This is a genomic window from Ensifer sp. D2-11 (assembly GCF_054161295.1).
Genome location: NZ_CP096435.1, coordinates 57,672 through 280,581, shown reverse-complemented (window position 1 = coordinate 280,581; position 222,910 = coordinate 57,672). Strand labels below are relative to the sequence as shown.

The 222,910-nt window shown below is 60.8% G+C and carries 226 protein-coding genes and 24 pseudogenes (1 of these 250 running past the window's edge); 110 read left to right on the top strand and 140 right to left on the bottom strand.

Going from position 1 to position 222,910, the window contains the following annotated elements; translation table 11 throughout:
- From aztD to M1D34_RS27055, 3 genes and pseudogenes are all read left to right on the top strand, one after another.
- Nucleotides 1-1,123 carry the 3' portion of a zinc metallochaperone AztD gene (gene aztD, locus M1D34_RS27065; RefSeq protein ID WP_498785715.1) on the top strand. The gene continues 113 nt to the left of window position 1, outside the view, so the window shows 1,123 of its 1,236 coding nt (coding positions 114-1,236); its start codon lies off the left edge, out of view; it ends in the stop codon at nt 1,121-1,123.
- Nucleotides 1,124-1,193: 70 nt separating this feature from the next.
- On the top strand, nt 1,194-1,607 hold the full coding sequence (locus M1D34_RS27060; protein ID WP_498785713.1) for a Fur family transcriptional regulator: 414 nt from the start codon (nt 1,194-1,196) through the stop codon (nt 1,605-1,607).
- 44 nt (nt 1,608-1,651) lie between these two features.
- Nucleotides 1,652-2,555, top strand: a pseudogene (locus tag M1D34_RS27055) (CobW family GTP-binding protein).
- Here the strand turns inward: M1D34_RS27055 and M1D34_RS27050 are convergent.
- A complete protein-coding gene (locus M1D34_RS27050) occupies nt 2,456-3,352 on the bottom strand; it encodes a LysR substrate-binding domain-containing protein (protein WP_498785711.1) in 897 nt (298 codons plus the stop codon). The pseudogene M1D34_RS27055 and the gene M1D34_RS27050 overlap by 100 nt on opposite strands.
- Before the next feature lie 105 nt (nt 3,353-3,457).
- Between M1D34_RS27050 and M1D34_RS27045 the strand changes: the two genes are divergently transcribed.
- The 5 genes from M1D34_RS27045 to M1D34_RS27025 are packed head-to-tail and all read left to right on the top strand — an operon-like array spanning nt 3,458 to nt 8,697.
- Nucleotides 3,458-4,639 (top strand): trans-sulfuration enzyme family protein, encoded by a 1,182-nt coding sequence (locus M1D34_RS27045; protein WP_498785709.1) that lies wholly within the window; start codon nt 3,458-3,460, stop codon nt 4,637-4,639.
- A gap of 39 nt (nt 4,640-4,678) precedes the next feature.
- Nucleotides 4,679-5,695, top strand: coding sequence for an amino acid ABC transporter substrate-binding protein (locus tag M1D34_RS27040; protein ID WP_498785707.1), 1,017 nt, complete (start codon nt 4,679-4,681; stop codon nt 5,693-5,695).
- 13 nt (nt 5,696-5,708) lie between these two features.
- Complete coding sequence (locus M1D34_RS27035; RefSeq protein ID WP_498785705.1) at nt 5,709-6,860, top strand: amino acid ABC transporter permease; 1,152 nt, start codon at nt 5,709-5,711, stop codon at nt 6,858-6,860.
- Nucleotides 6,857-7,954, top strand: a complete 1,098-nt coding sequence (locus M1D34_RS27030; protein WP_498785703.1) for an amino acid ABC transporter permease — start codon at nt 6,857-6,859, stop codon at nt 7,952-7,954. Before M1D34_RS27035 ends, M1D34_RS27030 begins: the two co-directional genes overlap by 4 nt.
- A complete protein-coding gene (locus M1D34_RS27025; protein WP_498785701.1) occupies nt 7,951-8,697 on the top strand; it encodes an amino acid ABC transporter ATP-binding protein in 747 nt (248 codons plus the stop codon). Before M1D34_RS27030 ends, M1D34_RS27025 begins: the two co-directional genes overlap by 4 nt.
- 222 nt (nt 8,698-8,919) lie before the next feature.
- Here the strand turns inward: M1D34_RS27025 and M1D34_RS27020 are convergent, their stop codons facing one another.
- Genes M1D34_RS27020 through M1D34_RS27010 form a run of 3 tightly spaced genes read right to left on the bottom strand, consistent with a single transcriptional unit; the run spans nt 8,920 to nt 12,876 of the window.
- The gene (locus tag M1D34_RS27020; RefSeq protein WP_498785699.1) at nt 8,920-10,092 is read right to left on the bottom strand and encodes a patatin-like phospholipase family protein; all 1,173 of its coding nucleotides are present in this window, start codon (nt 10,090-10,092) and stop codon (nt 8,920-8,922) included.
- Nucleotides 10,093-10,094: 2 nt separating this feature from the next.
- Nucleotides 10,095-11,321: an MFS transporter gene (locus M1D34_RS27015; protein ID WP_498786245.1), complete on the bottom strand. Its 1,227-nt coding sequence runs from the start codon at nt 11,319-11,321 to the stop codon at nt 10,095-10,097.
- Between the two features lie 40 nt (nt 11,322-11,361).
- Complete coding sequence (locus tag M1D34_RS27010; RefSeq protein WP_498785697.1) at nt 11,362-12,876, bottom strand: FAD-dependent oxidoreductase; 1,515 nt, start codon at nt 12,874-12,876, stop codon at nt 11,362-11,364.
- Nucleotides 12,877-12,920: 44 nt separating this feature from the next.
- Between M1D34_RS27010 and M1D34_RS27005 the strand changes: the two genes are divergently transcribed.
- The gene (locus tag M1D34_RS27005; protein ID WP_498785695.1) at nt 12,921-13,415 is read left to right on the top strand and encodes a MarR family winged helix-turn-helix transcriptional regulator; all 495 of its coding nucleotides are present in this window, start codon (nt 12,921-12,923) and stop codon (nt 13,413-13,415) included.
- A 191-nt stretch (nt 13,416-13,606) separates the two neighbouring features.
- On the opposite strand, the gene M1D34_RS27000 is transcribed toward M1D34_RS27005, so the two are convergent.
- The 9 genes and pseudogenes from M1D34_RS27000 to M1D34_RS26960 form a co-directional block, all read right to left on the bottom strand.
- Nucleotides 13,607-13,834, bottom strand: coding sequence for a hypothetical protein (locus M1D34_RS27000; protein WP_498785694.1), 228 nt, complete (start codon nt 13,832-13,834; stop codon nt 13,607-13,609).
- Between the two features lie 375 nt (nt 13,835-14,209).
- Nucleotides 14,210-14,470: a hypothetical protein gene (locus M1D34_RS26995; RefSeq protein WP_498785692.1), complete on the bottom strand. Its 261-nt coding sequence runs from the start codon at nt 14,468-14,470 to the stop codon at nt 14,210-14,212.
- A 403-nt stretch (nt 14,471-14,873) separates the two neighbouring features.
- Nucleotides 14,874-15,056, bottom strand: a complete 183-nt coding sequence (locus M1D34_RS26990; RefSeq protein WP_498785690.1) for a hypothetical protein — start codon at nt 15,054-15,056, stop codon at nt 14,874-14,876.
- 503 nt (nt 15,057-15,559) lie between these two features.
- A pseudogene (locus M1D34_RS26985) lies at nt 15,560-15,636 on the bottom strand (flavin reductase family protein); the annotation flags it as partial.
- Complete coding sequence (locus M1D34_RS26980) at nt 15,633-16,379, bottom strand: aspartate/glutamate racemase family protein (protein ID WP_498785688.1); 747 nt, start codon at nt 16,377-16,379, stop codon at nt 15,633-15,635. The gene M1D34_RS26980 and the pseudogene M1D34_RS26985, both read right to left, overlap by 4 nt.
- Nucleotides 16,380-16,390: 11 nt before the next feature.
- Nucleotides 16,391-17,206, bottom strand: a complete 816-nt coding sequence (locus M1D34_RS26975; protein ID WP_498785687.1) for an ABC transporter permease — start codon at nt 17,204-17,206, stop codon at nt 16,391-16,393.
- 1 nt (nt 17,207) lies between these two features.
- A complete protein-coding gene (locus M1D34_RS26970; RefSeq protein WP_498785685.1) occupies nt 17,208-18,122 on the bottom strand; it encodes an ABC transporter permease in 915 nt (304 codons plus the stop codon).
- A gap of 72 nt (nt 18,123-18,194) precedes the next feature.
- Nucleotides 18,195-19,493, bottom strand: a complete 1,299-nt coding sequence (locus M1D34_RS26965) for an ABC transporter substrate-binding protein (protein WP_498785683.1) — start codon at nt 19,491-19,493, stop codon at nt 18,195-18,197.
- Between the two features lie 29 nt (nt 19,494-19,522).
- A complete protein-coding gene (locus tag M1D34_RS26960; protein ID WP_498785681.1) occupies nt 19,523-20,605 on the bottom strand; it encodes an ABC transporter ATP-binding protein in 1,083 nt (360 codons plus the stop codon).
- 267 nt (nt 20,606-20,872) lie between these two features.
- Here M1D34_RS26960 and M1D34_RS26955 point away from each other — a divergent pair, with 267 nt between their 5' ends.
- The 3 genes and pseudogenes from M1D34_RS26955 to M1D34_RS26945 form a co-directional block, all read left to right on the top strand.
- Nucleotides 20,873-21,586 (top strand): GntR family transcriptional regulator, encoded by a 714-nt coding sequence (locus M1D34_RS26955; RefSeq protein ID WP_498785679.1) that lies wholly within the window; start codon nt 20,873-20,875, stop codon nt 21,584-21,586.
- Nucleotides 21,587-21,923: 337 nt separating this feature from the next.
- Nucleotides 21,924-22,061, top strand: a complete 138-nt coding sequence (locus M1D34_RS26950) for a hypothetical protein (RefSeq protein ID WP_498785678.1) — start codon at nt 21,924-21,926, stop codon at nt 22,059-22,061.
- A 45-nt stretch (nt 22,062-22,106) separates the two neighbouring features.
- Nucleotides 22,107-22,244: pseudogene (locus tag M1D34_RS26945) on the top strand (IS110 family transposase); the annotation flags it as partial.
- Nucleotides 22,245-22,273: 29 nt separating this feature from the next.
- On the opposite strand, the gene M1D34_RS26940 reads toward M1D34_RS26945, so the two are convergent.
- The gene (locus M1D34_RS26940) at nt 22,274-23,221 is read right to left on the bottom strand and encodes a LysR family transcriptional regulator (RefSeq protein WP_498785677.1); all 948 of its coding nucleotides are present in this window, start codon (nt 23,219-23,221) and stop codon (nt 22,274-22,276) included.
- Nucleotides 23,222-23,270: 49 nt separating this feature from the next.
- On the opposite strand from M1D34_RS26940, the gene M1D34_RS26935 reads away from it, so the two are divergent.
- Nucleotides 23,271-23,684, top strand: a complete 414-nt coding sequence (locus M1D34_RS26935; protein ID WP_498785675.1) for a cupin domain-containing protein — start codon at nt 23,271-23,273, stop codon at nt 23,682-23,684.
- On the opposite strand, the gene M1D34_RS26930 is transcribed toward M1D34_RS26935, so the two are convergent.
- The 3 genes and pseudogenes from M1D34_RS26930 to M1D34_RS26920 form a co-directional block, all read right to left on the bottom strand.
- Entirely contained in the window at nt 23,630-24,283 is a 654-nt protein-coding gene (locus M1D34_RS26930) for an alanyl-tRNA editing protein (protein ID WP_498785673.1), read from the bottom strand. The genes M1D34_RS26935 and M1D34_RS26930 overlap by 55 nt on opposite strands.
- A 125-nt stretch (nt 24,284-24,408) precedes the next feature.
- Nucleotides 24,409-24,654, bottom strand: a pseudogene (locus M1D34_RS26925) (benzoate/H(+) symporter BenE family transporter); the annotation flags it as partial.
- Complete coding sequence (locus M1D34_RS26920) at nt 24,651-24,917, bottom strand: hypothetical protein (RefSeq protein WP_498785671.1); 267 nt, start codon at nt 24,915-24,917, stop codon at nt 24,651-24,653. The gene M1D34_RS26920 and the pseudogene M1D34_RS26925, both read right to left, overlap by 4 nt.
- A gap of 22 nt (nt 24,918-24,939) precedes the next feature.
- Between M1D34_RS26920 and M1D34_RS26915 the strand changes: the two genes are divergently transcribed.
- The 4 genes from M1D34_RS26915 (at nt 24,940) to M1D34_RS26900 (ending at nt 26,552) form a co-directional block, all read left to right on the top strand.
- Nucleotides 24,940-25,284: a DoxX family protein gene (locus tag M1D34_RS26915; RefSeq protein ID WP_498785669.1), complete on the top strand. Its 345-nt coding sequence runs from the start codon at nt 24,940-24,942 to the stop codon at nt 25,282-25,284.
- 314 nt (nt 25,285-25,598) lie between these two features.
- On the top strand, nt 25,599-25,862 hold the full coding sequence (locus M1D34_RS26910) for an AraC family transcriptional regulator N-terminal domain-containing protein (RefSeq protein ID WP_498785667.1): 264 nt from the start codon (nt 25,599-25,601) through the stop codon (nt 25,860-25,862).
- 17 nt (nt 25,863-25,879) lie between these two features.
- A complete protein-coding gene (locus M1D34_RS26905) occupies nt 25,880-26,170 on the top strand; it encodes an AbrB/MazE/SpoVT family DNA-binding domain-containing protein (RefSeq protein WP_498786243.1) in 291 nt (96 codons plus the stop codon).
- On the top strand, nt 26,163-26,552 hold the full coding sequence (locus M1D34_RS26900; protein WP_498785665.1) for a type II toxin-antitoxin system VapC family toxin: 390 nt from the start codon (nt 26,163-26,165) through the stop codon (nt 26,550-26,552). Before M1D34_RS26905 ends, M1D34_RS26900 begins: the two co-directional genes overlap by 8 nt.
- 97 nt (nt 26,553-26,649) lie before the next feature.
- On the opposite strand, the pseudogene M1D34_RS26895 reads toward M1D34_RS26900, so the two are convergent.
- From M1D34_RS26895 to M1D34_RS26875, 5 genes and pseudogenes are all read right to left on the bottom strand, one after another.
- Nucleotides 26,650-27,252 (bottom strand): annotated as a pseudogene (locus M1D34_RS26895) (transposase family protein); the annotation flags it as partial.
- A gap of 552 nt (nt 27,253-27,804) precedes the next feature.
- A complete protein-coding gene (locus M1D34_RS26890; protein WP_498785663.1) occupies nt 27,805-28,425 on the bottom strand; it encodes a hypothetical protein in 621 nt (206 codons plus the stop codon).
- Nucleotides 28,426-29,131: 706 nt separating this feature from the next.
- The gene (locus M1D34_RS26885; RefSeq protein ID WP_498785661.1) at nt 29,132-29,512 is read right to left on the bottom strand and encodes a hypothetical protein; all 381 of its coding nucleotides are present in this window, start codon (nt 29,510-29,512) and stop codon (nt 29,132-29,134) included.
- A 323-nt stretch (nt 29,513-29,835) separates the two neighbouring features.
- Nucleotides 29,836-29,958 carry a hypothetical protein gene (locus tag M1D34_RS26880; RefSeq protein ID WP_498785659.1) on the bottom strand — a complete coding sequence of 41 codons (123 nt, stop codon included), beginning with the start codon at nt 29,956-29,958 and terminating at the stop codon, nt 29,836-29,838.
- 48 nt (nt 29,959-30,006) lie between these two features.
- Nucleotides 30,007-30,348 (bottom strand): hypothetical protein, encoded by a 342-nt coding sequence (locus tag M1D34_RS26875; protein WP_498785657.1) that lies wholly within the window; start codon nt 30,346-30,348, stop codon nt 30,007-30,009.
- A gap of 514 nt (nt 30,349-30,862) precedes the next feature.
- Between M1D34_RS26875 and M1D34_RS26870 the strand changes: the two genes are divergently transcribed.
- Together M1D34_RS26870 and M1D34_RS26865 are read left to right on the top strand one after the other, a co-directional pair.
- Nucleotides 30,863-31,144, top strand: coding sequence for a hypothetical protein (locus M1D34_RS26870; RefSeq protein WP_498785655.1), 282 nt, complete (start codon nt 30,863-30,865; stop codon nt 31,142-31,144).
- Between the two features lie 18 nt (nt 31,145-31,162).
- Nucleotides 31,163-31,381 (top strand): hypothetical protein, encoded by a 219-nt coding sequence (locus tag M1D34_RS26865; protein WP_498785653.1) that lies wholly within the window; start codon nt 31,163-31,165, stop codon nt 31,379-31,381.
- A gap of 177 nt (nt 31,382-31,558) precedes the next feature.
- Here the strand turns inward: M1D34_RS26865 and M1D34_RS26860 are convergent, their stop codons facing one another.
- Both M1D34_RS26860 and M1D34_RS26855 read right to left on the bottom strand, forming a co-directional pair.
- The gene (locus M1D34_RS26860) at nt 31,559-31,927 is read right to left on the bottom strand and encodes a phage integrase N-terminal SAM-like domain-containing protein (protein ID WP_498785651.1); all 369 of its coding nucleotides are present in this window, start codon (nt 31,925-31,927) and stop codon (nt 31,559-31,561) included.
- Nucleotides 31,928-32,159: 232 nt separating this feature from the next.
- Nucleotides 32,160-33,113: a LysR family transcriptional regulator gene (locus M1D34_RS26855; protein ID WP_498785649.1), complete on the bottom strand. Its 954-nt coding sequence runs from the start codon at nt 33,111-33,113 to the stop codon at nt 32,160-32,162.
- Between the two features lie 124 nt (nt 33,114-33,237).
- Here M1D34_RS26855 and M1D34_RS26850 point away from each other — a divergent pair, with 124 nt between their 5' ends.
- The 9 genes and pseudogenes from M1D34_RS26850 (at nt 33,238) to M1D34_RS26810 (ending at nt 42,805) form a co-directional block, all read left to right on the top strand.
- Nucleotides 33,238-34,284, top strand: coding sequence for an aromatic ring-hydroxylating dioxygenase subunit alpha (locus M1D34_RS26850; RefSeq protein WP_498785647.1), 1,047 nt, complete (start codon nt 33,238-33,240; stop codon nt 34,282-34,284).
- A gap of 12 nt (nt 34,285-34,296) precedes the next feature.
- Entirely contained in the window at nt 34,297-35,397 is a 1,101-nt protein-coding gene (locus M1D34_RS26845; RefSeq protein WP_498785645.1) for an FAD-binding oxidoreductase, read from the top strand.
- Between the two features lie 131 nt (nt 35,398-35,528).
- A complete protein-coding gene (gene hisC, locus M1D34_RS26840) occupies nt 35,529-36,566 on the top strand; it encodes a histidinol-phosphate transaminase (protein WP_498786241.1) in 1,038 nt (345 codons plus the stop codon).
- Between the two features lie 114 nt (nt 36,567-36,680).
- Entirely contained in the window at nt 36,681-38,645 is a 1,965-nt protein-coding gene (locus M1D34_RS26835; RefSeq protein WP_498785643.1) for a DUF2817 domain-containing protein, read from the top strand.
- A 53-nt stretch (nt 38,646-38,698) separates the two neighbouring features.
- Complete coding sequence (locus M1D34_RS26830; RefSeq protein ID WP_498785641.1) at nt 38,699-39,496, top strand: transporter substrate-binding domain-containing protein; 798 nt, start codon at nt 38,699-38,701, stop codon at nt 39,494-39,496.
- A gap of 100 nt (nt 39,497-39,596) precedes the next feature.
- Entirely contained in the window at nt 39,597-40,304 is a 708-nt protein-coding gene (locus M1D34_RS26825) for an ABC transporter permease (protein WP_498785639.1), read from the top strand.
- A 3-nt stretch (nt 40,305-40,307) separates the two neighbouring features.
- Nucleotides 40,308-41,006, top strand: coding sequence for an ABC transporter permease (locus M1D34_RS26820; RefSeq protein ID WP_498785637.1), 699 nt, complete (start codon nt 40,308-40,310; stop codon nt 41,004-41,006).
- Between the two features lie 31 nt (nt 41,007-41,037).
- Nucleotides 41,038-41,169 (top strand): annotated as a pseudogene (locus tag M1D34_RS26815) (S-(hydroxymethyl)glutathione dehydrogenase); the annotation flags it as partial.
- Between the two features lie 226 nt (nt 41,170-41,395).
- Nucleotides 41,396-42,805, top strand: coding sequence for an FAD-binding oxidoreductase (locus tag M1D34_RS26810; protein ID WP_498785635.1), 1,410 nt, complete (start codon nt 41,396-41,398; stop codon nt 42,803-42,805).
- A 58-nt stretch (nt 42,806-42,863) separates the two neighbouring features.
- On the opposite strand, the gene M1D34_RS26805 is transcribed toward M1D34_RS26810, so the two are convergent.
- Genes M1D34_RS26805 through M1D34_RS26795 form a run of 3 tightly spaced genes read right to left on the bottom strand, consistent with a single transcriptional unit; the run spans nt 42,864 to nt 44,241 of the window.
- Nucleotides 42,864-43,211 (bottom strand): hypothetical protein, encoded by a 348-nt coding sequence (locus M1D34_RS26805; protein WP_498785633.1) that lies wholly within the window; start codon nt 43,209-43,211, stop codon nt 42,864-42,866.
- 41 nt (nt 43,212-43,252) lie between these two features.
- The gene (locus M1D34_RS26800; RefSeq protein ID WP_498785631.1) at nt 43,253-43,849 is read right to left on the bottom strand and encodes a hypothetical protein; all 597 of its coding nucleotides are present in this window, start codon (nt 43,847-43,849) and stop codon (nt 43,253-43,255) included.
- Complete coding sequence (locus M1D34_RS26795) at nt 43,849-44,241, bottom strand: hypothetical protein (RefSeq protein WP_498785629.1); 393 nt, start codon at nt 44,239-44,241, stop codon at nt 43,849-43,851. Before M1D34_RS26795 ends, M1D34_RS26800 begins: the two co-directional genes overlap by 1 nt.
- A gap of 291 nt (nt 44,242-44,532) precedes the next feature.
- Here M1D34_RS26795 and M1D34_RS26790 point away from each other — a divergent pair, with 291 nt between their 5' ends.
- Nucleotides 44,533-45,276, top strand: a complete 744-nt coding sequence (locus M1D34_RS26790) for a hypothetical protein (RefSeq protein WP_498785627.1) — start codon at nt 44,533-44,535, stop codon at nt 45,274-45,276.
- 10 nt (nt 45,277-45,286) lie between these two features.
- Here the strand turns inward: M1D34_RS26790 and M1D34_RS26785 are convergent.
- The 4 genes and pseudogenes from M1D34_RS26785 to M1D34_RS26770 form a co-directional block, all read right to left on the bottom strand.
- Nucleotides 45,287-45,411 (bottom strand): annotated as a pseudogene (locus M1D34_RS26785) (prolyl aminopeptidase); the annotation flags it as partial.
- A gap of 479 nt (nt 45,412-45,890) precedes the next feature.
- Nucleotides 45,891-46,511, bottom strand: a complete 621-nt coding sequence (locus tag M1D34_RS26780) for an NADPH-dependent F420 reductase (RefSeq protein ID WP_498785625.1) — start codon at nt 46,509-46,511, stop codon at nt 45,891-45,893.
- Nucleotides 46,512-46,571: 60 nt separating this feature from the next.
- Nucleotides 46,572-47,525: an SDR family oxidoreductase gene (locus M1D34_RS26775; RefSeq protein WP_498785623.1), complete on the bottom strand. Its 954-nt coding sequence runs from the start codon at nt 47,523-47,525 to the stop codon at nt 46,572-46,574.
- A 41-nt stretch (nt 47,526-47,566) separates the two neighbouring features.
- Entirely contained in the window at nt 47,567-48,202 is a 636-nt protein-coding gene (locus M1D34_RS26770; protein WP_498785621.1) for an NADPH-dependent F420 reductase, read from the bottom strand.
- A 139-nt stretch (nt 48,203-48,341) separates the two neighbouring features.
- Between M1D34_RS26770 and M1D34_RS26765 the strand changes: the two genes are divergently transcribed.
- Nucleotides 48,342-48,920, top strand: a complete 579-nt coding sequence (locus M1D34_RS26765) for a TetR/AcrR family transcriptional regulator (protein ID WP_498785619.1) — start codon at nt 48,342-48,344, stop codon at nt 48,918-48,920.
- 190 nt (nt 48,921-49,110) lie between these two features.
- Here the strand turns inward: M1D34_RS26765 and M1D34_RS26760 are convergent, their stop codons facing one another.
- Together M1D34_RS26760 and M1D34_RS26755 are read right to left on the bottom strand one after the other, a co-directional pair.
- On the bottom strand, nt 49,111-49,710 hold the full coding sequence (locus M1D34_RS26760; RefSeq protein ID WP_498785617.1) for an NADPH-dependent F420 reductase: 600 nt from the start codon (nt 49,708-49,710) through the stop codon (nt 49,111-49,113).
- 72 nt (nt 49,711-49,782) lie between these two features.
- Nucleotides 49,783-50,517, bottom strand: a complete 735-nt coding sequence (locus M1D34_RS26755) for an SDR family NAD(P)-dependent oxidoreductase (protein WP_498785615.1) — start codon at nt 50,515-50,517, stop codon at nt 49,783-49,785.
- Between the two features lie 228 nt (nt 50,518-50,745).
- On the opposite strand from M1D34_RS26755, the gene M1D34_RS26750 reads away from it, so the two are divergent.
- A complete protein-coding gene (locus M1D34_RS26750) occupies nt 50,746-51,639 on the top strand; it encodes a LysR family transcriptional regulator (protein ID WP_498785613.1) in 894 nt (297 codons plus the stop codon).
- Nucleotides 51,640-52,130: 491 nt separating this feature from the next.
- Here M1D34_RS26750 and M1D34_RS26745 read toward each other — a convergent pair whose 3' ends face one another.
- On the bottom strand, nt 52,131-52,589 hold the full coding sequence (locus M1D34_RS26745; RefSeq protein ID WP_498785611.1) for an SRPBCC family protein: 459 nt from the start codon (nt 52,587-52,589) through the stop codon (nt 52,131-52,133).
- 513 nt (nt 52,590-53,102) lie between these two features.
- Entirely contained in the window at nt 53,103-53,972 is an 870-nt protein-coding gene (locus M1D34_RS26740) for an NAD(P)-dependent oxidoreductase (RefSeq protein ID WP_498785609.1), read from the bottom strand.
- A 74-nt stretch (nt 53,973-54,046) separates the two neighbouring features.
- On the opposite strand from M1D34_RS26740, the gene M1D34_RS26735 reads away from it, so the two are divergent.
- The gene (locus M1D34_RS26735; RefSeq protein ID WP_498785607.1) at nt 54,047-54,637 is read left to right on the top strand and encodes a TetR/AcrR family transcriptional regulator; all 591 of its coding nucleotides are present in this window, start codon (nt 54,047-54,049) and stop codon (nt 54,635-54,637) included.
- A 431-nt stretch (nt 54,638-55,068) separates the two neighbouring features.
- Here M1D34_RS26735 and M1D34_RS26730 read toward each other — a convergent pair whose 3' ends face one another.
- The 3 genes from M1D34_RS26730 to M1D34_RS26720 form a co-directional block, all read right to left on the bottom strand.
- On the bottom strand, nt 55,069-55,764 hold the full coding sequence (locus tag M1D34_RS26730; protein WP_498785606.1) for a type 1 glutamine amidotransferase domain-containing protein: 696 nt from the start codon (nt 55,762-55,764) through the stop codon (nt 55,069-55,071).
- A 197-nt stretch (nt 55,765-55,961) separates the two neighbouring features.
- A complete protein-coding gene (locus M1D34_RS26725; RefSeq protein ID WP_498785604.1) occupies nt 55,962-58,193 on the bottom strand; it encodes a xanthine dehydrogenase family protein molybdopterin-binding subunit in 2,232 nt (743 codons plus the stop codon).
- Between the two features lie 240 nt (nt 58,194-58,433).
- On the bottom strand, nt 58,434-58,895 hold the full coding sequence (locus M1D34_RS26720) for a (2Fe-2S)-binding protein (RefSeq protein ID WP_498785602.1): 462 nt from the start codon (nt 58,893-58,895) through the stop codon (nt 58,434-58,436).
- 157 nt (nt 58,896-59,052) lie between these two features.
- Here M1D34_RS26720 and M1D34_RS26715 point away from each other — a divergent pair, with 157 nt between their 5' ends.
- On the top strand, nt 59,053-59,871 hold the full coding sequence (locus tag M1D34_RS26715; protein ID WP_498785600.1) for a helix-turn-helix transcriptional regulator: 819 nt from the start codon (nt 59,053-59,055) through the stop codon (nt 59,869-59,871).
- Nucleotides 59,872-59,955: 84 nt separating this feature from the next.
- On the opposite strand, the gene M1D34_RS26710 is transcribed toward M1D34_RS26715, so the two are convergent.
- Nucleotides 59,956-60,870, bottom strand: a complete 915-nt coding sequence (locus M1D34_RS26710) for an AraC family transcriptional regulator (protein ID WP_498785598.1) — start codon at nt 60,868-60,870, stop codon at nt 59,956-59,958.
- Nucleotides 60,871-60,969: 99 nt separating this feature from the next.
- On the opposite strand from M1D34_RS26710, the gene M1D34_RS26705 reads away from it, so the two are divergent.
- Nucleotides 60,970-61,719 (top strand): SDR family oxidoreductase, encoded by a 750-nt coding sequence (locus tag M1D34_RS26705; RefSeq protein ID WP_498785597.1) that lies wholly within the window; start codon nt 60,970-60,972, stop codon nt 61,717-61,719.
- Nucleotides 61,720-61,893: 174 nt separating this feature from the next.
- On the opposite strand, the gene M1D34_RS26700 is transcribed toward M1D34_RS26705, so the two are convergent.
- Nucleotides 61,894-62,040: a hypothetical protein gene (locus M1D34_RS26700; protein WP_498785595.1), complete on the bottom strand. Its 147-nt coding sequence runs from the start codon at nt 62,038-62,040 to the stop codon at nt 61,894-61,896.
- 66 nt (nt 62,041-62,106) lie between these two features.
- Nucleotides 62,107-63,198, bottom strand: a complete 1,092-nt coding sequence (locus M1D34_RS26695) for an aldo/keto reductase (RefSeq protein ID WP_498785593.1) — start codon at nt 63,196-63,198, stop codon at nt 62,107-62,109.
- Between M1D34_RS26695 and M1D34_RS26690 the strand changes: the two genes are divergently transcribed.
- Nucleotides 63,193-64,194, top strand: a complete 1,002-nt coding sequence (locus M1D34_RS26690; RefSeq protein WP_498785591.1) for a LysR family transcriptional regulator — start codon at nt 63,193-63,195, stop codon at nt 64,192-64,194. The genes M1D34_RS26695 and M1D34_RS26690 overlap by 6 nt on opposite strands.
- 364 nt (nt 64,195-64,558) lie before the next feature.
- Here M1D34_RS26690 and M1D34_RS26685 read toward each other — a convergent pair whose 3' ends face one another.
- The 3 genes from M1D34_RS26685 to M1D34_RS26675 all read right to left on the bottom strand — a co-directional run bounded on the left by M1D34_RS26685 (nt 64,559) and on the right by M1D34_RS26675 (nt 67,276).
- Nucleotides 64,559-65,311, bottom strand: coding sequence for an SDR family NAD(P)-dependent oxidoreductase (locus tag M1D34_RS26685; RefSeq protein ID WP_498785589.1), 753 nt, complete (start codon nt 65,309-65,311; stop codon nt 64,559-64,561).
- Nucleotides 65,312-65,391: 80 nt separating this feature from the next.
- Nucleotides 65,392-66,777 carry a class-II fumarase/aspartase family protein gene (locus M1D34_RS26680; protein WP_498785587.1) on the bottom strand — a complete coding sequence of 462 codons (1,386 nt, stop codon included), beginning with the start codon at nt 66,775-66,777 and terminating at the stop codon, nt 65,392-65,394.
- A complete protein-coding gene (locus tag M1D34_RS26675; protein WP_498785585.1) occupies nt 66,767-67,276 on the bottom strand; it encodes a hypothetical protein in 510 nt (169 codons plus the stop codon). Before M1D34_RS26675 ends, M1D34_RS26680 begins: the two co-directional genes overlap by 11 nt.
- A gap of 143 nt (nt 67,277-67,419) precedes the next feature.
- On the opposite strand from M1D34_RS26675, the gene M1D34_RS26670 reads away from it, so the two are divergent.
- Nucleotides 67,420-68,349, top strand: coding sequence for an AraC family transcriptional regulator (locus tag M1D34_RS26670; RefSeq protein WP_498785583.1), 930 nt, complete (start codon nt 67,420-67,422; stop codon nt 68,347-68,349).
- 129 nt (nt 68,350-68,478) lie between these two features.
- Here the strand turns inward: M1D34_RS26670 and M1D34_RS26665 are convergent, their stop codons facing one another.
- Complete coding sequence (locus M1D34_RS26665) at nt 68,479-69,117, bottom strand: TetR/AcrR family transcriptional regulator (protein WP_498785581.1); 639 nt, start codon at nt 69,115-69,117, stop codon at nt 68,479-68,481.
- A gap of 79 nt (nt 69,118-69,196) precedes the next feature.
- Here M1D34_RS26665 and M1D34_RS26660 point away from each other — a divergent pair, with 79 nt between their 5' ends.
- The 6 genes and pseudogenes from M1D34_RS26660 (at nt 69,197) to M1D34_RS26635 (ending at nt 73,359) form a co-directional block, all read left to right on the top strand.
- Nucleotides 69,197-70,165 (top strand): alpha/beta fold hydrolase, encoded by a 969-nt coding sequence (locus M1D34_RS26660; protein WP_498785579.1) that lies wholly within the window; start codon nt 69,197-69,199, stop codon nt 70,163-70,165.
- A 258-nt stretch (nt 70,166-70,423) separates the two neighbouring features.
- A pseudogene (locus M1D34_RS26655) lies at nt 70,424-71,209 on the top strand (IS1595 family transposase); the annotation flags it as partial.
- Between the two features lie 171 nt (nt 71,210-71,380).
- Nucleotides 71,381-71,741 (top strand): annotated as a pseudogene (locus tag M1D34_RS26650) (type II toxin-antitoxin system RelE/ParE family toxin).
- A complete protein-coding gene (locus M1D34_RS26645) occupies nt 71,731-72,054 on the top strand; it encodes a helix-turn-helix domain-containing protein (RefSeq protein ID WP_127638085.1) in 324 nt (107 codons plus the stop codon). Before M1D34_RS26650 ends, M1D34_RS26645 begins: the two are co-directional and overlap by 11 nt.
- A 243-nt stretch (nt 72,055-72,297) precedes the next feature.
- On the top strand, nt 72,298-72,930 hold the full coding sequence (locus M1D34_RS26640) for a LysE family translocator (RefSeq protein WP_498785577.1): 633 nt from the start codon (nt 72,298-72,300) through the stop codon (nt 72,928-72,930).
- A 192-nt stretch (nt 72,931-73,122) separates the two neighbouring features.
- Entirely contained in the window at nt 73,123-73,359 is a 237-nt protein-coding gene (locus M1D34_RS26635) for a hypothetical protein (RefSeq protein WP_498785575.1), read from the top strand.
- Nucleotides 73,360-73,610: 251 nt separating this feature from the next.
- Here M1D34_RS26635 and M1D34_RS26630 read toward each other — a convergent pair whose 3' ends face one another.
- The 6 genes from M1D34_RS26630 to M1D34_RS26605 all read right to left on the bottom strand — a co-directional run bounded on the left by M1D34_RS26630 (nt 73,611) and on the right by M1D34_RS26605 (nt 80,778).
- Complete coding sequence (locus M1D34_RS26630; RefSeq protein WP_498785573.1) at nt 73,611-75,044, bottom strand: FGGY family carbohydrate kinase; 1,434 nt, start codon at nt 75,042-75,044, stop codon at nt 73,611-73,613.
- 3 nt (nt 75,045-75,047) lie between these two features.
- A complete protein-coding gene (locus M1D34_RS26625) occupies nt 75,048-76,274 on the bottom strand; it encodes an FAD-dependent oxidoreductase (protein ID WP_498785571.1) in 1,227 nt (408 codons plus the stop codon).
- Nucleotides 76,271-77,680 (bottom strand): NAD(P)/FAD-dependent oxidoreductase, encoded by a 1,410-nt coding sequence (locus M1D34_RS26620; RefSeq protein WP_498786239.1) that lies wholly within the window; start codon nt 77,678-77,680, stop codon nt 76,271-76,273. Before M1D34_RS26620 ends, M1D34_RS26625 begins: the two co-directional genes overlap by 4 nt.
- Before the next feature lie 118 nt (nt 77,681-77,798).
- Nucleotides 77,799-78,893, bottom strand: a complete 1,095-nt coding sequence (locus tag M1D34_RS26615) for a type 2 periplasmic-binding domain-containing protein (protein ID WP_498785569.1) — start codon at nt 78,891-78,893, stop codon at nt 77,799-77,801.
- Between the two features lie 38 nt (nt 78,894-78,931).
- The gene (locus M1D34_RS26610) at nt 78,932-80,269 is read right to left on the bottom strand and encodes a TRAP transporter large permease (protein ID WP_498785567.1); all 1,338 of its coding nucleotides are present in this window, start codon (nt 80,267-80,269) and stop codon (nt 78,932-78,934) included.
- The gene (locus M1D34_RS26605; RefSeq protein ID WP_017277646.1) at nt 80,266-80,778 is read right to left on the bottom strand and encodes a TRAP transporter small permease subunit; all 513 of its coding nucleotides are present in this window, start codon (nt 80,776-80,778) and stop codon (nt 80,266-80,268) included. Before M1D34_RS26605 ends, M1D34_RS26610 begins: the two co-directional genes overlap by 4 nt.
- Before the next feature lie 305 nt (nt 80,779-81,083).
- Here M1D34_RS26605 and M1D34_RS26600 point away from each other — a divergent pair, with 305 nt between their 5' ends.
- The 3 genes and pseudogenes from M1D34_RS26600 to M1D34_RS26590 form a co-directional block, all read left to right on the top strand.
- Nucleotides 81,084-82,097, top strand: a complete 1,014-nt coding sequence (locus M1D34_RS26600) for a DeoR/GlpR family DNA-binding transcription regulator (RefSeq protein ID WP_498786237.1) — start codon at nt 81,084-81,086, stop codon at nt 82,095-82,097.
- A 288-nt stretch (nt 82,098-82,385) separates the two neighbouring features.
- Nucleotides 82,386-82,826, top strand: coding sequence for a hypothetical protein (locus tag M1D34_RS26595; RefSeq protein WP_498785565.1), 441 nt, complete (start codon nt 82,386-82,388; stop codon nt 82,824-82,826).
- Between the two features lie 314 nt (nt 82,827-83,140).
- Nucleotides 83,141-83,537 (top strand): annotated as a pseudogene (locus M1D34_RS26590) (transposase family protein); the annotation flags it as partial.
- Between the two features lie 423 nt (nt 83,538-83,960).
- Here the strand turns inward: M1D34_RS26590 and M1D34_RS26585 are convergent.
- From M1D34_RS26585 to M1D34_RS26550, 8 genes are all read right to left on the bottom strand, one after another.
- Nucleotides 83,961-84,236, bottom strand: a complete 276-nt coding sequence (locus M1D34_RS26585) for a hypothetical protein (RefSeq protein WP_498785563.1) — start codon at nt 84,234-84,236, stop codon at nt 83,961-83,963.
- A 122-nt stretch (nt 84,237-84,358) separates the two neighbouring features.
- Nucleotides 84,359-84,574: a hypothetical protein gene (locus tag M1D34_RS26580; protein WP_498785561.1), complete on the bottom strand. Its 216-nt coding sequence runs from the start codon at nt 84,572-84,574 to the stop codon at nt 84,359-84,361.
- Between the two features lie 129 nt (nt 84,575-84,703).
- On the bottom strand, nt 84,704-84,913 hold the full coding sequence (locus tag M1D34_RS26575; RefSeq protein ID WP_003588915.1) for a cold-shock protein: 210 nt from the start codon (nt 84,911-84,913) through the stop codon (nt 84,704-84,706).
- Nucleotides 84,914-85,186: 273 nt separating this feature from the next.
- A complete protein-coding gene (locus tag M1D34_RS26570) occupies nt 85,187-85,555 on the bottom strand; it encodes a transposase (RefSeq protein WP_498786235.1) in 369 nt (122 codons plus the stop codon).
- Nucleotides 85,556-85,970: 415 nt separating this feature from the next.
- Nucleotides 85,971-86,810 carry an ISL3 family transposase gene (locus M1D34_RS26565; RefSeq protein ID WP_498786233.1) on the bottom strand — a complete coding sequence of 280 codons (840 nt, stop codon included), beginning with the start codon at nt 86,808-86,810 and terminating at the stop codon, nt 85,971-85,973.
- Between the two features lie 156 nt (nt 86,811-86,966).
- Entirely contained in the window at nt 86,967-87,638 is a 672-nt protein-coding gene (locus M1D34_RS26560; protein ID WP_498785558.1) for a TIGR02391 family protein, read from the bottom strand.
- 54 nt (nt 87,639-87,692) lie between these two features.
- The gene (locus M1D34_RS26555) at nt 87,693-88,286 is read right to left on the bottom strand and encodes a mobile mystery protein B (protein WP_498785557.1); all 594 of its coding nucleotides are present in this window, start codon (nt 88,284-88,286) and stop codon (nt 87,693-87,695) included.
- A gap of 3 nt (nt 88,287-88,289) precedes the next feature.
- The gene (locus tag M1D34_RS26550; protein WP_498785555.1) at nt 88,290-88,754 is read right to left on the bottom strand and encodes a mobile mystery protein A; all 465 of its coding nucleotides are present in this window, start codon (nt 88,752-88,754) and stop codon (nt 88,290-88,292) included.
- A gap of 539 nt (nt 88,755-89,293) precedes the next feature.
- Between M1D34_RS26550 and M1D34_RS26545 the strand changes: the two genes are divergently transcribed.
- The 3 genes and pseudogenes from M1D34_RS26545 to M1D34_RS26535 all read left to right on the top strand — a co-directional run bounded on the left by M1D34_RS26545 (nt 89,294) and on the right by M1D34_RS26535 (nt 91,077).
- The gene (locus M1D34_RS26545; RefSeq protein WP_498785553.1) at nt 89,294-89,536 is read left to right on the top strand and encodes a type II toxin-antitoxin system Phd/YefM family antitoxin; all 243 of its coding nucleotides are present in this window, start codon (nt 89,294-89,296) and stop codon (nt 89,534-89,536) included.
- Entirely contained in the window at nt 89,533-89,952 is a 420-nt protein-coding gene (locus tag M1D34_RS26540) for a type II toxin-antitoxin system VapC family toxin (RefSeq protein WP_498785551.1), read from the top strand. The genes M1D34_RS26545 and M1D34_RS26540 overlap by 4 nt, the downstream gene beginning before the upstream one ends.
- Nucleotides 89,942-91,077 (top strand): annotated as a pseudogene (locus M1D34_RS26535) (tyrosine-type recombinase/integrase). Before M1D34_RS26540 ends, M1D34_RS26535 begins: the two are co-directional and overlap by 11 nt.
- A 27-nt stretch (nt 91,078-91,104) precedes the next feature.
- On the opposite strand, the gene M1D34_RS26530 reads toward M1D34_RS26535, so the two are convergent.
- Together M1D34_RS26530 and M1D34_RS26525 are read right to left on the bottom strand one after the other, a co-directional pair.
- Nucleotides 91,105-91,587 (bottom strand): RES family NAD+ phosphorylase, encoded by a 483-nt coding sequence (locus tag M1D34_RS26530; RefSeq protein WP_498785549.1) that lies wholly within the window; start codon nt 91,585-91,587, stop codon nt 91,105-91,107.
- On the bottom strand, nt 91,584-92,015 hold the full coding sequence (locus M1D34_RS26525; RefSeq protein WP_498785547.1) for an antitoxin Xre-like helix-turn-helix domain-containing protein: 432 nt from the start codon (nt 92,013-92,015) through the stop codon (nt 91,584-91,586). Before M1D34_RS26525 ends, M1D34_RS26530 begins: the two co-directional genes overlap by 4 nt.
- 530 nt (nt 92,016-92,545) lie before the next feature.
- Between M1D34_RS26525 and M1D34_RS26520 the strand changes: the two are divergent.
- A pseudogene (locus M1D34_RS26520) lies at nt 92,546-92,776 on the top strand (IS5 family transposase); the annotation flags it as partial.
- Between the two features lie 479 nt (nt 92,777-93,255).
- Here the strand turns inward: M1D34_RS26520 and M1D34_RS26515 are convergent.
- The 3 genes and pseudogenes from M1D34_RS26515 to M1D34_RS26505 all read right to left on the bottom strand — a co-directional run bounded on the left by M1D34_RS26515 (nt 93,256) and on the right by M1D34_RS26505 (nt 94,480).
- On the bottom strand, nt 93,256-93,885 hold the full coding sequence (locus M1D34_RS26515; protein ID WP_498785545.1) for a hypothetical protein: 630 nt from the start codon (nt 93,883-93,885) through the stop codon (nt 93,256-93,258).
- 6 nt (nt 93,886-93,891) lie between these two features.
- Nucleotides 93,892-93,975: pseudogene (gene repC / locus M1D34_RS26510) on the bottom strand (replication initiation protein RepC); the annotation flags it as partial.
- Between the two features lie 100 nt (nt 93,976-94,075).
- On the bottom strand, nt 94,076-94,480 hold the full coding sequence (locus M1D34_RS26505) for a MerR family transcriptional regulator (RefSeq protein ID WP_498785543.1): 405 nt from the start codon (nt 94,478-94,480) through the stop codon (nt 94,076-94,078).
- A gap of 54 nt (nt 94,481-94,534) precedes the next feature.
- Between M1D34_RS26505 and M1D34_RS26500 the strand changes: the two genes are divergently transcribed.
- From M1D34_RS26500 to M1D34_RS26490, 3 genes and pseudogenes are all read left to right on the top strand, one after another.
- Entirely contained in the window at nt 94,535-95,323 is a 789-nt protein-coding gene (locus tag M1D34_RS26500; protein ID WP_498785541.1) for a MauE/DoxX family redox-associated membrane protein, read from the top strand.
- 149 nt (nt 95,324-95,472) lie between these two features.
- Entirely contained in the window at nt 95,473-96,084 is a 612-nt protein-coding gene (locus M1D34_RS26495; RefSeq protein WP_498785539.1) for a class I SAM-dependent methyltransferase, read from the top strand.
- 308 nt (nt 96,085-96,392) lie between these two features.
- A pseudogene (locus M1D34_RS26490) lies at nt 96,393-97,337 on the top strand (IS630 family transposase).
- A 70-nt stretch (nt 97,338-97,407) separates the two neighbouring features.
- Here the strand turns inward: M1D34_RS26490 and M1D34_RS26485 are convergent.
- The 4 genes from M1D34_RS26485 to M1D34_RS26470 are packed head-to-tail and all read right to left on the bottom strand — an operon-like array spanning nt 97,408 to nt 101,234.
- Nucleotides 97,408-97,650 carry a MoaD/ThiS family protein gene (locus M1D34_RS26485; RefSeq protein WP_498785537.1) on the bottom strand — a complete coding sequence of 81 codons (243 nt, stop codon included), beginning with the start codon at nt 97,648-97,650 and terminating at the stop codon, nt 97,408-97,410.
- Nucleotides 97,643-99,892, bottom strand: coding sequence for a xanthine dehydrogenase family protein molybdopterin-binding subunit (locus M1D34_RS26480; RefSeq protein ID WP_498785535.1), 2,250 nt, complete (start codon nt 99,890-99,892; stop codon nt 97,643-97,645). The genes M1D34_RS26485 and M1D34_RS26480 overlap by 8 nt, the downstream gene beginning before the upstream one ends.
- Nucleotides 99,892-100,371 carry a (2Fe-2S)-binding protein gene (locus M1D34_RS26475; RefSeq protein ID WP_498785533.1) on the bottom strand — a complete coding sequence of 160 codons (480 nt, stop codon included), beginning with the start codon at nt 100,369-100,371 and terminating at the stop codon, nt 99,892-99,894. Before M1D34_RS26475 ends, M1D34_RS26480 begins: the two co-directional genes overlap by 1 nt.
- Complete coding sequence (locus M1D34_RS26470) at nt 100,368-101,234, bottom strand: FAD binding domain-containing protein (RefSeq protein WP_498785531.1); 867 nt, start codon at nt 101,232-101,234, stop codon at nt 100,368-100,370. Before M1D34_RS26470 ends, M1D34_RS26475 begins: the two co-directional genes overlap by 4 nt.
- A gap of 218 nt (nt 101,235-101,452) precedes the next feature.
- On the opposite strand from M1D34_RS26470, the gene M1D34_RS26465 reads away from it, so the two are divergent.
- Both M1D34_RS26465 and M1D34_RS26460 read left to right on the top strand, forming a co-directional pair.
- Entirely contained in the window at nt 101,453-101,740 is a 288-nt protein-coding gene (locus M1D34_RS26465) for an RES family NAD+ phosphorylase (RefSeq protein ID WP_498785529.1), read from the top strand.
- Nucleotides 101,741-101,800: 60 nt separating this feature from the next.
- Nucleotides 101,801-102,013, top strand: a pseudogene (locus M1D34_RS26460) (DUF2200 family protein); the annotation flags it as partial.
- A gap of 304 nt (nt 102,014-102,317) precedes the next feature.
- Here M1D34_RS26460 and M1D34_RS26455 read toward each other — a convergent pair.
- Nucleotides 102,318-103,322 carry a zinc-dependent alcohol dehydrogenase family protein gene (locus M1D34_RS26455; RefSeq protein WP_498785527.1) on the bottom strand — a complete coding sequence of 335 codons (1,005 nt, stop codon included), beginning with the start codon at nt 103,320-103,322 and terminating at the stop codon, nt 102,318-102,320.
- Between the two features lie 108 nt (nt 103,323-103,430).
- Here M1D34_RS26455 and M1D34_RS26450 point away from each other — a divergent pair, with 108 nt between their 5' ends.
- The 3 genes from M1D34_RS26450 (at nt 103,431) to M1D34_RS26440 (ending at nt 105,031) form a co-directional block, all read left to right on the top strand.
- Nucleotides 103,431-103,796 (top strand): winged helix-turn-helix transcriptional regulator, encoded by a 366-nt coding sequence (locus M1D34_RS26450; RefSeq protein ID WP_114439825.1) that lies wholly within the window; start codon nt 103,431-103,433, stop codon nt 103,794-103,796.
- A 487-nt stretch (nt 103,797-104,283) separates the two neighbouring features.
- Complete coding sequence (locus M1D34_RS26445; protein WP_498785525.1) at nt 104,284-104,451, top strand: hypothetical protein; 168 nt, start codon at nt 104,284-104,286, stop codon at nt 104,449-104,451.
- Between the two features lie 136 nt (nt 104,452-104,587).
- Complete coding sequence (locus M1D34_RS26440) at nt 104,588-105,031, top strand: hypothetical protein (RefSeq protein WP_498785523.1); 444 nt, start codon at nt 104,588-104,590, stop codon at nt 105,029-105,031.
- Between the two features lie 61 nt (nt 105,032-105,092).
- Here M1D34_RS26440 and M1D34_RS26435 read toward each other — a convergent pair.
- Nucleotides 105,093-105,472, bottom strand: a pseudogene (locus M1D34_RS26435) (aldehyde dehydrogenase family protein); the annotation flags it as partial.
- A gap of 52 nt (nt 105,473-105,524) precedes the next feature.
- Here M1D34_RS26435 and M1D34_RS26430 point away from each other — a divergent pair.
- Complete coding sequence (locus tag M1D34_RS26430; RefSeq protein WP_498785521.1) at nt 105,525-106,043, top strand: hypothetical protein; 519 nt, start codon at nt 105,525-105,527, stop codon at nt 106,041-106,043.
- Between the two features lie 21 nt (nt 106,044-106,064).
- Here the strand turns inward: M1D34_RS26430 and M1D34_RS26425 are convergent, their stop codons facing one another.
- Both M1D34_RS26425 and M1D34_RS26420 read right to left on the bottom strand, forming a co-directional pair.
- Nucleotides 106,065-107,306 carry a type II toxin-antitoxin system HipA family toxin gene (locus M1D34_RS26425; RefSeq protein ID WP_498785519.1) on the bottom strand — a complete coding sequence of 414 codons (1,242 nt, stop codon included), beginning with the start codon at nt 107,304-107,306 and terminating at the stop codon, nt 106,065-106,067.
- Entirely contained in the window at nt 107,306-107,683 is a 378-nt protein-coding gene (locus tag M1D34_RS26420) for a helix-turn-helix domain-containing protein (protein ID WP_048648545.1), read from the bottom strand. Before M1D34_RS26420 ends, M1D34_RS26425 begins: the two co-directional genes overlap by 1 nt.
- A 337-nt stretch (nt 107,684-108,020) precedes the next feature.
- Between M1D34_RS26420 and M1D34_RS26415 the strand changes: the two are divergent.
- A pseudogene (locus M1D34_RS26415) lies at nt 108,021-109,155 on the top strand (DUF932 domain-containing protein).
- A 124-nt stretch (nt 109,156-109,279) separates the two neighbouring features.
- Here M1D34_RS26415 and M1D34_RS26410 read toward each other — a convergent pair.
- Nucleotides 109,280-109,536: pseudogene (locus M1D34_RS26410) on the bottom strand (Arm DNA-binding domain-containing protein); the annotation flags it as partial.
- 285 nt (nt 109,537-109,821) lie between these two features.
- Here M1D34_RS26410 and M1D34_RS26405 point away from each other — a divergent pair.
- Nucleotides 109,822-109,968: pseudogene (locus tag M1D34_RS26405) on the top strand (DUF2200 family protein); the annotation flags it as partial.
- Between the two features lie 191 nt (nt 109,969-110,159).
- Here the strand turns inward: M1D34_RS26405 and M1D34_RS26400 are convergent.
- The 5 genes from M1D34_RS26400 to M1D34_RS26380 all read right to left on the bottom strand — a co-directional run bounded on the left by M1D34_RS26400 (nt 110,160) and on the right by M1D34_RS26380 (nt 115,092).
- Entirely contained in the window at nt 110,160-110,747 is a 588-nt protein-coding gene (locus M1D34_RS26400) for a DJ-1/PfpI family protein (RefSeq protein ID WP_379937614.1), read from the bottom strand.
- Between the two features lie 104 nt (nt 110,748-110,851).
- Nucleotides 110,852-111,820 carry a substrate-binding domain-containing protein gene (locus M1D34_RS26395; protein WP_498785516.1) on the bottom strand — a complete coding sequence of 323 codons (969 nt, stop codon included), beginning with the start codon at nt 111,818-111,820 and terminating at the stop codon, nt 110,852-110,854.
- 29 nt (nt 111,821-111,849) lie between these two features.
- Nucleotides 111,850-112,845: an ABC transporter permease gene (locus M1D34_RS26390; RefSeq protein WP_498785514.1), complete on the bottom strand. Its 996-nt coding sequence runs from the start codon at nt 112,843-112,845 to the stop codon at nt 111,850-111,852.
- Nucleotides 112,811-114,403 carry a sugar ABC transporter ATP-binding protein gene (locus M1D34_RS26385; RefSeq protein WP_498785512.1) on the bottom strand — a complete coding sequence of 531 codons (1,593 nt, stop codon included), beginning with the start codon at nt 114,401-114,403 and terminating at the stop codon, nt 112,811-112,813. The genes M1D34_RS26390 and M1D34_RS26385 overlap by 35 nt, the downstream gene beginning before the upstream one ends.
- Nucleotides 114,400-115,092, bottom strand: coding sequence for a GntR family transcriptional regulator (locus tag M1D34_RS26380; protein ID WP_498785510.1), 693 nt, complete (start codon nt 115,090-115,092; stop codon nt 114,400-114,402). The genes M1D34_RS26385 and M1D34_RS26380 overlap by 4 nt, the downstream gene beginning before the upstream one ends.
- 94 nt (nt 115,093-115,186) lie before the next feature.
- Between M1D34_RS26380 and M1D34_RS26375 the strand changes: the two genes are divergently transcribed.
- From M1D34_RS26375 to M1D34_RS26355, 5 genes are all read left to right on the top strand, one after another.
- Entirely contained in the window at nt 115,187-116,197 is a 1,011-nt protein-coding gene (locus M1D34_RS26375; RefSeq protein ID WP_498785508.1) for an Ldh family oxidoreductase, read from the top strand.
- 21 nt (nt 116,198-116,218) lie between these two features.
- Nucleotides 116,219-117,418 carry an iron-containing alcohol dehydrogenase gene (locus tag M1D34_RS26370; protein WP_498785506.1) on the top strand — a complete coding sequence of 400 codons (1,200 nt, stop codon included), beginning with the start codon at nt 116,219-116,221 and terminating at the stop codon, nt 117,416-117,418.
- A 16-nt stretch (nt 117,419-117,434) separates the two neighbouring features.
- Nucleotides 117,435-118,898, top strand: a complete 1,464-nt coding sequence (locus M1D34_RS26365; protein WP_498785504.1) for an NAD-dependent succinate-semialdehyde dehydrogenase — start codon at nt 117,435-117,437, stop codon at nt 118,896-118,898.
- A 15-nt stretch (nt 118,899-118,913) separates the two neighbouring features.
- Nucleotides 118,914-119,759: an alpha/beta hydrolase gene (locus tag M1D34_RS26360; protein ID WP_498785502.1), complete on the top strand. Its 846-nt coding sequence runs from the start codon at nt 118,914-118,916 to the stop codon at nt 119,757-119,759.
- A gap of 268 nt (nt 119,760-120,027) precedes the next feature.
- Complete coding sequence (locus tag M1D34_RS26355) at nt 120,028-122,121, top strand: oxidoreductase (protein WP_498785500.1); 2,094 nt, start codon at nt 120,028-120,030, stop codon at nt 122,119-122,121.
- Between the two features lie 135 nt (nt 122,122-122,256).
- Here the strand turns inward: M1D34_RS26355 and M1D34_RS26350 are convergent, their stop codons facing one another.
- The 8 genes from M1D34_RS26350 to M1D34_RS26315 form a co-directional block, all read right to left on the bottom strand.
- Nucleotides 122,257-123,234 (bottom strand): 3'-5' exonuclease, encoded by a 978-nt coding sequence (locus tag M1D34_RS26350; RefSeq protein WP_498786231.1) that lies wholly within the window; start codon nt 123,232-123,234, stop codon nt 122,257-122,259.
- A gap of 131 nt (nt 123,235-123,365) precedes the next feature.
- Nucleotides 123,366-124,046: a DUF2161 domain-containing phosphodiesterase gene (locus M1D34_RS26345; RefSeq protein ID WP_498785498.1), complete on the bottom strand. Its 681-nt coding sequence runs from the start codon at nt 124,044-124,046 to the stop codon at nt 123,366-123,368.
- A gap of 164 nt (nt 124,047-124,210) precedes the next feature.
- Nucleotides 124,211-125,215, bottom strand: coding sequence for a TRAP transporter substrate-binding protein (locus M1D34_RS26340; RefSeq protein ID WP_498785496.1), 1,005 nt, complete (start codon nt 125,213-125,215; stop codon nt 124,211-124,213).
- A 139-nt stretch (nt 125,216-125,354) separates the two neighbouring features.
- A complete protein-coding gene (locus tag M1D34_RS26335) occupies nt 125,355-126,632 on the bottom strand; it encodes a TRAP transporter large permease (RefSeq protein WP_027992490.1) in 1,278 nt (425 codons plus the stop codon).
- The gene (locus M1D34_RS26330; protein ID WP_498785494.1) at nt 126,632-127,165 is read right to left on the bottom strand and encodes a TRAP transporter small permease; all 534 of its coding nucleotides are present in this window, start codon (nt 127,163-127,165) and stop codon (nt 126,632-126,634) included. The genes M1D34_RS26335 and M1D34_RS26330 overlap by 1 nt, the downstream gene beginning before the upstream one ends.
- Nucleotides 127,166-127,183: 18 nt before the next feature.
- Entirely contained in the window at nt 127,184-128,362 is a 1,179-nt protein-coding gene (locus M1D34_RS26325; RefSeq protein ID WP_498785492.1) for a fumarylacetoacetate hydrolase family protein, read from the bottom strand.
- Nucleotides 128,363-128,516: 154 nt separating this feature from the next.
- On the bottom strand, nt 128,517-129,242 hold the full coding sequence (locus M1D34_RS26320; RefSeq protein WP_498785490.1) for a FadR/GntR family transcriptional regulator: 726 nt from the start codon (nt 129,240-129,242) through the stop codon (nt 128,517-128,519).
- Between the two features lie 14 nt (nt 129,243-129,256).
- Nucleotides 129,257-130,702, bottom strand: coding sequence for an FAD-binding oxidoreductase (locus tag M1D34_RS26315; protein ID WP_498785488.1), 1,446 nt, complete (start codon nt 130,700-130,702; stop codon nt 129,257-129,259).
- Nucleotides 130,703-130,898: 196 nt separating this feature from the next.
- Between M1D34_RS26315 and denD the strand changes: the two genes are divergently transcribed.
- The 4 genes from denD to otsA all read left to right on the top strand — a co-directional run bounded on the left by denD (nt 130,899) and on the right by otsA (nt 136,359).
- Nucleotides 130,899-131,882: a D-erythronate dehydrogenase gene (denD, locus tag M1D34_RS26310; protein WP_498785486.1), complete on the top strand. Its 984-nt coding sequence runs from the start codon at nt 130,899-130,901 to the stop codon at nt 131,880-131,882.
- Nucleotides 131,879-132,757: an NAD(P)-dependent oxidoreductase gene (locus M1D34_RS26305; RefSeq protein ID WP_498785484.1), complete on the top strand. Its 879-nt coding sequence runs from the start codon at nt 131,879-131,881 to the stop codon at nt 132,755-132,757. Before denD ends, M1D34_RS26305 begins: the two co-directional genes overlap by 4 nt.
- Before the next feature lie 8 nt (nt 132,758-132,765).
- Nucleotides 132,766-134,544: an IlvD/Edd family dehydratase gene (locus M1D34_RS26300; protein ID WP_498785482.1), complete on the top strand. Its 1,779-nt coding sequence runs from the start codon at nt 132,766-132,768 to the stop codon at nt 134,542-134,544.
- A gap of 423 nt (nt 134,545-134,967) precedes the next feature.
- Nucleotides 134,968-136,359, top strand: coding sequence for an alpha,alpha-trehalose-phosphate synthase (UDP-forming) (gene otsA / locus M1D34_RS26295; RefSeq protein WP_498785480.1), 1,392 nt, complete (start codon nt 134,968-134,970; stop codon nt 136,357-136,359).
- Between the two features lie 73 nt (nt 136,360-136,432).
- On the opposite strand, the gene M1D34_RS26290 is transcribed toward otsA, so the two are convergent.
- The 5 genes and pseudogenes from M1D34_RS26290 to M1D34_RS26270 form a co-directional block, all read right to left on the bottom strand.
- On the bottom strand, nt 136,433-136,954 hold the full coding sequence (locus M1D34_RS26290; RefSeq protein WP_498785478.1) for a GreA/GreB family elongation factor: 522 nt from the start codon (nt 136,952-136,954) through the stop codon (nt 136,433-136,435).
- 249 nt (nt 136,955-137,203) lie between these two features.
- Entirely contained in the window at nt 137,204-137,626 is a 423-nt protein-coding gene (gene rnk / locus M1D34_RS26285; RefSeq protein WP_498785476.1) for a nucleoside diphosphate kinase regulator, read from the bottom strand.
- A gap of 407 nt (nt 137,627-138,033) precedes the next feature.
- Nucleotides 138,034-138,106 (bottom strand): annotated as a pseudogene (locus tag M1D34_RS26280) (hypothetical protein); the annotation flags it as partial.
- 10 nt (nt 138,107-138,116) lie between these two features.
- Nucleotides 138,117-139,109, bottom strand: coding sequence for a PQQ-dependent sugar dehydrogenase (locus M1D34_RS26275; RefSeq protein ID WP_498785475.1), 993 nt, complete (start codon nt 139,107-139,109; stop codon nt 138,117-138,119).
- A gap of 194 nt (nt 139,110-139,303) precedes the next feature.
- Entirely contained in the window at nt 139,304-140,770 is a 1,467-nt protein-coding gene (locus M1D34_RS26270) for an MFS transporter (RefSeq protein ID WP_498785473.1), read from the bottom strand.
- Between the two features lie 129 nt (nt 140,771-140,899).
- Between M1D34_RS26270 and M1D34_RS26265 the strand changes: the two genes are divergently transcribed.
- A complete protein-coding gene (locus M1D34_RS26265) occupies nt 140,900-141,538 on the top strand; it encodes a TetR/AcrR family transcriptional regulator (protein ID WP_498786229.1) in 639 nt (212 codons plus the stop codon).
- Nucleotides 141,539-141,653: 115 nt separating this feature from the next.
- Here the strand turns inward: M1D34_RS26265 and M1D34_RS26260 are convergent, their stop codons facing one another.
- Complete coding sequence (locus M1D34_RS26260) at nt 141,654-142,355, bottom strand: GntR family transcriptional regulator (protein ID WP_498785471.1); 702 nt, start codon at nt 142,353-142,355, stop codon at nt 141,654-141,656.
- A 118-nt stretch (nt 142,356-142,473) separates the two neighbouring features.
- On the opposite strand from M1D34_RS26260, the gene M1D34_RS26255 reads away from it, so the two are divergent.
- The 7 genes from M1D34_RS26255 (at nt 142,474) to M1D34_RS26225 (ending at nt 148,601) form a co-directional block, all read left to right on the top strand.
- Nucleotides 142,474-143,988 (top strand): aldehyde dehydrogenase family protein, encoded by a 1,515-nt coding sequence (locus M1D34_RS26255; protein ID WP_498785469.1) that lies wholly within the window; start codon nt 142,474-142,476, stop codon nt 143,986-143,988.
- Nucleotides 143,989-144,110: 122 nt separating this feature from the next.
- Complete coding sequence (locus M1D34_RS26250; protein ID WP_498785467.1) at nt 144,111-145,061, top strand: sugar ABC transporter substrate-binding protein; 951 nt, start codon at nt 144,111-144,113, stop codon at nt 145,059-145,061.
- Between the two features lie 69 nt (nt 145,062-145,130).
- Nucleotides 145,131-146,150 (top strand): ABC transporter permease, encoded by a 1,020-nt coding sequence (locus tag M1D34_RS26245; RefSeq protein WP_498785465.1) that lies wholly within the window; start codon nt 145,131-145,133, stop codon nt 146,148-146,150.
- The gene (locus tag M1D34_RS26240) at nt 146,150-146,887 is read left to right on the top strand and encodes an ATP-binding cassette domain-containing protein (RefSeq protein WP_498785463.1); all 738 of its coding nucleotides are present in this window, start codon (nt 146,150-146,152) and stop codon (nt 146,885-146,887) included. Before M1D34_RS26245 ends, M1D34_RS26240 begins: the two co-directional genes overlap by 1 nt.
- A 33-nt stretch (nt 146,888-146,920) precedes the next feature.
- Nucleotides 146,921-147,763, top strand: a complete 843-nt coding sequence (gene kduI, locus M1D34_RS26235; protein ID WP_498785462.1) for a 5-dehydro-4-deoxy-D-glucuronate isomerase — start codon at nt 146,921-146,923, stop codon at nt 147,761-147,763.
- A 252-nt stretch (nt 147,764-148,015) separates the two neighbouring features.
- Nucleotides 148,016-148,192 (top strand): hypothetical protein, encoded by a 177-nt coding sequence (locus M1D34_RS26230; RefSeq protein WP_498785460.1) that lies wholly within the window; start codon nt 148,016-148,018, stop codon nt 148,190-148,192.
- A gap of 142 nt (nt 148,193-148,334) precedes the next feature.
- Nucleotides 148,335-148,601 (top strand): hypothetical protein, encoded by a 267-nt coding sequence (locus M1D34_RS26225; protein WP_498785458.1) that lies wholly within the window; start codon nt 148,335-148,337, stop codon nt 148,599-148,601.
- Here M1D34_RS26225 and M1D34_RS26220 read toward each other — a convergent pair.
- From M1D34_RS26220 to M1D34_RS26210, 3 genes and pseudogenes are all read right to left on the bottom strand, one after another.
- Nucleotides 148,596-148,712, bottom strand: a pseudogene (locus M1D34_RS26220) (nucleotidyltransferase family protein); the annotation flags it as partial. The gene M1D34_RS26225 and the pseudogene M1D34_RS26220 overlap by 6 nt on opposite strands.
- Before the next feature lie 128 nt (nt 148,713-148,840).
- Nucleotides 148,841-149,563, bottom strand: a complete 723-nt coding sequence (locus M1D34_RS26215; RefSeq protein ID WP_498785456.1) for a response regulator — start codon at nt 149,561-149,563, stop codon at nt 148,841-148,843.
- Nucleotides 149,560-150,807 carry a GAF domain-containing sensor histidine kinase gene (locus tag M1D34_RS26210; protein ID WP_498785454.1) on the bottom strand — a complete coding sequence of 416 codons (1,248 nt, stop codon included), beginning with the start codon at nt 150,805-150,807 and terminating at the stop codon, nt 149,560-149,562. Before M1D34_RS26210 ends, M1D34_RS26215 begins: the two co-directional genes overlap by 4 nt.
- A gap of 273 nt (nt 150,808-151,080) precedes the next feature.
- Between M1D34_RS26210 and M1D34_RS26205 the strand changes: the two genes are divergently transcribed.
- The 5 genes from M1D34_RS26205 (at nt 151,081) to M1D34_RS26185 (ending at nt 156,435) form a co-directional block, all read left to right on the top strand.
- Complete coding sequence (locus tag M1D34_RS26205; protein ID WP_498785452.1) at nt 151,081-152,097, top strand: ABC transporter substrate-binding protein; 1,017 nt, start codon at nt 151,081-151,083, stop codon at nt 152,095-152,097.
- Nucleotides 152,098-152,169: 72 nt separating this feature from the next.
- Nucleotides 152,170-153,618: a sugar ABC transporter ATP-binding protein gene (locus M1D34_RS26200; RefSeq protein WP_498785450.1), complete on the top strand. Its 1,449-nt coding sequence runs from the start codon at nt 152,170-152,172 to the stop codon at nt 153,616-153,618.
- Nucleotides 153,615-154,562, top strand: coding sequence for an ABC transporter permease (locus M1D34_RS26195; protein WP_498785449.1), 948 nt, complete (start codon nt 153,615-153,617; stop codon nt 154,560-154,562). The genes M1D34_RS26200 and M1D34_RS26195 overlap by 4 nt, the downstream gene beginning before the upstream one ends.
- Nucleotides 154,559-155,506: an ABC transporter permease gene (locus M1D34_RS26190; RefSeq protein ID WP_498785447.1), complete on the top strand. Its 948-nt coding sequence runs from the start codon at nt 154,559-154,561 to the stop codon at nt 155,504-155,506. Before M1D34_RS26195 ends, M1D34_RS26190 begins: the two co-directional genes overlap by 4 nt.
- A gap of 14 nt (nt 155,507-155,520) precedes the next feature.
- A complete protein-coding gene (locus M1D34_RS26185; protein WP_498785445.1) occupies nt 155,521-156,435 on the top strand; it encodes an SMP-30/gluconolactonase/LRE family protein in 915 nt (304 codons plus the stop codon).
- Here M1D34_RS26185 and M1D34_RS26180 read toward each other — a convergent pair.
- A complete protein-coding gene (locus tag M1D34_RS26180; protein ID WP_498785443.1) occupies nt 156,432-156,557 on the bottom strand; it encodes a hypothetical protein in 126 nt (41 codons plus the stop codon). The two genes, M1D34_RS26185 and M1D34_RS26180, sit on opposite strands and share 4 nt — an antisense overlap.
- A 174-nt stretch (nt 156,558-156,731) precedes the next feature.
- On the opposite strand from M1D34_RS26180, the gene M1D34_RS26175 reads away from it, so the two are divergent.
- From M1D34_RS26175 to M1D34_RS26165, 3 genes are read left to right on the top strand one after another with little or no spacing between them, the layout of a single operon-like run.
- Nucleotides 156,732-157,058 carry an ArsR/SmtB family transcription factor gene (locus M1D34_RS26175; RefSeq protein WP_498785441.1) on the top strand — a complete coding sequence of 109 codons (327 nt, stop codon included), beginning with the start codon at nt 156,732-156,734 and terminating at the stop codon, nt 157,056-157,058.
- Nucleotides 157,055-157,585: an SRPBCC family protein gene (locus tag M1D34_RS26170; RefSeq protein ID WP_498785439.1), complete on the top strand. Its 531-nt coding sequence runs from the start codon at nt 157,055-157,057 to the stop codon at nt 157,583-157,585. The genes M1D34_RS26175 and M1D34_RS26170 overlap by 4 nt, the downstream gene beginning before the upstream one ends.
- A gap of 42 nt (nt 157,586-157,627) precedes the next feature.
- Nucleotides 157,628-158,086, top strand: a complete 459-nt coding sequence (locus M1D34_RS26165; RefSeq protein WP_498785437.1) for an SRPBCC family protein — start codon at nt 157,628-157,630, stop codon at nt 158,084-158,086.
- Nucleotides 158,087-158,154: 68 nt separating this feature from the next.
- Here M1D34_RS26165 and M1D34_RS26160 read toward each other — a convergent pair whose 3' ends face one another.
- The 4 genes from M1D34_RS26160 to M1D34_RS26145 all read right to left on the bottom strand — a co-directional run bounded on the left by M1D34_RS26160 (nt 158,155) and on the right by M1D34_RS26145 (nt 162,074).
- Nucleotides 158,155-158,784 (bottom strand): TetR/AcrR family transcriptional regulator, encoded by a 630-nt coding sequence (locus M1D34_RS26160; protein ID WP_498785435.1) that lies wholly within the window; start codon nt 158,782-158,784, stop codon nt 158,155-158,157.
- A gap of 89 nt (nt 158,785-158,873) precedes the next feature.
- Nucleotides 158,874-159,323: a hypothetical protein gene (locus M1D34_RS26155; protein ID WP_498785433.1), complete on the bottom strand. Its 450-nt coding sequence runs from the start codon at nt 159,321-159,323 to the stop codon at nt 158,874-158,876.
- A 162-nt stretch (nt 159,324-159,485) separates the two neighbouring features.
- Nucleotides 159,486-160,439, bottom strand: coding sequence for an SDR family oxidoreductase (locus tag M1D34_RS26150; RefSeq protein ID WP_498785431.1), 954 nt, complete (start codon nt 160,437-160,439; stop codon nt 159,486-159,488).
- A gap of 90 nt (nt 160,440-160,529) precedes the next feature.
- Complete coding sequence (locus M1D34_RS26145) at nt 160,530-162,074, bottom strand: MFS transporter (RefSeq protein WP_498785429.1); 1,545 nt, start codon at nt 162,072-162,074, stop codon at nt 160,530-160,532.
- A 248-nt stretch (nt 162,075-162,322) separates the two neighbouring features.
- Here M1D34_RS26145 and M1D34_RS26140 point away from each other — a divergent pair, with 248 nt between their 5' ends.
- Nucleotides 162,323-162,526 (top strand): cold-shock protein, encoded by a 204-nt coding sequence (locus tag M1D34_RS26140; RefSeq protein WP_010967097.1) that lies wholly within the window; start codon nt 162,323-162,325, stop codon nt 162,524-162,526.
- Between the two features lie 197 nt (nt 162,527-162,723).
- On the opposite strand, the gene M1D34_RS26135 is transcribed toward M1D34_RS26140, so the two are convergent.
- Nucleotides 162,724-163,596, bottom strand: coding sequence for a PhzF family phenazine biosynthesis protein (locus tag M1D34_RS26135; protein ID WP_498785426.1), 873 nt, complete (start codon nt 163,594-163,596; stop codon nt 162,724-162,726).
- Nucleotides 163,597-163,713: 117 nt separating this feature from the next.
- Here M1D34_RS26135 and M1D34_RS26130 point away from each other — a divergent pair, with 117 nt between their 5' ends.
- Together M1D34_RS26130 and M1D34_RS26125 are read left to right on the top strand one after the other, a co-directional pair.
- Nucleotides 163,714-164,625 (top strand): LysR substrate-binding domain-containing protein, encoded by a 912-nt coding sequence (locus M1D34_RS26130; protein ID WP_498785424.1) that lies wholly within the window; start codon nt 163,714-163,716, stop codon nt 164,623-164,625.
- 163 nt (nt 164,626-164,788) lie between these two features.
- Nucleotides 164,789-165,735 (top strand): IS630-like element ISRm2011-2 family transposase gene (locus M1D34_RS26125; protein ID WP_011970797.1). Its coding sequence is split into 2 segments (ribosomal slippage): nt 164,789-165,128 and nt 165,128-165,735, totalling 948 coding nucleotides; the frame shifts between segments, so codons are not numbered across the junction.
- A 12-nt stretch (nt 165,736-165,747) separates the two neighbouring features.
- On the opposite strand, the gene M1D34_RS26120 is transcribed toward M1D34_RS26125, so the two are convergent.
- Nucleotides 165,748-166,467, bottom strand: a complete 720-nt coding sequence (locus M1D34_RS26120) for a fimbrial biogenesis chaperone (RefSeq protein WP_498785422.1) — start codon at nt 166,465-166,467, stop codon at nt 165,748-165,750.
- Between the two features lie 141 nt (nt 166,468-166,608).
- Nucleotides 166,609-166,935 carry a GYD domain-containing protein gene (locus M1D34_RS26115; RefSeq protein WP_498785420.1) on the bottom strand — a complete coding sequence of 109 codons (327 nt, stop codon included), beginning with the start codon at nt 166,933-166,935 and terminating at the stop codon, nt 166,609-166,611.
- 383 nt (nt 166,936-167,318) lie between these two features.
- Between M1D34_RS26115 and M1D34_RS26110 the strand changes: the two genes are divergently transcribed.
- The gene (locus tag M1D34_RS26110) at nt 167,319-168,398 is read left to right on the top strand and encodes a mechanosensitive ion channel family protein (RefSeq protein ID WP_498785418.1); all 1,080 of its coding nucleotides are present in this window, start codon (nt 167,319-167,321) and stop codon (nt 168,396-168,398) included.
- Between the two features lie 182 nt (nt 168,399-168,580).
- Here the strand turns inward: M1D34_RS26110 and ppk2 are convergent, their stop codons facing one another.
- Nucleotides 168,581-169,501, bottom strand: a complete 921-nt coding sequence (gene ppk2, locus M1D34_RS26105) for a polyphosphate kinase 2 (RefSeq protein WP_498785416.1) — start codon at nt 169,499-169,501, stop codon at nt 168,581-168,583.
- 216 nt (nt 169,502-169,717) lie between these two features.
- Here ppk2 and M1D34_RS26100 point away from each other — a divergent pair, with 216 nt between their 5' ends.
- The gene (locus tag M1D34_RS26100; protein ID WP_498786227.1) at nt 169,718-170,557 is read left to right on the top strand and encodes an alpha/beta hydrolase; all 840 of its coding nucleotides are present in this window, start codon (nt 169,718-169,720) and stop codon (nt 170,555-170,557) included.
- 108 nt (nt 170,558-170,665) lie between these two features.
- Here M1D34_RS26100 and M1D34_RS26095 read toward each other — a convergent pair whose 3' ends face one another.
- The 6 genes from M1D34_RS26095 to M1D34_RS26070 form a co-directional block, all read right to left on the bottom strand.
- Nucleotides 170,666-171,451 carry a class I SAM-dependent methyltransferase gene (locus M1D34_RS26095; protein WP_498785414.1) on the bottom strand — a complete coding sequence of 262 codons (786 nt, stop codon included), beginning with the start codon at nt 171,449-171,451 and terminating at the stop codon, nt 170,666-170,668.
- A 60-nt stretch (nt 171,452-171,511) separates the two neighbouring features.
- Complete coding sequence (locus M1D34_RS26090) at nt 171,512-172,324, bottom strand: class I SAM-dependent methyltransferase (RefSeq protein ID WP_498785412.1); 813 nt, start codon at nt 172,322-172,324, stop codon at nt 171,512-171,514.
- 83 nt (nt 172,325-172,407) lie between these two features.
- A complete protein-coding gene (locus M1D34_RS26085; protein ID WP_498785411.1) occupies nt 172,408-172,938 on the bottom strand; it encodes a tetratricopeptide repeat protein in 531 nt (176 codons plus the stop codon).
- 21 nt (nt 172,939-172,959) lie between these two features.
- Nucleotides 172,960-173,265: a hypothetical protein gene (locus tag M1D34_RS26080; RefSeq protein WP_498785409.1), complete on the bottom strand. Its 306-nt coding sequence runs from the start codon at nt 173,263-173,265 to the stop codon at nt 172,960-172,962.
- Nucleotides 173,262-174,662, bottom strand: coding sequence for a type II and III secretion system protein family protein (locus M1D34_RS26075; RefSeq protein ID WP_498785407.1), 1,401 nt, complete (start codon nt 174,660-174,662; stop codon nt 173,262-173,264). Before M1D34_RS26075 ends, M1D34_RS26080 begins: the two co-directional genes overlap by 4 nt.
- 233 nt (nt 174,663-174,895) lie before the next feature.
- Nucleotides 174,896-175,570 (bottom strand): GntR family transcriptional regulator, encoded by a 675-nt coding sequence (locus M1D34_RS26070; protein WP_498785406.1) that lies wholly within the window; start codon nt 175,568-175,570, stop codon nt 174,896-174,898.
- A 128-nt stretch (nt 175,571-175,698) separates the two neighbouring features.
- Between M1D34_RS26070 and M1D34_RS26065 the strand changes: the two genes are divergently transcribed.
- The 5 genes from M1D34_RS26065 to M1D34_RS26045 all read left to right on the top strand — a co-directional run bounded on the left by M1D34_RS26065 (nt 175,699) and on the right by M1D34_RS26045 (nt 181,610).
- Complete coding sequence (locus M1D34_RS26065) at nt 175,699-176,703, top strand: TRAP transporter substrate-binding protein (protein WP_498785404.1); 1,005 nt, start codon at nt 175,699-175,701, stop codon at nt 176,701-176,703.
- A gap of 65 nt (nt 176,704-176,768) precedes the next feature.
- Nucleotides 176,769-177,338, top strand: coding sequence for a TRAP transporter small permease subunit (locus tag M1D34_RS26060; protein WP_498785402.1), 570 nt, complete (start codon nt 176,769-176,771; stop codon nt 177,336-177,338).
- A complete protein-coding gene (locus M1D34_RS26055) occupies nt 177,335-178,651 on the top strand; it encodes a TRAP transporter large permease (protein WP_498785400.1) in 1,317 nt (438 codons plus the stop codon). The genes M1D34_RS26060 and M1D34_RS26055 overlap by 4 nt, the downstream gene beginning before the upstream one ends.
- The gene (locus tag M1D34_RS26050) at nt 178,648-180,087 is read left to right on the top strand and encodes a malonyl-CoA decarboxylase (RefSeq protein WP_498785398.1); all 1,440 of its coding nucleotides are present in this window, start codon (nt 178,648-178,650) and stop codon (nt 180,085-180,087) included. Before M1D34_RS26055 ends, M1D34_RS26050 begins: the two co-directional genes overlap by 4 nt.
- Nucleotides 180,084-181,610, top strand: a complete 1,527-nt coding sequence (locus M1D34_RS26045) for a malonate--CoA ligase (protein WP_498785396.1) — start codon at nt 180,084-180,086, stop codon at nt 181,608-181,610. The genes M1D34_RS26050 and M1D34_RS26045 overlap by 4 nt, the downstream gene beginning before the upstream one ends.
- 87 nt (nt 181,611-181,697) lie before the next feature.
- Here M1D34_RS26045 and greA read toward each other — a convergent pair whose 3' ends face one another.
- A complete protein-coding gene (greA, locus tag M1D34_RS26040; protein WP_498785394.1) occupies nt 181,698-182,180 on the bottom strand; it encodes a transcription elongation factor GreA in 483 nt (160 codons plus the stop codon).
- A 179-nt stretch (nt 182,181-182,359) separates the two neighbouring features.
- On the opposite strand from greA, the gene M1D34_RS26035 reads away from it, so the two are divergent.
- Entirely contained in the window at nt 182,360-183,073 is a 714-nt protein-coding gene (locus tag M1D34_RS26035; RefSeq protein ID WP_498785393.1) for a DUF6065 family protein, read from the top strand.
- 130 nt (nt 183,074-183,203) lie between these two features.
- Nucleotides 183,204-183,677 (top strand): hypothetical protein, encoded by a 474-nt coding sequence (locus M1D34_RS26030; protein WP_498785391.1) that lies wholly within the window; start codon nt 183,204-183,206, stop codon nt 183,675-183,677.
- Between the two features lie 35 nt (nt 183,678-183,712).
- Here M1D34_RS26030 and M1D34_RS26025 read toward each other — a convergent pair whose 3' ends face one another.
- Both M1D34_RS26025 and M1D34_RS26020 read right to left on the bottom strand, forming a co-directional pair.
- Nucleotides 183,713-184,498, bottom strand: a complete 786-nt coding sequence (locus M1D34_RS26025) for an anti-sigma factor family protein (RefSeq protein WP_498785389.1) — start codon at nt 184,496-184,498, stop codon at nt 183,713-183,715.
- Nucleotides 184,495-185,037, bottom strand: a complete 543-nt coding sequence (locus M1D34_RS26020; RefSeq protein WP_498785387.1) for an RNA polymerase sigma factor — start codon at nt 185,035-185,037, stop codon at nt 184,495-184,497. The genes M1D34_RS26025 and M1D34_RS26020 overlap by 4 nt, the downstream gene beginning before the upstream one ends.
- Nucleotides 185,038-185,181: 144 nt before the next feature.
- On the opposite strand from M1D34_RS26020, the gene M1D34_RS26015 reads away from it, so the two are divergent.
- The 3 genes and pseudogenes from M1D34_RS26015 to M1D34_RS26005 all read left to right on the top strand — a co-directional run bounded on the left by M1D34_RS26015 (nt 185,182) and on the right by M1D34_RS26005 (nt 188,411).
- Nucleotides 185,182-186,585, top strand: coding sequence for a S8 family serine peptidase (locus M1D34_RS26015; protein ID WP_498785385.1), 1,404 nt, complete (start codon nt 185,182-185,184; stop codon nt 186,583-186,585).
- A 306-nt stretch (nt 186,586-186,891) separates the two neighbouring features.
- A protein-coding gene (locus tag M1D34_RS26010) for an IS630 family transposase (protein ID WP_498779537.1) occupies nt 186,892-187,835 on the top strand; the annotation gives its coding sequence in 2 pieces (ribosomal slippage) (nt 186,892-187,228 and nt 187,228-187,835; 945 coding nt in all).
- 101 nt (nt 187,836-187,936) lie between these two features.
- A pseudogene (locus tag M1D34_RS26005) lies at nt 187,937-188,411 on the top strand (VOC family protein).
- Nucleotides 188,412-188,488: 77 nt separating this feature from the next.
- Here the strand turns inward: M1D34_RS26005 and M1D34_RS26000 are convergent.
- Both M1D34_RS26000 and M1D34_RS25995 read right to left on the bottom strand, forming a co-directional pair.
- Nucleotides 188,489-190,678: a putative bifunctional diguanylate cyclase/phosphodiesterase gene (locus tag M1D34_RS26000; RefSeq protein ID WP_498785383.1), complete on the bottom strand. Its 2,190-nt coding sequence runs from the start codon at nt 190,676-190,678 to the stop codon at nt 188,489-188,491.
- 85 nt (nt 190,679-190,763) lie between these two features.
- Nucleotides 190,764-192,773: an AI-2E family transporter gene (locus M1D34_RS25995; RefSeq protein WP_498785381.1), complete on the bottom strand. Its 2,010-nt coding sequence runs from the start codon at nt 192,771-192,773 to the stop codon at nt 190,764-190,766.
- A gap of 193 nt (nt 192,774-192,966) precedes the next feature.
- On the opposite strand from M1D34_RS25995, the gene M1D34_RS25990 reads away from it, so the two are divergent.
- Together M1D34_RS25990 and M1D34_RS25985 are read left to right on the top strand one after the other, a co-directional pair.
- Entirely contained in the window at nt 192,967-193,281 is a 315-nt protein-coding gene (locus tag M1D34_RS25990; protein ID WP_498785379.1) for a PepSY domain-containing protein, read from the top strand.
- A gap of 34 nt (nt 193,282-193,315) precedes the next feature.
- Nucleotides 193,316-193,921 (top strand): general stress protein, encoded by a 606-nt coding sequence (locus M1D34_RS25985; protein WP_498785377.1) that lies wholly within the window; start codon nt 193,316-193,318, stop codon nt 193,919-193,921.
- Nucleotides 193,922-194,039: 118 nt separating this feature from the next.
- On the opposite strand, the gene M1D34_RS25980 is transcribed toward M1D34_RS25985, so the two are convergent.
- The 4 genes from M1D34_RS25980 to M1D34_RS25965 form a co-directional block, all read right to left on the bottom strand.
- The gene (locus M1D34_RS25980) at nt 194,040-194,327 is read right to left on the bottom strand and encodes a hypothetical protein (RefSeq protein WP_498785375.1); all 288 of its coding nucleotides are present in this window, start codon (nt 194,325-194,327) and stop codon (nt 194,040-194,042) included.
- Nucleotides 194,324-195,394 (bottom strand): fatty acid desaturase, encoded by a 1,071-nt coding sequence (locus M1D34_RS25975; protein ID WP_498785373.1) that lies wholly within the window; start codon nt 195,392-195,394, stop codon nt 194,324-194,326. Before M1D34_RS25975 ends, M1D34_RS25980 begins: the two co-directional genes overlap by 4 nt.
- A gap of 86 nt (nt 195,395-195,480) precedes the next feature.
- The gene (locus tag M1D34_RS25970) at nt 195,481-195,861 is read right to left on the bottom strand and encodes a DUF6481 family protein (RefSeq protein ID WP_498785371.1); all 381 of its coding nucleotides are present in this window, start codon (nt 195,859-195,861) and stop codon (nt 195,481-195,483) included.
- 130 nt (nt 195,862-195,991) lie between these two features.
- Nucleotides 195,992-196,201, bottom strand: coding sequence for a cold-shock protein (locus tag M1D34_RS25965; protein ID WP_003525310.1), 210 nt, complete (start codon nt 196,199-196,201; stop codon nt 195,992-195,994).
- Between the two features lie 537 nt (nt 196,202-196,738).
- Here M1D34_RS25965 and M1D34_RS25960 point away from each other — a divergent pair.
- From M1D34_RS25960 to M1D34_RS25940, 5 genes are all read left to right on the top strand, one after another.
- Complete coding sequence (locus tag M1D34_RS25960; protein WP_498785369.1) at nt 196,739-197,053, top strand: co-chaperone GroES; 315 nt, start codon at nt 196,739-196,741, stop codon at nt 197,051-197,053.
- Nucleotides 197,054-197,101: 48 nt separating this feature from the next.
- On the top strand, nt 197,102-198,736 hold the full coding sequence (gene groL, locus M1D34_RS25955; RefSeq protein ID WP_498785367.1) for a chaperonin GroEL: 1,635 nt from the start codon (nt 197,102-197,104) through the stop codon (nt 198,734-198,736).
- A gap of 72 nt (nt 198,737-198,808) precedes the next feature.
- Nucleotides 198,809-199,201 (top strand): hypothetical protein, encoded by a 393-nt coding sequence (locus M1D34_RS25950; protein WP_498785365.1) that lies wholly within the window; start codon nt 198,809-198,811, stop codon nt 199,199-199,201.
- 70 nt (nt 199,202-199,271) lie between these two features.
- Nucleotides 199,272-199,439 carry a hypothetical protein gene (locus tag M1D34_RS25945; protein WP_498785363.1) on the top strand — a complete coding sequence of 56 codons (168 nt, stop codon included), beginning with the start codon at nt 199,272-199,274 and terminating at the stop codon, nt 199,437-199,439.
- A 90-nt stretch (nt 199,440-199,529) separates the two neighbouring features.
- Entirely contained in the window at nt 199,530-199,673 is a 144-nt protein-coding gene (locus M1D34_RS25940) for a hypothetical protein (protein WP_003525318.1), read from the top strand.
- Between the two features lie 51 nt (nt 199,674-199,724).
- On the opposite strand, the gene M1D34_RS25935 is transcribed toward M1D34_RS25940, so the two are convergent.
- The 3 genes from M1D34_RS25935 to M1D34_RS25925 form a co-directional block, all read right to left on the bottom strand.
- Nucleotides 199,725-200,255, bottom strand: a complete 531-nt coding sequence (locus M1D34_RS25935; RefSeq protein ID WP_498785360.1) for a c-type cytochrome — start codon at nt 200,253-200,255, stop codon at nt 199,725-199,727.
- 337 nt (nt 200,256-200,592) lie between these two features.
- Nucleotides 200,593-200,931, bottom strand: coding sequence for a chaperone modulator CbpM (locus M1D34_RS25930; protein WP_498785358.1), 339 nt, complete (start codon nt 200,929-200,931; stop codon nt 200,593-200,595).
- Nucleotides 200,928-201,845: a DnaJ C-terminal domain-containing protein gene (locus M1D34_RS25925; protein WP_498785356.1), complete on the bottom strand. Its 918-nt coding sequence runs from the start codon at nt 201,843-201,845 to the stop codon at nt 200,928-200,930. Before M1D34_RS25925 ends, M1D34_RS25930 begins: the two co-directional genes overlap by 4 nt.
- A 407-nt stretch (nt 201,846-202,252) precedes the next feature.
- Here M1D34_RS25925 and M1D34_RS25920 point away from each other — a divergent pair, with 407 nt between their 5' ends.
- A complete protein-coding gene (locus M1D34_RS25920; RefSeq protein WP_498785354.1) occupies nt 202,253-203,413 on the top strand; it encodes a GGDEF domain-containing protein in 1,161 nt (386 codons plus the stop codon).
- A gap of 56 nt (nt 203,414-203,469) precedes the next feature.
- On the opposite strand, the gene M1D34_RS25915 is transcribed toward M1D34_RS25920, so the two are convergent.
- Nucleotides 203,470-203,832 (bottom strand): response regulator, encoded by a 363-nt coding sequence (locus M1D34_RS25915; RefSeq protein WP_498785353.1) that lies wholly within the window; start codon nt 203,830-203,832, stop codon nt 203,470-203,472.
- Between the two features lie 27 nt (nt 203,833-203,859).
- Nucleotides 203,860-206,394 (bottom strand): PAS domain-containing sensor histidine kinase, encoded by a 2,535-nt coding sequence (locus M1D34_RS25910; RefSeq protein WP_498785351.1) that lies wholly within the window; start codon nt 206,392-206,394, stop codon nt 203,860-203,862.
- A 398-nt stretch (nt 206,395-206,792) separates the two neighbouring features.
- Here M1D34_RS25910 and M1D34_RS25905 point away from each other — a divergent pair, with 398 nt between their 5' ends.
- Nucleotides 206,793-207,221: a GFA family protein gene (locus tag M1D34_RS25905; RefSeq protein WP_498785349.1), complete on the top strand. Its 429-nt coding sequence runs from the start codon at nt 206,793-206,795 to the stop codon at nt 207,219-207,221.
- Here the strand turns inward: M1D34_RS25905 and M1D34_RS25900 are convergent.
- The 8 genes and pseudogenes from M1D34_RS25900 to M1D34_RS25865 all read right to left on the bottom strand — a co-directional run bounded on the left by M1D34_RS25900 (nt 207,190) and on the right by M1D34_RS25865 (nt 214,943).
- Nucleotides 207,190-207,613 (bottom strand): annotated as a pseudogene (locus M1D34_RS25900) (type II toxin-antitoxin system VapC family toxin). The gene M1D34_RS25905 and the pseudogene M1D34_RS25900 overlap by 32 nt on opposite strands.
- A complete protein-coding gene (locus tag M1D34_RS25895; RefSeq protein WP_498785347.1) occupies nt 207,610-207,864 on the bottom strand; it encodes a FitA-like ribbon-helix-helix domain-containing protein in 255 nt (84 codons plus the stop codon). Before M1D34_RS25895 ends, M1D34_RS25900 begins: the two are co-directional and overlap by 4 nt.
- An 87-nt stretch (nt 207,865-207,951) precedes the next feature.
- Nucleotides 207,952-208,914: an ATP-binding cassette domain-containing protein gene (locus tag M1D34_RS25890; RefSeq protein WP_498785345.1), complete on the bottom strand. Its 963-nt coding sequence runs from the start codon at nt 208,912-208,914 to the stop codon at nt 207,952-207,954.
- Nucleotides 208,911-209,822 (bottom strand): ABC transporter ATP-binding protein, encoded by a 912-nt coding sequence (locus M1D34_RS25885; protein ID WP_498785343.1) that lies wholly within the window; start codon nt 209,820-209,822, stop codon nt 208,911-208,913. The genes M1D34_RS25890 and M1D34_RS25885 overlap by 4 nt, the downstream gene beginning before the upstream one ends.
- On the bottom strand, nt 209,819-210,640 hold the full coding sequence (locus M1D34_RS25880) for an ABC transporter permease (protein WP_100674058.1): 822 nt from the start codon (nt 210,638-210,640) through the stop codon (nt 209,819-209,821). Before M1D34_RS25880 ends, M1D34_RS25885 begins: the two co-directional genes overlap by 4 nt.
- 5 nt (nt 210,641-210,645) lie before the next feature.
- A complete protein-coding gene (locus M1D34_RS25875; protein ID WP_498785341.1) occupies nt 210,646-211,581 on the bottom strand; it encodes an ABC transporter permease in 936 nt (311 codons plus the stop codon).
- A gap of 87 nt (nt 211,582-211,668) precedes the next feature.
- Nucleotides 211,669-213,261, bottom strand: a complete 1,593-nt coding sequence (locus tag M1D34_RS25870; RefSeq protein ID WP_498785339.1) for an ABC transporter substrate-binding protein — start codon at nt 213,259-213,261, stop codon at nt 211,669-211,671.
- A 56-nt stretch (nt 213,262-213,317) separates the two neighbouring features.
- Nucleotides 213,318-214,943 carry an amidohydrolase gene (locus M1D34_RS25865; RefSeq protein ID WP_498785337.1) on the bottom strand — a complete coding sequence of 542 codons (1,626 nt, stop codon included), beginning with the start codon at nt 214,941-214,943 and terminating at the stop codon, nt 213,318-213,320.
- Nucleotides 214,944-215,125: 182 nt separating this feature from the next.
- On the opposite strand from M1D34_RS25865, the gene M1D34_RS25860 reads away from it, so the two are divergent.
- Nucleotides 215,126-216,067, top strand: a complete 942-nt coding sequence (locus tag M1D34_RS25860) for a LysR family transcriptional regulator (RefSeq protein ID WP_498785336.1) — start codon at nt 215,126-215,128, stop codon at nt 216,065-216,067.
- Nucleotides 216,068-216,084: 17 nt separating this feature from the next.
- Here M1D34_RS25860 and M1D34_RS25855 read toward each other — a convergent pair whose 3' ends face one another.
- From M1D34_RS25855 to M1D34_RS25820, 8 genes and pseudogenes are all read right to left on the bottom strand, one after another.
- A complete protein-coding gene (locus M1D34_RS25855; RefSeq protein ID WP_498785334.1) occupies nt 216,085-217,122 on the bottom strand; it encodes a DmpA family aminopeptidase in 1,038 nt (345 codons plus the stop codon).
- Between the two features lie 50 nt (nt 217,123-217,172).
- Entirely contained in the window at nt 217,173-218,024 is an 852-nt protein-coding gene (locus M1D34_RS25850; protein WP_498785332.1) for a D-amino-acid transaminase, read from the bottom strand.
- Between the two features lie 262 nt (nt 218,025-218,286).
- Nucleotides 218,287-218,982: a BA14K family protein gene (locus M1D34_RS25845; RefSeq protein WP_498785330.1), complete on the bottom strand. Its 696-nt coding sequence runs from the start codon at nt 218,980-218,982 to the stop codon at nt 218,287-218,289.
- 127 nt (nt 218,983-219,109) lie between these two features.
- Nucleotides 219,110-219,464, bottom strand: a pseudogene (locus M1D34_RS25840) (RidA family protein).
- Entirely contained in the window at nt 219,418-220,305 is an 888-nt protein-coding gene (locus M1D34_RS25835; RefSeq protein WP_498785328.1) for an aldose 1-epimerase, read from the bottom strand. Before M1D34_RS25835 ends, M1D34_RS25840 begins: the two are co-directional and overlap by 47 nt.
- Complete coding sequence (locus M1D34_RS25830; protein ID WP_498785326.1) at nt 220,305-221,060, bottom strand: SDR family oxidoreductase; 756 nt, start codon at nt 221,058-221,060, stop codon at nt 220,305-220,307. Before M1D34_RS25830 ends, M1D34_RS25835 begins: the two co-directional genes overlap by 1 nt.
- 7 nt (nt 221,061-221,067) lie before the next feature.
- Nucleotides 221,068-221,799: an ATP-binding cassette domain-containing protein gene (locus M1D34_RS25825; protein WP_498785324.1), complete on the bottom strand. Its 732-nt coding sequence runs from the start codon at nt 221,797-221,799 to the stop codon at nt 221,068-221,070.
- Complete coding sequence (locus tag M1D34_RS25820; RefSeq protein WP_498785322.1) at nt 221,796-222,779, bottom strand: ABC transporter permease; 984 nt, start codon at nt 222,777-222,779, stop codon at nt 221,796-221,798. Before M1D34_RS25820 ends, M1D34_RS25825 begins: the two co-directional genes overlap by 4 nt.
- Nucleotides 222,780-222,910 lie beyond the last annotated feature (131 nt).

The following is a 222,910-nucleotide window of genomic DNA, read 5'->3' as shown; positions in this document are numbered from 1 at the left end:
GTTCGTAGCCGACCATACAAAGCCGGTCGTGCGCGTCATCGATTTCGAAGACGGCAAGGAGCTTGGCCGCTATGACCTCAAGGGATATGCGTCGCTAACGGCAAGTGCATCCGGTCAGACGGTATTTGCGGCCCAAACGGAAGCGGATGTCATCCACGCGATCAAAACTGGCATCAAATTCTCCGACCATGGAGAACACAGCGATCTCGAAGTTTCCGAGCCAGCGCTTTTGCCTGTGACATTTGAGGGAAAGCGCCCCGGCCACGTCGTGCCGCATGATGACCATGTCGTCCTGTTCTACGATCGCACCGACAAGGCAGAAATCGTCGATGAAGCCGACATCCTCGACGGAAAAGTGGAGAAGCGGATTGTCGATACGGTCGAGCCTCATCACGGCGTCGCGGTGACGATGGGCCGCTATGTGCTCGTCTCAGTCCCGAACACGGAAATCGAAACGAAGCCGGAGGAATTGCCCCCGCGCGTCGGTCTTCGCGTCGTCGACGAGGAGGGCGAGCAGCTCGGTGAGGTCGCCACATGCACCGACCTTCATGGTGAGGCGACCTCGGCACGCCTCGTCGCCTTCGGCTGCAAGGAAGGCGTTCTTGTTGCTCGCCCGGGCGGACTTGATGGGCCGAAGCTGGAGATGCTGCCCTATCCCGCCGACTTTCCGAAGGCCTACACCGGCACACTCCTTGGCGGCAAGGCGATGCAGTTCTTCCTCGGCAACTATGGCGATGACAAGCTCGTGTTGATCGACGCGGAGGGCGACGAGCCCTTCCGCCTGATCGAGCTCCCCACCCGGCGGGTCGATTTCCTGCTCGATCCCGCAACACCGCGTAAGGCCTACATTCTGACCGAAGACGGAGACCTCCATGTTCTCGATGTCGTCAAGGGCGAAATCGTCAATAGGGCGAAGGTCACAGAACCTTACAGCAAGGATGGCCATTGGCGCGACCCACGGCCGCGCCTTGCTGTAGCCGATGGCCAGATCGCGATCACCGATCCTCGCCATTCTCTCGTTCGGGTTGTCGATCCGGACACGTTGAAAGAAACGCGCACCATCGCTGTCGAAGGCCAGCCTTTCTCAATCGCTGCCGTCGGCGGCTCCGGCGCCTCGCACTGACCCAACTGTAGCCCGGAACTGTAGCGCAGTTTCGGGCAGCCCCTCAAAACGGCAAGTACCGGAGACGAGCATGTTGCGGGCAGTCCATTCCGACGATGTGAAGCTGACGAAGAACCAGAGCCTCGTGCTCTCGGTGCTGCAATCCTCCGAGCAGCCGCTCAGCGCCTATACCATCTTGGACCGTCTGCGTGATGACGGTTTGAGGGCACCGCTTCAGATCTATCGTGCGCTCGACAAACTGATGAAGGTGGGCTGCATTCACCGGTTGGAAAGCATGAACGCCTTCATCGTCTGTTGCCATTCAAAGCATGGGCAGACCCATCCACGGATCACTGCATTCGAGATCTGCCAAGCCTGCGGGAAGGTCAATGAATTCCACGATACGAAAATCGAGGATGTTCTAGGAAGGCGCGCCAAGGGTAGCGGCTTCAAGATCCGCTCCACCACGATCGAAGTCCACGGCCTCTGCGCCGAATGCCATTGAACTTGAGCTTGGACCGCTAAACGGCCACTGCGCGTTGCCTGATTATGTTTGCACCATTTCATTACAGGCTTCTCACCATGAAGAAGCTCCCTGTTACCGTCCCCTCCAGCTTCCTCGGAGCCGGCAAGACGACTTTGCTGAACCATATTCTCACGAACCGCGACGGCATGCGCGTTGCCCTGATCGTCCAACGATATGAGCGAGGTCAAATTCGACGTCGCACTGGTCCGCGACGGCGGTGCAACCTGTCGCGAACGCAGGAGCAACTGGTCGAGATGACCAATGGCTGCGTGCACGCTACGCGACGACTTGCTGCAGGAAGTGCGGGCACTCGCCCAGCAGGATCGCTTCGACTACCTGATGACCGAATCAACCGGCATCGCCGAGCCACTCCCCATTGCGGCAACTTTCGACTTCCGGGACGAAAACGGGCAGAGCCTTGCGGATGTCTCGAGGCTCGCCACGATGGTGACGGTCGTCGATGCCGCCACCCTTTTGCGGAACCACAGCTCCTCGGACTTCCTGGCGGATCGCGGCGAGACGGCCGGAGGAGGAGACAGCCGGACGCTGGTCGATCTGCTGGTTGAACAGATCGAGTTCGCCGATGTGGTGATCCTCAAACAAGATCAGCATGGCGACGCCGGAACAACGCGATGCCGCCCGCAAGATCATCATCGGGCTAAACCCGGGCGCCAGGGTCATCGAGGCCGATTTCGGCATAGTCGACTTGAAGGAGGTTCCGGCACCGGCCGCTTCGACTTCGCCAGGCCTTCGCTTCGATCGAACAGGCGCCCGTTACCCAATATCGGGGCTCGCCTTCAGTCCCTCGCGATGCCAACCAGGGTGGCTTATCGACCCGCGTGGCGGCTGTTTCGGACGTCCATGAGTGCAGTGACGAACGCTCGAACAAGGCTCGCCTTCTGCATGTCCGGCCGAAACAGAAGGTAACTCTTGAAATAGACCGAGGGCTGGAAAGGCCGAAAAACCAGGCCGCGTTGGACGAAGCCATCAATAGCGAGTGGATTGACGATCGCCAAGCCGACTCCCTCGAGCGCGAGCGCGCAGGCCGTGATCGCAAAAGGGGTTTCGATGACGAGGTTGGGCTTCGATCCCGCTTCGGCGCAGTGGCGCTCGAACTGGAGTCGGGCCCGGTCCTCTGCCGACAACGCTACGTAATCGACATGATGAAAATCTTCGGGCCGGACCACGTCTCGCTCTGCCAGAGGATGCCCCGGTGGGATGGCGCACAGGGCGGGGAAGCTACCAAAGACCTGATGTTCGACCCCCGACAAGTCGACCTCGTCGGCCGCGAGACCAAGATCGAAATCACCATCCACAATGTGGTTGCGCACGGCAGCAGATGACATGATGCTGAGTGTCACGATCGCGGCAGGATAGGTCTCTCTGAACCGCTTCACCGCACGCGGCACGATCGTCGATCCAGCGGCTGCCAGGCTCGCCACGCGGATCTGTCCCGAGCCGAAGTCACGGATGCGCGCGGCCGACGAGCGCAGCAAATCAAGGCCTTTGAAGCTAGAGTCGACGTCCCGGTAGAACGCTTGGCCTTCCGGAGTTGGGATTAGCCTTCCTTTCACGCGGTCGAACAATGCAAAGCCAACAGCCACTTCGAGTTCGCCGACGAGGCGGCTGACGTTCGGCTGGGTCACCCCCATGAGTTCTGCTGCACGCGAAACAGTGCCACTGATGATGACGGCGCGAAACGCCTCGATCTGCCGGAAATTCATCCTCAACACCCATACGGTTTACGCATAGACTTAGACGCCGCGGTCAATTGTTTGTCTACCCTACGCCCGCTTAGACTGTTGGAAATTATCCAATGAGGACAGTCCATGCGTGACAAGACGCTCTGCGTAAAACGGCCCGAAGTTTCCCATGAAGGTTTTGCAAGCCTTGCAACACCGACCTATCGCGCCTCGACGATCGTGTTCGACAGCGCGGAGGCCTACGCCAACCGAAAATATCGCGGCGTTGATGGCTACACCTATGGCCTGCACGGCACACCGACCTCTCGCACACTGGAAGCTTGCATCACGGCCCTTGAACAAGGCGTACGTACAGTTCTCGTGCCATCCGGACAGGCCGCCATCACCATCGTCTTCCTGACCATCCTCATGCCGGGCGATAGCGTTTTGATCCCGGACACAGCCTATCCACCGGTCGCCGGCTTCTGCGAAAACTATCTGAAGCCAAGAGGAATCTCATTCCGAGTCTACGACCCCATGATTGGTGGCGGCATCGCGGAACTGATCGACGAGACGGTCAAGCTGATCTGGACGGAGTCGCCCGGCTCCACCACGATGGAAATCCAGGACATTCCGGCGATCGTCGCGGCGGCAAAGGCCAGAGGCGTGCTGACCGGCTGCGATAATACCTGGGCGACGCCGCTCTACTTGAAACCGCTCGCCCTCGGCATCGATTTCTCTTCCATGGCTCTGACCAAGTATGTCGGCGGCCACTCCGATCTCCTGATGGGATCCATTGCAGTGAAAGACCTCGACCTGCATCGCCGGCTCAAGGATACGATGCGTATGATTGGGGTTGGCATTTCGCCCGACGACTGCGCTCTGGTATTGCGCGGCATTGAGACCATGGGTGTCCGCCTCGCCCATTCCGGACAAATAGCGCTTGAATTTGCCAAGCGGATCGAAAGCCGCGTTGCGCGGGGCCTCGTCCTTCATCCTGCGCTGGAGTCCGCGCCTGGACACGAGGTCTGGAAGCGAGATTTTGCCGGAGCGAGCGGCGTATTCAGCGTCGTCATTCCCGCACATGCCGAACATGCCTTGCCGGCACTGCTGACTGCCGCAAAAACGTTTTCCATTGGAGCCTCCTGGGGAGGCACCCACAGTCTGTTCGCCCCGATGACCATCGTCCGCGTGACGGATGCCAATGCCCATCCAGGAACCATTCTTCGGATCAGCGTCGGGCTTGAGGATGAAGACGACCTCTGGGCCGATCTCGAGCCGATCGTTGATGCCATCACATCCGAAGGGACGATGGTGAGAACTGCCTGAACGACCCAAAATCCGAACAAAAATAGAGGGAACGACAACATGAACAACTGGAAGATTGCCACCATTGCAGCCGGTGTCGTGCTTGCGGCAAGCACCGCCCAGGCAGGACCCACACTGGACAAGGTCAAAGCCCGCGGGCACGTCGTCTGCGGCGCAAGCCAAGGCACAGTCGGGTTCGGCGCACCGGACGACAAGGGCTACTGGACCGGCCTCGATGTCGAAACCTGCCGTGCCGTCGCTGTCGCCATTTTCGGCGACAAGGACAAGGTCGAATTTGTCCCTCTCAGCGGTCAACAGCGTATCCCCGCCCTTCAGACAGGCGAGATCGACATCCTGCCGCGCACGCTCACTTGGACGTTGCAGCGTGACGCCAACGGCATCAACTTTGCCACCCCAAACTATTACGAGTTCACGGGGTTCATGGTGGCGAAGTCCTCGGACGTGACAAAGGTCGAAGAAATGACCGGGGCATCGGTCTGCGTGCAGACGGGATCTACGACGGAGGTCGTCGTCAACGACGTTTCAAGCAAGCTGAAGCTTGAGCTGAACCCTGTTGTCTTCGACAACGTAGCAGCGACGAGGCAGGCCTTCTTTTCCGGCAGATGCGATGCACTCATAACCGACGCAGCGGCGCTTGCTTCCGTCCGCGCAACTCAATCTAACAATCCTGACGACTTTGTCATCTTCCCGGCGACCAAATACATGGATGCCCTGGCACCGGCCGTTCGTCATGGCGATGACAATTGGCTGGACGTCGTGAACTGGTCGATCCAGGCGCTGCTTAACGCCGAGCTGTACGGCATCACGCAGGCCAATATCGATGAGATGATGGCATCAGAGGACCCAAGAGTGAGGCGCTTCCTCGGTGTCGAGCCTGGCAATGGCAAGGCGCTCGGGCTCGATGACAAGTTCGCCTATAACATCGTCAAGCAACTCGGCAACTACGCAGAGATGTTTGACCGCAACCTCGGTGAAGGCAGTGCCTTGAAAATCGACCGGGGTCCCAACAGGCTGTTTTCCGACGGAGGCCTGATGTTCCCGATGGCATTCCAATAACTTGAGGACGCTCATGATTTCGACTGTTCTGGACAACAGACGGTTCAGAAGCTGGGGTGGGCAGATCCTGCTGTTGGGCGGCTTTGCCGCCCTGCTCTCCTGGCTTGTGAGCAACACCGTTACGAACCTCGAGGCCCGCGGAATCAGGGTGGGCTTTGACTTCCTGTGGCGACCGGCCAATTTCCCGATTTCGGAAAGTGTACTGCCATACAATCCCTCCGACACTTTCCTCTGGGCTTATGTCACGGGTGTGGGAAATACAATGGCGATCTCGATCCTCGCCATTCTCCTGTCAACCGCTCTCGGACTGGTCATCGGACTGGCGCGCCGGTCGAAGCACCCGCTCACCTCCGGCGTCGCCAGTGTGTTTGTGACGACAATGCGCAACATGCCGTTGATCGTCCACTTGCTGTTCTGGTATGCGCTGGCGACCACCATGTTGCCGGCGCCGCGCCAGGCGTACAATCCCCTGCCTGGTGTCTTCTTGTCACTCCGCGGGTTCTACATCCCATCGTTCAATCTGGACGGCGTTGCATTCGTTCTGGTTGGTCTAACCATGGCCGGCGCTGTGCTTGCCGCCATGCTCGGGCGCCGCATGATCGCAGCGGGCCGACTGGTTATTCGTCATCCCCTCTTGTGTCTGTTGGCGGTGACGGCTGTCGTCGCAGCAGGTCTTGGATTGATTCTTCAGCCCACCGCGGTCGTCAGTTTTCCCGAAATGAAGGGCTTCAACTTGATCGGTGGCTTGAGGCTGTCGCCTGAGTTCGCCGCCCTCATGCTAGGGCTGGTAATTTATACGTCTGCATTCATCGGAGAAATTATCCGCGGCGGCATTGATGCAGTCTCCCTTGGGCAATGGGAAGCCGGACGTGCGATCGGGCTGTCGGAGCGACACACGCTCACAAGGATCATCATCCCGCAAGCGCTGCGCATCATCATCCCGCCGATGACTTCGCAGTATCTCTCGACAGTCAAGAACACCACGCTGGCTCTCGCCGTCGGATATCCCGAACTCGGCCTTGTGGTTGGAACAGTCATCAATCAGACGGGTCAGGCGATCGAGAGCATTGCACTCCTGCTGGGCATCTTCCTGACGATCAGCATCGCGGTATCCCTGTTCATGAATTGGTACAATGCACACGTCGCATTGATGGAGGCACGATGACAGTCATCGATCTCGCCACACAGGTTGCGCACATAGAACCTTCTGTTCCACCAAAGCCGCGGCGAAAGCCGATCGTCCAGCTCTTCTTCGGCGACCTTGTCGCGTCGGTTCTCACGGTCGCTACCGGCTTTCTTCTGATCCTGCTAATCCCGGCTTTGAACTGGGCCGTAGTTGACGCGGTGTGGGCAACGGAAGATCCCTCCACCTGCCGAGAAGGAGGAGCCTGCTGGGCCTTCATCGCGGCAAAATTCCGGTTCATCATCTTCGGCGTCTACCCGCCAGACGAACAATGGCGGCCTCTTCTGGTGATCGGCCTCATCCTTGTGATGATCCTAGCCTCTCTCTCCCCCAAACTCTGGGGACAGAAGCTCATCGCTGCGTGGATCGCTTCCGTCACCGTGATGCTCACCTTAATGTGGGGCGGCGTTCTGGGACTGACGCCAGTGCCGACGTCAAGCTGGGGCGGCTTACCCGTCACACTGCTGCTCGCACTGCTCTCTCTTGGCTTGGGTTTTCCCTTTGCTGTCTTTCTTGCGCTCGGCAGGCGCTCGACATTGCCGATCCCTCGCCTGTTGTCCCTGCTGACGATCGAATTGGTCCGTGGCCTTCCCCTGGTGGGGCTGCTGTTTGTCGCATCCATCCTGTTGCCGCTGCTGCTTCCGGCCGGATGGTCGATCGACAAGCTCGGGCGCACCTTGGCAGCGCTCACAGTGTTTGCCGCCGCCTATCTTGCGGAAGTGATCCGTGGTGGACTGCAGGGCGTTCCCGCCGGCCAGATAGAGGCGGCAAGAGCTCTCGGCATACCCGGCTGGAAAGCCGTATGGCACATTGTGCTCCCGCAGGCGCTCCAGAAGGTCATTCCTCCGTTGACCAATACGGCGATCGTGATGGTGAAAAACACCAGCCTCGTTTTGATCGTCGGCGTCTTCGACATGCTGAGCGCCAGCCGCGTCGCAGCCACAGATCCTGTGTGGCCTGCTCCTTACGTGGAGAGCTATGTCTTCGTCGCCTTGATCTACTTCGTGATCTGCTTTGGCATGTCAAACTACAGCGGCTGGCTTGAAACGCGTGTCCACTCAAGGAGCTATCGATGACCACGACGAAACTGAACGCCATCGAGGTGTCCACCCTCGACAAGTGGTACGGAAACTTCCACGTGCTGAAGAACATAAACCTTAGCGTTGCGACGGGAGAGCGGATCGTCGTTTGCGGCCCTTCCGGCTCCGGCAAATCAACGCTCATTCGTTGTGTCAATCGACTGGAAGAGCACCAGCGCGGCCGCATTTCCGTCAACGGAATTGCGTTGAACGACAGCGTCAAGAATCTCGATGCGATCCGACGCGAGGTGGGCATGGTGTTCCAGCACTTCAACCTCTTTCCGCACCTGACGGTGAAGGAAAACTGCGCCCTGCCTCAAGTCCTTTCCGGTGGAAAGCGACGCCGGGACGCTGAAGAGATGGCAATGCACTTCCTTGGCAAAGTCCGGATTCCAGAGCAGGCCGACAAGTATCCAGGTCAACTCTCCGGCGGCCAACAGCAGCGTGTCGCGATCGCCCGCGCTCTTTGCATGACTCCCAAGATCATGCTGTTCGACGAGCCAACCTCGGCACTGGATCCTGAAATGGTGAAAGAGGTTCTCGACACGATGGTCACCCTTGCTGAAGAAGGCATGACCATGATCGTGGTAACGCATGAGATGGGTTTCGCACGAAAGGTGGCAGATCGCGTCGTTTTCATGGAAGCGGGTGAGGTCATAGAGGTCAATGAGCCTGAGGCGTTCTTCGACGCTTCCGAGCATGACAGCACGAGGCGGTTTCTGGCGAACATCATGCACTAGGGGCGATCACCGCCAAACGAACTTCTCGTTCCATGGGGATCGCGACCTAAAGATGTTGAATGGGCGGTCTTGAAAGGAATCGCACCGATGGCACGCTTCCTCCGCCGCAACCCACATGTTTTTCCGATCGGCGTTAGCACCAGTCACAGCCGGATCACGGGCATCGCTCATATCTGTCCGCACCATCCGAGCACAAATGCTGATCTCATTGTTTGCTAGATATCATCGTGAGACCGTAAACTTTGGGTGTTGAACCCAAAGGCTACCGTCGAGCGCCTTCCGATAGCCGATGTCATACACTGTGCGCATATAGGCTCCATTCAGCGGGTCGGTCATGGAATAGGCTACCTGCTGATCGATCGCCGCAATATCGAGGTCGACACCCGATCTCTGTCCGAAATTATAGAGCGCGATCAACCCCTGCTTGGTCTGTGATTTCAGGAGTATGGCATACGCTCGCGCCATGATTGGTAACGCCTTACCTGAAGACATCGAAAACTCCGGGATGAGCGCGTTGTTGATGATAACGTAGATGTGCAGGTTTTCCTTCCCGGTATGGTCTGGTGCGACGATCAGGTGTTCGGGCAAGGTAAAAAATTGCGCCGAGCTGCCTCCATCGGAGTGCAGTTCCTCGATCAGTCTGCCGTCAACAACTGTTGTGATGGACACGGGCGGAAAGATGCCCGGAACGCTCGCCGATGCAATTAATATTTGGCGGACCAAGGGAAGAGCATCCTCCCTGTCGCTGCTGGCAATGGCTCCTATGTTCCAGACGACAGCGCGCTGGGTATCGAGGTTTGTCGTCATCACGAGGAGGCGGCGGCCCGCACGATGTTCGCGCGCGAGGTGGCCCAGGATCTCAGCCGTGATGTTATCTTCGACCATCTCGCGAAGAGCGCCCCCCTGGAGAAGGCTTGTGGAAAAAACACCAAGCCCTTTCCAGTTGATATCTACAAGACTGCGGGCCTGGTCAGAAAGATAGAGGCTTGTTAGCCGCCCATCATACTGGGAACCCAGGAACGCGAATGGTGCAATTAGTGCCCCTGTGCTCACGCCGGTTACGACTTCGAAGGTTGGGCGGTTACCGAGTTCGCTCCAGGCGGAAAGAATACCGACTGAGAACGCTCCTCCAGCGCCGCCGCCCGATATGGCAAGCATGGCAGGCTTGTCCTTGCCGGTGACCGGCCGCCATGAATCATACATCGACTTCGGAGGCCGCGGGTCATCCAAATGAGCTCTGATATTTTCGAAGCCGAGGGTCTGTGCCCGCGCGGCTTCCAATGCGGTGTACGTCGGGCGAGCGGCTGCCGCGCACCCGCCCAAGAGAAGCGAAACGAGGACACAAAGGGTTATCAGACTTGCCCAAGCCCCGACGAAAACCGGCTTATGGCGCATCGTCAAGCCTCGGCGCCGCTCTGGGGCGGGAGTCGGGCCGCCGCGATGGCGGCTCCGGCAATCGCCACAGCTATGGCGATGCCGATCCATAGGCTATAGAGCGCGTAGCCCAATATAAATCCACCCAGGACTGGCGCGATGATATCCGTCACCGCGACGAGCGACTGTGCGGCCCCCAGAACCACGCCCTGCCGTTCGGAGGGAACATGGATAGACAGCGCCGCAAGATAAGTTGGCTTTGCCAGGGCATCGCCGGTGCTGACACACAGAACGGCGAGAACGAGCACGGGGATGGTGGTGGCGAGGCCAGCGGTCAGGAAGCCCACGGAGATCAGGAGGAATATCAGGAGAATAAGATTGCGCTCGGTTAGATGTTTGCCAAGCCAGCCCAGAAGGAAGAGCTGGGCAAAGACGTTGACTGCTCCGTCCGTCATGATGAGATAACTCAGTTCCTTCGCGCCGAATGCATGACCGCTCCAAACGAATGTATCACCGAGGAACACCGGCATTTGCGAGATATACGTGGCGTAGGCGAAAAAGTGGCAGAGCATAACGACGATAAGAGCTCGCACGACCGGTGAAGCGAGGATTGCGCGAAACGAAATCTTATCGCCCTGAGGCCTCCTCTTCGTGGACCCCGTCGCGTGTTTGCCGTCCAAACGGAGAGATGTGACGATAATTGAGGTGAACACCAGGCCCAGCGCGGCAAGGATGGGCGTCGTCAATGATATGTCGGACAGAAAGCCCGAAAGCCCCGCGCCGATAATACCACCAAGACCCGCACCTCCCATCAGGATGCCCATGGCCCGCCTGCGGTTTCCAACGTCGGTATGGTCCGCAATATAGGCTGCCGTGACAGAGATATTGCCCGCCGTCAGACCAAAGAGCGCACGAGCGAACAGGATGAACGCGACACTGGGTGCGAGTGCGAGCAGGAAAAGGCTAACCGCCGCAATGAACTGGCTCATCAGCAAGACATGCTTGCGATCGAAACGATCCGAGAGCTGGCCGAGAGCGGGAGCAGAGGCGAACTGCCCGACAGCCTCGGCGGCAATGACAATGCCGAGAACTAGCGGGGAGCCCCCCATTGCGCGGATATGGAAGGGCAGAACGGGCAAGACGGCAGCGGTGCCGGCAGTGTGGGCACAGACGATCGCGAAGACTGGAAGGATGATCCGCCAATCGAGCGGTCTTGCCGGAGCAATTTCAGGCAGCGGTTCGGTTGTCATATTCCATCCCCCTCGCGTCGCGCCTGAACATATGACGCCTTCATTCCGAGCCCTCCCCGCACGACGGCAGGCCCACGCGGTCAAAATAGGTTTCGAGCTGTGCGAGCCCCTCTGCGTTAAGGGATAGGATCGCGCCGACATATCCATCGGGCCGGACCAGCACGCATTCGTCCGGCGCCAATCCGTACGCCTCGCGGACACACCCGAACGCATCGAGTACGTCGCCATGGTCGCCGACATGGTGGATATGCAGTCCGGGCCGGGCCGCAACGCTCCTTTGCCCGTTCACGAGCAGCGTCCAATGCGGGCCGACGAACAACCGGAAAAGCCGTGAAGGCTGACCTGCCGCTCCTTTGAACGGTGCGTCCGGTGCGCGATCTCCTGCCCGCAGGCCCCGCCTGCGGCTGACCGGTTCAAGGGCAAGCGGTGATTGCGGATAGCCGATGTCGAGCTGGTGCACCTCGCGGCCGCGGCGGATCTCGCCTCGTTTCCCGGCATCGAGGAGTCGACTGGACAGGCCAAGAACCTGCTCGGCCACGGGGCGGCGTTCGACCTCGTAGCTGTCGAGAAGCTCATCTTCGCTTCCACGAAGCACAGCTGAGAGCTTCCAGCCGAGGTTGTAGGCATCCTGTACGCTGGTGTTGAGCCCCTGGCCGCCCGTCGGAGGGTGGATATGAGCGGCATCTCCCGTCAGGAAGATGCGCGCTACCCGGTAGCTGTCGGCGAGCCGGGCGTTCATCGCGTAGGCCGATGCCCAGCTGACCGCCTGCACTTTCACGTCGCTGCGGCCTGTCCGCTCGACAATCATCTGTTCCAGCCCGTCGGCGGAGAGGTCAACGTCCCCCTCCGGCGGAATCGGGGCTTGAATCTGGAACAGATCGGTTCCCCCTAGAGGGCAAATGGCGATCATCTGCTGCATGTCGCCGCTGTTGAACTGCCACCACACGTTGCGGTCGAGCCCAGTTAACGCAACATCGGCAACGATCGCGCGCACGCCCAGTGTCTTGCCGGGAAACGCGATGCCAAGGGCGTGCCGTACGAAGCTGCGCCCCCCATCCGCGCCGACTAGATAGCGTACGCGAACGGTCTGCGCGCCGGTTGAACGAGACAGATGGGCAGTAACCCCATGGCCGTCCTGCTCGAACGCTGTCAGTTCGCATCCGAACTCAACCCGGCGACCGAGTTCGGCCAGCCTGTCGCGCATAATCTTTTCGGTCAGGAACTGGGGGATCATCAGCGGAATGTGATATGGCTCTGCCGGTGTCGCCTGAGACCGCGCCCCGAATTCTTTCTCTATGAAGCTGCCGTCGTCGCGATAATCGCGCATCGTGGGATAGACGCCACCGGCCGCAACGACCTTGTCGAGGATGCCGAGGTCCTCGAAGACCTCCTGCGTCCTTGGCTGAATGCCCTTGCCACGCGACCCAGGGAACGGTTCGCTGGTCTTTTCGATCAGCCGGAAAGAAACGCCCCGCCGTGCAAGTTCGATCGCTAACGTCAGGCCAGCCGCTCCCGCACCGCAGATGAGCACATCTGCGTCCAAATCATTTGTCATATCGGTCTCCATGTGTGTATTATGCACATAATAGGAGATGCGACATGTCGTCAACCAGAAATGTGCAAATTACACATATCAGCGATAAAATTCGCGAACTGCACGGTTCGCTGATTGATATTGTTACCCTTATGAACCAGCCCCAACGAGACGAGGTTCTTGTTCGCGAGGCCGGAATCGCTCTCGACCGCGCCCTCTTTCCACTGCTGGTCGGGATCGAACGGCGCGGGCCGATAGGCATCGTGGATTTGGCAGCAGGCGTCGGGCGTGATTACACCACGGTTAGCCGCCAGGTCGCGAAGTTGGAGAGTCTTGGGCTTGCCGAACGCAGGCAAAGCCCAACTGACCGTCGTGTAAACGAGGCTGTCGTCACGCCGAAGGGCAAGGCGATGACCGACAAAATCGATGCCGCACGCGAGAGGATCGCCCTCGCTGTCTTTGCTAGCTGGGAACCGAGTGAAATCAACGACCTTGTACGGTTGATGCGAAAGTTCGCAGACGCCATGGGAGAGGAGGCCGGGGGTACGGACGCTGGATAGACCAACGGGCCTTCGAGTGATCCAAGGCGTTGACGGCCTTAGCGCCCTCCCTTCAAAAGAGGGTGGCGCCGACGACCTTCGCGGGACTCAAGTCGTTTAATGTTGAACACTATCATCAGCTCAACATCGTAGTTACCATTTCGATCGCTTCCAATCATCGAGCTAGCTCGATTCCTTAAGTGTAGCTTGGCTCAAATTTTTAACGCCTCGACCCCGAGCGCCTTTCCGGCCTTAGGTTTAAATGGTCGGCGCGTTCGAATGAGCTTGGCTGTCAACACGATATGCCCTTGATGGGAATCGAACCTTCGGTGCGAGTTGTATTTCTCTCCTCGCATGAGTGGCTTATGCCCTTCGGCGGCTGTAAAGCTTTGTTTCTGAGAATCTTTCCCTGAAGCGTCGAAGATGACGTCTTCACGCACCTCCCCTTCAGGGAAGCGAAGACGGGCGTGGTCGAGAACCTCACGGCCGAGATGGCGGGGCGAGAGCTCATGGGCCTTCGATGCCAGGTCGACTCCTTTCGGCTGCGTAACCCCGGTGAGACAGATCAGCCTTCAGAATGGGAGGGAATTGGCACGGGGCCTCACGGTGCGTGACTGATCAGCTTGCACTTGGAGGTGGTGAACCATACGCGCAAGCGGAGCGTTTTCTCATTTTCTCACCAGGGGCGCACCAAGAGGAGGTTCGCATGCGTCCTGCCGTACGCGTGAAGATAATAGAATGGATCGCGGCATTCGCCTCAATCGTCTTTGTGGCGGTGGTTTTGATCGCAACGTTGCTGCCTTGACGGGGCCGATTTAGATTATCCCAGAGAATTTCTGGTGCTCGCGAACGTATGCGATTGCGGCTGCCTCCAAGCTCTTGCACTTCTTCTCGGACTTGAGCAGGGCGTGATCATCTTTCTCGGCTGCGCATCTTGAGATGTCGCGCCGCAGGCACGCGTGCTCGTAGACCTCGCATATTTTCAGGAACGCGAGATCTCGGTCCATCCAAACATTGTCGCGCAATTCAGGCGCTGCCAGGAGCAGCCGAGCCATACCTGCTTTCTGCGCATCCATCTTTACCCTCGCATTCTTCCTCGAAGTGAACAGCTTCAACTGCGGGAACTGAGACAATGTTCCGCAAAACGCCGAGTTCCCGCCCCGGGGCGGTGATCAATTCACTCATCTAATTCTACCAACCGCAAGTCAGGAGACCACATGGCTCGGGATACTCCGGGCACGCGACGGACGGACGGAAGAGCGATTTCGCGGACTGGAAAACGAGGTCCGGTAAATCGACAATCTCACCTATCGCGTCACCCTCACGGAACAATCGACGGCGACGATCACGACGGCGACCAAGGACCTGCAGTCGCTTCTCAATCAGCAATCGGGCGACCTGAAGGTAATGCGGGATCCTGCAGCAGACCGAGGCGAGCCGACGTGACGGCGCCCAGCTGCGGCGTTGATGCTGACACTGCTAGCGCTCCGACAACCACCTTCTGCCGAGATATTCCAGCGCCTTTAAGCGTCCGGGACTGGCTTCAAAAACGCCAACCGACTTCCGCCGCTTCGCCATCGTTTTCTTTGGAGTTTCTGATTCCGTGTTCACGTCGGTTGATGCACTTTGCTCCGGTAACGCGCGTTCGTCTCTGTCTTGCATCAATGGCTTCCTGGTGCGCTGTAAGGCGGTGCCGCCTCCGGGCTGCCTAGAAGGGACGACTTTTGCAGCTCTGAGCCGTCACTCACTCGAGCGACAAGGGCGACGCTCGGATGTGACAACTCCGAATATGTGTGAAAGGTTTCGCTCGGCGGCCTGGCTAAGACCTTTGTCATTGATGAACCAGACTAAGGTCCGATATTGCCTCGAACCGCATTTCATCGGATCGCAACGGCGCGCAACTGCAGCGCTGACTGGTCAGGCGCTTTCGCTTGATTCTACTTCCCCTGAGAGTACAATAGTCTATGCGACGTTCGAAGCGGTTCCCTTGAATGGAACAGGGCGAATGAGCCCCAGCTTAGGATGAAGAATACGTCGCGATTTGGAGCTGCAGCGGGCCCCCTCTGCAGCTCTGTTTGTGTCAGGTCATCTCTCGATCTTGAGGAGTGGGGCTGCCGCCGCGGCGGAGGCAGCTCCGGTCAAGGCAGAACCGCGGCAGACGAGAGCCGCGGAATGATCGTGCAAATCATCAGCTTGTAACGCTCGCGCTCCGAGAGCGCCTCAAATCAAAAGACACTGTCATAGTTCAGCCGCCGCCCGGATCGGTGCAAAAACGCTCATCGCGCCGGTAAAGGGTTTTGCCAGGGGCGATGCATAAGAGCCGCGCTTGCTGGTCGACAGCCCAAGGGAAACCAGCGCTTCCGCCTGCTTCACCGCTGCAGCCACACCGTCGACGACGGGCACGCCATAGATGTCCTGCAACTCGCGCGCCAGATCAGTCATACCGGCGCAGCCAAGCACGATCGCTTCGGCGCCATCCTCCGAAAGAGCACGCTCGATCTCGGCGCGGAGCTTGCCGATAGCGCTCGAGGTGGGATCTTCGAGCTGAAGAACCGGAATATCCGAGGCACGCACCCTAGCGCGTCCGCCCATGCCGTAGCGCCGTACAAGATTGTCGATCAAGACACGCGAACGCTCCAGCGTCGTCACGACGGTAAATCGCTGCGCCAGGAAGCCTGCGGTGGCGACCGCAGATTCACAGAGTCCAAGCACCGGCACGTCGGCAAAGCTGCGCGCCGCGTCAAGTCCCGTATCGTCAAAGCAGGCGATGATCGCGGCATCGTATTCGCCAGCTCGCTCCTTGAGTTCGCTGAGAAGCCCCGGGATTGCGAGCGCCCCGTCATAATGCCCTTCGATCGATACCGGCCCCATGCGTGAGGTGGCGGCAATGATGGCGGTGCCGGACGCCATGACCGCGCGGGCAGCAAAGGCTGCCTTCTCGGTCATGGTTTCAGTCGTATTGGGATTGACCAGAAGAATGCGCATTGGGGGTCAGCTTACCTTGCCTGGCGCCGACGCAGCATGAGCATGATGCCGAGCGCGACGAGGATGATGGTGAAGGAAAACAGCGTCGTTACCGTGCCGAGCGCGTATAGCACCGGCGTCGTGACGTTGGTGGTCATGCCATAGATTTCGAGCGGTAGCGTATTGTAGCTTCCTGACGTCATCAGCGTGCGAGCGAATTCGTCGTAAGAGAGCGTGAAGCCGAACAGCCCGACACCGATCAGGCTCGGCGCAATCATCGGCAGCACGACATGGCGGAAGGTCTGCCAAGAACTCGCGCCAAGATCGCGCGCCGCCTCTTCATAGGCCGGCGAAAAGCGGTTGAAGACGGCAAACATGATTAGCACGCCGAAGGGCAGCGTCCATGTCAGATGTGCGCCGAAGGCGGACGAATACCAGGCCGGCTTCAACCCGCCCTGCTGGAACACCACGCCGATCCCAAGCGAAATGATGATCGACGGCACGACAAGGCTGGCGACGGTGGCGTAAAACAGAAAAGTCGCGCCACGGAACCGGCGGCGGAAGGCAAGGCCCGCGAGCAGCGACACGAGGACCGTGACGACCATGACCATCAGGCCGAGCGTGAACGACCGGCGGAACGATGCGCCGAAATCGCCCACCGCCTGTTTCTCGAATAGATTGTAGAACCAGTGAACGGAAACGCCATTCAGCGGGAAAGTGAGGCCACCATCCGGCCCCTGGAAGGACAGGATCAGGATCGCCGAGAGTGGTCCGTACAGGAACAGCACGAAGATAAGGAAGAAGACAGCGAGCACGTAGAATTCGAAGGTGCGCTTCTCGTGATTCATCTCAAAGCTCCTTACGGATATCAACGACACGCAGGATGGCGGCCACCATCATCAGGACAACGATCAAGAGCACGACGGCATTGGCGGCGGCGGCCGGATACTGCAGCAGCGACATCTGGTTCTTCATCATCAGCGCGACCGAAGCGCTCTGGCCGCCGGACATGACCTGCACGGTCGAAAAATCTGCCATGACGAGGGTGACGACGAAGATCGAACCGATCGCGATTCCGGGCTTTGCAAGCGGCAACACGACATTCCAGAGGATCTGCCAGCCACTCGCCCCGGCGTCTCGCGCCGCCTCGAACAGCGAGCGGTCAATGCGCATCAGCGTATTGAAGATCGGCGTCACCATGAACAGCGTGTAGAGATGCACCATGGCGAGAACCACGGCGAAATCGGAATAGAGCAGCCATTCGATCGGCTGTGGGATGATCCCCATCTCGACCAGGGCCGAGTTGACCAGTCCGTTCCGGCCGAGCACCGGGATCCACGAGATCATGCGGATGATGTTCGACGTCATGAACGGCACGGTGCAAACCAGAAACAGGATCATCTGCGTCGACGTGCGCCGGATATGAAAGGCGAGGAAATAGGCAACCCAGAAACCGATGAAGAGTGTCAGCCCCCAGACGATGACAGTGAATTTCAGCGTGTTGAGATAGGTTTTCCAGGTGACCCATGAACCGAGCGTGTCGGTGTAGTTCATGGTCAGAAACGCCGGATAGAGACCGGCGAAGTCATAATCCCAGAAGCTGACGACGGCGATCATGCCGATCGGCAGGATGAAGAAGAAGCCGAGGATGAGGATCAGTGGCGTCGCCTGCAGATAGGACGCTGCCCATGCCGGCCATCCGATCCGTCGAGGGCTTATCTGTTCCGATTGTTGCTCGGCCCGCGAAGACGCGATCGTCGTCATGTTCCTGTCTCTCCGTTGACGATGCCCTCCCCCAAAGGAACTGGGGAGAGGGCCTGGCAGAAGCGGTTTGCCTTAGGCAGCGATGAACTCGTTCCAGCGGCGAACCATGTAGCGGTCTTCGTCCATGACGGAGTTCCAGCACGCGACATGGCCCATGCGCTCTTCGAACGAGCCGCCGTCGCGAACCGCACCGGCCTGCTCCATGACCTTGCCCTCAGGCGAGAGGATATCGCGCTGGGCGGCCTTGCCCTCGATCCAGTAGCCCCACTCGTCAGCCGTCATGAAGTTCTTGGCGGTGTCCATGCAGGCCGAGTAGTAGCCTTGGCGGTTGAGATAGCCGCCGACCCAGCCCGACGTGTACCAGTTGATGTACTCATAGGCGGCGTCGAGCTGCGCGCCCTTGAGGTGCGAAGCAAGGCCGAGACCGCCGCCCCACGAGCGATAGCCTTCCTTGAGCGGCTGGTATTTGCAGGCGATGCCCTTGGAGCGGACGGCGGCGACGGCCGGCGACCACATGGACTGGATGACGACTTCGCCTGATGCCATCAGGTTGACCGACTCGTCGAAGCTCTTCCAGAAGGCGCGGAACTGGCCGTCCTGCTTCGCCTTGATCAGGAACTCGATCGTCTTGTCGATCTCTTCCTTGGTCATGTTTCCCTTGTCGGCATACTTGATGTTGCCGAGCGCTTCCATGATCATCGCGGCATCCATGATGCCGATCGACGGGATGTTGAGGATCGAGGTCTTGCCCTTAAACTTCGGGTCCATGATATCGGCCCAGGTGGTGATATCGCGGCCGACGAGATCAGGACGAATGCCGAGCGTATCGGCATTGTAGATCGTCGGCATCATGGTGAAGAGTTCGGTCTCGCCCTTGGCGAAGGTCTTGGCGTCCGCGCTCTCGACATAGCCGACGGTGTGCGGCGCAGTGCCCTGCGCAATCACGCTATCAGGCTTCAGCTTGCCGTTCTTGAAGAGCGGAACGACCTTGTCGTAGTACTTCAGCTTCTTGACATCCATCGGCTGAATGACGCCGGTCGGATAGACCTTCTTCAGGATCCAGTATTCGATGTCGGCGATGTCGTAGCTATCGGGCTGCGTGACGGCACGCTGGGCAGCGGCGTCGGAATCGGTCGCCGTCATCTCGAGCGTGATGCCGAGGTCCTTCTTGCACTGCTCGGCGATGGCGTTGATATTGGAAACGCCGGTGCCGAACTGGCGAAGCGTGATGTTCGACTGCGCCCAGATGGTCGGGAAGCCGGTGATCAGGCCGGAGCCGGCGGCTGCACCAAGGGCGGCGGCGCCTGTTTTCAGCAGGCTGCGGCGGGAAATGCCCGCCACCGTCTTGGTCGTCTTCTTTTCAGTTGTCATGTCAGTTCCCCTTCTTTTGCTGGTGAGATTTATGCACGACCGAGGAGGACCGCGTCCTCCAGGGTCCAACTCAAAGACACCGCATCGCCGACCGATACCGGTTTGGCGAAGTAATCGCCGTCACTCGCGATGACCGCGAAGTCGTCACTGCCCGCGCCGGCCACGGTGATCTTCACCGAGGCGCCGCGGTATTCGATGTTTGAGACGACGCCGTTGAAACCGAGCGTCTTGTCGGAAGCCGTGTCGAGGCGCACCCGCTCCGTGCGGATGCCGATGTCGACGGGTTCGCCGGCCATCTTGCCGTTGCCGCGCACCGAAAAGGTCTGCCCTTCCGGCACCTTGAGCGTCGTGACCCCGTTTTGCGAAGAGACTACGCGGCCGGACAGGACATTGTGATTGCCCATGAAACGGGCGACGAAGGCGGTGGCCGGCTCCTCGAAGACCTTGCGCGGAGTTGCCGCCTGCTCGATCTTGCCGTCGTTCATGATGACGATGATATCTGCGAGCGCCATCGCCTCTTCCTGACTGTGCGTGACATGCACGAAGGTGATGCCGAGGCTCTTCTGCAGCTTTTTCAGCTCCGCACGCATGCGGATCTTCAGGAAGGGATCGAGGGCCGACAGCGGTTCATCGAGCAGCAGCGCTTCGGGATCGGTGATCAGCGCACGCGCCAACGCTACGCGCTGCTGCTGGCCACCGGAGAGCTGCGTCGGCCGCCGCGCCGCATAGGCGTCCATCTGCATCAAACTCAACATGTCGAGCGCCTTGGCTCGGCGCTCTTCCTTCTCGACGCCCTTCATCTTCAGGCTGAAGGCGACGTTGTCGACGAGGTCGAGATGCGGAAAGAGCGCGTAGGACTGGAACATCATTGCCGTGCCGCGCTTGGCCGGGGGAAAGTCAGTGACGACAGTATTACCGAGCCGGATGTCGCCCGAGGAAATGCTCTCGTGCCCTGCGATCATGCGCAGCGTCGAGGTCTTTCCGCAGCCGGAAGGTCCGAGGAAGCAGCAGTAGGAACCGGCCGGAATCTTCAGGCTGATGGAATGAACGGCAGTGGTAGCGCCATACACCTTGGAAACGGATACGATATCGATCTCTGCGGCTTTCGACATTGGTCTTCCCCTGTTTGAGAAAGACAATGCATCCGCCGTGCCAGTCTTTGTTGCGGTGCATCAAGTGTTGGAAAATCAAACACTTCGCTTTGAGGAAAGACCCCACATCACAATTTAGGCAACAGCATCACATGCACAGAAAACAGGCTATCGTTCGCAATTAGCGCGGCACATCGTATACTATTTAGCCTTCACTTTGCGCGCAAATTTCCTTTAACTTCTACGGGAAACACAGATATCATTCCCGGTCAAAAGGTATTTGTGTTCATGAAGGCCACCGCAACCGCCCTGCCGACTGCAGAGGATTCAGCCGATACAGGCGCACAACAAATCCGCGACGCGATCCGCGATGCGATCGTCGAGCGGCGTCTGTCACCGGGAACTAAGCTGTCGGAAAGCGATGTCGGCAACCTGTTCAATGTCAGCCGTACGCTCGCGCGCGCCGCCCTGCAGGCTCTTTCCTATGAGGGCCTGGTTAGCGTCGAAAGGAATCGTGGTGCGTTCGTCGCCTACCCCTCGCCCGATGAGGCCCGCCAGATTTTCGCTGCCCGCCGTCTGGTCGAGCCCGGCATCTTGCGAGAGGCTGCAGCCAGAATTACGCCTTCGCAAATCCAGCATCTGAAGCAATTGCTGCTGGAGGAAGGCCGCCTTATGGGCGAGCGCGGCCAGACGGCACGACGTGCCGAAATCAAGGCATCAGGCGACTTTCACCTGACGCTTGCCGGCATATCCGGCAACGCGATCATGCAGCGTTTCATGGATGAGCTTGTCGCCCGCTCGTCGCTGGTGATCGCCCTCTATGGCCAATCGACCATATCGAGTTGCGGCCATTCCGAGCATGGCGATATTGTGGCCGCGATCGAGCGGAACAATCTCGACGAGGCATGCCGGCTGATGCTGCACCACATTGCACATATCGAGGCCGATCTTGATCTGCGCGAACGCAAGAGCGTCGGCCTCAAGGAAGCCTTCGAACGGTGATGTCAAATTAACCAGAGTTGAAGTTGTTGACCGGCACTTTCGGTTCCCACTATGTCTGCGATCAGCAGAAGAGCATCACCCATCAGATCACCGACCGGATCGCGGGATCGCCGAGGCACATGCGGATAAGTGAGTTGGCGAACTCGGCAACTCGAGACGGAGCAGAAACAGAAAACTTTTCGACGTTTACGCTGCGGAGCTCTCTATGAAGCGCCTTTTCATAGATGAGTCTGTATGGGATCGGTGGTTGCGGGGGCCTGAGCGCACACAGACCAAATTCGACATACCGCCCCGTCAAATCGTTTCCGCTCTTCAGAAGGCGTACGCAGAGTCATCGATGACGATCAAGGATGCCTACGGTGCCAACGTGGCGTTCAAGATGAAGTACGGCTTCATAGCGAACCTCCTACTGAGCCGCTTCTTGGGTGAGCTAGGCGCAGCCGCGGCAAAGCCAAACGTTGGAGGCGCGCGATGACGCTTGGCGACATGGGAGGAACCGTAGCGACCGCTCCGCAAGAATATTTTCCAAGTTCACGGCATCGACGCTTGCAGCAAGGTCGTCGTTCGTAAGTCATTGCGCCGTGGCGAGGTAATGAAATTCTTCGCTGGCCTTCACCCCTGCCTCCTCCGCATCGAGGCATGTGCGACAGCTCATCATTGACGTTCAATTCGGACCAGGCCTTCAGCTCACCCGCCAAGCACCTTCCTCAGCACCGGCAACTCTTCAACGGCAAAATCGATGAAGGCCGAGATGCGCGGCGTTGTTCTCTGGTCAGGATGGCACAGGAGGTACCAGGCGCGTGCCAACTCCGGTACCGGTGGAAGCACTTGGACGAGCTCCCCCTCTGCATCTCCGATCGGCGTCGGCAGCGGCGCAATGCCGAGACCGGATTTGACGGCTGAGACCACCCCGAGAACGCTGTTGTTGCGCGCTACGATGCGCGCACCGGGCACTGCACTGGCGAGCCACTTCGTCGCCCGATGGTTCTCCATCACCCCGTCAAAACCGATGAGATCATGCTGCAGCAGTTCCCCGATCGAGAGAGGCCGTCCGCGCCGGTTTGCGTAGTCCCGGCTCGCGTAGACGGCCCAAGTGGAGTCCGCGATCTTGCGCCCCACCAACCGCTCGTCGCTCGGCTCGCCCGAACGAAACGCGATATCGGCATCGCCGTTGGCAAGATCGACATATCGATCGCTGATGACAAAATCGATCCTCAAGTCTGGATAGCGCTCCTGGAAGCGATCGACAAAGGCGGAAGCGACGATGCGGGAAAGTACTGGTTCGGGGCACGTGAGACGCACGGTCCCGGTGAGTTCATGCTTCAGGCGAAGAACCCTTCGTCGCAGTTTTGCCATGCTGTCTTCTACATCGGCCAGTACCGGTAGTAGCTGCTCGCCGATTTCGGTCAGCTGGTAACCTCTCGGGTGCCGATGAACCAGCCGCAACCCCATTTGTCGTTCGAGCTCAATGATGCGACGGTGGACCGTCGATTGGTTCACTCCCAGCTCACGCGCGGCCGCGAGCGTGGAGCCTTGGCGCGACACCGCCAGTAAATAGCGCAGATCGTTCCAGTCAAATTTGCCTGGGTTATGCATTTTTGCTCGTGCCTCCCGCAACCTTGCTGCTACCGCCACTGTCCTTCCTCGAATAGTTTTGGCGCATGCCCAACTGAGGAGGAACCAAATGGAAAAGGCAACAGTCGAAACAATGATCGCCGCATTGGACGTCGGCGTCACTCGCTCGGCGAAGGATCGGGGCATGGCGCAACTGACGCCGCTGCACCGGGAGGTATTAAGCAGCCTTCCTCTGGGTGACCGGCAAGAAGTGCGCGTGTTGCATGCCCTGCTTCAACCGGGCGACGTTACGCCGTACCACTCGCATCGGTTTCCCGTGACAGTTTATGTCATCGAAGGGGTCTTTACCCTGAGGCTCGATGGACGTGAGCCGGTGTCGATCGGCGCCGGCCAGGTGTTTATCGAGCCACCACATGTCAACATGACAGGAAGTAACGAAGGGGACGTCCCCGCACTCACCATCCTGTTCTACGTCTGCGATCCCGATACGCCGTTCGCCGATCCAGTTCCATCTGCTACGTAGAGCGTTTGCATTAGGGGTTTTGGTGCCTCGCCCCGTGCGCCGAGTTCGAGTTTCATGTCGGGCGAAATGAGAAACTGAGGGGTCAATTCCTCGATTCGCTTGACAATCCGCACCGGTCTTGCTTCTCCGGTCGATTTCAGATGCGTGCCGCCGCATCCCTGCTGGTCTATATCTCCAATCTCCACGATGCGAACATTGCCATCAGCTTGGCGGGGCGGCGACACGGCTTTACTGCGGAAAAGACCGGGAACGGCGTTTGCAGCGTCCCAGGACATCAGGAAGGCTGTTATGGGCAAATCCACCCGTATGACGTCATTGATCGGACCGGCGAGCATGCGAAGCCGATCGGCGTCCGAGACGGGAAGATCGAAGTCCAGCCGGAAAGTCCCGTCGCCCGACAATTGGGCTCCCATCAGAAGCGCTCCATCGAATGTCTGGAAGACAATGCCGTTGGCGATGTGAGCCAAAGTATGCAGTTCGCACATGAGACGACGAAAACCGGCATCAACGGCGATGCGGACAAGCCCGCTGGCCTCTGCCTCCCAGCATCCATGCAAGGATGATTGGCAGCGACAGGGTCGGCAGTTGCGCAACGGCATGGATCGGCGCGAGGCACAGCTCCATCAGATGCCGGCGAGCATTGCACTGGCCAGCGACAGGGGGAGATGGCCGCGACAGCCCGACCGAGAGGACGCCATAGCCCGGCGGTGACGATGAGAAGGCCAGTGATCAGAAAGGCCGTAACGGCGACACTGAAGCCGCCATCGAGCACCCCCGTCCCCATTAGCAAGGCAGCACCGGGCGTTGACCACGCAATGCTGAGAGGCTGTCGGTGGCGTATGCCAAGGTAGATCGCAAGGACGCCTTGCCCGACGCACAGAACCAGCAGACCCGAAGCAGCTTCGGCCGGAGTTGCGCTAACGCAGGACAGAAAGCAGCCGTCATCAACCCTATGAATGATGCGCTTCATTGTTGAGGTCTCAGAAAGCGGCTGACCATCATGGTGACGAGCTTGCGGCTTTCCTCGAAGTCCAGGCCGGCCGTCATCAGCGGCAGCATAGGCGCGGCATCAAGGACGGCCACCAGAACCGCGCTTGTGTGCTTCGGGTTAAGATCGGGATCGACTTCGCCACGCGACTGACCAGCTTTCAGAGCTTCTATCAGTAGCGCCCGCACACCATCGGTGTTGAGGATGGCCCGGATTCTTTCATTGCGCCCCGCTTCTGCCAGCAACTCGAACAGGATGCGGCAATGATTGAGGTCGTCCCAGCCACTCGTATTCCACAGTTCCGATAGCAGCACGGCCGCTTACGGCAATACCTTCATCTCAGAGGAAAATGCGGCAGCCTATGCGGCTTGGGGCTACCCCGACTGGTTCCACTACATCACTGCCATTCTTGAACTGGGGGCCGGGCTGTTGCTGATCCGCGCTGGCTCGCGGCCCTATGGAGCGGGCCTTGGCACGCTGGTGATGGCCGCCGCTTCCCTCACGACACTGGTGAACGCCGACTACACCCATGCCGTCGCCCCCAGCATCCTCCTGCTCGTTTCGCTTGTCGTGCTGAGCCTGTCCTTGGCCGCTCGGCGAGCAGCTAACTGAATTCCCCCTTTCGGAGAATCCCCGATGAATAGCTCACCAACTCCAGCCGGCCCGGCCGATCCTGCAAACGCGCCTGCGGCGCATCTGGACGGCTGGTCCGATCTTCTGTCCGACCGTCATCTCGCCATCGTCCTGGTCATGGCAAGCGGCGCTCATTGCCCGGCACGTCTTCAAGGATGGCTTCCACGCCACTTCCATCGAACGCGTCACGCTTGTTCGATCCTCCACCGTGACAATGCCGATGCCGAATGTGTACCGGCCGCAACTGCGCCTCGTGGCGCAGGGGCGCAAGGAGGTCACGCTGGGGCGACCGCGTGTTCAGATATGCACCGAGGCGCTATGGGGCCGTGACCTACGACCTGCCGGCGATAGGCCATGTGGTCGAGGCAAGGCCCGACAAACCCTATCTCGGCCTATACCTCGATTTCGATTCGGTCATGCTGGGGGAGTTGGCGTTGCGCGTGCCGCCGCGCCGCCGCCGCCGCCGGGAGGGCCATCCTCGCCCATACCCAGACAAGGCGATGTGGTCGGCGTCGTTGAACATATGCGCCCTAGATGCTATATTGGTCCTAAACTAAGATTTAGGGGGCAAAGAATGACACATGCTCAAAAATCACGAACTGTCCCTGTTTCTCACACGGGCCGTTTAAATCTCCCCGCCGACATGAGGCGGGCGTTGGGCCTTGTCGGTGCAGGCAGGGTTATCGTGACCGAAGAGGAAAATGGTTTGCGCATCACGACGATGGAGCAGAGCCTCAAGCATATCAGGGAACTGGCGCGTCCTTATCGACCACGCCAGGGATACGCTTCTGATGATCTGATCGCAGATCGTCGGGCCGAAGCGCAAAGGGAAAGCGAAACTGCGCAGGACCGTTCGAATGACTGAGGCTGTCCTCGACGCCTCGGCAGTGCTTGCCGTCATCAATGAGGAGCCGGGAGCCGACAAGGTCGAGGCGGTTCTTCCCGGCGCAGCAATCTCCGTCTACAACGTAGCGGAAGTCGTGGCCAAGCTGCTGGACAATGGGATGCCGGCAGAGATCGCGGAAGCCGTGATCGAAGGGCTCCAACTCGATATCATTGATGGCGATGTTGCGCAGGCGTTTCGGAATGGGCGGCTTCGTCCTCTCACAAAATCCGCCGGCCTCTCCCTCGGTGATCGCGCCTGTCTCGCTCTGGCTCAACAACTGGAACTCCCGGCGCTGACTTCTGATAAAGTCTGGCTGTCCATTGCCGAGGCCGCTGAGGTTCAGATTGTCCTGATCCGTTAAAGCGTATTCAGCCTGCTTTGCGGCTGCCAATTAACAATGACTGAGAGGAGGTAGTCATGAGAACCCTCACGATTACAGCTAATACTGATTGGAAAGCGGCCTTGCCGTTAGTCTGTGGCCGGTAAGGTCTGGCGAAAATGTGCTTGAGGCCGAGCCGTCAGCATAGTCCTAAACGCCTTGGCACGATAGCAGGAGCCGTCGGTCATGGTTCCGCGATCTTGACGCCAAAACTGCGATAGTAGGTGATGCCCGTTTCGGCGAAGGCTAGGCGCGAGGCATCGTCGATGGCGACGTGGGCGAACTCGTGACCGACGCCGCGGCTGTCGCTCTTGCGGCGGTCGCCGGTGATGCGATAGCTGGTTCGCGCGACCCTGCCGAGCTTTTGATATCGATGCGGATCAGTTCTCCGGACTGTGCATTCTCGTAGCGACGTAGCGACGCACCGGATCTGCAGGTTGCAAGGCCTTGAGATCGCGCAGGCCGAGGCGCTGCAGCACCCGGCTGACCGTCGCCGTCGACACGCCGACCGTGCTGGCGATGAGCTTGCGGGGCCTGCGCTGGCGGTCGATCCATTTGCGCCCTGTGCGCGGCCTGACGCCTGTGGCAGGTGCGGCGGCCACCGGCGTTTGCCCGCTCGCCACCGGCCGCGCCAGACTTTCTCCATATACGGCGTCAGCCGGGCATTCTTGTGGATGTTCATCTGGTTCATGTCGTGGGTGCTAACGCTTCGACACCTTCAGCTTCCACGACCGAGACCGGATGGACCACTGGATAGAAAGCTCAAACCTAGGCGGTGCCGTGGCGGCGTCACCCTTGAGCAGCAGTTGAGCCGCTTATCAACGCCTATCTGGGGCGCCGTGAACCGTCAGATGACCGGCACCCGCCCATAGCGGGTCGCGGCCAACCGCTCGGACGCTCTCGCAGGTGAACCGCGTAATGGCGACGCTCGAGGAGATTTCGCGGAAGGTCCGGACGGTGGTGAGGGCGCTCAAGGACCTGTAAGCCCGTAAATGGACAATCCGATTTAGCAATCACAAGTTCTGGTCAATTCGACTACCCGCACCAGCCGAACGTCTGCTTGGCGCTTCTGGCTTCCAGTGGATACATTATGCGATCGCCGAGACGGACGCCGCTATCGCAATGGTCATCGTTTCCGTGTTTCCGTTTGCGCGCTCATCTTGGTGGCAATCGCGTCTTCGCCAGGGATTACGCTCCGAGCGGCGATCCCGCTTTGCATCTCGATGACGTGACTTCAACGATCACGTTCCAAATCGGCCACCAGCCTTCTTCTGTCCCGCCTATTTCTGATTTGCTCCGTTTGTAGCTCTCGCCCACGGATCACCGGTCCGCCGGCATTTTCGAGCACAACGAAAACTCTGCGCGCGCCGATGGGAAGGTCTTCCGAGCCGTAATGGCCCACGATTTCAACCATGATGGAGCGAACTTCGGTGTGCCATTCGTTGGCAACCGGGCGTTCCGATTTGGCATGCAGCGCGTGGCGCATCAGCGTACCAAAGGAACCCAGATCCCTGATCTCGCCGCTCCCCAAAGGGCCTTGCCGCGTGCGCTGCCGAGGTTCGGCCGGAGCCTCTCCTTCCGGATGCAGCATGTCCGTTACAGGGCAGATGAGCGACCCCGCAGGGGTCTCCAGTTTAACAAGCACGCTGGCCACGTGGACTGGCCCCGAGCTCATATTGCTGAGGAAGCAGCGAGCGTCCAATCCGGATCCCGCGCCGCGCGTAATCAGCAAGGTGGCACGGAGCTGCCTTCGATAGTTGCTGACGAACACCTGCAGGTAAATCACCCAGACGGCCAGGGTCCCCAGCCCGGTAAGCGCGGTGATAAGTTCGCGATGATCTTCAATCCACTGCAACCCGTTTCTCCGGCGGAAGTGCGATCCTTTGGTGTCGCCAATACCCTGAACGCCAATGCCATGTGGCGGTGAGCATCCAATCGCGTGGAGGCCCCGGCGGCGGGCGAGAGGGCCCGCTCCTGTAACCGCTGAACGTCCGTTATGTTGCATTACAGGGAATGGCTGCCCGGTCGTTTCCCACCCGCACCAAACGGCAGGGGAAGAAGCGGGCGTCAGAGCTGGCTGAGTCACGCCTTCAATTCGGAAGAAGGCTTTTCCTGGCTGGCCAGACCGCACCGCCGTTTTGCTTACCGGCGCAATCAGCGGCGTGGAACACTCTTGCTGCGCCAAACACTGATCAATTTCACAAAGGGAGGCAGCTGTGGAAAAGAACCCCCGGACGAGCGAACAGGAATCGCACCACCCAGCACTGTCAAGAAAAGACCGAAAGGAGATCACTCCCGCGATGAGAAGACGGTCACCGACCCCCATCCTGGTTCCGTCTCCGATGGTACGTATCCCGAAGCGGCCGAAGAGGAGCGTTGACTAACTGCACCGACGGCCTCCTTTCGTGCGACCTGGTGACCAGCCCGCATCGATGCTCTTGAAATCGGAATGTAACAGTTGGATCCGACTTCTGCGCAGGTACAACAGGGCAGCGTCAGCCGGGCTTGAAATTCGCGAAAAGTCCAATTGTCAAACTGCTGAGCCGCTCCTTGGGGGCGTACTAGAGCAGCTCATTCCGGTCCTTGGTCGCTTTTGCCCGCCGCCCTGTGCCATCCGTGTCATTGCCACGCCTGCCTTGAGTTTCGCCGCGCGGCGGTTTGTCGATTGCGCCGCCTTCATTATCCCATTCTACAAGCGAATCCCTCATCCGCGCCGCGGACTGAGGATCCGGGGTGTCTACGTCGAAACCCGCCAAGGATGCTTCGCTGATGATGGCATCCATGAGGTCTGTATCTGAAATATCCAGTTCGGGAAAAACTCGCCGCACTGCGCCAAGAGCTTCCTTGGTCGCAAATGGCCGGGCTTCTTTCTGACACGCGCTCAGAAACGCGCTGATCGCCGCGCGCACCTCAGGCGATATCTTGCGGGAGTGCTTTCTCATCATCACCTCCCGGTGCATGAAGGCTCTGAATCTAAACGCTGCCTGCGTCTCAATGTTCCAACAACCTGAGCCTGCACAGAGGGCACGCTGGGCGGCCACGCGATGGAGGAATGCCTCTATGACACCACTGCGTTCGATCGCGGCGCTTACGACAAGGGCGCTGGCTTACAATGATGACATATATCGTCCCGAAGCCGGAGAATGCTGGCTTGCGGCACGATGTCGGGATGACTTACCAGTTTCCGCTCAACGCGCCGCACCCCGAACGTCCGTCCCAAGATTCTTTCTAGCTTCGCAGGGCGGACGCACGCATGATCAGACGACTACAGGATGCTTCCGAACAGGGACGCATAGACAATCACAGCAATCGCCAGAGTAAACACAAGTGCTACGTACAGCCGCGAGAAATCATAGGTATAGAAGCGGGCGGGAATGAAGCTTTTCATAGCGATCTCCTGATTTTCGTCTGATTGAGATGTCCAAAGCACTGTGCTTCAGGATAGTGATCGACTGCAGCTCGTGCTGACCTTGCCGAGGACGTCCGCTGGAACTTGGATATCGGCCATGATGACCGCTACGAGTTCGTCGCGCTTCGCGCGGTTGTCGTAGCCCTTTAGCGCCGCGAGGTCGGTGCTGCTGGCAGTAGCCATTCGCCCTGCCGCAGTTGAGCAAATGCCCGAAAGTGCGTCCACTCTGGCCGTCTCCGCCGCCATGGTGCTGGCGGTGGTCGTCGTAATCCATCCAGCATTGAAACCGATGATCGGCGCGGCGATAAGCCCAACGACTAAACCAATCGCGTAGGGCTTTGTCCGTTCAAGAATTTGATCGAGTGTCATGATTTAACTCCCTTTAATCGAGTGATTATCGGGATCGTTGCGGGCCCGCGCTCGGACCAGGAGCCAATGGCAATCCAGATTTTCCACAGTGCGCCTCAAAAGAATTAATGTAAACAACCATTTCAGTTTCTTTAAAAAATACATTTCAACCACTGACCTTGCGTACTTTTCGGCATGGAATTATCATTTTTTATCGCTTCATACATAACTCCCGAACACGTATTCTGATAAAAAACAAGATTCTCAATCGCCAATCTTGGTAAAGCCGTATTCATCGCATACAGTTTGACAATCGATCTGGGATCAGCTCGGATTTTTTCTTCCTCAGACGTAGTAGACGCGCCAAGCTTACCAAATCGATCCGCATATCCCAAGTGCATGGCCGCCGTTCCGGCCTTCGTCCTACGAGGCGATCCGAACGTCTGACGGTAGCTGTTCGCGCTGCAATTGGCGCCAAACGGCCTCTTCCGGCATGAATCTGCGACCCATGTTCGCCATAGAAACGGAGGGCGGCATGCTTGCCCGGACCAATCACCGAACAATCCATTTCGATCAAGCATTCTGGATGTCAGACCTCGGCGAGAGCCTAGCTCCTGGCGACTACGAGGTCGATGAGAACGAGGAGTTGATCGAAGGCATCTCCTGGCTCGCCTATCGCCGCGTGGCGACCTTTATCAAGCTACCAGCCACGGCCGAGAACAAATACCGAATGCGTCTTGTAGCGATCGATCCCGAGGAACTTGAACGCCTCATTGCAATCGATCGCCACGAAGACGCAAACTCCCCGACATCCTAACCGTAAAGGTAACATTCAATGCGTCTTCATCGATTCCCCGTCGGTCTGTCAGTGCGTCTTAAAGATCGCGCACATATTTCACCCCGTGCGGCAGAAACCTATCAGATCACAGCCAAACTCCCTTTAAGCGGCAACTCACCCCAGTATCGCATGCGCAATGATGAACTCGGTCAAGAGCGAGTAAGCAACGAAGATAATCTAGAGCCGATTGAACGGGGCCAGACGTCCGATCACTGAGGAGCATCCCAGTCGTGGCGCAGGCGACCGCCGCAAGAAGGCTGCAGATGAAAAGCAGACACGCAGAGCACGCGCTCGCGATCAGCGCATGGTAATCCGACGCGGCGCGCCAAACAGATCCAGACAGCTCGATCAGTACGGCCGCCGTTTCGACGGAGACGGAACCTATACGATCTATCAGCTCATCACGGGAGCGACTGCAGAGATAGGCCCGTGGAAGATGGAAGGGCTCAGCCCCAAAAATGCAGTGCGGGCGCTGCGTAATACTCCGAAGCTGGCCGGCGATCGCCTCCACCTGTGAAGGAACACCCGTAGCGCATTTTGGCGGGAGTGCCACAGGAGCTCCCCCGTTAGCCCGGCATTGGTCATGTGTAGCTGATAGGCCCGCAACTCCTCCGGCGTCGCCGTGTCGGGTGATCGCCGCAGAAAGGCCGCGAAATCCTTGATCGCCCGGATGTGGCCTTTCTGCGCCTTGTCGCCCATCCCGCGGATGCGCATGTCCTCGATCATCCGCTCGCGCAGCGCGGTGGTCTTCTCCTCTGTCATGGGAACCTCCTGTCCATCAGATTGAGAAGCCTCAATCGTCAGGCCAGGAACCCGAGACACAAAGAATGGCGGTCGATCAGGAAACGCACCGCCAGCCACAAGCGCCATTGCCGCGCGAGCGGCTTGGTCCTACCACCCGACCGAGACAAAGCCGGCAACATGCCGCCCAGTCCTCTGTCCCTCGCCTTGAACAGAATCGAACCGACGCCGCCTATTGATGCTGACGAAAGTCTTAGCTCAATTTGTGCTGTTTACTGATCACCGCACCTGAGTTTGGTGCCGAAATCAAATCCTGTTGTTTTGCGATCCCAACTAGCCATTTGTGGAACCTCTGGCCAAATGGCTTTTCGAGGGCGGCCCTGTCCCATGCCAGATAGTACCCTTCGGGCAGCTTCATGCGGATGTCAAAAGGAACCATCAGGCTGCCAGCGGCAACCTCGTCCTGCACCATGGAGATTTGCGCAAGGACAAATCCCCTGCCATTCGCGGCTGCGTCGATGGCACTGCTCGACAAGGTGAACGAAAGGCCCGAAAACGTCTGCCGTCCATCGGCGTTGATCAGGCTCGCCCAGTCCTTCCATTGCGGAGAAGCCTTGTAGTCCGCTTCCCATTCCACATTGAGCAGCGGGAACTTGAGGATATCTTGCGGACAGTCGAGAACACGATTTGCGATGAGCGCGGGCGAACAGGCCGGCACGACCCAATCGGTGAAGAGATTCGCGACATGTTCATGCACGTAGGAACGGCGACCGTAGGTGATACGGAAATCCACCTGCTCGATACCGATGCGGGGCTCCTGCTCTTGGCCGAGAATGCGGACACTCGATTCCGGACAGAGAGAATGCCAGTCGAAAATCTTGCGATTGACCCACTTGTTTGCGACCGACGTCAGGGCGCTTAAAACGATCCCGGTCTCGTTTCGGGCACGGGTTAGAACATTGGCAGCGTGGGAAAGCTGCTGAAAGCCTTTCGCGACTTCCCGATAGTACAGCCGTCCCCATGAGGACAGTTCGACCCGTCGCCCGCGCCGCTCCAGCAACGTCAAACCAAGACATTGCTCCAGGTTTCGGACGAGCTGGCTCACGGCTCCGGGCGATACGCCGAGATCCTCCGCGGCAGCGCTGACAGAGCCACATCGTCCGATTGCCTCGAAGGCCTGCAAGCCGCGCAAGGACGGGTTCGGCATCGTAAAGCACTCCTTCGGCCGGTCGTTTCAATTTAGAATTTCTAAAAAAGAACGCAGGCGCTGGCAACTTGTTGGCACAAAGAAAACATCGAACATTCGCTTAACAAAACGCAAGGAGAGCGAAATGTTTCTCAAGAATGCCTGGTATGTTGCAGCCTGGGATCACGAGGTTGGCCGCGAGCTGAAACCCCTCACGATCCTTGGCGAAAACATCGTCCTTTACCGCAAGCAAGCCGGCCAGGCCGCCGCGCTCGAGGATGCCTGTCCCCATCGGAAGCTGCCGCTCTCCATGGGTCGCATCAAAGGTGACGACGTAGAATGCGGCTATCACGGCCTGACCTTCGACTGTTCTGGAACCTGCACGCGAGTTCCGGGCGCCGAGCGCATTCCGCACGTCGCCAAGGTGCGTTCCTACCCAGTCCACGAACGCTACGGGTTGCTTTGGATCTGGATGGGCGACGCTGACAAGGCGGATCCGAAGGATATCTTTGAAGTTGAGCATTTCGGCGACCCCGCCTGGGGCATCAATCGCGGCGAGTCCATGACGCTCAACTGCAATTACCTCTACATGACGGACAATCTGCTCGACCCGTCCCATGTCGCCTGGGTCCACCAGTCGTCCTTCGCCAGTTCGGCCTGCGAGGAGACGCCGCTTGAAACGACCGTGAAGGACGACGGCGTTACTGTCTGGCGTTGGATGATCGACTCCGAACCGGCCCCATTCTACGCGCCCTTCCTGCAATTCAAGGGCAACACCGACCGCAAGCAGCACTACGAGGTGCGCTATCCGAGCAACGCGATCATCCAAGCGATCTTCGCGCCCGCCCACACCGGCGGAGAAGGTCGCGTGCTGCCAGAAAACACCTTCCTCATGGACAGCTACAACTTCATGACGCCGGTCGATGAAAACCGAACCAAATACTACTGGTTCCAGATGCGCAATTTTGCGCCTGATGACGCAAAGGTTTCCGAGAGCTTTGCCAAATCCGTACGCGGCGCCTTCGAGGAGGATCGCGTCGTGCTGGAGGCGGTCCATCACGGTATGGCCAACATGCAGACACCGAACCTCGACCTGAAGATCGACGTCGGCCCGATGCGTTTCCGGCGCAAGTTGGCTCAACTAATCGCCGCAGAGACGAAAGCCGATACGAACAGCGTAGCGGCCGAATAAGGATCAATCCGGATGCCCGACGCAACGGTCTCGCGCTTCCGCCCCTTCGAAATCGTTTCGAAGGTGTGCGAAAGCGCCACCATCACGTCTTTCCGCCTTGCCCCTCTCGAACCGCAGCACTGGCGGTCATTCGAGGCGGGACAGTTCCTGACGATCCGTGTTCCCGATCGCAAGGGCGGACATGTTCTGCGCAACTATACGGTCTCCTCCTCCCCGCGCGAGGAGGGAACGTATCGGATCACCGTGAAACGTGAGGCCGCACCGTCGCAGGACGTGCCGGATGGCCTAAGCTCGTGCTGGCTGCATGACGAGATCGAACCTGGCGCGGTCGTCGAGATCGACCCGCCTCGCGGCGCCTTCAAGCTGGATAGCGCGAGTTCCAGGCCTGTCGTGCTTCTTTCTGGCGGCGTCGGCCTGACGCCGACGGTCTCGATGCTCAATGTCCTGGCGTGGGAAAGCGACCGCCCGGTCTGGTTCATCCATGCCTGCGACGGTGCGGCTGTCCAGGCACTGCGGGAGGAGGTCGAATATCTCGCCGCCCTGCGGCCCGGCATCACCGTACACTTCTGCTACCGCGTCGCCGAGAGCGGCGATCTCGAGGCTGCCCGGTGCCACTCGACGGGCTTCCTGACGCGCGCGACACTTCAGAGCCTCCTACCGCTCGACGACTACGACGTATACATGTGCGGGCCGCCGCCCTTTATGCGGGCCCTATACGGCATTCTGACCGGTCTCGGTGTACGGAAAGAGCGCATCGCCTACGAATTCTTCGGGCCAGCGAGCCTGTTGTCAGAGGCGGCGCAAACGACGACCTCGCCCGCAAGCGCGCCCGCCGCCGAGCCAGCCACCGAAGGGGACGGCCCTCGTATCGTTCTCCGGAAGTCGGGGCGTTCCCTTGCCTGGGACGGAGCGAGCGGGTCCATCCTCGCCTTCCTGGAGGCGCAGGGCATCGAACCCGAATTCTCCTGCCGCGCGGGGGTTTGCGGAACCTGCGAACAGGGTCTCGTCTCGGGAGAGGTCGACTATTTCGAGGAGCCCCTCGAAGAGATACCGGACGGCCGGCTGCTGTTGTGCTGCACCAGGCCGAAATCTTCGATCGTGCTCGATCTATGACCGCTCGGAACAAGAGGCTGCGGTCTGAACCAGCGTGTTCAATCCCGTAAGGAGGATCCGTGACGAAATCGCTTCATACCGAGATCCCGCTCAATCCGCATGTAGCAGGCCTGCCGCCCTACAATGCGGGTATGAACATCGCCGCAGCGCGACACTACAGCGGTCGGCAAGACATTGCGGCCCTGGCCAGCAACGAGAATCCGGATGGCTGTTCCCCGCAGGTCACCGCGGCACTCGCGAACCTTAACCCCTCGCGCTATTCCGACCCGGCCTGTACGACGCTGCGTGCAGCGCTCAGCCAAAAGCTCGGCGTTACCGCTGAACGCATCGTGGCCGGCAACGGCTCGGAGGAGATGATCGCCGCGGTCTGTCGCGCCGTGCTGCGTCCCGGTACCCTCGCGGCGACGGTCTGTCCCGGTTTCGGGCTGCACGAGATCGAGGCACTCTCCAACGGCGCCAAGGTCGAGAAGGTCGCCATGCGGACAGATCTGGACTTCGACATATCGGCGATCGCCGCTATGCTCGAGCGGGCGCCGGCGATTTTTTTCCTCTCCTCCCCCTCCAATCCAGTCGGTCCGGCGCTCGACCGTGAGAGCCTCAAGCGAATTCTCGAGGCTGTCAGCCATAAGACGCTTCTCGTGCTGGACGAGGCTTACTTCGAGTTCACGGACGACGACGTGCCAGACGGCCTTGCCGCACTCCTGGCAACGGACCTCTCCTGGGTGGTTCTGCGAACCTTTTCCAAGGCCTATGGCCTCGCGGGTCTGCGCGTCGGCTATGCCGTGACGTCCGATGCGCGCCTGGCGCGCGCCGTGACCGCCGCCAAGACGCCATTCAACGTCAATGCCGCTGCGCAGGTCGCCGCCGTCGCCGCACTGAAGGACGACGCGTGGATGCGGTCCTCGGTCGCAGCATTGAAACGCGAGCGGATGCGCGTGGCCGATGCCGTCGACACTATGGGGCTTTCAGCGGCGAGATCGCAAACAAACTTCCTATTCATCGACGTCGGCCGGGACAGCCGGGCCGCGCTGGATCACTTCCTGTCGAAAGGGATCATCGTCAAGCCGTGGAAGGAAGAGGGCTACGAGACCTTCATCCGCGTGACGATCGGCAAACCCTCGGAGAACGACCGCTTTCTCGACGCGCTTCGCGCCTTCGCCGAGAGGTGACGCCCGTGGCGTGCCTCAATCCAACACAGAACAAGGAGTCGGGCCACGACCTCGAGGGAACGAACAATGAGCGGAAACGCAAGTCTGTACAAAGCAAACCGGGAGCCTCTACGCATGTCCTCTTCCACGCTACCTGGTCTCTTGGCCGGTGACTTTTCCGCCCTGCGCGCAAGGTTTCTCGCCGCTGCACGCACCGCGGGGGCCAGCCTGGTCGAGTACCTGCATCCGCTGCACGGACCAAACGGTGAGCGTCTTGCAACCGACGTCGCCTATCTCGGACGCAACGACGCCAACAAGCTCCTGGTGCTGATTTCCGGAACCCACGGCGCTGAAGGTCCTTTCGGCTCGGCCTGCCAGACCGCATGGCTCTCGCAGAATTCCCCTTGGCAGCTTCCCGACGACACCGCCGTCCTGGCGGTCCACCTCATCAATCCCTGGGGCACGGCCTGGACGCGCCGGGTGAATGAAGACAACGTCGACCTTAACCGTAACTTCATCGACTGGCAGAAGGGACCGCCGAGGAATGAACGGTATGCCGAGTTGCATGGCGCGCTCGTCTGTCGCGCCTGGGAAGGCCCGGAGCGCGACACAGCCGTTGCGGCCTACGAAGCCGCCAAGCGGCGGCTAGGCGGCTATGCCGGCATCGCCCCCATCGTGGAGGCCGGCCAGTACGACTTTCCGGACGGCCTGTTCTACGGCGGCGATGGGCCCGTCTGGTCCAACCGAACCCTGATCGAAATCTTGTCGACATTCGCGCAACAAGCCACCGAGGTCGTCGTCTTCGATCTGCACACGGGCGCAGGCCCTTACGGCTACCCTGCCCTCCTCTCTGTTTCGGAGGACAAGCATGCCGGCCTGGAATGGGGGCGGCGCATCTTCGGCCCCGCGCTCTCCGTCGTCGTCACCGGCGCGAATGCGACAACGGATACCGGCATCGCCGCAGCGGCCACCGGCTATGTCTCGGCCGCCGTGCGAAACGCGCTGCCGAAAGCCCGCGTCCTTCCGCTGGTGGTCGAATGCGGAACCCTTGACGGTGCCGCGGTCTCCGATGCGGTTCAGGCGGACAACTGGCTTCACCTGTTCGGCAAGGTCGATACGCCGCTCGGCAGCCGAATAAAGGAGACGCTACGCGCTGCCTTCATTCCGGAGGATGCAGACTGGCAGCGCACTTGCCTGGCGGCCGCGCTGCGCCACTTCGACCGCGCTTTCGCCGACCTCAAGGCGGTCGGCGGCGCAGGCCCAGAAAAACCCATTCCCGCCGCGACGACCGTTACCGTAGTCGCTCATCCGGATGTCGGCGGTCCGAGACTTGACGAAAGGCCGGCGATCGAGGTGCACGACATCCACAAGCGCTTCGGTCCGCTCTCCGTTCTCAACGGCGTCAGCGTCTCCGCGCAGCCGGGCGAGGTCGTGTCGATGATCGGCTCCTCCGGTTCGGGAAAGAGCACCTTCCTGCGGTGCATCAACCTCCTCGAACAGCCGAACGATGGGCGCATCGTCATCGACGGCGAGGAAATCCGCATGAAGAAGACGCCGGACGGCAGCGCCGCACCCGACGACCTGCGGCAGGTCGAGCGCATTCGCTCGCGGGTCGGCATGGTGTTCCAGAACTTCAATCTCTGGCCGCACATGACCGTTCTCGAAAACATAATCGAGGCGCCGCTGCATGTGTTGAAGGAAGAGAGGCAGGCGGCCGTCGACCACGCCCATGCCCTCCTGAAGAAAGTCGGCCTCTCCGACAAGCACGCCCAGTATCCCGGTCAACTGTCTGGCGGTCAGCAGCAGCGCGCCGCCATCGCCCGCACGCTCGCCATGCACCCGAAGCTCATCCTCTTCGACGAGCCGACCTCCGCGCTCGATCCCGAGCTTGTCGGCGAGGTCCTGCGGGTGATCCGGCAACTGGCCGAAGAAGGAAACACGATGATCCTCGTGACGCACGAAATGCAGTTCGCGCGCGAGGTCTCGCACAAGATCCTCTTCCTCCACCATGGAAAGGTGGAAGAAGAGGGTGCCCCGGCGGATGTCTTCACCAATCCGCGTTCCGAACGCATGCGCCAGTTCCTGGCCCGGACGCTCTGACGACCGCCGGCTTTACCCGCTCAACAACGACGCTCAACATGGGGAACCAAAACATGAAGCTGAAAAGCCTGTTGCTCGCCACACTCTTCGCCGCCGATCTCACGACGGCGCAGGCCGCCGAGGGCGAATTGTCGATTGGAACGGAAGGCGCCTATCCGCCGTGGAGCATGGCCGATGCCTCGGGTAACGTCACCGGCTTCGATGCCGATGTCGGCAACCTGCTCTGCGCCAAGCTGGAAATGAAGTGCCAGTTCGTCGTTCAGGCCTTCGACGGTCTCATTCCGGCGCTGAAGGCCAAGCGTTTCGACCTCATCATCTCGGGCATGTCGATCACCGATGACCGCAGGAAGGAGATCAACTTTTCCATCGGTTACGCCGAACTCGCCAACATCTTCGTCGCACCGAAAGCTTCCGACCTTGCCGGCATCAAGGACTTCGACAGCCTGATCAAGGCGCTCGACGGCAAGAAGGTCGGCGTGCAAGCCGGCACGACCCACGCCCACTATCTCGAGAAAAACGTGCCGAACGCCGATCTGAAGACCTACGACACGCTCGACCAGATGCAGATCGACCTGGCCAGCGGTCGTGTCGACACAGCGTTTTCGGATGCCTCCGCCCTGGAGGACTTCCTCGCCAAGCCCGAAGGCACGGATTTCCAGCTAGTCGACGTCAAGATCGCCAGTTCTTCCGATCCGACGCTCGGCGAAGGCATCGGCGTCGGCATTGCGCGGGAAAACACGGAGCTGAAGGCCCGCGTCGATAAGGCGCTCTGTGAACTGGTCGCCGACGGCTCGATCGGCAAGGCGAGCGAGACCTGGTTCAAGACGGACATCTCCCGCCCCTGCCAGTAACGCCCACGCGGCATCTCCCGGACGAGCAAAGACGCAAGGGCGATCGCCTTCCGGGAGATGCTGCCTCCGACAGGACAACAGACAGGTTTGGGCTGGTTCGATGGAACTTGGATTATGGCAGGTATGGGAGGGCGGCTGGATCGCCGCAATCCTGCGCGGCGCGGCGATCACCATCGCCGTCGGCATCGCGAGCATGGCCTTCGGCATTGTCATCGGCATTTCCTGTGGCCTGATCAAATGGGCGCGGCTTTTCCCGCTGACGCTGGCGGTGGACTTCTACACGTCGGTCGTGCGCGGCATCCCGGAACTCCTTATCATCTATCTTCTCTTCTTCTCCTCCGTGGAGTTCGTGGCGCAGGTCGCCGCCGCCTTCGGATATCAAGGGCTGGCCGGAAACGGCTATGCTTTCGTCATCGCCGTCACCGCTATTGCGGCCATATCGGGCGCCTATTCGACCGAAGTCGTGCGCGGCGCGCTCTCCGCCGTTCCCAGCGGCCATATCGAGGCGGCGCGGGCGCTCGGCATTTCCGGCGGGCGCATCTTTCGCCGCATCATCGCGCCGCAGATGCTGCGGATTGCGGTGCCCGGCCTGAACAACGTCTGGCAGACGACCATTAAGGATACGGCCCTCGTCTCCGTCGTCGGCCTCCAGGAACTGATGCGCGCCGCCTTCGTTGGGGCCGGCTCCACCCGCCACCCCTTCATTTTCTACGTCATCGCGGCCGTCGCTTATCTCGCGATCACGCTGGTCAGCCAGAGTGGGTTCGACTGGATCGAACGCCTTCTGCGCCCCCGTACAAGGAAATAGGCCATGGATCTCGAACTCGTTTACCTCGCCGTTCCGACCCTCGCCAAGGGGCTGTGGCTGACTGCCCTCCTGACGCTTGCTTCGGTCGCCACCGGCTTCAATCTCGGGCTCGCGCTCGCCGTCATGCGTTTGTCGGAAAACCGGCTCGTCAGCGGTTTTGCCAAGGGCTACAGCACCGTCTTCCGAGGCACGCCGCTGCTCGTTCAGCTCTTCCTTTTCTACTATGGCCTCGGCCAGATCCCCTTCGTTCGCGACAATCCCGTCCTCTGGTGGATCATTGGCGATGGCGCCCATTGCGCCGTGATGGCGCTGGCGCTCAACACGGCGGCCTATACGTCGGAAATACTGCGCGGCGGCCTCATGTCCATTCCGGGAGGGCTCGTCGAGGCCGCGCAGGCCTGCGGCATGTCGCGACTCCTCTGCTTCCGCCGGATCACGTTCCCGCTTGCCATCAGACAGGCTTTGCCGGCCTATGGCAACGAACTCGTCCTCGTCGTCAAGGGAACGAGTCTTGCCTCGACGATCACCGTCTTGGAAATCACCGGCCATGCAAAGCGCTTGATGAGCCAGACCTATGCGATCCTGGAAGTCTTCGCGATCGCCGGCGTGCTCTACCTCCTGATCAATCTGGTACTGATCACCCTTGTCCGGCTCCTCGAAGCCCACCTCACGCGCTACCTGCCCCGGTTGGCAAACGCCTGAAACTGTAAAAAATCCTGGAAGGAAGAGACCTATGAACGTACGCGCCGCCGTTGCCGTTCAGGCCGGAAAACCGCTTGAGGTAATGACCGTTCAGCTCGAAGGCCCTCGCGCAGGCGAAGTGCTTATCGAGGTGGCCGCCGGCATCTGCCATACCGACGACTTCCGGCCTTTGTCTCCTCGATCGTCGAAAGCGGCTACGACCCGGCGAAGATGGACAGTGTGCGCGGTCGCCCGGGACCTCAACCTGGCGCCCTATGACTGCCTCAACCCCGGCTTGATGGATTACATCGCCCTCTGGAGGGCGAAGAAGAAGAACGGTACGCTCAGAACAGAAGCGCCCTGAACGACTTGCCGCAGCCTCTCATCATGCTCGACTCAGGGAACATCAAATGCATCGCCTGCCGCCCGAATTCACTGCCGACATCCGTAAAATCGTCGGTGAAGGAAATTTCAAGGAAGGCGAGGCTGTCGCCACGATCGATTATGGAGTGACTCCCGAAAACCTAGGAGCCGGCGCGGTTGTCCTTCCCAGAACGACCGAGGAGGTCGCGGCCGTCGTCAAATGTTGCCTCGCCAACGGGATCCCGCTCGTCACGCATGGAGGGCGAACCGGGCTCGTGGGCGGGACCATGTCGAGGCCGGGCGAACTGGTGCTTTCGACCGCCCGCCTCAATCGAATCCTGCACCTCTCCCGCGTTGAGCGGGTTGCGATCGTGGAAGCTGGTGTAACACTGCAAGCGCTGCAAATAGCAGCCGCGGAACATCGGCTTGAACCAGGGATCGATTTGCCGTCTCGCGGTTCGGCGACGATCGGAGGCATGGCTTCGACAAATGCTGGAGGTATTTCAGCCTTTCGGTTCGGCGTCATGCGGCATCGCATCCTGGGCTTGGAGGTGGTGCTCGCGAATGGCTCCATCTATTCGGACCTTACTCGGGTGGTGAAAAACGCCGCCGGCTATGATCTGAAACATCTTTTCGTCGGCGCGGAAGGCACACTCGGTGTCATAACGCGCATTGCCGTCAAACTCGAACCCCAGCCGTCAGCCGCAGCGACAGTGCTGTTCGGGCTGGCATCGGTGGACGCTGCACTCGAGACGGTTCGTCGAGGTCTCGATGCCGAATACGGTCATCTGCGCGCCGCCGAGGCGATCTGGAATACCTATTTCCGCCTGACCTCCGGCCATCATCATTGGTCAGCGGCGGATTACGATGCCGATCATCCCGTCAACCTTCTGATGACGCTCGGTGGCGCTGAAGAGTCAGCATTGCAATCCGAACTCGGACGCATTTATGAAGACGTCATCGCGGTTCACCCCGACACCTCGGCCGTGATTGCGCTTTCCGGCGCCCAGGAGGCAGACCTCTGGCGACTTCGCGAAGACACGGACCTGATCTACCGAAAGCATCCGGGGGCGCCATCCTACGATATCTCTATCCCTCTTTCGGAAATCTCGACTTATCTCGAGCGCTGTCTTGGGGACTTAAAGGGCATCGATACGACGCTTGATCCCTATGTCTTCGGCCATCTTGCCGATGGAAACCTCCACCTCGTCCTCAACAACGCCGGCAGCGACATTCCGGCGGCGAAGGCGAGCGCTATTGACAAGGCGGTGTACAAAGGGGTCGTTGCGATGGGCGGATCGTTCTCTGCCGAGCACGGGATCGGCGTCAAGAGAGTGGCGCCGTTGGCAGTCATATCCAACCCGGTGAAGATGGCGCTGATGCATCGGGTCAAGGAAGTACTTGACGCACCAGCACTCCTGAACCCCGGAAAGGTGTTGCGCACAGGCACGCTCTAGATCGGAGACAGCTCCGGTAGCAAAACGGATCGCCGGAGATCCTCTATCACTCTGTTCTTTAAAGAGCTCTGGACGAAACCGCGCACATGCTCATGCAGGTCCGGACGGCCGCGCTAAACGGCGAACTTCGCATCTGCTGTTTCTTGACCATCCGCTTTCCAGCCAGCGAATTTACCGCCGACTCTGCAAGGGTCGTAGAGACGCGAAGTCCGGCTCGGTAGCGGATACCATAGTTGATGATCGCACCGCGGTTAGAACGGATGTAGGTCAGGAGCAGCGAGCCGAGGCTGTGGAGCCGTGAGATCGAGAATTCACCTTCCTTCTGCGACTGCGTGAGAACAATAAGGAGCCGCTCCAGGTCGCGAATCGCCCGATCGACGCGGCCGTGCCACAGACGCCACTTCACGGTCCTGATGTCCCTGCCAATTGTACAGTTCCTCCGCACAGTTAGAGTTGGAGCGGGTCAGGTGATCGGCGATCTGCTGCATGGGCTGGATCTTCATGGCGATGTGGAACCAGTCGAGGATGTGGGCTGTCGGCTTCCGCATCGCCCGCGGCAGCCGCTTGAGGATTTCGGCACCATCCGAGATCACGGTGACGTGACACGAAGCCGCAGTACCCTTCACGCCGAAGGGCATGCAGAGTTCGGTCTCGGATTGCCTGTTGGTCGGTGCTGCCGGTGACGAAATAGCGACCGTCGGTTTCTCCGCGACCGCCGCGGCCGCATCGGGCCACAACCAGGTCGCAGTTTCGCGCTGAATTGGGATCGGCACTGCGGACATGAGCCGTGTCGATGCTGATGACGAACTCCTTGCGTCGGTCACCGGGTAGATGCATTTCGAGCTGGCGCCGTTCATCCGTTTGATGAGACCCAGCGCGCCGTTCTTCCTGCGCAATCTGATCGTCCAGCCGCTCGCCGATCCTGATGGTGCGCTTACGCACGGTGGCGTGCGTTTCGGTCGGCTCGACGGGTAAGAACTCGGCCAGCACCGTCGCTGCCTGCCGGTACGGCATCATGCTTCCCAGCCGTGCTGTCAGTTCCATCAACTCGAGCGTAGCCCGATCGGGGGCAGATTTCTTTCAGCGGTGCGAAGGCGCCGGCTATGCCCGGGTGACAATCCCGGCACAGCACCCAGCGGGGATTGCGCACCTCGACTGTCCCGAAATACTGTTCGGATCCGTCGCGTCGTGTAGTCCTTGACCGGTCGGAACGTCTGGCAATCCGGGCAGACCCGACGAAAGAGGGAATAGGTCTCTGCCTCGTGATTCACGACCGCACTCTGCAGCGCCGCCATGATCTTCTTGCCCTCTTCGATCGACAAGCCGACCTCTCCGTCGAACAGGCGCTTCCAACTCTTATCGATTCGGACCTGCCGGCGGCAAACATCGCCGAACTCGTTCTTCCCCTCAATCGTGATCGTCCATTCCACCGCCACCGTTGCCTCCTTGAGCAAAAGCGATGGTCATGGACCAATCCGGCCCAATAAACCGTGCTCGACCCCGGAGAAGTTACCGGTCTCTGGCCGAAACGGCCGCAATCTCACTTTTAACTGGTAAGCGACAGCTTTAACCAGACTGGCGTGAACGCCCGCCCATAATGATCGAACATACACCCGATCGACGATTAACCACATTTTCGAATGCATTCCCCGAATACTGTTGAAGCTTGGACATGCGGCAATCCCTGTATCAAGATGATGCATCCGGCGAAGTATTCGGGAAACCCAATGATCATTTTCTCTGGAAGAGTCGAAGCCGAAAACATCACGGTCAATCATCTGCCGACGACCAAAAATCGCAGTTCTGAGCTTGAGCATAACCTGGACAGGCTTTGGGACGAAGAAGTCGCAGAAATGACCGCCAAAGGTCGCAAGATCTGGAATGCCGAATTATACCGTCTCGAAGATTTCCGGCACTCTTGTTCGACGCTTAGCGTCGATTTGTCGACGATCGAGGTCAGGGAAATCCATGCTTCAAATCGGCTATCTGGAGAAAGCGATCTGGGCGAAAGTTATCGTCCACGAAGCATTTTCGTCGCCTCATTTATCGAGACGAGCGACGGAAAGTTCGTTTTCGGTCGCACGAATGCGAACACCCTGACTGCCGGGCGGATTGATCTGATTGGCGGTTCGCTCTCAAAAACGGAACGGCCCGTAACAACTGGAGCCGACCTCTTCCGTTCTGCGCTCAGCGAAATCGAAGAAGAGCTCAATGTCGGTGCGGTTGACGTCGAGTCTGGGCATCTGTGCGCCATTTTGAAAACACCCCGGTCATTTGTTGGCATGATCTTTCGCGTCCGATTGAACATTGACCTCGTTCAGTTTGACCGCCGTTTTCGTGCTCGTGATAATGACGAGATCACTGAGGCCGTTGCGGTCGATAGAAATGACTTGAGCAGCTTCCTGACCGCTCAAGCGAGCTATCTGCCGTTTCTGAGGGAGCTTCCCTTGGTGGCGTCAGCAGCCGACTGACGGGCATGCGACCGAACTGATAGTGTCGCTGGAGTTCGGCTTTGGGGAGTGTGTACACGCCCGGGAGGATGAGATCGTTTACCCGATGAGGATGAGTTCAGCGTAGGCGAGCGCAAGTTTGTGCCCCCAAGAGCCGTCTCGCCTGAGACACAATTCGTCAGTGGAGAAGCGGCTGACTTTCACCTGGTCGAGGAAGCTGGCCATGCATGGACCGAGCCGGCATCCTCGATCCTCGATCGGCTGTTCCGATCGATACATTATGCGATCTTTTGGCCCGGAAAGTGAACATCCTCGCGTCAAGCCGTGCACAGGGCTCGTGAAGAACGGCTCCCTTCGAACCATTGCTGCCGCTCGTTAATATCGGCCGGGATTTCCCGGTGCGAGCCGAAGACGACTTTCCCGCCACGGTTCACCAACGACCGCTGCGCGCCCCAAGGCAGACGTTCAACCTGTCCAGCCGCAATCGCAATACCTGCCGTTCGTTGGTCGGAGCTCCATGCGCCTGAAATACCGCCACCATGCTGTCGGTCCTGCGAACTCTCTTGACTCGTCCCTAGGTCGGCCAGCGATTGCCTGCGACGTGCATTTGCCGCGGAGGACATGGTGCCGGTCGTTCAGCCGATATCGACGTTCATGGCGAAATCCCAGGTGCCGGCGCCGTTTCTGGCGAGGCCAATCATCATCAAACCGAGCGCCTCAAGCGTCTGGGCCATGTGCAAGCCACCGACGTCGAGCGGACGCAGCCCGAGACTTTCGAGGAACCTCGAGACGCTCGCTTTCGCCTCCGCATCGTCGGCTGCGATGAACGCGTCGAGGCGTCCATCCTTCGCAAGCACGTGACCAAAGATCGTGTTGAATGCCTTAACGACATGCGCGCCGGCGGGGAGGCCCTTCGCGGTCTCCTGCGCGCCGGAACTGCCGTGGGGCGTGACGAGGCCAGAGAGGTCGGGGGCAACCGGGTTGGCGATGTCGACGATCACCTTGCCATCGAGCGCTTTCCCAAAGTCGGCCACCGCCGCCGCTGCGCCGCTGTACGGCACAGCGAGGATGACGATGTTGCCCGCGGGGACGGCGCCGTACATCCCTGTGATCGCTCCGGCTCCAAGTTGGTCGGCGAGCGCCCGCGCCTTGGCGGGGTCGCGGCCGACCACCTCGACAGTGTATCCAGCCTTGGCGACACGGCCGGCAATCGCCGTGGCCATAGTTCCAGAGCCAATGATGCTGATAATGCTCATGTGCAGTCTCCTATTGAGATGTGGTCTCTAGGCGGGGGATTCGCCTATTGGTTTGACGAATTAGGGGATCGCGATACGGCCCGCCGGGAAGTAATGGCCGTTGTCGAGGTCCTCGATCAGGCCCGGCTGAACTGGGTCCCAGCCGAGAGTCTGGCGGGTGATGGCGTTGGACGCCGGAAGGTCCAGCGTGACCAGATTCGCGAGAAAGCCGAAGAAGCCCGGCAACATCAGGACGTCCGCGGGGATGGGCACGGCGGGCACGCCCATACGGCTGCCCAAAGCCTCGGCGATCTCGCGGAACCGGATGCCGTCGCCCTCAATCCCGTGCCAATATTTGCCAGCCGGCCCCTTCTCAAGCGCCAGGCGGAAGAGGGAGGCCAGGTCGCGGGCGTGCACAGCCGGCCAGAGGTTCGCGCCGTCTCCGGGGTAACCGATAACGCCCTTCTCCCTCGCGAGACCGATCAGCAGCTGGAGGAAGCCGGCATCGGTCGTGCTGTGCGCGATGGGAGGAATTCGGACGACCGAAGACCGCACGCCCCGTCCCGCTAAGCCGATCACGGCGAGTTCCACCGCGTTACGAACCCGCAGTGTACCCTTGTATGCATCGCCGCCGGGAAGAGCCGGATCTTCCTCGGTGGCTGGCCGGCCCAGGTTTTCCCAGCCCGGCGAGCCGATGCTCCCCGAAACGACGAGCGGCTTTCCGGTCCCCGCCAGCGCCTCGCCGTAGGCGAGCATGATCTGGAGCTCCGCGGCGGCCACGGCGTCGATCCCGCCAGAGGGCAGCAGGTCCTGCCGGTGCGCGACGTGGATGACGCCGTCGGACTCCGTCGCCGCGGCCTTGAGCCCGTCGAGGTCGGTGATATCCCCGCGACGTACCTTGGCGCCGAGCGCCGACACCGCAGTCGCGGACGTGTCCGACCGGGCCAGGCCAATGACCTCATGTCCGGCCGCGATGAGCTCGTGTATGATATACGAACCGATATGGCCGGTCCCGCCAGTAACTAAAACGCGCATGCTGCTGCTCCTTGGGTAATGTGATGCGAGACGCCGCGGGCTCAGCCAAGGAGGCTGGCGCGGATCGAGAAGTTGGTGTGTTTGATGGAGTGGGTCATGAGGCCCAGCCACAGCATGCAGGCGTGCTCCAGCGTCCGCGCCATAGTCAGCCGCCCGGTATCCATCGGACGTAGTCCGAGGCTGTCGATGAACGCCGAGACACGCAGCTTCGCCTGAGAGTCGTCCCCGGCGATGAACACGTCCAATGGATCGCCCCCGACCAGACCGGCAGCCAAGACCTGGGCGTTCTGGGTGTTGAACGCCTTGACGATAGTGGCATTAGCAGGAGCAACCTTGGCGATCTCCTGCGCACCGGAACTCTCTTCAGGGGTCAAGAAACCCGTGAAGTCGGATTTGATGGGGTTGGTGATGTCGATGATGAGCTTGCCTGCCAGCTTTTCGCCGTACCGCTTCACCACGTCGAGAACGGCCGAATAAGGAACCGCCAGAATGACAATGTCCCCGACCGGAGCGGCGCCGAAAGTCCCTGTCGTCGCGCCGGCTCCAACCTGCTCGGCCAGCGCCCGTGCCTTGGCGGCGTCGCGACTCATCACCTCGACGGCATGTCCGGCCTTGGCGGCGAGGCCGCCGATCGCTGCGGCCATACCGCCTGAGCCGATGATGCTGATGGTGCTCATGTGATTTTCCTTGCGGGACGGGCAGCGCCTTTGTTGCCATTTGCGCAGACACGCTCTATTTAGTGGTTCACCGATCCGCTTATTAACCGGATCATCGATCCACATATACGGATCACTGATCCGTTTATCAAGGCATCTCATGCGAGCCGACGCAAAAAAAAATTACAGCCATATCCTCGCGGTCGCGCGTGAGGTCATCACCCAGCACGGCGCCGACGCGTCGATGCGCGATATCGCCCGCCGGGCTGACGTCGGGTTAGCCACGCTGCTGCGTCACTTCCCGACACGAGAAGCCCTGTTCGAAGCGTTGCTGTGTACGAATCTGGACGCACTGACGCAGAAGGCAGATGAACTCGAAACCTCGGATTCGCCTGACGAAGCGCTCATCTCCTGGTTCCAGGAATGGTTGGCGTTCGCCCAAAGCTATAGGGGCGTCGTCGCCATGATGGCAGCGGCCCACACGAACCCGGACTCCGCTCTTTATGCTTCATGCGCTGCGGTGCACTCGGCGAGCGCGCGACTGCTGCTCCGTGCTCAGGCCGAAGGCGCGGCGCGGCCCGACATGAATGGGGATGATCTGTTCGCCCTGATGACGGCTCTCGGCTGGGCGGTCGATCAACCCTCATTCGCGCCGCGGGCCGATCACGTCTTTCACATCATCACGGGCGCCATCCTGACAAACCCGTCGAGCAAAGATGTCAAGAAGGCGGCATATTGAACCGGATCGGCATCTGCCGCTCGACTGCTGACTAGAGGCGGAGCACTTCATCCTGGCCGATCGCGGCGAAGAGGTCCTTTGCGGTCTGGATGTTCTGCTCAATACTCACGGGAGTTTCTCCATTTCGCACGGATCGGATCGCGCTCGATCCGATCCGTGCACCGTCGCCATGCCGGTGGGCATGTGTTCGTCAGTCGAATTTGACCAAGTCCTTGAAGATCAGATGACCCCAGCTGTTTCCGCGCGCCTGGACGAGCAGCCCACCTTCCGACAGCCCGCCTAGCCTGATCGGCGAGAAACCGAGATTTTCCGCGAGCGTACCAATCTGCGCCGCAGCGTCGTCATCATCGCTCGCCAGGAATACGACTCTCCTGCCACCCTTTACGGCTGGATCCTGGTCGAGGGTGGCAGCGATCAGATGGTTGAAGCCCTTGACCAGTCTTGCACCAGAGAAAGCCTGCGCTATGAACTTCGAAGACGGCTGTCCGCCCAGTTCCTCAGGGGGCACGCCATAGGCATTGGTCACATCGACGATGGTCTTCCCCTGCCAGGTGGGCAGCGCGTTCGCGACATCGAGGTGCGACTCGAAACGAACTGCCAGAAAGATGATGTCCGCTTTGACTGCCTCCGCCAGCTTCTTGGCAATGATCGTAGGCCCGATCGCGGCCGCATCGACTGCAAAGCTTTCCGGGTCGCGCGTGGTTGCCACGGACACCTCGATGCCCTTGCGTGCAAACGCCTTGGCCAGGGCTTTGCCGATGTTGCCTAAGCCGATAATTGCGTAGCTCATGTTTATTTTCCTATGTTTACCACGCCCGGGCGAGAGCCGAATATCGAATGGAACCCGTCCAGGCGTAGCAGGTCAGAGTTGGGCCAGGCCGCCGTCTACGGCTACCTCGCTGGCGGTCATGAAGCTGCTGTCCGACGAGGCAAGGAAGGCCGCCACCGCCCCGAGCTCTGCCGGATCGCCCATGCGCTGAAACGCAGTCATTGAGCCGTAAGCCTTCAAGCCGGCCTTTCCGAGCGCTTCGGTCGCGAGTTCGGTCGCGATGGCCCCGGGCGACAGGACGTTTACCCGGATGCCGGTGCCCTTGAGGTCCTCTGCCCAGCTTCGTGCGAGGTTGCGCACGGCCGCCTTGCTTGCGCTGTAGGCGGTGAACGCCGGGGCACCCGTGGTGCCGGCGCTCGATCCGGTCAGGATGATCGAGCCGCCTTCGCCCATCAGCGGCAGCGCCTTCTGGACCGTGAAGATCGTACCCTTCACATTGACGTCGAAGGTTTCGTCGATGTGCTCGGCGGTGATCTCGCCGAGCTTGAGCTGGCTTCCTACCCCGGCGTTCGCAAAAACGATTTCGAGGGTTCCGCGCTCGGTCTTCACCGCCGCATAAAGCTTGGCGAGATCGGCCTCATCGGAGACCGAGCCCTGCACCGCGCGGGCATTGGACCCGAGCTCGACGAGGGCCGCGTCGAGCGCATCCTGCCGACGGCCGAAGATGAAGACGAAAGCGCCCTCCTCGATGAAGCGCTTTGCAGCGGCAAGGCCGATGCCGGTGGCGCCACCCGTGATCACGGCGGTCTTTCCATTCAATCTGGTCATTTCGTGTATCCTTCGTTTCGCTATCTCTGGTCTTTGGCTGTACGGGAGGTCTTCCCGAGAACCTCAACATGGCCCTGCCGAAGTCAGCCAGATAGTGAGCAATCGCGCGCATCGGCGGTGCGAAAACGATCCATACCGATAATCAAGCGTCGCAATCTTCGCGCAAACTCGGGCTCTGTATGTTAGAACGAGCTTCGGAGGCCGCACGGCGCGGCGCGGGGATGCACCATGATCGACTGGGATGACGTTCGTTACTTTCTCGCCGCCGCGCAAGGAGGTTCAGTGCGGGCCGCCGCCAAACGTCTCGGAGTGAACCACGCGACCGTGCTGCGACGCATCGCCCAACTCGAGGACCGCCTCGGGGCGCAGATGTTCGAAAAGCTGCCTTCGGGCTACCGCTTAACAGCTGCGGGCGAGGAGGTCCTCGAGTTCGCGGACCAGATGCAAGCGTCATCGCACCAACTGGAAACGCGCGTCTTGGGGCGCGATCAAAGCGTGCGCGGGCTTCTGCGGGTGACGCTGCCGGCGCCCCTCGCAGCACATCTGCTAATGCCGGTCTTCGCGGATTTTGTAGGCCTGCATCCGGGTATCGAGATGGAAATCCTGTCGTCCGGCGAACTGGCAAATCTGACCAACAGAGAAGCCGACGTGGCGATCCGTGTCGTCTATGACCGCGAAGCCCTGCCGCTCAATCTTCACGGTCTGAAGGGACCGGAGCTGTACGGCGGCTTCTACATGTCCGGCGATAAACTGGCCGAGTGGCAGGCGGGCGGGCCGGATCCTAGGTGGATCGCCATAAGCGGTCATGGAGTACCGGACTGGACCCGCGAGGGAGAACGTCTCACGACTGGGACGCCGTTCCGAACAATGGATTTCGAAGCCCAGATCGCGGCGGTCCGGCAAGGTATAGGCATCACGGCGCTCCCGTGTTTCGTCGTAGATACCGATCCCCTATTGGAGAGGGTGCCAGGTACCAATCTACACCTGTATGGACCGGTCTGGGTTCTCACTCAGGGGGAGACACGCAAGACGAAGCGCGTGCGGCTCCTCACCGAGTTCGTATCCCGCAGACTCACCGCCTACGCCCCACTTTTAGCGGGGCTGTCCATATCGCGCGACTGACGCGCAGTAGATCGCCGGCGGCGCTTGCAGTGGACAAGTGCCTACAAGCGGATAGCCTCAGTTACATCCCCCGGCGAAGTGGCCTCTACACTGGCGGCTTTATCCCAAGTCGTTCCCGAAAGCCGTCGGCCCCGGGTGAGCATCAGTTCCGGGTGATACATTATGCGATCTTCTTTGCCAAAAAAGTGAACATCACAGCAACAAGCCATGCAGAGTTCGTGGGAGCACGATTCTGTCCGCCACCTAACGCGGCATCCACGCTTAAGTCTGCGAACGGCAGGATTGCGCCCCATTGCGGCCGATCGATGAAGTGTCGCGGAAACTTATGAGCGGACGTTGGTTTCCAATCACTGAACGACCAAGACCATCCTATTTGGGTGAGCTTCGGATGACAACCAAGTGGGTGCGAGAATCATCACCCTGGACTGCAACTCGACAGGCATATGCCTCCGAGGCTTGATGGTTCGCTTACCTGCGGATTCGGATTAGCCCTAGCGTTGGAGTTCGAAATCCATGTCGATCTGGCGCAGCATGACCGCCCACCCCTTGGCCGTCTGCGGTACCCATTCTGCCCAACGCTCGTCCATACTGTGAGTGATGGTTGCTCGACACCCTGACTCAAGGGGCTCGATCATCAGTGTCACGATCGAACTATTTTCCTGCTCATCTTCCTCAGACGTGAACCAACTGAAGGCAAGCCGTCTGGGGCGGTCGATCTCCAGATAGGTACCCCAGTGCACCGCCTCACCATCTTCCCTCATGTCCGAAAATACAAATTTACCCCCGACGCGCGGGTCGATCTCTACACGCCGTATATCGGAAGAGGGAGCTCCTGGCGCGGGTCGTGCCGACCAAGACCTTACTTTTATGGGATCAAGCCAAGCGTCGAAAATACGCTCGGGCGAGAATTTAAAGTCGTGACCTGTCTTTGCTTCAACTGTCTTTTGCATCGTTCTTCTTCTCCAAGTTCCGATTTTCGACGGTCGTATCCTCAGCCGTCAGTAAGAAGCCAATCGCTTGAGGCTTATCAATCCGGTGGCCCGTTTAAGACGGTTGGGCGCGAAGGAGAAATAGTTGCCCTCCAATACCCAAGCCTCAGCCTTTTTTACGGTTCGATGTCGGCATGAACACATCATTGGCCGCAGAACCCGTTCTCTGCCAGGTACAAATCGCAGCTGATCAAGGTGGATGACTGGAATTTCCAGCTTTCTCCTAGCGCTCGTGCGAGCGTGGATTTCCCGCCTGCCGATGGCCCGCTAATCCAGATGCGGTCACCAAGGAGGTGCAAGGGTAAAATGCTGCTCATAGTCACCTTTCTCTCGCCGCAACAAACCTGTTCGCTTGAAGTGACCGAGGTTGCTGCTTGGTCGCAACGTCGCCTGTTTCCGTTCAGATGACATCGGGCTGTTTCCCGAAACGCTGGTTGGTAAAGGTGCTGGCGTCGTCCGGCGCGAGCCCCGATCTCAGTAGACTCGCAGCACCTTTACGAGTGCGGCATGCTCCTCCGCGCCATATCCGGCCCTTTGAGCTCTTCGGAATATGTCAGCGGCGAATGTGGGGAACGCTTTTCCGATTTTGAGGTCCTCAGACAGCTGCACCAGTCGACCAATATCGGTGCCAACCGACCTTATGCTGCTTTCCGGGTGGACGAAGCGGTTTTCCGCAACCACCCGGCCCATATGCCGCATGTCCTCGGCAAAAGCGGAAGACAGGCCCGCCAGATTCTCTCCGAACTCGGCCGGATTAATTCCTTCCGCCTCGGCAATAGCCGCTCCGTAGCTGAAGCCGATCCAGTGGCCAGCAAAATAGGCGAGCGCCGCATTGAAGACGGCCATGGCGCGGCCGATGTCGGGACCAACATAGGTCACGGTACCGGCCAGCAGCGTCAGAAGCGGGCGTGCCGCCGTGACTGCCGATTCCGGCCCCGCTACGGTGATGGACGCCTCCGGGCCGCCAATATGCCGAGGCCAAGCTGCGATGGCGCCGTCGAGGTAGCTGGCGCCACGCGCGACTACCCAGCTTTGGAGCGCCCTTGCCTGTCCGGGTGTGCCAGATGTTAGTTGGACGACAAGCCGGCCGGCCAGCCTGTCGGCTGCCCCGATCTCTTCAAGCACACTCATGGTTGCCGGATAATCGGCGAGACAGATCACCACGATTGGGCTGTCCGCGATGGCGTCGGCAACGTGGGCCGCGTGAATTGCTCCCATTGCCAACAGCGGTTCGGCTCGGGCAGGGTTGCGGTTCCACACGGTGACGGCTTTCTCCCCGCCGACTAATGCCCTCGCCAAGGCGCTGCCCATTTCACCAAGTCCGATCACGCTAACGTCGCTCACCTACATCTCCGCTTGCCTGTTGCTCCTACAAGATGTAACTTACATTTTGTAGAAATCAAGAGAGGTGTGTTGGATTGGCAAAACTGCAGAAGGAGTTGCGTCGCCAACAGCTTCTTGACGTAGCCTTTGGCATTGTCCGTGAACGTGGTGCCGATGAGCTGACATTGGGCAACTTGGCGCTGGCGGCAGGCGTCAGTAGGCCCGTGGCTTATGAACATTTCAGTACGCGAGCAGGATTGCTCGTCGCCTTGTACCGCCGGCTGGAGGACGCCTACGTCCGGTCGCTAAAAGTTGGACTGGCTGCCGCGCCGCCAGAGCTTCAAGCAATCGCCGCGATGATGAGCGCTTCCTATTTCAACTGTCTTTCCGATCTCGGGCCAGAAGCCCTGGCGATTTCTGCGGCGCTCCAGGGAAGTGAGGAAATGGCCGAGCAGCAGCGTCGAATGATGGATGAATATATCGCCATCATGTGCGACGCATTGCGTCCCTTCACCACCGCGCCCGACGAGAGCTTGCGGATCCTATCGATTGGTCTATTGGGTGCCGCTGACGCACTTGCACGCGAAGTCCAGAGTTCTCGAGTATCGAAAGATTCGGCCCTTGATGCGTTGGCATCGCTGATAGAGAGGGGCGTTGATAGCGTTGATATGAAGCGAAGGCGATAGTGACCTGCCCGAGCTTCCTCCGCCGTGCGCGAACGCAATCGGCCTCATTCCGAACGTTGCGGAGTTAAGGCTGCCGGGGCTGCGGCGCGCGAGATGGTAGTTGCGGTGTGCCGTCTTTGTCATCGGATGGAATGTCCGGTACTCGCATTCTGGGGCCAGAAGCGGTCAGTCGGCTAGCCCCAATTGAGACGCTCGGGTCATACCAAGCGACATGGCTTCACCAACGGCCGCGGCCAGCTCGCCGAACCGCTCACAGGCGAGGAGACGAGTGCGCCCGGTCCTCACAGCGCATCACCTCGGCGACACTGTATCCGGTTGCCCGCCGGCGGCTTCGATCTCGTCGACGAGCGAAGCCACTTCATTCGCTCGCCGCGCGCCACTCGGGTGCCCCGCGGAGAGAGACCGCGCCGTCCCAGCTGTGGGCACTCGCCTTACCGAAGCGCGGCGATGACCGCGTCCGCCAGCGGGGCCGAAGACGCGGGGTTCTGGCCGGTCAGGAGGTTGCCGTCCGTGACGACATAGGCTCCCCAGTTCGGTCCCTGCTCGAAGACCGCGCCCGACTTGCGCAGCGTGCCGGCGAGCAGCCACGGCGCATTGTCCGCAGTCCCGAACTCGATCTCCTCCTCGTCGGTGAGCGAAGTCATCCGGCGTCCCGCGAACGGCCATTCGCCATTCTCTTTCCGGGTCGCCAGCAGCGCCGCCGGACCGTGGCAGACCGCCGCTATAACCTTGTTCTCACGATCAGCCTCGACCAGCACGCGGCCCATTTCCGGATCCTTGTAGAGGTCCTCGACCGGCCCGTGCCCGCCGGGTACGATGATGGCGTCGTAGCGGCTCACGTCGATTTCTCCCAGGATCAGAGGCTTCTCAATGCGCCCGGCATTGCTCGCCAAATAGCTGCGCATGCGCCCGGCGAGTTCGTCGCCCACCACCGCGGGATCGAGGCTTTTCTTGTCCATCGTGGGAGCAACGCCGCCCGGGCTCGCCAGGTCGACCTGGAAGCCGGCCTCGATCAGCTTCTCGTCAATCGCAACGAATTCCTCGGCCCACACGCCGGTCTCGTAGATGGAGCCATCCGCTCGCGTCCACTTGTCCGCTGCAGAAAGAACGATCAGGATATTCGACATCTTTCGTCTCCTCGTTTCCTTTGCCACCGGATTCTTCCCGGCGGCGGTAGCAATGTCGTCGCAAACCACGCCGTGATGTTGCCCATAGCTCGCCCATTTTTGCCTGATACTCCGCCGCTGCAGGCGGGCATCAGCCGCAGGAAAAACCAGGAACGACGCTCCCGCCCAGGCAGAGGGGCAACAGCTACGGACGTGGCTTAGATGCGATTGAAGGGTAGCGCGCGGAACATCCTTCCAGTGGCGGCGAACACGGCGTTGGCGACAGCAGCCGGGGCTGGCACGCCACCCGGCTCGCCCGCTCCAGTAGGTGATGCGACGGACTGCACGATGTGCACTTCGATTTGGGGCATCTCGTCGATACGCAGCACCTGAAAGTCGTGGAAGTTTGCTTGATCCACGCCGCTACTGGTCATCGTGATCTCGCTATGCAGCGCACTTCCGAGCGTAAGGGCTATGGAGCCCTCCATCTGTGCGCGGATTACATCGGGATTGACTGCGACCCCACAATCGACCGCACAGACGATGCGGTCGACCTTCACTTTGCCGTTCTCGGCCACGGTGACTTCCGCCACCTGCGCGACAGGCGTCGAATAGGCGTAGGCGAGCGCGATACCGCGTCCTCTTCCAGGCCCCATCGGTTCGCCCCAGCCAGCCCGTTCGGCTGCAAGCTCCAGGACGCGCAGCTCGCGCGGATACTCGGCGAACATGCGCGGCTTGATCCTCTCTGGGACCGAGAGGACATCGATCTGCTTCCGCCTAGGATCGCGGCCGAGCAATGACCGACGAAAATCATATGGGTCGCGCCCCGCGGCACGTGCGACCTGGTCGAGAAACGTCTCGATGACGTATGTCTTGTTGTAATTGCTCCGCCACGTTGCTGCCGGCACCTTCACCTTTGCGTTGTGGGATTCGACCAAGATGTTTGGTATGTCATACGAGGTACTGGCTAATCCCGCCACTGATGTAAAGTCGACGCCGTTTACAACCATGTGCTCGGCAAACTCTGGAAAATCTGCGAGCACTGATTTGCCGACAATTCTGTGCGAGTAAGCGACAAGATTACCGTCCTCGTCCAGACCAGCGGTCGCTCGGTGAAGGTACATCGGCATATAGACGCTGTTCTGAATCTCTTCTTCACGTGTCCACTGCAGCTTGACCGCAGCCCGCCCCTGGATAGCCTTTACGATTTCGACCGCTTCCAGCGCCGTTTCGCCACGTCGCCCGAAATGGCCGCCGGCAAAAACCGAGTGGATATCTACCTGATCGGGCCGGAATCCGAGTGCTTCTGACGCCTTCCCCTGGAGCGAGGTGATATTGGCGTCTCCTGTCCAAATCTCGCAACGGTTTTCCGACAGACGCGCGACGCAAGCCACAGGCTCGAGCGGGGCATGGGCCAGGATCGGGAATGAGTAGTCGGCCGTCACGATTCTTGCCGCACCTGCCAGAGCAGCTTCGACATCACCGTCGCGACGGGCAACGTTGCCCTTCTGATCGAGCAGTTTTCGATGATCGGCGACGATCTCCGCCGTGCTGCGAACCTCGGCCTGCGTTTCGTCCCATTGGACATTCAGTTGCTCTCGGCCTTTCAGAGCCGACCAGAACGAGCTGGCGAGCACCGCGACACCCGTCGGGATGGCGACCACGTCTACGATACCCGCTACCTTTCGAGTTGCGGAATCGTCGAACGATCGCACGGTCGATCCGAAGAGTCGGGGATGCGCCACCACGGCGACAAGCATCCCCGGGAGCGTCACATCGATACCATAGACCGCAGTACCATTGGTCTTTGCCGGGCTGTCGAGCCGCTTTACCGTACCGTTGTCCCTCCCGATCAGACGAAACTGCGACGGGTTCTTCAAGGGCACGTACTGGGGCACTGGAACGGCAACTGCCCGCTCGGCCAGTTCACCAAATGCCGCACTTCGGCCCGACGCCTTGTGCATTACCGTGCCGTTCTCCACCGTGATTTCCGTGGGCTCGATACCCCATGTGCCGGCGGCCGCTGCCACCAGCATGGCGCGGGCAGTCGCCCCGGCTTGTCGGTATTGGAGGAAGGAATTCTGCATGGAATTGCTGCCTCCGGTCGATTGGATCCCGAAGGCCAGGTTTCTGTAGAGTTCAACATTCGCAGGTGCTGGCTCCACCTTCACCTGCGACCAGTCAGCGTCCAGTTCCTCCGCGATCACAGTGGCAAGGCCGGTGAATATGCCCATGCCGTGTTCGACGTGCTTGGAAATAATGGTGACGCTGTTGTCCGGTGCGATGCGGAGAAACGCGTTGGCAACGAAGGTCTCCTGCGTGGTCCCTGAGTTGGAGAAGCCGCGCTGAGGCAGGCTCAAGCCGATAATCAGCCCAGCGCCGGCTAAGGCCGCACCTTTAAGAACACTTCTCCGGGTAGTCAGCGTGTTTATCTCACCGAGTTTTCCCATTTTCTATCCTTCCCTTGGTTCGCTTGGGCCAGCAAGATCCAATGCAATTCCGCCGGCCGCAGCGCCGTTGCATGTTGTCATTGATGACGAGGCTGGCTCTGGAGGTAGCGGATGATTGCTGCTCGCTCCTCCCGCGGTCGGGACGCGGACAGCCATCCGCGTCCCGCGCACCACGGAGGTGCGTCTCACGCCCTTGGAGCTGCTGGTCGTTGGTTCAGTGTTGCCACAAGCGACCATTACTCAGCCGTCCATGGTGCGGGCAGTCAGATGGATGGCGGCGCGGATACGCTGATAGGTTCCGCAGCGGCATATGTTGCCACTCATGGCATCGTCGATGTCAGCGTCGGTGGGATGCGGCGCCTTTTCCAGGAGAGCGATAGCGGCCATGATCTGCCCCGATTGGCAGTAGCCGCACTGCACGACATCAAGGGCGATCCATGCCTCACGCACTGCCTTAGCTACAGTCCCGGACGAGCCTTCAATTGTGGTAATACTTGCGCCTTGAACGTCGCCAATGGCAACGGTGCAGGAGCGCATGGGGCTGCCATCGACATGAACAGTACAAGCGCCGCAAAGCCCTGCACCGCAGCCGAACTTCGTTCCAGTAAGACCCGCCGTCTCACGAATGACCCAAAGCACCGGTGTCTCAGGGTCGACATCAAAAGAAGCAGTTTTACCGTTGAGCGTCAGAGTGGTTGCCATCTTGCCTCCAGAAACCATATATTTTGTCCGGCGATGCGCAGTGGAGCCCGAACTCAAGGGCCTGCCCGTGCGAAGCGACGACGATGTCCTGTTCCACGCTGAGCTGTTCGGCCTTCGCGTGGATCGAATTGGGTGAAGGATAGGAAGCTTCGGCGTCGTGGTATTTGAAGAATCGGACATCCGGCACGAGGTATCGGTCCCCAGCGGGCCATTGGGGCGCTATGTCGAACGCATCTTCACGCTTGTCCCAAAGGGAGGCGAGCGGCGCCTGGTTGACCTGCCGCAGGGATTTTCTGATATCGTCGTCCGCGCATTTGGCGATGGTGGATCAGGCTTCGCCAAAGGCGACATTCATGCTGTCGGCGCGCAGCCACAGGCCTTCGACATCCCTGATCCGGACGTGTCGGCAACTCTCGTCATACGCTTTCGGCCAGGAGGGGCACATCCCTTCTTTCGTGTGCCTATGAATGAACTGACTGATGAAGTGGTCCCACTTCAGGAACTCTGGGGAGCTGCCGGAAGCGAACTGCTTGACCGCCTCATGGAGACGCCAGCGACGGCAAACTGGCTAAACCTGGTCGAAACTGCGCTGAATGCTCAACTCGAACAAGCTGAAGCATTCCGAACGTCATTAATGCCGGTTGCGGCTTTGGCAGCCGAGGCTGTCGCGCGTTCTTCTGAAGCTCAGAGCGTGCATGCCGTAGCCGAACGGCTCGGGTTGAGCGAACGGCATCTTCTTCGCCGCTTCCGGGAGGCGATCGGTCTCGGGCCGAAGCAGTACGCACGGATTGCGCGTTTTCAACGCGCTATACTGATGGCGAGTAAAGCCGAGAGGCCGCGGTGGGCTGAACTTTCCTTTGAGGCTGGGTACAGCGATCAGGCGCATTTGATTTACGACTGTCAGAAGCTCACAGGAATGAGTCCGATCCAGTTCATGTCGGTCTGGAATCGCGGCCGCCAGCACGGAGTTCGTTAGCTAGCGCTTGCTCGGCATCCGAAACGGAGCAGGACGGTTGGCGACCTGCGCGCCGGCGCCGCCGTGGACCGGTCGCGAAGGCCATCATGCAGCCGCAAACTGTTTGATGTCTCGGGCGAAATGGGCAGGGGGACGTCCGACGTGCCGCGAAAACGCGACGCTGAAGGCGCTGCCAGATCCGTAGCCGACCTTCGCCGCAATTTCGTCAACAGTGGCTTGGCCCTCGCGCAGATACTTTTTGGCAAGCGCCATGCGCCACGTTTTCAGGTATTCCATTGGCGGCAAGCCGACAATCCGGCTGAACCGCGTGAAGAAGGCGGAGCGTGAGAGACCCGCTTCGCGCGCCAGTTCCGCAACGCTCCAGCTGCGATCGGGGGCGGCGTGCATGCAGCGTAGCGCTTCGGCCAACCTGGGATCGGCAAGTCCCCGGAGCAGGCTGGCGGCGCCGGCCGCTTCGGAACTGGAGCGCAATGCTTCGATCAGCAGCACCTGAAGCAGATGCTCCAGCACGACATCGCGTGCGGGTCTGTCCGCGCGAGCCTCGCTGCGGACGAGGCGGGCCAGATCTCCCAGGCGGCTTTCGCCCCGGACGACCACGAGCTCGGGGAGAAGCGAGACGAGGAGATCGGCATCGGGTGATCCGAAGCGGCAATAGCCGACCAGCATTTGAACTGCGGCCGGCCCATCCGAAGATCCGAGGCGGACGCTGCCATCCTCGCCGGGCAGCGGCTGGGTCTGCAGCCCGTTCGGCGGCGGCGGCTCCAGGCTCGACATCGTGACGACAGAAGCCGCTGGGACGAGAACAAAATCGTCGGCGCCCAACTCGATGGGCGCTTTCGTGTCGACCTCCAGGCAGGCCCGCCCCGCCAGCAGCATGCAGTAGTAGACCTGATCGACCTCTGTACGCCGCACCCGCCACGCGCCCGCCCCTTCAACCAGCTTCGAATAGGCCGCCTGGGGGCGCAGCAGTGCGATCATTTCCGATAAAGGATCGGGCATATTCGGATTGTCTCTAATGGATTCTAGACCAGCTATCATAGACAGTTCACGCTCCCATGTCGATATTCAGCGCCTCCCAGATCGACAGGAGGACCAGACATGAACACCGTCATGATTACCGGATGCTCCTCGGGCTTTGGCCGCGAAACGGCAGAACACTTTCTCTGCAAGGGCTGGACCGTCGTGGCCACCATGCGCACTCCGCGTGAGGACATATTGCCGGCCTCCGACCGGCTGCGCCTGCTTCCCCTCGACGTGACCGACCGGGGCTCGATCGCCGCCGCAGTCGAGGCGGCGGGGGAAATCGATGCCCTCGTCAACAATGCGGGGATCGGATGGATGGGCCCGCTGGAAGGAAGCCCCGAAGAGACGATCCGCAAGATATTCGAGACCAACACATTCGGCACGATGGAAATGGTTCGCGCCGTAGTGCCGCAGATGCGCGAGCGTGGGGCTGGAACCATCGTTAACGTCTCCTCCAGCACCACCCTGAAACCACTTCCGCTGCTACCCGTCTACACGGCCAGCAAGGCGGCGGTGAATGCGTTCACCGAATGTCTCTCGCTGGAGCTCGAGCCGTTCGGCATCCGCACCCGGCTGGTGCTGCCTGGCCAGGCCCCGAGGACTCGTTTCGGGACGAATGCACGGGCCATGATGGCGGAGGCCGGAGGTATTCCCGAATCCTATCGCCCACTGGCCGAGCGCGTCTTCGCCGCCCACGCGGAGGCGGCCAATAGCCAGGTTACTGAGCCCCGGGATGTCGTTGCTGCGATCTGGCGCGCCGTCACCGAGCCCGATTGCCCCTTGCGCCTGCCCGCGGGCGCCGATGCGGTCGCGCTGGCGGGCTGAGTCGCGCCCGTCACCACGGCAATCTTCAATGCGACATCTGGCTGGCGGGGCTCGGCTGAGGCTGCTCGCGGATTGGCGGCCGCGGATGCTCAACCACTCGCCGAGCGCTTGCCACCACGCTCGAAACGCCGCCGCCCTGCGCGAGAGCGGCGCGGCGGCCGCCACAACCGCACCTCAGGCGGCGGCCTTCATCGCAAGAAGAGCGTGTTTGCTGGCGATGTATCCCGCGGCGTGCGGCAGGGCCTTGGAGAAGCAGTTCTCCGATCCGACGTTGTAGATCGGGGCCGGCGTGCCCTGGGCGATGAAACGCTTTCCAAACACGGAAACGCCGTCCATACGCCAAACAGGTTGACGTCGAGCGTGCGCTGCACGTCGCCCGGCTGCCAGTCACCAACCGGAAACCTCCTGACCACCGAACACGAAGCGCTTGACCATCGGCGTATAGAGCGAAGCCGGATAGGGATGCGAGGGCTTGCTCGCTTCATCCAGGCGTCGCCTTTGATCGCTGGTCAGCCCCAGCTCCAATGCAGCGAGATTATCCGCGAGCTGTCTGGGCCGACTGGCGCCGATGAGCGTCGCGGTGACTCCCGGCCGTTTGAGAAGCCAGCTGAGCGCTACTTGCGTGGGGCTTGCCCCGGCTTCGTCGGCGACAGTCTTCAAAACGTCAAGGATATCCCAGTTCCGCTCCGTGAACTTGCTATCCCCGAACGGATTGCTACCGGCCAACCGATCGCCCTGTCCATCGTCTGGCTTGCCATCCGGCAGAGCTGGTCCTCGCCGCCCGACAACGTTCGCAGGGTCATCGCGCCTGTACTTGCCGGTGAGAAAGCCGCCGGCCAGCGGGCTCCATGGCTGGAGCGCCATGCCGAATTCTGCGGCCAGCACCAGGTGTTCCGCCTCGATGCCACGCTCAACCAGCGAGTACTCGAACTGCAACGCGATGGGCTTGGGCATCGCGTGCGCCTCCGCCAGCGTCGCGATGCGTGCGATATACCAGGCCGGTGCGTTGGAGATGCCCCAGTAGCGGACCTTTCCGGCCCGCACGAACCTGGCCATTGTCTGCAAGGCTTCTTCGGCGGGAGTCACCATGTCCCACATATGGAGCCAGTAGAGATCGATGTGATCGGTCGCGAGGCGGCCTAGCGAAGCGTGCAAGGCATCGTCCAGGTGCTTGGCGCCGCCGCCGCCCGAATGCGGGTGATCTCCCGTTCCGAATCCTGCCTTCGTGGCGAGCACGATGCGATCACGCAGCCCCTTCTCGCGAATGAAGCGGCCGAGAAGCTCTTCGCTCTTGCCGCCGGAATAGACGTCGGCCGTGTCGACGAAGTTGCCGCCGGCTTCGACATAGGAGTCGAAGATGGCGCGCGAACCGGCTTCGTCGACGCCCCAGCGCTGCGTTCCGAAGGTCATGGTGCCCAAGGCCAGCGGACTGACCGCCAGGCCCGATCGGCCGAGCGTACGGAATTCGTTGAGTTGCATCTGAAATATCCCTTTTCCGACACTATCGGCTGTTCAATTGCGCATGTTTATCCGATAAATCTGCAAAGGCCTTATGAGGTGTGGTCAACAATGAAGCGGGAGACGTGGAACGATCTGGCTGTGCTAGCCGCAGTCGGCGAGGCAGGAAGCTTCACAGCGGCCGCCCGATTACTCGGAATCTCGCCCTCGGCAGTCAGCCACATCATCAAAGGCCTTGAGGAACGTCTGGGGATTCGCCTGCTGCACCGGTCTACGCGGAGCGTCGCTCCGACTGAGGCCGGTGCACGCCTGTTGGGTACTTTGAGTCCGGCACTAGCCAATCTGGACGACGTGCTTGACGCGCTTGGCAAGCAAAGCGCCCGACCAGCCGGGCGCGTTCGGGTGACGGCACACCGGGCAGCGGCGCTGTACACATTGCTCCCGAAGATGCGAAAGTTCGGCACCGACTATCCGGAAATCACGGTCGAGGTCTCGGTCGACGACAGCCTCGTCGATTTTATTGCGGCAGGCTACGACGCTGGAGTTCGCCGAAGCGAGGTGCTCGATCCGGACGTGATCGCTGTCAGGATCGATCACGGTACCCGGCTCGCCTATGTCGCTGCGCCCGCCTACCTCGCGGAGGCGGGGCCGCCGGCAGCACCGAATGATCTGCTTCAGCATCGGTGCGTCAACTACCGTTTCGACGGCTCCGGCCAGTTGTTCCGTTGGCCCTTCGAGTCGAACGGAGAACAGATGCTGGTCGACGTACCCGCCTTCCTGATCTTCAACGATGCCGACATGCTGGTGAGCGCCGCACTGGACGGTTGCGGTGTTGCTTGCCTGACGGAAGACCAGGCCCGCAACCATCTCGAAGCCGGTCGACTGAAGCGGCTGTTTGAAATGCAATCACCGAATTTGCCGGCAAATTATCTCTATTATTCAGGGCGACGACTAGTTCCGGCGCCCCTGAGGGTGCTCATCGAGGCTTTACGGGTTAACGGTCCAGAACGAGAATAGAGCTGGACTGGGCATATGATCGCTGCGGCTTCCTCAAGTACTGGGGCGTCATGCGACGAGCTTTGCAAGAGCGGATCGCAGCGAACGGGACCGCTTTGGGCGAGACACGATCCATCTTGAACAGTGCCTGTTAGTGCGGTCCGTAGGAACGCTTACAGTTGCATACGCCGATGCGGGGCTGGCTCAGGCTACAAGCTTCATCTTACTGATCATGTCCATTTCGTCGCGGCGTCTCGACGCGCGCTGAAGGCTGCGTCCGGTGCGCGGATGCTGATCTTGGGCATCGCTATGTCCTCCGGAACGGATGGAAGCCGCTGCGTTGGGGTGCAGCGGCCTCCGCGGCCCGTGGGGGGATTGACCGCGATCAGATGTTCTGGCCGCCCGACACTTCGATCCGCTGCGCGGTGACCCAACGGTTGTCGGGGCCGAGCAGGCTGGCGACCGCCGGGCCGATGTCGTCGGGCAACCCGACGCGGCCGAGCGCAATCATGTTGGCGAACGCCTCGTTGTACTCGGGCGTGTCGCGCACCGCGCCGCCGAGGAAGTCGGTCTCGATCGCACCCGGGGCGATCGTGTTCACGGTGATGCCGCGGCTGCCTAGTTCCTTGGCCATGTAGAGCGTCAGGATCTCGACCGCCCCCTTCGCGGCAGAATAGGCCGAGAATCCCGGATAGGAGACGCGGGTCAGGCCCGACGAGAAGTTCACGATGCGCCCGCCATCGGCGAGCAGCGGCAGGAGCGCCTGTGTGAGGAAGAACACACCTTTCACGTGAACGTTAAACAGAGTGTCGAACTGCGCCTCGGTGGTTTCGGCGAACGGCGTCATCTCACCGTGGCCGGCGTTGTTGACGAGGTGGTCGAAGCTGTCGCGGCCCCAGGACCGGAGCGTCGAGCGAACGCTGTCGACGAACGCCGGGAAAGCGGCGATGTCGGCGGCATCGAGTTGCAGCGCGACCGCCTTGCGGCCCATGCCTTGGATCTCGGCCACGACGGCCTGCGCGCCCTCAGCGCCGCTGCGGTAGGTGAGGATGACATCGCCGCCGCGGCGGGCGATGCTGATGGCGGTGTTGCGGCCCAGGCCGCGGCTGCCGCCGGTGACGATCGAAACGGTGGTCATTTTCGCCTCCTTGCTGGTGGAGCATTGTGCTCACCGGCAATATCGGCGATCGACCCCGGCCGGTGTTGCCGGAAAGTCGGCTATTCTTGCCTGTTTCTACGCCGGTGTGGGGTGACGCCGAGCACGCGGTCGACCATCTCCCCCGCGGAGCCGAGATAGTTGGCCGGGTCGGTCAGTTCCCGGAGCCTCTCCAGCCCCAACGGTGTCGCGACATCCTGGACTCTCGCCAGCACGTCAAAGAGCGGCTTTCCGGTTTCCGCGGCTTCGCGGCACCCTGCATAGACCAGATCGTGCGCCGCCTGGCGGCCCGCGATCGGGGCGAGCGCCATCATCACCGCTTCGGCGACGATGAGACCGCGCGACACGGCAAGATTGTCGACCATGCGATCGGGATGGACCTCGAGCCCGGATAGCATGAACAAGGCCTGCGCCAGCGCGCCCGATGTAAGCGCAAAGCTCTCAGGCACCGCCGCCCATTCGAGATGCCACGATCCCGTCGCCCGCTCGAAGTCATGCACCATCGCGTCGAGCATGAGCCCGGCATGTTGGCGGACCATCTTTGCCGCGGCGATGATCAGCTCGCACGACACCGGGTTGCGCTTCTGCGGCATTGTGCTTGACGCGCCGCGGTGCCGGACGAAGGGCTCGGCGACTTCGCCGATCTCGGTCGTCATCATAATCGAGACGTCAGTGGCGATCTTGGCCAGGCTTCCCGTGACGAGGCCGAGGAGCTGCACCGCTTCCGCAAGGCCGTCCCGGCAGGAATGCCAGGTGATCGACGATACGCCGAGGCCGAGCTCGCGGGCCAACTCCGCCTGCACGGCCAGGCCCCTGTCGCCGAGCGACGCCAGGGTCCCGGACGCACCGGAGAATTCGACCACGAGGATGCGCGGCTTCATCTGGGCGATGCGCTCGCGGTGGCGCTCGAGCGCCGAAAGCCAGACCGCCGCCTTGTAGCCGAAGGTGATGGGCAGCGCGTGCTGGAGGTGCGTACGCCCCGCCATCGGAGTATCGCGATGGAGCTTCGCCAGGCGGCGGAGCGCCTCGACGGTCTCGGCGAGCCGCACGTCGACGATCCGGATCGCCGCGCGCATCTGCATGACGGTCGCGGTATCCATGATGTCCTGTGTGGTCGCACCCCAGTGCAGGTAGCGCCCCGCCTCGCCGGCGGCGTCGGCGAGCTGCTCCACGATCGGAAGAATGGGATAGCCGACAATCTCGGTTTCCCGGCGCAGCCGTTCCCAATCGAAGCGGAACGCTTGCGCCACCGCGGCGATGCCGTCGGCGGCCGCGTCCGGGATAACGCCGAGGCGCGCTTCGGCCCGGGCTAGCGCGACTTCGACCTCTACGCAGCGTTGCACGAAGGACCCGGCATCAAAGACTTCGCGCATCTGCGCATCGACAAAGCTCGCACCGAACAGCGGCGAGTCGATGGCGGTTAGCGGGGCGATGGATTCAGGCGTCATGGCTGAGCTCCGTTTTTCGAGCTGTGCGAGGAAGGTCATTGCCAGGCTGGAGGTGCAGGCCGAGCATGGCCCTGCCGCAGGCGCTTTCGAAGAAGATCGACACGGTCGCGGCGAGGAGGAATAGCAGGCCTGTGCCGCCCGCGGCCACCATCGCCAGGCTCACAGAGGCGGCGGGGAAGTGCCGCACTCCGGCTAAGAACGCGCCGACGAGTCCCAGGACGGTGGTTGCCGCGAACAGCGCGACCGCGGCATTCAGGAGATTGAGGCTGAGGAGCTGCAGGCGGATCCGCCGCTCGGCGAGCCCCACCGCCCTCGCGGGGTCCGTATATTCGAGCGACAGACGATCGTCGCGTGCGGTCACCGAAGCCCTGAACTCCCGCCACTGCGTAATCGCAAGGTTGTAGCGCATGGTGGCGCCGTTCTGCATGATGGCGCAGGCGTTGGTCAGGATCGCCGGGCCGGCGATGAAGGACAGCGGCAGGAAGGGATTCTCGTCCATGGCAATGCTCCGGAGGCGCCCCTGCGTTTTGCCCATCCCCTATGCCACCTGGCAGCGGTTCGAATTTGCCGGAAAGTCGCAAGTTCTTGCCCATTCCTCGGCTTGTCATTGAGACGTCGCGAGAGATGACATAGTCTTCGCGCATGGCTCACACATTGCTCGATATCGTGCGTCGCTACGCCGAGACCCACGCCGACGAGAACGGCGTTGCCCGAACGCCCATTCCTGGGCTGACGTTCATTCGCCAAATTGCGCCCACCGAGCTGCAATATGCGATCAACAAGCCGCTCGTCGCGATGGTGCTGCAGGGCACCAAGCGGGTGATGATGGGCAGCAGCACTTTCGACTTCGGCGCCGGGGAGTCGCTCCTCATCACAGCGGACGTGCCGACGGTCAGCCAGATCACGCGCGCCAACATTAGCGTTCCCTATTTCTCGGTGGTCATCGATCTGGATCCCGCCGTGATCGAGAGCCTGCTCGTCGAAATGGGGCCGGCAGCGCCCGCCACCGGCGCCACCGTCTGTGTCGATCCGACCGAAGCGGAAGTTGCCGACGCGGCCTTGCGGCTGATGCGCCTTCTCGACCGGCCAGGGTCGGTGCCGATTCTCCAGGCGCAGTTCATCCGGGAATTGCATTTCTGGCTGCTGTCAGGTCGGCACGGCGGAGACATCCGCAATCTCGGCGTAACCGACAGCCGCGCGAGCCGCGTCGCGCGCGCGGTGGCGCTCATTCGCGAGAATTTCGCCAAGCCCCTCGGGGTGGAGCAACTGGCGGATGCCGCTGGCATGAGCGTGTCCTCCTTTCATGAGCATTTCCGGGCTATCACCTCCCTGACCCCACTTCAGTTCCAGAAGCAGCTCAGGCTGATCGAGGCGCGCCGGATGATGCTCGCTGACGGCGCGGCGATCAGCAATGCGGCCTATGCTGTGGGTTATGAAAGCGTCACTCAGTTCACGCGCGAATATGGCCGCATGTTCGGCATGCCACCGGCTCGCGACATAAAGGCTGCCGCGTCCAGAATGCAGCCCGCAGCAAATCCGTCGCTTGCCTCACCGTTGGAGTCGATCGAATGAAGACCAACTCGTCGAAGGCCAAGTCGGCCTTCTGCACATACGCCGCCATCGGCTCCGCTGCTTTTCTAGCCGCGGGGAAGCGAAGCGACGATCAAGTCCCCTGCTGGCCGGCTTGAGCCCAATTCCAATTTAGTTGCCGAGGTTCAGGTCGTTCACCGCTCGCCAATCCACAGCAAGTCGTGCCGCTACGCCCGAAACGACATCCTCTACTATCTCCTGTAGTTCGGCCGGTGTCGCACCGTCTCGCGCTTGGATGGAGATGCCCTGCATGACCGCAGCCAGATGCCTGGCCATGCGTCGCAAAATCTGCGGCTCGGCAAAGGGACAGAGTGCATCCGCGATCCTCTCGCGCATCGCATCACGGAGCGCGGCGGTGTCCCGCGCGAGCGCGGCGTTCTCCGGCTGACATTCGACAAGGCTGCCGGAAATCATGCAGCCACGCTCGCGACCGGGGTGGGTCACCGCCCTTATAGCTCCCTCGAGCAGCAGCCGCACCGCTTCCGCGAGCGTGGCAGCCGAGTCGAGTGCCGAAACATCCAACGAGCCGAGCGTCTCCTCGTAACGCGTGAGCGCTTCCCGGTAGAGGCCGGCTTTGCTTCCGAACGCGGCATAAAGGCTAGGGGGTGCGATCCCAATTGCCTTTGTCAGGTCGCCGACCGACACCCCTTCATAGCCGTGACGCCAGAACAGCCGCATGGCGATCTCGACTGCCTTGTCGCGATCGAAGCTCCACGGCCGGCCGCCGCGAGATTTTGCACTCTGTTCCATAACGATCACTAAACAACATCTTGACAGGGTTCGTCAAGGCCGGTTGAATAACGATCGCTAAACAACATGGAGCAAGCACATGGATCTGTCACGACGTGGTTTCCTGGCTGGAACCGCCGGCCTCGCCGCTTTCGCAGTGCAGCCGAAAACTGTCTCCGCCGCATCTCAGGCCGGAGTGGTCGAGGGTGGCGTTCAAAGCAATGGAGAGAAAGCCGTGGCTACGGGCGAGCCATTCACTGTCCGTTCATCCGATGGAACGATGCTGGCGGGCGAGGTGTTCGGAGACGCCCAGGCGCCGGAAATTCTGTTCATTCATGGCCTGTGCCAGAGCCGCCTGAGCTGGGAGAAGCAGTTCGCTGATCCTGCGCTCGCGGGCTTTCGGATGGTCGGCTTCGACCTGCGCGGTCACGGCGATTCCGACAAACCCACCCTGCTCGATGCCTATTCCGATGCAGACCGGTGGGCGGACGACGTCGCCGCTGTGATCGAGGCCACGAGATTGCGCAATGCCGTGCTGGTGGGCTGGTCGCTCGGCGGCTATGTCGCAGGGGCCTACTTGCGCAGACATGGCGGCTCTGGCATTGCGGGCGTCAACCTGGTCGATGCCGTTACCAAGCTGTCACCCGATCTTCTCACCGAAGAGGCGGGGGCCTTTACCCGGACCACCACTTCGCACGATCTGGCCGAACGCACCGCCGCGACAGCCGATTTCCTCGCCGCCTGCTTTCACCAGCTGCCGGCACCGTCGGAGATGCAGCGCATGCTGGTTGTCAACGGCATGACGTCTCGCGCCGTGAACGAAGGCTTCGTCAGGACTGCGACAATCGATCTAGAACCGGTCTTTGCAGCCTATGCCGGTCCGATTCTGCTGACCCATGGTGTACACGATCGGCTGGTTCGTGTTGCGATGTCAGAACGCATCAAGGCCATTCACAAGAACAGCCGCCTTTCTCTCTACGACAACAGCGGACACAGCCCCTTCTACGAAGAGCCTGCACGTTACGGGCAAGAACTTGCTGCATTTGTGAAGGCCGCGAACAAGGATTGAGCAGGCCTTGGCTCGCCAGGTGAACGGCCTGCAGCTCAAAAAACGAGCAGCAGCACCTCGCCCACGGCGGCTGCGATGTAGCCGATGCGCGACTCGGTCAGGCTGCGTGGGCTTCTATGACGACACTGCTCGTCTGATCCGCGTGGCCGAGGCGTCAGTTCCCGTCGATACATCGCCTTTATCAATGAAAGACAGCAATAGCCTTGCTGTCTAGGGATTGCCGTGCGACTCTTCGGGCATGGTCCGAGGGAGATGAGAATGTCGGAAACGATGCTTGCAGCGCTTACCGACATTCGGACCGCGGAAGATATGATCGTGGCCTTTCGCGATGAGGAGCAGTGCCGGAGATTGCTGGAAAGCATGGTGTGGCCGGCTGGGAGAGTTTGCCCTGCCTGTGGTTACAAACGCTCGATCGCGATCGCCGGGCGCGATTTGGGCAAGCGGCGTGCGCGTCCGGGTCTCTATCAATGCTCCAACGGCGATTGCCGGTTCCAGTTCACGGTGACGACACACACGCCTCTGCATTCCACAAAGCTTCCTCTGAGTGTCTGGCTGAAGGGCATGTGGCTTATGCTGCAGTCGGATAAGGGTTTGTCCTCGGTGCGCCTGGCCGCGGCTCTGGGAGTGAGCCAACCCACGGCCTGGCGGATGGGACACGCGCTGCGTCTCATGGCGGCGCGCGAGCACATGCTCGATGGCACGGTGGAGATCGATCATTTTCATCTCGGTGGGCGACCGAGAATAAATCCGGACGATCCACCGCCTGGACGGGGCCGAAAAGGTCTGCCGAACACGCAGAAGACACCGGTCATGGTGATGGTGCAGCGACCAGATGACGTGACACCCGGCACTCCGGCCGGTGACGCCCGTGCTGCGGTGGTGACTGGCCTTTCGCTACGTGCAGCGGCGCGCGCCGCTGAAACGCAGATCGAACCTCATGCCTGCGTGATGAGTGATGAGGCGACAGCGTTCATAGCCCTTGGCGAGACCTATGCCAGCCATGACACCGTGAAGCATTCCAGCCGCGAATACGTTCGGGACGCCTACGCAATCCAGGACACACCGGAGACGGTCGCTAATCACTACGGTCGGTTCCTGCCCCAGGATAAGGCGACGCTTGCCGCCCGGATTTTGAATCAGGTATGGGAAGCGGCGTAGTCTCCACGATTCTTCCCGACAACTTGATAGGCGTAGCACTAAGTGCTATATGAAGCGATGTCAGAACGGACTTTTAAAACGGCATGGTTTTCCAAAGCAGCGAAAAAAGCGCGGATCTCCGACAAAGCCCTTTGCAAGGCGATTGCGCAAGTCGCACGCGGACAGGCTGATGATCTCGGTGGCGGCGTATTCAAGAAGCGGCTCAACGACAACATGCATCGTTCGATCGTTCTGGCGAAAGCCGGTGAGTACTGGGTGTTCACATATCTGTTTGCAAAAAAAGGATCGCGCAAACATCGATGACGACGAGCTCCTGGCTTTCCGGAAGCTCGCCGATCTTTATCGGCGCAAGACGCAGCCCGAGCTTGATGTCGAAATCAAGACCGGCGCCCTATTGGAGATTTGCAATGGCAACTAAGCGCAAGTTCAAGAGCGATGCCTTTGAGGCGATCCATAGCGCCGTCGAAGACATGTATAGGGCAGGCACGATCGACAAGGCGACCATGAAAACCTTCGATGACACTTGCCTGTCCATCCCGCAGGAGCTGACGCCAAGCGAGATCAAGGCGCTGCGCGAGAACAATCATGTCAGCCAGCCAGTGTTCGCGCGCTATCTAAATACCAGTGAATCGACGGTGCAAAAGTGGGAAACCGGCGCCAAGCGGCCAAGCGGCCCAGCATTGAAGCTACTTTCAATCGTCCAGAAGCACGGTCTCGAAATGCTGTCTTAGGAGACAGCCGCGAACACCAGCACTCGCGGTTGCAGTCGATACGTTATGCGATCTTCGTGACCCAAAAGGTGAACATCACAGCAACAAGCCGTGCAAGGCTCGCGGGAGTGCGATTCTGTCCGCCCCTAAGGCGACGTTCACGCTTAAGTCTGTGAAGGCAGCATTGTGCCCTGAAAGCGGTCATTGCGTGGGCAGAAAAAGTCTCTAATGTTCTGACGCCTTCCCGCACAAGGAAACCGCCGGATGCCATCACTTGAGGTCTTGCTCGGATTTGCCGTCACCACAGCGGTGTTCGCATTCATTCCGGGGCCAGCAATGCTGTATGCTGCAGCCCGCACCATGGCGGGCGGTCGACATGCTGGATTGATGGCAGTGCTGGGCATTCACCTTGGTGCTTACGTGCATATCATCGCAGCCGCAGCAGGGTTGTCTGCACTCTTCCATGCCGTTCCGGTGGCATACACACTCGTAAAGCTGGCAGGCGCACTCTATCTGATTTGGCTTGGTATCTCGATGTTCCGAAGGACGGATTCCAGTTCTGACGGTGTGTCGGCCGTGTCACCGAAGTCTGCAAGAAAGGCATTCGGGGAAAGCATCACCGTTGAGGTGCTGAATCCTAAAACCGCAATCTTCTTTATGGCGTTTCTTCCGCAGTTCGTTGACGGCAATGCGAGTCTTCCACTCTGGGCGCAGCTCGCTGTACTCGGGGCGACCGTCAACGCCATTTTCACGTTTGCAGATATCGTTTGCGTATTGCTTGCCGGGTTCATCGTGAAGAAGCTGAAGGGTTCCAGCGCGGCCCAGAAGCTGGTCCACCGAGCGGGTGGCACTATCCTTGTAGGACTAGGTTTGCACGTCGCTTTGCAGCGCACCTGACCAACCCCGGAGGTACGCTTCGGGCCGATTGCGCTTATCTCCGCTTTGTGTCATGGCCGGCCATGTCGTACGGTTGCCTTCCATGAGGCGTTGCGTAATCTCCGATTTGCGTTGATACCCTTCAGGATCGGCAGCGAGTCCGTATGTATACCTTTCAGCGGCTACCACCATGCTGCGCTGATAGGAGAAGGGATGCTTCACGACGAGGCCGAGCATGGTATCCAAAACTGGCTATCGCCAAGTGAAATTGCCCGCCTCCTGCTGATGCGACGCGTTCCAAAGTCGTTCCCCGATCGCTACGAACCGTCAAGCTACAGAGTGCTCGGCATCATCATTCCTGATCTCGACGACGTTCCAAAGATGGAGACTCGGGAACTACCGACCCCAGCAAGCCCGATTTTGAGCTCCACTTGCGGCCAGCTCTTTTAGCGGGTGTGGCCATCGTCCAGCGAGCTGGGCCGGAGATGCTCTCCGTGCTGCGGGGCCATATGATGGGGAGAATAAATTCCGCTTCGGCAACGCAGTAGAAGAGATGTTGGACTGCGGGCGCCAGTCGCGGAGGTCGTCGCAGTTGTACCTAATTTGAGATTCTCAGTCCACGGAATCTCAAATTAAATGCCAACCAAGAAAAAATGGCCGGAATCTTATCGTTAAATGCCAAGCGACACTTCAAAACGCCGCTAGCGCTCCGCCAAGCCCTGATGGGCCGGTTTTCGGCTGGCACTTCTCCAGTCCCGCGCGCATGCGAGAGCTCTGGCAAACCTCTCATGGTGCGAAGTCGTGACCGATCCGTCAGGAATGTAAGTCGAAGTGGCCACGCGAGCGGCGGCTGTGTCTACGCCGCACAATTCCGCCAGACCGAGGGCAGTTAGTTCATGCGTGGCTGGAACGATGATCCGTCGCTCGCAGGCGGATGCAAGGAACCGGGCAAAATAGGTGCTTTGAGAAAGCCCCCCATCGATTGAAATGGCGCCTTCCGTATGGATGGCATCAGCGGCAGCGTTAATCAATCCGACGGTGAGCATGGCGATACCCTCAAGCACGGCACGCACCATGTCCCTGCGGTCTGTTGCATGATCCATGCCAATGAAGACCGGTGCCGCGTGGCGATCCCAATGCGGTGCGGCCAGACCAGACAACGCTGGTACAAAGGCGATTCCCCGACCCAACGCCGAGCATCCGTCAAAAGCATCCAATTCCTCCACAGAGGAAAACAGGCCGATTGTGCGAGCCCACTCGATCGCAGCTCCAGCGTCGTAGACGCCACCCTCAAGAGCAAAGACGGGCCTTTCATGGTGTCGCTGCCAGGCAACGGTCGGAAGGAGATCCCCTTCCAACGGACGTTCGCTACCGGCAACCGCCAAGAGGAAGGCACCGGTGCCGAACGTGATCTTGCAGTCGCCGGGCCGGCGGCATCCGTGCCCATAGAGGGCCGCCTGCTGATCGACGATGGAGACCTTTACCGGTGTTCCGCCGATGAAACCGAAACTCGCGTCGACGGGAGCGATCGACGGCAGGCATTCGATGGGCACCCCGTGCAGTGCGCACATTTCTGGGCTCCAAACCTGCCTGTCGAGGTCCAGTAGCCCCGTCCGGGAAGCGGTTGCGACGTCGGTTGAAAAGCTACCGCACAAACGATCGAGAAAGAATGCGTCGGTTGTACCAAGACGAAGGCGGCCGGCAGACAATGCCGACTTCACCGCAGGTACGTTTCGCATGAGCCATGCGAGTTTGCTTGCAGAGAAGTAAGGATCAAGCGGAAGCCCTGATACTGCCTTCGAGCGCGCGCCTGCGCCAGCGTCGAGCTCGGCCAGTACGTCCGCCGTGCGGGCATCCTGCCAGACGATGACACGCGAGAGAGGTTCGCCGGTCACAGCATCCCACGCAAGGCAGCTCTCTCCCTGGTTGGCAATGGCGATGGCGTCCGCGGAACGACCCTTCTTGAGGACTGTGACGATGTTTCGCAGCAACTCCTCCGGATCGTGTTCGACCCACCCGGGGGCCGGGTGAAACTGAGTGTGGCGAATGGCAGCAACAGTCTGGGCTTGGCCGCCGTCCTCGACAACAAGACATCGAGTCGATGTCGTGCCCTGGTCTATGGCCGCAACGCGCATTCGTTATTCCTCCCGAAAGCGAAAATGGACTGCCTGCGCTTGGTGTGCAGCATCCGGGATTGGTACGAGGACCCGTCGTTCCGGCATCCACTGTTGCGCCTTTCGCCACACCTCGCGCCCATCGAGTTCGAGCGATAGGACACCGCGACAGCATCGATTGAAGCGCAGCTGGAATTGGCGGAAGGCGGACGCATTCGGCTCGATGCGTCGTAGGATCTGCGGCACCACCAGTTTCACCGGCGGATCGAAAGTTAGAGCAACCGGCAGCCCGGCCTCCCCTCGCCGGTCTAGATCTGACGCAATCGCCGCACCCACGGCTGTACCTTCGCAGAACGCCCAGCCGCCGGTCTCAACCGCGCGCAATACGTTGCCGCTGGCGAAATAGAGGGGGTTTTCCGTACGGCCGTCCTGATCAACAGCCGGCCCGGCACTGCCCGAAGCAATTCTGATCGAAGACTGCAGGAACAGAGCGGCCTCCGGCGTGAAGCGCCCTGTGAACAGAATTCCGTCGCAGGAAATGGTTTGGGTGCCGCCGTTCTGCAGCCGAACTGTCGCGGCCTCAACACGCGACGTTCCGCGGATATCGACAACATCCGCACCGCAATGGAACGGGATGCCAACAAGGGCAGGAAACCAGTTGAAGGGTGCGCGTGCGATCGCATGCCGTTCGGGCTCAATCACGGCAACCGGTCGCGCCCGATGGGACAGACAGGTCAGGACGGCAGACAGTGACACCAATTCAGAGCCGACGATCAACGGGCGACTGAACGGCATGAGGCCATGGAGGGAGACATACGACTGAAGTGTGCCGGTCGTGACGATACCTACTGGGCGATCCCCGGAAACCAGCCTCGCCGAGCGCGGCATCTCGCGCGCGCCGGTTGAAACCAGGATGCGGCGAGCCGACAGTGTCGCGGTGCCCTTGTCGGCTACAATGGTTACGACACCATCATCCCCCAGCGAAACGACGGAATGCCCAGTGCGGACATCAACCTGCGCGATTCTAGCTTGCCTTTCGAGCCGCCTGCCGTAGGCGGCCCCGAAGTAAATCCGACCGAATTCCCTCATCCCAAAAGGCGAGTGGCTACAATGACGGGTCGCGCCACCGAGGTACCTTTCCCGCTCCAGGATCACTACACGCTCAATGCCGCAGCGGCGCAGTTCGAGAGCTGCGGCAACGCCGGCAGGTCCGCCACCAACGATGATGACGTCCGCATTCAAGTCGTTCATGATCGTTCCAACTCCGCAACCGCAAGCGGTGTCTTGAACATGCCCTTCGTCATCTCGGCCAGACGCGCATTACAATAGAACCCCTGGCAACGCCCCATCCCGGCGCGCGTGCGGCGTCTGAGGCCACCGAAGTCGCCCGGAGGTACAGCGCTATCGAACGTAGCCTCGATCTCGCGCTTTGTGACAAGTTCGCAAAAGCAGACGATTTCCCCGTGATCCGGCTGCTGCCAGTCGCGATCCTGTGTTTCTGCCAGGCTTGGGACGCTGACCTGTGGCACCTTGGCTGGAGGAGACAAGACGACGCCGAATCTCTCGTGCAGCGCCAGTGCATGGCGCGCAAGGCCAAGTGCTGCGCTGAGCCCGGTTGAGCGGATGCCGCCGAGCGTTATCGCCCGCTGTTCCGGTCGGGTGTAAACGCGATACGCCTTCTTTTCGGTCGCCGGTCGCAACCCAGCATAGACGCCCGTTACGGGAATGTCGGCCAGTGCCGGCACGATCTGCGAGCCACGCTTCAACAGCGCCTGCAGCGCATCCTTTGCAACTGTCGCGCGGACCCGATCATCCTGCTCTTCGGCGGTTGGTCCAATGAGAACGTTGCCGAATGCCGTCGGGCACACCACGATACCCTTGGTGACCTCAGTTGGAACCGACAGCACGATGCGCGGCACGAACCGAAAGGCCGCTTTATCGAGAACGACGAACTGTCCCTTGCGCGGCCTGATCTGAAACTCGGGCTCAAAGCCGAGCCTTTGATCGACGACATCGCCGAACAGGCCCGCTGCATTAACGACGGAGCGGGCGACCACGGCGCCGGCGGTGGTCTCCAGCGTCCATTCGGCGTCGAACTTACCGCTCAGCAATTCGGCGTCGCGCAGTAGGACAGCCCCAAGCGCCAAAGCCTGCGCGAGGTAGGCGAGAGGCGCTGACCACGGATCGATGACGTGCTCGCCCTCCACCTCAAGAGCCGCGACCAGGCTCTCAGCGAGCGCCGGCATCGATTTGCGCGCCTCGGCGCGTGTCAGCAACTTCAATTCGAAGATGTTGTTTTCGCGCCCTTGCGCCTCGATCGCTTCCAGCTTTTCCGCCTCCAAGGGGGTCCAGGCACACACGAGCGCGCCAGTCCTGATAATTGGAAGATTGAGGCTTTCCCTGATCTCCAGGTATTCCTGCCTGCCTGCGCGAACGAGTTCGAGTTCGAGGCTTTCGGCCGGTGCATCAAAGCCAGTGTGCAGGATGGCACTGTTGGCCTTCGAAGCGCCCGATAAAATGTCCGCTCCCTTCTCGATGACGACTACCCGGGCTCCGGCAAGTGCAAACCGGCGAGCAACGGCGCACCCGACCACGCCGGCGCCAATGACGGCAACGTCGAAAAGATCTTGCGTCGTGAACTTGGATCGTTGGAGCATCACGGGTCTCCTTCCACTCTGTAGACAGACAGTCAGTATGGCTGTTGGAGCGCGATTGCGGGAGGCGGCGATGGTGATCCGCCCCATTGGAGGGGCGGACCAGGTTTTTGACTGCGCCTCAACGGTAGGGGTAGCCGGCCTTCTGCATGGTCTCGGCATATTTCTTGAAGGAGCCGACGACCTTGCCTGCGCGAGGGCTCGAAGCGGCCACTTCGTCCCAGAAGCCCTCGGAATCCTTGATCACTTGCGCCCATTCCTCGGCCGGGAGAGAAGTCAACTCCATCTTTTCGCCCTCGACGCGCAGCTTCGCCTCCCCTCCCCAGTACCAAACGTCGCGGTAGTAGTGCGACTGGTCGATCGTAATACGGAAGAGTTCCTGCAGGTGTGGTGGCACTTTTTGCCAGCTGGGTGTGTTTGCGAAATAGCTGCCGAACCAAGCGCCTGTAACAGAGTTCGTCAGCGCGTATTTGCAGACATCCGCCCAACCCACTTCATAGGCTTCGGTGAAGCCGCACCAGGCTACGCCGTCCAGTTCCCCCGTCTGCATCGCAACTTCAACGTTGTCCCAGGGAATGGTTACCGGGACCAGGCCGTAGCGCGACAGGAAGCGCCCTGCGGTCGGAACACCGAAAACGCGAAGGCCTTGCATATCCGCAAGGCTGCGGATCGGCTTGTTGACGGTGAAGATGTGCAGCGGATCCCAGGCGCCGGTAGAGAGCCAGGTGACGTTCTCGACTTCCCCGTAGGCTTCTTCCCAGATCTCCTTCAAGCCGTAGTACCTGAACAAGGCGGGGACATCGAGGCTATAGCGCGTGGCGAAGGGGAAGTATCCGCCAAAAACCGCGATGTCGACCGGGGATGCCATTGTCGCCTCGTCGGATTGCACTGCATCGAGCGTGCCGCTTTGCAGTGCCCTGAATAGATCAGCTGTCGGTACGAGCTGATCTGCGTAGAAGAGTTCAATCTCCATCTGGCCATTGGCAGCGGCATTGAAGGCGTCGATCTGCGGTTTGATAACGTGCGCGCCGAGCGGGGCGCCGGAGTAGGTTTGCAGGCGCCACTTGATCGGGCCGCTCTGGGCGTTGACATAGGGGGCTGCCAGCGTCGAACCGGCAACCACTGCGCTGGCGCCCAGACCAGTCTTTGTCAGGAAATGTCGACGGGTTGACAGGATCTGCTGCGATGCACTTGGTACCTTCGTGTCCTTTGTCATCCTATTCTCCTCTGGTTATCCGGGGCTTTTTCGTTCGGTCAGCCCTTCACATTCAAGTGCTCAGGAAGCCACAGCGCCAGCTGCGGGAAGGTCATGACTAGCGCGATCGTCGCAGCCATGATGAGGGCGAACGGCCAGATCGACCGATAGATGTCGACCAGCGTGATCTCCTTCGGCGCCAGCGAGCGCATCAGGAAAAGGTTGTAGCCAAATGGCGGAGTGATATAGGCGATCTGGCAGGTCATCGTATAAAGCACGCCGTACCATATAAGCTGGTTATCAATGCCGAGATCCAGGATTTTGACCAGCGGGATATAAAGCGGCGCCACAATCACCAGCATTGCCGTGTCATCCAGAAACATTCCCATTACGATGAAGCTTATCTGCATCATTATGATGATGGACCAGGGTGAAAGGTCCCACTGACGGATGAAGAGGTTTTCGATCGCTTTCACCGCGCCGAGGCCATCGAAGACGGCGCCAAAGGCCAAGGCGGCAAGGATCAGCCACAGGAACATGCACGAGACCGCGAGCGTCTTCATAGACGTCTCGCGCACCAGATTCCAAGTGAAGCGCCCTTTCAGCACCGCGGCCAGCGTCGCACAAGTGGCGCCGACCGCCGAACTCTCGACGAGGCTCGTGTAGCCGAAGACAAAAAGGCCGGTCATGAAAAAAAAGATCGCGAAGGGAATGATCCCTGCCCTTGCCAGCGCCAGTTTCTCGCGCAGCGGCATGTAGAGTTCTTCGTCTGCGACGGTAGGAGCAAGCTTTGGATTGAGCCGCGAGCGTAACACGACATAAAGAACAAAAAGAGCGGCCATGATGAGGCCGGGAACAAGGCCGGCGAACCAGAGCTTGGAAACCGGCTGGCGGGCGATCATGCCGTAGAGCACCATGACGACAGAAGGTGGGATAAGGATACCAAGCGACGAACCACCCTGGACGACGCCGGAAATCAGTACTTTGTCGTAGCCACGCCGCAGCATTTCCGGCAACGCGATCGTCGCGCCGATGGCCATACCTGCGACCGAAAGGCCGTTCATGGCGGAGATGATGACCATCAGGAGGATTGTGCCGATGGCAAGCCCACCGCGCACACGGCCGAACCAGACATGCAGCATCTTGTACAGGTCTTCGGCAATCCCTGATTCCGACAGGATGTAACCCATGTAGATAAACATTGGCAGGGTCAGCATCGCATACCAATTGAACAGCTTGAACACCTGATTGAATGGCAACTCGATCGCACCTGGCCCATAAAGCAGGAGCGCTGCAGCGGATGCCACAAAGCCGATCGCCCCAAATACGCGCTGGCCGGTTACGAGCAGCAGCACCATCGATGCGAACATGAGCAGTGCGATCATTTCGTAGCTCATCGCAATTCCTCACCGCGCAACGCAGCAACATGCTTAAACACCAGCGCGATTGCCTGCATCAGCATGAGGATGAGACAGGCCACCATCAGCGACTTGATCGGAATGACGGATGGGTTCCAGATGGAAAAGCGTCGCTCGCTCGTCTGGATCGCGTAGATGAGGCTAGAGATCGAGCCGGCCAGCAGAACGCCGAGATAGAAGATGAGACAGCCGACAGTCGCAAGATCCACCTTGGCGCGGCCGCGTATCGACAGCGTCGAGTACCAGAGGTCCATTCGGATATGTTCGTTGTTCTTGAGCGTTATCGGCCCGCCCATGAAATAATAGGCAGCCAGCGTGAATTGTGTGAGCTCCACTGCCCAGTGGACCGGCATCCTGACGAGGTTTCGCGTCACTGCGTCGAAGAGAAGGGTAGCGCCCATGAGGAATATCAGCGACGCCGCCAGATAACCTACATAGTCGGAGATTTTCTCGGTCGCCCTGACATAGACTGCGATCAGACCACGCATGCACGCTCCCTCGCATTTCCATGTGTTGCCGTCGAGGTGACGTATTCGCTCCATTTCCAATAGAAAGTCTGAATTGAGACCAGCAACTTGATGGAGACGGAACCGCTACGCACTCTTACGGACAAAAGCCGACTTGCCAGTCAATCGGCAGCGTTCACTGAACGCTTTCGCCGGTCGGTCGAAGCCGGAGCTCAAATGGGGAAGACCGCTGCGACGCGGCCGCCACTCCGGCGGGCTGCGGCGAATATACAATCTCCACCCTCGCTGACGCGCAATCGCGCGCCGGCAAGCAATGCACTTTGATCGTGAGGATGAATGCCTCATCAGGCACTGTAGCTTGTTTTTTGCCAAAGAAAAGACACATTCCGACGAATTGTGCCCATACAGCAATTGTTCGGTCAAACGTCTGCCCGTTCAGCGACCGACCACACATAGAGTTGACCGAACATACATGCGATCCTACAATTCCGGCCATTGAAGCAACGGAAGCGGGTGACCGCATTGCCGCAAGTCGGCGCGGCACTCCGCTCCCGTGGAGAGACATCTTGCAACCATCCAAGCGCTACGAGGAGATATCCCGCCTTCTCGATCATTCGGGCGAGATGACGGTTGAGGATTTTGCTGACCGGCTTGGCGTCTCGCGCGAGACAGTCAGGCGCGATCTGACCCGGCTCGATGCGATGGGGAAGTTGCGAAAGTTCCATGGCGGAGCGCGGATTGCATCCCGTGGCAACGCTGCTATCGAGGCGGAAGATCCCTTCACACAGCGCATGGCGCAGAACGCCGACGCGAAGAAGAAGATTGCCAGCGCTGCACGCCGCCTCGTTGCATCTGGAGACTCACTCTTTATCGACACGGGAAGTACGACCGTGGCGATGGCTGAGGCACTCGTCGCACTTCATGGTCTTGTCGTTATCACGAACGCTCCACGGATCGCGGCAATCGTCGCCGGCAACCCTAGCCACAAGGTCTTCCTAATTGGCGGGGCGTACGGAGTGGACGCAGGAGAAAGCCTCGGGCCGCTCGCGCTAGAACAGATCGCCAAGTTTCGTGCGCGCCACGTCATCCTGACAGTCGGCGCTATCGACGCCACCTCCATAATGGACTTCGACCTCCAGGAAGCGGAGGTCGCAAAGGCAATGATAGAGCGGTCTGACCGCATCACTGTCCTTGTCGATCACAGCAAATTCAATCGGCGCGGGGTCTTCGAGGTTGCTCCGCTGTCGGCAATCGATTCGCTCGTTACAGACAATCAACCCGATGCAGCACTTGTCGAAGCGCTCACTGCCGCAGGCATCGAACTGATCATTGCCGAATGACTGGGATGGGTGATTGTCCGTCGTCGAGTATCTCAGGCAATTTTCTCTCCCGTTCACTACCTTACCGTTGCACCCTGCTGGTGATGAAACAGCCACGCTTGAACGGGGCGGTGATTGACTTGTGCTTCCCCATCCCCGGCCGATCCGTTCATCGAGCGTAACATGCGCGCGTGGCAGGTGCTTTGTCCATCGCGGCAGACGGCCACATTGATCCCGCTCACTGGCTTGCCCAAAAAGGTCCAAAGCGCGATACTTTTCCTGCAATTTGTGGGAACGGAGGAATCGACGATGAGACATCACACACGCGAAGAACTCCATACTGTTGCTGGCATTCACCGTGATGCCGACCACCACCCCCTGACACGTGACGAGCGTGTTGCGCGATGGGCGGAACTCTTGGAGCAGGATCCGGATCGGGCCCTCGTAACGCTTCAGGAAACCGAATACCAGCCTGACGTCATCCGTGATGAAATGCGAGAAGACGGCTCCCCGATCACCATTGCCTTTAAGGACCCGGTGCTGCGTGGTGAGGGGTTGACGAATGATAGCTACGGCGAAGCGAAAAGGTTCTTTGAATTCACCGACTGCCAGTTGCACTATATTGTCTGCAGCTGTCATTCGGGGGTAACGGTGCGTGGGGACGCAGCCGCAGAGCGCGTTCGCGACGTCGCAAAACCACACCCTGGCCTGATCGGAATGCTGTGGGATGCACTATTGATCTTTCGCTGAAGGGCCCGCTACCCAGGCAAGGGGCGCCCTTGCGCAACTAGGCATCACGACGTGGGGCGCTGACTGCGGGGGCGTGATCTGCACGAAGCACAGCTCGGCTCTGCATCATCTGGCGTGTCCGTTTCAAACCGAAAATTGTCATAGTGCCGTTGGGTTTAGGCGCTAAACGCTGGCCGATTTTCCGCCAGCGATTTCAGCGCGTCACTTTTTGCAAGGCGATTGCACTATCTGTCGCTTGGCATTTAATTTGGGTCTTCCTCAATTTGTGTGGTTCACTCGCTGTTAGACATGATGCCGCTATAGGCGGGCATGCAATTAAATGGTCGCCCGGCCCAGGGGCAAGTTCTGGGTGTGGCGCTCACAGATGATGTTGGTAGGATTGTCTCCGCTGCCGGACTAGGGTTCGGCATTTGCCCTGATTGCGGACGGCGGACCCGAAATCGGCATGGCTGGTCCAATCGAAGCCTTCAAGATCTGCCGATCCAGGGCAAGACCGTAACGGTGAAGCTTCGGTTGAGCCGCTGGCGGTGCGCGCATCAAAAATGTGAACGACAAACATTCATCGACCGACTGCCGACGATTGCTTCCCCTTATGCGCGCCGGACAAGGAGGGTCTCCGAGATTGTCGGTCTGCTCGGCCATAGCGCCGGCGGCCGACCCGGCGAGCGCTTGATGCGACGGCTCGGGATGCCGGTCAGCGACGCCACGATCCGGGTCTCATCGTCAACATGGGTGATGCGTTCGGCGATGAAACCACCCGGTACCAATTCAGAGGGGCGAAAGTTGGTGCTCATTCGGCTGATTCCTTTGTGGAAACCAGCAAAGCAGCATCATAACTGCATCAAAACTGAGTCAGAGCCAATGTTGTGCGCCGATTGACACATGCCAACGACGCCTCCGGCGGCACCGAGACGAGATGGCCGATTTCGAGTTTTCTGGAGCTCTTCGGCGATCATCCGCAAGGTCAGGCACTTCGCGAGCGATTGCGCAATGACGGTTCGGGTGAAGAAGAAGCAAGCGAAGGTTCGCCTGTTACGCAGAAACCGGTGCCTTCTTTCCCTTGGGCGCAAAATGGACCGCCCGAAGCACTGAGTCATTAATTACTCAACTGAAAGGTTAGCCTCACAAGCTGTTTCAGGCTCGGTCATATGTAAATGACGTAAGCAGGGTCGTAACAAAATTACTGGCGCGTTCCTTGACGAGGACCTCCGTCCACTCGTCTGTACCTCTCAGCCTCAGATCCGTATGGATGCTATCGACCGCTGCCTCTTCGATCCGCTTGATGTGCGTTTTGAATGCCGCCTCCCCACCTGCGTGATACATGTCACGGATGATCATGCGCAGGATTTCCTGGGTTGCGATTTGCCAGGCCGTGTTAATCGCCTGAATTTCTTTCGTATCTTGTGTCATCTGCGGCTCCTTAGGGACGGTGTTGCCAAGCCCATGCGGTGTTCGCTCATCAAACCGCGTCGCCGCGTCGCCCAGCCACTGTCGCGCCGCCGCCGTCGCTTGCAGCTCCGCTGCAGCGCGCGTCAGGCTCGTTTTGCGATGAGGGCCGCCGTGGCGGTGGCACGGTCGGCTAGTTCCTTTGCCTTCCGGGCTTCCCGCAGCCGCAGCGTCTTTGCGTCCCGAGCTTGAATCATGGCGGCTTGTTCTTCGACAGCCGCGGTGCGCGCGAAGAACTGCGACTGGGCGTGGCCGAAGGCGATCTCGGCTTGTTGGCGGGACTTGCTCAGTGTCTGTGTCATGTGTGGTTCGCTCCTCGTGCTCGACAGGCGAGCGAAAAGAAAAAGGCCAGGCAATCGCCTGGCCTTGGATGGATAACGCGCTTCCGGCAGTGCCAGTACATCCGTGGTCAAAGGGAAGCAGATATCGATTTAAGCGTTCTGGAGATTGCAAGCGGACATCTTGCCCGACTTGTTGTCTCGCTCGAGATCGAAGCCGATCTTCTGGCCTTCGACGAGTTCACGCATTCCGGCGCGCTCGACGGCGGAGATGTGAACGAAGGCGTCAGCGCCGCCGTTGTCAGGCTGAATGAATCCGAAGCCCTTGGTGGAATTGAACCATTTAACTGTGCCAGTGGTCATGATGAACCCTTTCATTAGCAATATTGAAGAACCGCAGCGCCGAAACGTTGCAGATGGTGGTAGCGATTTTTGAAAGGAAGGTTCGTTCAAGGCGCGGTGTCAATCGCGCAGTAACCAAAGCTAAGCAAGCAAATCTCGATAACGGCTTTTATAAGCGGCTGAGGCGGGGCCGTCAACCGTTAGTTTTTGACTCGCGCGTACTCATCTTTTAGTTGCTCACATGGAACATGCACGTTACCCTCCCTGTCGTTTGCCATTTAATTAGGGTCTTCCTCACTTTGTGTGGTGATGATTATTGATGAGCGGTAGCATGCGCGCTCTGAGGAGCTCCGCGCCCGCTCTGCCATACATCGCACGTTTGATCGTCTTCAGGCGGTTGATCTGGCCTTCCGCCTGGCCATTGCTCCAGGGGAGTTCGACGGCGTTGCGGACGGCGCCGATGTCACGGTGCAATACCCGCGCGAACCGCACCATCGGAGCGAGCCCGGAGCTGACGGCATCGTTGATCCAAATGTCGAGCTTGCTCGATTCACCGCTCCGGAGAATGCCGCGAAATCGCATGGCAAGGCTGCGCATCAGGGCAAACTCATGTGATCCCTGCTTCAGGACGTCCACCTTGATAGCCTGACTGATCGTCAGCATGCTTGGCGGCTTCATGCAAAGGGCAGCCGCGACCACCGGCGAGATCACATGGCCGGTCTCCGGATCCCTTATCGGGATGACACATCGCGAGGCGGTTGATCGGGTATGATCGGAGCCGGCGACGCACTGTCTTTGACCGACCTCTCGGTGCGGCGCCAGCTTGCGAGAAGCCGCTCGAGATTTGAGAAACTGCCCGTGTAGCCGCGCTGTCTGATATCGTGGAACAGATGCCGTCCGCAGCGATTGCCATCTTTCCAGCACTTGGCGAGGAACACCTCGAAATATAAGGGTGATGTCGGTTTCAACGCCGACCTTCGCCGGTCGGGTGGTGTCTCGAAAGTCAGCCATTTCGCAATGCTGCGCCGGCCGTAGCCGGTAAGATGTGCGATCTCCGAACAGGACAAACCCTCCTTGTTCAAGCGTGCACGGTATCGAACACCCTCTGCCGTGATTCTCGATGAGCGTGGCGCACCCGGCGCCGATGCGTCGCATCAACCTGCGGATCCTCCTGAATTAGATCAATTTGCGCGCTTCCGGTATCCGGCAGCAAAGCTCGTCCCGTGGCGCGGCCGGAAAGGCTCATCTGCTCCTCGATTGCGACGCGCAGATTCTGCATGAGATGGAACCGATCAGCCACCTGACGCGCTTGCGGCGCTCCTTCGCGGGCAGCTTGCGCGTAAAGCCCGCATCGGTCTCGGCTCACGATCTCGACAGAAGGGTGCCGTTCCAGCCATTGCGCGGCACTCGCCACGCTCCGGTCGTCAAGGATATCGACAACCGAACGGCGCTCCAGGTCGACGATCACCGTGCCGTAGCGCCAAGATCGCCGCCAGCTCCAGTCATCTATGCCAACGACCCGGATCGTGGCGTCGCAACGCGCGAGTGCGGCATCCCGCTTCAGCTGCCGCAGGATCGTGGCGTCGCTCACCGGCATGCCGAGCCTTCGCATCAAGCGCTCGCCAGGACGACCGCCCGCACTGTGGCCGAGCAGACTGACAATCTCTGAGACCCTCCTTGTCCGGCGCGCATAAGGCGACGCAATCGTCGGAAGTCGATCGGTAAACGTTTGTCGTTGACAGTTCTGATGTGCGCACCGCCAGCGGCTCAACCGAACCCTCACCGTTACGGCCCTTCCTTGGACGGGCAGATCTTGAAGGCTACGGTTGGACCAGCCATGCCGATTTTCGGCTCCGCCGTCCACAGTCGGGGCAAATGCCGAACCCTGGTCCGGCAGCGGAAACAACCCAACTGTCATCTCCAGTGAGCGCGACACCCAGAACTTTGACCTCTGGGCCGGGCGACCATTTCGTTTTCGTTTGCATGCCCGCCTATAGCGGATCATGTCTAACGGCGAGTGAACCACACAAAGTGAGGAAGACCCTTTAATTACGAGAATTCTACACCCGTGATTTCAATGGGTTGGCGTGGCACTTAATTTGAGAATCCGGCTGACCGGATTCTCATTTTTAAATGCCAAACGTGGCTGAAACGGCCGCATTCTCATTTTTAACTGCCTAGCGACACGATCGACGAGCACTGCCCCATCATCCACCAGGCCGGTACGTTGCCGGATTTTTTCGGCGACGCTTTTCACGGCCTCTAGCACGGCGTGGAAATAGTTATCTGCGAGCAATTCCTCGCGGCAAAAGCGCAGAACATCCGGGTGAACGCCGCGGCTCGTGAGATCCGACTTCAATTCACGTGCGCGCCGTGTCGCTTGTGAAAGCGTCTCGGCCGCCTCGACAGACGCTAGAGCGCCAGAGGCTTCAACAGCCAGGCCGGCAAACGCCAAGGCCCGGTTGAGATTGAGCCGCATTGGTTCGAAGCGCTCAGGCTCACGAGCGAAACGCTCAGGCTTCATAGCCTTTCGGATGAAAGCCATGATGTGGGGGCGCATCTGGCGATTATTCTGCTCATTGGCAAACGCATTATAAAGCCTGTGGCGCTTGGTCATCTGGGGCGTCGTATCAATGATTTTCACCGTCGCCAGAAGATGAGCGATTTCAGAACCCGTCAGGCCGTGTTCCGTATCCCTCAGCGCATCCGCAATGGCCTGCAACTGCGACTGCGTGAATGTCTTCATGTCAGTCCTTTCTTGCTTCCAGTTTGAGAAGCTCACTTACCATGTTCGAAACACTCAAGATCGGGCGAACTCCAGCAAGGGTTCTATATCGTGATCATCGGCTGCTCGAAGAGCCGCAACATAACGGGCGCGGGTCGCGCCCGCATCCACCAGGTTTGCCCTGCCCCAGCTAAACGGCGGTCGTCCAAGCTGGCGTGCGAGCAGATCGCCGGCGAGGCGAGAAAATCGGCCGTTTCCGTTCGGAAAGGGATGGATGGCCACCAGCCTGTGGCTGAACCGCACAGCGATCTCGTCGGGCGGATACGTCTCGTGTTCGACCCAGTAGCGCACATCGTCAACCACCTGCCTCACATCCATTGCAATGCGATAGGCATCGACGCCGATGTTGCGGGGGGTTGTCCGGTACTGGCCAGCCCAATGCCAAACGTCCCCAAACATGCGGCGCTGCAACTCGCTGAGGAATTCCTGGTCGAGCACGTCTCTTTTTCGCGACGTCGCCCATCGCAAACCTTCGCCGATGTTGACTTGCTCGGCCTCGTTCAATTCGTGCCGCAATGTGATGTAGGAGGGGATCAGCTGCTCCCGCTCCTCAGCGGTTAGCGGCGTATTTGCTTCGTCGTCGTCCTGGAAAAGAGGATCCTCCTCCATGGATCAATCCTCGTCCCACAGGCGTCGCGCAGAGTCTGCAAGCAAAGCATCGATGAGCCGACGACGTTCGTCCTCCAGGTCCGACTTAACCAACGCCTGGTTTTCCAGCCGCATCGTATGATCGAGCCGTATCATCTGCTCGCCGACTTTTTCGGCTGCGCGCTCGCGAAGGATGTCGTCTAGTGGCTTGATTGGCACGAAAGCGTAGACGAAGGTGCAATTCATCGCCGCGGCCGCTTCCCGAAGCGTCTTGATCGTGGTCGCACCCGAAACTTCCGCCTTCTCGATCGCCGGTATGCGGGAGGGAGCCGCACCCATGCGCATGGCGAGCTGCCGGGTGGTCATGCCGAGGGCCTCGCGGATAGCTTTCATCCAACCTCGAGGCGGTGCGATGAGCTTCAGCTCCCGCACAGGCGCGAGACGTCGTTCCAACTGTTTTCGCGCGAGCGCAGCTTGATTTTTGTTCATCTATTTGTGTCCATTTCGGGGAAAAAATAGCATATAAAAATGAGCAAAGATACCGCTGTTGAACATATAGAAGTATGCATTGCGATCTATATCGCTCACAAATATATGAGCATTGCTTCTGCAGTTCAGTTCGTGAAGACGAGTTTCTCACGATGGACAATCGGCCGAGCTGTGGTTCGAGAAGATTCGGTAGCACCACCGCCAGAGAGACGATCGATGAGGCCTTGCGCCGAGCCGCTGAAACCAAAGGCGGCGCCGTGCCGCCTGTTGGCATGTCACAAGAGTCGGCCATTTTAGCTTATCATTAACCATATGAATTAATGTCGTAAATTTTTCGAACAGAAGTCAAATGACCTTATATTCCGTCATCCAGACGCCGCTTTTCGCCCGCAGTAACTATCGATAGGTTCAAAGTATCGATAGTTAGATGGTCTACCAGGTTGACCACGTCCCAAATCGAAAGCTATCATCGGTCAAATTCCCCGCATCGCGCGGCGGTCGCGGCTCGCGCGACCCAGAGACAAACAACGGAGTTTTCCATGAGCGTCAACGTCAAGGTCGCCGAGGCCAAGGCCCATCTCTCCGAGTTGCTGGCGCGCGTCGAGGCGGGCGAGGAGTTTATCATCTCGCGCGGCAAGGATCCGGTCGCCCGGCTCTCGCGGGTCAAGAAGGAGAATGAACTCGCGATGCTGATCGCCGAAGTCAGGGCGGCCCGGGGACGGGCCAAGCCGGTCAGCAACGACGAGATTCTCGATTGGAAGCGCGAGGGACAGCGGTTTTGAGCGTGTTCGTCCTCGATGCCTCGACTGCCGCCGCCTGGCTTTTGCCGGAGGAATACAGCGAGACGGCCGAGCGATTGATTGCCGGCATCTCAGGTCCTTGCCCGGTGCTCAACCTGTTCTGGCACGAGGCGCGCAGCATTCTGATCAGTGCCGAACGGCGCCAGCGGATCGCCGCCGGCCAGGCGCTCAATGCGATGGCACGGTTGCGCCGCCTGCCGCTCGACGATGCGGGAGCCGGCCAGGACGGCTCGGTGCTCGAGCTTGCCAGCGCGCACGCGCTCAGCGCCTCTGACGCCGCCTATCTCGACTTGGCACTCCGACAGTCATTGCCACTCGCGACCCTCGACCGCAAACTCGCCGGGGCGGCGCGGGCTGAAAAGGTGCCGGTGCTCGGGCCCTTCGAAAATGAGCACTGAGCAGAGTTCGTCCGATCTCTCGCGCCGTGCCGAAGCGCTCGACGCGCTTAGCGCCACCCTGCCTGGCGCGACCAGCTCGCAGCGCTGCTGACCGACGACGACGTCGCCACGCTCAAGCATCTCGCCGGCGAGGGCATGGGCGAAAGCACGCTGCGGACGCTGGCCTCCGACCTCGGTTATCTCGAGGCCTGGTGCCAGCTGGCGACCGGCACCCCCTCCCCCGGCCAGCGCCGGAAGCACTGCTGTTAAAATTCGTCGCCCATCACCTTTGGGATCCGGTCAAACGTGCTGAGGATCCGGCCCACGGCATGCCCATTGAGGTCGAAAGCGGCCTGCATGCCCGCAATCTGCTTAAAGCCGCTGGCCCGCACGCGCCGGCGACGGTGCGACGGCGGCTGACCTCCTGGTCGATCCTGACCCGCTGGCGCGGCCTGACCGGCGCTTTCAGCGCGTCCTCGCTGAAGGGCGCGCTGAGGCTGGAGGTCAGGGCGAGTAACCGCCCGCGCCAGCGCAAGAGCAAAGAGGCGTTAACTGTCGAGATCTTGACGAAACTGCTTCAGGCCTGCACCGGCGAGTATCCTGTGGACTTGCGCGACCGGGCACTGCTCTTGACCGCCTTTGCCTCCGGCGGCCGTCGCCGCTCGGAAGTGGCGGGGCTGCGCGTCGAGGACCTCGTGGAGGGGCACCGGTGCGCGCCAATCCCGCCGACGGAAATTTCCCTCCCCTGCCCTGCCTATCAATCCGCCTCGGGCGCACGAAGACCGCGACGAACATGTGCTGCTAATGGGCCGGCCAGTGACCGCGTTGAAGCGCTGGCAGGCGGCGGCGCAAATCAAGGAGGGCCAAGTGTTCCGACGCATCGACCAATGGGGCAACGTCGATCGGCGGCGCTGACGCCGCAGTCCGTCAACCTGATCCTTAAGAGCCGTGCGAAGCAGGCCGGGCTCGATCCGGCTCTGTTTTCGGCGCATGGGTTAAGGTCCGGCTATCTGACTGAGGCTGCCGTCGCGGCATCCCGCTGCCAGAGGCGATGCAGCAGTCGCTGCACAAATCGGTGACGCAGCCGGCGAGCTACTACAATGACGCGGAACATAACAGGGCAGAGCGGCTAGAATGATCATCTGAGCCAAGCAGGCCCGACACCCCGCACCGTTACGGCCCGAAGAGGCGTCGATCCCAGTAAACCGGCTGATGTAGGCTGACCTGAATTGCAGGGAACTCCGTATGAGCTGGATTGATCAAAATATTACGGTCGAGCCGGGCGACAATACTGGGGACCAGCAAGATTACGCTCCTCCTTTCGAGACACCATTGCTCGCCAAATCCCTTGCTCACCGTTGGCGGCATCGTGTCCCATCCTAGGAGGCCCGGCGGCGAAAATACCTCGTAGGTCAAGCCGCGCGGCATTGTGATTTCCACGAAGTGCTGGTTTGGCGGCAATCGACCGCTACCATGCACCAGCTTTTCGAGTACCGTCGTTGAGTAATGCTCGCTGCTGTAGATGATTGGGCTTGCCGGCGTGTTCCAGCGCCCAGGGGCTATGGTTGAGCCGATTGCGTCGAATATGGGATAGGTCCCTTTCGGGTCGCCTATTCGAAATGAGGACAGCGTGCGATCAAGAATCTGAGCGCTCACGCAGCGCTGCCGTATTTCAGGCTTGCGAGGGTTTCCAGGACGAGTTCGGCGCCGATCTCGCTCTGAATGACCACATCAATCGGACGCTTGTCCTCGAGCATGGGGTGGGGGCGAAACAGGAATTCACGGGCCTCCTCCCCGCTTTGCCAAACATCCAGTGCCAGATTCCAGACACGGGCGACACGGGCGACGCGCATCCCCTCGTCTGGTGAGAGCCGAAGCGTCGCCTTTCGGCGTTCATAAGTCGCCTTCGGCACCAGGCGATACTTGAATTGGCTGTCATTTGGAGCCAGAAGGTGGACCACTCGCTCCAATGCCGCGAGGGGCAACCCGCCTTCTATTCGCGTAATCAGCCCGAGCGGAGAACGCGCTGCCGCTTCGTTTGCCGGCAAACCCAAGACATTGGCAACATTCTCAAAAGCTAGCATCGTTCATCTCCGTTCACTTGAGGCGAATTGTAGTCTCATATGAGGCATCGCAAGAGTGGTCCCATATGCGCTGTCAGCAACGGAGGCTTCTCCGTGGCAAGAAATCGTCTGCATGGTCGCGGCAATCAATTCGTCTACCCAGGCCCTTGCCACCACTCGATATGTCAGGAGCGCTCACCCTTCTTGGCCAACAGCCGCGAAAAGGCGGGCTGTGCGTCCGTAACCGCCAGCCGGTTCGACTCTGGAGACGTTTTCAACGATCGTTTGCCTACACCTTCTGAAGTTGAACAGGCCGGTTGCCGGCGATATGTCGATAAATTCCGATTCTATCGACACGTGTTGGCGCCATGTCGTCGCTGTCGACGTATCCGGAGATCTCATCGACCGGAAAAGGAAGCTTCAGGATGCCGTTCCGGCCGCCGTCCCTCCAATGATCTACCACCGTTGCCGCCGAAAGAGGACGTCCAGACGAAAGCCGTCCTCAAGACCTTCATAGCCGCGCGGGCCGCTCTGGCAGACGACGCAATGCCATCCGGGAAGAATTGCTGTTTCATGGAACGCGGCCGGTCATACCGCCCCGCGCAACACGAAGGAAGCCACCGCCGTGCGACTATCGCAACCGTATTGAGCGGATGTTCAATAGGATCAACCAGTTCTGCCGAATTGCGACCCGGTACCACAAGACCAAAGCTTCATTCGCAGCATTTTTGGCGATCGCAGCAGTGAAAGTCTGGCTCCCGCATTTTGTCGCGGGGCCATAGGCAACGCACCCGTCAACGGGCGTACTTCTAATGAAACTTCTTAAGGACAATCAGGCGTTCACCATCGCGGCCCCTCCATTCAGACGCAGCATAGAAAAAGCAGCTCGGGTAATCTTCCAAGTAAGGCTTTTCTAACACATGCAAGTTTGGGCGGATTGACTTCCAAAATTCAAAGCGTTCATACAGGGGTATCCAACGCAGCGGCCTGCCCACGTCAACTTCAACGAACCTAATAGGCGTTTCCCTAAGCATAGCGCGGATATCTTCTTCCGTGAGGACGTCCTTGACACACCGACCGAACTCTCCGTTGTCATCCCACAGCTTGCTCAGCGACCCGCCCACATACCTTCGCTCCACATCGGTCATTTTTATCCTGCCATTCCGGCCTCGTCGCACCGTATGCCTGCCTTGGCACTACAAAGCATCCTTATGGAGAGATGTTCGCTGGGAAAGGTACAACTACACTTTGTCAACAGGACCTAGTTATGGCCAGCTTCGTTGCTCGGCCGCGGTAAACTTGCGACGAATCGGTTAAATACGGCCACGTCGTAGCGATGGTCAGTGATACCGCTGACCAGGACGGGCAATTCAGAAGGCAGATTCCATTTCACTGTCGCTGGGACAGTTCTGGAAATAGCCTCGTACCAGGCATGTAATGAATTCTGCAGCCGGACGTGCAGATCGAAATTGGGGCGGTGGCGTGCGTTGTCGGCGTCGCGTTGCCGACGGGCGATCGAAGGATCTATTCGCTTCACAAGATAGAGGTCGGCAAAGCCGAGAACCCTCTTGCGAATTGCTTCCCGGGTCGCTTCCAACTGCTGGAGCCAGTGCTCTTCGGGCGCCTCGCCAATCTGCCAAAGGCTCCAAACGAAATGCAATTTCAGCGGATCGGTATCGCACACAGCAATTCCCTGCCTGCCCTCCACTTCCAGCGCCTCCGCCCAGCGTCGGGCGTTCCAGTCTGTCCATGCATTCGCCGCCTTCACCGGATCAGCATTCCGGTCCGGCCGCGGCACGGGATACCACTCCTCAACGAGGATTCCCTCGCCATATTTCTGGCACCACGTCGTCTTTCCTGAGGCGCTGATACCCTCGACAACAACGATCACGACACCCTCCGCTCGCCGAGCCTTCGCCGTCAGATCCCGCAGATAACCGCCGGGCGAGTTGACATGCTCTGCCCTCTCCAGAATGCATCCATATGGATGTCCTCGATTTGAAGAGGAGCGAAGACGCTCGAAACAGTCTGATGTTCGAAATCAAAGGGCCATGGAAGGCAGCGGCCGACCTGATCCGAGCTCAAACGCCAAAGGAAGCCAGGATCGGGCAAGGCCCGGTCTTGCCCTCTGCGCATTCAGAGACCAGCTTACGGAGCGCTTCCCGAGCACGATTAAGCTCTCCAATCCTGGCATCCAGCTGCTCAAGCCTCTTCTTCGCCAGTTCCCGTGCGGCCGAGCGGTTGTGCCCGGCATCTAGTGCCAGAAGCTGCCCGATCTCCTCAAGCGTGAAACCGGCCGCCTGCGCCTGTTTGATGAAACGTAATCGGCGCACGTCTTCGCCTCCATAGCGGCGCACGCCTTCTAACCGCTTCGGCGTCGCCAGCAGCCCCTTGCGCTGGTAGAAACGAATGGTCTCAACACCCACGCCTCCGGCAGCTGCAAATTTCCCGATCGTCAGTTCTTGAAGGTATTGACTCTGTACCATGCTACGGAACTTATAGTCCTGCCAACGATTTCACAAGAACAAGGAGATGTGAAAATGTTGGACAGGACCAATCCGCAGAATCTCGCCAGGAAGGCGGTCCTGTACCGGATGGTGACGCCAAGCCACACCTGCCCCTACGGATTGAAGACGAAGGATCTGCTGGAGCGGTCAGGATACGAGGTGGATGATCATCACCTGACCACCCGCGAGGAGACGGACGCTTTCAAGGCGCAGCACGGCGTGCCTACGACGCCTCAGGTCTTCATCGATGGCAAGCGGGTCGGCGGCTACGACGATTTGCGTCGTTTTCTTGGGAAGCCCGTTGCCGATCCGAAGGCGACTAGCTACCGGCCGGTTATGGTGCTGTTCACGCTGACCGCGCTCACGGCGATGGCGGCGAGCTATGCCGTCAACGGAACTCCATTCACCTTGCGCGCAGCCGAATGGTTCATCGCCTTTTCGATGGTGGTTCTGGCGATGATGAAACTCCAGAACGTCGAGAGCTTTGCGACGATGTTCTTGAACTACGACCTCCTAGCAAAGCGCTGGGTTCCATACAGCTACATCTATCCCTATGCCGAGGGACTGGCTGGCGTGCTCATGGTGGCAGGCGCTCTGAACTGGTTGTCTGTTCCAGTCGCGATGTTCATCGGTACGGTAGGGGCTGTTTCGGTCTTCAAGGCGGTTTACATCGACAAGCGTGAATTGAAGTGCGCCTGCGTCGGCGGATCGAGCAACGTCCCCCTTGGTTTCATCTCGCTGACCGAAAATCTGATGATGATCGCGATGGCAGTCTGGATGGCCGCTGGAGGCATTGGGCTCATACCAACCCACGCCATGTAAGGCAGCGCGATGCGAACACGGCCGATGAACGTGCGGGTCGTCGAGAGGGGCGTACCGGCGCATTCGGCAGGGAACGATGCGTTCCGCCTATCCCGGAGCGGTTTGCCACTAACCACGATCTGAGGGAGAGTCCTAGCGGGAGAAGAACCATGGGCATCTATCGGGACGTGATCTTGCCGAAGCTATGCGATCTCTCGATGCGCAACGAACGTCTGCGCCCCTACCGCGAGCGCGTAATCGGCGCTGCGGAGGGGCGAGTTCTGGAAATCGGCGTCGGCTCTGGCTTGAACCTCCCGTTTTACGGCCCTTCGGTAGGTGAAGTTCTGGCGCTCGAGCCGTCCGCGGGTCTTGTGGCGATGGTCCGCGAAGCCCGGCGTCCCGACTTGCCCGTCAGCTTCATCGACGCGTCTGCCGAGGCCATACCGCTCGACGATAGGAGCGTCGACACCGTCGTGACGACCTGGACGCTATGCACGATTCCGGACGCCGCCGCGGCGCTGACGGAAATGCGTCGCGTACTCAGACCTGGCGGAAAACTGCTGTTTGTTGAACACGGCCTTGCGCCCGACCGGGGAGTACGCTGGTGGCAGGATACTCTCACGCCTGTCTGGCGGCGGATCAGCGGCGGCTGTCACCTCAATCGTCCGATCCGGTCAATGATCGAATGCGGCGGGTTCCGGATCGAGCGGGTCGAGACCGGATACATGCAGGGACCGAAACCGATGACGTTCATGTACGAAGGCAGCGCCCGTCCGGAGTGATGCGCGCCGCCGGGGTCACCCACGAAGTAGTCGTTACCGTGATCAACGCGGCCATGAACCTACAAGCGTGGATCGGCCTGAACTTCTGATACGTCGTCTCGGTGTCACAAAGCTCCCAATCAGGACAGCACGGAATTCCCGACCGCCAAGGGGGAGCCCCTTTGACTCAGCCGATCAACCCTCAGTGTATGTACACCAAGCTACATCCAGCGCTAGAGCGCGTCCGATGAAAGCGGAATCGGCGTGAGGATTCCTTTTCAGAGCGTTCTGTGATTCCCTCCTCCTGTCTTTGATTTGTCGGAGGGAACATGGCCCGAGCATTGAGTGATGATCTTCGCCACCGGGTTCTGGCTGCGTCGGCTGGTGGGATGTCCGCGCGGTCGGCTGCAGCGCGGTTCGGGATCGGGATTTCGACGGCGATTGCCTGGATCGCGAGCGCCCGGCAGGGTCAGGTGAGCGCTGCCAAGCAGGGTCGACCTGGAGGTTCCCGTCTCGACGATCATGAGGCTTTCATCATCGGCATGATCGAGGCGTCGAAGGACATCACGCTGAACGAGATGGTTTTGCGTCTGGAAGAGGACCGATCCGTCTCTATCGGCCGCAGCACCCTCGACGTCTGGCTACGCAAGCGCGGCTTCACATTCAAAAAAAGACCGCACATGCATTGGAGCAGGAGCGGCCAGACCTCCTGAAGCGGCGTCAGGACTGGTTCGATGCCCAGCTTGATCTCGATCCAGCCCGCCTCGTCTTCATAGACGAGACGGGTCTTTCCACGAAGATGTCCCGGCTTCGCGGTCGCGCGCCGCGCGGAGAGCGTTGCCGATCGGGCGTTCCGCACGGTCATTGGAAAACTACGACGTTCACCGGGGCGCTCAGGCTCTCCGGCATGACCGCGCCGATGGTCCTTGACGGGGCGATGAATGGAGTGGCTTTCCAGCCCTATGTCGAGCAGGTTCTCGTGCCGACCCTCACGCCCGGCGACATCGTCGTCATGGACAACCTGCCGGCCCAACAAGGCAGATGGCATCCGACAGGCCATAGAAACCGCCGGCTGCACGCTGCTCTATCTCCCGCCCTACAGCCCCGACTTCAACCCGATCGAAAACGCCTTCTCAAAGCTCAAGGCGCTTCTGCGGGCACGGGCCGAACGCTCCGTCGACGCCCTGTGGAACACCGTTGGCGACATCGTCAAACTCTTCGAGCCGCAAGAGTGTGCGAACTACTTCGCAGCAGCGGGATATGACCCGGTTTAAAGTGGACGTGCTCTAGATCACGATTATTTTAGGTCGGACCGACCTAAATCTTGAACCCTCAATGGTCCGCCTATCCGCCCTTTAGTTGCTGAAGAAGATGAATTTCGCTGTCCGGCGCGACGGGCGTGAAACGGCTAACGCTGAGCTGGCCATCTATCATGACGGAGGTTCCGGCTTTGACCGCCGGCGCCAGCCCCGGATGCGCCCTGACGAGCGCATCGAGCATTTCTCCGACGTTGCCCGCCTCCACCTCGACAACTTCGTTGCCGTCGGCAAGGCGGCGCAGCCCGGACCACAGGTTGACCTTAGGCATGGCGGGCCGCCTTGAGCGCCGCCAATACCTTCGGAGGGTTCATCGGCAAGCTGTAGAGCCGCGCGCCGGTGGCCGCTGCAATCGCATTGGCAATAGCCGGCAGCGGCGGCGTGATTCCGGTTTCACCGACACCACGAACACCAAAGGGGTGCCCCGGGTTCGGGACTTCTACGATGACCGTGTCGATCTTCGGGAGATCGGAGGCAACAGGCATACGGTAATCCAGCAAACCGGTGTTCTGGAGGCGGCCGTCTGGACCGTAGATGTACTCTTCGTTGAGAGCCCATCCGATGCCTTGCGCCGCACCGCCCTGATACTGCCCTTCCACATAGGACGGATGGATCGCGCGGCCGGCGTCCTGGACCACGAGATAGCGAAGGATCTCGGTCTTGCCGGTTTCAGGATCCACCTCGACATCGACCACATGCGTGCCGAAGCTGGCCCCGACACCCGCCGGGACGGACTCATGATGCCCCGAAATCGGTCCGCCCGTCGAACCCATCTTCTTCGCGATTTCCTTGATTGTCATGGGCGGGAATTTGCCGGCGTTCTCCCCGGCCGGACGAGCCGCGCCATCGCGCCATTCGACAGCCTCCGCGTCAATTCCCCATTCGGCTGCGGCCCGTCGGCACATTTCATTGATTGCAGCACGACTTGCCTCCACCGCCGCCTTGCCGCTGGCAAACGTGGCTCGGCTGCCATGGGTCGGCTCGTTCTCACCAAGCGCGCCTGTCTCCACGACATTCACGCGGACATCGTCATAAGCGATACCCAGAGTCTCGGCCACCATCATCCCGATGGAAGCCCGGCTACCGCCGATATCGGGTGTCCCCACCGACACCTGCGCCGTCCCGTCCTCGGAGATCGCCATCGACACGGACGTTTCGCCGTTGTGGTTGAACCAGTACCCCGTGGCAACGCCACGTCCCTGATTGGCGCCAAGCGGAATCGCCAGGTTCGGGTGAGCCTTTGTCGCTTCGAGAGTCTCTATGAGGCCGATATTGGCGAACACCGGACCATAACTCGACTTGTCGCCTTCACGTACGGCGTTCTTCAACCTCACCTCAAGCGGATCAAGGCCAAGATTGTGACACAGCTCATCAATCAGGCTCTCGGCCGCGAAGGCTCCCATCGGAGCCCCCGGTGCACGATAGGCCGCGGACTTTGGCCGATTGGCGAGCACGTCGTACCCCAGATGCTGGACGGCGGACATCTTGTACGGAGCAAAACAGCAGTAGAGCGCCATATCCACCGGAGCCCCCGGGAACGCCCCGCCCTGCATCCGGAATTCAGCCCGTCCCGCGGTGATCGTGCCATCACGCTTCATGCCGATCTTGACGTCCATCGACGAAGACGCGGTCGGTCCGGTGGCACGCAAGACTTCCGATCGGGTCATGACGACCTTCACCGGCCGCCCGCCAGCCTTGCGCGACAAGGCAAGCGCAAGCGGCTCCATGAAAATCGTGGTCTTGCCACCGAAGCCCCCGCCGATTTCCGACGGCGTGACCCTCAGTTTCGAAGCCTCAACGCCCAGAACCGCCGCGCACATGCGCCGGATGAACCATTGGCCTTGGGTGCAGACCCACATCTCGCCCCGGCCGTCCGCGCCCATCTGTCCGACGCAGGCATGCGGCTCGATATATCCCTGATGGGTCGCTTCGGTCCGGTAACTCCGCTCCAGCACGAGGTCGGCGGCCGCGAAACCCGCCTCGACGTCACCATGGCCAAATTCCATATAGCGAACCACGTTCGGCGGCATGCCCTCTGGGACGGTGTGGTCGGCCGAGCCCGCCCGGATCGCAGGGGCATCCGGCTTGATCGCATCATCGACATCGATGACATGCGGTAGCGGCTCATACTCCACATGGATCAACCGAGCGGCATCTTGCGCCAGCAGCGCCGAGGTCGCAGCGACGGCGGCGACCGCATGGCCGTCATACAAAGCAACGTCGCCCGCCAGCGTGTTTTCCTGAAGGTTCCAGTCTTCGTCGGTCAACCCGGTCGGCAGGTCCGCGCGGGTTACGACAGCCTTCACGCCCTCGAGCGCCAGAGCCTGGGATGCATCGATACTCTTGATTCGGGCATGCGCGTGAGGCGAGCGCACGATTGCGCTCCAAAGCATGCCCGGCAAGGAGAAGTCCGCGCCATACCGTGCGCGCCCCGTAACCTTGTCCAAGCCATCAGGGCGGTCAGGCCGAGTTCCGACGATTCGATATTCGCTCTTCAGGTCTTCGTTCAGCATCACGCGGCCTTCCTCATCTCGGCCGCGGCATCCAGCACGGCACGCACGATTTTGTCATAACCTGTGCATCGACAGAGGTTCCCGGCCAGCCAGAAGCGCAGTTCCTCTTCGGAAGGGTCCGGATTGCGCTCGAGAAGCGCCTTGGAAGCGACAAGGAAGCCCGGCGTGCAAAAACCGCACTGAAGCGCGGCGTGCTCGATGAATTTCCGCTGCAGCGGGTGGAGATCGTTGCCGCTCGCCATGCCTTCTATCGTGTCGATATGACGTCCCTCGGCTTCCACACCGAGCACGAGACAGGACGACACGAGCGTCCCGTCAAGGGTGACCGAACAGGCGCCGCAATCGCCCGTCCCGCAGCCTTCTTTGGAGCCGGTCAGCCCCAGGTGATTTCGAAGACAGTCCAGCAACGTCTCGCGCGGGTCCGCGAGGAATTCCGCCGCCTCGCCGTTGACTGACGTCGTGACATGGATCTTGCTCATTGCTGCTTACCTTTCGCACGCTCATAGGCGATCGCCGCAACCCGGCGGGCCAAAACGCCCGCGACGTCGGTGCGGAACTCCGCCGTGCCTCGCTTATCGGAAATCGGCCTGCAAGCGGCGGATGCCGCCGACGCCAGCCGTGCGAGAGCGTCCGGGTCGAGCCTCGTTCCAACGATTGCGGCAGCCGCTTCTTCCACCAAGACGACGGTCGGCGCTACGGCGCCAAGTGCCACTCGGGCGGCGGCAATCTGCTCTCCCTCGAGGCGAAGACTGATCGCGCAGCCAACGACCGCGATATCCATCTCGGTCCGTGGGATGAAGCGCAGGTATGCGTCGGCAGCAGATGCTCCGCGCGGCGGAAGGTGAATGGCGGAAATCAGTTCGCCCTTCGCCAGCGTCGTTCGCCCGGGACCAGCGGGAATGCTCTCCACCGGGACCTCTCGATTTCCATGCGGCCCGGTGATCGTTACGCTCGCTCCGGCAGCGATGAACCCAGGCACGCTATCGGCTGCCGGCGAGCCATTGCAGAGGTTTCCAGTGATCGTTGCGCGGCCTTGGACCTGGGTCGAGCCCACGAGGCACATTCCCTCGACTACGCCAGGCCAATCGCCCCGCAACTGCCGATGCGCACCGAGCGCAGCGCCCGAGACAGCGACGCCGATGCGCCACCCGCCGTTCTCCATGCGTATGATGTCCCTCACACCGGGAATTTGCTTGATGTCGATCAGATCGTCCGGCGTTGCCATCCCGGTCCGCATTTGAACGATCACATCGGTCCCGCCAGCCAGAAACCGCGCGATCCCTTGGGCTGCCGCCGAAATCTTTGCCGCGTCTTCGAACGATTGCACTACATGATACCGCACAAGAATCCTCCCACGGCGCACAAACGAGGATCACTCCCGAATGTTGTCGAGAGTTAGCCTCCTCGAGTTGCGGCGAAGATAAGAAATCGGGCTATCGCGAGCAAGGAGAAAACCGGTCATGGGCTCGTCGATCATTTTTTAGAGGAAGCCCATTCACTGGATATCTTCGGCGGTGAGGACGAGGAGCATGGTATTGCGCCTTTCAGGCCGAGACGGGCTTGGCCGAGGTTTCTTTTCGTTTGTCCAGGGAACTTGAAGCAATCAATAGGTTCGAAAACGTCACGGACCGCGCGGAATTGATCGCTGACTTCGTTGGGCTGTTCCACGATGGACGAAACGAGGAGTATGCGGCAGATCCCTGTCTCGGCGCTGACCCGGCAGTCGCATATAATTTAGGGCAGGCCGTAGCAAAGTGGCTTTGCAAGGAAGAAGACAGCCCGGTGGGACATGACGGCTTGAATGGCAGGGATCCCGGGGAAACCGGAAATCTCAAGGCATTGAACTAAGGATAAGCAAGAGGCATATCGGTTATCGATCGCTGTCCCGCGGAAGACTCAGGAGGACGCATGGAAAAGCATCGCATCTTTTCGGTCAGTGTCGCGACCGTCTATCCCTACTATGTCGCCAAGGCGGAGAAGAAAGGACGCACGAAGGCAGAGGTCGATGAAATCACCCGTTGGCAGACGGGGTATGGCCAACAGGCCCTGGACGATCAGCTGGCGAAGAACACCGACTTCCAGAACTTCTTTGCGCAGGCACCTCGGATGAATTCCACTCGATTGTTTTCTGCCCGGCTAGATCGTTGATCTAGCCGGGTTTTTTGAGTTTTCCGGCAGTGAACGCCGACCTCCATGCCGTCAAAATCCTACGATCTTGTTTTTAAAAGGAAAATCCCGACGAACTTTTTTTCGTGATTCCACCACCTATTGGCATCTTTCGGGTCGCGGGAGCCGATCCAGAGCTGGCATCACGTCAGCCTCGACTGGTGGGAGCGGACAGCTGGCTCCCCGGCGGCACGGTGTGATAGCTGCCGTACTGAAAACGATTGTATTTTCGGAAAATACCGCTGACTTATCGATGTATCTATCGCGGCGTGGGGAGCTCGACAGTCTGGCCCACAAGATCGATCGCCACCTTACCTCGAAGTCCACGGTAGCCCCCGCCTTCGAGCAGTTCGTGCGCTTCGCCGATGCGAGCCAGAGGAAGCACCGCGCCGATCACCGGCTTGATCAGGCCACGTTCGACAAGGTTTGTCAGTGCGTCGAGCTTGCCTCGGTTCTGCCGGGTGAAAACGAAATGGTAGGCGGCGTTCTTTCCCCAAGCCTCGATCAGGTTCTGCGGCTGCGCGATGTCGACGATGCTGACCAGCCGTCCGGCATCTGCGAGGGCGAGCGCGCTTCTCGTCAGGGTGTCGCCGCCGATGGTGTCGAATACAACGTTCACCCCTTGCCCCCGCGTAAGTTCCGCCACGGCTGAGACGTAGTCGTCGGAGGTGTGGTCGATTACCTCGTCCGCTCCGAGCGAACGCACGAACTCATGGTTGCTAGGGCGCGCCGTCGTGATGACCCGCGCACCCATCGCCTTGGCCAGTTGGATCGCTATTGTACCCACACCGCCGGCACCACCATGGATCAGAATGGTTTCGTGAACGGCAAGCTGGGCGCGGGTCACCAAAGCTTCCCAGACCGTCCCCCCAACCAGCGCCAGGCTGGCGGCCTCCAAGTGGTTGATGTTGTGCGGCTTGCGGGCGACCAGATCGACATCTGCAACGTGCTGCTCCGCATATGAGCCGGGGCCGCCGAAGATTTTGGGCGTGTAGTAAACCTCGTCTCCTATGTCGAACTCGCTTACATCCGCGCCCTTTTCTTCCACGGCGCCGGAAACGTCGTGACCGATGATGGCGGGGAGCGGCACGTAGTCGGCGTAGTCGCCACGTCGGATCTGATAGTCCAGGGGATTAATGGCGGTGGCGTGAACGCGCACCCGGACCTGCCGAGGTCCGACGACCGGTACGGCAACATCGCGCATCTCGAAAGCGTCGAAGCCACCGAATTTGCTGAGGACGATCGCCTTCATGGTGTGGGTCATGCTCTTACCTTTTCTCAAATCCAAGTGATGGTAAGAGCGATATAGTATGTATATGTCGTTGCTGTAATACGCACAAAATTTACCCTTGGTGCACAGAAGGATACTGCCATGGTCAAGCGGCGCCACACCAGTCTGGATAGCAATCCCGGTTGCGCGGTAGAGGCGGCAATCAGTCTGATCGATGGAAAGTGGAAGTGCGTTGCGCTTTGGTACCTTCAGGAAAGAGGTACTGTCCGTTTTAACGAGTTGATGCGTCTGATGTCCGGGGTCACACAAAGGACGTTAACCAACCAGTTGCGCGAATTGGAAGCAGACGGACTGATCAATCGCGTCGTCTACGCGCAGGTGCCACCCAAGGTCGAATACAGCCTATCTGATCGAGGCCGGACATTCATACCGATTCTTCTATCCCTTTCAGCTTGGGGAGAAGCCAATATGGACCTGTTCCAGCAATCTGAGACGGCGGCCTCGTAACTCCTTGCCAAGCTTCAAGTCCGTGCGATGGCACGGGTCCTTCCCATAAAGGAAGGTTCAACGGGATAGCCCACGCAGGATGGGTCTTCCCGATGCGTCCGGCCGGTCTGCTTTCCCGAAACCTGTTCCCGATTGTGCATTCTCGAAACGGCCCGTGGAAAAACATGGAGAAACCGGACTGATGTGATTGCCGAAACGGCCGGTATCGGAATGCCGCCCTAGTTTACCGAGCGGCCGGGAAGCGGGGCGCAAGCTGCCATGTCGAATGGTTCAGCATCCCTGATCAAGCTCCGATCTCGGAGCACCACCCCCCGCTGCGCTGACCCTTGGTCGGACTGATCGCCTGACGCCATCAACCCGTAAAGGGTCGGCTATGCCAGCATGCCGCCGCTGCGGCTGCGCCTGCGCGGTGATTGCAGCGTTCAGTCCGACACTTCGGGCGCCTGTCAGCGGGGGATGGACCTTCGCTCAAACAGGAGCCGGATCGATGTCCCTCAACGACGCGCACGCCTTCGCCTTCAGTCTCGCCACCACCCTGACGGCCGCCATCATCATCTTCCAGGTCGGCGACGGCACCCTCTCGGTGACCGCCGCCAGCGAGTACGACGGCGACACGGCCGCGATCGTCCATAAGATCGATCCCTTCGCCCCATAACCGGGACGAACCGGCGTCGCCGCGCGGAAGTCGCACGCGATTTCCGCTCCCGGCGCAGTCGATTTTCCGCTACAGTTCGAGCGCGCCGTGGTGGTGGAGGCGCGACCGTCAGACTTTTCTCACGGAGGACACCACCATGATCATCCTCGCAATACTCGCATCCCTCTCAGCCATCGGCGTGCTTTGCTGGCTGCTGTTCACGCTAGCGGTCTTCGCGCTGCCGGCGTTCGTCGGCGTGACCGCAAGGGACTGGGCCCACGGTACGGTGGCCGGCATCCCTGGCGCCATCTTGGTCGGCGCTGCCGCAGCCGCCTTCACACTTGCTATTGGCCACGTGCTGATCAGCTTCATCCGCCCGATGTGGCTGAAGCTGATCGTAGCCGCCGCCTTTGTCGCGCCGGCGGCGATGGCTGAATTCCATGCCACACATGGCATTGTGAAGCATCTCATGCCTTCCGAGGGATGGCAGATCAACTTCTCCGTCATCGGTGGGATCGCGGTCGGCATCACCGCCTTCGCGCGGGTCTCAGGAATGGCGGCGGCCCCGGACCCGTCCCGCCGGAACCTCGCGCAATCCTGATCGTCATTGTCGCCGTTTCAAGGGCAGGACCAGATCAGCGATAGGCGGCGACCGCCCACGTGACGACCGTGCATCCTGCGGCGAGTGCCGGCGCAAACGATCTGGCCGCCAGAATGATCGGAGAGTTCCAGGAACAATGACCCCCGCTACGCCCATCGGCTGTCGCAGGACGATTGAAAGGCTCCCCGGTCGTGGTTGCATGGCGCGACCCGCTTCGGTTCGCGCCATCGCCGCCCAGTAGCGCAGCTTGCTCGGGGCGCCGTCAGCCTCAAGTGCGGCTTCGCCCCGAACCTTTCCATTCTCGAGCGAGAGGATGTCTATCAGTAGATCGCGGTTCCGCTCGATCGCCAAAGCCATCTGGTCGAGCACTTTGGCTCGCAGTTCGGCATCATGTGCCCAGGCCGTGCTTCGAAAGGCGCGGCTCGCGGCTTCGATGGCGGACCCGGATGTCCTCGTCGTCGGTTTCTGGTCGGATTGGGAGTACCTCAATGCGGTGATCGGTGAAGCTTTGATCGATGTGCAGCCGCTGTCCGTCACCGTGATCGACCTGTCGCCAACAAACGCCCTCGAACAAAAGGCGCCGCAGCTCTGGCAGATCGCGCAGGCGCAGAACGTGACGTTTGAACATGTCCAGGAGTCCGGCGCCGCGGCCCTTGATGAGTTGCGACGGGCATTCTCATCCAACTACCTCCGCCAGGTCTTGAATGCTGGACGGGCCGCCTTCGAGCAGGCTACCGGAGTTCAATGCGACCCCGCGTGGCTCGAAATCGGCGATTTCGATAGCGAGGTACTATATGGCCTACGACGAGATGCCGAAGGCGTCTCGTCCGCGGAGCCTGCGACGCTCCTGCGTCCGGCCAATCCGGAAGCGCTCGGTTTCTTTCACTTGTTGCTCCGTCAGGCTGGTGCTGTGCAAAGCGCCGACGGCTACGATTTCAATGGCCGGAGCATTCGCGTCGTCAACGCAGCAGAGTTCATGAGCGGATCGACCCTCGAATCTGCTCATATTTGACGAATAATCGGAACTTATCAGTCAGATATGACTCAAAGAGTGCGCCGTTTCCATCTCAGCGCCGACGAAAGCAGCCTCATAGTCGCGCGCCAGCGCGCCAGAAACGCCAACCTGTCTGAAGGCTTCCCGCCATCCGTCCGAAACACGCTGCGCCGTTGTTCGGATGATCTCCCGTGCCTCGGCCACGGGAATCTCGAAAAACGCGCAGGCTTCCAGGGCAAGATTGATCGACCGATCATGTGCCCCGCCCTCGAGGATCGCCGTCTCGAGATGCGGGTTGCGATCCGGTGCCGGGTTCACGTCGAATACCGGCGACAAGCGCCACTGACCCGCCCCCACATAGAGGAAACCGTGGTTCTTCAGGTGATCGTCCTTGTTGGACACGAGGATCGTGAAGATCAGACGCCGGTAGAGTTCCCGGAAATCGTCGGAAGGATCGGGGGAATAAGCCCGCATGAAATCGACGATCTCCGTATAGGAGCCCAGCTCCACCCCCGTCTTGCCGAGCGCGGTGCGCGCGGAGATGTAGGGAATTCGTGCGGCCCCACGCCGGTCGAACCGCTGGATCAGCGCGACCGGGAACGGCGTGTCGGCCAACTCCAACCGTGTCTCGGGCGTGCGGATACCGCAGGCTGCCGCCAGGCGGAGGGTTGCGACCTCGACGCGCTCGATCGGTTGTTGATCGTGGACCGAGGTGAACTTCGCCAGCCACAGTGTATCGCCGTCCCTGACATTCGCTTTGGGGCGAGCGCCGCCGGAGCCGCCGGCGCCGGCCAGCGCCTGCATTTCCTCGGGCGAGATTTCCTTGCCTTGCTCATAGGCCCGCGCGATGGCCGTGATGGTTTCGAGATCGACCAGACGCGGAACGGCGTCCGCTGCCTTGCCGCGAATGACCTCGCCCTTGTCATCCAGAAAGCGCAACGCGCCTTGCCGGCAGGTATCGTCGGAAAGCGTCAGATACTCGAATTCGTTGAGACCATTGCCATAGGCACGTTCGAGCAGCCTGCGTCCCCAACTGTCCGGAGCCGCATCCGCGAAAACGCCCGCCAAAGCGTCGCGCATGTTGCCGGGCTGCCCCGAGGTGTGAAATGGGCCGGCCTCAAGAGGGAAATCGGGCTGTATGGCGAAGGCACGCGGATTTTCGATCCATTCGGCGCCATAGGCGAAGGTCGAGAATTGCCGCGGCCCGGCATGGGTGAATCGCAATTGGCCCACCGATGTTCGGCTTTCGCCAAGCGCGACATGGGCGACGAAATCGGCCATCAGAAGGAGGCCCCGTCAGGGTCCACAACGTCCTGCCGATCCTGCGTCTCCTCCGTCTGAGCCTTCTGCTTTTTCAGCCTTGCCGCGAAGGAGCGGCCCCTGCGCGGTCCGTGCTCCGCTGCCAGCGCCAGCCCCAGATCGTCCTTGCGGATATCGACCAGGTCAGCGAGCCGCTCCAGAAGGCCGAGCACAACGAGAACGTCGGCAAGCGTTCCGATGGCAACGCCCGGATCACCTCGTTCAAGGCGGGCGATGGAACTTGGCGAGGTTCCCGCACGCACGGCGAGATCCGCCACGGCGATGCCACGCCGCAGACGCGCGTTGCGGATATCCTGGCCCAGCCGTTCCAGTGCAGGTTTCGCCTTGGGAGAACCCATATCAATCATCCATATTTGATGAAATGTCGCAATTAGTATTTCATATATGACTAATTGTATCTTTAGTCAAGATTTCCAGCCAGTGCCCCCAGCAGCGTGAGCGTTTCGGTTCGATATCTGCGGGCAGAGGCGGGGAAGGCCTTCCCCTGCGTCCGAGCCTTGGGTCTCGGCCGACCCCTTCGAGCGGGGAGATCCCCGCAACGCCCCCAGAGTGAGAGAGCGGACCGGATTCCGTGACGGGAAGAGGCTGGGAGAGAGGCTCCCGCACCCGTCGTGGAGATTGGTCCCATGAACACAGGTTCTCGATGCGAGCCGTAACACGAGTGGCGGTTACAAGGTGGATGTCAGCCGTGGCGAGCGGATCGGCCGCGTCTCGTCCGACTGGTTCTCGCGTCCGCCCGACGAGCGTTACCTTTCCCTGTCGGAGCTGGCCCAGTCGGTCCGCGACCGCGCCGATCGCAGCCGGACCCGCGTGGTGGAAAGCGCGCTGATCCATGTCGAGGCCAATCGCAACGATCCGGAGCGGCTCATGCTCCCCGGCGCCGACGCACCCGTCGCGCCGACGCATTGGTCTTTCGGTCAGCTCGCCAGCCTGGTCGGCGCACCCGCCGCCTATCTGCGCCAGCTTCCCGCCGCGCTTGCTGGCATCAATCTGCAATATGGCCTGAGCTCCAACCGGGCGGAGCAGATCAAGACCCTCGAGACCGACGGCGGCCGTGTCGGGCTGCGCGCCGTCACCGGGCCAGATTACGGCCGCATCTTCGATCACGAGCTGGTCGAGGCGGTACAGCGCATCGCTGGCAACGGCACTGGCGACACCCGTTGGAAGGTGCCGGGTGTGCTCGACTGGTCGACCGGCATCTACAATCCCCGCATCGATATCACCAGGGACACGACGACGCTCTACGCCTCGGATCGCGACGTCTTCCTGTTTCTCGTCGACGATCTGAACCCCATCGAGGCCGGCCGCCTGCCGGATGGATCGCCCGACCTGTTCTTCCGGGGCTTCTACTGCTGGAACTCGGAAGTCGGCGCGAAGACACTCGGCATGGCCAGCTTCTATCTACGCGCGGTCTGCCAAATCAGGAATTTGTGGGGCGTTGAGGATTTCGAGGAAATCACCATTCGCCACTCCAAATATGCCGCCAACCGCTTCGCGCATGAGGCGGCGCCGGCGCTGCTGAACTTCGCGAATCCCGCCCATGCCCTTCGTCAACGGCATCAAGGTCGCCCGCGAATGGATCGTGGCAAGGAATGACGAGGATCGCACCGATTTTTTGCGCCGGCGCGGTTTCTCCAAGGCCGAGACCGGTAAGATCATCGACACGGTGCTGGCCGAGGAAGGCCGCCCGCCCGAAAGCATCTTCGATTTCGTCCAGGGCATCACCGCCGTCGCACGTGACAGGCCGCATCAGGATGCCCGCCTCGACATGGAGGGCAAGGCGAAGAAGCTGCTCGATCGGGCCGTCTGATTTCCGCAAAGCCGGAGATGCGGATTTCCGTGTCTCCGGCTTTGCGCCTCTCCGTGTCTACATATCGCCGAATCGTGGCGCTGCCCCTCTAGAGGAAGAGGGCGATCCGGCGCTTTTCCCGCTAATTCTCGATGGCGGGGGACCGCCCCTCGGCAATCGCCCGGCGCGCATCAATGCATAGCTCTCGAGCCCTGGCGAGCGATATCCCTCACGGGCATACCTACCGAGATAGACGGTTTCCCGCCTGCCGTTCAGCCGATAGTCGAGCCTGAACGCGATGGCGCCCGACGGTGCGACGCGCACATACATGCCGTCACGATCAGATACCTTGTGCATTTTGGCTTTTTGTTTCAGACACTTAAGTGCTGCATCGGTCAACATTTCGGGTCTCCTCGCGGAAAAGTACCGTCACGCGGTTTTTGGAGGCCGATGGCATAGAAAACGCTTATACTTCAGCATCTTATATCGAAAAAAGTACCGTCATGAGCCTCATTGCTCCTGACGGTACTTTCGTTTTTCCGGTTGATCAATGGGGGCAAGGCCCGTCAGCGAGGCCGCCGAACGCGATCTATGCCCACCGATAGATGAGTAATTTGTTTTTGTTTACAGTGTGTTAGGTCGTATCACAGCGCAAAATCGGCGGCGTTCGGATGGGCCTGAATCATTCCCTCCCGATCATTGATTACAGGAGTGATCTGCGGCGTTCGCGTGGAAGAAATCCAGGATACGACGATGCGGGAAATCCGCTACCTGGACAAACTGATCGATGAACTCGCGAAGGGGAAAGCGATGGAGAAAATCCTGCGAAAGTAGCCAGCCGGGCTTGCTGAAGGTCGCGCGAGGCTTGGTGCACGAGCCGCCGAATGTCCGCTCATGGCCTGAACTGGAAGTGAGCTGATCGGCTGCTGTTGGAACAGCACAGCACATCCTTCGATTGGATTTGGCTGCATAAGACTCCCTCGGGCCTATCACCCGAGGGTCGCTGCTGCCTCACCTTAAGTCCATTATGTGTGGGTGATCTTCGTGCCGAGCACGTTCAGGCACTCGCGCATGAAAGCCGCGAGGCCGGTCCACCCCTTCGCCGAGACCATGTTGCCGTCGACATAGGCCCCGGTGGGCTCCACGTCGATATAGATGCCGCCGACAGCCGTCACCTCTGGTTCGCAGGCGCCAAGGCCGGCGACCTTGCGGCCTTTCAGCACGCCAGGCACAGCCATGAGGATCTGCACTCCATGGCAGATCGTGAAGATCGGCTTGCCGGTCTCATGAAAATGACGGACCATGTCCTGCACGCGTTTGTCTGTGCGGATGTATTCCGGACCCCGGCCGCCGGCTGCATAGACAGCGTCATATTCCTCGACCCGCACTTCGGAAAACGTCTTGTTGATGTCGGCGTAGTGGCCGAGCTTCTCCGTGTAGGTCTGGTCGCCCTCGAAGTCGTGCAACGAGGTCTTGATACGGTCGCCCGCCTTTTTGTCTGGACAGACGACGTGCACCGTGTGGCCGACGGCCTCCATGCCCTTCTGGAAAACGTAGATTTCATACTCTTCGGTGAATTCGCCGGTCAGCATGAGGATCTTCTTGCCGCTCATTTCATATCTCCTGTTGCCTTGGATAAGTCGAGACCCGGGATGCGGGTGGAACACTCTACCTCACCCCGCTCTCGTGTTTGATGCTCGGCCAGCCCGGGCGACACTCAGAACGGGGAGTCGGGGAAATAGAACTGGTCGGCGTTCTGCGGAGTGATAAGCGGTGCACCGAGCAGGAAGGAACCGCGCATGGGCGCCTGACCAGCGAATTGTGCCGCTGTCATATAAATGGCCGACTTGATCATCGACGGCGGATAGGGAGTCGAGACCGGTGTGCGCTCGTTGCCTTCCTTCACCATTTCGATGACTTGCTTCATGCCGTTGCCGCCGAGCGCATATTTGATGTCCTTGCGGCCCGCACGGTCGACGGCCTCGATGACGCCGAGCAACATGTCGTCGTCGTTGGCCCAGACGGCGTCGATCTTCGGGTACTTTGCAAGATAGTCCTGCATGAGCTTGAAGGCTTCGTCCTGGTTCCAGTTGGCGTACTGGATGTCGAGGATCTTGATGTTCGTCTTGTTGATGACGTCCGAGAAGCCTTTGATGCGTTCGTCGTCGATTACGGTCGGGATGCCGCGCAAGACGACGATCTCGCCCTCCCCGCCAAGTTTATCGGAAAGCCAGCGCGCCGTATTGGCACCCACGGCGATGTTGTCGCCGGCGACATAAAGGTCCTGGATCGTCGGGTCGGTGAGGCCACGGTCGACCACGGAAATGAAGGTGCCCTTTGCCTTGATCTGCTCGACCGGTCCTGTCAGTTCCTCCGACGTAAACGGCAGAATGACCAGCGCGTCGAGCTTCCGGGTCGCCGACAGGTCTTCAAGCGCGGAGACCTGCGCGGTCGCTGATGACGCGGTCGACAGCACGACGTCTACATTCGGAAACGAGGCCTCGACCTCTTTTTCAGCCTGCTCTGCATGGTAGACGACTCCTCCCGTCCATCCATGCGTTGCGGCCGGAATCGAGACGGCGACAGTCACGTTCTTCTCCTGGGCCTGAGCGCTGCCCAGTGGCAGAGCGAGGACCAGGGTTGCCGTCGATAACAAGAGTCCAGCCTTGCGGATAATAGACTTCATTTTCTCCTCCTTCGAAGTCGGTGCTGTTTTCAGCGGTTGGCAGTAAAGCGGTGCGCCAGCATGGCGATGATGATGATCGCTCCCTGGACGGCGGCGACGAGGTATTCCGAGACCATGTCCGACAGAACCATGACGTTGGCGATCACCTCGAGGATGAGGGCGCCGGCCACCGTGCCGCCGATGCGTCCGCGCCCGCCGCGCAGCAGCGTGCCGCCGATCACGACCGCGGTGATAACCTGCAGCTCCCAGAGCTGCCCGGTTGTTGGCGTCGCCGCGCCGAGGCGGGGCACATAGCAGATCGCAGCGACGGCGACGCAGAAGCCCTGGATCACGTAGGCGCCGGTGCGCACGCCGGCGACGTTGACGCCTGAAAAGCGCGCGACCTCGACATTGGATCCCGCCGACTTCAAGCGGCGGCCATACTTGGTCTTGTCGAGCAGGAAGGCGCCGGCCATGACGACGACGAAGGTGATGAGCACCGGATAGGGAATACCGAAGACGCTGCCGAAATAGACCGGCCGATAGGCTTCCCGGAGACTGCGATCGATGGGCAGCGAGCCGCCATCGGTCACGAAGGTGATGAAGGCGCGGAAAATGCCCATCGTGCCCAGCGTAACGATGAAGGGCTCTATTCGCCCGACGGTCACAATAAGCCCGTTGAAGAGGCCGCACAGCGCTCCGACCAGCAGCGCGACGCCCGCTCCCATCGGGATCGCCCAGGTTCCAAATGCCGGGGCGAGATGGTTCATCGCCATGATCATGATACCGGTGACGAAGGCCATCATCGAACCCACGGACAGATCGAGCCCGCCGGACGAGATAACGAAGGTCGCACCGATGGCGATGATCGCGATGAAGGCGCTCCGCGTAATGACGTTGATCAGATTGGCCGACGACACGAAATTGGAGTTCACCAGCGCCCCGAACAGCACGATCACCGCAAGGGCGATGAAGGGCGCCAGATCGGCCCAGCGGATGCGCGCTCCTTCGTCAATGGGTGTGAGTGTTGCTGTCGCTGCGGTCATGTTTCTCCTCCCCGACGTCCGCCCGCCCACCGGTCGTGGCGGCGTAGACGACATTTTCCTCATTGATTTCATTGCCGCTCAGCTCAGCGACGATCCTCCCGGCACGCATCACCAGCACGCGGTCGGAAAGACCCACGAGTTCCGGCATTTCCGACGAGATGACGATGCAGGCCTTGCCGGCGCGCACCATCCCGTCGATGAAGTCATAGATCTGGCTCTTGTTGCCGATATCGATCCCGCGCGTCGGCTCGTCGATGATGATCACCGACGGGTCGGCCATCATGACCTTGGCAAGAAGCAGCTTCTGCTGGTTCCCACCCGAAAGCTGGCTGGCTTCAAGGCGCAGCGAGCGCACGCGGATGTCGTAATCGGCCACCGCCTTTCGAAGGCGGGAAAGCTCTCCCCGCTTGTCCAGAAAGACACCCGGATTGATCGTATCCAGCGCCTGCAGGGTGAGGTTAGGACCGAGCTTCTCCTCCAGGAGCAGGCCTTTGCCCTTGCGGTCCTCGGTGAGGTAAACCAGGCCGGCGTCCATCAAGGTACGGACGGAGCGGCTCCCGATGTCCCGGCCATTGAGGACGATCCTTTCAGCCTCTGAAGGACGAAGGCCCATCAGGCCCTCGATCAGTTCGGTACGACCCGCCCCGATCATGCCGCCGATACCCAGCACTTCGCCGGGGCTGACGCTAAAGGAGACGGTCTGCGAGCTGTTGTCGACGGCAAGGTTGGTGACCGATAGGATCGGAGCAGCGGTCGTGGCAGGCCGCTTATGCGGATAGAGCATGTCCAGCTCTCGCCCGACCATCAGTTCCGCCATTTCACGCTGGCCGAGGCCTGCCGCCGGCCAGGTCCCGATCATGCGGCCGTCACGAAGCACGGTGATGCGGTCGGCAAGCGCCTGAACCTCGTCGAGACGATGGGAGATGTAGAGCACCGCAACCCCTTGATCGCGCAAGCTGCGAACGATGTCGAGCAGCGCCGCCACTTCGTCGTTTGCGAGAACCGCGGTCGGCTCGTCGAATATGATGACCTTTCGCTCGTCCAAAAGGGCGCGCGCGATCTGCACGAGCTGGCGCTGGGCGAGCGGTAGCTCAGCCACACGGTCGCGCGGCCGGGCCGCTGAACCGACCCGCGCGAGGAGTTCGGCGGCACGACGGTTCATCGCCTTGTCATTGACCAGCAGACCGCGGCCGACCTCGCGACCCAAGTACAGGTTTTCCGCCACGGTGAGGTCCGCAGCGAGCAGGATTTCCTGGTGCACGAGTACGATGCCGGCATTCTCCGCCTCCACCGCATTTTGGAACTCGACCGACTTCCCCTCCAAAAGCAGGTGGCCGGCCGTTGGGGCGGCGTGGCCGGAAAGGAGCTTCACCAGCGTCGATTTTCCGGCGCCGTTCTCACCGATAATGGCGTGAACCTCTCCAGCTTGAACCTCAAGCGTGACGTCCGACAGGACGGTGATCGGACCGTAGGCCTTGCCAAGACCTTCTGCCCCGAGCACGGCAGCGGCAGGGTTTGGCGGCCGCGTGACCGCATTGGAAGGCAGGACCGCGTTCATTCGAAGGCCGAAAGCAAGCGGTCGCGCGAGCGCTCGATGTGGACGCGCATGGCATCGTATGCGGCCTGCGGATCGCGCGCCCGGAAGGCAGCCAGCAGGCTCTCATGCTCTTCGAGCGCCTCCTGCGTCACCCGGATGTGGAACATCAGCCGGAAGATGTGCAAATGGACATGCTGGTTCGACAGAGTGTTACGGATCACGTCGTTTCCAGCGATTTTCAGGATCGCGTCATGGAACTGGGCATCGGCGCGGGCAAAGCGGGAGTAGCGTGTGTTACGATCGACCGGCGCCTCGCCGTGGCCCATGTCGGCCGCGGAATTCTCGAGCTGCTGGAGCGCCTCCGTAGTCATGTTGACGGCGGCAAGCCGGGCAGCTTCGGGTTCGATCAGCAGGCGAAAAGCATAGAGGTCTTCGAACTGCTTGCGCGTCCATTGCGGGGCTGCACTATAGCCGATCAGATGCTCTTTGCGAACGAGGCCCTCGCGTTCCAGGCGACTCAGGGCCTCACGGATCGGCGTCTGGGATACGCCGAGTTCGCGAGCGAGGACATCGATCGGAATGCGTGCACCAGGCGCAATATCGAGCGACATCAGCCGGTGATAGATACTGTCATAGACGCCTTCGACCACACTCGTCGGGCGAATACCGGCCCCCCTGCTTGCCCGCTCCGCTGCAATTGCCACTGCCATTCTCCGACTGCTTATTGACATACGACGTTTTGTTGCAAATAACATATCGCATGTCAAATACAATATCGTATATGATCTGATATAGGATTAGGGTATGAGGCTCCCACCCGATCGGCTGAGGAATTTGACCGTCGCTCTGCTCGAAAAGCGGGGTGTTCCTGCCGACTCAGCTCGTCTTCACGCGGACGTCCTCTTCCTCTTGGAGGCCGAGCTGCGCGGATTGCCTTCCCACGGTCTACAACGCCTGCCGTTGCTTCTGTCCCGTCTGGATAAAAGGCTCGCCAATCCCACGACGCGCGGAAACGGAATCTGGCGAAGAGATTCGTTTCTGAGCGTCGATGGCGAACAAGGCCTGCGCCCGGTCGTGATGATGAACGCCATGCGCGTCATGCAACGCACCCTCAAGGAGACAGGGCTCGCCATTGCCGCGATCCGCAACGCCAATCACATGGGAATGCTTGCCTATTGTGCGGAGGCCGGCGCAAGAGACGGCCTGATCGGCATTGTCATGTCGACCAGCGAAGCGCTCGTGCACCCCTTCGGCGGAACGCAAGCCATGGTCGGCACCAATCCGATCGCGATCGGCATTCCTGCAGGTGACGACCCTTTCGTGCTGGATCTCGCAACCAGCATCGTTTCCATGGGCAAGATCAACAATCATGCGATGCGGGGTCTGGCGATCCCGCCGGGCTGGGCAGTGGACCGAGACGGTCGCGCGACAACCGATCCGGACGCGGCACAGGCAGGGGCGATCGCGCCCTTCGGCGACGCCAAGGGATACGGTCTGGGCCTTGCGATCGAGCTTCTTGTCGCGGCGCTTGCCGGATCAAATCTGGCGCCTGATGTGCATGGAACGCTCAACGACATTAATCCCGCCAATAAAGGCGACCTTGTCATGCTGATCGATCCATCGGCAGGCGCGGGTAGCACACCGGAACTTGCCGCCTATCTCGACCACCTGCGCCTATCCCGCCCGCTCGACCCTACGCAGCCGGTCGCCATTCCGGGAGATGGGGCACGAGCACGCCGCGCTGCAGCAGCGAAGACGGGCATCGAATTGCCGCAGCCGCTTTTCGACCAGCTTACGGCCCTCGAGGTCGCCTGAATTCATCGGAGGACATACGGAATGAACCTATTCGGCACACTAAGGGCGCCGCGCGAACTGCTTTTCGGCGCCGGGCAGCGCCATGCCCTTGGCGGCATCGCCGCCAAGCTCGGCCAGCGCGCGCTGATCGTCACGGACACACGCCTTGCAGTGGATGCCGACTTGCTTGCGCTGGTGCGGCAACTCGAGGAGGCAGGGCTTGAGGTGATGGTGGACAGTTCCACCCTGCCGGACGTCCCCGTGGAATCAGCCATCGTGAGCGCCTCAGCGACCAGGGGCTTTGCGCCTGACCTCGTCATCGGCATCGGTGGCGGGTCCTGTCTCGACATGGCGAAATGCGTCGCCCTCCTCGTTACCCATGGCGGGCGGCCACAGGACTATTATGGCGAACATACCGTGCCAGGCCCCGTGATGCCATTGATCGCCATTCCCACCACCGCCGGCACCGGCTCGGAGGTGACGCCGGTCGCCGTTCTTTCGGATGCCGAGCGTAGCCTGAAAGTCGGCATTTCAAGTCCGCACCTGATCCCGGCGGTATCGATCTGCGACCCCGAACTCACCCTCTCCTGCCCATCCGGCCTGACTGCAATCGCCGGCGCGGACGCCCTGACGCATGCGATCGAAGCCTTCACAGCGATCCGACGCGAGCCCGTCCCCGGTATCGCGCAGCAGCGCGTCTTTGTCGGTAAGAACGAGCTCTCCGATCACTTTGCCCTTAGCGCCATTACCCTCCTGTGGCAGGGGCTGGAGAGGGCCTGCAAGGACGGCGCCGACGCCGGCGCGCGCGAAAAGGTGATGCTCGGCGCAACGCTCGCGGGTCTTGCTTTCGGGGTGGCGGGCACTGCCGCGGCCCACGCCATCCAGTACCCTGTCGGCGCGCTCACCCATACAGCGCATGGCCTCGGGGTCGCCTGTCTCATGCCCTATGTCATGACTTGGAATGCGCCGCTCATCCGCGACGAACTCGCGCAGATCGCGCGTGCGGCCGGGCTCGGCGGAGCGGACGAAGTGATCCCTGCCCTCGTTTCGCTCTTCGAACGCATCGGCATTCCCGCCACGCTGCGGGATCTCGGCCTTGAGGAAGACCGGATCGACTGGGTGGCAGAACAAAGCTCGGGTATCGCACGCCTCATTCAGAACAATCCCCGCCCCCTGAACCCGCACGAGATGCGCAACCTCGTCGCCGCCGCCCATTGCGGCGACCGCTCCCGCCTGAACTGAGACGAAAGGACCCCCCATGACGTTCCATGCCAAGTTTTCCGGCTACGCCGATCCTGCCCTGCATGCCGGGGGCCTCTACATTGACGGCAAATGGCAAAGCGGCAGCGGAATAACCGTTCTCGACCCTTCGACCGGCAATCTCCTGGCCGAGGTCGCCGACGCCTCTATCGAGGACGCACAGCGCGCAGTCGATGCCGCGGATGCCGCTGCCGCCGGGTGGCGCGCCACTCCAGCTCGCCAGCGCTCGGAAATCCTGCGACGCTGGTACCAGCTGATGACACAGCACGCCGAGGAGCTTGCAACGCTCATCGCACTGGAAAACGGCAAGGCCCTGGCCGATGCACGCGGCGAAGTCGCTTATGCCGCCGAATTCTTCCGCTGGTACGCTGAAGAGGCGACCCGCATTCCGGGCGAATTCCGGCACACGCCCTCCGGCTCGCACAATATCCTCGTTGACCATGAGCCGATCGGCATTGCCGTCCTGATCACGCCGTGGAATTTCCCGGCTGCTATGGCGACGCGCAAGATCGGGCCTGCCCTTGCCGCCGGCTGCACGGTGATCCTGAAACCCGCCTCGGAGACGCCGTTGACGGCCTACGCCATGGCCCGGCTCGGCGAAGAGGCGGGCGTCCCGCCTGGAGTCGTCAACGTGCTGACCACAAGCAATCCGAGCGGAATAACGAATGCGATGCTCGCCGATCCGCGCGTTCGAAAGCTTTCATTCACCGGCTCGACCGCCGTTGGCCGCGTTCTTCTTGCCGAAGCCGCCAAGTCGGTCGTCAGTTGCTCGATGGAGCTCGGCGGCAATGCGCCCTTCATCGTGTTCGATGACGCGGATCTCGAGGCGGCACTCGACGGTGCGATGGTCGCCAAGATGCGAAACGCTGGAGAAGCCTGCACTGCCGCCAATCGTTTCTATGTCCAGGCGGGCATCCATGATGCGTTTGTCGCCGGCCTCACGGCGCGGATGGTGTCACTGAAGATCGGTCCCGGCTACGATCCCGAGACGCAATGTGGACCGATGATCACGCAAAACGCCGTCCGCAAGATCGACCGGCTCGTCTCAGACGCACTCGCCGCGGGTGCGCGCGCGACGACCGGCGGCAAACCGCTAATGGAAAACGGGTACTTCTATCCGCCGACGGTACTCGAAAACGTCCCCGTAAATGCGTCGATTGCACGTGAGGAAATCTTCGGACCGGTCGCGCCTGTCTACAAGTTCGAAAGCGACGACGAGGCGATCCGCCTCGCAAACAATACGGAGTATGGCCTCGCCGCGTACATCTACAGCCGCGATCTAAAACGTGCGATGAAGGTCGGCAAGCGCATCGAAACCGGCATGCTCGGCATCAACCGGGGCCTGATGTCAGACCCCGCCGCTCCCTTCGGCGGCGTTAAACAGAGCGGCCTTGGCCGCGAAGGCGGCGTGACCGGCATTCTGGAATTCATGGAGCCGAAATATTACGCAGTTGATTACTGATCGGCGGAGCAGACGATGACAGCACAGGACCTTTACCGCATTCGCGACTTCGTGCCCGATCTCGACACCATCGCCGCAGAGTTCGCCGAGCGCAGCCGGGCCCTTTCGGCGCGCGCCGATGTGCGGGCAGATATACCGTACGGCTCGGGCGCCCGGGAGGTCGTCGATGTCATCTTGCCGGAGCGCCCACAGGCCGGCGCGCCCCTGCATGTGTTCGTTCACGGCGGATATTGGCGCTCCGGCGAAAAGGTCAACTATCGTTTCGTCGCTGCACCGGTTCTTGCGGCGGGCGGCATTGCGGCCTTGGTCGAATACGACCTGATGCCTCGAAAACGCCTGGACGTGCTGGTGGATCAGGTTCGGCGGTCGGTGCTCTGGCTTCAGGCCCACGCCAGGGATTTCGGCGCGGATCCTGCGCGGCTGACCGTCAGCGGTCATTCGGCAGGCGCGCATCTTGCTTCCTTCCTCGCCGCGACCGGGCCTGAGGAAGCCTACCCGCCCTCCCTGCCGACGCTTCAAGGGTTGCTGCTCGTAAGCGGAATCTACGACCTGTCGGGGATACCGGACAGCTTCCTTCGACACGAAGCGGAGATGACAGCGATCGAAGCGGCCGCATGGTCGCCTCTCACCAGCTCGCAGCTCCCCTGCCCGAAGCGCATCATCGCTTATGGCGCGGACGAGACGGCGCCATTCCAGAATCAGGCGGCCGGGCTATGTGAGCTGCTGCGTGCCCAGGACGAAAGTGCCGAACTGCTCCCGGTTCCTGATCTCAACCACATGAGCGTCGTCCTGGACCTTGCCGACACCGACGGCGTACTCGGCCGGCAGCTTCACGATTTAGTGGCCCGACCAACCCGGTGAACCCTGAAGGCGCTTTAGGGCAAAGGCGCGAAAATGCTCGCGGCGGCAAAGGCGAGCGCGAAGAAGTTCGCCGCTGATGCGATTGGCGACGCGGTCGCATTGAAGGGATGCGAACCGAGGACCAGATCGAAAAACTTCGCCGCAGCATAATATTATACACTCGTATAACAAATCTCTTGCCTGGCGGAAGGTTACCGATATTTTGGCGGCCACCCCAACCGCCGCGCTCCGGCGCGGTGGACCGCAGCTCCCTTCAGGATGGCAGGAAATGTCCCGAGACTCCCGCTTCGATATTCTATTCGAACCCGTCAAAATCGGCCCAGTCACGGCGCGCAACCGTTTCTATCAGGTGCCCCACTGTTCCGGCATGGGCTACCGCTATCCCAATGCGGAAGCCCATCTGCGCGGCATGAAGGCTGAAGGCGGTTGGGCCGTCGTCTCCACCCAGGAGGCGGAAATCCACCCGACATCGGACCTGACGCCAGCCAACGAAGCTCGTCTTTGGGACGACGGCGATCTGCCGGCCCTTTCCGCCGTCACGGAACGTATCCACGCCCATGGCAGCCTCGCGGCCATCCAGCTCGTGCACAACGGCCTGCACGTCGCCAACCGTTTCAGCCGAATGATCCCGCTCGCTCCCTCGCACGCCGTCAGCGACAGCCTCGATCCTGTCCAGGCGCGCGCAATGGACAAGGCCGACATCACCGACATGCGCCGCTGGTATCGCAATGCCGCGCTGCGCGCCAAAAAGGCCGGCTTCGATATCGTCTATCTCTATGCCGGCCACGACATGAGCGTGCTGCAGCACTTCCTGTCCCGCCGCCATAACGACCGCAGCGATGAATATGGCGGCTCCTTTGAAAACCGGCTCCGCCTGTTCCGAGAGATTCTCGATGATGTGCGCGAGGCGATCGGCGACACCTGTGCGCTGGCGGTGCGCCTTGCCGTCGACGAACTGATGGGCCCGTCCGGGATCACCTGCGAGGGGGAAGGGAAAGACATCATTTCGGCGCTCGGCGAACTTCCGGACCTATGGGACGTCAATCTCTCCGACTGGTCGAACGATAGCCAGTCGGCTCGTTTCTCCGAGGAAGGATACCAGGAGCCCTATATCCGCTTCGTCAAATCCGTCACGACCAAGCCGGTGGTCGGCGTCGGCCGCTATACGTCGCCGGACAGCATGGTGCGGGTTGTCAAGCAGGGCATTTTGGACTTCATCGGCGCCGCGCGCCCGTCGATCGCCGATCCCTTCCTGCCGAAGAAGATCGAGGAAGGGCGCATCGATGACATCCGCGAATGCATCGGTTGCAACATCTGCACCTCCGGCGACAATACCAACGTACCGATGCGCTGCACGCAGAACCCGACGATTGGCGAGGAATGGCGCAAGGGCTGGCATCCGGAGACCATCGCAAGGTCCGAAACTCCCGAACCCGCCCTCATCATCGGCGGCGGACCGGCGGGTCTGGAAGCGGCACGGGCGCTCGCCCAGCGCGGGGTCGATGTCATGCTGGCGGAAGGCGGCGGCGAATGGGGCGGTCGCGTTGCGCGCGAATGTCGCTTACCCGGTCTTGCGACCTGGGGCCGCGTGCGCGACTGGCGCATCGGCCAACTCAGCACCCGCGTCAATGCCGAGCTTTACCTGCACAGTCCGCTTTCGGCCGCCGACATATTGCAATACGGCATCCCCCATGTCGCGATTGCGACCGGAGCGAGCTGGCGTAGCGACGGCGTTGGCCGCACCCACCGGATGCCGCTCGATTTTCTGTCGGAAGGCATCCTCGTCTCTCCCGACGCCATTCTTTCCGAGGGCGCCGAGGCGGTGCCGGCGGACGGTCCCGTCATCGTCTTCGACGACGATTGCTTCTACATGGGCAGCGTGCTCGCCGAACTGCTCGCCAGGAGGGGACGCACGGTTACTTTCGTAACGCCGGAATCCCAGGTCTCGCCGTGGAGCAGGAACACGCTGGAGCAGGCACGTATCCAGAAGCGCCTCATCGATCTCGGCGTCGAGATCGTCACGGCCATGGCTCTCGCCGGTCGTGCGAAAGACCAGCTGGAACTATCCTGCGTCTACAGCGGCAGGACCCGCCCGGTTGATTGCGCCACCCTCGTCCCGGTCACCGCCCGCCTGCCGGACGAAACGCTGTGGCTGGAACTCAAGGCACGCGAAGACGAGTGGGCCGACGCCGGCATCAAGACCGTGACCCGCCTCGGCGACTGCCTCGCGCCAGGCCTGATCGCCGCTGCCGTCTATTCCGGCCATCAATATGCCCGGACCTATCAGGAACAGGTCGACAAAGATCGGGCCCCATTCATGCGGGAAGATATTGCAAGGCTTTATGGTCTTCGCTCGGCGTAGGATCGTGTTGGCGGCGATCAGGAGCAGGGCGGAAACCATGCCGGATTTCAAAAGTTCGAACCGCCGGGCTCCTCGCCCCACCGAATGGCCTCCGCCCCACCGAATGGACTGGGCACGCTGGACCGCGATGGCGAACTATCTTCGCGCTCTGTATCTGTCGAAAGCCGTTAGCCGCTGCGTCGGAGGATCTGCCTCGTCCCAGCGATAGATCTCCTTCCGAAGGAAGCCGAGTTCAGCCTCGAACTCCTCCTCGGCGACCTCCCTCCACCACGATTTTGGGCGGCCGTCGCTGCCGTCAGACCAGCGGTACCCGCGAGCCTTCAGCACATCCTTCAGGTCGAACGGCGCATTTTCCGCGAAAATCCTTACCCGTGAGCGCTGGCTCACTTTGTAAAGCTCGGCAAACGGCGGCAGCGTGGCGCCATCACTCGACTGTTCCAGGACCTCAAGGAGAGCAAAGCAGTCATCTACAGCCCGATGCCCGTCATGGAAATATCCGCTCTGACCGACCAGATAGCCGAGCTTCGTGCCTTCAAAGCCTCGGCCACTCCAATCGATTTCGGAGACCGAGCATGCCCAGGCCTTGCGGACAAACACATCCGAAAACGCCTCGCAAAACGGCCGATCGAAGCCGGCATTGTGGGCGATGATGAGATCCGCAGGCCCAACGATTGCTTGGACTGCAGCAATATCGATTGACTGGCCGGCGACCATGGCATCGGTGATACCCGTCAACCGGGTGATGTCCGGTGGAATGGCAATGGTTGGCTGCTGCAAACCGCCATAAACAGCGACCACATCGCCGATCTCACCCTCCTCGTTGTAGGTGAACGAGACAAGCCCGATCTCGATGATCTCGCATTTACGGGCATCGAGCCCGGTTGTCTCAGTGTCGAGGATGACGCCCCTCAGGGGAAAGCCGGGCCTCACCTCGGATGCGACCGTGCGAGCTTCAAGCTTTCGCAAGATCCTGTAGCGACCCGTCGCCTTCAATGCGGCAAGCATCTCGGTTTCGGAGAAGGATGTCGATGCCTGCCGCCGGGCCCGGCTTCGCTCGGCTCTCGCGGCTGCTGGTCGCACATCTCGGGCAAACATGTCGAGCTGAGTGGTCATCAGATCCCCATCGTTAAGGTGCTCGAACTCTAAAACGCCGGTTGCCCTATGAACACCACCCCCATGCTCATACCCACCGATAATGCGATGAAGTACCCCACATGCCGCTATTTCCATCGCGTCGGCAAAAATCAGGCCAGGACTGCCGTTTTTGTCTGCATGTCCTGTTGCGGCCATCGCTGCAGGGCTTCCCGCCCAGCCTCCGTCAAGCCGTAGACGCCTCTATCCAGCCGTTCAAACCAGCCATAGACGTTCGCGAGCAGTATCTTCCCGGCATCCGGTACGCTGGATCTGATTTCACGCACGCGCAGCGGACCCGATGCCAGCGCCAGCGCACAGCCGAGCGCCTGCTGGCGGTACGCGGTCATGACAGGCGCGCGTGTACTCCCGCCGACTGCCGGATCCCCGCGTCGCCTCTGGTGTTCGCGCATGAGCTTCGAACGCCGTTTCGGATTGGTTCGCGGCATCGGCGATACGGAGCCGACGATCACGCTGACGTCGCCGGAATCGGAAATGCCGAGCATGCCGATCCCCAGCCTGCGACAGAGATCGCGGTAGCGTTTGTCGGCCTCGCGACCCTTTCCCTTGGCCGAGACTCGCGCCGCGATCCAGACCTCGTCCGCGACAGCGGCGCGATCGATGGCCTGCAGTATGAGCTCCAGATTGAAGCGCAGCTTCAGTTCGCAGATCACGACCACGGGCGGATCGTCGTCGCTCAGGCCGACGAGATCGCAGCCGTCAACCTCGCCCTTGACGACGTAGCCTGCCTTCTCGAGAAAGCCTTTGACGGGGAGATAAAGCGCCGTTTCCATATGCCTGCAGATTTTAAGCGAAGAATCGCTCCGTAAACTATCTCGATCCGCCCGTATGGGACAATCATCCTGCCTAATGGATAAAAACCCGCGGCCGATCGGCCGCGGGTTTCCTGGGAGGCACAGAGCAAGGCCACATTCCGTGACGTAGCCAGTTCTTTTGTTTACTTGCGGATCTCTTCCAGCTTGGTGAGGATAGCGTCTACCACGTCGGCACCGATAGCAGCCTTGTGCTTTTCATAGACGATCATGGACTTCTCGCGGATGCGAGCCTGTTCTTCAGGCGACAAGGTGTTCACTTCGAGACCAGCTTCCTTGATCTTTTCCAGCGATTTCTTGTTGAGGTCCTGGATCACCTTGCGCTCTTCGTCGCGACCGACGACGGCGCATTCACGCAGTGCTGCCTGCTCTTCCGGCGTATAGCTGTCGAAGATCGGCTTCGAGAACAGGAAGAGGAAGGGCGTGTAAGCGTGGTTCGTCTCGGTCACGTACTTCTGCACTTCGAAGAACTTCGAGGTATCGATCGTCACATAGGGGTTTTCCTGCGCGTCGATCGCCTTGGTCTCAAGCGCCGAGAAGACTTCGCCGAAGGCCATCGGAGTGGCGTTGGCGCCGAGGTTCTGGAAGGTGTCGAGGAAGATGTTGTTCTGCATAACGCGAACCTTCATTCCTTCGAAGTCTTCCCACTTGGTGACCGGGCGAACCGAGTTCGACAGGTTGCGGAAGCCGTTTTCCCAATAGGCGAGGTTGACCAGGCCGGCAGCCTCCAGCTTCTCGTTCATCATGTCGCCGAAATCGCCATCAAGCACCGTGTAGGCCTCCTGAGCGTTGGCGAAGAGGAACGGCAAGTCGAATACGCCGAGTGCCGGGATGATGCCGACGAGCGGCGAGGACGACGTGACGACGGCCTCCTGTACGCCCGAGCGCAGGGCCTGCGTTGCCTGAAGATCGCCGCCGAGCGCGCCGCCCCAGAAAGCGGTGAGCTTCAGCTTGCCACCCGATTTCTGATCGAGACAGGCCTGCATCGCCTTGATGCCGTTACCGACCGGATGGTCTTCGTTGATGCCGTTCGACACGCGGATGTTGCGGTCGTTGAACTCGGCGAAAGCCGGCGCGGCGGCCGAAAGACCGAAAGCGATGGCAGTCGTGGCAAGAAGCAGTTTTCTCACGGGGTATCCTCCCTTGGATTGTTGGTGAGGGTTGCGGTTTAAAGCCCTTCCAGGAAAAGTGTGTAACGATTTTCCGTCCGGAAGTGCGTGGTTTCAAAAGTTGGAGCGTTTCGGTGTTTCAGCGAAGCATTGAAACGCTCTAGTGGAGCCAGCGTGCGGGCACGATGACGATGTCCGGGAACAGGACCAGAAGCAAAAGCACGAGTATCTGGGCCACCAGGAATGGAGTCACGCCGACAATTACCTTCCCAAGCGGAACCCGGCCGACGCCGCTGACGACGTTCAATACGACGCCGACAGGTGGGGTCAGCAGCCCTATGCAGGTATTCATGATGAACAGGACGCCGAAATAGACAGGATCGATTCCGGCCTGCTTGATGATCGGCATGAGCACCGGCGTCAGGATCAGGATCGTGGGCGTAAGGTCGAGTGCGGTGCCCACCACCAACACGACCAGCATGATGACGAACATCAGAAGCGTCGGGCGGTCGATCAGCGGAGAGATGAAGCCGGTGATTTCCGCTGGAATGTTCGCTGCAGTTATCAGCCACGAGGAAACGAGCGCAGCGCAAACGAGGAACATGATCACAGCGGTGGTCTTCGCCGCCTGGAGTATGACACCCGGCAGGTCACGGGGCTTGAGTTCTCGATAAATGACCATGCCGACGAAGAGGGCGTAGACTGCGGCGACCACGGCAGCTTCGGTCGGCGTCACGACGCCGGCCTTGATGCCGCCGAGGATGATGACCGGCATGCCAAGAGCCCAAAGCGCCCGCCCGGTGGCGCGGAGCCGCTCTTTCATCGGCGTGCGTGGAAGCGGCTGGATATCATCCTTGCGAACGACCAGCAGCCACGTGGCGACAAGGGCGATGCCCATGATGAGACCGGGCACGATGCCTGCCATGAAGAGCTGCGTAATCGAGACGTTCGCCGCCACCCCGAACACGATGAAGGCCATAGATGGGGGGATGACGGGGGCGATGACACCACCTGCAGCGATCAGGCCGGCGGACCGGGGAACGTTGTAACCGGCCTTCGCCATCATCGGGATCAGGATTGCCGCAAGTGCCGCGGTGTCGGCTGCCGCCGAACCCGAGATACTTGCCATGATCACGGCCGCCATGATGGCAACGATGCCGAGGCCGCCGCGTATATGACCAACACAGGCGATTGCGAAATCGATGATGCGACGCGACAATCCGCCGGCGTTCATCAATTCACCGGCGAGAATGAAGAACGGGATGGCGAGCAGCGTAAAGGTATCGGCGCCCGCGATCATGTTCTGAGCAATGATCTGGGTATTGAACATGCCCATGTACCACATGAGCATGACGCCACAGAACATCAGTGAGAAGGCAACCGGCACGCCGATTGCCATGGCGCCGAGCAGCGAAACAATGAAGACGACAAGGGTCATTAAGTGCGCTCCGCCAGCTGCTCGAGAGACATGTTTTCACCGGCGAAGGCGGCGATTTCTTCTTCCGTGACGCGCCCCGTCAGCAAGCGGAAAAGGCGCTCGAGCGCGATCAGGACGACGCCCGCTCCGGTGAAGAACCCGATCCCGTATACCCACAGCATCGAAATGCCGGTAACCGGGGCGGCCATCGAGGCGTTGATCGGCGACTGCTTCCAGGTGCCCCAGAAGAAGATCGCGGAAACGGCGATGACGACGATATTGGAAAGGATCATGCAGATGATGCGGCCCTTGCGGCCGAACAGCGAGACCAAGGTCTCGACGCCGACATGGGAATTATCGCGGAAGGTGACGACCGCACCGATGAAGGTGAGCCACACGAAGAAATACCGCGACATCTCGTCCGAGACGTTGATGCCGGAGTTGAAGCCATAGCGCAGCACGACGTTCAGGAACACCATCACGGCCATACCTGCGAGCAGCACGATCAAGAGCAGCTCGAGCAGTTTGTAGAAAGTATCGATCGCTTTTTGCATCTATCCCTCCCGTTTCGCCTACAAGAGCCCGCGTTCGGCAAGATTCTTCATCAGAGCGCCAAGGCCGAAGCTCCATTTCGGGCAGCGGTCGCTATGATCGACCCAATTTACGAGGCGTCCGAGGCGCGGCGTCGATATCTCGACCCGGTCTCCGATTTCATGCGTGAAACCGAGCCCGGTACCTCGACGATCCTTCACTGGCGCAAACATCGTTCCGAGGAAGAAGACCACGCCATCCGGATACTGGTGGTTGTCGTTGAGAAGCTGCGAAACGAGATCTTCTGGACTGCGGCTGATTGCCGACATCGGGCTGACGCCGGTCATCTTGAAACCTTCTTTGCCGTCAACGACGAGCGAGACTTCCGCCTGTTTCACGTCCTCGATCGTGAAAGCACCGTCGAAGAGCCGGATGAACGGGCCGATTGAGCAGGACGCATTATTGTCCTTCGCCTTGCTGAGAAGCAGTGCGGAGCGGCCTTCGAAGTCCCGAAGATTGACGTCGTTGCCGAGCGTCGCACCGACGATCTTGCCCTTCGACGTGACGGCCAGCACCACTTCCGGCTCCGGATTGTTCCAGTCGGACTTGGGATGGATGCCGATATAGGCACCACAACCGACCGAAGACATGGGCTGCGCCTTGGTGAAGATTTCAGCATCGGGACCGATACCCACTTCGAGGTACTGCGACCAAAGGCCGAGCTCCTGGAGCAGTTTCTTGACCTCGGCGGCCTTGTCGGAACCGGCTACGAGTCCTTTGAGATTGTCGCCGAGAACGGGGGCCAGCCGGCCGCGAATTTCCTGCGCGCGCAGCGGATCGCCCTTGGCCTGCTCCTCGATCACGCGCTCCAGCATGCTGTCCGCAAAGGTGACGCCAGCCGCCTTGACGGCCTGCAGATCGGCAGGGGCCAGAAGATCGCCCGCCTCGCCACGGAGGAATGCATCGAGAGAGCCGAGGCTTGCAAAGCGCGACGGGTCGCGCAAAGCGTCGACTAGGCCGTCGATCTCAAGAAGCGCGGAAATCGTTGCCGCGAGCGGGGTCAGGTCGAAGACCTCTCCCTCCGAAATCAGGACCGGGCAAGGTCCGCCGGCGGTTTTGGACCAGACGCGCCCGACGAGCATCGCGCTGGATGCGTCCGCGGGCTGGATAAATTCGGCGCTCAGCGCCTGTTCGAAGCTCACCAGAAATCCTCCACTCATCTCGTACCTCGGAAGGTACGGCCCTATTGTCAGGATGTCTGACAACGAGATGACCTGCTTCTAGTATGACTTTTTGACCATGTCTAGGCCGTCGGTAAGTAAAGTCTGATACGCCACCAGGACCTCCCGGGCTGCGCCAGCCGGCCTGGAGCCGTCAGGACGAGAACCTTTCAATCGTCAGGTCCAGGCGGGCGGCCGCCCCGTTCAGATGATGGCGCATCGCCTCCTCGGCCTTGACCGGATCTCGCGCCGCCACGCCATCCCGGATGGAGACATGTTCGGCAATCGTGACTTCAACGATCTCCTCCAGTATCGCAGCGGCGCGTGCCGCATTGATCGCCAAGCTGATCCGCTCCGCGATGAATCCGATGAAAAGCAGGAAATATTCGTTATGGGTGGCCGCCGCAATCGCGCGATGAAAAGCGAGGTCGGCAACGATCCCCTGCTCCGTCCATTTTTCCGCGCCGGTCATCTGCTGCAACGCCTCGTCGATCTTGCCCAATTCCTCCGGTGTATGATGGATCGCCGCAAGACGAGCCGCCTCCACCTCAAGCGGAATACGGAGCTGAAAGAGATCACGGAAACTTCCCCGATTAGCGAGGTCTCCCTGCTCTATCCGAAGCGATTGCCGACGCTCGATTTCCGTGGCGAAGGCGCCGACGCCCTGGCGGGTTTCCACCAGGCCTTCATTGCGCAATTGAGCTATAGCCTCCCGTACCACCGAGCGGCTGACACCGAAGGTCGTGGCGAGCAGATGCTCAGTCGGCAGTTTCTCTCCGGGTGCGATACGTCCTTCGGTGATCTCCCTGCCGATCTTCGCCGCGATGCGCGCGGGCAAATGCTCGCTCCTGCTGATCTGGCCGAAATCCATTGCCGCCAAGATTGCTCTCCCTTTTAGAATCTCAGTTGACAACCAGGATTCATGATCATCTCGGGGTCAACGGCATGCTTGAGCGCCGTCAACAGCTTTCGGCGGGTCTCCGGCAGCCTGGCGTCGAAATCCGGTCGCTTCAAGCGCCCGATACCGTGCTCGGCGCTGATGCTTCCGGTATAGCGATCGAGCACCTCGTTCACGACCGTCTTGGCCTTGTAGATCAATTGGATCCGCTCCTCGGGCGTACTGCCGGCCGGCGGCAGGACGTTGAGATGCACATTGCCGTCGCCGACATGGCCATAGGAAACGCTGACGGCTCCCGGAAGCGCCTCGGAGACCGCCTTTTCCGCCTCCTCGACGAAAGATGCCAGTTGGGAGAGCGGCACGGAGATATCGGTGCGCATATGGGTCCCGCGCTTCGCCTGGCCTTCGTTCATGCCTTCGCGGATCAGCCAAAGGTTGCGCGCCTGAGTCTGCGAGGCGGCGATCGTTCCGTCGAGGACCAGCCCTTCCTCCATCACACCTTCGAGGAAGCGCTGCATCAGATCGTCGACATCGACGAGGCCGGAACCGGAAATCTCCATCAGCACATAGGCCGGATATTCCGCCGAGATCGGGATCGGCAGATCGGGCATCGCCTCCTGCGCCAGGGTGAAGGCGAGCGGCGGCATGAATTCAAAGGCGGACATCAGATCGCAGCAATCCCGACGGGCCCGGCGATAGAGCTTGATGGCATCTTCCAGGGAGGCGAGCCCGAGCAGCGCCGTGGCTACGTGATCCGGATAGGGCGTCAGCTTGATGGAGACGGCTGTGATGATGCCGAGCGTGCCTTCCGCACCGATGAAGAGCTGCTTCAGGTCGATACCGCGATTGTCCTTTCTCAACGTCGACAGGCCTTCGAGGATGCTGCCGTCCGGGAGAACGACTTCAAGTCCCAGCACCAGTTCGCGGGTCATGCCGTAGCGGAGCACGTTGACGCCGCCGGCATTCGTCGAAACATTCCCCCCGATCTGGCAGCTTCCCTGCGCGCCGAGCGCAAGCGGAAAGAACATGCCCATCTCCGCAATCGCGTCCTTGAGCTCGGACAGGATACAGCCGGACTCGACAACCGCCGAAAAATCGGCCGCATCGATCTTGCGGATGCGGTTCATGCGGGAGAGAGAAAGCACGACCTGCTTCTCCGGAGCATCGGGGATCGCGCCAAGCACGAGGCCGGTATTGCCGCCCTGCGGCACGATCGAAAGCCCAAGCTCCCTGCAGGCTTTCACGGCCGCCGCCACCTGCTCCGTCGAGCGCGGGCGAATCACCGCCACGGTGCCGCTGGTTACGTCGCCATGCCAGTCGCGGCAGTAACGCAGCATTTCCTCCGTTTCGCTCAGCACGATATCTTCACCGAGGATCTGACGTAGCGCCAGGCGCAGTTCCGCAGGGCCCATCGCATCCTCTATCGTCTTTGCGCTCGTCATGCTCCTTGCCCCTCCTCGCCCGTCTCTGCCAAAGCGCCCGCCATGTGCCTGCACGCGACCGAGAATCTTTTGCTCGAACCGCCACTATCCTGTTTTCAATCGGAGCATATAAGGTTATCAGACAACCGTACAAGACAAATTTTCGATCCGCATGAAGACCTGATCGCATGCGGCCTCACTCAAGGAGGAGACATTCATGCATATCCTGATCATCGGCGCTGCCGGCATGGTCGGCCGCAAGCTCACGCAGCGCCTCGTCAAGGACGGTGCTCTCGGCGGAAAGCCGGTGGAGAAACTGACGCTCGTGGACGTTGTGACGCCGGAGAGACCGCAGGGTTTTGCCGGAACGGTCGTTGCACGCGAGGGCGACCTTTCCGCTTCCGGCGAAGCCGAGAAGCTCGTCGAGGGGCGCCCGGATGTCATTTTCCATTTGGCGGCAATCGTTTCGGGTGAAGCCGAGCTCGATTTCGACAAGGGCTACCGGATCAATCTCGACGGCACGCGCTATCTCTTCGATGCGATCCGCCTTGCTCACGATCAGGACGGCTACAAGCCTCGCCTTGTCTTCACCTCGTCGATCGCCGTGGTCGGAGCGCCGCTCCCCTTCCCCATCCCGGACGATTATCATCTTACTCCGCTTACGAGCTACGGCACCCAGAAAGCGATCTGCGAGCTGCTGCTCTCCGACTACAGCCGCCGCGGCTTCTTCGATGGCATCGGCATCCGCTTGCCGACGATCTGCATCCGCCCCGGCAAGCCCAACAAGGCGGCTTCCGGCTTCTTCTCCAATATCCTGCGCGAGCCGCTGGTCGGCCAGGAAGCCGTGCTGCCTGTTTCGGAGGATGTCCGCCACTGGCACACCTCGCCGCGTTCGGCGGTCGGTTTCCTCATCCATGGCGCGACCATCGACCTTGAAAAGGTCGGCCCGCGGCGCAATCTTTCCATGCCGGGTCTCAGTGCAACCGTGGGCGAGCAGATCGAAGCGCTGCGCCGCGTTGCCGGCGAAAAGGCCGTGGAGCTCATCCGCCGCGAACCCGACGAGATGATCATGAAGATGGTCGCTGGCTGGGCGCCGGGCTTCGAGGCCAAACGCGCCACTGAACTTGGGTTCACTGCCGAAAAGAGCTTCGACGAGATCATCCGCGTGCACATCGATGATGAACTGGGAGGCAAGCTGTGAGCGGGAAGACGAAGATTGCGTTTCTCGGCACGGGTTTGATGGGGGCACCGATGGCGCGGCGCCTGCTCGGTGCCGGTTTTCCTGTTACGGTGTGGAACCGTGACGCCGCCAAAACCGAGCCGCTGGCTGCCAATGGTGCTGAAGTCGCTGCCTCGCCGGCCGATGCCGTTGCCGGCGCAGCGGTGGTCTTTACCATGCTGACAAATGGCCAGGCCGTATCCGAGGTCCTGTTCGAGCGCGGCGTCGCCGATGGCCTGGCGGAAGGTACGATCGTCGTGGATTGCAGCTCCATAGCCCCGCAGATCGCCCGCGAACATGCGCGCAGGTTGGCGGAAAAGGGCATCCGTCACCTCGACGCACCGGTGTCAGGCGGTGTGGTAGGCGCGGCCGCCGGTACGCTGGCCATCATGGCCGGCGGCGACGGCGGTGCGGTCGAAAGCCTGAAGGACGTTTTTGCGGTGCTCGGTAGGGTGACGCATGTTGGCCCCAGCGGTGCCGGCCAGGTCTGCAAGCTCGCCAACCAACAGATCGTCGCCGTCACAATCGGCGCGGTGGCCGAAGCCATGATCCTCGTGGAAGCCGGCGGTGCCTCGCGCGCGGCCTTTCGGGACGCGATCCGCGGCGGCTTCGCCGAAAGCCGGATCCTCGAATTGCACGGCGCCCGTATGGTGGAGCGCAACTTCGTGCCGGGCGGCGCTTCGAACAACCAGCTGAAGGACCTGAACGCCGTGATGGCCATGGCGGATGAACTCTCCCTCGAGCTTCCCCTGACCAGGCAAGTGCGGCAGGAATTTGCCGATTTCGTCGAGTCCGGCGGCGGCGAACAAGACCACAGCGGACTGCTTCTGCATCTCGAAAAGCTCAACCAAGGTTAGGTCCCGCCATGACTGACAAACGCCAGCGCCGCCTGCGCTCACAGGACTGGTTCGACAATCCGGACCATATCGATCTGACGGCGCTTTATCTGGAGCGCTTCATGAACTACGGCGTGACGCCGGAGGAATTGCGTTGCGGCAAGCCCATCATCGGCATTGCCCAAAGCGGCAGCGATCTCACCCCCTGCAATCGGGTGCACATGGATCTGGCCAAGCGCGTGCGCGACGGCATCCGCGATGCCGGGGGGATTCCGATCGAGTTCCCGACGCATCCGATTTTCGAAAACTGCAAGCGCCCGACGGCCGCCCTCGATCGCAACCTCGCCTATCTCGGCCTCGTGGAAATTCTCTACGGCTATCCGCTGGATGGCGTGGTGCTGACCACCGGCTGCGACAAGACCACTCCGTCCGCCCTGATGGCGGCCTCGACGGTCGACATCCCGGCGATCGTGCTCTCCGGCGGCCCCATGCTCGACGGCTGGCACGAAGGCGATCTCGTCGGCTCCGGCACGGTGATCTGGCGCATGCGCCGCAAGCTCGCGGCGGGCGAGATCGACCGCGAGGAGTTCATGCAGGCAGCACTCGATTCGGCTCCCTCCGTCGGCCATTGCAACACGATGGGCACGGCTTCGACAATGAACGCGATGGCCGAAGCGCTCGGCATGTCGCTCACCGGCTGCGGCGCTATCCCCGCTGCCTATCGCGAGCGTGGGCAGATGGCCTATCGTACCGGACGCCGCGCCGTGGAACTCGTCTTCGAGGACCTGAAACCCTCTGACATCCTGACCCGGGAAGCCTTTCTCAATGCCATCCGCGTCAACTCGGCGATCGGCGGATCGACCAATGCCCAGCCACATCTTGCGGCCATGGCGAAGCATGCCGGCGTCGAGCTTTATCCGGACGACTGGCAGGTACATGGCTTCGATATCCCGCTGCTCGCCAACATCCAGCCGGCGGGTGCCTATCTCGGCGAACGCTATCACCGCGCCGGCGGCACACCTGCCATCATGTGGGAGCTCCTGAAGGCTGGAAAGCTCGACGGCGACTGTGGCACCGTCACGGGAAAAACCATGGCCGAGAACCTCGTTGGGCGCGAATCCACGGACCGAGAGGTTATTCGCCCCTTCAACCAGCCCCTCAAGGAAAAGGCAGGCTTCCTGGTCTTGAAGGGCAATCTCTTCGACTTCGCCATCATGAAGATGAGTGTCGTCTCCGACGATTTCAGGAAGCGCTACCTTCAGGAGCCGGGCCGCGAGGGCGTTTTCGAGGGCAAGGCCGTGGTCTTCGATGGCTCGGAGGACTACCACAAGCGCATCAACGACCCTGAACTCGAGATCGATGAGAACACCATCCTTGTGATCCGCGGCGCCGGCCCCCTCGGCTGGCCAGGGTCGGCGGAAGTCGTGAACATGCAGCCGCCGGATCACCTCTTGAAACGCGGCATCAGGAGCCTGCCCACCATCGGTGACGGACGTCAATCCGGCACGGCCGACAGTCCCTCCATCTTGAACGCCTCGCCGGAGAGTGCGGCCGGCGGCGGTCTCGCCTGGCTGCGGAGCGGTGATGTGATCCGCATCGACTTCAACCTTGGGCGCTGCGACATGCTGGTTTCCGACGAAGATATCGAAAGACGCAAGGCGGACGGCATTCCCGCCGTGCCGGCCGATGCGACGCCCTGGCAGCGTATCTACCGCAAGTCCGTCACCCAGCTTTCCGACGGCGCGGTGCTCGAAGGCGCAGCAGACTTCCGGCAGATCGCCAAGAATATGCCCCGCCACAATCACTAGAGCACTTCCAGGAAAAGTGTGTAACGGTTTTCCGTCCGGAAGTGCGTTGGATCAATGCTCTAGCGCAATTCCCAGGAAGCGTTCGTAGCTTCTAAATCCCTGATGATGGAAGGGCGGCTCCGGCCGCCCTTTTCTATTCAGCGGATAGCTCGAAGCCAGAAGTCGGCCCGGGCATGAAAGTGCGTCGGCGCGGAAATCATCGTGCACCGCCTAGAAACCCGTCATTTATTTAGTCCGCCACGCCCTTCGAATCATAAGGGCTTGAAACGGCTTCGACACCAGAGCGGCCGTCGCCGCTCCACGCGCGAGTTGCACCCTCTCGGCGATTTTCGCGTCGCCGGGATCGTCTGCCTCGGAAACGCGTTCCCCCTCCTGAACGTTTGAGCGCCAAGTATATATTCTCTTGAATGAAAGGAATTCGGCATGAGCCGTCTCGTCATTGTTTCCAATCGCGTACCCGTTCCTGACAAGGGCGGCATTACGCCTGCCGGTGGGCTGGCGGTCGCGCTGAAAGTCGCCCTTGAAGAGCATGGCGGCATCTGGATGGGCTGGTCGGGACAATCAAGCGGAGAGCACGAGCCGCAGCCGCTTGCTCAGTTGCAGCAAGGCAATATCACCTATGCGCTTACCGACCTGACCGATACCGACGTAGGAGAATACTACCACGGCTTCGCCAACCGGGTCCTTTGGCCGATCTGCCACTACCGGCTTGATCTTGCCGAATACGGTCGCAAGGAGATGGCCGGGTATTTCCGCGTCAACCGCTTCTTCGCCCATCGGCTGGCGCCGCTCGTCAGGCCCGATGACGTGATCTGGGTGCATGACTACCACTTGATCCCTCTCGCCGCGGAACTGCGCCAAATGGGTTTGAAGAATCGGATCGGCTTCTTTCTCCACATTCCCTGGCCGCCTGCCGACGTGCTCTTCACGATGCCGGTTCACGAGGAGATCATGCGCGGCCTGTCGCACTACGATGTCGTTGGGTTCCAGACCGATCATGATCTTGAAAACTTCGCCGGCTGCCTCCGGCGGGAAGGCATCGGCGATGAACTTGGTGGAGGCCGTTTCAGCGCTTATGGCCGCGTGTTTAAGGGCGGCATTTATGCAATCGGCATCGAGACTGCGGCCTTTGCCGAATTCGCCAAAAAGGCATTGTCCAACAAGACCGTCAGGAAAGCGCGTGAAAGCATCGAGCACCGCAGCCTGATCATCGGTGTCGATCGCCTCGATTATTCAAAAGGGATCACGCAGCGCATCGATGCGTTCGAGCGCTTCATTCTGGCCAATCCGGCCCAGCAGGGGCGTGTCACCTATCTGCAGATCACGCCGAAGTCGCGCTCCGAAGTGCCGGAATACGAAGCCATGCAGCGCACCGTGGCCGAACAGGCCGGCAGGGTGAACGGCGCGCTCGGCGCAGTCGATTGGGTGCCGATACGCTATATCAACCGTTCCGTGGGCCGGCATATTCTTGCAGGGCTTTACCGGCTTGGCAAAGTCGGCCTCGTGACGCCGCTTCGAGACGGGATGAACTTGGTTGCAAAGGAATATGTGGCCGCGCAGGACCCGGACGATCCAGGCGTGCTCGTGCTTTCGCGTTTCGCCGGAGCCGCCCGCGATCTGAGAGGTGCCCTGCTCGTCAACCCCTACGACATTGAGGGTACCGCAAACGCTATGGCGCGCGCACTCAGCATGCCGCTGGAAGAGCGGAAGGATCGCTGGAAGACGATGATGGATCACTTGCTGGAACACGACGTTTCGCGCTGGTGCCGGGATTTTCTCAATGATCTGACGACATCACCGGATCCGTCGGGTTAGATCGCTGCTCTCTACATCTTTGGACCTTCAAAAAAGCGGTACGCCTGTGCACCATTACCGGCTGCCTGCCAGATCATGCGGCACTGGGACCTGGATCATCATCATGTGGAATGGCCGCTTTCCGGGGCCGCGGCCGGAAATTGACCACTTGCGGAACGTGGTCGATCAGTCGCACGGGTTCGGTGCTCGTCTGTTTCAGGCGAGCCTCTGACTCGGTTTGAAAGACGATGCGCTCGACGGCGAGGGTTTCAGGCCAGCCGTCCTCTCCGAGGATTTCGGTCCTCTCGCCGACGGCCAGCCCAAGCAGCGCCAAACCGCGCACCGTCCGAACGGAGATGGCGGAATTGGCACAATTATCCGCTGCGTTGCGGACCAGCAAATGTGGTCCGGCGCGCACGCCGTTGACGGTGTAGGTCACCTGCGTGTCCAGCGTGACGATATTCTCAGGTATGTCTTCGCGGAAAAACACGCTGGCATAGTTCAACTTCTCGCGCAGTAGAATCGTGAACGATTCCGTGTGGCCGGTTTCGTCCAGCATAGACATCAGGATGTTGAGGTCTCCTGCAGTCAGTAGGCAGAAAGCTTCTCTCGACATGTGCATCTCTCCAGCTTCCGTCGGGTCATGGACCTGCCCTCCCGAGCAAGTATGGGGCACGAATGGCCGCAAGCATCGCAGCCGGCCTTTGTTCGTGCTGACGAGACAGGAACTCCCTGCGCCGACCGCGAGCGGTTCGGCACAGGGCTATGAGCCTGCGGTGAGGCGACCTCCTCTGGGTTTCCGCTTTCTGCTATCGAGCAAATGCATGGGGTCCTCGGCGGAGAGTGTCTGGGTGTCGGCGAAGCCTCAAAGGGCCAGTTCGTCCTTCACGTCGTCCTCGACCCGAACGACCGCCAGATGGTTTCTCTGCCCATCTCGAGAGAACCACTCGACCGCCTGTCCGGATCGGAGACCCAGGAGCGCCACTCCCACCGGCGTGAGGACAGAAATCCTTCCCTTCTCGGCATCGACGTCATCGGGGTAGACGAGAGAGAAGGTCCGGCGGGGGCCGTCCTCGCCCTCGCAAGTGACGATAGACCCTATTTTGACGACGTCGGGCGGCATCTGGTCGTCTGGAAGAACGCAAGGGCGCTCCAGCTTTTCGATCAATTCAGCGGCGATGTCGAAGTCCCTCGACAAGGCCTGATAGGCCAGGCGGCTGAGCAGACGGTAGTCCGTCGCTCCAATGAACGGCAGGGGCAGATTCGACGAGACCATGATGCTGGACATCTGTTCGCAATACCTCCGGAACAGGCACGGGATTTCCGCGCGCATGCAGTTGAAATATTCGGGAAGATTGTCGCGCATGTCAGCGAGAATTTTGTGCTGAACGCGTTCACCCAGGATCCGGCGGGCGACGAGGCCGGACCCGGGTTACGATCCTGCGATCAGGCGGATCCCCAGAGCGTTAAGCGGATATATGTTGCGGTTGGTCAACATGGCTGCATGATCGCCCGCGGTATCGGGGAAGTCAAGCCGCCGGGGTCAGTGCCGCAAATGCGAAAGCACCCGCGGCACGCATCTCAAACGGCCTTCACCGCCCCCTGAGCGCTCAGACCACACCGAGGGCATCCTCGCCTCGGCGACCCTCACGAGCCCGCTCTGTTGGCTCCGGGAACATAGTCTCCCGGGGGCCCACATCTCGAAAGCGGAGGTGGAAACTCCCCCTGCATTCGCGGCCTTCCCAGGGGCGAACAGTACACCCGCCTCCTAGAGGACGTCATCGCCTGAAGATGTGAATCGCGCCGCCGGCGTCGTCGGATACGAGGATGGACCCGTCGGGCGCCTCCTTGACGTCCACCGGACGACCGACGTTTCGGAGGAAAGTGGTCGCCGAGACCGGGCGGCCGCCACGGAAGCGAACTCGCACGACCTGATAGCCGACCGGTACCGACCTGTTCCAACTGCCGTGCTGGGCCACCAGAGCATCACCGCCCAGGCTGCGGAAGAAATGAATCCCAAGCGCTGCGACATGCGCCTGAAAATTGAAGACAGGGCGAATTTGGCGCGCGGGCGGCGTCGCGTCTTCGAACCCTGTGAGCGGCACCTCGCCCCCGAAATAGGGGAAGCCGTAAAAGCCGCCCGGCCGGAGCGCGTTCAACTCGTCGGGCGGGACATCGTCTCCCATCCTGTCGGCGCCGTTGTCCGTAAAGAACATTCTGCCGCCGCGCCAGTCGAAGCCGACCGAGTTGCGCACACCCCAAGCCACTCTGCGAAGGTCGGACCCGTCCTGGTTCATGCTGACGATCGTGCCCTGCAACCCGCGGGGAACGCAAATGTTGCAGGGTGATCCCAATGAGACATAAAGCCGGGAATCCGGGCCGACGGCGATATAACGAAAACTATGGGCCCCCGAATTCGGCAGGTCTTGCCGGAGGTCGCGTCTGCCGCTCAAAGTACCGCCGCGGCCGATTTCGAACGCTGTTATGCTGCTTCTTGAAGCCACGAACAGTCGACCGCGTGAGCAGGCGACGCCGTTTGCATTGGAAAATCCTGAGGCGGCCCGCCGGGCGCGGCCGCCGGGCAAGGACACGGCATAAACCGAGGAGCCCTTGGTTCCGACGAACAATGTGTCGCCGCAAACCGCCATCTCGCGTGCGGCCGGCACGCGGGCGAGCAGTTCCCCCCGCGCCGCATAGAGGGGCACGCCGAAGGCGAGCGCCACGACCGAGACGAGCGCGAGAAAACCGGCCTTCGGGAATGAGGCGCCCATCGCTACCCCTCCGAGTGCACGCTGAATTGCGTTGGAGCAGATTTGGAGCGGCGTAGTCCTGTTTCAAGCCGGCGCCCGAGCCTCACGGCGAAGTGATCTCCTCTATCCGTTATGAAAGGCGAATGGCAAGTCAGCTCGGTGGTAGGAGGCGTCTGGAGCGCTGACGGGACCTTCATGCGCCGCGTCGGGGAATATCATTCCGGCAACTTGCTCGGCAGCCAGACCCACGCCACCATCCCGACTGCGAGCGTCAGGAGACCGCCCGTGCCGATCGCGACATGCATGCCGGTGAGGAACGCTTCTTGTGCCTGAATCAGGCTTTGATGTGCAAGTCCGGGCTGATCGAGCGTTTCGTCGAGCGTCCCTGCTACACCGGGGCCGAATAGCCGGAAGTTTAGCGTGGCCAACGATCCGAGCACGGAAATGCCGAGTGCGTTGCCCAGTTCGTTGCTGGTCTCTGCTATTGAACCCGCCGCACCCGCCCGGTTCGCAGGAACCGCCGAAACCGCGATATCGGCTACGAGGCTGAAGGACAGTCCATATCCGACGCCGGCGATCATGGTCGAGGCGATGAAGACCGCAATGCCTGTCTCGGTCGTCGTGAACAGCAGCAGGAAGACGCCGGCGCTGATCAGCAGATGCGTTGCCACGAGTGCGGTCTTCCGACCGATCCGTTCCACGATGCGGGCAGTGGCCACGCAAGTTGCCGTCAGCACGATTGCACCCGGCAGTGTCAACAGCGCGGCGGTGAAGACATCGATGCCCAGCACCGATTGCAGGTAGACGCCCGACAGATAGCCGGCAGCAGACCATACGACCAGCGACAGAAGGCCGGTCAGAATAGCGATAGAGAAGATGCGTTCGCGGAAAAGACCGAGGTCGAGCAGCGGATATTCGAGTCTCGTCTGTCTGCGGACGAATAGCGCCAGCGCCGATATGCCGGTGGCTCCGGCGACGATTTGTGTTGGGGTGAAGCCATAGGCGGCCGCATTCTTGAGCGAATAGGTGAACAGCAGGATGCCGGCAAAGGACAGCACGAGGCTCGCCAGGTCGATGCTGCCGCCGACGGTAGAGCGCACCTCCCGCAACAGGATCGGTGCGCCGATCATGAAGCCGATGACGACGGGGACATTGATGAGAAACACGGCGCCCCATTCGAACTGCCGCAGCAGCATGCCGCCAATGAGCGGCCCGATCGCAAAACCGGCTGCGAAAGTGGCCGCAAAGATGCCGATAGCCTGAGCGCGCAGTCGCGGATCGGGGAACAAGGCGCTGACGATGGCCAGGCCGGAAGGCAGCAATGTTGCGCCACCCAGCCCCATCAGGGCACGTGAGGCGATCAGCTGCTCGGGCGTTTGCGAATAGGCCGCGCCGAGCGACCCTGCGCCAAAGACCGCCGCGCCGGTCATGATGAGTTTTAGTCGGCCGTAGCGGTCGCCGATATTTCCGAAAACGATCAGCAGGGATCCGACCACGAAACCGTAAATATCCAGGATCCAGAGCGCCTGATCAGCGGTCGGCATGAGGGCCGAATTGACATGCGGCATAGCGAGATAAAGGATCGACCCGTCCATGGCCACAAGCAGGACCAGGGGTAAAATGGCGACGAGGCCCAGCCATGCGGTTCGATCGACGGAGCGTGGAAGTGAAGTATCGGTCATGGATACAAATCCTCTGCGAACGGCATGCCAAGGCGTGCCGTTTCGGCCGACCGCGGGAAGGCCGGCGGATGGTTGCGATTGAAGGATAGCTACTATATACTTCAGGTAAGTTACTTTTGGTACATAGCGATGTCAAGCAGGTCTAGAAAGATGCAGCCTCCCGCCAAGCGTGTCCGTCTCAGTCGCGAGCAGCGGCGGCGCCAGCTGCTTGACGTGGCGTGGCAGCTTGTGCGGGAAGAAGGATCGGATGCCCTGACGCTGCCGAGGCTCTCGCAAGGAGCTGCTGTCGCCAAGCCGGTGGTCTATGACCATTTCGGCACGCGCAATGGGCTGCTGATAGACCTCTATCGGGATTTTGACGCGCGGCAGACGGAGATGATCGACGCCGCACTCGAGGCGAGCGGCCCGACCCTCGAAGATCGAGCCAGGGTCATCGCAACCTCATACGTCGACTGTGTGCTCGCGCAGGGCCGGGAAATGCCCGGCGTGCTCGCAGCCCTTGCGGGCTCCCCCGAGTTGGAGATGGTAAAGAGAGACTATCAACTGGCTTTCATCGAGAAGTGCCGAAGGGCACTGGCGGCTTTCGTGGGGCGGCGAGGCATCGAACCGGCGGGCTTCTGGGCCATGCTCGGCGCTGCTAACGCCCTGTCGGATGCCGCCTTAACGGGAGAGATCACGGCTGAGCAGGCGCAAGATGAGCTTTTCGAGACCATTGTCGCGATGATCGACAGAAGTCATCGTTGTGGGACCGCATCGGCAACGTGTTGAACACTCACATCTACAGCGCCGCGCGTCTTATCGGACGCGCAAAACGCTGTCGCACTTTGATCTGCTGCATGCTTTGTCCTTTAATTGGCTACGATCAAAGGACGCCAGAAAACGGTCACTCGAACAGGTCTGGATTGTCCGCCTCGATCTGCGGCAGGTCGGCGAGAATGCCGTTGAGATGGTTGCGCATGGCGATCGCTGCAGCGTCGGCATCCCGGGCGTCGATGGCGGTGATGATCGCCTCATGTTCGGCAATCAGTTTCTTCATCGAGTCGGGATGACGCAGCTGGAGGTTGCAGACTCGATCCATGTGCGCCTTGATGTCGGAGATGGCGTTCCAGGCGAGGCCGCAGCCTGCACCCTCGGCGATCGCAATATGGAACTGCTCGTCCTCCCGTCGAAAAGCGTTGTGGTCATGCGCCTCATTCGCCGCCTTTTGCCGAGCGAGGATCGTGTCGATCTTGCGTCGCGTCCAGCTATCGAATGTCTCGCTGGCCCGGCGCGCCACCGCGACTTCGATCGCCTCGCGTACGAAGCGGGATTCCATCATTTGTCTGGCTGAAATCCGCACGACGACGGTGCCCCTGTTGGGCCGGATATCCACCAGTTTGGATTTGCCGAGAGCGATGAGCGCCTCGCGCACCGGCTGACGCGACACGCCCATGCGTGTGGCGATTTCCTGCTCGGATAGCCGCATTCCGGGGGCGAGCTCCAGCCGGATGATGGATTCGCGCAAGTCCCGCTCGACTTGGGCCGCGGCGGTTTCGCCGGTGTCGATCTTCAGGGATTCGAGGTTCATGTCTTTCGCCGCCGTCATCCGTTGACATCCAATTTGAACCACCATACAGTACCATACAATTCAGGCGCAACAGAAATCCGGCAAACCGGATGAACAGGGAGGGGCTGGCACCGCGCGGGCCGGCCTGAGAACGCTATTGCTGTCCAATTTCATCGCACCCGATTCCAATGATCCCCGCCTCCGCATTAAATCCCGCTACCAGATGCTTGTCGATGGCAAGTCCGTCGATGCCGCTTCGGGCAGGACGATCGATCGGGTGAGCCCCGGCCACGCCGGCGTGGTGGTCGGCATCTGGCCGGAAGCCTCGGCCGACGACGTGCGCAAGGCCGTCGCGGCCGCCCGGAAAGCCTTTGATACCGGCCCGTGGCCGCGCATGTCGGGCGCAGAGCGGTCGCGCCTGATGTTCAAGGTCGCCGACCTCATTCTCGCGAGGCAGGAGGAGCTGGCGCTGATCGAGAGTCTCGAGGTCGGCAAGCCGATCGTGCAGGCGCGCGGCGAAATCGGTTTCTGCGCAGACCTCTGGTCCTATGCCGCCGGCCAGGCCCGCGCGCTGGAAGGACAGACCCACAACAATATCGGCGACGATCGCTTGGGCCTTGTCCTGCGCGAGCCGGTCGGGGTCGTCGGCATCATCACGCCCTGGAACTTCCCCTTCATCATCGCGTCGGAACGCGTGCCCTGGGCGATCGGCAGCGGCTGCACGGTCGTGCTGAAGCCCTCCGAGTTCACCTCGGGCACGTCGATCCGTATGGCGGAGCTGGCGCGCGAAGCCGGCATTCCCGATGGCGTGTTCAACGTCGTCACCGGTTATGGCGATCCCGCTGGCCAGGTGCTGGCCAAAGACCCGAACGTCGACATGGTCGCCTTTACCGGCTCTGTCCGCGTCGGCACGAAGCTCGGCGAGATCGCGGCGCGCAGCGTCAAGCGCGTCGGGCTGGAGCTTGGCGGCAAGGGGCCGCAGATCGTCTTCGCCGATGCGGATCTCGACGCGGCGGCAGACGGCATCGCCTATGGCGTCTACCACAATGCCGGCCAGTGCTGCATTTCCGGCAGCCGGCTTCTGGTGCAGGAGGGCATCCGCGATGCGCTGATGGAGCGCCTGCTCGACATCTCGCGCAAGGTGGCCTTCGGCGATCCGCTGAACGAACGCACCAAGATCGGCGCAATGATCTCGCAGGCGCATGCCGAAAAGGTGCATTCCTATGTGACGGCCGGCATCGCATCGGGCGCGGAACTGCTGCTGGGTGGCGAAAGGATCGGCAGGGAGGCCGGTCTTTACTACGCACCGACCGTCTTTGCCGGCGTCACGCCCGACATGTCGATCGCACGCGAGGAGATCTTTGGGCCGGTGCTTTCAACGCTGACCTTCAAGACCGCGGACGAAGCCGTAGCGCTGGCGAACGCCACCGAGTTCGGTCTTTCGGCCAGCGTCTGGTCGACCAATCTCGAAACCGCGCTGCAGAGCATCCGCCGCATCCGCGCCGGCCGATGCTGGATCAACAGCGTGATCGACGGCACGCCGGAGCTGCCGATCGGCGGCTACAAAAAAAGCGGCCTTGGCCGCGAGCTCGGCCGCTACGGCTTTGACGAATATTCCCAGTTCAAGGGCGTCCACGTAACGCTCGGGCGCCCCGCGCCCTGGTTCACGTAACAGGCCGCAGTCTGGGGTCAGGAGGAGGAATATCTCGGCTGGCGTGATCTTTGGTCGGAGCCCGCCAGCCGAGACTTGGGTCTTGCGACCCCGCAATGCACATCCAAAGGGAGGATACGCAAATGAAACTGACCAGGCTCAGAACCGCAGCGCTGGCTGCGGGCCTTGCCACCTTGTTGACGTCGACCGCACTCGCCGCAGACGTCAAGGCAACGATGATCATCTATCTCGATCCGAGTGTGCAGTTCTTTAATCCGGTGGTGAAGGGAGCGCAAGACGCCGCCGCTCAATTCGGCGTCGACCTCGACGTACAGTATGCCAACAACGATCCGGTGCGCCAGAACGACCTGATCGAGAGCGCGACGGCCAGCGGCGTCGACGGCATCGCCGTCGCGATCTCCAGTTCGGATGCTTTCGATGAGAGCATCTGCGCGGCAGTCAAGGCCGGCATCATTGTCATCGGCTTTAACAACGATGACCTCGACGGCGCCAAGGGCAACTGTCGCCAGGCCTATGTCGGCATGGACGAGCTTGCCTCCGGCTATGAGCTCGGCAACCGCATGATCAAGGAATTCGGCCTCAAGTCCGGCGACGTCGTCTTCAACCCGCGCGAAATTCCGGAAGCGAGCTTTGCGGTCGCCCGTGGCGGCGGCATCGAGAAGGCGATGACCGAAAACGGCATCAAGGTGGAGACCGTTCGTGCTGGTCTCGACCCCGCCGAAGCGCAGAACATCATGGCGCAATTCCTCATCGCCAACCCGAACGTGAAGGCGCTGTTCGGCACCGGCTCGGTCACCTCGACCGTCGGCGCGGGCGCCATCAAGGACGCCGGCGTAGACATTCCATTCGGTGGTTTCGACCTTGCGGTCGAGATCGTAAACGCGGTGGAATCCGGCGCGATGTACGCGACCATGGACCAACAGCCCTATCTGCAGGGCTACTACCCGATCGCCCAGATCGCGCTTGCCAAAAAATACGGGCTGACACCGACCGACATCGACACGGGCCAGGGCGCCTTCCTCGACAAGTCGCGCATCGGTTCGGTCAAGCCGCTGATCGGCAGCTACCGCTAACCGCGTTCCGTGGGAGCCTGCCGGCGCGCCCGGCCGGTTCCCCATTCCCCAACGATCGAGTGCCAGACCGTGACACCTGTCCTAGCCGAAAGTGCCGCGCCACGCTCGCGGACCCAGAGACAATCCATTCTCAAGCAGATTATGGGCATGCCCGCGGGAGCGATCTTTCTCGTCTTCATGACCCTGCAGATCGTCTGCATCGCCGGCGCGCTCCTCTATCCCGACGAGTTCCGCTACCTCTCGCCGCAGAACCTGACGATCCTGATGAAGGCGATCCCCGTGCTCGGATGCCTCGCGCTCGGAGCCGGCGTATTGATGATCGCCGGTGAATTCGACCTTTCCATCGGCTCCGTCTACACGTTCACGGCCGTGCTGATGGCGTCGCTCGTCAATGCAGGGCTGAGCGCCTTCATCGCAGCACCGATCGGTATTCTGACCGGCCTGCTGATCGGTTCCCTCAACGGCCACATCACCCTGCGCTTCGGCCTGCCGTCCTTTATCGTCACGCTCGGCGGGCTCCTCTTCTGGCGCGGCGCGGTGCTGCTCTACAACGGTGCCGTCCAGGTGCGTTTCGACCCGGAGCCGGTCTTCACCAGCCTCTTTTCCGGCACCCTGTTCGGCGTGAACGCCGCCTTCATCTGGATCGTCCTCTTCGTCGTCGGCTTTCACCTGCTGCTACACCGCCACCGCTTCGGCAACCACGTCTTCGCGACGGGTGGCAATCGCGGTGCGGCCGAGGCGATCGGCATCAACACCAGCCGGGTCAAACTGATTGCCTTTGCGATTGCTGGCGGCATGGCTGCGGTCGCGGGCATTCTTGCCACTGCCCGCGTCGGCAGCGTGCAGCCTGGGCAGGGTGCGGGTCTGGAACTCCAGGCGATTGCCGCCTGCGTCATCGGCGGCCTGTCGCTGCGAGGAGGGCGCGGATCGATCATAGGCATCTTTCTCGGCGTGCTGCTCATCCACACGATAACCGACGTCCTGCTTCTCCTGCGGGCACCGGGCTTCTATCTCGACATGTTCATCGCCACGCTGATCGTGCTGGCCGCCATCTTCAACCATCTCATCGAGCGGCGAGGTCTTGCGTGATGTCGACCCCCAATCTTCTCGAACTGCATAACATCTCGAAGAGCTTCGGTGCGCTGACCGCGCTTCGCAATCTGAGCTTCCATATCGGCGAGGGTGAAGTGGTCGGCCTTTTGGGCGACAACGGCGCCGGCAAGTCGGCGACCGTCAACCTCATCTCCGGCATCCACAAACCGACGGACGGCTATCTCACCGTGGATGGCAAGAAGACGACCTTCACCTGCCGCTCGGATTCCGCCGATGCCGGCATCGAAACGATCTACCAGCACACCGCGCTGGTCGATTCCCTCTCGATTACCCGCAACATCTTCATGGGCCGTGAGATGACCGATCGCTTCGGCTTCCTCAGGCAGCGCGAGATGCGCGACATCGCCATGGAAGTCTTGCAGAACGCCGTGCACATCTCCGGCATCGATTCCCCGGACACGCTCGTCGGCAATCTCTCCGGCGGGCAGAAACAGGCGGTCGCAATCGCACGCGCCGTCTATTTCAAGAAGCGCGTGCTGCTCCTCGATGAGCCGACCTCGGCGCTCTCCGTACGCGAAACGGAAGCGTTGCTGAACCAAGTGCTGAAGCTCAAGGCGGAGAATGTCTCGAGTGTGCTGGTGACCCACAATCTCTACCACGCCTACCAGGTCTGCGACAGGTTCGTGATCATGAGCCATGGCACGAAGGTCTTCGACGTGCAGAAGGCCGATACGACGATCAACCAGCTGACCGAATATGTCGTGCTTACCTGATCCCCCACTCCTCGAAAGCAAGAGGCAGATGCCGTGACTATTTCCGTATCAGTTCGCCAGGTGGTCGGGCCGGAGGATGCCACAAGGCGCAACACGCAGGGCCTGCGCGACGGCTTCGTCATCGAAGCGCTTTTCCAGCCGGGCCGAGCCAACCTCACCTATAGCCATCTTGACCGCATGATCGTCGGCGGCGTAGTGCCGGCGGCGGACAAGCTCGTGATCGACCGGATTGCCGAGACAGGCACGCAGCGCTTTCTCGACCGCCGCGAAGCGGCGATCATCAATATCGGCGGCGCCGGCACGGTCAGCGTCGGGGACAAGGAGCATGTGCTCGGCTTTCAGGAAGCGCTCTATGTCGGGATGGGCGGTGGTGCGCTCGGCTTTGCCAGCGACGACGCTAACGCGCCGGCCTTGTTCTACCTCCTGAGCGCGCCCGCGCACCGCTCCTGTCCGACCGTGCACATCACCCGCGACATGGCGAAAAAGGTGAGCCTGGGTTCGGCAGAAGAGTCCAACGCCCGCACCATCAACCAATATGTCCATCCGGATGTCTGCGAGAGCTGCCAATTGCTCGTCGGCCTCACGATGTTCGAGCCGGGTTCGGTCTGGAACACCATGCCGGCGCATGTGCATGACCGGCGGATGGAGGTCTACCTCTATTTCGGCATGCAGGAGGCGACGCGCATCTTTCACTTCATGGGCGAGCCGGGCGAAACACGGCATGTCGTCCTGAAGAACCATGAAGCAGTGCTCTCGCCAGGCTGGTCGATCCACTCCGGCGCGGGTACCGGGCGCTACGCCTTCATCTGGGCGATGGCTGGCGACAACATGAGCTTCACCGACATGGACAAGGTGCCGATGGAAGCGCTGCGGTGAATATCAAAAGATCCTCAAGCCCGCCGAATCCAACCAAAAGTCAATCGTGATTCCCTGCCCGTCCTGGGCACAGCCGGTATGGGCGTAGGACCTTTGGCGCCTTAGTCTCGGACCAATGTCCTATCGTCGTAAACAGACGACATGCTAGATTCCGCACTCTGTTTGGTGCCCTGCTAGACTGAGGCCCGGTGATTCCACGGCGGACCTTACCTCGCGAGGCTATGCAACCACCCATTGCTTGGGGATTCGGACATGGACGACCGCGATACGAACCACAATGGCGAGAAAAATTCTGCTTCGGACCTCTTGGAAATTGCGACACAACTCGCGGCGCTGGCCGAGGACATCAAAACCTTGGCTGCAATGCCGATCGAGCAGATTTCAACATTGATCGAACCGGGCGATAGACCTGAAGCAAGCTCGGAATGACCGTAATTCCCGCACGGGTGGGCGCGGCTCTCGTTGTTTTGCCCGCCGTGATCGAAAGGCCGCCGCCTCGGTGCACTCATGGAACCATTTTTCGGCAACAGCCATTGCGCATTCACCTCGTCGATGGATACAGGGCGTAACAATGGACGTGCAGAAGGCTGGAATGGCTCGGCTGCTATTGGCGGCACCTAATGTTCGCGACAGTGCCTGGATGATTCACGACCTCACTTTCTTGAAGCTATGCGAGGTTTACGAGCATGCGTGCCTGCGGCGCGACGTTCTGCGATGTGCGGGATTAAAAGACGACGCCGCCCTGCTCAAATCCGAAGAGGAATGCAAAAGCCTCGAAGTGGCCGCCATCGCTTACATTCGCGAGCGCCAAAAGTTCTCCGGCCTCGGGCGCCAATGAGGCAGGAGTGAAGCGACCATCCGAAGGAAAGTCCGCAGACCATACCGCGTCGAGCGACCGCTGCCCCAGCTCCGCGAGCATGGTCTGATACATGAGATCGATCGACTTCAGCATGGAGGCATCCTGTCGTTATTCCCTTTTTGTGGAAGGTATAACACAGCAGGAAATAGAGAAGGGAATGCGGTTCTCCAGAGCGGTTCACCCGGGCCAACCCGAAGGCTTCGCAACGCCTGTGGAGACTATTTTCCTTCCAACCACTCCTGCAGTTCCGCTTCCGCCCGCTCCAGCGCGCTGTAGTTCAGGAGTTTGCGCAGGAAGGCGATCGTGATGGCGCGGGCACGCAGATTGAAGCGGCCGTCGTCATTGTCGTCGCTAGCGGCCTGGTAGACGTCGAGCTTGTCGTAAAGCTGCTGCAGGCGATTCTGCACACTGCGCAGCGACAGGCCGCGGCGCCTGCCAATAGCCCTGTCGGTAAGGCCAAGTGCGATATCGACGAGGATCTCGTATTCGGAATCGGTAAACCCGTTCGTCTGGCCGAGGCTCTTCTGCTGAAGACCCCGCACCTCGCGATCAATGACGCATTGGCTCTCGATGAAGATAGAGCGCAGTGCAAGCTTCAGCCTCTCGTCTGACGCGGATTTCAGGACGTAGCCATAGGCAGCTCCATCCGGAACGATGCGCGAGACGCCGCGCACATACGCCTCGTCCGAATAGTTCGACCAGAACAGGATGCGGGTCTCCGGCCGTTCCTTCCAGATCGTGCGCGCCGCCTCGATGCCATTGCGGCTCGCCATCTGCAGATCCATGACGATATGCGCTGATTTATGCTCGCGGGCGAGCTTCTCGCCGACCGTTCCATTTTCCGCCTCGATCACAGTGTCGCATTCCGGCAGGGCGGCATTGACCGCCTCATGCAGGTAGGAGCGATGCAACGGGTCGTCCTCGACGATCAGAACCTTCATTCCGCCCTCTCCTCAATTGAGCCCGAGTCGTGCGGCGCGAGCGGCAGCACCACGCGGACCACGGTGCCTCGATTATTGTGGCCCGGACCGATCGTGAAACGCGCGGAAATCAGTCGCGCCCGGGTCTTCATGTTGTCGATGCCCTCGCCGATGCGTCCCCGCGTTTTGGCAAGTCCGGTTCCATCATCCGAAATCTCGATCGACAACCGGTCGTCGTCGGCGTCGAGCCGCACCTTGACGGCAAGCGGGGCAGCGTGGCGCACGGCATTGTTGATCGCCTCCTGAGCGATGCGGAACAGCGCAACGATGACGGTCGGCTCCAGCCGTTCCAGCGCGCCATTCGTCTCGTCGGCAAGGCCCCATTCGATGATGGAGCCCGTGTCCCGCGTCGAACGGTCCAGGTGGTGCTCGATCGCCTGGGTAAGTCCAAAGAGCTGGAGAACGGAAGGCTTTGCCTGCTCGATGATCTGCCGCAGGTCCTGCATGCAGTGCTGCAGGGAGCGGGAGACGGGCTCCAGTGCTTCCGGCGCCACCTCGCCGTTGCGCGACAGCCGATCGATTCGGCGAGCGAGACGCGTCAGGTCGGCGAGGGTCTGGTCGTGAAGGTCCATGCCGATGCGCTGGCGCTCCTGCTCCAACGCTTCGGTGAGTCTCAACGCACCTAGCCGCAGTCCCTCCTCGCGGGCACGGGCTTCCGCTTCCACGATCGCCGACCGTTGCGCCTGCTCGGCCGCCCGCAGCGCGAAGAAATAGGGCGTAAGCAGGTCTGCGATGATGCGGGCCCGCTCGACGTCCTCCATTGTATAGACACCCGCTTCCTGCGAGGAGCATGAAAGCGCCGCGATGATAGTGCCCTGCACCTTCATCGGTACATGCAGGCGGCTCCTCAGTGACTGTTCGACGATAGGCCGCTTGAACGCACCCTCGAAATGGAAGCGCGGGTCGGTCATTGCGTCGTCGGCCAGCAGGAAGTCCACTTCGCCCCACAGAAGGGAGCGGATCGGACTGTTGACGACAGGTGCGCCGGCGAGATCGCCCCAGGCGGTCTCGATACCCGTCTCATAGGCGGTGTGATAGTTGCCGTCTTCCAGGAGCACGCAGACATCGAGATGGTCGTGCGGGATAATATGCGCGACCTCCGCTGCGACGGAGCGAATGGCCGAGCGAAAGTCGAGCTGGCCCGCAAGCAACCGGGAAATGCCGAGATAATGATCGAACATAACTGCGGGTGCAGGATGCAGCATGGTGTTTCCTCCAGAAGCGGCAGGCTCCTCAACCCGCCGCAGTCGCTTCGCCAGTAAGCGCCCGCGGGAGCGCCGCCGTCTTGCGTAAACCCGCAGCTTGTTTCGCAAAACCCGCAAACATCTTGCCGCCTTGCGCCTGTACAGGTCCACCGATCTCCCGCATCCTGCCCTTACTGAGAGGAGGAAGCTCAGTGCAAGAACAATCTCGCCCGAACCCGATTGGCCGGGACGGGTGAAGCGATCGCCTGCCAGGCGATCATGAGGGAGAGAGACATGACCATCCGTAAGATGCTTCTGGCATCGGCCGCGATCGCTTGCGCCGCGATGCCCGCTTCCGCATTTGCCGACACCTCGGCCAAGAAGATCGCCCTCTCGAACAACTATGCCGGCAATTCGTGGCGCCAGGCCATGCTGACGAGTTGGGAAAAGGTGACGGGCGAAGCCGTGAAGGCCGGCGTCGTCGCCTCGGCCGACGCCTTCACCACCGCCGAGAACCAGGCAACGGAACAGGCCGCGCAGATCCAGAACATGATCCTGCAGGGCTATGACGCGATCGTGCTGAACGCCGCCTCACCGACAGCGCTGAACGGCGCGGTCAAGGAGGCCTGCGATGCCGGCATTACCGTCGTCTCCTTCGACGGCATTGTGACCGAACCCTGCGCCTGGCGCATCGCCGTCGATTTCAAGGAAATGGGCCGCAGTCAGGTCGAGTATCTGTCGAACAAGCTTCCGGACGGTGGCAATCTGCTCGAGATCCGCGGCCTTGCCGGTGTATTCGTCGACGACGAGATCTCGGCCGGCATCCATGAGGGCGTCAAGCAGTTCCCCCAGTTCAAGATCGCCGGCTCCGTGCACGGAGACTGGGCGCAGGACGTGGCGCAGAAGGCGGTTGCCGGCATCCTGCCGAGCTTGCCTGACATCGTCGGGGTGGTGACGCAGGGCGGAGACGGTTATGGTGCCGCGCAGGCCATCGCCGCGACCGACCGGAAGATGCCGATCATCGTGATGGGCAATCGCGAGGATGAACTGAAGTGGTGGAAGGAGCAGAAGGATGCGAACGGCTATGAGACCATGTCGGTCTCGATAGCGCCTGGTGTCTCCACCCTGGCCTTCTGGGTCGCCCAGCAGATCCTCGACGGCAAGGAGGTCAAGAAGGACCTCGTCGTTCCCTTTCTGCGCATAGATCAGGACAATCTCGAAGCGAACCTCGCCAGTACCCAGGCCGGTGGCGTCGCCAATGTGGAGTACACGCAGGAAGACGCGATCAAGGTCATCGAGTCGGCGAAGTAAGTCTCCCGGTGGCTGCCGCGTGGCCGTAGATGACCGCGCGGCAGCCTTGTTGAGCAGATGATGGCGAGCAGTATGGACGACGTAGCGAAGGCGATCATTGCGGTCGATGGCGCCAAAGTGAGCTTCGGCGCAGTCAAGGCGCTCGACGGCGTCACGCTTCGTGTCATGCCCGGCGAATGCGTTGGGCTCGTCGGACATAATGGGGCCGGCAAGTCCACGATCGTCAGCGTGATCAATGGCGGCCTCACGCCGCACCACGGAACCGTCACGAGTGACGGCGAGCGGCAGGAACACTACGGCATCAATGCCGCCCGCGACCGAGGCGTGCGTTGCGTCTTTCAGGAGCTGTCCCTCTGCCCCAACCTCTCCATCGTCGAGAACACCCGTCTTGTACATCGCGCTCTCGGCGGTTTCGGCTGGCGTTCGCGGGCTGCGACGATCATCGAGAAGAGCCTCGACGCCGTCTTCCCCGGCCATGGCATCGACAGCGGCCGGACCGTGGGAGATCTTTCGATCGCCGAACGGCAGATGGTCGAAATCGCTCTGGCCTTTTCCGATGCCGGCACTCCCGCGCGGTTGGTGATCCTGGACGAACCTACATCGTCGCTCGATGCAAGCCTCGCCCGTCAGATGCTCGACCATGTCCGCCGCTTCATCGTCGGGGGCGGATCCGTCATCTTCATCTCGCATATCCTGCACGAGATTCTCGAAACCGCCGACCGTATCGTCGTCATGAAGGACGGCCGTGTCGTCGCCGAACGTCCGGCGCACCGCTTCGACCATCACGGGCTCGTGGAGGCAATGGGGAGCGTCGCGAAGGCGGAAACGGGCCAGCGTCCGGTGCGCGACCAATCCGCGGAGCCGGTCATTCTGTCCCATCAGGCAGCGGGTATTCCCTTCATGGCACGCACTGGCGAGATCATCGGCCTCGCTGGCCTGGCTGGCCACGGACAGACCGAGCTCCTCCTCGCGCTGCATGCCGCCCGGTCCGGCAACTGGCTGCCGCAGCGTAATCCGCTCGTCACCTTCGTCGCCGGCGACCGCCGCCTCAACGGGGTTTTCGAACTGTGGAGCATCCTGCGAAACTTCTCCATCGCCTCGCTCGGCGACATGTCCCGCCGCGGTCTCGTCCTCGAGGCCGGCGAAAAGACGAGAGGAACGGCCTGGAAAGAACGGATCGAAATACGCACGCCCGATTTGGACAACCGCATCCTGTCGCTTTCCGGCGGCAACCAGCAGAAGGTTCTCTTCGCCCGTGCACTCGCCACGCGCGCACGGATCGTCCTGATGGACGATCCGATGCGCGGCGTGGACGTCGGGACCAAGCAGGAAGTCTATGCGATCATCCGCGAGGAAGCGGCGCGCGGCCGCACCTTCATCTGGTACTCGACGGAAATGGACGAGGTTTGCCTCTGCGACCGGGTCTATGTGTTCCGCGAGGGCCGCATCACGGCCGAACTCGGCGGCGATGCCGTCAACGAGGCGAACATTATCTCCGCCTCCTTCGAGGGGGCAGCATGAAGTTCCGCCTATCCTCCGACGCCATTCGCCTTGTCATTCCCGCTCTATCGCTGTCGCTGCTGCTGGCCGCGGTGTTCTGGCTGCAACCGCGCGCCATGAGCTATATCGGCCTTAACCTGCTGTTCAACCTGGCCGTGCCGATCGCGCTCGCGACGATCGCGCAGATGCTCGTGATGGCGGTGAACGATCTCGATCTCTCGATGGGCGCCTTCGTCAGCTTCGTCGCCTGCGTGACCGCGACTTTCCTGCGGGACACCCCGGCAATCGGCATCCTGATTCTCGCCGGCGCGGTCGCAGCCTATGCGGCGATCGGCGTCCTCATCCATTTGCGCAATCTGCCGTCCATCGTCGTCACCCTCGGCATGAGCTTCGTCTGGGGCGGCCTTGCGGTGCTGTTGCTGCCGGCACCGGGCGGGCAGGCGCCCGACTGGGTGCGGTGGCTGATGACCGTCAAGCCGCCCCTGGCCCCAATGGCGATCGTCGCCAGCATCATAATCGCCGTCATTGCGCATTTCATCGTCAAGCGGTGCTCGCTCGGCGTTCTGATCCGCGGCGTCGGCGGCAACCAGCGCTCGGTGGAGCGCGCCGGCTGGTCGATCGTCACGGCGCGCGCGACCGCCTATGCCCTCGCCGGCCTCTTTGCGGTCCTGGCCGGCATCGCCCTCGTCGGTTTGACCACCTCGGCCGATGCCAACATCGCGTTGCGCTACACCCTGCTGTCGATCGCCGGCGTCATCCTTGGGGGCGGCGAATTCATCGGCGGCCGCGTCTCTCCCATCGGGGCCGTCATCGGGGCGCTGACGCTGACGCTTGCCGGCTCGTTCCTCTCCTTCCTGCGCATTTCGCCGGACTGGCAGATTGGCGCCCAGGGCGCGATTTTGATCATCGTGCTCGCGCTCCGCCTGATGCTGAACCGCCTCGAGAAGCGGGAGAAACGCCGATGAACGCGCTCATCCGCCAGTTCGGCAAACCCTGGGTCTGGTCGTGGCTTGCTGCCTTCGTGGTCTGGTTCCTGACGATCATGGTGACGGGCGGCGCCGGTACGCTCGGACTGTCACAGGCAGCGCTCACCTTTGCGGCCTTCTCGGTGATCGTCGGCATCGGGCAGATGTTCGTCATCACCCTCGGCCCCGGAAACATCGATCTCTCGGTTCCCGCCACCATGACGCTCGCCGGCACGGTGGCACTGAAGTTGATGAATGTCGAAAACGGCATGATCCTGCCCGGCCTTCTCCTTGCCGTCTTCATTGGTCTTGGCGTCGGTCTTTGCAACTATACGCTTATCAAGGCGCTGCGCATCCCGCCGATTATCGCAACGCTCTCGATGAGCTTCATCGTCCAGTCCGCCGCGATCTGGACGAACCGCGGTCTTCGTATCAAGCCCCCGAGCGTGCTTGCGGAATTCACCACCACGAATACGCTCGGCGTCCCGAACGTAGCAATCGTCGCTTTCCTGATCTCCATCCTCGCCTGGATCCTGCTTGAGAAGACGATCTACGGCCGTTGGATCTCGGCGATCGGGCAGAGCATGCCGGCCGCGCGCATGGCAGGCATACCGGTCGACGGAACGCGCTTCGTCACCTACCTGTTCTGCGCCGTGCTCGCTTCGATCAGCGGCTATCTGCTCGCCTGCTTCTCCGGCGGCGCGGCGCTCAACATGGGCGCGGAATATCTTCTGATGTCGATCGCCGTCGTCGTGATCGGCGGCACGGCGGTCGCCGGCGGCGATTCCAACGTGCCGGGCATCTGGGGCGCATCGCTCTTCATGTTCCTCGTGGTCTCCATGCTCAACACCTACGGGCTCGGCGCAGGCATCCGCCTCATCATGACCGGCCTCATCATCATCAGCGTCATCATGCTCGCCGGCGGTCGCCGGGGCATGCGATAAACGGAAAGACTGCCATGGCCGAGGCCTCCATCTACGAAATCCACGACCCGCGCTTCCGGCAGATGATCGTGACCAGCGCCGGTCTCGACGAGCTCTATTCGGGCTGCCGCTGGGCGGAAGGTCCCGTCTGGTTCAACGACGCGAACCAGCTCCTGTGGAGCGATATTCCCAATCAGCGCATTCTGCGATGGACGCCGGAGGGCGGCGTTTCCGTCTATCGTCAACCGTCCAATTTTACCAACGGCCATACGCGCGACAGGCAGGGACGGCTCATCTCCTGCGAGCACGGCACGCGCCGCGTCACACGCACCGAGGTGGACGGCTCGATCACCGTACTCGCCGATCGTTTCGAAGGCAGGCGGCTCAATTCGCCGAACGATGTGGTGGTGAAGTCGGACGGCACAATCTGGTTCACCGATCCCACCTACGGCATCATGTCCGACTACGAGGGCTATCGCGCGGACCCGGAGCAGCCGACGCGCAACGTCTACCGGCTCGATCCGGAGACCGGCGAGCTTTCGGCAGTCGTGACGGACTTCATCCAGCCGAACGGCCTCGCCTTCTCGCCCGACGAACAGACCCTCTACGTTGCGGATTCATCGGCAAGCCACGACGACCGCTTCCCTCGGCACATACGCGCCTTCGACTTGACGGACGGCGCCCGGCTCGCGAACGGCCGCGTCTTCTGCGTCATCGACAAAGGAATTCCGGACGGCATCCGGACGGACGCGAACGGAAACTTATGGTCGAGCGCCGGAAATGGAGTGCACTGTTTCGATCCTGCCGGCAAGCTGATCGGCAAGATCCTCGTTCCGCAGACCGTCGCCAATCTCACATTCGGCGGTCCAAGGCGCAACCGCCTGTTCATTGCGGCAACCCGCTCACTTTATTCACTTTATGTCGCCGTGACGGGATCCCAGGCGCCTTAGAGCCATTCCAGGAGAAGTGTGTAACGGTTTTCCTCGAAACGGCCAAAGGCGTCGCTCGTCTGATCGGAGGGGCGGCCTCCTCCGGGCGATAGGTTTCCGGCGGAGATAGCGAAGTTCGTCATCGAGCACGCCTTGTGCAATCTCGATCACCAGGGTTTCGGCCGACCGGCGGTGCCGCCTGCGGCGGACCTTCGAACGGTCCTTCATGTCGAAGGAGCTGTTTCCCCCGAAAATGCCGAACCCGTAATGCTCAACCAATCGGTTGACATTACCCCATTTCAGCAATACTAAACCATATGGTTGACGAAAAGCTGACTCTGACATTCGCTGCCCTTGCGGATCCCACCCGGAGGGGAATGCTTGCCGCTTTGGCATCTGGTGAGAAGCCTATCAGCGAACTCGCCCGGCCCTATCAGATGACGCTCGCTGGCGCCGCAAAACATGTTGCGATCTTGGCGCGAGCCGGCCTCATCGAACGGCGCAAAGTTGGCCGCCGGAATATCTGCCGGCTAAACGCCGGGAATCTGAAAGAGGCGAATGACTGGCTCGCCCAGTGGGAGCGGTTCTGGAACGTTCGCCTGGACGCGCTTGAACAGGCCCTAAAGGAGGAGCTGAATCAATGACTACAGACAAGATCTCGCCCGACATGCTTCGCTTTGAACGAATCCTCCCGGCACCTGCCGCTACCGTTTGGCAGTACCTGGTTGATCCCGACCTCCGCGCGCGCTGGTTCATGTCGGGTCCAACGGACCTGCAGGTTGGCGGCGCCTTCGGGCTGACCATGGATCACGACCGTCTCTCGGACGAGGTCGTTCCTACGCCGGACCGGTACAAGCCATATGTTGGCCATCGCTGGCACGAACGCATTACTCGCTATGAACCACCTCATCTCCTGGCCTTCACATGGGAGGACGGGAAGGCGGGGGAAGTCACGTTCGAGCTGACCGAGATAGACAGCGGAACGACACGCTTGGTCCTGACCCACACGGGCCTTCGTGGCTCTGAGGACGCGCTCAACTTCGGTGCCGGCTGGCACGCGCATCTGGCAGTTCTTGAAAAACGGATCGTTGGAATAAGCATCCCCGATTTTTGGGCCCTTCATGCCGAAGCTGAGCATGAAATGAAACGGGCGCTAGCTTCTGAAGCGTGACGAATTCCGCTCCCGCTGAATACCACCGAAAGGAACGGGGCGATGAAGGAACGTTTCACATATTCCACCTACATCCGCTGCAGCCCCGATGTTCTTTGGCAAGCCCTCACGGCCCAGGAGGTTACCAGGCAGTATTGGGCGGGCACCTGGCAAGAAAGCGACTGGTCGCGGGGCTCTCCTTGGCGGCTGGTTGCTCCGGATGGGCGGACAGCAGATTCGGGAGAGGTCCTTGAGGCGGATCGACCGAACAAGCTTGTGATTTCCTGGCGCGACGAGCTTCATGAAGAGCTCCGCCAGGAGGGGCATTCCAAAGTTAGCTACGTCATCGAAGAGATCGGCACGTCGGTAAAGCTGACGGTCATCCAAGAATCCGAAGTGGAAAACTCCGTTGCTATCGCTGCTATGTCGAAGGGTTGGCCTCATCTCTTCGCGAGCGTCAAATCTCTTCTGGAGACGGGCTACCCGCTTGAAGAGACAAGGGCGTGGCCCGCAGACCTTTGATCTCGGATCACGATGTCGCGCCGCCGCAGCTGCCTGGCCTATCTCGGGTCGACGATTGCTCTACGTGTTTAGATGTCTGGCTCAAACCTGTTTTTCGCCGCGCTGACGTCGGTCGAGTGAGGCTGCATCTGTGCAGCGTCGAGCGCGATCCTCACGGCGGTCAGATATGATTGCTCGTCGGCGAGCTCCGGCGTGTATTGGCGAACCGTATAAAGCCCCAAGAGCGCCAGGTAGATGGCTTTCGCAAGTTGTTCCGCCAGTGGGTGCGGCGCACCAAGAAGTTTGAACTCCTCCGTGAGGTGTTTTGTGCGCATCGCGTCCACCTCCCGCACTGCCGCCCTTGGCAATGGGTCCTGTGCCGCCCACGCCCGAAGCGCGCACTCTGTTTTCGCGACGTCCAAAGCACCAGACGTCGATACGACGGCGAGTTCTGCCAACGCTTCCAAGCGTTCACGCGGTGTGTCGAAGTGACTAGTCTGTTCGATTAGATTGGCGGTGAAGTCACGCTTCCAAAACTCTATGATCGCCTCGAGAAGCTCGCCTCTATTCTTGAAGCGCCAGTAGAACGGGCCTTTGCTCACACCAAGAATCACGGCCAAACGTTCCACCCTGACCGCCTCAATACCTCCGGCTGTCAGAGCAGATAATCCGGCTGCGACCCAATCGGCCTTTGTTGGCCCATCTTGTCCATCTGCCATTCGACCCGCCTCACGCTTCATCCCGTCTGCCGAAGCTAGGGCACTTCCAGGAAAGTGTGTAACGGTTTTCCGTCCGGAAGTGCGTAGTTTCAAAGGGTTGGAGCGCCGGCTGCGCTTTCCGCCGGCCGGGCGGCCGCCCAAAATATGATGAGGCCTACCGGGCCGAAGATCGCCCATTGAACAAGGCCCCATGGATCCCCGAACCAGACAAAGGTGAAGAACAGGCAGATACCCGAAACCACCAGGAAATGGCCTCCGATTATCCAGGCTACCGGCCAGCGCCAGTCGCTGCGGAATGCCGCCACCAGCGTGGCCACGGCAGCGCCCGCTATCAGCGCCGCCATCTGGTACCACAAGATGTCGAGCACACCGGCCGAGGCAGATGGCAGATTGGCCGAGTAGACGGGGTACATCACCTCGGGCGTCCCGCCCATGATGTGATAAATGGCGGCAACTGCATTGATTGCGGATGCCACGAGAAGTGCGCTACGGCCGGCGCGCCCATCTCGAAGGCGATTGACTCTTGCATCCGTTCTCATCGTGCTGATCCATGTCTACTATACGGTGGCGTATACTACGCCGGTGCGGACACGTCAATACGGTGGCGTATAGAAAAGTTGTGGCAGAGACCACCGGGAACGGACAGTTCTCCCCTCGCCCTGAGGCGACTTGAACCAGAGCGCTGAAATTGCACGACGAGATCAGTAACCGCCGACGATCGGAAGGATCTCGCCGGTGATGTAGCTCGACATTTGCGGAGAGGCGAGAAAGACGTAGGCCGGAGCAATTTCCTCTGGCTGCGCTGCACGCTTCATTGGCGTTTGGGCGCCGAACTTCTCCACATCTTCAGCCTCTTTGTCCGATGGATTGAGAGGCGTCCAGACCGGGCCGGGCGCGACGGCGTTCACGCGGATACCTTTGGGCACGAGATGCCCCGAAAGAGCACGGGTGAAGGCATGAATCCCCCCCTTGGTCATGGAGTAGTCCAGAAGCTCCTTCGAGCCGGTAAGGCCCGTGACGGATCCAGTGTTGATGATTGCCGAGCCGTTCTTCAAATGAGGAATAGCGGCCTTTGCCATGTAGAAGTAGCCATAGAGGTTCGTCTTCAGCGTTTCGTCGAAGTGCTCGTCGGTCAGGTCCTCGATGTCACGCGTGTGGACCTGGAAGGCGGCGTTGTTGACGAGGATGTCGAGGCGGCCAAGCTGCATCACCGTTTTTTCCACTGCCTTTCGGCAGAAGCCCGCATCCTTGACATCGCCTCTGATCACAAGGCACTTGCGTCCCTCCTTTTCAACGGCAGCCTTCGTGTCATCTGCGTCCTGAGGTTCGTCGAGATGCACGATGGCGACGTCCGCCCCTTCACGGGCAAAGAGGACCGCCACCGACCGACCGATGCCGGAGTCACCCCCCGTGATCAGCGCCACCTTGTCCTTCAGCTTGTCTGAGCCCTTGTAAAACGGGGCATCATACATTGGCGCGACGGGAAGATCAGCCTCTGAGCCTGGCTTGTCCTGATGCACCTTTGGAAATGGCGGCTCCGGATAACGGCGAGCGCCCGCCTGCATGGCTCCTGAGGCCTTGGGCTTTTGCTTCTTGTCGGCCTCTTCAACCTGCTTCTGGATGTCGCGCTGCTTCTGCCCGGTTTCGGATTTCATTGGTACCTCCATCGATTGAGGAGGTTAAACGCCGGCGGGGCCAAAAGGTTTGGGCAAGACCGGCTCCCCGCTATCCTAAATCATCGTGATCTAATGAGGGGCCAATGTGCTGTCGTTGATGTGTGCGGTGGCATATACCCGCCGGGCGACGATCGCGAGAAGAAGGAGCGTCACCGTCGCAACAACGCAACATATGGAAAAACCAAGTGAGAAGCCGCTTTTCGCCGTCTCCAGCCAGACGGCTGAAGTTGAACCCGGCATCGACCGAGCTGTCTCGACTGCGCCGGCAAGAGTCGCAGAAACGGCCTCGGCTTGCACGGGATTGAGGCTGCTCAGGTCGGCGCGGTTCATCGCCATACGATAGACCAAGGTCGCCAAGCTGCCGAGCACCGCGATGCCCAATGCCCCTCCAAATTCTGCGCTCGTTTCCGATATGGCCGAAGCCGAGCCTGCCCGTTCGGGCGGTGCAGTTCCCACGATCAGGCCGGTCGTGGTGAGGACGACAGGAACGAAGCCGAAGCCGATGATCATGCTGGAGCCAAGGATCCCGATCAAGCTCTCGGCGTAGGCGGCGACAGCCATGGCGGCAGCTCCCGCCGCATTGATCAAAAGCCCGCCGAGCACGGTCCTGACGGGTCCGAAGCGGTTGGTGAAACGGTAGGCCTGGAAAGACATGACTGCGAAGACGAAGGCCGATGGCGCAGACCAGAGCGCAGCCTCCAATGGCGACAGACCGAGCACAAGCTGCAGGAAGAGGTTCTGAAACAGGAAGACGCCGAAGACGAAGAAGACACCGGCGAGGTTTACCATCAGCGAGGCCGTGAAGGCTGGCACCCGGAAGAGCGCGAGGTCGACCAACGGATCGCTGAGGCGCCGCTGACGCCTCACAAACAGGAGGCCGACCAGAAGCCCCAGTCCGATATAGACGACTTGGGCAAGCTGGACGCCGTCGGCAGCCATGTGCTTGAAGCCGTAGATGATCGGCAGAACGGTCGCGAGCGAAAGCACGACACTCAATAAGTCCAGTCGGCCGGCATCATTGTTCCTGTATTCCGGCAGCAGAAACGGGGCGACGGCCAGAAGCAAGAGCATGACTGGTATGTTGATCAGAAACACCGATCCCCAGTGGAAATACTGCAGCAGAATTCCGCCGATGAGGGGGCCAACGAGGCCGCCCAGCGCAAAGGCCGTGCCCCAGATGCTGATCGCCCTGTTTCGCTCCGCCTCGTTTTTGAAGAGATTGACGATCAGCGACAGAGTGGAGGGCGCGATCGTCGCACCGGCGATGCCAAGCAGGGCCCGTGCCAGAATGAGTTGCCCCGGCGTGTTCGAAAAAGCCGCAAAGGCGGATGCGACGCCGAAAGCAAAAGCGCCCATCAGCAACACGCGCCGGCGACCGATCCGATCACCCAGCGTTCCCATGGTCACGAGAAAGCCCGCGACCATGAAGCCATAGATGTCGTTTATCCAGAGCAGTTGCGATGCGGACGGATCGAGGTCCGCGACGATCGCTGGCACCGCGAGGAAAAGCACCGACAGGTCCATCGAGTAGATCAGGCATGCGATCGACAGGACGCACAGGCCAACCCACTCGCGGCGGCTTGCCTGCTCAGTCGTGTTAATAGTCTCGGCCATGGTCGTCCTCCCGGAAGCCGGCGGAGATTTCCCCGAATCGCATCAGTTGACAAGTGTCAATTCGACCGGCTTCGATGCCAGGGCACGCTTTCATGGATGCAAGCTCAGCTTAAACGAGACCGTCGTCCCTCATCACCGAAGTAATCACACGTGGAAATGATCAAAAAGGCTGCTGACATTGATCGGAAAGCATTCGCGCTGTAGGTTCGGCACGCGAGCCAAAAGTGCGCGAGCTAGGAGGGACTATCATGCCTAAAGGTACTGTTAAATTTTTCAACGACGACAAGGGATTTGGGTTCATCACGCCTGAGGATGGCGGAACGGACGTCTTCGTTCACGTGTCTGCCTTGCAGCACGGCGGTTCGCTGAAAGAAGGTGACAAGGTCAGCTACGACGTCGGTCAAGATCGCAAGACCGGAAAATCGAAGGCGGAAAACGTATCCGTGCTTTGATCGACGGACGCTCTCAATGAGCGTGCGTAAAACGCTTCCGAGAGCAACGCCGAGTTCCTGTCGCTCAATGTGATACGTCCGACGGCAGAATTACGGCAAGACCAGAGCGCCTCAGTGTTTCATTGAAACACTGAGGCGCTCTGTCCATGAAGCGACGCGTGTCACGGAAGCCGCTACACACTTTTCCTGAAAGGGCTCTAAAGCCGGATCACTCCTTTGACCACGACGACCCCGGCGCCGGAGAGTTCCGGCAGGGGAGCAAGCCGGATACGCAGAATGCTCCGGCGGCCCATTTTGGTGCCCTGTTCGATTACCAGTTCGTTGTTCGTGAGGTTTCCCGTGGCGGCAAGATAGGCCGCCAGGGGCCCAGCCGCGGTTCCCGTCGCAGCATCCTCCCAGAGACCGACGGAGGGATTGAAAAACCGAGCGTAAGCCGTATTGGGCCCATCAGCATCGAGCGCATAGATGTAGCAGCCCTCCGCGGGCGTCTTCTCAAGAACGGCGAGCAATTTGTCGGCGACTGGCCGCGCTCTGTCCACGGAATCCACATTCAGGACGCGCACCATCAGGTGCGTGGCTCCGGTATCGGCCGGACGTGCAGGCGGGTCGGGCAAAATGTCTCTGAGAGCGAGGCCGAGGGCGTCAGCCAGAGGCGCGACGTCATCCAGCGGATCCGACAAGCGCAACGGCATCTGGCGCATGCGGCCATGGATGCGACCGCCGACCGACTCGAGCTCAATGGGCAGAACATCTCTACCGATCTCCTGCTGAAAGGTTCGGGCCGCGGTCAGCGAACCGAGATCGCCATTCTCCCCGAGCCAGAGCCACGCCCCAAGGGCATTGTGACCCGCACCGAACACCTCTGCACCGCTCGCAGTGAACGATCGCAACTTCCAGTCCGCCCTTGTGCTCCGCATGAGGAATGTGGTCTCGGCTTGATTGAATTCGCCTGCGATCCGTCGCATCTGGTCATCTGTCAGTTCGTCCGCGCCCTGTATCACGGCCAGCGGATTGCCCGTCAGCGGCACATCCGCAAATACATCGATGAGACCTGCGATCAACTCAACCATTTTTGTTCCGCCTTTAATGAGCTAAATTTTAGTGTAGCGTAGCTTTCATCACGGTAGTCATTTAATTCTAAAGAATAAAAATCGAAATTCTCAGCTTCAAGATGAACTGGATTCAGCATGCACCGTCCGCGCCTGCCTCCCTTGTCCGCTCTTCGCGCCTTTGAAGCCGCCGCGCGCCGCGCCAGCTTCAAAGCCGCAGCTGAAGAGCTTTTGGTGACACCTACGGCAATCAGCCATCAGGTCAAACAGCTCGAAGCTTATATGGGCCTGCGCGTACTGGACCGGACGCCCAGAGCCGTGACGTTGACGCCGCAAGGTAAGGCGCTCTACGAGGCGACGGCCGCCGGTTTTGGCGAAATCGAGCGGGTCGTCACACGACTGCTGGCTGAGACGGCGCCGATAACAGTCACCCTGACGTCGACGATAGCATTTCTGAGTCACTGGCTGGTGCCGCGGATGGATGCGCTACGACAAACCATCCCGAACATCGACTTGCGGTTGCACGCATCGAACACGGTCGAGGACTTGCGCTCCGGGGGCATCGAGACCGCGATACGTTACGGGCGTGGTCCATTCGCTGGCGCAGCCAGCACGCAACTTTGCAGCGACGTGATGACGCCGGTGTGCAGTCCAAGACTCGGTCTATTGCAACTTGACGACCTCAGGCGCGTCGCATTGATCCACATCGACGGGCGAAGTCGCCCGACGCCGAAACCCGATTGGAATCGCTGGTGTGAAAAGGCCGGCATCGCCGACGTCGATACCAGTGCCGGCCCCCGATTTCCCGATAGCATGTTGGCCGTCCAGGCGGCCATTGCCGGCCAAGGCGTGGTCATCGCCAGTCGAGTGCTTGTCGCTGATGCACTTGCTGCTGGTTTGCTGGAAGTCCCATTCTCGCAATCACTCGCCGGCGACGCCTATCATTTTGCCTGCGCCTTGGGGCTGGAACAGCGATCTGACATCGCAGCACTTCGGATGTGGTTTAAGACCTCGCTTTCCGCAGCTCAGCCGGAGCCCCCAGACCGGTGACCGTGAGCCTCGCGGCTTGTCCTTGACCGCTACGTGTATCGAGATGAACAAGCTCAAATCAAGTTCCTTAGAGCGGGATGCATTTAGGCGGAATCGGAAAGGGGATTCCTTTTTCTGCGCAAATCAGATTCACCATTCAGGCCGGTGAAGGAGGCCGGCCTTTATGGCGAGACCTTTTTCGAATGATCTTCGGGAACGCGTTGTCGATGCGGTGACGGGCGAGGGCCTATCGTGCCGGGCAGCGGCCAAGCGCTTCGGCATCGGCATCAGCACCGCGATCGATTGGGTGCGGCGGTTTCGCGAGACGGGCAGCGCCGCACCCGGCCAGATGGGTGGGCACAAGCCCCGCAAGCTTTCCGGTCCGCACCGGGCTTGGCTGCTTTGCCGCTGCCGCGAGCGCGACTTCACGCTGCACGGACTTGTCGCCGAGTTGAGCGAGCGCGGCCTGAAGGTGGATTATCGCGCCGTCTGGACCTTCGTGCACGAAGAGGGGTTGAGTTATAAAAAAAGACGCTGGTCGCCAGCGAACGGGAGCGGCCCGACGTCGCCCGCCACCGGGCACGATGGCTGAAGCACTGCCCCGGAATTGATCCCGCCCGCCTCGTTTTCATCGATGAGACCTGGACGAAGACGAACATGGCGCCGCTGCGGGGCTGGGCGCCTCGCGGCGAACGACTGGTGGGCTACGCCCCCTTCGGCCATTGGAACACCATGACCTTTGTCGCCGCACTCAGGGCCGACCGCGTCAGCGCTCCCTTTATCCTCGATGGCCCGATCAATGGCGAACGCTTCCGCATCTATGTCCAGCAAGTTCTGGTGCCGGAACTCAAAGCCGGCGACATCGTCATCCTGGACAATCTCGGCTCCCATAAGGGTCAGGAGATCCGCGCCGCCATCCGTAAGGCCGGCGCCCGCCTGTTCTTTCTGCCGAAATATTCCCCCGATCTCAATCCGATCGAAAAGCTCTTCGCCAAAATCAAGCACTGGTTGCGTGAGGCACAGGCCAGATCACGCGATGCAATCCATGACGAACTGCGCCACATTCTCCAAGCCGTCACCCCACAGGAATGCGCAGCCTACTTCAAAGAGGCGGGATATGAACGGGCTTAAATACATACCGCTCTAGCGCCCCCTTACGACAACCTGTGCATCGATCGCGCTGCCGTTGCTTTTCGCTGAAAGTGTCACAACGCCGCCGGAATAACTGTCCCCCCTGCCGACTCGCCATTGTCTCGTCAGGCCCGGCAGCACGTAACCGACAAACCCATCACGTCGAGCGATGACTGCGCCGCCCTGCATCAACTGCACATCAGACAGCCTCAACCTCCTGGCGCCATTATTTTCAACTACGAGCATGAGCCAGCCGCGGGAGCGTGCCAGACTCCAATCGACTTCCGCCGCAGGAGCATCCGGAGTGCGGAAAAGGACTGGCAGAACGTGTTGCACAGCCACGCTTTCGGCGCCTGACGTACTCCCCGTTGGATCGGGCAACTCGTCGATCACCACTCGGTAGCTCTCCTCCGAGCGTAGCGGCTCCTTGCTGACACGTACCACACTGACGACGCGGGTGCCGTTCGGCGCCAGCCGCGCTGATGGCGGGCTTGCGACGACATCGCTGGTCGGCCTCAGTTGTTCTACTCCGCCTTTTTTACTCCAACGGAGTACCCGCACCTCGATGCCAACCGGGTGGCTCACCTTGCTTCTAAGATGGAAAACCGCCGCTCGATCCGGTGCAATACGCTCGACCGAGGTCGGCGAAATGATGAGCGAAGCGGCGTTGACCGTCAGCGAGTACAATGAAAACAAAGCAGCTACGCCGATGCTTTTCAGCATGGAGCACATGGCGATCTCCTGTCAGGCACTAAGCATGGCTTCCGTGCATCAACGCCGTGGCACTGGCGGCAATTCAAAGAGAACTCGGACGGCGAACGGAAGTCACGAAGCACCAGTCACTTCAATATGGGTGGGAAGAGTGCGCCACGCCTAGGCTCCAGGGGGACGATAACTAACCGACTTTGCCTTTCCAAGTGCTTCCATCGTATCCTCGACGCTGAGGAGGACAGTGGTTTCGATGGAGCTGAGCGCGCCTCCTGCGCCGATGGCAAGGGCCACAGCCGCCATCGATACGTTATCAGGCGCCTCCCACAGGTTCCAACCATCATGCTTGCCAAAGGCGTACCAGAACCCATGGAGCTTTCCGCCTACGGATTCGATATACGCACGTGCCGCCTCACGGCGATCTTCGGGGTTTTCGATCATTCGCGCCCACGTCTCGGGCGTGTAGCTGAAGCGCGTGAGATACATGGCCATGGTTTGCCTCCTCCGTCACAACAACTCAGTTAACGCTCGGTCCCCAGAGAACGCGAGTCATTTCCAGCGTTCGGAGTCTGGTTGCAAATGGCTTCAACCTTGCCGCCTCGGGTGGCCGCTTGCGTCTCATTGCGCACTGTAGCCATCGGCTCAGGAAATGCCGATCATGGACGGTGCCACATTTGGCCTCTAAGGATATAATGGATTACTCGCTGTCTTAGAACGTGTGGACGAATTGGCTCAAGAATTGGCCTGCGAAACGACGACGGGCTTGCCCTGACTGTTCATTCAGACCTTGCCATATGGCGAGGCATCACCGGAATTGCGCCGTCGAGGAACGAAAGGGCACTGGTTGGGCGTGGATGGCCACACCGGGGTGAACCATGGAACGAGGCGACAAGGAACAGGAGAACCTTTCCCGGCTCGAACGGGCGGCGCAACAGACTGCTGATCCAAAAACCATGCAACAGCAGGCGAAAAGGCCCGAGGAAAAATTTCGCTTCAGCCTTCGCAAGGAAGATGTCTGGCGGACGGTTGGCTTCGCTGCCGCTGCCTTGCTGCTTTTTGGCATCCAAGTCCTGATCAATTGGCGCTCGGATTGGCTTGACGCGCCATTACGCCTCCGCGTGATGAATTACGTCGAGGGCGCCCTTCTCATTTTTGTCATGCTGACTGTCGCGAACGTTATTGAAGTCTTTCTCATTGGCCGAATTCCCAATCGTGTCTCGCGTTTCAACCTGAAACGCATTTTTCGATTGGTCGTCGTGGTCGCGATCGTCTTCGTGGCGATTTCAGTCTTATTTGTAAATTGGTACGCCGCGTTCGTTTCGCTCGGCCTGATTTCACTGATACTCGGCTTTGCGCTGCAAATGCCGATCTCCAGTTTCATCGCGTGGATTTATATCCTGGCCAGGGCGCCATATCGCGTTGGCGACCGAATTCGCATCGGCGACGCCCATGGCGATGTCATTGATGTCAGCTATCTCGATACGACGCTTTGGGAATTCGGCGGCGAGTACCTCTGGACCGATCATCCGAGCGGACGCATCATCAAGTTTCCGAACTCCACCGTGTTTGAGACACCGGTCTTCAACTATTCCTGGCCGCTGTTTCCCTACGTCTGGAACGAAATCAAGTTCCAGCTCGCCTATGAAAGCGATCTGGAGTTTGTGGCGCTGACCATGAGAGAGGTCGTGGAAGAGCAGGTCGGCGACATCATGAGCCAGAAGGTGAAGATCTATAAGCACATCCTATCGAATACGCCGGTGGACGAGCTCGAAGTGAAGGAGCATCCCGTGGTTCATTTTCGCGTCAGCGAAAACACCTGGCTCGAGGCCATCGTGCGTTATCTCGTGCCGCCGAAGGAAGCGGGGCGCACCAAAACACGCTTGATCAAGGAAATGCTGGCGCGAATGAACGCAGAGCCCGGTCGCGTTCTGTTTCCGAAGAGCAATTTGAGGTGAACTTCACCGCGCCAGGTCTGCAACAACCCCCGCGGGCGTCGCGGCAGGGAAGCCCGGATACGTCCAGCACATCCTGGCTCGCGATCTCCGACTCAATCGGAACCCGTGAATGACCACGAACAAACACTGCGGCCGGACTAACTTCCGTTACACGCGATTTTCCCGCGTTTGTATGCGAGATGTCAGTATTTCGCAGGGACGTAAAGCTCCGGAGGCAGGACCTTCCGCTCGTAGTTGGGATTGAATATGCGCTCCGGCAAGGTGGCATCCTCGTGCGGCACATCCTCATAGGGGATTTGCTTCAAGAGATGGTCGATGCAGTTGAGCCTTGCCCGCTTCTTGTCGTTGGCCTCGACGATATGCCAGGGCGCCTCGGGGATGTTGGTTCGGGCGAAGGTTTGTTCCTTGGCCTTGGTATAGGCTTCCCAGCGCACGCGTGATTGCAGGTCCATCGGCGAAAGTTTCCACTGTTTCAGCGGATCGTGGATGCGCATCAGGAAGCGTAACTGCTGCTCCTCGTCGGTGATCGAGAACCAGTATTTAACGAGCCGAATGCCGGAACGGACCAACATGCGCTCGAACTCGGGCACGTCATCGAAGAATTGCTCAACTTCCTCTTCGGTCGCGAAACCCATGACACGTTCGACGCCGCAGCGGTTGTACCAGGAACGGTCGAAGAGGACGATTTCGCCGCCGGCCGGCAGATGCGGTACGTAGCGCTGGAAGTACCATTGGGTCTTCTCGCGATCGGACGGCGCCGGCAGCGCCACCGTTCTCACAGTGCGAGGGTTAAGTCGTTGGGTGATGCGCTTGATGACGCCGCCCTTTCCAGCCGCGTCGCGTCCCTCGAAGATCACAACGACCTTCTCCTTGTGGTAGACGACCCAGTCCTGCAGCTTGATTAGCTCCGCCTGCAACGCCAGGAGCCCGCGGAAATAGTCCATGCGGGGAAGCGGTGGCGGATGCGCTTTGCGGTAAATCTTGCGGATTTCCTCCGATAGCGCCGGTTCTGAAAGCTCGAGCTCGTAATCCTCGTCGATTGTGTCAGCAAGCTCCGCTTCCAGCCAATCGATGCGTTCTACCTCGTCTTTCGAGTTACCCATGTCACGCCTCCGCAGTTCACGCCAACAGTCTTGATCGCAAGAATGGCTTATTCCATGTCAGAGTGAAGGAAATTTTACATTCCGCAGAACGCATGCCACCGGCGTAAGCAGGGTGGAGACTCACCGGCAACACAAGAACGTTGTGATGGCAGGTCCCATTTGGGCATACTAACCCGACGATCTCAATGGAGCGGACGAGCGAGCGGGCATGACACTGTGAATGCCACTAAACTCCTGCTGATCTTGCCGCTCGTGGCGGCTTTCGCATACATCTCGCTTGTCGGCTTGACGTATCTGTCGCAGCGCGCCCTCCTTTACCCCGGCGCAAGCGCAACTTTGGCGCCCGATCGCGCGAGCTGGGGGCAGAACGTGTACATCCAAACGCCCGATGGAGAAACGCTTCATGGCCTCTATAGCCAGAGCGAGCCCGGCCAGCCGTCGGTGTTGTTCTTCCTCGGAAACGCCGACCGGGTCAGCAATTATGGATTCTTCGCCCAGGCTCTTGCCGCACGCGGCATCGGCCTGCTCGCGCTTTCCTATCGCGGCTATCCGGGGTCAACCGGGACGCCGAACGAGCGTGGCTTGTTGATCGATGGCATTGCCGCCTTCGACTGGCTTGCGGCACGTTCCGGAAACGAGATCGTGGTGTTGGGCCAGTCGCTGGGAAGCGGCGTGGCGGTCGATACCGCTGGGCAACGTCCGGCAGTCGCGGTTATCCTCGTGTCTGCCTATTTGTCGGTCCTCTCGCTCGCTCAGACCTACTATCCATTCTTTCCGGTTGCGCTCCTCACCAAGGATCCCTTCCGCTCAGATCTGAAAATCGCGGAGGTGAAGCAACCGAAGCTATTTATCCACGGCCGGCTTGACGCCATCATCCCATTGTCTTCGGGCAAAGCTCTGTATCAAATCGCTCCCGAACCCAAGCAGATGCTCATCTATGACGGCTTGGGCCACAACGATCTGTGGGACGTCCGTATGATTGACGACATCATTCGCTTTGTGCAGGCGCAAAAAGGAAGCACCGCAACTCCACCGCCTCGAAGGGACCGGAACTGACGAGCCGCGAATGCGCTCAACGCGATCATGCGTTATTCCAGCACGATATCTGGCTGGATTGAGCCATACTTGCCTCTCACGTGCTGATCGGCGACTTTCGCAGCGCGGTCAGCCTCCTCCGCCTGCCCGGCGAGCAGTGATGATCCACGCGCGGGAGTCGAAAAACACCCCCTCCGGGGTCATATGCGCCTCCAGTAAATCGCGCAGCCGCCGCAGTGGTTTGTCAGGCGGTTCATTCGTGCCCGCGAGCGCGTCCTTCACGAGGTAGAGACTGGTGAGCGCATCAAACGCCGCGTCGACATCTGATCCATAGAAGACCGGCTCTCGCACGTCGGTGAAAGCGATCGAAGTAAAGCCTGCAGCGCTCAGAAGGTCCGTGGCAACCGGAGGATCGCCAAGTGAAAACGGCGTGGAAGCACCGGCAGAAGCCGGAATTGCCGGCGCCAGGGCTTGCCGGATGCTGCGAGACCACTCATTACGCTCCCGGCTCTGCCACACCATCCACACAAGGCGTGCGCCGGGACGCATCGCCCGGCCGATATTGGCAAATGCCGCCGCCGGATCGGCGAAGAACATCACGCCAAACCGGCTGATGCAGAGGTCGAAACCGCCAGTCGGGAATGCGTGGAATTGCGCGTCGCCCTGCTCGAACACCACGTTCCCTAAACGCTCGGCGGCACTCCGTCGCCTCGCCTCCTCCAGCATCTCCGCGGAAATATCCAGGCCGACCGCTTCTCCTTGCGTCGCGGCGCGGGCGGCCTCGCGCGTTGTTTGCCCCGCACCGCAGCCGATATCGAGCACCCGATCATCCGCGCCAAAGTCGGCTGCAACCCGTAGGTGGCGATTGTGTCGCGCCAATTCTGCGTCGTAAAAGTCGGCTCGATCCAACGCCATAACACTCGCTCTCTTTGTTCGGGCTGGTACGGGAGTTTGATTTTCCCTCCCTGCACCCCCTTACTCTCGTCTTCCCGTGTAAACCGACGTAGTCATGTTCCTGGTGACGACGCCTGCGAACTCGGTTTCGGCCACTTTCTCCAGTCCGCCGAGTAATCTTTCCCGCTCGTCCTGCGGCAGTGCCGTGACATTCGAGTAGGTCGCGTAGAGGCGTCGAACAGCGGGCGGGTCCAGTGTCAGAGTCCAGTCTATGAGCTCTGGCGCGTCGGTCGTGAAACCAGCCTCCGCCAAGTCACCCAGTCGCGCACCGACATCGAGGCCGTATGGCGTCTTAGTCGTTCCGCCACCGGATGGGCTCGTACGATGGCCTGAGAACAGGTGTGCCGTTGCCCGATGAAATGGGTCGGGTCTGACACCATCCCCGAACACGTTCCAAATGAGAGCGACGGCACCGCCGGCTCGCAGCAGTCGATGAACGCGCTGTAGTGCAGGAACGGCGTCAATCCAGTGAAATGCCGTCGCACTGACGACGAGATCGAAACTCTCTTCCGGAACTTTCAATTCTTCGAAGGGAGTTTCCACCACTTCGAGTTCATCCTTGTCCAGTCGATCGCGAAGAAACCTGCCTAGCCGCCTGTCGGGCTCTACAGCCAGAAGCCGGTGGGGCCGATCCTCAAGAAGGCGTTCGGTCGCCAGCCCAGTTCCTGCTCCAATCTCAAGGATAGAAATACCGCGCCGGAGTCCTGCGCGCTTTCTCAGCGCATCCCAGACGAACTCCGGATAGGCCGGCCGGGCCGTGTGGTAGTTCTGCGGGTCGAGCCCGAATGCTTCTTTGCCGAAGGAACGGGCAAGAACGTCACCGGCCATAGCCATCACCATGTTGCTGACAGCCGAAGCTAACTGCGAAGTTGAAGTCGATCAACATCGCCCGACGGCGGGAACCTAACGCTATGCCCTCAACTGCGGTTCAACAAGGCAAGATTGGCCTCGATCGTCTGGTCCCCCGGTAGTGCCGCACTAGCTTCGAGCAGCAATTTGCGGGCCTTTGCTTTCTCGCCTCGGAGATATTGCGAGTATCCCATGTTGTTGACGATGCGTGGCTGGCGCCCGGCCACCTTGAGCAATTGATTATAGGCGCGGTCCGCCAGATCGAACCGGCCGAGGCGGTCATAGCAGGCCGCCAATCCCATCAGCGCCTCGGCGTTGTCTTGCCGCAGCTCTACCGCCTTTCGAAAGTGCTTCTCGGCGAGGCCATAATTGCCGTTCATGAATTGAAGCTTGCCCTGATCGAGATCGGACTTGCTCACGTCTCCGGATGACGCGAGAGCGGATGTTGGGTCGAATTCGGCACCCGACAACACCTCCGACGTCTGACAGCTCGAAAGAACCACAGCCGCGACGATCGCCATGGCCAGTTCCGTGGTCCGGCGTCCTCCTCCCGAACGGCCCAGCACACTGCGGCCGGACGCGCCTGTTGTCATCTCCATTCGCTGATCGCCGCCCTCTTGCTACTGTGTCGTGGTGTCGTTCGGATAAGGTTCACCATTTCCCCCATTCGTTCCGCTTTGCTCCGCGTTCTGCGGCTGCGGCTTATATTGTTCCAGGTCGGCCGGCGTGGCCAAGCTGGTCTGCTTGACCCTTGGCGGCCACGGATCGACCATCTGCATCACACTATTGGCCGCGATTGCATCGCCTGCGGACAGGGCTACCGTTTCGCTGCGGACGAGCTCATGACTCTGGCAGCCGGAAAGCAGGAGCGACGACGCAAAGAGAAGACCGGGAAAGCCTTTGGGCCTGCTGCTGCTCCGGATCATTGGAGCTCCAGAAAATGGCCGGAACTCGGTGCGCGGACGACACGCGCCTGCCTCGACGCTGACCGGCCCCTGTCGTTGACCTCCACTTCATCGATATTGCCAAGAAAGAATTCAGCTTCGGTCGGGCGTTTCGTTCGATCCGATGGGCTGGCGACCTTCTTGAGCGGATCGATCGGTTTGACGAGATGAGGCGTGACGATGATCACCAGATCGGTCTCGCGGCGCTGATAAGCCTTGGACGAAAACAACGCCCCGAGAATGGGAAGTTGCCCGAGGCCCGGCACGCGCTGGGTGATGAGATTGTTCTCGCTCTGCAGGAGGCCGGCGATCATGAAGCTCTGGCCGCTCTTGAGATCGACCGATGTCCGGGCGCGGCGGACGGAGAAACCCGGGATCGCGATATTTCCCACCCGGTAAGAGGCGGTGTTGTCGATCGCCGATACTTCCGGCTCGATATCGAGGGCAATAAGGCCGTCGCTGAGTACGGTCGGCGTGAAATCCAGACCGACGCCGAACTTTTTATAGCTGACGGTAATGGTTCCGTCCTGCTCCGAGATGGGGATGGGGAATTCGCCGCCGGCCAGAAAGCTCGAAGTCTCACCGGAACGCGCTATTAGGTTCGGTTCGGCCAAGCGCCGGGCCATGCCCCGGTCTTCGAGCGCATCGATCGCCACATCCACCGAGTAGCCCTCGCCGATGAGGCTGCCGATAAGCGAGCCGGCCGGCGTATTGGATGTCGCGCGCGGGGCGGAGTTGAACTCGACACTCCCGTTCGACCAGGCATAAGCGGCACTGATCTGGGTTCCAAGCTCTTTGCCGACGTCGCGGTTGATCTCCACGAATCTGACATTTAGCTGTACCTGTTGGGACGACGTGATCTTAATGGAATTGATGATCTCCTCGTCGCCGGCAAAGCGCGATGCGATCTGCTCCGCCTGGGTGGCTGCGACCGCGTCCGTGGCAGAGCCGGAAAGAACGATCCTTCCGTTCGCCGAGGTTACCTTTACGCTCGAGCCCGGTACCGACTGCCGGATCGTCGAGGACAGCAATTTCGTATCGAGCGTCACCTCTATGTCGATGATGCCGACCGGATTCTTTTCCGCATCGAAGATGGTGAGGCTCGTCGAGCCCAGTTCATTGCCGAGAACATAGAAGGAACGGTCGGTCAGAGGGGTTACAGTCGCAATTTCCGGATCCCCGATGACGATCTCATCGAATCGCTGCACGGCTCTGATCGTTACCGTCTTGCCCTTCGCAACCTTGATCGACCGCGAAAAATTCGACGAGATTTCGACGGAATCGCCGTTTGCCAACGCCGCGGGACTGACGCCAATGCCCGTACACAGAGCCACAACGAAGCAGAAGAACGCAAAAAGGGAGCCTCTCGACCTTGTCATTGTTCCTGTGTTCCTCCACGACACTCGGCACAATGTCGCACTCTCGTGACGCTACGTGTTGGCCGTAACCGCGGGGAGTGTTTCGAGAACCTGCCGCGAGGTCAACCAAGAATCCCCCCAAGCCACAATAAACACCCAGGAATTTTAAATAAAACCGTCAGTTTTTAGTGGCCTGCGCAGCCTGATATTCTCAAGTACTGTGTTGGGATCAGAAAGCCCGATCCTCCGCCTTCCTATGCGAGCCGGCCGCTCCGCCGCTCACGGTTCGAGAGGTTTGCTACAAGGTCGCCGAAGCGGTCGCCTTGGACCGCCACATGGCTGCGCAAACCCTCCCGCGCGCCATCCGTATTGCCGGAAAGAATGGCCTCGACGATCTCTCCATGTTCCCGGAACGAGACCTTCATGCGGTTGCGAACTCTAAGCTGCAGACGACGATAGGGGCGAAGGCGGCGATGCAAGGCCGTGCATTGCTCCTCGAGAAAGCCGCTATGGCTCGCCGTGTATATCGCGCGATGGAATATCTCGTTTTCGTAATAGTAGCGATCGGTCTCCTCGCTGAGGACCGCCTCCCGGCATTTCTCGTGGGCGGCCAACAGAGCCGCGCTGTCGTCCTCCGTATGCCGGCGGGCGGCAAGAGCGCCCGCCATGCCTTCCAGTTCAGCCATCACCTCGAACATTTCGTAGACGCGCTGCGGGGCCGGATCCACGACGACAGCGCCGCGCCGGGGTCTGATCTCGACAAGCCCGATAGCGCTCAGCTGCATCAAGGCTTCGCGGATCGGAGTGCGCGATACCCCGAAGCGCATGGCGAGTTGCGTCTCGTCCAGGCGTTCGCCGGGCTCGAACTCGCCCGTCACGATGCCGTTCTCGATATCGTCCCGGAGCTTGTAGAAAATGTTTTCGCTCATTGCTTATCCGACCAGTCCCGGTATGCAGCCCCCAGTTCTCTTGTATACAAAAATCTTGACACGGTACGCAAGATGGCTCCACTCTTAATACCAAGCCGGCGGGAGGCCGGCATGTCAGGGAGGAAGAAATGAGCAGTTTTCGACGGAAGTTGACGACTTCCGCTGTCGCGGCCATCTGCAGCTTGATCGCTTCCACAGCGGGTGCCCAGACCGTGTTGAAGGCGTCACACCAGTTCCCGGGGGGAAAGGGCGACATTCGCGACGAGATGGTGCAACTGATCGCCCGCGAGGTCGCCGCCGCCAATGTCGGCCTCGAAATCCAGGTGTTCCCGGGGTCGTCGCTCTACAAGCCGAACGATCAGTGGAATGCGGTCACACGTGGCCTGCTCGATATGACTTCGTTCCCCTTGGACTATGCTTCGGGCCGCCACCCGGAATTCTCCGCGACGCTGATGCCCGGCCTCGTGGGAAATTTCGATCGCGCCATGCGGCTTAATGATTCCGAGTTCATGCGGGACATTAAAAAAGTCATCGAGGATGCCGGCGCCTTGGTGATCGCCGATGCGTGGCTCTCCGGTGCCTTCGCCTCCAAGAAGAGTTGCATCACTTCCCCCGACACGATCAAGGGACAGGTGATCCGCGCCGCGGGGCCGGCCTTCGAGGAAATGCTCGTGGAAGCCGGCGCTTCGATCTCATCCATGCCTTCGTCGGAAATCTACACCGGCATGCAGACGGGCGTCCTCGATGCGGCGAACACCTCGTCGGCGAGTTTCGTGTCCTATCGCCTGTTCGAACAGGCGAAGTGCCTCACGGCGCCGGGAGAAAATGCCCTCTGGTTCATGTACGAACCGGTGCTGGTATCGAAGCGCATCTTCGATGGCCTGACGGAAGAGCAGCAAAAGGCAATCCTCGCTGCCGGCGAGAAAGCGGAAGTCTATTTCAACGAAGAGGTCCGCAAGGGCGATCAGGTCATGATCGACACCTACAAGAAGGCAGGCGTCGAAGTCGTCGAGATGTCGAAGGAGGATTACGATGCCTGGCTCGAGCTCGCCAAGGCGTCGTCCTACAAGAACTTCGCCGCCAACGTTCCCGGCGGCGACAAGCTGATCGAAAAGGCGCTCGCCGTGAAGTAAGGCGGACCGGCAGAACGGCGCGCTCCGGCGCGCCGTTCCCTTCAGCGCAACTCGGGGATGATCTGATGCTCAAGGCCTATTCACAGGCTGTCGGCAATGCTTCGCGTGGCCTTGCGGCCGTTGCGACCGCCCTGCTCATTGCGGCGATGCTCGTCGTCTGCCAGATGATCATGCAGCGCTATGTATTTCGCCAGGCGACGATCTGGCAGACGGATTTCGTCGTGTTTTCCGCAACCGCAGCCATGTTTCTCGGCGCGCCATACGTCTTGCTCAAGGGCGGCCATGTGGGCATCGACGTGGTCGAAATGGTGGTGGGGGACCGTACGCGATACGTTCTGCGCATTATTGCGGGCCTGCTCGGGCTCCTGTTCTGCGTCGTCATGCTGATTGCAACATGGATTCAGTTCCATGACGCGTGGGCGGGAAACTGGAAACACTCCAGCGTCTGGGCGCCGCCGCTTTGGGTGCCGCTCGCTGCCCTGCCAGTCAGCTTTGCCATGCTGTGCCTGCAATATGTCGCGCAGATTCTGACGCTCCTCACCGCCCCCGCAGCCCCGGCAGCCATGGGCCACGGCGCGAGCGAACCGGGTTCGGCCCCTGGCGCCGACCGTCATCCACAGGAGATCATTCAGTGAGCCCGACTGTCTCTGGACTGATGATCGTTGCGTGTCTTTTCGTGCTGCTGGCAACGGGGATGCCCATCGCCTTCGCCCTGGGCCTTGCCGCCTTCGCAGCGCTCTACATGCAAAGCGGCGCCGGCATTTTCTACGTGCTCGGCGATACGATGTTTTCCGGCATCGCCAATCTGGCCTATGTGTCGATCCCGATGTTCGTCCTCATGGGCGCGGCGGTCGCCTCTTCGCCGGCGGGATCTGATCTCTACACCTCACTCGACCGGTGGCTGAACCGCATCCCGGGCGGCCTCATTCTGTCCAATATCGGAGCTTGCGCCATCTTCTCCGGCATGACGGGCTCTTCGCCCGCGACCTGCGCGGCGATCGGCAAGATGGGCATCCCGGAAATGATGCGGCGCGGCTACCCCGCTTCGGTCGCGAGTGGCTCCATCGCCGCCGGCGGCACGCTGGGCATTCTCATCCCCCCTTCGGTGACGCTGATCGTCTACGGAATAGCGACCGAGACCTCCATCGGGCGGCTGTTCATGGCGGGGATTCTGCCGGGCATACTGCTGACGATCATGTTCATGACCTGGGCGGTCATCGATTGCAAACGCAAGGGCTACGAATTCGATGCACGCCTCGTTCGCTACTCGATGAAGGAACGGCTGGCCGGCCTTCCGCGCATCCTGCCGTTCCTGCTGATCATCGCCGGCACGCTCTACGTACTCTATGGCGGTATCGCCACGCCTTCGGAAGCAGCCGGTGCGGGCGCATTCCTGACATTGGCAGTCGTGATCGTCGCCTATCGCCTGTTCCGCTTTCGACCCGTCGCCGGCATCTTCGGGTCGGCAATGAAGGAAAGCGTCATGATCATGATGATCATGGCTGCTGCCGAGCTCTTCGCCTTCGCGCTGTCCTCGCTGTTCATCACGCAGACCGTCGCGGCCGCGATTGCGGATATGGAGGTCAACCGTTGGGTGCTGATGGCGGTCATCAACGTCTTTCTTTTGATCTGCGGCATGTTCCTGCCCCCCGTCGCCGTCATCGTGATGACCTCACCGATGCTCTTCCCGATCGTCACCCAGGCGGGTTTCGACCCTTACTGGTTCGCGATCGTGCTGACGATCAACATGGAGGTCGGCCTGATCACGCCTCCGATCGGCCTCAACCTTTTCGTCATCAATGCCATCGCGCCGCAGATTCCGACGAAGGACATTCTCTGGGGCTCACTGCCTTACGTGCTCGTCATGTTCCTGGCGATCATTCTCCTCTGCGTCTTTCCGGACATTGCGACGTGGCTGCCGAACCAGATGCTGGGGACCATCCAATGAACACCACGTCATTTTTCAGCGACATGCTGCAGAGCATTGCCGAGCGCGGCCGGCGATTCTTGTCGCTCGGTCCGGCCCGGAACGGCGATGTCAATCCGGTCGGCACCATGGAAGCGCTCTGCGACACGCTGCTGTCGAGCCGAGGCGAGGCGTCGGGCATGGCTCTGGCCAAGAACATTCTGGATCGCTGGCAAGGCTTCGATCAGGACAAGCGGCGCGATTTCATGGTCGCGCTGCTCTCTCGTTTCGGCCCTGATATCGAGCGACTGGAGCGGGCGATCGACGCCTATCGCGCCGATCCGACGCCGAAGGCGCTGCTGGAGATGAGCATGGCGGCAGAACCGCGCCGTCAAGAATTGATCCGCAGGCTCAATCTTGCGCCGAACGGCATAGCGACCCTCGTCCGCATGCGGGCGGACCTCCTTGAGCTCAAAGCCCAAATCCCCGATCTGGAGGCGGTCGACACGGACTTCGCGCATCTCTTCGGATCCTGGTTCAATCGGGGTTTCCTCGTGTTGCGGCCGATCAGCTGGTCGACACCGGCCGACATTCTGGAGAAGATCATTCGTTACGAGGCCGTCCACCATATCGGCGGCTGGGACGAGTTGCGCCGGCGGCTGGCACCGGAGGACCGGCGCTGCTTCGCCTTCTTCCATCCGCAGCTGGTCGACGATCCGCTGATCTTCGTTGAAGTTGCGCTGACACGCGAAATGCCTTCCAACATCGCGGACCTGCTGAAGGAGGATCGTGCTCCGATCCGCGCTACTGACGCGACGACCGCCGTCTTCTATTCCATTTCGAACTGTCAGGAAGGCCTCAGGGGCATCTCCTTCGGCAACTTCCTGATCAAACAGGTGGTGGAGGATCTGCGGCGCGACCTCCCTCGCCTCGACACCTTCGTGACGCTGTCGCCGGTGCCGGGCTTTGCCGATTGGTTGTCGCGCGAACGCCAGGCCGAAACGTCCAACGCCCTGTCCGCCGCCGACCGCATCAGGCTCGCGGCGCTCGACGAGCCTGATTGGGCCGACCAGCCGGAGACCGCGGCGGCCATCCAGCCGAGCCTGATGGCTGCGGCCGCCTGGTATTTCCTCAGGGCGCGCAATCGCAGCGGCAAGACAGTTGATCCCGTCGCCCGGTTCCATCTCGGCAACGGCGCGCGGCTCGAACGCATCAATTTCCTGGGCGACCGGTCCCAACGGGCGATGCGCCAGGCCCACGGGCTGATGGTCAACTATCTCTACAAGCTCGACGACATCGAGACCAACCACGAGGTCTTTGCGACTCGCGGCGAAGTCGTCGCCGCGCCCGCCATCCGCCGGCTGGTCCCGGCCGACAGGAGTTCACGCAGCCTCGTTCCGGTTCCGGACGTCTTCCTCCCGGACGTCCGATCAGCTGACGCACCAGGAAGGAAAGGCAACAAGGAGTTCACTTCATGAGCAACCATCTGTTCGACGCCATACGCCGGGCAGCGCGCCCCGACTCCGCCTTCATCCTGACGGCCGATGGCCGCGTCTGGACCTATGGCGACATGCTGGAGCATTCGGGCCGGATCGCTTCGGCGCTCGACACCCTCGGCGTGCGGCCGGGCGACCGGGTGGCGGTACAGGTGGAGAAGAGCCCCGAGGCGCTGATGCTCTACCTCGCCTGCCTGCGCGCTGGCGCGGTCTATCTTCCCCTCAACACGGCCTATACGCTTGCCGAACTCGACTATTTCTTCGGTGATGCCGAGCCGCGACTCATCGTCTGCGGGCCGGGCGCAAAGGAGGGGATCACGAAGCTTGCCGCCGATCGCGGCGCCGAGGTCGAGACGCTCGACGAAAAAGGTGGCGGCTCGCTGATCGACCTTGCCAGGGGCAAGGCGCCGGATTTCCCCGACGCCGATCGCGGCCCGGATGACCTCGCCGCCATCCTCTACACGTCTGGCACGACCGGGCGGTCCAAGGGCGCGATGCTGACGCATGACAACCTCCTGTCGAATGCCGCCACGCTCCGCGACCATTGGCGCTTCACGGCTAAGGACAGGCTGATCCACGCCCTGCCGATCTTCCATACGCACGGCCTGTTCGTTGCGTCGAACGTCGTTCTTCTCGCCGGCGCCTCGATGTTTTTCCTGCCGAAATTCGACGCGAACGAAGTCCTGCGTCTAATGCCGCAATCAACCGCAATGATGGGCGTTCCGACCTTCTATGTGCGCCTCGTTCAGATTCCGGGGCTGACGCGCGAGGCAACCGCCGGGATGCGGCTTTTCGTGTCGGGCTCGGCTCCGCTGCTTGCCGAGACCCACAGGACTTTCGCCGAGATGACCGGACATGCCATTCTAGAGCGCTACGGCATGACCGAAACCAATATGAATACCTCCAACCCCTATGACGGCGAGCGCATAGCCGGAACCGTCGGCTTCCCCCTGCCGGGGGTTTCGCTTCGTGTCGCCGATCCGGAGAGCGGTAGGCCGCTTCCGAAAGGCGAGACGGGGATGATCGAGGTGAAGGGCCCCAACGTGTTCAAGGGCTATTGGCGTATGCCCGAAAAGACGCAGGCGGAGTTCCGCGCCGACGGCTTCTTCATCACCGGCGATCTCGGCAAGATCGACGAGAGGGGCTATGTCCATATCGTCGGGCGCGGAAAGGATCTCGTGATTTCCGGCGGTTACAACATCTATCCGAAGGAGGTCGAAACCGAGATCGACCAGATGCCCGGCGTCGTGGAAACGGCAGTCATCGGGCTGCCGCATCCGGATTTCGGCGAAGGTGTCACGGCCGTGGTCGTCAGGAAGCCGGGTGCGGCGATCGACGAGCGTGCCATTCTCAATGGTCTGGAAGGTCGGCTGGCGCGCTACAAGCGGCCGAAACGGGTAATCTTCGTGGACGACCTGCCGCGCAATACGATGGGCAAGGTTCAGAAGAACGTGCTTCGCGAAACATATGCCCGTCTTTACGCAGGAGCCGAGGCGCGTGTTTAGGCGTCGCCCCCGCATGCCCGAGTGATCGGTTCTAATAGCTTAGAGCGGGATGCGGACGGAAACCGCACAGACTTTTCCTCATCTGCTCTACGAGATGGCGAGGATTTCGAGCTCCTGATCGCCGACACTCAGGACGTCCCCGACAGATTTGCCCATGAGAACCCTTGCCACCGGGGACATGTAGGAGATCGAACCGGCCTTGGGATCGGCTTCATCCTCTCCGACGATCCGATATTTCTGCACCCGCCCGTCATCACGGCTGAAGGTGACCGTGCTTCCAAAGGCGACCACATCAAATGAAGCCGGATCGGAGACAAGCTGAGCTGTTCGAACTCTTTCCGCGAAGTAGCGCAGATCACGCAAGGGGCCCGCGGCCTGCCGCCGCCGTTCGTTCACGTCCTCGATCGTGCTTGTGGCATCGTAGGCTTCGCGAGCCTGTTGGAGGTGCAATTCCAGAGCCTTCAATCCCGTTACCGTGACAAGGTTCGGATGGGGTGAGACCGGCCGGTCAGGCAGCAGTGTTTCAGCAGCCGTTTCGGCACTTTCTTCCTTGATGAAGGCTACGCTCATCGGCGAACTCCGCTTGGACGTGGCGCTCTCTCGGTACGGAGCGATCGCACTTTATTTTCTCGGAACTATATAGGGCGATGATAGGAGCCGACAGTGTCGACACATCGAGTTTCTGCTCCCAGACGGAATAGAAGCCTCGCCGTTCCGTTACTCCCGGGTCATTCAACGGGAGAAGCGGGATGTTAAGTTTCCTAAAGAAAGATCCGCAGGTCATTCAGTTTGTCTGCCATCCGGAAGACGACGGCGTCATCGCGCCGCCGGTACCGGCCAAATCGGTTCTGCCGGATTGGTTCCGCCGGCTGCCGGCGGTCGACAAAGGACACCTGTCGGCAATCAACAACGGTCTGACCGTCAAGCGCTGCATGCCCTTTCTCGATGCCATGACCACCGGCTGGATCCTGCCGATCGCCGCTACGGTGCGCCTTGACATCAAGGATGACGGCCGCAGCGTCGAGGCCGGCTGGGAGTTCGACCGGGTGATGGTCAGCAACCACGGCGCCCATCAGGTGGCGGGAAATCCGAAAGAGCCCTCCCCGCCCTGCAAGTTTCACAATTATTGGTCGATCCGCACGCCGCCCGGATGGAGTTGCCTGTTTCTGCCGCCGCTAAACCGCCCGGGACAGCCGTTTGAATGCGTGGCCGGGATTGTCGATACGGACAGCTATAGCGCTCATATCCATTTTCCGTTCTTCGCGATGGCGCCGGATGGCCTACACGTCGTCGAAAAGGGAACGCCGCTTGTGCAGGTAATACCCTTCCGCCGTGCCGATGCGGCAGTCACGGCAGAAATCCGCGCGGAGACCCGCGCGGAGGCTGTTGAGCGCGAGATGATCCACCGAAACACCATCGCCGCAGAAGGCTGGTACCGCAAGTCCGCGCGCGCCGCTCGCTAGAGCACTTCCAGGCAAGTGGGTAACGGTTTTCCGTCCGGAGGTGCGTAGTTCCAAAGGGTAGAGCGTTTCACCGTTTCAGTGAGACAGTGAAACGCTCTAAACGGTCCGGTCAAAGAGAGCGGGGGCCGGAATGTCCGGCCCCCGCTCTCTTGTCGCAGCTTCAACTTTCCCGCAACCTCAGCGCCCTGTGTGCCACAGCTTGCCCGGACGGTACGTCCGGTCGGAACGGTTCGAGCTCGAGTTGGACGAACGGTTCGAGGATGAGTTCGACGAGCTGTTCGAGGATGAATTGGAGCTCGAATTCGAGGAACTGTTGGACGACGAGTTGGAACTCGAATTGCTCGAGGAATTCGAACTCGAATTGGATGAGCTGTTGCCGGCGACTATGATCTCGCCGTCGGTCCGGCCGGTCGTCTGGGCGGATTGCGTCGAAGCGCGATCCACGCCGGGAAATGAGGAGGCATATTCCCTTGCTTCGGCGGCAGAGCCCACGAATGCCGCCAGGCTGGCGGCGATTGCCTTTTTCGTCCAGTTCTTAGTCATCTCATCTACTCCTTATGAAAACCGGACCGGTTCTTCGGTCCGCAGGAGTAACGGGCGGTGAGCGCCTCTATTCCATGATCGCAATTTTTGATGCACTTACGGTTGCGCACCTCGGAGTTCGCCGAGGGCTCTAGCCTCTTCCGCTGCCTCGAGCGGCGCCCCTGCATCAATCGCGGTCAGGTAAGCGTCAAGCGTTTCCGTTGAAGATGCAGGAGCATAGCCGCCGCTGGCTCCGGGTGCGATGACGGCGAAAGTCACGCGCCACTCTGACCCGGCGCGGCAGGCAACCGAAATCACTGTCGAGCGATCGTCCGAGTCCAGCTCGAACTCGCGGCACAGCGCCTGCGCACTGTCACGGAATGTCGCGATCGCCCGGAAACGTTGGTTGGAACCCGGCAACCGCCGTTCCTCACCTGCGGCGACTGTGGCGAGCGCCTCGTCAAGCGCAGGACTGCCGATGGCGGCCACGCGCAAACCACCCTCGATCGGCGCCTCGACACTTCCCCGCAGCAAGTATCCGCCGAACCCCGCAACGACAGCCGCCAGAGAGGCGGCGACGGGAGCGAGCCATCGACTTCTGCGAGACTCGTTCGCAGCGCGGCGCGGGAAGGGCAGGATGCCAGTGCCCGAAACAGCAGGTGGCGACGTCTTCTCCGTCACCATTCTTTCGACGGCACGCTTGAGTGCGGAAGGTACCGGCTCATCGAGCAGCGGCTCCATAGCGGTCTTGGCCGCATGGCGCGTTTCGATGAAGAGCGCCAACCGCGCGACCAGCGCATCATCCGTTTCCATCGCCCGTTCTACTTCGGCGGTCGTCCCGGCGTCGAGCTCGCCGTCGGCGAACCGCATCAGTGTCTCGTCGGAGAAGTCCGTTCCTGTCATTCGTTTACGCCCTTCATTGCCTGAGAACGTCCGGTCGTCTGTGTTATTCCGGCAGCCTCGGCCAAACTCTTGCGTGCCCTCGCCAGGCGGCTCATGACCGTACCGATCGGAATGCCCATCACATCGGCCGCTTCGCGGTAGGATAGCTCCTCGACGCAGACCAGAAGAACCACCTCCCGCTGCTCGTCCGGCAATTCGGTGATCGCCTGCGCGACGGTCTTGAGGGTCAGCCGCGCTTCGGCTTCACGCTCGCCGGATGAACCGGCGATGTCATGACGCTCGGTGATATCGTCCTGCACGCCTGCGGTCTTCTGTCGGCGCAGCTGATCGATCCAGAGATTGCGCAGGATACGGAATATCCAAGCGTCGAAGCGCGTGCCCGGCTCGAAGCGCTCGGCACTGGCGAGTGCCCGCTCGCAGGCCGCCTGCACAAGATCATCGGCGACATCACGAGAGCCGCAAAGCGAGATGGCGAAGCGGCGCAGATTGGGCAGGAACGCCATGAGGCGTTCGCCGACATCCTTCACCGCATTGCTCATGTCCCGAAACTCCGCAATTTGGGCTAGAAGAGGGAATAGACCGACGACTCAGCCGTTCTGACACAATCTACAGGTAGCGGTCTCACCGTCCAAGGAATGCGCTATCCTCCTCATTAGCCTGAACTAGCCGATCGAGGTTCTCGGATGCTGACCACGTTGAAACTGGCTCTGATCGCTCCCATTGCTGCAATCGCACTCGTATCGGGCGACATCCTGGCTCCCGGGAACATTATTGTGCGTGACGTGCTCGGATCCGGTCCCGCCCTGGCCGATGATGACGACGACGACGACGGTGGGAGTGGCGGCAACCGCGGCTCGGGCGGTTCCGGTCGCTCCGGCTCCTACGGCGCCGGCGCCGGATGGAGTGGCGGCAAGAGCCTGTTTCCATTCCGAGAGTTCCTGCCACGTCGGAGCACCCCGCGGCGCTCGCGCGCAGCCGCACCCGCCGCACCGACACGAGCGCCCGATGAGATCGTCGGACTGGGTTTCAGCCCGACGGAACTCGGCCAGTTGACGGCCGCGGGCTTCGAGGTCCTCGAACGAAACACGATGGCGTCATTCAGCGCCGAGGTGATCAAGCTTCGCATCCCCCAAGGCCTGACACTGGAAGCCGCTCGGCAGCAGGCACGCGGCGTGGCCCCTCGAGCGGTGATCGACTTCAACCATTATTTCCGGCCGGAGCAGCATCCCGATGCCCCGTGCATCGCAAGCGACTGCCTGGCACGCGACATGATCGGCTGGCCCTCGGCTCAATCCTGGCCTAGCACTTGCGCGGCCGGCGTGCGTATCGGCCTTGTCGATACGGCGATCAACCCCGATCACATCGCATTCGAGGCTCGCAACATAGAGATCATCCGCCTCGTCGACGACGAACTGCCGGAGTCCGGCAGGCAGCACGGCACCGCTGTCGCGGCTTTGCTCGTGGGCTCAGCCACGAGCCGTACGCCGGGCCTGATACCGGGTGGCAAGCTCATCGCCGTGGACGCGTTTCATCGGGCGGGGCGGCAAGACGACCGCTCCGCCGCCTTCGATCTGGCGCGCGCACTCGACCTCCTCGCTGGGCGTCAGGTTCAGGTCATCAATCTCAGCCTTGCCGGCCCGCCCAATCTCCTGCTCGAACAAGCGGTAAAAAAGGCGGGGGAGCGCGGGATCATCATGGTCGCCGCCTCGGGCAATGACGGTCCGAGAGCCGAGCCCGTCTATCCGGCTGCCTATGAAGAGGTCATTGCCGTCACCGCGACCGACAGACGCAAACGGCCTTACAGGCGCGCCGGACGCGGGGAGCATATCGACTTCGCCGCCCCTGGCGTGGCGGTCTGGACAGCAGCCTCGGTCAGCGGCGCGCGTCCGAAGACGGGAACCTCTTTCGCCGCCCCCTTTGTGACCGCGGCTGTGGCGATGATGAAAGCATCTGAACCGGAGCTCGCTCCGGAAATCCTCCGCGACAGGCTGACCGGACACGCCGAAGATCTCGGAGATCCGGGAAAGGATCCTGTCTTCGGCTGGGGCCTGTTGAACGCGCGAGCGATTTGCAAGACGAAGTCCTGAGCTAAGCAGCTTCGTCCGGTGCAAGACGTGCATGGGAAGGGCCAAACCCATCGGCCGGCCACTCGCAACAGCCGCGCCATCGGCGCTGCGTGAAGACGCTGCAGCGTTGCGAGGTCGATGTGCCCAGCTTTTCTTGCGGGCGCATTGAATACTTCGTGATCCCGTGCGACTTTCGAAGCCCATAATGGGAGCCTCTTCCGTGAGATAGCTCTAGAGCGCGTCCGATGAAAGCGGAATCGGCGTGAGGATTCCTTTTCAGAGCGTTCTGTGATTCCCTCCTCCTGTCTTTGATTTGTCGGAGGGAACATGGCCCGAGCATTGAGTGATGATCTTCGCCACCGGGTTCTGGCTGCGTCGGCTGGTGGGATGTCCGCACGGTCGGCTGCAGCGCGGTTCGGGATCGGGATTTCAACGGCGATTGCCTGGATCGCGAGCGCTCGGCAGGGTCAGGTGAGCGCTGCCAAGCAGGGTCGACCTGGAGGTTCCCGTCTCGACGATCATGAGGCTTTCATCATCGGCATGATCGAGGCGTCGAAGGACATCACGCTGAACGAGATGGTTTTGCGTCTGGAAGAGGACCGATCCGTCTCTATCGGCCGCAGCACCCTCGACGTCTGGCTGCGCAAGCGCGGCTTCACATTCAAAAAAAGACCGCACATGCATTGGAGCAGGAGCGGCCAGACCTCCTGAAGCGGCGTCAGGACTGGTTCGATGCCCAGCTTGATCTCGATCCAGCCCGCCTCGTCTTCATAGACGAGACGGGTCTTTCCACGAAGATGTCCCGGCTTCGCGGTCGCGCGCCGCGCGGAGAGCGTTGCCGATCGGGCGTTCCGCACGGCCATTGGAAAACTACGACGTTCACCGGGGCGCTCAGGCTCTCCGGCATGACCGCGCCGATGGTCCTTGACGGGGCGATGAATGGAGTGGCTTTCCGGGCCTATGTCGAGCAGGTTCTCGTGCCGACCCTCACGCCCGGCGACATCGTCGTCATGGACAACCTGCCGGCCCACAAGGCGGATGGCATCCGACAGGCCATAGAAACCGCCGGCTGCACGCTGCTCTATCTCCCGCCCTACAGCCCCGACTTCAACCCGATCGAAAACGCCTTCTCAAAGCTCAAGGCGCTTCTGCGGGCACGGGCCGAACGCTCCGTCGACGCCCTGTGGAACACCGTTGGCGACATCGTCAAACTCTTCGAGCCGCAAGAGTGTGCGAACTACTTCGCAGCAGCAGGATATGACCCGGTTTAAAGTGGACGTGCTCTAGGTTCACTGGTGGCCGGGCGGGTGATTTCCCAATGTCGGCCGGTTGCGGCTCAAAGCCGAATGTTCCAAAGCGAAAGGACCACGCAATGGCGAAGAATACGATTTGCCTCTGGTACGATAAGGACGCCGAGGCTGCCGCCCGCTTTTACTGCGAGATCTTTCCTGACAGCATGGTGAGTGCCGTACACCGCGCACCCGGTGACTACCCCGCAGGCAAAGAGGGCGACGTATTTGACGGTCGACTTCACCGTTGCGGGCATTCCCTGTATCGGCCTCAACGGGTGTCCCGCGTTCAAGCACAACGAGGCCTTCTCGTTCCAGATCGCCACCGCCGATCAGGAAGAGACCGATCGCTACTGGAATGCCATCGTCGGCAATGGCGGCCAGGAAAGCGCCTGCGGCTGGTGCAAGGACAAATGGGGGATTTCCTGGCAAATCACGCCCCGCGTGCTAACTGACGCGATGGCGGCTGGCGGCGACGAAGCAAAGCGCGCGTTCACGGCGATGATGGACATGAGAAAAATAGACGTCGCTGCTATCGAGGCGGCGCGGCGTGGTTGATGCTCCACCGAGGCTGCGGCCCAGTTTGCGGCAAGAGTGCGTCCGCGTGTCCCTGGTGCAGACGCTCGGACCGGCAGCTAGAAGGAGGTTCCTTGAGCCTTGTCTGTGCCAAGAAGCTGACGAAGTGAATTCTTCGACATAGGCCTGGACAAATGGAAGCCCTGCAATTCGTCACAGCCAAGCTTGCGCAGGATCTCGCTCTGCTCCTCGGTCTCCACGCCTTCGGCGGTGATGCGCAGGCCTTTCGCATGTGCGACGCCGACGATGGACTCCACGACCGCCACACCGCCACCGGGCCGGTCGAAAGCGTGGACGAAAGAGCGATCGATCTTGATCCGGTCGACCTCCAGGCGCTGCAACCGCCCGAATGAGGAGAAGCCCGTACCGAAATCGTCAAGTGCGAACTTGACGCCGAACTCGCGTAGCGCCGTGATGTTTTTTTCGCAGACGCCGGCTTCGTCAAGGAGAGCCGTTTCGGTGATCTCGAGCTCCAGTCTCTGCGGCTCGATCCCGAACTGCCGCAGCAGTGAGAGAACTTGAGCAGCATAATGTCGTTGTCCAAGCTCGACCGCGGAGACGTTCACTGCAATGTCGAGGCCCGGAAATTCACGCGCGGTAGAACAGGCTTCCTTCAGCACGAAGGCGCCGAGCCGATCGATAAGGCCGGCAGCCTCCGCAAGCGGAACGAAGGCATCCGGTGCTACGTTGCCTTTGCTCGGGTGCCGCCAGCGAATAAGAGCTTCCAGCGAGCTTATCTCGTGGGACTGCGCCGAATATACGGGCTGGTAGAAGACTTCGAGCTGATTGCCTGCATCCAGCGCCGCTCGCAGATCCTGTTCCAGATCCCGCTTCGTCCTGATCAGTTCGTCCATGTGAGGGCCAAACACTGCGTACCGGTTCCGCCCGGCCGATTTGGCGTGGTAGAGCGCGATATCGGCCTTCCGCGTGATCTCGACGGGATCGGCGCCATTCCCGGTCGCGACGGCCACACCTATCGAAAGCCCGATGAGAATGGGCTGTCCGTCTATCTCGAAAGGCCGGCGGATTGCAGCGATCAGCGAGTCACAGAGCTTCTCCACCTGGTCGTGGCGGGTGCGTTCGACGACGATGGTAAACTCATCACCGCCAATTCTGGAAATAGCAGCACCAGCAGCGGTTTCCTCAAGCCGCTTCGCGACCTCGACCATCAGCCGATCGCCAACGGGATGGCCGAGTGTGTCGTTCACTTGCTTGAAGCGGTCGAGATCGAGGTACAGAAGAGCATTAGTCTGGTCGGCTGTCGACGTAGCGACGACCCGCGCCAGCAACCGGTTGAAAGACGCACGGTTGGCGAGCCCGGTCAACGGATCGTGACGCGCCAGATGGTTGAGTTCTGCCTGGCTTTCCTGCAGGCGTCTCGACCGCCTCCGCAGGACGATACTGAGCGCGCTCGTGAGGACAAAGAGAAGGGCACCGGCGACCAGAAGCACCGGCGCCGTGGCCTTCATCACATCGGCACCGGGCCTGAACGGGAGCCATGAAAAATATCCTATCGTTTCTGCGGATGATGAAACGATCGGAGCATAGGAGCGCTGCCCACCGAGTTCGGGCAAAACGGAAAAGCGCAGGTCCTCAAAACCATAATCCTCACCGAGATGAGTGAGGAAACCGCCGTCAAGAAAACGGACCGCCAAGTGCAGAAATTCCCTACCGGGCTCCTGAACGATATCGCCGGTGTCCGACACGATGGGCTTCACGCTGACTACCGCCGGGCGGCCCCCGATGCGAACCAGATCGCTCTCGCCGATGGACAGCACCTGCTCGCTCGTTCCCCCCTCGTCGCCGGCTGCGAGCCTCTCTTGCAGCTTGGCGATGAGCGGCATGGCTTCGGGTTCTATCTTGCTGAAAGCTTCCTGCTCGTCGGTCTGGCCGGCAAGAAAGGCGTATAACGGCTTACGATCCGGACTGATCACGAATGCGCCATCGTGTCGGAAATAACTGTTCATCCAGCTACCCAGGTTGGAATCGACCCACCGCCGATCCCATTCCTGCGACACTTTTCTGACGGCGTCATCCCAGACGGTAACGCTCTCCTGATCATGGGCGATGCTGCCTTGCATCTTGGAGATGACAAGCTCGACGAGTTGTTGCTGCCGCTTCACCGCCACAGCGTCCGATTGCTGCGTCGACCAGCGGACGGCGAGGTATATGCCTCCCATCAAAGCCATTGCGATGGCCAAGGGCAGCATCCACCTGAAAACCGCGACTTTGCCATCCACCAACCGCATCCACACTCCTCCTGATAGGCTGCTCATCATTGAGCTGAACGTCTTAAAACCCCGTAAGCTCCGCACGCCGGCCGCATCTCATGATCTACTCCGCTTTGACCGTGCTTCCCCTATCCGCACGCTTGCTTTTCCGCATGGCATATCCGGGTGCGATCTTTGGATGGGCAAGTTTCAAAGACCGAGGCAATTCGTCCGAAAGCGCCTCGCGGACGGCATCCCCCATCCCGAATACCACGAAGTCCGCCTGCAACGATTCAATAAGTTGGTCTCTCTCGGTTGTTCCCGGTCGGCCATCCTCTTGCCACAGAACGATCCCGATGCGCGCCGCAGGCGCCATGCGTTTCAATCGACGCACGGTAAACTTGGCATGTCTCATGAAATCCCGGTCGAGAACGCTCAGGACGACCGCGTTGCGCCCCTCTAGCTTCAAAGCCTTTATATTGCCCGCCTTGAGGACTTCATGACCGGCGTGGGCCGCATCGGCGCCCTGAATCCAAAGGGTTTGGGCGAGCATCGATGCGGTAACGTCATCGAGATCACTGCGCCCTCCGACGCAAAGGATGGACTTCCCGTCGCCGGGGGGAAGATCATATTCGTCTGCATCACCATCACCATCACTTTCCTGCGCTTCCGCGCCTGTTTCCTCCTCCCCTTCCTCTTCGCCGGCAATCTCCTCGAGATTGGCGATGAGGGTGTTCGCACTCTGGGCAATCTGAGCCGCCTGGGCATTCGTCAGGGCGCCCCGTGCGCGGTCCCGCTCTGCCAGGAGCAGTGCGGGGATAGCAACCGTGTCGTAGAACTCGACGAGATACTTCTCCTCCAGCATGTCTTCCGCATTGTCCGTCGCCTCATCCGGATCTCCGGCGAGCAGACGCTGATAGAGGCGCTCCTTCGGATCGAGCACGGGTTCATTGCCCAGCAGAATCTCCAGAAATTCGAACTGCGGGACATGACGACCGAGAACGACAAGGCACACGGTGAGCGGCGTCGACAGCACCAATCCGACCGGCCCCCAAAGCCATGCCCAGAAGATCGCCGCGACGATGATCGCAAGCGGCGACAGACCGGTGCGGGAACCGTAAAGCCAAGGCTCGACGACATTGTTGCTCAAGAGTTCTAGTACAATGAACAAGGCTGCCGTCCAAACGAGCAGGCTCCATCCAGGTGCCGCGGCAAACGCGAGGAACAACGGCAGAGCCGCGGCGATCACAGGTCCGATATAGGGGACGAAGCGCAGTACGATGGCGAGCATCCCCCAGAGGACCGCATTGGGGATACCGAGCAGCGACAGGCCGATGGCCAGCGGAATGCCGTAGGTGATGTTGACGACCAACTGCATGAGCAGATAACGGCCGACGCGAGCGCCCGCGTCCTGAAGTGCTTCGGTCGTTCGATGCAGGTCACCGTAGCCCACCAGCCGAATGAAACGGTCGCGCAGTTCCTCCCTCTCGAACAGCATGAAGATGACCACGACGATGACGAGGCCGGTCGTGGCCAACGGGCCAAGCAGAGGATTGATGATATTCTTCAGTGTCTCGATGGGACGTTGTGGGGAAAAAATCTCCACGAGTAGCGGCTTGGGCTCCGGCGCCGGTTCGGGAGAGGCGCGCATCTCGGGTTCGGGCCGGCTGATCTCCGTGCTGATCCTCTCTATCACGCGGCCAATGCGTTCAAGGATCTGGCTTTCCGACCCGGTCTCCTTGAGGGTCCTGACCTTCTCGACGATGTTGTATTGATAGGTCGGCAGGTTCTGAGCCACCTCGCTCACTTGCATCGCTATGACCACGCCGAACGCAGACAGAAACAGAAAAGCCGCCGTAACCGTCCCGACGACGGCCACCGAACGGGGACAACCGACTCGACGCAGCCTCGAAACCAGCGGCGCGAGCGCAAAGGTGAGCAGAATGGCGATAGCCAGCGGCAGGAAGACGTCGCGGGCGAAATAGAGGACGGCAACCGTGGCAGCGGTTGCGACGAGGGTCGGTAGACGTGACGGCTGCGCCGCGGCTGCTGCGCCGCGCGCAAACGCGATTTGCTGTAGGCCGCCTGCGGCGGCTGCACGATCCTGGTCAATGCCACGCGAGAACTTCAGCACCGTACCCTCCACCACATCACTCAAACGGTCGCTTGAGCTGCGACCCAGGCAAGGAACCTTGTGCAAGAAGGTAGGGCAGTGTTTGACGCCGCCCACCAGCATGGCAAGCCCGAGCATCGCGCCGGGAACCATTCTCCGCCCGGCGGGTTTCTGCGACGGGGGATTAATCGCGGTCTTCTGAAGAGGTAACCACATGAAAAATATGATCATTGCCGCGGCAGCACTGATGAGCGCCGTGGCCACCACATCACTCGCGCAGACGACGCCCTCACCGGAAGGAGAAACGCCTGCAGTGGCAACGCCCGACACGCAGAACCCGACGGCACCGGTCGAAGGCGCAAACAGCTTCACTGAAGCGCAAGCGAAGGAACGGATCGAAGAGGCCGGATATACCGAGGTCAGCGGATTGAAGCTCGACGACAAGGGTGTGTGGCAGGCAACTGCGATGAAGGAGGGCAAATCCGTTTCGGTCGCTCTCGACTACCAGGGCAACGTAACAGCGCAGTAGTCCACAGACTTCCAAAGGAAAAGGGAGAACGAATATGAGAACCGTAACAGGGCTCTTTGACGACTATGCAGATGCTCGCGAAGCCGTAAGCGATCTGGAAACGGCAGGCGTTCCTTCAGACGACATCAGCATCGTCGCGAACAACACCGGCGATCGCTACTCGTCGGACGGCTCGAACGCGGCCGAAGGCGCCGGTGCCGGAGCTGGCCTTGGCGCTGCCGGAGGCGGCGTCGTCGGCCTTCTGACGGGGCTTGGCCTGATGGCCATTCCTGGAGTCGGCCCAGTGGTCGCTGCCGGGTGGCTTGCCTCCACTGCGGCCGGCGCGGCGGCCGGCGCAATCGCCGGGGGCGCAGCCGGTGGCCTGATCGGTGCACTGACCGATTCCGGGGTCGATGAAGAAGACGCCCATGTCTACGCCGAGGGCGTTCGCAGAGGGGGCACTCTGGTCACGGCAAGGGTCGAGGACAGTGTCGCACCCCGAGCAGAAGCGATCCTGAAACAGCGCAAAATCGTGGATCCTGCGGCCCGCAGAAGCATCTATGCCCAGGAAGGATGGTCGCGTTTCGACGAAAATGCCGATCCATACACGCTCGATCAGGTGGAACGCGAGCGTGAGCGGTACCGCGGCATGATGCCATAACGGCAGGGCTGACGTCCGCCGATGCGGGGCGCAACGACCGCCGGCCCTCGCAGCTATCTCCGCGGCCGTCGACCCAAAATCGGTAGTGCGCGCGCCCCATGTTTCTTCTGGGGCGTGCTCACTTGATCTTCAGAAGCAGCATCTTGCCGGCCATGGTAATGCCGTGAGCCGACTCGTCTGGCGGAACATCCGTATCGAGCGCCTTCACGAGCCTGTACTCGCGCAGCTCGTTCAGGGTCGCGGTCGTAAGGAACTTGATCTTTTGCGGCCGTTCCTTGAACCGGTCCTGTTTCGCATAGGTGACCTGGGCATTCAGGTGCGTCCATCTCTTCCCACCCTGGGGATGGACATCACCGTCCTTGGCGAGCTTCAGACCGCGGATCTGCGTTGGCGTCAATTCAATCATGTCGTCGTCTTTCGTCCATCTTCGGTAAGGGAGCGGCGCAGCGACCCTGCGGCGTCGTGGAATGAAACCAGCCTCCGGCGCCGGTCGTCCCAGAGCACGAGCCTGACGCATCTGAGGCTGTCCCACAGGGTGATCCGGCCGATGCCGGCAAGTTGCGGATGGTCACGCAGTACTTCCGGCAGACGGTAATAGGGAATCCGGCTGGACAGGTGGTGCACGTGATGAATGCCGATATTGCCGGTGAGCCACCGCAGCACCGGGGGAAGATCGTAATGCGAGGCGCCATGCAGCGCCGCTTGGGGAAACCGCCAATCCTCGCCCGCCGACCAGTGGGTCTCCTCGAACTGGTGCTGCACATAGAAGAGCCAAACGCCGGCTGCACCTGCGAGCAGCACGACCGGAAGATGGATCAGGAGAAACGTTCCCAACCCGACGGCCCACACCATCAAGCCGGCCAGCATGAAGATCGCAAGGTTCGTCGCCATGGTCGAAACCCAAGGCAGAGCACCCGAGTTCATCATCCCGAACGGCAGGCGTTGCTTGAACAGGAAGAGCCAGGCCGGCCCGATGCCGAACATGACGAGCGGGTGCCGGTACAGTCGGTAGCCGAGGCGCTTCATCGGCGAACGGGCACGGTATTCGGCAATCGTCAGCGTGGTGATGTCACCAACCCCGCGTTGGTCGAGATTGCCCGCAGTCGCATGATGGGCGGCGTGTCCACGCCTCCAATAGTCGTAAGGGGTCAGGGTCAGGACCCCGAGCAGGCGGCCGGTCCAGTCATCGAGCCCGCGACGGGCAAAAAACGAGCCGTGGCCGCAATCGTGCTGGATCATGAACAATCGGAGCAGGAAGGCGCTGGCAGGAAGGATTGCAATCAGCCCGGGCCAGAAGCCGTTGGCCAGCGAAAGGCAGGCCGCTGCCCAGAAGATGGCAAAAGGAACGAGAGTGACGAACAGTTCGAAGGCGCTACGCCCCAGACGGGGCTGCCGGTATTTCGCCAGCGTCTTCAACCACGCTCCAGCATTGTCTTCAACAAGTGAAGCGGGTGGATAGACATGTGCGCTCATTATAACCGGTCCGTTTTTCGCTCGCCCCGTGATCATCTGCCAGGGGAATGGACTGCGCCCGTGGAACGGGTGCAGGTGCTGAAGTATTAGGCCCGGCGGGCTTTGCGGGCCGCATAGCGGCGGTCGCGTTCGGCCTTGCGGGCCGCTTCGTCGGCGACGACACGCGAGACCCGATTGGCAATTTCTGCCTGGCGGGCTTCGGCTTCAGCCCTTTGCTCGGCCTCGGCAGCCGCGGCCAACGCAGCCGCTTCTGCCAGGATTCGCTCGTTCTCGGCTGTCTTCAGCGCTTCGCGCTCGGCGCGACGGGCATCCCTGGCACGGTTGGCCACTTCGCGCGCAGCCAGTTTTTCCTGCATTTCAGGGTCGGTCGGCTTGGGAGCGGATGCAAATTTTGTCAGAAGCTGGCGCTTTGCATCTGCTGCGGCATTGCGTCGTTCGGCAAAGCCGTTGTCGCTCGGGTGTCTCAATAGTTATTCCTTTGATATGGTTTGGTCGCGTAGAATGTCTTGAACGGGAAAAGGCCAGACATTTGCCTGGCCTCTTCGAACCTCTTGCCGCGATGCCAGTACATCCGTGGTCATCAGCGGCGAAAAAGCATCAGGCAGCGCGGAGCTGGCCTGCGGACATTTTGCCCGACTTGTTGTCGCGCTCGAGCTCGAAGCCGAGTTTCTGACCTTCGACAATCGAGTTCATGCCTGCGCGTTCAACAGCAGAGATGTGAACGAACACATCGGCGCTGCCGTCGTCAGGCTCGATGAAACCGAAGCCCTTGGTGGAATTGAACCATTTAACTGTGCCAGTGGTCATAACGAACCCTTTCTTAGCAACATAGATCACCGCTGGGCGACGCACAGCGGGGTTTCGACTTTTGAGAGAGGGAAGTTCGTCAAGAGACGCGCAAAGCGCAGCAAAACAAATATCGGCAAACAAAGTATCGATGTCCTCTCATAGACGGGAGCGGAGGCTATGTCAACTTTTTGTTTTCAGAAAAATCGAATACAATCTTTGGTAGAGAAATCCAAGCGGCGCGTTTCCTTCCCATCGGGTGCACCCGCGGCCAGGCCAAATGAGCTGAGTATACCCCTACGCTTCGAAGTGTTTTCAACTAAGGAACGTACGGATTCCTACTCTTCCTAGCTATTATCTTGCCGCGGAAAAAGGCAATTCAGGTCCGTCAAAATATTACTTGGTTTCTACCAGACAACAATTTGCGCAGATTGCAGGCACTAATTTCACGTCGTATTCCGCTGCGAATAATATTTCTTTGCACTCCTATTAATCGATTGCCGTCGATGCTATTTAGGAGTTGCAGCCGCCCTATACGCCGGTCGCAGAAAGAATCCCATGACATTTCGCCCGCTCCTCGACCGCGTCGTCATCCGACGCGCCGAAGGTAACATCAAATCCAAGGGCGGGATCATCATCCCCGACACCGCCAAGGAAAAGCCCCAAGAAGGCGAAGTGATCGCCGTCGGTCCCGGCTCCCGCGACGAAAGCGGAAAGCTGATCCCGCTCGACGTCAAGATCGGCGACACGATCCTGTTCGGTAAATGGTCCGGAACAGAGGTCAAGATCGATGGCGAAGACCTACTGATCATGAAGGAATCCGACATCATGGGCATCGTCGCGGACACCGTCGCGACCGCCAATGCTGCCTGATCCGTCGAATTCCGATCCCTTATCTCAAGCCCGAACTGGCCAAAGAAAATGTCCGCCAAACAAATCATCTTCTCCACTGATGCCCGCGATCGCCTGCTTCGCGGCGTGGAATTGCTCAACAATGCCGTCAAGGTGACGCTCGGCCCGAAGGGCCGCAATGTCGTCATCGACAAGTCCTATGGCGCTCCACGCATCACCAAGGACGGCGTCTCCGTCGCCAAGGAAATCGAGCTTGAAGACAAGTTCGAGAATATGGGTGCGCAGATGGTGCGCGAGGTAGCGTCAAAGACCAATGACCTTGCCGGCGACGGCACCACGACCGCTACCGTGCTCGCCGCGTCGATCTTTCGCGAAGGTGCGAAGCTGGTTTCGGTGGGCATGAACCCAATGGACCTAAAGCGCGGCATCGATCTTGGCGTTGCCGCCGTCCTCGCGGAAATCAAGGTGCGCGCCACGAAGGTCATCTCGTCGAGCGAGATCGCGCAGGTCGGCACGATTGCCGCCAATGGCGACGCCAGCGTCGGCGAAATGATCGCAAGGGCGATGGAGAAGGTTGGCAACGAGGGTGTCATTACCGTCGAAGAGGCCAGGACGGCCGATACCGAACTCGACGTCGTCGAGGGCATGCAGTTCGACCGCGGTTATCTTTCGCCGTATTTCGTGACCAATGCCGAGAAGATGCGCGTGGAACTGGAGGATCCCTATATCCTCATCCACGAGAAGAAGCTCGGCAACCTGCAGGCTATGCTGCCTATCCTGGAGGCCGTGGTGCAGAGCGGGAAACCGTTGCTGATCATCTCCGAAGACGTCGAAGGCGAAGTGCTGGCAACGCTCGTCGTCAACAGGTTGCGAGGCGGCCTGAAGATTGCGGCCGTCAAGGCGCCCGGCTTCGGCGACCGCCGCAAGGCCATGCTGGAAGACATTGCCGTTCTGACGGCCGGCCAGACGATCTCCGAGGATCTGGGCATCAAGCTTGAGAACGTCACACTCGATATGCTTGGCCGCGCCAGGCGGGTGCTGATCGAGAAGGACACGACCACAATCATCGACGGCTCCGGCGACCAAGCCTCCATCCAGGCGCGCATCAGCCAGATCAAGGCGCAGATCGAGGAGACGGCGTCCGACTACGACAAGGAAAAGCTGCAGGAGCGGCTGGCGAAACTCGCCGGCGGCGTTGCGGTCATCCGCGTCGGCGGCGCGACCGAGCTTGAAGTGAAGGAAAAGAAGGATCGCATCGACGATGCCCTGAACGCTACGCGCGCGGCGGTCGAGGAAGGCATCGTTCCCGGCGGCGGAGTGGCGCTGCTACGGGCAAAATCAGCCCTTGTCGGTCTCACCGACGAGAACGCCGACGTAGCCGCAGGCATCTCGATCGTGCGCCGGGCACTGGAAGCACCAATCCGCCAGATCGCCGACAATGCCGGTGTCGAAGGTTCTATCGTTGTCGGAAAACTCGTCGACAGCGAGGATCACAACCAGGGCTTCGACGCACAGACGGAAACCTATGTCGATATGATCAAGGCGGGCATCGTCGATCCCGCCAAGGTCGTGCGGACAGCCTTGCGGGACGCCGGCTCGATCGCGGCTCTTCTGATCACCGCCGAAGCCATGATCGCCGATATTCCCGAGAAGGGGTCTCCCCAAGGCACCGGAAACGGCGCCATGGGCAGTATGGGATACTGAGAGCAGTGCCTGAACCGTTCGGCCGGGTGGCCGGGCGGCGAAACGCGAACAACGACGGAGGGGGAGCTTCCAATGGCCATAGAGAACAGCAGCAAGACGTCAATCACCCAGCAATTCGACAGCTACAAGCCATCCAAGGCGATCCTCGTATGGGCATGCGCCGCCACGGCAGCCGCAACGATGATCGTCGGCTTCAACTGGGGCGGCTGGGTGACAGGCGGCACGTCCCGCACGGCGGCAGCGGCCGCAGCCGACATCGCACGCGGTGAACTGGCATCCGCCATATGCGTCGAGCGGTTTAACGCCGCGCCGGACGCGGCCGCAAAGCTGATCGAGTTCAAGGCAATCACCGACGGTTACAAGAAGCGTCAATACGTAGAGGCCGGCGGTTGGGCGACGATGCCGGGCCAGACCGCGCCCGACAGCCGCAGCGTTCAAGGTTGTGCCACCGCTCTGGCCATCTGAGCGCAAAATCTGAAAAGCGCTCCTGCGTTTGTTTGGAGCGCTTCAATCCGTCAGATCAGGAGAACGTCAAATGATCCGTTTCGAGAGAAAGCCCGACCCGCAGCCCTCGCTGAAGGAAGCCGAAACCAATCGTACCCAGCAAATAAGCAAAGCCGCGAAAGAAGAGAACAAGAAATCGGGCACAACGGGAGCGCCGCGTCGCGCGCCTCAAGCGGCTGATGACGACCGGCTCATTTGAGAGCATATTGGACGCACGGCCTGTTTCTCATCTGGCCCGCCCGTATGGCGGGCCAGCTTCATCAAATTCAACGTCAAGAGGATCGCATCGATGGCTAAAGGACAAGTGAGAGGCAACCGCGAGGCGCGGAAGCCGAAAAAGGAAAAGGCGCCGGTGAAGGTAGAGACGAGCTTCACCAACCAGCTCAAGAATGCCGAGAAAAGCAGCCCGCAGGGTGGCAAACACAAAGGCTGAGCCCAAGGCAACGGCGGGGGCGCTCAAAGACTTCGGAGCCGCGGGCAACGGCTATTTTGGCGCTGCGGCCGCGGTTTCGCCCGGGGGCAATATCCTGAACATAAAGGTCGATACCTTTTCCCCTGGCTTGAACGGGCCCGGCACCTGATAACTTACCGGCTTCAGGCTTTGAAGGAATGCTGCAATTGCGCCTGCGTCTTCTTTTGTGAGTTGCGCAAATGCGTGCCACGGCATAATCGGCGCCAGCATGCGGCCGTCGGGGCGCTGCCCGGTCTGAATGGCAGTCACGATCTGCTCCCTAGTCCAACTGCCGATGCCGGTCTGCTTGTCGGGCGTGATGTTGCGACCGACGAAAACACCCTCTCCGGGGATTTCGAACCCTACATCCGACCCGCCGAGAAAACGCGAGCTGTCCGGTTTTCCGAAAAAATATCCCGGTGTGTGGCAATCGTTGCAGCCGCCCATGGTGACGAGATATTCCCCCCGCGCAATTTCGGGATCGTCGGCAGCAACTGCCCCGAGCGGCTGTAGCCCAAAGGCAGAGGTGGCGAAACATGCGAACCCAACACACAACCGAAACATGCTTACCTCCCTGAGGCTCGCTGCTGAAGCAAACTGAATACCATAACGGAGTCGCGCTATATATTAGTTATTTGGAATTAACGGAAAATCGCCGAGCTTCGGTGAGGCTCGTGCCCGACGGAGGTCGCACTAATCGGCGACGACCCCTCGGAAAGTGCGGCCAGAGAGCGCTCCTGGGCCAGCGTCCTGCAGCGCCTTTGCGAAAACGATAGCGCGCAGCTCATATAGAGCGGGATGAGGAAAAGTGTGTGCGGTTTTCCGCCCGCATCCCGCTCCAACTTCTTGGAATCGATCACGTTCATGATTTTAGGTCGACCCGACCTAAAAACATCGTGATTTAATGCCGTTGGCCGATACGCGACAAGAGCGCCTGCTTCAATTGCCGGCGTACCTCATCAGGCTGTTCCGACAGCGCAGTCGCGATCGTTCTAAGCTCCCGTCTCAGCCCATAGAGCTGATCCAGCAGCGCAAGGATGATCGGCACAGCGTCATCGTTGACGTTCATGTCGCGCCGGAGCTCACAAACCAGTCGGATTCGAGCGACGTCGACGTCGTCAAATGAGGGCCCGCTCTCGCCTTGAGCCGGCACGATCCAGCCGCTTTGCACCCACTGGCGCAGCTGCCTGAGGGTTACAGCATCGAACTGATCAAGGACTTGCTTCTCCGTCAATTTCATGTGGCCCTCCGTAGAGCTTCGCGCGGGTCATAAGCGTGGCTCTGCCGCCAAGTTTCCATGAAACGCTCGAGATCGGGATCGGTCGCCGTCGGTAGAACGACCTTCAGCGTGACACGCTGATCCCCGGCGGGGCCGTGCTGAGACTTCACCCCTTTGCCCCTGAGACGCAGGATGTCGCCCGTATCTGAACCCTTGGGGATGGTCATCGATACGCGGCCGGAGATCGTCGGCACTTCGATCTTCGCACCAAGCACCGCTTCATAAAGCGTAATTGGCAGATCTATTTCGATGTCGTTGCCTTCACGGCGGAAGACCGAGTGAGAACGGACGCTGATTTCGATCAAGGCGTCTCCGGGCTCCCCGCCAGCAATCCCTGGCGCCCCCTTGCCCCTCAGCCGCAGCGTGCTGCCATCACGTGTGCCGGCAGGAATGGCCAAGTCGAGCGTGTTTCCGTCGGGAAAGGTGATACGGCGCCGGGCGCCGTTTACCGCGTCCAGGAACTCGAGTTCGAGTTGATAATGAAGGTCCTGCCCGCGCGCCTTGAAACGAGCCCCCGCCCCGCCCCGCCCGAAAAGATCCGCGAAGATGTCCGACACGTCTTCGAATTCGCCGGTTCCGCCCGCTGATCCATACCGCCGTGCGTGGCCCGCATCGGCATAGTGCCTGTAAAACTGCTGCTGCGGCCGTTCAGCCCCTGATGCATCGATCTCGCCCCGGTCGAACCGGGCCCGCTGCTCGGGATCGTTCAGCAGATGGTAGGCTGCGGAAAGCGCCTTGAACTTGGCTTCCACCTCCTTGTCGCCTGGATGCAGATCCGGGTGCAGCTCCTTTGCGCGCTTGCGGTAGGCCTTGCGGATCTCATCCGGTTTAGCGGTACGCGGAACGCCGAGTATCTGATAGGGATCATCAGTCACCGATCACCTCCATTTGACGTGCACGTCGACAGCACGGCTGCGGCAAGCTGCGCGTCAACACCTTCAGTTTAATTTAGCCCGCAGGAGAAGGTCCGCAAGATTGAGACGACGGCAGGGTAGCGGGTCGAAGGGCTCGGCGGCGGAGGAGTACAAGCCAAGCGACATCGCCCTCCTCAAGATCGATGCGGATAAGCTGACCGCTTACATTCGGCGATTGCGCCCGTTTTCCGGTCGCGAGCTCGCGACAAACATTGCGGACCGCCGCGTTCCAAGGTACCACAGGCGCACGCCGCGTTGACGTCCCCTAGCAATACAGCCGTATCACGGAATACTCACTGCGACTTGCTTCATCAAGACTTCATCAATATTCGCAGTCGAACAGTTGGCAACATAGAGCCCTGATAGCAATGCGCGTCCCATCAAATCCCCTCATCCTGATTGGACCGACCATTCTTCTTCTTTTTGCAGCCACATTCGTGTGGATCTGGATGATAGATCGGCGGCGCAAGCATCTCTTGTATTATGGTGGAGGCGCCCTGCTCTTCTGTATCGGAGCGATGTCGCAGATCTTCGCGATCCCTGAAGGAGCAGGCCCAAATGCTGTCGTATCGGCGTTCATATATGTCTCAAGCGTGTTGGTCCTGTGTGATGGACTGCTGAGGCGATCCGGGCGTGGCTTGCATTGGGCAGAGTATGTCGCCAGCATCATCTTGATCGTGGGAGGGATCGCTTATTTCTTCTATATCGACCGCCAGCTCATTACCCGCATCTATCTTCTCAATTTCGGGATTGGGGTGATCTGTCTTGCCTCCACTTTGCGTCTGCGTGGGCTGCGCTACGGGAAAGCTGCAGAACGCGTCCTCTTCTGGGTTTTGCTGGCGTTTTCGATACACTTCTTCTTGAGGACCACTCTCACCGTCGGGCTAGTCGCCCCATCCGCCACTACCTTCGCATCCTCGCCGTTCTGGCTCGCACTACAGTACTCCGTCGCGGTGCTGGGGGTGGCACTTGCATTGGCTATCGTTCAGGTGGCTGTAAGCGACACCCTTGACGAACTGCGACGGGAACGTGCGCTGGATCCGCTCACCGGACTGCTGAACAGACGGGGTTTCGAAGAATTCGCGACCGAGCGACTGCAGGGTCCGCATGCATGGCCAATCAGTTTGATGGTCGTCGATATCGACCATTTCAAGAAGGTGAACGACACGCACGGCCATCTCGCGGGTGACGCTGTTCTAAAGACCTTCGGTCAGCTGATGCTCGCCACGGCGAGACAAGTTGATGTTTGTGGTCGGTTGGGAGGGGAAGAATTCTTGATACTTATGCCCAATTGCGAATTGGAAGGCGCGCGTATTGTAGCTGAGCGACTGCGCACGAGCGTTGGTACGGCAGTGTTCGATGGGCTCCCGAAGGAATGGCGCGTGACAGCGAGTGTAGGGATCGCTGAGATTCGCAGAGGTGAAGCTTTATCGGATCTGATCGCTCGCGCGGACGAAGCGCTGTACGAGGCGAAGCGTTCCGGCCGAGATCGCGTCAACGCATACCGACAGGCAATCGCCGGTGTCTGATGGATCTAGGCCGCGGGTGCACCGAAAAGGAGCGCCGACGGCGCAAGAACCGCTCGCTAAACGTCCCTTGAAATCTCCGCGAGCGCCGTTTGCAGTTCGCTGTCCAGAAACGGCTTCGTCAGCAAGGGGATGTTCGAGTATCTTGCATCAAGGCCTTTGCTGCCATAGCCCGTGGCAAAAATGAACGGTACGTTGCGTTCCGCCAGAATGTCCGCAACGGGATAACTGGGCTCCCCGTCCAGGTTGACGTCGATGATGGCGATGTCGAACTGCCCTTTCCGCGCCACATCGAGCGCCTCCGGCATCCGAGAGGCTATAGCGGCGACCTCATGCCCGAGTTCGCATAGACTATCTTCAATCAGCATGGCGATCATGGATTCGTCTTCGACCACGAGTACCCGAAGTCTGCGCTCTGTCATGCGTCGAGCCCGTAAAAGCATTGGACGTTATGTGAGTGGCGCTTCGATGTGAAAGCGCACGCCGCTGGGCGCAAAAACAAGATCAACCTTGCCGCCGAGTTCGCGGGCCAAAGCACGTTCGAGCAGACGAGTGCCAAAACCCGTCCGCGCTGGGACTTTGACAGATGGACCACCAATCTCCTCCCATTGTAAATGCAGGTGAGACACGCTCTCGCAATCGCTGACATGCCAGTTGACCTTGATCAGACCGCCGTCGTTCGTGAGCGCCCCGTATTTTGCAGCATTCGTGCAAAGCTCATGAAAAGCCATCGATAATGCCAACGCCATTTTCGGCCGCAACCGGAGCGGCGGACCAGAGGCCTGAACGCGCTGCTGGGGTTCCACGCAGATTGGATTGATCGTCGCGTGAAGGACCTCTTGAAGATCCGCACCCTGCCAACTCTCCCGAGTAAGCACGTCGTGCGCCCTTGCCAATGCTACGAGCCGGCTTTGGAACCGGCCAAAGTCCTGGCTTGCATTTACACCACGGAAGGTTTGCGCAGCCAGCGATTGAACCGTGGCAAGCGTGTTCTTCACGCGGTGGTTCAGTTCGTTGACCAGGAGTTTGCGATGTTCTTCGTTGCGTCGCCTTTCAGTAATATCGCGCGCGATCTTCGACGCGCCGACGACGCGACCGCGGGCGTCTTTCAAAGGGGAAACCGTCAACGAGACATCGATCAAGCTTCCGTCCTTTCGAATTCGTACCGTCTCATAATGGTCGATGTGCTCGTCTCGCCGAATCCTTTCAAGGATGCCCGGCTCCTCGTCCTGGCGGTCGGGCGGAATGAGGATGGTTATAGGTTTTCCGATCACTTCCTCGGCGCTATAGCCGAACAGGCGTTCGGCGCCTCTATTCCAAGTCTGGATAACGCCTTGCGTGTCCTTGCTAACGATCGCATCATCCGAGAATCTGACAATGGACGCGAGCCGTTCCGCATATTCCGCAGCTTTCTCGCGATCGGAGATGTCCACCAGCATGTTGACCGCCCCAACAAGCTTGCCGGCGACATCATGCAGCGGAGTGGGATAGGGTATGAACGGCACACGGGTACCATCCGGTCTTTCGGCCACGGCCTGTTCGCCACGGACCGGCCGATCTTCTTTGAGCGCCACGGCCATTGGACATTGGTCGTGCGGCAGGTAGGTGCCATCCGGCCTATAGAGACGCCAGGTGACACACCATTTATCTCCGATCTGTGGAGTGCGGCCGGCCATCTCGACAGCCGCCTTATTGAAGAAGGTGATGCGACCTTCGGCATCTGTGGTGTAGACGGCGGCGGGCAGCGCCTCGAGCAAGTCACGCATGTTCTGTTCGCTTTCGCGGCGGCGATCGTCCATGCGTTTGGCTTCGGTGACATCAAGCAGAACCCGCACGCCATAACGGAATCGACCGTTGCGATCGCGCACAGTCGAGCTGTAAACGTCGAGATAGATCACCGTCCCGTCCGCCTTCACGGCGCGCTTGCGGATCGCATAGGTATCGGTCTCTCCGCTGACCTGCCGCGAATAGCAACGGGTCTCCTCGTCGCGGTCATCCTCGTGCGTGTAGTCGAGGAACGTCATGTTCAGCAGTTGCTCGCGCGAGCGGCCCAGCATGGTGCAAAATGCATCATTCACCCGCAATAGGCGCCCATCCGCATCGGACTCGGCGATCCCGATCGTGGCCGCCTGATACGTGGCCGCCAAACGTTCCTCGGTCTCGCGCCACGCGTCTTCTGTTTCGTGCAGGCTGGTCACATCGGTCGTGAAGCACCGCGTATTGACGAATTTCCCATCCTCGAAGCGACTGTTGGAAGTGATCAGCACATGCTTGATCGAGCCGTCTCGTGCGCGCAAACGGGCGGGATAGCGATCGAGTTTTTCGCCGCAGGAAAGGCGGTCAAGAATATCGCCGATAACCGGTGCATCGGCGTGAAATTCAGCAATGTGCCGGCCTACATACTCGTCCGCCGGATACCCCAGGAGTTCCAGCTCTGCCTTATTCGCCCGCAGAATGATCCCCGCGGCGCTAACGATGTGCAGCCCGATGGCGCTGTTTTCGAAAAAGTCCTCCAGGTCCTTGCTCTTGCGGTTAACCTCCGCTTCGATCCGCTTTTGTTGCGAAATATCCTGGAAGCAATTGATCGCCCCTTGAATTACTCCCCGATGGTCTCTGAGTGGGCGAATATTCACGAGCGCAAAGATGCGGGATCCGTCGGGTCTTTCGATGATCACCTCGGCGTTGCGCGTCGAGACACCGGTCTTGATCGCCTCAGCCATGGGGCACTCCTGGTGCGCCATGGGCGAGCCGTCTGAGAGGAAAAGACGTTGGGAACCACAAAATCGCTCTCGCGGCGCGCTAAGCGATGGCTGTCTACCCCAAAGTTCGGCAGCCTCCGCGTTGTATCGCACGAGCCAGCCCTCGTGATCACAGACGTAAACGGCTCCCGGTATAGCATCAAGCGCAGTTGGAGCTGACGTGATCAGCGCTTCGTATTCGGTCAGTACGCGACCGGTGAGCGGAAATTCCTCGACATTCGACATAAATGCTTTCCCTTACGGCTCTTCAAGGGGTCGATTGAATCTCAGCCGGTGTCGTGGAAAGACAACTCTGCTCGACGCGCGGTCCCCAGGTGCGCAGCGCGCAACCTGCATCAACGTACCGCACGCGGTTTTGTTCCCGCCTTTTCTGACCCGCGCATTGTCGAACCGGCAGCGTTATTAAAATCATGAGACGCGGGATGCGGGAGGAAAACCGCACGCACTTTTCCTCATCCCACTCTGGACCCCGGCGCTTTAGAGATCTACATTCGAGCTTCTGTGAGCCTGAAATTGCATCAGGTCCAGCCCCTTCGCATCGCCCACCGCAATGAATTGCGGTTCGGGCCCGCGCTTCAGCCCTCAATAGACGCAATCTCACCGTGTAAGCGGGAGGAGTTTCGATGACCAATGCCCAATGCGCCTGCGGCGCTCTAAGACTGATACTTAGCGAACCGCCACAATTGACCGCGCTGTGTCACTGTTTCGCTTGCCAGCGAAGAACTGGTGCTCCGTTCAGCGCTAATGCGTTCTACTCGATCGACTGTGTCGAAATATCTGGAGTGTCTACAGAATACATTCGCACTGCCGAGAGCGGTCGCAAGGTCCGATTGCATTTTTGCCCAAGCTGCGGTTCGACCCTCTATTGGAAAGCCGACGCGTCGCCGTCCTGGATCGGGGTGGCGGTAGGTTCATTTGCCGACCCGGCCTTCGCGCCACCTGCCATGTCAGTATTCGAACGATCGAAACACAAATGGGTGCAACTTGATGGAACGGTAGAGCATTTCCAAGACCTTCCAATCATCGGCGGAGCCAAGGATTTACCACGGTAAGTCCAGCCGCTTCGAACGGGCTGCTATCGCGTGTCGCGACGATAAATCCCCTGGAGGCGGCAATGGCGGCAATATATCCGTCGGCCGTCGGAAATCCCTTGCCGGCCGCTCGAGCGGTCACCGCAAGCTCGGCATAATGGCGAGCAGCTCCAATTTCGAACGGCAATACGCGATCGCCAAACAGTTCGAGCACGCCGTCAAGCATTTCGGTCAGAGCCTTCTTGCGCCGACCGTCCGGCAGCGCACCGATGCCGAACAGCAGCTCGGCCAAGGTCACACTGGCCAGATACAAGGTTTCAGCGACCTGCTCGTTCAACCAGGAGCGAGCGCACGGCCGGATCGGGAGCCGGTTTCATCGCCTCGGAGACGACATTCGTATCCAGGACAATCATTCAAATCTCATGGGCTGCGCCGACGCCTTGTCACGTGTCTCGTCGAACAGTGCGAAATCGTCATTGGTCAGCCCCAATCGCCGGCCGAGCTCAGCCAGGGCATCGCCCATGCGAACGCGCTGCTCGGGTTTCACCGCACTTTCCAAAATCTCCCGGACTTCCGCCTCGGTGCTGCGGCCGTGCATCGCCGCTCTCACGCGCAAGGCGCGATGCACTTCATCGGGGACATTCCGAACCGTCAGGATCGCCATAGTCACGCCCTCGCATTCGCTTTCAATGACAGCAATATAATTGTTTTGCAGTCACGCCGAAACTTGAGCGACAGGGCCTTAAGCTTCCTAGACTGCTGGCACCAATCTCATACGGTGGCCAGGCGCGATCTCGACGAGTTCGGAGGTCGGGGGCGCGGAAAAGACGTCCGGTGCCGTGCTGCCGTCAAATGCGAAGCTGCGACCGGCAGGAAGCGGCACATCGGCAAAGTGGTCTTTCGTCCCCGGGTTCACCGCTGCATCCGGATCGGGAATGGCGGCGATGAGCCGACGCGTATAGGGATGGGCGGGCGTTTCGAAGATGTCCCGCCAGCCGCCCTCCTCCACGACCTGGCCGAAGAACATCACCAGCACCCGGTCGCTCATATGTTCCACCACACTCAGGTCGTGGCTGATCATCAGGTAGCCGAGGCCGAGCTTTTCCTGTAGGTCCAGCAGCAGGTTAATGATCTGTGCGCGGATCGACACGTCGAGGGCGGATACCGGTTCGTCTAGCACGACGATTTCCGGTTCGAGGATGAGCGCGCGGGCAATGCCGATGCGCTGGCGCTGGCCGCCGGAGAACTCGTGCGGATAGCGGTTCGCCTGCTCGGGCGTCAACCCCACATTGGCAAGCATGACCTCGATCCGGTCGGCGATCTCCGACGCCGCCGTGATGCCGTGCAGCCGCAGCGGCGCGGCGAGCGAGGTGCGTACCGACTGGCGCGGGTTCAGCGAGGCATAGGGGTCCTGGAAAACCATCTGCACCGCCTTGGCACGCTGCATCCGTCCGGGCGCGCCCGGCCCTGTGAGCGGCTGACCGCGATAGCGGATCGTACCTTCGGTCGGCTCCTGAAGACCGAGGACGGAGAGCGCCGTCGTGGATTTGCCGCAGCCGGATTCCCCGACGATCGACAGGCATTCGCCCTTGGCGAGCGAGAAGCTGATGCCGTTGACGGCATGCAGCATGCGCCGCCCGGTTCCGAGCAGCCCTCCGCCGGAGAGGGAAAAGCGGACATGCAGGTCATTCACCTCCAACAGGGGGTCGGTCATGGCTGACCACCCTCTTTCGCGCTGCGCGGCGCGATGAAGCGGGTCTCGGTGAGCTTCGACCGGTCGGCGATGATGCTGTCGATGTCGACCAGCCGCTGACGGCCGTGCAGACTGCGGCTGCCGAAGCGCGGCAGGGCGCCGAGGAGCCCACGGGTATATTCATGCCGCGGTGCCGCGAAAAGCGCCCTTGTCTCGTTCTCCTCGACGAGGCAGCCGGCATACATGACGCCGACCCGCTGGCAGATGCTGGCGATCACGCCGAGATCGTGGCTGATGAAGAGAACCGCCGTACCGCGCTCGGCGCAGAGTTCCTTGATCAGGCGCAGCACCTCGGCCTGCACGGTGACGTCGAGCGCCGTGGTCGGCTCGTCGGCGATCAGGAGGTCCGGATTGCAGGCGAGCGCCATGGCGATCATCACGCGCTGGCGCAAGCCCCCCGACATCTGGTGAGGATAGTTGCGCGCACGCCGGTCGGGATTGGGCACGCGCACGTTGGCGAGCGCTTCGATTGCGAGTTTTTGCGCCTCGTCCCAGCTCTTTCCCTGATGCAGCACGAACATTTCGGCGATCTGCCGGCCGATGGTCGAGAGCGGGTTCAGTGCCGTCATCGGCTCCTGAAAGATCATGGCGATGCGGTTGCCGCGCAGGCGCCGCATCTCGCGCTTCGGCAGCTCCAGCAGATTCTGGCCTTTGAACAGGATCTCGCCGCCGGAGACTGCGAGCGGCTTCTTGAGAAGCCCCATGACGGCGAGTGAAGTCACCGACTTGCCCGAGCCGGACTCCCCGACGAGACCATAGGCCTCGCCCGGCATGATCTGGAAGGAGACTCCTTTGAGGAGCGGACGATTGACGGAGCGGCCGACCGCGACGCCCATGTGGAGTTCCTTGATGTCCAGAAGCGCGCTCATGGGGTACGCGTCCTCATATGCGGGTCGAGGCTGTCGCGCAGGCCGTCGCCGAGAAGGTTGAAGCCGAGCACCGAGAGGAAGATGGCAAGGCCGGGGAAGATGGCCACCCAGGGCGCGAGCTGGATGAGCTGGCGCGCATCCGTCAGCATCGAGCCCCAGCTCGGGAACGGCGGCTGAATGCCGAGGCCCAGAAAGGAGAGCGCGGCTTCCGAAAGCACCGCGGAGCCCATGCCGAGCGTCGCCATGACGAGGATCGGCCCCATCATGTTCGGCAGGATCTGTGTGAACATGATGCGAAGGTCCCCGTAGCCGAGCGTCTGCGCCGCCTGCACATAGCCCAGCGACTTCAGGGAGAGTGTCGAAGAGCGGGCGATGCGGCAGGTCCAGCTCCAGTTGGTGAGACCGAGCGCGATGAGCAGCGACGGTAGGCCGGGACCCAGCACCGCCATCACGGCGAGCGCGAAGATCAGCGAGGGAATGGCGAGCATGACGTTCGTGAAGCCGTTCACCAGATCGTCCCACCAGCCGCCCCAATAGCCGGCGGTCATGCCGAGCGTGACGCCGATGATCGAGTTGATCACCTGAGAGACGATGCCGACCGTCAGCGAGATCTGCGCGCCGTAGAGGATGCGGGTGTAGACGTCCCGCCCCTGCCCGTCCGTGCCGAACCAGAAGGTGGCGTCCGGCGGCAGTTCGGAGTTCATCAGGTCCGCGTCGAGCACGGGGTCGAAGGGCGCAATCCACGGGGCGAGGATGCCGGCGAGGATCACCAGCGTCGTCAGTCCGGCACCGAGCCAGAAGTTGAAGCCGAGGCGCATTCCCGTCACTCCTGCTTGATGCGCGGATCGATCGCGGCATAGATCAGATCGACGGCCGTGTTGATGACGAGGAACCAGAGCACGATCACGAGGATCGTACCCTGCACCACGGGAATGTCGCGGCTCGCCACGCTATCTACCAGAAGCGAGCCGATGCCGGGCCAGGCGAAGAGCTTCTCGATGACGACGGCCTGGCCGATCAGCGAACCGAATTGCAGGCCGACGGTCGTGACGATCAGCACCAGCGCGTTGCGCGCCACATGCCAGCGCACCACCTTGGCCTCGCTCATGCCCTTGGAATGGGCGGTGCGGATAAAGTCGGCGTTGAGGACATCGAGGACTCCGGCCCGCGTGGTGCGCGCGAGAAGTGCAAGCGGCGTGACCCCGAGCGTGACGGCGGGCAGAATCAGGTTCCGGAAAGACCCGTCGCCGTAGCCGAAGCTCGGCAACCAGTTCAGCTGCAGGGCGAAGAGATACATCATCAGGAGGCCCAGCCAGAACTGCGGCATGGAGAGGCCTGACACCGCCCCGATCATCGTCACCGTATCGAGCATCGAGCCGGGCCTCAGCGCCGCAATGAAGCCGAGCGGCACACTGACGACGAGAGCGAAGACCATGGCGGCGATCGCCAGTTGCAGCGAGGCCCACATGCGGTCGTTGATGAGGTCGATCACCGGCTGACGGGTGCGGAAACTGGTGCCGAGATCGAATTGCGCAAGGTCCGTGACATAGGTCACGAAGCGCTCCATCAACGGCTTGTTCAGCCCGAATTCCTCGTTGAGGCGGGCGATCATCTGCGGGTCGGCGGCGCGCCTGCCGTCGGCGAAGAGGCTTGCGGCGAAGGTCCCCGGTACGACGCTGAAGATGACGAAGATAAGCAACGCCACCACTACGACCGTGGGTATGATCTGCAGGATGCGGCGCAGGGTGAAACGAAGCATGAGCGGTTCCGTTCTGGCCGCCCCGTACACGGGCGCGGCGGCAATCGATGAGGGGGCAGCCGCTGCTACCCCCTCCCCCTCAAGGTCTTACTGGCGCGATGACGGCGCCGTCTCGTCGATCCAGATTTCGTCATAGGGCTGGACCGCCAGTTCCGTGGCGTTCGGAACGAGGCCGTGGATCCACGGCTGGTATGCCATCACCGCCTTGTTGTAGTTGAAGAACCAGACCGGAGCGTCGTCCTGCACGATGTTGTTGGCTTGGCGCAGGAGATCGTTCTGCTTGGCAGGGTCGCGTTCCTGCTGCGCCGCCTCATAGAGCTTGTCGAATTCCGGGCTTGCATAGCTGGTGTAGTTGCAGGCCGATTGCGCCGTCTTCGAATAGTAGCAACGCAGTGCGTTCAGCGGGTCGGGGCCGGAAAGGTTCGACCAGATGAAGGCCTGGAAGTTGTTGGTCGTCACCGCCTCGCCGAGCGTGGAGCTTTCGACCGGCTTCGGCTTCACGGTGATGCCGACCTTCTTCAGCATCGGCAGGATGGCTTCGACGATCGGCACGCCCCAGCTTTCGTTCGGGCTCGCCGTCACCTCGAATTCGAAGCCGTCCGCATAGCCGGCCTCGGCGAGCAGCGCCTTTGCCCTCTCCGGATCGTAGGCGTAGGGCGCCTTGTCCTTGTCGAAGGCGGGCGAGGAGATCGGCAGCCAGCCGGAGGCCGGGTAGGCCTTGTTCTTAACCAGGCGCTCGATGATCAGCGGCGCATTGATGGCATGGTTGATTGCCTGGCGCACCCGCTTGTCCTTGAAGGGCTCGAAGGCGGGGTTGAAGCCGATATTGCGGGTATAGACCTCGGCGACTTCCAGGAGGTGATTCTTCAGACCCTCCTCGCCCTGATAGGCCTGGTACTGGGTGGGGCCGAGGATCGAAACGTCGATTTCCTTGTTGCGGAAGGCGACGTCGCGCGCGGCGTCCTCGGCCATCAGCACGATGTTGATGCGGTCGAGATAGGGCCTGCCCTCCTCGTAGTACTTGTCGAATTTTTCCACGACGACCTGCGAACCGGGCACGTGCTCCTTGAAGACGAAGGCGCCGAGGCCGACCGGATTCTTGCCGAAGGTCGATTCGTCCTCGACATTCGAAGGATAGATGACCGTCGTGTTCTGCATCAGCGGGAAGCCGGGATTGATCGTGCCGGTATAGGTGATCTCCAGCGCGTGGTCATCGATCTTCTTCAGCCCCGAAATCTCGTCGGCCTTGCCGGCGATATAGTCCTCGGCGCCCTTGATGACGGCGATAAAGCTCGCGCCGGGGAAGGCGTTTTCCGGATTGGCGATGCGCTTGTAGCTGTAGATGATGTCGTCGGCCGTCAGCGGCTTGCCGTTGTGGAACACGGCGTTTTTACGCAGGTGATAGGTGTGGACCATGCCGTCCTCGGAAACCTCCTCCGAGGTCGCCAGTTCCAGGACGGGCTTGTTCTGGTTCGAATCCCAGCTGTAGAGCGCACGGTGGATGGCCTGCGTGATGAACTCTTCCTGCGTGTTAGGGCTCGACTGCACGTCCAGCGTGGCGAAGCTCGAGCCGTAGGGCGCGGTGAAGACGAGCGTTCCGCCATGGCGCTCGCCCGCGGCAAGCGCCCCGGCAGCCACGCCGAGGCTGAGCATTGCGGCCAGTGTCAATCTCTTCAGCATTTCGTTCTCCCTCTCGTGCCGTTCTCGGCATCGTTTCGGTTCAGTTCGTCAGGCCGTCAGCGCGCATCATGCACGACGCGGCCCGCAAGCAGGGTCAGCACGCAGCTTGTGTCCGAAAGGATGGTTTCGGGCGGGGCAGCCAGAAGGTCGTTGTCGAAGACGGCGATGTCCGCCCACTGGCCGGGCACGAGCCGCCCTTTCACCCCCTCGGCTTTCTGCGAATAGGCGCCGTATTCCGTATAGGCCTGCAATGCCTCCTCGCGGCTCAGCCGTTCGGATGCCGCCATCACCGTGCCCTTGCCGGTCTGGCGCGTGAGCATCGCGTGCAGGTTCGGGAAAGGATCGGGCGAGCAGACCGGCGAATCCGAGCCGGTCGACGGTTTCAAGCCCATGCGCATCCAGGTGCCGATCGGGTAGGATAACCGGCCGCGCTCCTCCCCGAGCACGGATATGTAGCTGTCGCCGAAATCGTGGATGAAGGCCATCTGCGGCGCAGGCAGAATACCGGCCGCCTTCATGCGCGCATTTTGATCCGGTGTGGAAAAGCCGCAATGCTCGACGCGATGGCGGCGGTCGGGATCGGGATTTGCGGCAAGCGCCTTCTCGTAAGCCGTGATTAGCTGTTCGATCGCGCCGTCGCCGATGGCGTGGCAGACCATCTGATAGCCGCGGTCGTGGCAGGCCATGACGACCGCCTCGACCTCCGCGTCCGGCAGCATCTGCACGCCGGTATTGTCCGCTTCGCCCCGATAGGGCCTCGTCATCCAGGCGGTGCGCCCGCCCGCCGAGCCGTCGAGGAAGACCTTGACGCCGCCGACGCGCAGCATGTCGTCGCCGGCGCCGGAAAGAAGGCCCGCGCGCCAGCAATCCTCGACGATGGAAACGCCGGGATCGCCGAGCAGGGTCAGCCAGACGCGCACAGGCAGCCGGCCGGAAAGCTTGGCCATCTCATAGGCCTGGATTTCAGCAAAACCGGAGACCTGCCCCACGGCCGCATCCATGCAGCTCGTGATGCCGAAGGAGAGGAGATACCGCCCTGCCCGCTCGATTCCGTCGATCAGGTCCTCTGTCGTTGCCGGCGGCATGGCAGCCTTGACGAGGTTCTGGGCGTTTTCCGCCAGGAAGCCGTTCAGCCGGCCCTCCGTGACGCCGATCACGCCGCCTTCCGGCACGGCCGTTGCCTCGGTGATGCCGGCAAGCTCCAGAGCGCGGGAGTTGGCGATCGAGACATGGCCGCAGGCCCGTGTCAGCAGGACCGGGTGATCGGGGGCCACGCGATCGAGATCGTCACGCGTCGGGTGCCGTCCGGTGTCGAGCTTGACCTGATCATAGCCGCGGGCGCGCACCCAGCCGCCCTTCGACGTTGTGGCTGCGCGGTCGGAAATCCGGCCCATCAGGGCGGCGAGCGTCGGTGCGCTCGCGGGCGTGGCGTCGACCCAGCCCATGGCCATGCCGGTTGCGATGAGATGCAGGTGGTTGTCGATGAGGCCGGGGGTGGCGAAGCGGCCTTCGAGGTCGATGACCTCGGTGCGCGGCCCCTTCAGGCCTAAGATGTCCGTATCGCTGCCGGTTGCAAGAACCTTGCCTTGCCACACGGCGATAGCCTCGCTGATGCCCTCCTCCCGGCCGCGCCAGATCCGGCCATTGATGAGGATAAGATCGGCTTCTATTCCGAACGCCATTCACAACTCCCCCCTGTCGGTACCGGACGGGCCGGCACCTATTTCCTCCAGGCGCAACGTGGAAGGTTGTAGTTGGCTTGGCCAATTCGCTTTTGGCACCAACCCATGCAGAAACGACATACCTATTTCGATTGAATGACTTATGATCGGCCGCAGCACGCGCGCAGCAAAGGGAAGCGGACATGGAGATCAAGTGGCTGGAGGATTTCGTGACGCTTGCCGACACGTCCAGCTTCTCGCGGGCGGCCGAGCTGCGCAACGTGACCCAACCGGCCTTCAGCCGCCGGATCAAGCAGTTGGAGAGTTGGCTGGGCGCGACGCTCATCAGCCGCGCGACCATGCCGGCCGAGCTCACGCCTGCGGGGCGCAATTTCCTTCCCGTCGCACAGGAAGCGATCCGCACCTTCTATGCGGCGCGCGAAGTGCTGCGTCTCCCGCACGAGCCGGGCCTCATCCGCTTTGCGGCGCTGCATACGCTGACGGTCACCTTCTTTCCCCGCTGGCTGAAGATGCTGGAAGCGGCGGGTGGATCGTTCAGCACTTCGCTCATTCCGGACCGCGGCGGAATCGAAGCTAACCTCGACGCGCTCGTCGGCGATGAGGCGGATTTCTTCCTCACCTATGCGCATCCGGAAGTGCCGTTTCATCTCGATAGCGGGCAGTTTTCCTCGCTGACCGTCGCCCATGACCGGCTGATTCCGTTGGTCGCGGCGGAGATCGTGCTGTCCGGCGATGCGCAGCCGGGGCTGAACCTCCTCGACCGCGCGATCGCGCAGCCGCGGCTCGCCATCCCCTATCTGAGCTACGGCTTCAATTCCTTCTTCGGGGTCGCCCTGTCGCGCCTGCTGCTGCGCCGCCCGCCCTTCCGGCGCCGTACAACGCACGAAAACACGATCAGCGCCGGCCTTATGAACATGGCGGTGACGGGGGCGGGCGTGTGCTGGCTGCCGGAAAGCCTGGCGCGCGAGGAAATCGACGCGCGCCGCCTCGTACCTGCCTCTGCCGACGAGGGTTGGAACCTCGACCTCGAGATCCGCCTTTACCGCCACGCAGCGAGCCGCAACCGCAAGGTCGAGGAACTATGGGCGACAGCGCAGCGACTCCTGGAACCCGCACCGGCCTGATCAGACCTTCACGAAGATCACGGGGACGGGTTCTCCATCAACCAGTCGGCAAGGCAGGGATAGATGCGGCCGTTGCGCGCCGGCATGGCGGGGGCCATGCAGAGCGCGTTCAGGACCGCCTCCTGCGTCGTCTCGGCGGCGGCGCGGAAGGCGACGTCGATATGGCCGTCGGCGAGCCGCTCCTGCGTGGTGAACGGTGTGGCGGGATCATGTTCCACCGGACCGGCGGTGGTGAAACAGAGGGCGACATCGCCGCTGCCATGGCCCCAGAAGGCGCCGAGCCGGGCAAGGCCCGCGCCGGCACGCCGCGCGACCCGCTGCAACTGGCGATCCGCCAAGGGAAGATCGGTCGCCATGACGACGATGACGGAGCCGCGCTCGGGACCGGCCGGCACCCGCGGATCGGGCCGGCGTCCGTCCGGCAGGACGAGGTCCCCCGCCGCGCCGAAATTGGCAAGGACAAGCGTGCCGAGCGTGAAGTCGCGCTTGCCGATCCGCATGCGCCGCGAGGCCGTGCCGATGCCGGCCTTGAAGCCGAAGGCGGTCATGCCGGAGCCGGCGCCGACCGCACCCTGCTCCACCGGCCCCGTGCGCGCGGCGTCCAGCGCCGCCTCGGCGTCGGCGGCCGTTACCGCCAGCGCCTGAATGTCGTTGATGCTGCCGTCATTGCACTCGCAGACCAGTGCATTGACGGTCGAGGTCTTTCGCCCGACCTCCGGGTTGGCGGCGATGGCGCGGCGGACCAGCGCTTCGGTGCAGGCGGCAACACCAAAGGTGTTGGTGAGCAGGATCGGCGTCTCGATCGTGCCGAGTTCGGCCACCTGCATCAGCCCCGCCGACTTGCCGAAGCCGTTGATGACCTCCACCGCCGCCCGCGGCTTCACGCGGAACACGTCGCCTGCATGCGGGAGGATTGCCGTGACCCCGGTGAAGAGGCCCTCGCCGCGCAGCGACCGGTGGCCGACCGAAACGCCCTCGACGTCGGTGATGGCATTGCCCAGCCCCGGTTCCAGCCTGCCCTGCGGGATCAGCCCCAGTTCCCGTGCGGTCTTCATATCGCCCCTCCCGGCATCGCTTTGCTGTTTCAGTGAAACAGTCAACGGATCTAAACCGGAACGCCGGCCGCTTCCAGATAGCGGGCCTGGAGTTTTCGGGTCATCGGACCGGGCTTGCCGTTGCCAATCATCCGGTCGCCGATGCGCACGACGGGCATGACGAGGCTGGAAGCGGAGGTCTGGAACGCCTCCGCGGCGGCCTGCGCCTCGTCGGGCGTGAAAGCGCGCTCCTCGATCGCGAGACCCTCGGCGGCACAGAGCAGCGCAAGGGCGCGCTGCGTGCAGCCGGGCAGCGTCGCGCGCGACGCGGCGCGGGTAAGGATGCGCCCGTCACCGGTGATGACATGGGCCGTGGAGGATGCGCCCTCCGTCACCAGCCCGTTCTCCACCAGCCAGACATCGTCGAAACCGCGGGCGCGGGCCGCCTGCTTCGCCATGACCTGACCGAGCAGCATGGCGGTCTTGACGTCGCGACGGTGCCAGCGCGGATCGTCGGCCAGATCGACCGAGATGCCGTCCTGCTGGGCCTTCGTGCCGGTCAGCGTCTTCGCCTGAGTGAAGCCGACGAACCGCGGCTCCAGTGCGTCGGAATAGAGAAAGTCGCGATCCGCCTCGCCGCGCGAGACCTGCAGATAGATCGTGCCGTCCCGCAAGGCGTTGCGGGCGATCAATTCCGCCTGGACGCCGGCAATCTCCCTACGCGAGAGGCCGAGCGGAATGGCGAGTTCCCTCAGCGAGCGTTCGAGACGGCCAAGGTGCAGGTCGTTGTCGATCATCCGTCCGCCGATAACCGCCGTCACTTCGTAGACGGCATCGCCGAACAGGAAGCCGCGATCGAAAAGCCCGATGCGGGCCTCCTCCTCCGGTACGAATTGGCCGTGGACATAGACGATCCTGCCCATCTGTTCCCCTTGCTGCGCCCGTTGCCCTACAGCGCCGCGCCTCTTTCGGACGCGCAAAGGTCGCTGCAAGATCGGTCAATTTGCCGCATGTTTCTTCTTTCATCGGATCCGATGAAACGAGACATGCAGTCATGGCGGAACATAGGAACGACTTGCCGCGGCTGACCAATTCAATTCGGGCAGCATCCTATGCAAAATTTGCCTGAGATTTTGTTTTCAATCGGTTGACGCCGTCTCCCGGCGCAATCGACCAGGCGCCTCGTTACCGGCACTGTCTGCGCGGGCCGCCGCTGTAAGGCTGGTAACTGTTGTCTTCGGGGCGGTAGGAGCGGTAGCGGCTGAAGCAATAGGCAACATGCTCCTGCGTCAGCCTGATTGCCTCGCCATCATCGGCCGAGTATTCCATCTGCGTTGAGGGGTCATCGGTATCTTCCGCATCGATACCGGGCGTTACAGGCGAAAGATCCTGCGACGGCCCCCACGCCGCATCCATGTAGGGTGAGTTGCAGGTCCGCCGTCCGCCACTGAAAGATCTGTAGCTGTTGTCGTACGGACGATAACTGCGATAGCGTTTCGCACACCAGTCGGCGTGAGCGGCAGGCACCGTCGACGCCGTCGGCTCCTCCTCCGCTGGCTGCGGTGGAATTGAAGCGGTGGCCATCTTGTCCAATGGCTCCGGAGAGCGTTCCTTTTCGGCCTCATTGGCCATTTCGGGCGTCTCAGGCTCTCTCGAAGCGTTGAGGTCGGACGGGGCGGGGCGGGCGGGAAGCCGCTCGAATTGCTGGGCCGCCCTGTCGACTGCTCGCGGCTGCTTGGTCCATATTTCTGATTGATCCACGTTCAGCTGCGGTTGGCGCTCAGGCTTGCCGGTGAGGAACAAGACTGCGACCACCGCCCCACTCAGGAACAACGCGAGAGACAGAACGAACCCGCCAAATACCGCCAACGCCGTTTTCACCTAAGCCTCCTTCATCCTTCCACGGAAGAAATGCCGGGGCTCGGTCTCAAGTTCCGACGAGGCCTCAGAATGCTTGAGCTTTCGGGGACAGGGGGGCTGCGGTGCCGGCGCTCCGGTGGAAGAAATCCTATGCCGCCTCGGGAATGCTCGCGATGACTTTGATCTCGAAATCGAACCCGGCAAGCCAGTTTACGCCCAGCGCGGTCCAGAGGGTGGAGCGCCGAAGACCTGATTCTTGACAGCCATGATGGTTTTGAACTGGTTCTCGGGGTCGGTGTGGAACGTGGTCACATCAACTATATCGTCGAAGGTGCAGTCCGCCGCATTCAGCGTCGCCCGTAGATTTCGAAAGCCAATTGGACCTGGCGCCCGAAATCCGCTTCTGGAGTGCCATCGGAACGGCTACTAACTTGGAGCCTGCAGCTCAGGACTTGCTCAGCCAAAATTTGCGGCGACACGGATAGAGATGGCGAGCGATTCATCCGGTTCGAGAATCTTGAGCCCGTGGGCTTCGGCCTTGCCGGGAAGATTGAACGCGTCGACTGGGTGCGTCACCGGTTCGAAGCAGAAGAAATCTGCAGCCGCAGCGGGCGAGAAGACGACGTATTGGCGAAGCGCCTCGCTCGCATCCACGTCGGCCGCGAGCCCCCGGCTCGGCCAGTGGATGCGGGCCATGCCGTCCCAACCGTCGAACCAGTTGTTGATCCAGCGCGCCGGCAATCGCCGCGGCCTGTTGAAATCCATATCCGGATGTGCGGCTATGGCATCATGGGCCCTTGGCAGGTGATCGGATCGCTCGAGCCAGACGCCGCGGGCCGGCGCGTACAGCGTCGTATCCGGCTCGCGCACGAACCAGGGATGGAAACCGGCGCCATAGGGCAGACGGATCCTGGCGCGGTTGACGAGGCTCAATTCCATGACCAGGCCGGCGCCCTGCAGGCGGTAGGACATCCTTGCATCGTAGCGGAAAGGCCCCGGTCCCTCGACGGAAAGGGCGAGCGTGATCAGATCCGCACTCAGGGACGCGACGTCCCAGACGGCCGAAAAGCCGTTCCCGTGGATCGGGTATGGCTCCGTCTCGACGTTTCGCGGCAGGGCATGAAAGGCTCCGTCGAACGTGAACCCGCCGCCGGAAACCCGCCCGGAAAAAGGAACCAACAGAATGTTCGAAAGCGCGAAGGGGTGCGCGGTAGAGGGATCGACCCTGCGGAAGATCGGTTGCCAGGCGCCATCGTGCAGCACGTCGAATGCCGTCAGCCCGGCTCCGAGATCGGGCCGCACGACGATGCGGGCATCGCCGTTGGAGAGCTCGATCGCCGGCATCACCAGCCGCCGTCGATCGCGATGTTCTGGCCGGAAATCATGTCGGAGGCCGGCGAGACGAGGAAGTGGACCAGGTCGGCGACGTCCGAGGGCTGGATGCGCGCCTTCAGCGACTGGTTTTCGACAATCCAGTCATTGTATTGTTGCAGGCGGTCGGCAAAGACCCGCTCTTCCGCCTCCGAGACCACCGCGCCCGGCGACACCGCGTTGACGCGCACGCCGTGGGGGCCGAGCTCGCGCGCAAGCGCCTTCGTCAGTCCCAGCATCGCGCCCTTGGACGCCACATAGGGCACATAGCCGTCCCAGCGGCCGTTCAACGTGATGGAGCAGAAGTTCACGATCTTGCCGTAGCGCTTTTGCTTCATCCCGGGCGCTACGGCTCGGGCAAGCGCGAAGGCTGCCGACGAGTTGACACGGACCTGATCCTCGTATTCCTCCAGCGAAAATTCCTCGAAAGGCTTGTTGATGATGAGCGCCGCATTGTTGATGAGAATGTCGATGCCGCCATGCTCGCGGGAAAGCGTAGCTGCGCGTTTTTCCGCCGAAGCCAGGTCGTTCAGGTCCTCGCCGACATAGATCGCGCTGACACCGTGAGCCGCGGCGACACGGGCCGCGAAGCCCTCCCCGGCTTCGGCGCCGGGCCTGTCGAGCAATATCAAGGCGGCGCCGGCGCGCGCCAGCCGCTCGGCCTGGGCGCGGCCGAGCGTGCCGAGCGCGCCGGTAATGAGGATGGTCTTTCCGGAAAGCTCTGTCATCGTTACCTCACAGAAGCGCGTGAACCTCGTCTATCGAAGTGTCCGCGGTCGGTTTGTCGAACACGATCTCGCCGCGGGCCATCGCGACGATGCGGTCGCAGGATTGGAAGATGTGCTGCATGTTGTGCGAGATGAAGATTCCGGTCAGGCCCTGCGCCTTCAAGCCGCGCACGAAGCCGATCACCTTGTCGGTCTCCTTGACCGAAAGATGGTTCGTCGGCTCGTCCAGGATCAGCACCTTCGACTTGAAATGCATAGCGCGCGCGATCGCAACGCCCTGCCGCTGGCCGCCCGAAAGCTCTCCGACCAGCGCATCCGGCGAGCGCAGATGCAGGTCGACATCGGCGATGGCCTGGATGCTTTCGGCGCGCATGCGCTTCTGGTCCATGATCCCGACGCCAAAGACCGACCATTTCATGGGCTCGCGGCCGATGAACAGATTGCGGGCGATCGACATGGATGGGACCATGGAATTGTACTGATAGATCGTCTCCAGCCCGTGGCGCATCGCATCCTTGGGGCTGCGAAGAGCCACCTTGCGGCCTTCGATCAGCACGTCGCCGGAATCCTGATGGTGGACGCCCGAGAGAATCTTGATGAGCGTCGACTTGCCGGCGCCATTGTCGCCGACGAGGCCGACGGTCTCGCCGGGGTGGATCGTGAGGTCGACATTCTTCAGCGCATGCACGCCGCTGTACCATTTCTGAAGGTTGCGGCATTCGATGATCGGTGTGGTCATTTGTGCGCCTCCACCTTGATCTTGCGGGACATCTTGCCCATCCAGGCATTGGCGATGACGGCAAACATGGTGAGAACCCCGATCGCGAACTTGAACCAGTTGGCATCGACACGGGAAAGGACGAGGCCATTGTCGATCGTGCGGATCAGAAGGGTACCGATGATGGCGCCGAAGACCGTTCCGATACCGCCGGCAAGCGCCGTACCGCCGATCACGGCCGCGGCGACGGCCTGCAATTCCAGCCCTTCGCCGATCGACGGCAGCGGCGAGCCGAGACGCAGCACCTGAAGCAGTCCTGCAAAGCCCGCCAGCAGCGAGCAGAGCATGAAGCAGACGATCTTCACGCGCTTGACCGGAATGCCCATCGAGGCGGCGGCCTCGTTAAAGCCGCCGGTCGCCCGGATCCAGTTGCCGAAATTGGTGAGCGACAGCAGCGCCGCCACCAGTGCAGCAATGACCACGAACCAGAGGAAGGACATGCGGAAGGGTGAGCCCTGCCAGATGTAGTCCGTGAAGAGCCAGGTCGGCAGGTCGGGCGGCAGAAGCGGCGGGAAACCGCCGGAGATGACGATGGTCAGCGAGCGCGCGATGAAGAGCATCCCCAGCGTGGTGATGAAGCTCGGTATCGAGAATTGCAGCGTCACATAACCATTGATGAAACCGATGGCCCCGCAGATCATGAGACCGAGCAGCACCGCGACGGTGAAGGGCACGCCGGAATTCAGTATCACCGCCATCGACATAGGCATCAGCGCAAAGACGGACCCGACCGACAGGTCGAATTCGCCGCAGATCATCAGGAGCGTCACGCCGATGGCGACGAGCGCCATTTCCGGCAGAAGGCCCATCACGCCGCGCATGTTCTCGAAGGAAAGAAGAATGCCGTTCGACTTCGCCTGGAAGACGAGGACGAGGACGATCAGCAGTGCAAGGCCGGCAAGCTCGGGCTTGTCGAGATAGATTTTCAGAAATCGCTTCATGGGCTGCCACTCATGGTTCGGCGTCGTGCCTGCCGGATCACGGCGATCCCAGGGTCGGGTGCCTGAGATCGTCAACGTGATCGAATCCGGAGTGCTGGAGCGGGATGCGGGCGGAAAGCCGCGCATCCCGC

Bases quoted from the DNA above. Each gene is read 5' to 3' on its own strand.
- M1D34_RS27060 (WP_498785713.1), top strand. From the start codon at position 1,194: ATGTTGCGGGCAGTCCATTCCGACGATGTGAAGCTGACGAAGAACCAG.
- M1D34_RS27050 (WP_498785711.1), bottom strand. From the start codon at position 3,352: ATGAATTTCCGGCAGATCGAGGCGTTTCGCGCCGTCATCATCAGTGGC.
- M1D34_RS27045 (WP_498785709.1), top strand. From the start codon at position 3,458: ATGCGTGACAAGACGCTCTGCGTAAAACGGCCCGAAGTTTCCCATGAA.
- M1D34_RS27040 (WP_498785707.1), top strand. From the start codon at position 4,679: ATGAACAACTGGAAGATTGCCACCATTGCAGCCGGTGTCGTGCTTGCG.
- M1D34_RS27035 (WP_498785705.1), top strand. From the start codon at position 5,709: ATGATTTCGACTGTTCTGGACAACAGACGGTTCAGAAGCTGGGGTGGG.
- M1D34_RS27030 (WP_498785703.1), top strand. From the start codon at position 6,857: ATGACAGTCATCGATCTCGCCACACAGGTTGCGCACATAGAACCTTCT.
- M1D34_RS27025 (WP_498785701.1), top strand. From the start codon at position 7,951: ATGACCACGACGAAACTGAACGCCATCGAGGTGTCCACCCTCGACAAG.
- M1D34_RS27020 (WP_498785699.1), bottom strand. From the start codon at position 10,092: ATGCGCCATAAGCCGGTTTTCGTCGGGGCTTGGGCAAGTCTGATAACC.
- M1D34_RS27015 (WP_498786245.1), bottom strand. From the start codon at position 11,321: ATGACAACCGAACCGCTGCCTGAAATTGCTCCGGCAAGACCGCTCGAT.
- M1D34_RS27010 (WP_498785697.1), bottom strand. From the start codon at position 12,876: ATGACAAATGATTTGGACGCAGATGTGCTCATCTGCGGTGCGGGAGCG.
- M1D34_RS27005 (WP_498785695.1), top strand. From the start codon at position 12,921: ATGTCGTCAACCAGAAATGTGCAAATTACACATATCAGCGATAAAATT.
- M1D34_RS26995 (WP_498785692.1), bottom strand. From the start codon at position 14,470: ATGGATGCGCAGAAAGCAGGTATGGCTCGGCTGCTCCTGGCAGCGCCT.
- M1D34_RS26990 (WP_498785690.1), bottom strand. From the start codon at position 15,056: ATGCAAGACAGAGACGAACGCGCGTTACCGGAGCAAAGTGCATCAACC.
- M1D34_RS26980 (WP_498785688.1), bottom strand. From the start codon at position 16,379: ATGCGCATTCTTCTGGTCAATCCCAATACGACTGAAACCATGACCGAG.
- M1D34_RS26975 (WP_498785687.1), bottom strand. From the start codon at position 17,206: ATGAATCACGAGAAGCGCACCTTCGAATTCTACGTGCTCGCTGTCTTC.
- M1D34_RS26970 (WP_498785685.1), bottom strand. From the start codon at position 18,122: ATGACGACGATCGCGTCTTCGCGGGCCGAGCAACAATCGGAACAGATA.
- M1D34_RS26965 (WP_498785683.1), bottom strand. From the start codon at position 19,493: ATGACAACTGAAAAGAAGACGACCAAGACGGTGGCGGGCATTTCCCGC.
- M1D34_RS26960 (WP_498785681.1), bottom strand. From the start codon at position 20,605: ATGTCGAAAGCCGCAGAGATCGATATCGTATCCGTTTCCAAGGTGTAT.
- M1D34_RS26955 (WP_498785679.1), top strand. From the start codon at position 20,873: ATGAAGGCCACCGCAACCGCCCTGCCGACTGCAGAGGATTCAGCCGAT.
- M1D34_RS26950 (WP_498785678.1), top strand. From the start codon at position 21,924: ATGACGATCAAGGATGCCTACGGTGCCAACGTGGCGTTCAAGATGAAG.
- M1D34_RS26935 (WP_498785675.1), top strand. From the start codon at position 23,271: ATGGAAAAGGCAACAGTCGAAACAATGATCGCCGCATTGGACGTCGGC.
- M1D34_RS26930 (WP_498785673.1), bottom strand. From the start codon at position 24,283: ATGCCGTTGCGCAACTGCCGACCCTGTCGCTGCCAATCATCCTTGCAT.
- M1D34_RS26905 (WP_498786243.1), top strand. From the start codon at position 25,880: ATGACACATGCTCAAAAATCACGAACTGTCCCTGTTTCTCACACGGGC.
- M1D34_RS26900 (WP_498785665.1), top strand. From the start codon at position 26,163: ATGACTGAGGCTGTCCTCGACGCCTCGGCAGTGCTTGCCGTCATCAAT.
- M1D34_RS26885 (WP_498785661.1), bottom strand. From the start codon at position 29,512: ATGAGAAAGCACTCCCGCAAGATATCGCCTGAGGTGCGCGCGGCGATC.
- M1D34_RS26880 (WP_498785659.1), bottom strand. From the start codon at position 29,958: ATGAAAAGCTTCATTCCCGCCCGCTTCTATACCTATGATTTCTCGCGG.
- M1D34_RS26875 (WP_498785657.1), bottom strand. From the start codon at position 30,348: ATGACACTCGATCAAATTCTTGAACGGACAAAGCCCTACGCGATTGGT.
- M1D34_RS26870 (WP_498785655.1), top strand. From the start codon at position 30,863: ATGCTTGCCCGGACCAATCACCGAACAATCCATTTCGATCAAGCATTC.
- M1D34_RS26865 (WP_498785653.1), top strand. From the start codon at position 31,163: ATGCGTCTTCATCGATTCCCCGTCGGTCTGTCAGTGCGTCTTAAAGAT.
- M1D34_RS26860 (WP_498785651.1), bottom strand. From the start codon at position 31,927: ATGACAGAGGAGAAGACCACCGCGCTGCGCGAGCGGATGATCGAGGAC.
- M1D34_RS26855 (WP_498785649.1), bottom strand. From the start codon at position 33,113: ATGCCGAACCCGTCCTTGCGCGGCTTGCAGGCCTTCGAGGCAATCGGA.
- M1D34_RS26850 (WP_498785647.1), top strand. From the start codon at position 33,238: ATGTTTCTCAAGAATGCCTGGTATGTTGCAGCCTGGGATCACGAGGTT.
- M1D34_RS26845 (WP_498785645.1), top strand. From the start codon at position 34,297: ATGCCCGACGCAACGGTCTCGCGCTTCCGCCCCTTCGAAATCGTTTCG.
- hisC (WP_498786241.1), top strand. From the start codon at position 35,529: ATGAACATCGCCGCAGCGCGACACTACAGCGGTCGGCAAGACATTGCG.
- M1D34_RS26835 (WP_498785643.1), top strand. From the start codon at position 36,681: ATGTCCTCTTCCACGCTACCTGGTCTCTTGGCCGGTGACTTTTCCGCC.
- M1D34_RS26830 (WP_498785641.1), top strand. From the start codon at position 38,699: ATGAAGCTGAAAAGCCTGTTGCTCGCCACACTCTTCGCCGCCGATCTC.
- M1D34_RS26825 (WP_498785639.1), top strand. From the start codon at position 39,597: ATGGAACTTGGATTATGGCAGGTATGGGAGGGCGGCTGGATCGCCGCA.
- M1D34_RS26820 (WP_498785637.1), top strand. From the start codon at position 40,308: ATGGATCTCGAACTCGTTTACCTCGCCGTTCCGACCCTCGCCAAGGGG.
- M1D34_RS26810 (WP_498785635.1), top strand. From the start codon at position 41,396: ATGCATCGCCTGCCGCCCGAATTCACTGCCGACATCCGTAAAATCGTC.
- M1D34_RS26800 (WP_498785631.1), bottom strand. From the start codon at position 43,849: ATGGAACTGACAGCACGGCTGGGAAGCATGATGCCGTACCGGCAGGCA.
- M1D34_RS26790 (WP_498785627.1), top strand. From the start codon at position 44,533: ATGATCATTTTCTCTGGAAGAGTCGAAGCCGAAAACATCACGGTCAAT.
- M1D34_RS26780 (WP_498785625.1), bottom strand. From the start codon at position 46,511: ATGAGCATTATCAGCATCATTGGCTCTGGAACTATGGCCACGGCGATT.
- M1D34_RS26775 (WP_498785623.1), bottom strand. From the start codon at position 47,525: ATGCGCGTTTTAGTTACTGGCGGGACCGGCCATATCGGTTCGTATATC.
- M1D34_RS26770 (WP_498785621.1), bottom strand. From the start codon at position 48,202: ATGAGCACCATCAGCATCATCGGCTCAGGCGGTATGGCCGCAGCGATC.
- M1D34_RS26765 (WP_498785619.1), top strand. From the start codon at position 48,342: ATGCGAGCCGACGCAAAAAAAAATTACAGCCATATCCTCGCGGTCGCG.
- M1D34_RS26760 (WP_498785617.1), bottom strand. From the start codon at position 49,710: ATGAGCTACGCAATTATCGGCTTAGGCAACATCGGCAAAGCCCTGGCC.
- M1D34_RS26755 (WP_498785615.1), bottom strand. From the start codon at position 50,517: ATGACCAGATTGAATGGAAAGACCGCCGTGATCACGGGTGGCGCCACC.
- M1D34_RS26750 (WP_498785613.1), top strand. From the start codon at position 50,746: ATGATCGACTGGGATGACGTTCGTTACTTTCTCGCCGCCGCGCAAGGA.
- M1D34_RS26745 (WP_498785611.1), bottom strand. From the start codon at position 52,589: ATGCAAAAGACAGTTGAAGCAAAGACAGGTCACGACTTTAAATTCTCG.
- M1D34_RS26730 (WP_498785606.1), bottom strand. From the start codon at position 55,764: ATGTCGAATATCCTGATCGTTCTTTCTGCAGCGGACAAGTGGACGCGA.
- M1D34_RS26725 (WP_498785604.1), bottom strand. From the start codon at position 58,193: ATGGGAAAACTCGGTGAGATAAACACGCTGACTACCCGGAGAAGTGTT.
- M1D34_RS26720 (WP_498785602.1), bottom strand. From the start codon at position 58,895: ATGGCAACCACTCTGACGCTCAACGGTAAAACTGCTTCTTTTGATGTC.
- M1D34_RS26710 (WP_498785598.1), bottom strand. From the start codon at position 60,870: ATGCCCGATCCTTTATCGGAAATGATCGCACTGCTGCGCCCCCAGGCG.
- M1D34_RS26705 (WP_498785597.1), top strand. From the start codon at position 60,970: ATGAACACCGTCATGATTACCGGATGCTCCTCGGGCTTTGGCCGCGAA.
- M1D34_RS26695 (WP_498785593.1), bottom strand. From the start codon at position 63,198: ATGCAACTCAACGAATTCCGTACGCTCGGCCGATCGGGCCTGGCGGTC.
- M1D34_RS26685 (WP_498785589.1), bottom strand. From the start codon at position 65,311: ATGACCACCGTTTCGATCGTCACCGGCGGCAGCCGCGGCCTGGGCCGC.
- M1D34_RS26680 (WP_498785587.1), bottom strand. From the start codon at position 66,777: ATGACGCCTGAATCCATCGCCCCGCTAACCGCCATCGACTCGCCGCTG.
- M1D34_RS26675 (WP_498785585.1), bottom strand. From the start codon at position 67,276: ATGGACGAGAATCCCTTCCTGCCGCTGTCCTTCATCGCCGGCCCGGCG.
- M1D34_RS26670 (WP_498785583.1), top strand. From the start codon at position 67,420: ATGGCTCACACATTGCTCGATATCGTGCGTCGCTACGCCGAGACCCAC.
- M1D34_RS26665 (WP_498785581.1), bottom strand. From the start codon at position 69,117: ATGGAACAGAGTGCAAAATCTCGCGGCGGCCGGCCGTGGAGCTTCGAT.
- M1D34_RS26660 (WP_498785579.1), top strand. From the start codon at position 69,197: ATGGATCTGTCACGACGTGGTTTCCTGGCTGGAACCGCCGGCCTCGCC.
- M1D34_RS26645 (WP_127638085.1), top strand. From the start codon at position 71,731: ATGGCAACTAAGCGCAAGTTCAAGAGCGATGCCTTTGAGGCGATCCAT.
- M1D34_RS26640 (WP_498785577.1), top strand. From the start codon at position 72,298: ATGCCATCACTTGAGGTCTTGCTCGGATTTGCCGTCACCACAGCGGTG.
- M1D34_RS26635 (WP_498785575.1), top strand. From the start codon at position 73,123: ATGCTTCACGACGAGGCCGAGCATGGTATCCAAAACTGGCTATCGCCA.
- M1D34_RS26630 (WP_498785573.1), bottom strand. From the start codon at position 75,044: ATGCGCGTTGCGGCCATAGACCAGGGCACGACATCGACTCGATGTCTT.
- M1D34_RS26625 (WP_498785571.1), bottom strand. From the start codon at position 76,274: ATGAACGACTTGAATGCGGACGTCATCATCGTTGGTGGCGGACCTGCC.
- M1D34_RS26620 (WP_498786239.1), bottom strand. From the start codon at position 77,680: ATGCTCCAACGATCCAAGTTCACGACGCAAGATCTTTTCGACGTTGCC.
- M1D34_RS26615 (WP_498785569.1), bottom strand. From the start codon at position 78,893: ATGACAAAGGACACGAAGGTACCAAGTGCATCGCAGCAGATCCTGTCA.
- M1D34_RS26610 (WP_498785567.1), bottom strand. From the start codon at position 80,269: ATGAGCTACGAAATGATCGCACTGCTCATGTTCGCATCGATGGTGCTG.
- M1D34_RS26605 (WP_017277646.1), bottom strand. From the start codon at position 80,778: ATGCGTGGTCTGATCGCAGTCTATGTCAGGGCGACCGAGAAAATCTCC.
- M1D34_RS26595 (WP_498785565.1), top strand. From the start codon at position 82,386: ATGAGACATCACACACGCGAAGAACTCCATACTGTTGCTGGCATTCAC.
- M1D34_RS26585 (WP_498785563.1), bottom strand. From the start codon at position 84,236: ATGACACAAGATACGAAAGAAATTCAGGCGATTAACACGGCCTGGCAA.
- M1D34_RS26580 (WP_498785561.1), bottom strand. From the start codon at position 84,574: ATGACACAGACACTGAGCAAGTCCCGCCAACAAGCCGAGATCGCCTTC.
- M1D34_RS26575 (WP_003588915.1), bottom strand. From the start codon at position 84,913: ATGACCACTGGCACAGTTAAATGGTTCAATTCCACCAAGGGCTTCGGA.
- M1D34_RS26570 (WP_498786235.1), bottom strand. From the start codon at position 85,555: ATGCTGACGATCAGTCAGGCTATCAAGGTGGACGTCCTGAAGCAGGGA.
- M1D34_RS26565 (WP_498786233.1), bottom strand. From the start codon at position 86,810: ATGACAGTTGGGTTGTTTCCGCTGCCGGACCAGGGTTCGGCATTTGCC.
- M1D34_RS26560 (WP_498785558.1), bottom strand. From the start codon at position 87,638: ATGAAGACATTCACGCAGTCGCAGTTGCAGGCCATTGCGGATGCGCTG.
- M1D34_RS26555 (WP_498785557.1), bottom strand. From the start codon at position 88,286: ATGGAGGAGGATCCTCTTTTCCAGGACGACGACGAAGCAAATACGCCG.
- M1D34_RS26550 (WP_498785555.1), bottom strand. From the start codon at position 88,754: ATGAACAAAAATCAAGCTGCGCTCGCGCGAAAACAGTTGGAACGACGT.
- M1D34_RS26545 (WP_498785553.1), top strand. From the start codon at position 89,294: ATGAGCGTCAACGTCAAGGTCGCCGAGGCCAAGGCCCATCTCTCCGAG.
- M1D34_RS26525 (WP_498785547.1), bottom strand. From the start codon at position 92,015: ATGCTAGCTTTTGAGAATGTTGCCAATGTCTTGGGTTTGCCGGCAAAC.
- M1D34_RS26505 (WP_498785543.1), bottom strand. From the start codon at position 94,480: ATGGTACAGAGTCAATACCTTCAAGAACTGACGATCGGGAAATTTGCA.
- M1D34_RS26500 (WP_498785541.1), top strand. From the start codon at position 94,535: ATGTTGGACAGGACCAATCCGCAGAATCTCGCCAGGAAGGCGGTCCTG.
- M1D34_RS26495 (WP_498785539.1), top strand. From the start codon at position 95,473: ATGGGCATCTATCGGGACGTGATCTTGCCGAAGCTATGCGATCTCTCG.
- M1D34_RS26485 (WP_498785537.1), bottom strand. From the start codon at position 97,650: ATGCCTAAGGTCAACCTGTGGTCCGGGCTGCGCCGCCTTGCCGACGGC.
- M1D34_RS26480 (WP_498785535.1), bottom strand. From the start codon at position 99,892: ATGCTGAACGAAGACCTGAAGAGCGAATATCGAATCGTCGGAACTCGG.
- M1D34_RS26475 (WP_498785533.1), bottom strand. From the start codon at position 100,371: ATGAGCAAGATCCATGTCACGACGTCAGTCAACGGCGAGGCGGCGGAA.
- M1D34_RS26455 (WP_498785527.1), bottom strand. From the start codon at position 103,322: ATGACCCACACCATGAAGGCGATCGTCCTCAGCAAATTCGGTGGCTTC.
- M1D34_RS26450 (WP_114439825.1), top strand. From the start codon at position 103,431: ATGGTCAAGCGGCGCCACACCAGTCTGGATAGCAATCCCGGTTGCGCG.
- M1D34_RS26445 (WP_498785525.1), top strand. From the start codon at position 104,284: ATGTCCCTCAACGACGCGCACGCCTTCGCCTTCAGTCTCGCCACCACC.
- M1D34_RS26440 (WP_498785523.1), top strand. From the start codon at position 104,588: ATGATCATCCTCGCAATACTCGCATCCCTCTCAGCCATCGGCGTGCTT.
- M1D34_RS26425 (WP_498785519.1), bottom strand. From the start codon at position 107,306: ATGGCCGATTTCGTCGCCCATGTCGCGCTTGGCGAAAGCCGAACATCG.
- M1D34_RS26420 (WP_048648545.1), bottom strand. From the start codon at position 107,683: ATGGGTTCTCCCAAGGCGAAACCTGCACTGGAACGGCTGGGCCAGGAT.
- M1D34_RS26400 (WP_379937614.1), bottom strand. From the start codon at position 110,747: ATGAGCGGCAAGAAGATCCTCATGCTGACCGGCGAATTCACCGAAGAG.
- M1D34_RS26395 (WP_498785516.1), bottom strand. From the start codon at position 111,820: ATGAAGTCTATTATCCGCAAGGCTGGACTCTTGTTATCGACGGCAACC.
- M1D34_RS26390 (WP_498785514.1), bottom strand. From the start codon at position 112,845: ATGACCGCAGCGACAGCAACACTCACACCCATTGACGAAGGAGCGCGC.
- M1D34_RS26385 (WP_498785512.1), bottom strand. From the start codon at position 114,403: ATGAACGCGGTCCTGCCTTCCAATGCGGTCACGCGGCCGCCAAACCCT.
- M1D34_RS26380 (WP_498785510.1), bottom strand. From the start codon at position 115,092: ATGGCAGTGGCAATTGCAGCGGAGCGGGCAAGCAGGGGGGCCGGTATT.
- M1D34_RS26375 (WP_498785508.1), top strand. From the start codon at position 115,187: ATGAGGCTCCCACCCGATCGGCTGAGGAATTTGACCGTCGCTCTGCTC.
- M1D34_RS26370 (WP_498785506.1), top strand. From the start codon at position 116,219: ATGAACCTATTCGGCACACTAAGGGCGCCGCGCGAACTGCTTTTCGGC.
- M1D34_RS26365 (WP_498785504.1), top strand. From the start codon at position 117,435: ATGACGTTCCATGCCAAGTTTTCCGGCTACGCCGATCCTGCCCTGCAT.
- M1D34_RS26360 (WP_498785502.1), top strand. From the start codon at position 118,914: ATGACAGCACAGGACCTTTACCGCATTCGCGACTTCGTGCCCGATCTC.
- M1D34_RS26355 (WP_498785500.1), top strand. From the start codon at position 120,028: ATGTCCCGAGACTCCCGCTTCGATATTCTATTCGAACCCGTCAAAATC.
- M1D34_RS26350 (WP_498786231.1), bottom strand. From the start codon at position 123,234: ATGACCACTCAGCTCGACATGTTTGCCCGAGATGTGCGACCAGCAGCC.
- M1D34_RS26345 (WP_498785498.1), bottom strand. From the start codon at position 124,046: ATGGAAACGGCGCTTTATCTCCCCGTCAAAGGCTTTCTCGAGAAGGCA.
- M1D34_RS26335 (WP_027992490.1), bottom strand. From the start codon at position 126,632: ATGACCCTTGTCGTCTTCATTGTTTCGCTGCTCGGCGCCATGGCAATC.
- M1D34_RS26330 (WP_498785494.1), bottom strand. From the start codon at position 127,165: ATGCAAAAAGCGATCGATACTTTCTACAAACTGCTCGAGCTGCTCTTG.
- M1D34_RS26325 (WP_498785492.1), bottom strand. From the start codon at position 128,362: ATGAGTGGAGGATTTCTGGTGAGCTTCGAACAGGCGCTGAGCGCCGAA.
- M1D34_RS26315 (WP_498785488.1), bottom strand. From the start codon at position 130,702: ATGACGAGCGCAAAGACGATAGAGGATGCGATGGGCCCTGCGGAACTG.
- denD (WP_498785486.1), top strand. From the start codon at position 130,899: ATGCATATCCTGATCATCGGCGCTGCCGGCATGGTCGGCCGCAAGCTC.
- M1D34_RS26300 (WP_498785482.1), top strand. From the start codon at position 132,766: ATGACTGACAAACGCCAGCGCCGCCTGCGCTCACAGGACTGGTTCGAC.
- otsA (WP_498785480.1), top strand. From the start codon at position 134,968: ATGAGCCGTCTCGTCATTGTTTCCAATCGCGTACCCGTTCCTGACAAG.
- M1D34_RS26290 (WP_498785478.1), bottom strand. From the start codon at position 136,954: ATGTCGAGAGAAGCTTTCTGCCTACTGACTGCAGGAGACCTCAACATC.
- rnk (WP_498785476.1), bottom strand. From the start codon at position 137,626: ATGTCCAGCATCATGGTCTCGTCGAATCTGCCCCTGCCGTTCATTGGA.
- M1D34_RS26275 (WP_498785475.1), bottom strand. From the start codon at position 139,109: ATGGGCGCCTCATTCCCGAAGGCCGGTTTTCTCGCGCTCGTCTCGGTC.
- M1D34_RS26270 (WP_498785473.1), bottom strand. From the start codon at position 140,770: ATGACCGATACTTCACTTCCACGCTCCGTCGATCGAACCGCATGGCTG.
- M1D34_RS26265 (WP_498786229.1), top strand. From the start codon at position 140,900: ATGTCAAGCAGGTCTAGAAAGATGCAGCCTCCCGCCAAGCGTGTCCGT.
- M1D34_RS26260 (WP_498785471.1), bottom strand. From the start codon at position 142,355: ATGACGGCGGCGAAAGACATGAACCTCGAATCCCTGAAGATCGACACC.
- M1D34_RS26250 (WP_498785467.1), top strand. From the start codon at position 144,111: ATGAAACTGACCAGGCTCAGAACCGCAGCGCTGGCTGCGGGCCTTGCC.
- M1D34_RS26240 (WP_498785463.1), top strand. From the start codon at position 146,150: ATGTCGACCCCCAATCTTCTCGAACTGCATAACATCTCGAAGAGCTTC.
- M1D34_RS26230 (WP_498785460.1), top strand. From the start codon at position 148,016: ATGGACGACCGCGATACGAACCACAATGGCGAGAAAAATTCTGCTTCG.
- M1D34_RS26225 (WP_498785458.1), top strand. From the start codon at position 148,335: ATGGACGTGCAGAAGGCTGGAATGGCTCGGCTGCTATTGGCGGCACCT.
- M1D34_RS26215 (WP_498785456.1), bottom strand. From the start codon at position 149,563: ATGAAGGTTCTGATCGTCGAGGACGACCCGTTGCATCGCTCCTACCTG.
- M1D34_RS26210 (WP_498785454.1), bottom strand. From the start codon at position 150,807: ATGCTGCATCCTGCACCCGCAGTTATGTTCGATCATTATCTCGGCATT.
- M1D34_RS26205 (WP_498785452.1), top strand. From the start codon at position 151,081: ATGACCATCCGTAAGATGCTTCTGGCATCGGCCGCGATCGCTTGCGCC.
- M1D34_RS26200 (WP_498785450.1), top strand. From the start codon at position 152,170: ATGGACGACGTAGCGAAGGCGATCATTGCGGTCGATGGCGCCAAAGTG.
- M1D34_RS26195 (WP_498785449.1), top strand. From the start codon at position 153,615: ATGAAGTTCCGCCTATCCTCCGACGCCATTCGCCTTGTCATTCCCGCT.
- M1D34_RS26190 (WP_498785447.1), top strand. From the start codon at position 154,559: ATGAACGCGCTCATCCGCCAGTTCGGCAAACCCTGGGTCTGGTCGTGG.
- M1D34_RS26185 (WP_498785445.1), top strand. From the start codon at position 155,521: ATGGCCGAGGCCTCCATCTACGAAATCCACGACCCGCGCTTCCGGCAG.
- M1D34_RS26180 (WP_498785443.1), bottom strand. From the start codon at position 156,557: ATGACGAACTTCGCTATCTCCGCCGGAAACCTATCGCCCGGAGGAGGC.
- M1D34_RS26175 (WP_498785441.1), top strand. From the start codon at position 156,732: ATGGTTGACGAAAAGCTGACTCTGACATTCGCTGCCCTTGCGGATCCC.
- M1D34_RS26170 (WP_498785439.1), top strand. From the start codon at position 157,055: ATGACTACAGACAAGATCTCGCCCGACATGCTTCGCTTTGAACGAATC.
- M1D34_RS26165 (WP_498785437.1), top strand. From the start codon at position 157,628: ATGAAGGAACGTTTCACATATTCCACCTACATCCGCTGCAGCCCCGAT.
- M1D34_RS26160 (WP_498785435.1), bottom strand. From the start codon at position 158,784: ATGGCAGATGGACAAGATGGGCCAACAAAGGCCGATTGGGTCGCAGCC.
- M1D34_RS26155 (WP_498785433.1), bottom strand. From the start codon at position 159,323: ATGAGAACGGATGCAAGAGTCAATCGCCTTCGAGATGGGCGCGCCGGC.
- M1D34_RS26150 (WP_498785431.1), bottom strand. From the start codon at position 160,439: ATGAAATCCGAAACCGGGCAGAAGCAGCGCGACATCCAGAAGCAGGTT.
- M1D34_RS26145 (WP_498785429.1), bottom strand. From the start codon at position 162,074: ATGGCCGAGACTATTAACACGACTGAGCAGGCAAGCCGCCGCGAGTGG.
- M1D34_RS26140 (WP_010967097.1), top strand. From the start codon at position 162,323: ATGCCTAAAGGTACTGTTAAATTTTTCAACGACGACAAGGGATTTGGG.
- M1D34_RS26135 (WP_498785426.1), bottom strand. From the start codon at position 163,596: ATGGTTGAGTTGATCGCAGGTCTCATCGATGTATTTGCGGATGTGCCG.
- M1D34_RS26130 (WP_498785424.1), top strand. From the start codon at position 163,714: ATGCACCGTCCGCGCCTGCCTCCCTTGTCCGCTCTTCGCGCCTTTGAA.
- M1D34_RS26120 (WP_498785422.1), bottom strand. From the start codon at position 166,467: ATGTGCTCCATGCTGAAAAGCATCGGCGTAGCTGCTTTGTTTTCATTG.
- M1D34_RS26115 (WP_498785420.1), bottom strand. From the start codon at position 166,935: ATGGCCATGTATCTCACGCGCTTCAGCTACACGCCCGAGACGTGGGCG.
- M1D34_RS26110 (WP_498785418.1), top strand. From the start codon at position 167,319: ATGGAACGAGGCGACAAGGAACAGGAGAACCTTTCCCGGCTCGAACGG.
- ppk2 (WP_498785416.1), bottom strand. From the start codon at position 169,501: ATGGGTAACTCGAAAGACGAGGTAGAACGCATCGATTGGCTGGAAGCG.
- M1D34_RS26095 (WP_498785414.1), bottom strand. From the start codon at position 171,451: ATGGCGTTGGATCGAGCCGACTTTTACGACGCAGAATTGGCGCGACAC.
- M1D34_RS26090 (WP_498785412.1), bottom strand. From the start codon at position 172,324: ATGGCTATGGCCGGTGACGTTCTTGCCCGTTCCTTCGGCAAAGAAGCA.
- M1D34_RS26085 (WP_498785411.1), bottom strand. From the start codon at position 172,938: ATGGAGATGACAACAGGCGCGTCCGGCCGCAGTGTGCTGGGCCGTTCG.
- M1D34_RS26080 (WP_498785409.1), bottom strand. From the start codon at position 173,265: ATGATCCGGAGCAGCAGCAGGCCCAAAGGCTTTCCCGGTCTTCTCTTT.
- M1D34_RS26075 (WP_498785407.1), bottom strand. From the start codon at position 174,662: ATGACAAGGTCGAGAGGCTCCCTTTTTGCGTTCTTCTGCTTCGTTGTG.
- M1D34_RS26070 (WP_498785406.1), bottom strand. From the start codon at position 175,570: ATGAGCGAAAACATTTTCTACAAGCTCCGGGACGATATCGAGAACGGC.
- M1D34_RS26065 (WP_498785404.1), top strand. From the start codon at position 175,699: ATGAGCAGTTTTCGACGGAAGTTGACGACTTCCGCTGTCGCGGCCATC.
- M1D34_RS26060 (WP_498785402.1), top strand. From the start codon at position 176,769: ATGCTCAAGGCCTATTCACAGGCTGTCGGCAATGCTTCGCGTGGCCTT.
- M1D34_RS26050 (WP_498785398.1), top strand. From the start codon at position 178,648: ATGAACACCACGTCATTTTTCAGCGACATGCTGCAGAGCATTGCCGAG.
- M1D34_RS26045 (WP_498785396.1), top strand. From the start codon at position 180,084: ATGAGCAACCATCTGTTCGACGCCATACGCCGGGCAGCGCGCCCCGAC.
- greA (WP_498785394.1), bottom strand. From the start codon at position 182,180: ATGAGCGTAGCCTTCATCAAGGAAGAAAGTGCCGAAACGGCTGCTGAA.
- M1D34_RS26035 (WP_498785393.1), top strand. From the start codon at position 182,360: ATGTTAAGTTTCCTAAAGAAAGATCCGCAGGTCATTCAGTTTGTCTGC.
- M1D34_RS26030 (WP_498785391.1), top strand. From the start codon at position 183,204: ATGTCCGGCCCCCGCTCTCTTGTCGCAGCTTCAACTTTCCCGCAACCT.
- M1D34_RS26025 (WP_498785389.1), bottom strand. From the start codon at position 184,498: ATGACAGGAACGGACTTCTCCGACGAGACACTGATGCGGTTCGCCGAC.
- M1D34_RS26020 (WP_498785387.1), bottom strand. From the start codon at position 185,037: ATGAGCAATGCGGTGAAGGATGTCGGCGAACGCCTCATGGCGTTCCTG.
- M1D34_RS26015 (WP_498785385.1), top strand. From the start codon at position 185,182: ATGCTGACCACGTTGAAACTGGCTCTGATCGCTCCCATTGCTGCAATC.
- M1D34_RS26000 (WP_498785383.1), bottom strand. From the start codon at position 190,678: ATGCGGTTGGTGGATGGCAAAGTCGCGGTTTTCAGGTGGATGCTGCCC.
- M1D34_RS25990 (WP_498785379.1), top strand. From the start codon at position 192,967: ATGAAAAATATGATCATTGCCGCGGCAGCACTGATGAGCGCCGTGGCC.
- M1D34_RS25985 (WP_498785377.1), top strand. From the start codon at position 193,316: ATGAGAACCGTAACAGGGCTCTTTGACGACTATGCAGATGCTCGCGAA.
- M1D34_RS25980 (WP_498785375.1), bottom strand. From the start codon at position 194,327: ATGATTGAATTGACGCCAACGCAGATCCGCGGTCTGAAGCTCGCCAAG.
- M1D34_RS25975 (WP_498785373.1), bottom strand. From the start codon at position 195,394: ATGAGCGCACATGTCTATCCACCCGCTTCACTTGTTGAAGACAATGCT.
- M1D34_RS25965 (WP_003525310.1), bottom strand. From the start codon at position 196,201: ATGACCACTGGCACAGTTAAATGGTTCAATTCCACCAAGGGCTTCGGT.
- M1D34_RS25960 (WP_498785369.1), top strand. From the start codon at position 196,739: ATGACATTTCGCCCGCTCCTCGACCGCGTCGTCATCCGACGCGCCGAA.
- groL (WP_498785367.1), top strand. From the start codon at position 197,102: ATGTCCGCCAAACAAATCATCTTCTCCACTGATGCCCGCGATCGCCTG.
- M1D34_RS25950 (WP_498785365.1), top strand. From the start codon at position 198,809: ATGGCCATAGAGAACAGCAGCAAGACGTCAATCACCCAGCAATTCGAC.
- M1D34_RS25945 (WP_498785363.1), top strand. From the start codon at position 199,272: ATGATCCGTTTCGAGAGAAAGCCCGACCCGCAGCCCTCGCTGAAGGAA.
- M1D34_RS25940 (WP_003525318.1), top strand. From the start codon at position 199,530: ATGGCTAAAGGACAAGTGAGAGGCAACCGCGAGGCGCGGAAGCCGAAA.
- M1D34_RS25935 (WP_498785360.1), bottom strand. From the start codon at position 200,255: ATGTTTCGGTTGTGTGTTGGGTTCGCATGTTTCGCCACCTCTGCCTTT.
- M1D34_RS25930 (WP_498785358.1), bottom strand. From the start codon at position 200,931: ATGAAATTGACGGAGAAGCAAGTCCTTGATCAGTTCGATGCTGTAACC.
- M1D34_RS25920 (WP_498785354.1), top strand. From the start codon at position 202,253: ATGCGCGTCCCATCAAATCCCCTCATCCTGATTGGACCGACCATTCTT.
- M1D34_RS25915 (WP_498785353.1), bottom strand. From the start codon at position 203,832: ATGACAGAGCGCAGACTTCGGGTACTCGTGGTCGAAGACGAATCCATG.
- M1D34_RS25910 (WP_498785351.1), bottom strand. From the start codon at position 206,394: ATGTCGAATGTCGAGGAATTTCCGCTCACCGGTCGCGTACTGACCGAA.
- M1D34_RS25905 (WP_498785349.1), top strand. From the start codon at position 206,793: ATGACCAATGCCCAATGCGCCTGCGGCGCTCTAAGACTGATACTTAGC.
- M1D34_RS25895 (WP_498785347.1), bottom strand. From the start codon at position 207,864: ATGGCGATCCTGACGGTTCGGAATGTCCCCGATGAAGTGCATCGCGCC.
- M1D34_RS25890 (WP_498785345.1), bottom strand. From the start codon at position 208,914: ATGACCGACCCCCTGTTGGAGGTGAATGACCTGCATGTCCGCTTTTCC.
- M1D34_RS25885 (WP_498785343.1), bottom strand. From the start codon at position 209,822: ATGAGCGCGCTTCTGGACATCAAGGAACTCCACATGGGCGTCGCGGTC.
- M1D34_RS25880 (WP_100674058.1), bottom strand. From the start codon at position 210,640: ATGCGCCTCGGCTTCAACTTCTGGCTCGGTGCCGGACTGACGACGCTG.
- M1D34_RS25875 (WP_498785341.1), bottom strand. From the start codon at position 211,581: ATGCTTCGTTTCACCCTGCGCCGCATCCTGCAGATCATACCCACGGTC.
- M1D34_RS25870 (WP_498785339.1), bottom strand. From the start codon at position 213,261: ATGCTGAAGAGATTGACACTGGCCGCAATGCTCAGCCTCGGCGTGGCT.
- M1D34_RS25865 (WP_498785337.1), bottom strand. From the start codon at position 214,943: ATGGCGTTCGGAATAGAAGCCGATCTTATCCTCATCAATGGCCGGATC.
- M1D34_RS25860 (WP_498785336.1), top strand. From the start codon at position 215,126: ATGGAGATCAAGTGGCTGGAGGATTTCGTGACGCTTGCCGACACGTCC.
- M1D34_RS25855 (WP_498785334.1), bottom strand. From the start codon at position 217,122: ATGAAGACCGCACGGGAACTGGGGCTGATCCCGCAGGGCAGGCTGGAA.
- M1D34_RS25850 (WP_498785332.1), bottom strand. From the start codon at position 218,024: ATGGGCAGGATCGTCTATGTCCACGGCCAATTCGTACCGGAGGAGGAG.
- M1D34_RS25835 (WP_498785328.1), bottom strand. From the start codon at position 220,305: ATGCCGGCGATCGAGCTCTCCAACGGCGATGCCCGCATCGTCGTGCGG.
- M1D34_RS25830 (WP_498785326.1), bottom strand. From the start codon at position 221,060: ATGACAGAGCTTTCCGGAAAGACCATCCTCATTACCGGCGCGCTCGGC.
- M1D34_RS25825 (WP_498785324.1), bottom strand. From the start codon at position 221,799: ATGACCACACCGATCATCGAATGCCGCAACCTTCAGAAATGGTACAGC.
- M1D34_RS25820 (WP_498785322.1), bottom strand. From the start codon at position 222,779: ATGAAGCGATTTCTGAAAATCTATCTCGACAAGCCCGAGCTTGCCGGC.